Source organism: Corynebacterium glyciniphilum AJ 3170 (assembly GCF_007673095.1).
GTDB lineage: Bacteria > Actinomycetota > Actinomycetes > Mycobacteriales > Mycobacteriaceae > Corynebacterium.
Window position 1 is genome coordinate 1 of sequence record NZ_VDYZ01000002.1, and the last position, 230,686, is coordinate 230,686.

Genomic DNA, 230,686 nt, shown 5'->3' on the forward strand with positions numbered 1-230,686 from the left:
GGCACGGTGGGCACGGTGGGCACGGTGGGCTGTGCTTTGGTGGTGGATGTTGGCATGATGGACAGGGCCTCGTCTCACGTGCAGGGACAGGGGTGGCACCGGTCCGGGTGTGGTCAGACAAGACGTAGACGGGACGCTGGGGTAACAGGGTCACGCTCCTATGAGGTCATGACCGCTCCCGGGCCTGTGTTGTGCGTGGTGTACCGGTGGACAGATCAGAGGCAGGACACCCGATCGGCTCGGGGTCAGCCACTTAGGGGGTCACACCGGCTCCCACACCAACCATCATCTACGCCACTCAACCGTCCTCTCTGCCGCCTCCACCCAGTGCCCCGTGTGTCACCGCGCATGACCCGCGCCTGCCCCCGCACATACGCGAAGCCCCCGGCCCCACTGACGATCAGTGGAGCCGGGGGCTCTGCGAGCCGCACACCCAGAGACACTCACAGACTCAGCGTGCGGCGGAGGGTCCGACTAGGAGGCCTCGGCGGCGGTGGCGACACTGCCACCCGCTGCCTCGATCTTCTCCTTGGCGGAGCGGGAGAACTTGTCCGCGGTCACGTTGAGTGCCACGGAGATCTCGCCGTCGCCCAGAACCTTCACGGGCTGGTTCACGCGGACCAGGCCGGCAGACACGATGTCAGCCACGGTCACGTCGCCACCCTTGGGGAAGGCCTTGGCCAGGTCAGAGACGTTGACGACCTGGAAGACGACCTTCGCCGGGTTCTTGAAGCCCTTGAGCTTCGGCAGACGCATGTGCAGCGGCATCTGGCCACCCTCGAAGGCGGCTGAAACCTGCTTGCGGGCCTTGGTGCCCTTGGTACCACGACCGGCGGTCTTGCCCTTGGATGCCTCACCACGACCGACGCGGGTCTTGGCGGTGTTGGCACCCTTGGACGGCCGGAGGTCGTGCAGCTTGATGGGTTCGCTCATTGTTACTCCCCTGCTACTTCCTCGACCTGGACCAGGTGGCGCACGGTGTTGATCTGACCGCGGACGATGGGACCGTCCTCACGGATGACCGACTGGCCGATACGCTTCAGGCCAAGCGAGCGCAGCGAGTTCCGCTGCTTAGGAATGGTTCCGACAGTGCCCTTGAGCTGGGTGATCTTCAGTGCCATCTCAATCACGCTCCCTGTCCTGCAGCGCGGGCGCGCAGCATCGGCGCCGGGGTGACCTCTTCGAGGGACTTGCCACGACGGGCAGCGACCTCTTCGGGGCGGACCAGCTGCTTGAGTGCGTCCACGGTGGCGTGGACGACGTTGATGGCGTTGTCGGAGCCCAGGGACTTCGACAGGACGTCCTGCACGCCGGCGCACTCGAGCACGGGGCGGGCGGCACCGCCGGCGATGACACCGGTACCCGGTGCAGCGGGCTTCATCCACACGACGCCAGCGGCGGCTTCGCCCTGGACCTCGTGGGTGATGGTGCCGGCGATCATCGGGACGCGGAAGAAGTTCTTGCGGGCTTCCTCGGCACCCTTCTGGATCGCGGCAGGAACTTCCTTGGCCTTGCCGTAGCCGACACCGACCATGCCCTGGCCGTCACCGACGATCACGAGGGCGGTGAAGCTGAAGCGACGACCACCCTTCACGACCTTGGAGACGCGGTTGATGGTCACGACGCGCTCGAGGTACTGCGAGCGCTCGTCCTGCTGGTCACGACGGCCACCGCGGCGGTCGTCACGACCACCGTTGTTGCCACGGCCCCGGTTGTCCCGGTTGTCCTTGTTGTTGCTGTCGGCGGTGCGTCCGCCGTTACGATCACGTTCCGACATCACGCAGTCCTTCCGTCGGTGAAAATGTTGTCGTTGCGCATTAGAACTTCAGACCACCTTCACGGGCGGCGTCTGCCAGGGCGGCGACCCGGCCGTGGTACTGGTAGCCACCACGGTCGAAGACGACGGTCTCGACGCCGGCAGCCTTGGCGCGCTCGGCGATCAGCTGACCGACGCGAGCGCCACGGTCCTTCTTGTCACCGTCCAGTGCACGGACGTCGGGCTCGATCGTCGACGCAGCGGCCAGGGTGTGGCCCTTGGTGTCGTCGATGACCTGGACGTGCATGTGACGTGAGGTGCGGTGCACCACGAGACGCGGGGTCTCGGGGGTACCGGAGATGTTCTTGCGCAGACGGTAGTGACGACGTGCGCGTGCGACGCGGCGGCGGGTGGAGATGTCCTTGCCCACCGGGAGACGCTTGCTGGTTGCAGTACTCTGTGCCATCTCTACTTACCCGTCTTTCCGACCTTGCGACGGATCTGCTCGCCCGCGTAGCGGATACCCTTGCCCTTGTAGGGGTCGTCCTTACGGAGACGACGGATATTGGCGGCGATCTGTCCGACCTGCTGCTTATCGATACCGGTGATGGAGAACTTGGTGTTTCCGTCGACCGCGAAGGTGATTCCCTCCGGAGCCTCGATGAGGACCGGGTGGGAATAGCCGAGGGCGAACTCGAGGTTGCTGCCCTTGGCCTGGACGCGGTAGCCGACACCGAAGATTTCCATCTTGGTGGTGTAGCCCTCGGTCACGCCGACAACCATGTTGTTGACGAGAGAGCGGGACAGGCCGTGCAGGGAGCGGTTCTTGCGGTGGTCGTCCGGGCGGCTGACCACGAGCTCGTTGTCCTCCTGGACAACCGAGATCGGTGCCGGGATGACCTGCGAGAGAGTACCCTTGGGGCCCTTGACCTCGACGTTCTGACCGTCGATGGTGACGGTGACGCCGGAGGGAAGGACCACGGGGTTCTTACCGATTCGTGACATTGCTTCGTCCTCCTTCTACCAGACGTAGGCGAGGACTTCCCCACCCACGCCCTTCTCGGTCGCCTGACGGTCGGTCAGCAGGCCGTGGGAGGTGGAGATGATCGCCACGCCCAGGCCGCCGAGGACCTTCGGGAGGTTGGTGGACTTGGCGTACACGCGCAGGCCCGGCTTGGACACGCGACGCAGCCCTGCGATCGAACGCTCGCGGGACGTGCTGTACTTCAGTTCCAGGGTGAGCTTCTTGCCGGTCGAGGCGTCCTCGACGGCGTAGTCGGCGATGTAGCCCTCGGACTTGAGGATCTCGGCGATGTTGGCCTTGATCTTCGAGGACGGCATCGAGACGCTGTCGTGGTACGCGTTGGACGCGTTCCTCACGCGGGACAGCATGTCCGCGATGGGGTCAGTCATGGTCATGGAAGTGACCTCTAGCCTTTCTCGTCACGGTTCCCCGTCCACCCGGGCGTCACCGCGCATTTGTGTCCGGCAACTCGACGCTCCCCGGACTCAGTAGTCCGGTTTGCTCGCTGCCTTGTGTTCCGCGCGGCCGCAATAGGCGGTGGGCCTGCGACAAAGTGGTTCATGTTCAGGAGTCTCGACATGCTGCGGCGGCGCGGCGTAGTCCGTACCGGACACGGGTAACCCCACAGCGAGACCCGTTCACGTTACCAACCTGGGGAAATAAAGGCAAAACCGTGGCGATTCGGGGCGCTACAGCGTCCCGTGACCCGCCCGGTCCCCGCTGCCCGATCATTGTTGTGGTCAACTATGGGCGTAGGCTCTACACCTGCATCCATCTTCCGGGACACAGTGAGGACACCTCAGCGCAATGTGCGGCATCGTCGGCATGGTGGGAAACCAGCCGGTCAACCAGGACATTTACGACGCTCTACTGCTCCTGCAGCATCGCGGGCAGGATTCGACGGGCATGGCGACCGCCGAGGAGGGGGGACACATGCACCTCTTCCGTGCCCGCGGCATGGTGCGCGAGTCTTTCCGTACCCGTGACATGCGGTCACTGCTCGGCACCGCCGGTCTGGGTCACGTGCGCTACGTGACCCGCGGTGCCGCCTCAAACGAGCAGGAGTCACAGCCCTTCTACGTCAACTCCCCCTACGGCATCACCCTGGTGCACAACGGGAACCTGACCAACACCCGTGAGCTGACCACCGAGATGCGGCACCGCGACCGCCGGCACCTCAACACCTCCAGCGACACGGAACTGCTGTTGAACGTCCTCGCCAATGAGCTGCAGTCCACCACCGGGCCGGACGACCTCAACGCCGACGGCATCTTCGACGCGGTCACCGCGACGATGGGCCGGATCGAAGGCGCCTACGGCGTGATCTCCCTGATCGCCCACCACGGCCTGCTGGCCTTCCGTGACCCCAACGGGATCCGTCCGCTGGTCCTGGGACGCCGCCGTCCGACCACGACAGGCGGCTCGCATGCGGTGGGTGGGCACGACGAATGGGTCGTGGCCAGCGAGTCACTGGTACTGGAGAACGCCGACTACGAACTTGAGCGCGAGATCGCCCCGGGTGAGGCAGTGTTCATCACCACGGACGGCACCCTGCATTCACGCCGGTGCGTCACCGACGCCCGCCTGGAACCCTGCTCCTTCGAGTACGTCTACCTGGCACGTCCCGACTCGGTGATGAACGGCATCAGTGTCTACGATTCCCGCCTGCGGATGGGTGCACGGCTGGCGAAGACCATCGCCGAGCACGTTCCCACCGACGACGTGGATGTCGTCATGCCGATCCCCGATTCGGCACGTCCGGCGGCGATGGAGGTCGCCCGTGTCCTCGACCTCCCCTACCGCGAGGGGTTCTTCAAGAACCGGTACGTGGGACGGACGTTCATCATGCCGGGACAGGCGGTGCGCAAGAAGAGCGTCCGGCAGAAACTCAACGCCATGTCCTCTGAGTTCGCCGGTAAGCATGTGCTGCTCATCGACGACTCCATTGTGCGTGGCACGACCAGCTACGAGATCATCGCCATGGCCCGTGCGGCCGGTGCCCGGAAGGTCAGCTTCGCCTCGGCCGCTCCCCCGATCCGGCACCCGCACGTCTACGGGATCAACATCCCCGACCGCGACGAACTCGTCGCCGCCGGCCGGTCCGTCCCCGAGGTCTGCAAGGTCCTCGGTGCCGACCATCTCGTCTACCAGAAGGTCGAGGATCTCGAGGGCGCGATCCTCGACGGGCAGACGGACGCACAGCTGGACGGTCTCGACATGAGCTGTTTCGACGGCCGGTACGTCACCGGCACCGTCACCGACGAATACCTGGAGTGGGTCCGCGACAACCAGGTCTCCTGAGCGGTAGATTGGACCCCATGCTCGAACTCTTCCAGGGCCAGTTCCAGAGCCAGTTCCGGGGCCGGGTGGTTCCCGGACAGCCGCTCATCGTCGTCGCCGTGGCGGCCGAAGCCGCCGACATGGATGAGGACGCCCCGGTCCTCTTGACCGGCATAGGCCGCCTCAACGCCACGCTCGCGTTGACCGACTGCCTGCACCGCTATCTGCGTGCCGGTGGCCTGCCCAGCGCTATCATCAATGTCGGTACGGCTGGCGCGCTGCGTCCGGGGCTCACCGGGGTCCACCGCATCGACCGCGTCATCCTCCACGATTTCTCCCACGCCGGTGTCGCCGCGCTGACGGGAAGGGACGAGTACCCGCCGATCGACCTCGAAACGGACCGCCCTGATCCTTCCTCAGGTCTGATCCTCGCCACCGGTGACGTGTTCGTCGAGGACGGCACGGTCCGTGACCGGTTGGCCCCGGACGCCGACCTGGTCGACATGGAGGGCTATGCGGTCGCTGCGGTGGCCCAGTGGTTCGGCGTCCCGGTGCAGCTGGCCAAGATCGTCAGCGACGCCGCCGACGATGATGCGGGGACGTCGTGGCACCGTGAAATGTCCGCACTGGCCCGCGAACTCGCCGCCCATTCGCGACATGCCCTCGGTGGTCCCCCTCCCCCGCCCCACTGACCGTCGGGTAAGCGTGTGCTAATTTCGTCCCATGCCCACACGTCGACCGTCTTCCCTGCGCCGTACCCTCGCCGCGGTCAGCGCCACCGTCACTGCGGTTGTGCTGGTGACAGGCTCGCTCACCGCCTGCGGCATCGGTGCCGACAACGGCTCGGGGCAGACCGCACAGGCGGAGGAAACCTCCTTCGACACCGCCCTCGACACGTTCAACCGACTGGTGGACGACGGCCTGCCGGACGCCCGTGAGGCTCACGGGGTCTCCCACGCTGAGACGGTCGGCGACGTCACCCCGGTCAACGGTCGGACCGCCGAGGACGCCGACCTTCCCGTCGAGCTGACGGATGCCGACGGCCGGGATGTCACCGTCGACGACATCTCGCGCATCATCCCCCTGGACGTCTACGGGACGATCTCACGGACGCTCGCCGGACTGGGGCTCCGCGACAGTATCGTAGGCCGTACCGTGTCGTCGACCGAGCCGAGCCTGCAGGATCTTCCGGTGGTCACCCAGGGCGGACACTCCATCAACGCCGAGGCCGTACTGAACCTCAACCCGTCACTGGTCATCGTCGACGACAGCATCGGCCCGGGCGACGCCCTCAACCAGTTGAGGGACGCCGGGGTCCCGGTGGTCAAGATCAATCCGGAGCACACGATCGACACGGTCAGCAGCGACATCGACACCATCGCCGGCATCGTCGGCCTCGCGGAGAACGGGGAACGGCTGGGCGAGCGTGCCGACGCGGAGATCTCCCGCGCCGTCGAAGCCATCCGTGGTGCCGCCGGGGACGCCGTCCCCGGCAATCCACTGCGCATGGCCTTCCTGTACGCCCGCGGTGACGGTGGCGTGTTCTACATCCTCGGGCCGGACGACGGCACCGACGACCTCATCGAAGCGCTCGGCGGTGTCGACGCCGCCAAGGAGGAGGGCATCGGCCAGGCGTCGCCCGCCAATGCCGAATCGCTGGCGGACCTGAACCCCGATGTACTGGTCATGATGTCCGCCGGACTGGACTCCACCGGTGGGTTGGACGGACTGCTGGCCAAGCCCGGTATCGCCCAGACCACGGCAGGCAAGAACGAACGGGTCCTGGCTATTCCGGACAGTCAGTCATTGAGCTTCGGGCCACAGTCCGGCGAGATGCTGCTCACTGCCGCGGCCGCCCTGTACGGCGGTGACGACGGTGACGACGTATAGACGCCGGGTAGCGTCGGGGACATGAACACTCCTGCAGAAGGCTCCCCGAAAAAAGGCTCCCCCGAAGAAATGCAGAGCGCCCACGCCTGGCTCGACCAGGTGGCCTCCGAACTCGGGCTGCCCGACGAGGTGGTGCGGACGAACATCAAGGGCATTCTCGACCTGACCTCCGCCGTCGCACACAACCGCTCCCGGCCCGCGGCACCGGTGACGGCCTTCCTCGTCGGCCTCGCCGCCGGACGTGCAGCGTCCGACAGTGCTGGAGGAAACCCCTCCGCAGACAACTATTCCGCCGCCGCCGGAGAGCGGATCACGGGAGTCACCGATCTCGCCCTCGAGAAGAACTGACCGGTATCTCCGGACGGTCTTACGGCGGGACCGTATGACCGCCGTCACAACCTGCGGATTCGCACGTCCCCTCGGGGAGTGGGCCGGTGCGGTGAGGTGACCGGTGGACCCGGGCGGCATACGCTGGACACCATGACCAGCCTGCACGAGTCCCCCAGCCAGGTGAACCCGGTCGCCAACCGGTTCGACCACCCCAAGGTCAGCGACCGTGAACACGCCGCTGCCGGCGTGCCCGCGATCCTGCACTCGATGCAGCACGCCGCGCCGAACAACGCCGTGCCCTCACTGCTGACCATGAACAAGCACAAGGGCTTCGACTGCCCCGGCTGCGCCTGGCCCGAGCCAGACCAGGCCGACCTCAACGTCGTGGAGTTCTGTGAGAACGGTGCCAAGGCCGTCGCCGAGGAAACCACCCCGAAGAAGGCCGACCCGGACTTCTGGGCGCAGTACACCGTCGAGCAGCTGCGGGAGAAGACCGACCACTGGCTTGGCAAGGTCGGCCGCATCACCGAGCCGATGCTCTACGACCGGAGCTCCGGCGACGGCCACTACCGTCCCGTCACCTGGGAGGACGCCTTCGGCATCATCGCCGACCAGCTGCACCGCACGAGTCCGGAGGAGGCGGTGTTCTACACCTCCGGCAAGGCGTCCAACGAGGCCGCCTATGTCTTCCAGCTGCTGGCCCGGCGTATGGGAACCAACAACCTCCCCGACTGCTCGAACATGTGCCACGAGTCCACCGGTTCCGCACTGACCGCCATGGTGGGCCTGGGCAAGGGCTCGGTGACGATGAACGACATCCACTCCACCGACCTGCTGATCTCCGTCGGCCAGAACCCGGGGACCAACCATCCCCGTGCCCTGACCGCCTTCACCCGGCTCAAGGAGAACGGTGGACGCATCCTCGCGGTCAACCCCATCCCCGAGACCGGACTGATGGCCTTCCGCGAGCCGCAGGACCCGATGACCTACCTCGGCCGGACCGAGAAGCTCGCCGACGACTACCTGCAGGTCCGTCTCGACGGTGACCGGGCGCTCTTCCTGGCGATCAACAAGGAGCTCGTCCGACGCGACGCCGTCGACCACGCCTTCATCGAGCAGTTCACCACCGGCTACGACGACCTCACCGCACACCTGCGCGACCTGGACGACGATGAACTCGCCGCCGCCCACGGCATCCCGCGGGCGCAGATCCTCTCGACCGTTGACGAGATCATCCGTGCCGACACCATGATCATCAGCTGGACCCTCGGGGTGACCCAGCACAAGAACGCCGTCGCCACCATCCAGGAGATGACGAACACACTCCTGCTCACCGGCAACATCGGCAAGCCCGGTGCCGGCACCGCCCCACTGCGCGGACACTCCAACGTGCAGGGCAACCGGACGATGGGTATCTGGGAGAAGTCCCCCGACAGCTTCCTGGCCTCCATCGAGAACCACTTCGGCTTCCCCGTCCCCCGCGAACACGGCCACGACACCGTCGACGCGCTGCGCTCCATGCGCGACGGGCACAACCGCTTCTTCATGTCCCTGGGCGGCAACCTCGTGCGCGTCACGTCCGACACCGCCGTCGCTGAACAGGGCATGGCGTCCAACGAGCTGACCGTCCACCTGTCGACGAAGCCGAATGGCTCCCATGCATGGCCGGGCGAGAAGTCGCTCATCCTGCCGGTGCGCTCCCGCACTGATCTGGACCTGCAGAAGTCCGGACGCCAGTCGGTGACCGTCGAGGACTCCGTCGGGAAGGTCCACGCCTCCACCGGTAAGCGTCGGGCGAACCGGAAGGAGAACCTGAAGAGCGAGATCGACATCATCTGCTCCGTCGGCCGCGAAACATTCGGTGACGACTTCTGGCAGCCGATGATCGACAACTACGCCGTGTTGCGCGACCACATCGCCGCGACGATCCCCGGCTTCGAGAACTACAATGAACGCCTCGAGCACCCCGGCGGCTTCTACCTGCCCAACGGCCCGCGCGAACGGCGCTTCACCACCCCCGACGGCAAGGCGCACCTGACCGTCAACCAGCCGGACACCGTGCAACTGCGCGACCGTGAGCTGATGATGAACACCGTGCGCACCCACGACCAGTACAACTCCACCGTCTACGGCATGGACGACCGTTACCGCGGCATCCGCGGAGGACGCCGGGTCGTCCTCGTCGGCGCCGAGGACCTGCGTGACCTCGGGCTGCGCGACGGCGACATGGTCGACATCGTCTCCGACTGGTCCGACGGGCAGCGTCGTGCCCCCGACTTCCGTGTGGTGGAGTACTCCCACTCGCGTGGTGGCTGCACAACGTATTTCCCGGAGGCGAACGTGGTGATTCCCCTGGACCACGCCGCCGAGAAGTCCAACACCCCGGTGTCGAAGTCCACGCCGGTGCGCCTGGAACCGACCGGGCGCCGGGCCGAGGACATGCCGCCGTTGCCCGACTGGGAGAAGTAGAGGGGTACGCTGCGGTCCCATGGGACGGTTGATCGACAATGCGCGGGTGACGAAAGTGCGGGTCACGGAAGATGCGGTGGCCACCGACACCCGGGCCGACCGGCTCGCCGTGGAGGAGCCGCTGCAGCTGCGGGTGGACGGCACGGATCTGACCACCACGATGCGCACACCGGGCCACGACATCGAGCTCGTCCACGGTCTGCTGCACGCGGAGGGTGTGATCACCTCAGCGCAGGACGTGGTCACCGCCCGCTACTGTGCCGGCGCGGTGGGCCCGGACAACGCCAACACCTACAACACACTCGACGTGTCGCTGGTCCCCCGGCCGGACCCCTACATCCCGATCAGGAACGTGACCACGAACTCCGCGTGCGGGGTATGCGGCACCACCAGCATCGATGACCTGATGAAGACCAGCCGCTACACGCTGCGGCCCGTGCACCCCACGGCCCGGCAGGTCGTCGCGATGCCGCGGCGCCTGTCGGAGGGCCAGCAGGCGTTCCGCAAGACCGGCGGCATCCACGCCGCCGGCGCGTTCACCGCCGACGGGCGTCCGCTGGTGATCCGGGAGGACGTCGGACGCCACAATGCCGCCGACAAAGTCATCGGCACGCTGCTGCTCGCCGACCGGCTCCCCGGCGAGACCGGGGGCGAGGACGCGCCGGTCTACCTGGTGATGAGCAGCCGGGCGTCCTTCGAGCTGGTGCAGAAAGCGGTGCTGGCCGGCTTCTCCGGGCTCATCGCGGTGTCCGCGGCGACGTCGTTGGCGGTGAACACCGCGCGGGAAGCCGGCCTGCTGCTCACCGGTTTCACCCGGGATGACCGGTTCAACCTGTACAGCGGGGAGCTGGACACCTGAACTGAGCGGTGGGGTGTGACTCAGGTGCCGAGATCTGTCGCTGCGAAGCCTCCGCTCGAACCGTTTTCGGCACCTGAATCACACTTCCGGGTACCAGTCCTGCACTGGTCGGTCAGTGTCAAGCGCTTCGTCCTCACGACGGCGACGGTCATGGTCAAGCACGAACCGCACAGTGTCCGCCACTTCACGTCCCACATAGCCCGGCATGTTCTTCACCGCATGGTCAGGGTAGCGTAACAACATCCAGCTCCACCTGGTGACCTGGTTCCCTTTATGCCGGTCCCTGATGAAGGCGGATCTTCGTGCCCTCCCTTCCCCGTGGAAGGCGTAACTGTCGACCTCGATGAGGAGGCGGGCCTCCCTGATCATCACGTCGAACCAGTAGCCTCTGAAGAACTTGTTCGTCTCGACGGTGACCACGCCTTCCTCCACTTCCTTCGCCAGTGCCCGCCTGATGATGGTCACTGCGGTTCTTTCCAGTTCGCTTGCCGTCCCGAGAACAGCTCTGGGCAGCACGGGGTTGAGTCGCTTGCGCTCGCCGCGGGTCAGGTCTGCGAGGTCTTCCTCTAGACGCCGCGTCCCCTTGAATCCGGTATATCCCCTCTCAAGGACGCGGAGCGCGGCGGCTTCGTCCGTCGCAATGAGGTCGACCGCCACCTTCGCGGGGAGGGCGACCTGCAGCCGGTCCACCTGCCGGGTGGGGCGTGTCGCCCGTCGACGAAGCTCCAGATGGGGACTAGCCGTGCGGGACGTGGGGTGCTCCGCTGTCGCCGGCCACGCCATCGGCACCACCCCGTAGATGAATGCGGCGGTGCGGCCGGTGAAGATGATCCCCGGGTAGGCTTTCGTGAACGCCATCAGCACGACTCCCGCGTCATTCTTCGAGACGTAGTGTCCGCGGGTCACCTTGAACAACTTGCGCTCGGACACAGCCCGGCCGAGGTCCCTGTGCGTGTGGCCGGCCGCCCGGAGTTCGGCGGTGGTCCAGATGGCCTGGTCGTTGTACTCCCCCATGATATCCCCCTGTTATCGTCCCCCGCCCTACTCTAGCGGCACCAGTGCGACTCAGGTGCCAAAAATAGTCACGCCGGCGGGGTTGTGACGACAATATTCGGCACCTGAGCCACACCCCGCCTGCTCAGCGACCCGTCAGCTCCGCAATCTCGGCCCGGGCCGCCGCGAGTTCGGCTTTCAGCGAGGCTATGTCCGCCCGGTACAGGTCGAGCCGTTCCTCGACCTCCTCACGGGTCCACCGTAGGGTGATCTGCTTGGAGCAGTTCGCGTCGGAGGCGGTGACCTCGACGATCACGGCACGCTCGATCACCGAGGTGATGCGCCGGTCCCCCAGGTCACGCAGCTGCTCGATCAGGTCGGGGGCGTCGGACGCGTCGACGGTGCGCGCGTGCCCGAAGACCTTCACCCGCGATCTGGTCGCGAAGTCGACGAAGAAGAGACAGACGCGACCGTCCCGGTCGAGGTTACCGGCGGTGACGAACTGCCTGTTCCCCGCGAAGTCCGGGAACATCAGGCGCGAACCGTCGGACGTCGCGGCAACCTTCACGAAACCGGCCGGTCCGCCCTTGTGCTGGACATAGGGCCATCCGGTTCCGGTGACGGTGGACATCATGAACATGCGGGCCTGGCGGATCAGTTTGATGTCGCGCGGGTCCAGCTCGGCGCCGGACGCCCCGGTCGTGTCGACCCTGTTGCCGACGCCGCGGGCCTCCTGGCGTGCGGTGACGAAGTCGTCGAAGGCGATGTCGGCGTAACTGTCCGCGTGATTCACTGACGCTCCAACCATGCGTGGATGCCGCCGGGGTAGTTCACGCCGGTGATGCCGGCGTCGGCGAGGATCTCGACGGCCTGCGCCGAGCGTGTCCCGGCGGCGCAGTAGACCACGAGAGGACGCCCGGAGGTCGTCGCTGCCTCGGCGAGTTCTGCGACCTCAGCTTCCTCAGCTTCCTCATCGCGCAGCCGCGACAGCGGCACGTTCACCGCCCCGGGAATGTGCACGGTGGCGTATTCGTCGGGTTCGCGGACGTCGAGGAGGAGGGCGCCCTCGAGCGAAGGCACCGCCGACACACTCTCGTCCGACGGTTCGACGGCCAGTTCCCCGGCCACCGGCGTCGGCGTCTGCCGTACACGTGAGGCCACGGCCGGGTCAGCGGCGACGGGGATGTACTCCCAGCGTCCGGACAGCCCGTCGAAGTAGCCGATCTCGCCACTCAGCGGGCTGCCGACGCCGGTGACGACCTTCACCGCCTCAAGTGCCATGGCGGTGCCGACGGTGCCGACGACCGGCCCCAGCACCCCCGCCGCCGAGCAGGACGGCACCGCCCCGACCGGTGGCGGTGTCGGGAAGACGTCCTCGTAGACGGGCCCGTCGGCCATTCCGAAGACGGAGAGCTGCCCGTCGAACCCGAGGATCGACGCCCACACCTGCGGGATGCCGAGCACCGCACATGCGTGGGAGCAGGCGTAGCGGGCGGCGAAGTTGTCGGTGCCGTCGAGGACGACGTCTGCCCCGCGCAGCAGGGCGACGGCGTTGTCCGTGGTGAGACGGGATGACACGACGTGCACCGTCATGTCCGGGTTGCGGGCCAGCATCGCCCGGCGCGCCGACTCCGCCTTCGGCAAACCCACGGCGGCGTCGGTGTGGATGACCTGGCGGTGGAGGTTCGACGTCGACACCAGGTCGTCGTCGATGACGGTGATCTCCCCTACTCCGGCGGCGGCAAGGTACAGCAGCGCGGGTGAGCCGAGGCCGCCGGCGCCGAGGACGGCGACATGAGCGTCGGCGAGTTTCTCCTGGCCGTCAAGGCCGAAGCCGGCGAGGGTGATCTGCCGCTGGTAGCGGGAGAGGTCGGTCACAGTCCCACCCACTCCGTGCTCCCGTCGGTGAGTTCCTGTTCCTTCCAGATCGGCACCTGGGACTTCACTGCGTCGGCGAAGGCGGCGACGGCCTCGAAGGCGGGCCCTCGGTGCGCGGCTGCGACGACGACGAGGAAGGCGAGGTCCCCGATCGCGAGGTCGCCGGTACGGTGCTCGGCCCACAGCCGGACGTCGGGATACTCGGCGACGGTGTCGGCGGCGATGCGGGCCAGCACGTCCGGTGCGGTCGGGTGGTGGGAATAGGTCAGTGCGGTCACGCCGGCCCCGCCGTCGTGGTTGCGGACGGTGCCTTCGAAGGTGACGACGGCGCCCATGGCGTCGGTGGCGGTGGCGTCCTTGGCGTCGACGAGGTGTGCCTCCAGCGGTTCGGCGGAGACGGCGGTGTGCACGACGACGCCGGTCTGCTCGGAGACGTAGCCGGGGTCGGTGGTGTTCTCAGTCATGGTCGGTACGTCCTTCCAGCTGGTTGAGCAGGTGGTCGAGGACGGGGTCGAGCACGACGATGCCGTCCTTCACTCCGCCACGGGACCCGGGCAGGGTCATCACGAAGGTGCGGTCGGCCGTCCCTGTCACCCCGGCGACTCCCCCGGACAGCAGCGCGGTCGGTACGCCGGCGTCCACGCCACGCCGTCGGACGGCCTCGACCAGGCCGGGCAGTTCGTGGGTGAGGTGTGGGCGGACGGCGGCCACGGTCTGGTCGGTGGGGCTGATGCCGGTGCCCCCGGTGGTCAGCACGACGCGGGGCCGCGCCGTCGTGTCTCCGCCGAGTACGTCGTCGAGGTACCCCGTGACATCGGCGTCGGCGACGACCACGGCGTCCGGCACCTCGAGGCCACGCGAGCGCAGCCAGTCGACCAGCAGCGGCCCGGTGGTGTCCTCGTACGCACCGGACGCCGCCCGAGTGGACGCGACCACAACGACAGCACGCGGCGCGCCGCTCACCGGATGTCCCAGTCGCCGGATTTGCCGCCGGACTTGGCGAGCACACGGACGTCGTCGATGACGGCGTGCTTGTCGACGGCCTTGACCATGTCGTAGACGGTCAGCGCAGCACTGGTCACGGCGGTGAGTGCCTCCATTTCAACACCGGTGACGCCGCGGGTCTTCACCGACGCCTCGATACGCACTGCCCCGGCACTGTTCCCTTTGTCCCCGTCCTCCCTGCTGAAGTCGACGGTGATCTTCCCGAGCGGCAGCGGGTGGCACAGCGGGATGATCTCGGGGGTCTTCTTCGCCCCCATGATGCCGGCTACGCGGGCGACGGGCAGCGCGTCCCCCTTGGGGAGGTCCCCGCTGAAGATCATGTCGAGGACGTCCTCCCTGGTGCGGACCCGCCCGGTGGCGACGGCGGTACGGCTCGTCTCGTTTTTCGCGGTGACGTCGACCATGTGGGCCGACCCGTCCTCACGGACGTGGGTGAGATGGTCTCCTGGGTCTTCCATGACCGTCCAGGTTACCCGCCGTCACCGCTACACTGGGACGCATGGTTGAGATCCGGTATTTCGCCGCCGCCCGTGCCGCGCGCGGTGCTGCGCATGAGGTGGTCCCCGCCGACAGCACCATCGCCGGCACCCTCGCTGACCTGCTCGATGACCTCGGGAGACGCCACACGGAAACCACGGCCGGGGGCATGACGTTGGCCGGGATCTTCGACCGGTGCAGTTTCCTCGTCGACGGGCGGACGGTCACCCGGCCGGATGCGGCGGCGACGTCGTTGGCCGGGGTCGGACGTGTCGACGTCCTGCCGCCGTTCGCGGGAGGGTAGATGGCGGACAGTAGTGTCCATGCGATCATCGTCGCCGGTGGTGCCGGCTCGCGTCTGGCGGCGTCGGCTCCGGCGGATGCGCTCCGGGACGTGCCCCGCAAACCTTTGCTCGCCGGCCCGGACGGCCGACGGTTGATCGACCGGGTGCTCGACGCCACGGCGTCCTGTGCCTGCCGTGTCGTCGTCGCACCTCCCCCGGATCTGCCGGGGCTGCCCGTCGACGTTCTGCGGACGCAGGAGGACCCGGCCTTGGCGGGGCCTGCGGCGGCCCTCGCTGCGGGGGTTGCGGCGTTGCACGGCACCGGGACGGTCTGTGACGCTGACCCCGTCCTCCTCCTCGCCGCCGATCTGGTGGCCCCTGCAGGGTCGGTCGACGTTCTACTGAAGTCTGTGCAGGATGCGCCTGCCGGTTGTATCGGCACCGTCGACGGCCGGATGCAGCCGTTGTTGAGCGTGGTACGCTTCGGCGCCCTGCACACGGCGGTGGACGGCAACGATTTCACCGATGCCCCGGCCATGGTGCTGCTGCGTCGGCTGGACCTGCAGGAGACGCCACTGCCGTCCGCCGCGGACATCGACACCTGGGACGACGCCGTGACCCACGGCTACGGAAGGACATCATGACCCACACACCGGTGACCTGGGACGAAGCCCGTGCCCGCGTTCTCGACACCTGCCGCGCGCCCGGCGCGCAGGCCCGCACCGTGCTCCGCTCCCCCGTCCCCGGGGACGTGACCGCCACGCCAGTGACCGCGCCGGTGGATGTACCGCACTACACGTCCTCGGCGATGGACGGCTTCGCGGTGAACGGTCCCGGACCGTGGGAGTTGCTCGCTCCGCCGGCGACCGGGGCGCACGGACGCAATGTGCACAACACCGGTGGTGCGCTCGACATCGGCCAGGCGCTGCCGGTGCTCACCGGGTCGCTGCTGCCGGACGGCACGACGGCGGTGGTGCGTTCGGAGAACAGCTGCGTCAGTAAGGCCGGCGACACCGATACCCACGGCTCGTCCCTCACCGCCGACTACCCGGGCGACGGCAGGGACATCCGCCCGGCCGGTCAGGAGTGGGCGCGCGGGGAGACCCTTGTCGATGCCGGGGTGGTGCTCGGCCCCGGTCACTGCGCGATGCTCGCGGTCTGCGGAGTCGACGAGATCGAACTCGTCGCCCCGCCCCGAGTGGCGTGCGCGTTCACCGGCAATGAGGTCATCGACCACGGTGTGCCCGCTCCCGGTGAGGTCCGTGACGCCTTCGGTGTCTCCTTCCCCGCGCTGCCCTCCCGCTGGGGTGCGGACGTCGTCTGCACCGACCGGGTGCCGGATGATCCGGTGGCGGTGGAGGACTGGCTGCGGCGCCCTGACGTGCAGGACGCCGACCTGGTCGTCATGACCGGCGGGTCCGGCCGTTCCGGGCAGGACTTCGCCCGACGCTTCATCACCCGCGTCGCCGACGACATCCTCGCCGACGAGGTCGCCTGCCAGCCGGCGCACCCGACATTGATCATCCGACGCTCAGACCAGCTGGTCTTCGGCGTCCCCGGTAACCCTCTCGCCGCACACGCCGCACTGCATTCTTTCGTCGCCCCGGCGGTCGCGGTGCTGTCCGGACGCGGCGGTGCCGAAGTCCTCCACGGGACGACCACCGGGACAGTCGGTCCGCTGCATCGTGACCGGGTGCGACTGTTGCCCGCCCGCGTGAATGACGGCGAACTCGCCCCGGTCCCCGGCGCGCATTCCCACATGCTCAGCGGTTATGCGGTGGCCGACGCGCTGATGGTCGTCCCCGCCGACGGCCTCTCCCCCGGCGACGCCGTGCGCTACATCAGGTTCTGACCCGGGTCAGATTCCGGCCGGACGTATCTCCTAAAAGCGCGAACCAGACGCGTAGATGGCTCATGACGTGGCGGCCAAGTTTTATTCTCTCGGGGTCGACAGCGGTCCGCCGTGGTTAGATACGGGTGCTGGGACCAAGGTCCACAGCCCGGCGCAGATAGTTTCCGGTTACGGTCCCCGAGAAGGCAAGCTCCGTCGGCGCGCCTGTGAACACCACCCGGCCTCCAGCGTGCCCCGCACCCGGCCCTACATCAATGACGTGATCAGCGCGGGCCGCGACCTGGAGGTTGTGTTCGATGATGACGAGTGTCGCTCCCTGGTCAACAAGTTCATCAAAGAGAGCAAGCAATCGGGCGACATCGGTGTCATGAAGCCCCGCAGTTGGTTCATCCAGGACGATACGCAGCGCTGAACGGTCACCGGGCTCGCCCCCCGTACGAGAAGAAGCGTCAGCGCTGGACAGGTGTTTCGCCAACAGCAGTCTCTGACGTTCACCACCAGAGAGCGTATCGGCTCGCCGACCCATCGCGATGTGGCCCAATCCAACTCTGTCCATCCACACCATGCGGTTTCGTCCGCGAGGCCCCAACAGTGACGCCAATTGCTTTGGCCGCAAGCTGGCCACGTCAGCAATGGTCTGTCCATCGACCAGGACCGCACGGGCCCGGTCATTGAAACCAGTTCCACAGCAGGCCTCGCAGCGAGTGAAAGTGTCGTCGAGAAAAGCCAGGTCAATGATGATCTCTCCGCGCCCCTTACACTCTGGGCACGAGCCTTTGGAGTTCCGGGAAAACCACGACGCATTCAGTCCGTCCGCGCGACCCGCGCTCGCGAAGACGGAGCGTACCTCGTCAGCGACCCCCATCACCGTCATCGGTGTGGATCGTTTTCCACCGTGAAGGGGCTGTTGACTGACGACCGCAAACCCCGGGTTTTGAGCCACGAAGTCCCCGACCAACGACGATTTTCCGCTGCCGGCGACTCCGGTGACCACCGTGAGTACTGCTTCCGGAAATCCGACAGTGACATGGTCAAGATTGTTACTGCACGCATCAGTGACAAGGAACTGACCACGAGATGCACGGCAATCTTCCTTGAGGGTAAACTGGTGTTGCGAAGGTTCTGGCGAGGGCGGACCGGCGTAAACAACGTGACCACCGTTGTTCCCCGCGCCAGGCCCGAGGTGAAGCACATGATCCGCTGCTTGAATCACAGCATGGCTGTGCTCCACGACCAGAACGGTATTGTCCCGGTCTCGTAGTCCGCAGAGGAGGCTCGTTAACCTGTGGACGTCAGCGGGGTGCAGGCCAATGCTCGGTTCGTCCAGGATGTAGGTCGCGTCGGTCAAAGAGCTGCCCAGCTGCCGAACGATCTTCACCCGCTGGGCCTCGCCGCCGGAGAGTCCGGGTGAGGACCGTCCCAGAGTAAGGTAGCCGAGGCCAACGTCTTCTAGACCGGACAACGTAGCCGAAATGTCGTTGACCAGGGGTGCTGCCGCCTCACCGAGGAGGCCGCCCACTTCCGAGGCAATACCACGAAGTTGAGCGACAGGGGTCTCCATCCAGTCCACGATGGAACGACCGTCGATCACGCTCGCCCGGGCCTTGGCGTTCACCCGCGATCCATTACACTCCGGACATGTCTTTGACCGGACGACCTGTTGCAATGCGCTCTTCTCCTTCGAGGTCATGTGGGGCGGAGTCTGTGTCAGATAACGGTCCCTGATCTGTGTGACGGCACCATCGAACAAGCCGTGTTTCGCATAGTCCCTGCCCGGGTTTGTCAGCTGGAGCTTTTCAGCATGCAGCAACGCTTCTCGGACCGGCTTTGGAAGTTGACCCCACGGGATGTCCGGGTCCGCCAACCCGGAGGCGATGAGCCGGCGAGAGCGATAGCCTCCGGGCTGGAACGTCGGAAAACGGATAGGCCCCTCTCTTAGTGTGCGCTCGGCATCAACGAGAGCGGCTTCATCAACGACCCGTTGCACTCCCAGTCCCTGGCAGGACAGGCACATCCCTGCGGGGTCGTTCGGAGAGTATGCAGGCGAAAAGCCTGCCGACGGTGCGCCGAACCGGGAGAACAGCATCCGCAATGTCCCTGCTATGTCGGTCGCCGTAGCCACCGTGGATCGCGCATTTCCCGTGAATCGCCGTTGGTCGACAATCACCGTGAATGTGAGCCCGTCGATCTTGTCATAGTCCGCCCCCGGGTATTTCGCTAATCGTGCACGTACGAAGCTGGGGTAGCTTGCTGCCGTGGCCCGTTGGGCTTCTGCCGCGATTGTCTCGAATACCAGAGATGTCTTGCCGGATCCGGACACTCCGGAGACGACGGTGAACGCATGTTTGGGGAGAGAGACGTCAATGCCTGTGAGGTTGTGTGTACGTGCGCCGGTGACGGTGATCTCGTGAGTGTGCATGACACCACGCTAAGGTGATATGCGGCAACAAAGTGTCCACAAATAGGAGCGAACATGGCCAAGTCTCCGGACCGGCTTCTGCGGCTTCTGTCCCTGCTGGAAGATGGAACGCCTTGGACCGCCAACGAGTTGACAGCTGCGATGGAGATACCAGGACGGACACTGCGCCGTGACATCGCTACCCTGAAGGACTCCGGCTACGACGTCAGGAGCACCCGTGGACGTGGAGGTCATTATCGGCTAAACAGGTCCAGCTCTATTCCGGCACTCCCGATTCAAGGAGATGAAGCAGTCGCTGCGGCAGTGAGCCTCCATGCTGCAGCGAGGGGAGTCGTCGGGATCAACTTTCCACACCGCGCTGTTACTCGCGCTGAACGCCGACTCCGGGAATCATTGTCCCCAATCGACCGCCGCCAGGCCGATACGGTGATCGCTGCACTCGACTTCAGCACAGAGCACAGCTCACGTGTCAGCGACGAGTCGTTGTCTCTGTTGACCCGTGCGATTCGCGAGAACCGAGAAGTCACCTTCGGTCATGTGGGCCGTACCGGACGGCTGCAACGCAGCGTTGAACCCGCCAGGCTGGTGAATCTCGACCACCGGTGGTACCTGCACGGTTGGGACCGTGACAGGCGGGACTGGAGAACCTTCCGGCTGGATCGAATCAGCGAGCTCACCACCACTTCCAACCGTTTTGTTCCTGTGCACCTGCCCGAAGGCGACATTGCCGAAGTCATCCGAGGACAGTTCCATCGGGAGACATCCCGCACCGTGACTCTGGAGCTGTATGCGACTCCTGCTGAGGCTACGTCTCGGCTATACCGAGTCGACGGGGCGCTTGAACCACTCGATGTGCAGGAAGGCAGGAACCGGACCCGCTATACAGCGATGGTCGATTCACTCGAATGGCTGCTCACGGTCCTCGTACTCAGCGATGTGGAGTTCACAGTTATCGACCCGCCGGAGTTCCGCACCCTGGTGCACGCAGCATCTGCACGATTTCACCGTGCCGTAGGAGGGGACACTCCAGATAAGCCTTCCGATTCCGATTAAGGAGGTGAACCGGCGCGTTCGCGCGCGGTTCGGCCCAAGAAGCACTGGTGGTCCATGCGTGCGATAACCTCGTCGACTATGTCTGCCCGCTATTAGATGTCCATCACACCAATATCGTTGTTCATCGCCCCGTAGGGATAGCAACCCCACGGTCTAAAACGCAGAAAACGCGCAGGTTGTTTACGCAACAAGCACCACCGCAGTATCAGTCCCGGTACAGTTCCCCGCCCGGGGTGGTCCCCCGGTTCAGCCAGGCGTAGACCCCGCCGATGAGCAGCCCGCCGCCGATCGCGTTGCCGACCAGCGCCAGCCCCCAGTTCGTCAGCACATTGGACCAGGTCAGAGAGTCAAGCACCCCGGCGCCGGCGGCGAACCCGTCACCCAGCCCGAAGAACGCGAGGGTGAACAGGGAGAAGTTGGCGATGAGGTGCTCCAGACCCAGGACCACGAAGACCGCGATCACGAGGTGGGTGAACAGGAACTTGCCGGCGTAGTCCTTGATCAGCAGCCCACCGACGATGGCGATGTTCACCACGAAGTTCGCCACGACAGCCTCAAGGAAGATGCCGGAGGGCTCCTTGGTGAGCTTACCGTCGGCCAGGCTCGCGATCAGGTGGTCCGCCCCGAGGCCTCCGAGCTTGGCGGACTGGCCGAGAACGACGGCGACGACGACCGCGCCGACGAGGTTGAAGACTGTCGTGACGATGACCATCCACACCGCACGTCCCCAGCTGAGGTAGCCGCGGGCGGCGCCGAAGGCGGCGAACATCATCGTGCCGGTGGCGAGTTCCGCGCCGAGCTGGAGGATCATCGCCAGGCCGATGAAGAACAGCAGGCCGAAGACCACGGGACCCAGCCCCGGGGCCAGGTGTTCGACGGCGTTGCCGCACACGGCGGCGAAGGCGGTGCCGAGGGTCAGGTAGGCCCCGGCGAGAACGGCGCGTACGGCGTAGCGGGGGTGGTCGTCGTCGAACAGTGCGGCCTTCTTGCGCACCGCGGCGTCCGCGGCCGTGTTGAAGGCGCCGGCGAACGGGGCCGTGTGGGGTGCTGCTTCAGTCGCTGTGTCGTGAGTCACGTCGGGTCAGGTTACTCCGGGAACACCGGTGGCGACGAAGAGACTTTCGCCGTGACCGAACGGTGCACCCCCACGCGGAATGCCATCTGAACTGCGGTGACGTTACTCCGTCGGACGTCACCGCCGAACACGCGTCCGGTGAAAACTGTCACCGTCCCCAGATCCGGTCGCCGACCACCGTGCGGTAGAGGATCCCCAGGACCGCGACGACCAGTGCACCGACGAGCACGGGTTCAAGCAGGTAGTGCCAGGACTCGCCACTCGCGGTCACCAGCATCGGCATCGTCGCTGCCGGCGGGTGGAGAATCCGCAGTCCGGTCATCAGCATTGCCGCGGCGCCGGTCGCCAGTGCCAGGGACCACCACTCCGACGGCAGGAAGGAGAACAGGACCACGGCGACAGTCGTCGACACGAGGTAACCGCCGACGATGTTCAGCGGTTGCGACAGCGGCGCCGCCGGCAGGATGAACAGCAGGACGCAGGTGGCTCCGAGGCTGGCCATGAAGAACGGGTGTCCGGACAGTTCGCTGAGCCCGCTGAGCAACGCCACCGCCACGATCACGGCAGCGGTGGACAGGACGAGCCCACCCAGGGGCATACGCGGCTGCACCGGGGTGAGCAGCCTGCGTAGTGCCTTCACCCGCGTGCCGCTTCGTCGAGGGCCCCGATCAGCATCGGACGTGGACGCGTGTCCAGCCTCACCAGCGCCACGTCCAGGTCGACCTTCGGCGCGGTCAACGGCAGTGAGACGAGGTCGCCGGACTCCGCGCCCGACGACGGGACCACCGCCACCCAGTTCCCCGTCGCCGCCAGAGCGCGCAGCGAGCCGACGGAGGTGGTCTCCACGGCGGGGGTCACCGATGCCCCGACATCCTCCATGGCCCGGTCGAAGCCTTCCCTGGCCAGCATGTTTCGCCCCAGCAGTGCGACAGGCAGGTGCTCGAGGTCCGCGCCGGTGACGTGGCCGTCGAAGCGGTCCATCGTCTCACGGCGTCCGACGACACTGAAGTGCACGGACCCCAGTGCGGTGAGACGGACAGTGCCCTGCTGTCCGGCGCGGGTGTGCCCGCGGGCGGCCCCCGGGTGGATGACCCCGGCGTCGAGTTCGTGGTTGAGTACCCGGGAGACAATGTCTTCGCTGGTGAGATCGGCGACAAGGTCGACACGGACCGACGGGTTGGCGTCGACGAGCCGACCGAGGAGTTCCGCGGCACGGTCAGCGGCCGACGGGATCGCCCCGAAACGGACGGTGACGTCCAGATGACCGCGCCGGTAGGCGAGATCCTGGGTCAACGAGCGTTGGTCGGCGTTGATGCGCCGGGCGTAGTCGAGGACGAGCCGCCCCTCCCCGGTCAGCCCACGGTAGGTCGACTTGCCCCGGTTGACCAGCGGGAAACCTACCTCGGTCTCGAGCTTGCGGATGGCCTCGGAGAGGGTCGACGTGGACACGTAGCAGGATTCTGCGGCGCGGCCGAAGTGTTCCTCCCGGGCGAGGGCCTCGAAGTAGGCGAGTTGGGACAGCAGCATGGCTGTGACCCTACCTGACCGGGAGCGTCAGGTCACACCATCCGAATACTCACAAACTGTCCGGCGACACCGGACGAGCTCCTCTTACAGCGGATACACGGTCACGACGGCACCCCGGTCAAGGTCCTCCCCCGCCGGGATGCGGGCCAGACAGTCCGCCTCCGCCGACTGCGCCAACAGGTGCGATCCGGTCCCGCCGACGGGAGTGACGGCGACAACGGCACCGTCGGCTCCGTCGACTCCGTCGGCTGCCCCGACCTCCGTCCTCGCCCGCAGGAAGCAGTCGCGGCCGGGCAGGCCCGGCACCGGCGCGGTAAGTCGTCCGGCGACCGTCTCCGCCACCTCTCCGAGCACCGGAGCGACGAAGAGCCGGAAGCTCACCGCCGTGGAGACCGGGTTCCCCGGCAGGCACACCACGGGCACACCGTGGAATCGGGCCAGCCCCTGTGGCCCGCCGGGTTGTTGGGCGACGTGACCGAACCAGGCGGTCTCCACCCCGGTACCGCTCTGCAGCACCTGGCGCACCACCTCGAAGCGTCCGTGACTGATCCCACCGCTGGTCACCACCGCGTCGGGACGTGCCCGGTCGACCGCGTCGGCCAGCGAGGCACGGAAGGCGTCCGGGTTGTCACTGGTGCGCACCGTTCCGGCGACGGCGATGCCGTGGGTGGCACACAGCGCCTCCAGCATCGGTCCGTTGGCGTCGCGGATGGACGCTGCACCGGGGATGTCTCCGGCGCTGCCGATCTCGTCGCCGCCGGTGCACACCACGATGCGTGCACGACGTCGCACCGGAAGTCCGGTGATGCCCTGTGCCGCGGCGACACCGACGGTGCGCGGGTTCACACGGTGCCCGGCGGGCAGCAGGACAGCCCCCGCACGGATGTCGGAGCCCCGGGTCCGCACGAACTGCCCTGCCGGTGCGGCGGGGACGGTGACGGTGGCCGGTGCACTGTTGTCGCTACTGTCGCTATCGTCGCTGCCGAGGAATTCCGATGGCTCACATGCCTCGACCGGCACAACGGCGGCGGTGCCGGCAGGCAGGCGCGCGCCCGTCATCACCGGGATGACACGGTCGCCCGTCCCGGCAGCGAGCCCGGCCAGACCGGTGAGGATGTCACGGGGGTCGGCTCCGGCGGGGATCGTCGGGCCGACGGGGAAGGTGCCGCCGGCCAGGTGCGCGTCACCGAGTGCATAACCGTCCATCTGGGAGTTGTCGAAGCGCGGAGAGTCCTCGACGGCCGTGACGTCAGCCGCCAGGCGACGTCCCACGGCGTCGGCGGGCGCGGCGTGCTCGACCGGCAGTTCCCCGAGCAACCCGCGGACAGCGGCGAGATGGTCTTCAGGTGTACGCGCCACGGTGGGCTCCCTTCCTCGTGTTACCTCTGCTGCTTCTGCGTCCTCTGCACCCGGCGCACCACGGCGATCCCTCCGACGACGAACACGTAGACGCCGATGAGCATGATGCATGCACCGAGGGCACGGTCCATGTCGTTGGCGCTGAGACCGAGTTCGACGAGCAGCGGGATGGTGCGGGTCTCCCCGGCGACGTTACCGGCGAACGTGAGCGTCGCCCCGTACTCCGACAGTGCCCGGGCGAAACTTAACACGGTTCCGGCGGCGATGCCGGGCCAGGCGACGGGCACGAGCACGCGACGGACCGTCTGCCAACGGGACGCGCCGTCCAACGCTGCGGCCTCCGACAGTGCCACCGGGATACCGCGCAGCGCGGTGACCGTGGTGGAGACGAAGAACGGCAGCGAGACGAACACCTGCACCACGATCACGGCGAGGGAGGTGTAGGCGACGTGGACGCCGGCGTTCTCGAGGCAACTGCCGAGCAGGCCGTGTCGTCCCCAGAAGAACACCAGCGCCAGACCCGAGACCACCGGGGAGAGCACCAACGGCGCGTAGACGACCAGCTGGACGGCCTGTCCCCTCCCGGGATGCCGGCGGGTCAGTTCCACCAGCCACATCGACAACGGCAGACCGAGGACGATGCACAGGACGGTGGCGGCCACCGCGGTACTCAGCGACAGCGTCAGCGACTGCACGGCCGCCGGCTCGGTAACCAGTTCCACCGCACGGCCCCAGGGGATGTTCAACAGCAGGGCGAGAAGCGGCCCGACCAGCAGAAGGACCGCGACCAGCGCGATGCACGCGACGGCCGCGGGGACGGAGGTGACGGGTTTACGCTGCACCGAAGCCGTAGGACTCCAGGATGCCGCGGGCGCGGTCGGACGTCAGCCACCGGAGGAACGCGGCCGCGGCGTCATTGTCCGCACCTGCGGCGGTCAGGGCTGCGGGGTACGTGTTGGGTTCGACACCGTCGAGGTCGAAGACCTCGACCTCACCGTCGACCTCACCGTCTGTCGAGTTCTCCTGCAGCGCCTTCGCGTCCGTGGAGTAGATGAATCCGACGTCCACCTCACCGGTGGCCAGTTTCGTGGAGACGTCGGAGACATTCGCCTCCTCGGAGACTGTCGACGGTCCGAGGCCGTGACCGTCGTCCTCACGCTCGTCGAGGTAGTCGTTGGCGAGGGTGCCGCAGGGCACACCGTCGGCGCAGACGGCGAGACGGAAGTCGGCGGTGGTGGACAGGTCGTTGACGGAGTCGAAGCCCGCCGGGTTACCCGGCGAGGTCGCCAGCACCAGGCGGTTGGTGGCGATGGTCTCCGGTTCAGCACCGTCGAACTCGGGCAGGTCGAGGGCGGCGTCCATGTTCTCCTCGTCGGCGCTGATGAACACATCGGCGTCCGCACCCTGCCCGATCTGCTGGACCAGCTTGGAGGAACCGGCGAAGTTGAACTCCAGCTCCGCGCCGTCATTGTCCTCGGCGAAGGCCTCGGCCAGCTCGTCCCCGGCGTTGTTCAGCGACGCTGCGGCGAAGACCTCGACGGTTCCGGTGCTTCCAGAGCCACCGTCGGTGGTGTCGGTGGACTCGTCGGAGTCACCTGCGGTGGAACACGCGGAGGCGAACATCAGGCCGGCGCCGGCGACGGCAACGGTGAAGGCACGGAGGACACCGAGGGGACGGCGACGTCCGGTATGGAGACCGGTGGTGACGGACATCGTGATCAGCTCTCAGAAGTTATGCAGGCAAACGATGGTTACGCTGGAATCGTACTACTCCGCCCAGTGCCGCCACCCCGGATATCTCCGCCGTGGCAACCAGTAGTGCCGGACCGGCGTTCGGAACTGCCGGACGCCACCGGTTCGCGGCATCCCCCTGTGTCAGGGTAGACCGGTAGACAACGACGTCAATCCACGGAGGTGAAACCGGTGACCGCTTCAACTGCTCAGACTGCGCCATCCGTGCCGTCCGTGTCATCCGTACTGCGCCTCACCGACCGGTGGGGACGCACCGCCGACGATCTGCGCATCTCGCTGATCGACAAGTGCAACCTGCGCTGCACCTACTGCATGCCGGCCGAGGGCCTGCCGTGGTTGAAGAAGGACGAGCTGCTCACCGCGGACGAGGCCGTCCGCCTCGCCGACATCGGTGTGCGCGTGCTCGGGGTGAAGGACATCCGCTTCACCGGTGGCGAGCCGTTGGTGCGTAAGGACCTGGCCGACATCATCCGCGGTGTACGCACGCTGCACCCCGAGGTGTCGATCTCGATCACGACAAACGGCATCGGCCTGGACAAGCGCATCGGCGAGCTGGTGGAGGCCGGGTTGACGCGGGTGAACGTCTCCCTGGACACCGTCGACCGGGAAGCGTTCGCCGCCCTGACACGGCGCGACCGTCTCCCCCAGGTAATGGCGGGGCTGAAGGCCGCGAAAGACGCGGGCCTGGAGCCGGTGAAGGTCAATGCGGTGATGATGCGCGGGGTCAACGACCACGGCGCGGTGGATCTGGCGCAGTGGTGCCTGGACCATGGCTACCAGCTGCGTTTCATCGAGCAGATGCCGTTGGACGCCGACCGGTCGTGGGCTCGGGAGAACCTGGTCTCCGGGGCGGAGATCCGGTCGGCGCTGTCCGAGCGGTTCGCCCTGCGCGAGGACCCGGCACCGCGAGGCTCCGCACCGGCCCAGCTGTGGGAGGTCTTCGGGCACGACGGTGACGGCACGGCTACCGGTGAGAAGCTCGGCACCGTGGGAATCATCGCCTCGGTGACGGAGTCTTTCTGTGCCGCATGTTCACGCACCCGCGTCACCGCGGACGGCAAGATCCGCAGCTGCCTGTTCTCGAACGAGGAGACCGACCTGATGGGCCTGCTGCGCGGGGACGCCTCCGACGAGGACGTGGCCCTGGAATGGTCGCGCGCGATGTGGGGCAAACCCCGCGCCTACGGGTCGGACGAGATCACGCTGAATGACGAAGGATACGTCCAGCCGGAACGCACCATGAGCGCCATCGGCGGGTGATGGTGGGTCCACAGGGTTGCGACGCGCCACCGACGGCACAACACTGGACCCCATGTCCTCCGAATCCATTTCCCCGGAACTGCGCGGCATCGTCAGTACCTACATCGACAACACGACCACTGCGGCACCGACGACGCAGGACGCTGCCCTCCTCCTTGATGATGACGCGCACCTGATCGCCGCACACGTCAGCGGCGAATGGGACGACGACGACCGGGAGCACCGGACGAAAGCCCACCAGACCATCGTGACGATGCTGGACACCGCCTCCTCCGAGGATCTTGCGGCGGTACGCGACGAACTCTCCGCCGCAGCGGAACACCTGGTCAAACACTCCCGACTTCAATGAGCAGCACGCCGCCCATGATCAGGATGATGCCGCAACACATCAACAGTGTCAGCGGCTCCTTGAAGAAGACGCGACTGAGAACCGCGGTCAGCGCGACGCCCGTCGCCGCCCAGATCCCGTAGGCCACACCCAGTTCCATCCCCTGGACAAGCGCAGACGACAGCGCTGTGAACGCCAGGACGTAGCCCACTCCGACGGGGATGTACCAGCCCCTCGAGCCGGTGACCGACATGCGTAGACAGATGGTGGCCGACACCTCGAAGACGACAGCGGCGACGAGAAAAACCCACGCCATCAGGACTCCCCTCGCAGTGCCTGCTCGTCGAGACGACGCTGGTTCGCCCGTTGCGAGCCGATCTCGACGAGCAGCACACCACCCATGACCAGGACGATACCGAGGGTCTTCAGCGCGGTCATCGGCTCGCCGAACACCGCCGAGGCGAGAATCGCCGTCAACGCCACGCCGGACGCCGCCCAGACTCCGTAGGCCACGCCGAGCGCGAGTCCCGCCTTCAATGACTGGAAGAGCATGACGAAGGCAAAGGTGTACCCGAGAACGACGGTGATGTACCAGGCAGGGTTGTCCACCGCAGCCTTCAGGGAGAGCGACGCGCCGACCTCGGAGAAGATCGCCGCCAGCAGGGAGAGCCAGCCTATCATCCGTCCACCTCCAGGGACTTCAGGATGTCACGTGCGACGTCGAGGACCTCGGCGCGTTGTTCCTCACCGGGGTCCAGCACGCCGGTGGCCGACGCCAACCATGCGCCGTCCGCCATCAGCCGCACACCGTTGAGTCGGGCGCGTGCCGAAGAGTCGAGGCCGGTACGAGGATCTTCCTCGATCACGATCCAGGGCTCGATGCGCTGGTGCCACCGGGCGGTCATCTGTTCACGCAGCCGGGGGTCAGCGAGCATCACGATGTCCGAGGTACCGAAGGTGGAGGACAGGGTGAACTCGGCATAGGCGGTGATGCGCTCGACAGGCCCGGCCTCCTGGACGGGAGCCCCGAGCGCGTCGTTGAGCTGGCTCTCCCACCGGTCGACGACATGGTCGACGAGGGCGAGCATCAGCGCCTCTTTGGACGGGAAGTGGTACATCAGTCCCGGCTTGGTGATTCCTACCTGTTTGGCGACCCGGTCGAGAGACAGTCCCCCTCCCGCGGCGGAGTCATCCAGCAGCCGGAGTGCACCGTCGAGAATGCTGGTTCGTTGGCTGTTCACGCCCGCTGACTTTACCATCCGGAAGGTAAAGCGACTGTCCTGCCCCGTCCGCGTCTCAGCGGCACCCCACCTACACACAGCACAGAAAACGCCGCCCCACTCCGCTGAGTCAGCGGGATGGGACGGCGTCGGTGTCGCCGAGAGGATCTCGGCGCAGCCGGAAGACTACTTCTCGGCGTTCTGGCCGGCCTTGAACGGGAAGCCCAGCTCGCGCAGCAGCGCACGGCCTTCGTCGTTGTTGGTCGCAGAGGTCACCACGGTGATGTTCATACCGCGGGGACGGTCGATCGAGTCGACGTCGATCTCGTAGAACATGGACTGCTCGTTGAGACCGAAGGTGTAGTTGCCGTTACCGTCGAACTGCTGGTCCGAGAGACCGCGGAAGTCGCGGATTCGGGGCAGGGCCACGGTCAGCAGGCGGTCGAGGAACTCCCACATGCGGTCGCCACGCAGGGTGACGCGGGCGCCGATGGGCATGCCCTCACGCAGCTTGAAGTTCGAGATCGCCTTCTTGGCCTGGCGGATCTGCGGCTTCTGGCCGGTGATCAGGGTGAGGTCCTTGATGGCACCGTTGATCAGCTTGGAGTCGCGGGCTGCCTCGCCGACACCCATGTTCACGACGACCTTGGTCACGCCGGGGATCTGCATGACGTTGTCGAACTGGAACTCGTTGTTCAGGGTCTCCCGGATCTCGCCGCGGTAGCGGGTCTTGAGACGGGGGGTGTAGTTGTCGCTCATCAGATGTCCTTCCCGGTGCGGCGGGAGATGCGGATCTTCTTGCCGTCCTCATCGAAGCGGTAGCCGACGCGGGTGGGCTCGCCGTCAGCGTCGAGGACCATCACGTTGGACACGTGGATGGGGGCCTCCTGGGTGACGATGCCCTCAGACTCGGCGCCACGCTCGGGTGCGGAGTTGACGACGTGCTTCTTGATGCGGTTGACGCCCTCGACAAGAACCTTGTCGCGCTGCGGGTAGGCCTCGATGACCCGGCCCTTGGCACCCTTGTCCGGGCCCGAGATGACCAGGACGGTATCGCCCTTACGGATCTTCATGGGTTACAGCACCTCCGGAGCGAGAGAAACGATGCGCATGAAGCGCTTGTCACGCAGCTCGCGGGCGACCGGCCCGAAGATACGGGTGCCGCGCGGGTCGTTGTTGTCGACGCCCTTGATCAGGACGGCTGCGTTCTCGTCGAACTTGATGTAGGAGCCGTCCGGACGACGGGTCTCCTTCTTGGTGCGCACGATGACGGCCTTGACGATGTCACCGGACTTGATGGCGCCACCGGGGGCTGCTTCCTTGACGGTGGCGACGACGACGTCGCCGATGCCGCCGGAGCGTCGGGTGGAGCCGCCGAGCACGCGGATGACCAGGATTTCCCGGGCTCCGGTGTTATCGGCGACCTTCAGACGCGATTCCTGCTGAATCACTTCTAGTCTCCTTGTAGACCTAGTAGTTCTGTGCGCGTGGGATTACCGACCCTCACGCGCGCGGTCCGTGCCTCTCCGTGGCCCTCTAAGAATCGCTCCGCACGTGTGCGAGACACGGCGGATGAACCTGTGGACCACAGGCAACCGCTCAAGTATGCCACTGGCGGAGACACGGACCAAACCCGACGATCACTCGACCCCGTCGACACCACGGGCAGCCGTCACCGCCTGAGTCTCTCGAGCCTCTCGAGGCCCCCAGTCGCCGGGATGTCGACCGAGACTAAAGGCGACATCACCCCCGATCGGCGGTATGTGTCACATGTCACAGTAACAGGCATTCTCCGATAGCATCACAACCGTCGCCTCTCTTGCACCTCACCGGAAAGGACCGAGCCGGAGCACCACAGCCACAACACATCACCGCACGTACCCGCCGGGGCATATGTCACCCTAGCTGGAGTGATGCCGCCACTCGCCATCAAGAATGACAACACCGGACACCCTATGCAATCGGTCATGTAGGTGTCTTCCATATGAACCCGCCATCTCCACGAGATTGCCTCGATCTACTCAGGTAAGGCTCTCGCAAGTCATTATTTTGCCCACTGATGCATTTTCTTCGGAATTACCCCACGACAGATCGCGACAGCGCTGGTAACTTCTTCGACGAACGGCGGGACCCCCGCCTCCGGCCGGAGAACCGCACCTCCGGACGGCCGCACAAGTTCAGTGAGGATATACACATGACCTTCAAGAAGGGCCTGCTCGCCGCAGCCACCGCCACCACCGTCGCCATCGCCGGCACCGGCATCGCCTCCGCACAGGACGAGACCCCGGAGACCCCGCCGGCCGAGGAGACCACCTCCTCCGCCGAGCTCCTCGGCAGCATTGAGGGCTCCACCGAGACCCTGACCATCTTCAACGACTTCGGCAAGGCTGTGGCCGGCTCGATCAGCATCCTGCCGAACATCAACGACGCCGTGAACGACTTCCAGGACATGGTGGACGACATCACCGGGAAGATCCCGAACTTCCCCTTCTGATGTGACGCATCATCAATGATGCTCGGCCCCTGAGGGGTCACTCAAGGAACGGCCTCGACCACATGGTCGGGGCCGTTTCCCGTGTCCGCACACCCCCGTTCGTGGGACACGACCTAAATTGAAGTTTGCTGGCGCGCGCACGGGCCACCCGCGCCTGGCTAGTGTTCTCTGACGTCCCCCAGCGCACACGCAGCGGCCTGTCACCGCAGTTCCCGGTACCCCTCCAGGTACCGGACACGGACCGCGCGGCACTGCACACACTACCGACCAGCAGATACCCTCCCCCGTATTTACCGTCTGATCAGCAAGAACATATCGGTATCCGACTCACATCCGGCATGCTAAGTTCTGATTCGTACCCCTCACCAACGATCCTCAAGAGGAGCGAATCACCATGAAAGCCCGCAAGACTTTCCTGACCGCAGCAACCGCCGTCACCCTCGCCATCGCTGGAACCAGCGTCGCCTCCGCACAGGAGGAACTCCCTGACGACGCCAGCACCGGAAGCTCCGCCTCCAACGAAGAATCCGGAAGCGCGCCGACCGCAGGCTCCGCGGAACTCTCCGCAGAGCGCGACGTCTTCGGATCCGTCACCGGCGCCGATGCCCTCGGTTCCTGGACCGGTGACCAGTTCGACTACGGCAAGGCCACCGAGGCCCTGGTCAGCCTCGCCGTCGGCGGCGCAGCCGTGGCAACCCTGGCCGGCGCCTACACGGCCGCCATCGACGCCTCCGATGCCTTCCAGGGCGTCCTGCAGGACAGCCGGAACTTCATCGAGAGCCAGCTCGGCTAGTTAAGCCATCCCCTCTCAACACCCCGTCACCATGACGGGGTGTTGTTCTGTCTGCAGTACCAATTTCTTCCGCAGTATCCACTGAGGATCGAGTGGTCCCCTGCCAAACCCCCCATAATGAGTGGCTCGTCTGCAACCGACCACAGTCTCCCGATGACAACATCACCGCAGGTAAAATACACCATAGCGGTGTTACGGCAGAGCACTGACACACTCAGGGTGAGAATTAACTGGCACACGGTGTGGAGATTTTCTCTCTGATACCAGATTATGGATCAGGTAAAACAAGTTCTTCCGCGCCGGCACTGTCGTGTCGTCGCTCCCTGACTCAAGAGGACTCACAACATGAAGCTCAAGAAGACCCTCCTGGCCGGCGCCACCGCCGCCACTGTCGCCTTCGCCGGTGTCGGCGTCGCCTCCGCGCAGGAAGGATCCACCGACCTGCCGACCAGTTCGATCTCCCAGTCCTCCGAGGAAGGCTCCGGCGAGGGCTCCTCCACCTCGGAGATCAGCGGTTCCCTCGACGACCTCTTCGAGGAAGACGGGATCCTCGGTTCCTTCGGCGGTGAAGACTGGATCGAGGGGATCGGCAACATCGGTAACGTCGCGGGCGCTGTCGCCGGAATCATCGGCCTGATCGGCGCCATCCTGGCGTTCATCTAGACCCACCGCCTGCCTGTACCAGGCCAGGGCACCGCCCCTGCTTTCATTGCGCGAGGCTCACCTACGATCTAAGGTGAACCTATCCTCGAGCGTGGAGGCAGGGGTTCTTCCGTGCCACCACGCTCTTTCCCACGAGCGAAAGGGGCCCGATGACGACGGGAACCACAGACGTCCCCGAACCACCGGGCCCGACGCGTCCCCGGCCCACGGTATCGGCAGCGGCGAACCTCCGGCGGCGCAGGCTCCTCGGCCTCCTGGGACTCACCGCCCTCCTCGTTGTCGGTTTCCTGCTCAGTCTCGCCTACGGTTCCCGTGTCATCCCCAGCGACGTCCTCCTGGACGCGCTACGCCAACTGCCCTCCGCTCTGGGTGCCGACCGTATCGACAATCCCGATCTCCAGGTCATCGCCGAACTCCGATTCCCCCGCACCCTCATCGGCATCGTCGTCGGCGCAGCACTGGGAGTCGCGGGAGCACTCATCCAGGGTCACACCCGCAACCCGCTGGCAGACCCCGGCATTCTCGGTATCTCCGCCGGAGCGTCACTGGCCGTCGTCACCAGCTTCGCCCTCTTCAACGTCACCGGTACGGGCGCCACCGCGGCATGGGCCTTCGGTGGCGCCATCGTCGCGACCTTCATCGTCTTCGGCCTCGCCTCCGTCGGTGGCGGCAACGTCCACCCGCTGACGCTGATCCTCGGTGGCGCCGCGATGAACGCCGTCCTCCAGGCGATCATCAGCGCCCTCGTCCTCACCGACGAGAACAACCTCGACCGTATGCGCTTCTGGACCGTGGGCTCCGTGGCGGGACGGGACATGGGGGTGTTCTGGGGTGTACTCCCGGTCATCGTCATCGGCCTACTCCTCGCCTTCGCCACCGGCCCCCAGCTCAACCTCCTCAACCTCGGTGACGACGTCGCCACCGCCCTGGGCGTGAACACCCGTGTCGCCCGACTCGTCGGCATGGTCGTCATCGCCCTGCTGGCGGCGTCCGCCACCGCCGCCGCAGGCCCCATCGCCTTCCTCGGCCTCGTGGTCCCGCACCTCGTACGCTCGATCACCGGACCGGACTACCGCTGGATCCTGCCGTACTCGGCGCTCGGCGGAGCGACCCTCCTGATCTACGCCGACGTCCTCGGTCGCCTCGTGGCCCGCCCCGGTGAACTCCAGGTCGGCATCGTCCTCGCGTTCGTGGGCGCGCCGTTGTTCATCTACATGCTCGTCCGCAGAAAGGTCGTGCAACTGTGACCCCCACCGGTACGACCACCGACATCGAGACCCCGCAGAAGTCCCAGCGGAAGCCCCGGCGCACCTGGGTCCACAATTCCCGGGTGCCAGGGCGTCCCGCGTTCCGGCTCGGCGCACTGTCCACGGTGTGGCGCCCCCGCCACTTCTTCGTGACCGTCCTGCTGGCCGTCACGGCCGTCATCCTGTTCCTGCTGTCCATCTGCCTCGGCGACTATCCGCTGACCCCGATCCGGGTCGTAGAGATCATCGGTGCCCGGCTGTTCGACTCCCTGCACCTGGCCGGGCTCCGCGACCTCATCGTCGAGCCGTCCCGCATCGAGGAACTCGTCGTCTTCGACTGGCGCATGCCCAGGTCCGTCACCGGCATCGTCGTCGGCGCCGCGCTTGGCCTGTCAGGTGCCCTCACCCAGTCGGTGACCCGCAACGCCCTGGCCAGCCCCGACATCCTCGGCATCACCACCGGCGCCTCCGCGATGGCGGTGACGATCATCGTGCTCGGCGGCGGCGCCTCCGGCGGCCTCGTCGGGTGGCTCTCCGGCGTCGGCATCCCCGTCGCCGCCCTCGCCGGCGGGCTGCTCACCGGGCTGGCCATCTGGATCCTCGCCTACCGCCGTGGCATGGACCCGTTCCGCCTCGTGCTCTCCGGCATCATCATCTCCGCACTACTGATGGCCTTCATCAACTTCCTGATGACCCGCGCCGACCTGCGCGACGCCATCACGGCACAGATGTGGCTCTCCGGGTCACTGAACGCCACCAACTGGACCCGGGCGCTGCCGGTCATCCTCCTGGTGCTGATCGGGGCACCGATCTTCGCCTGGATCTCCTTCCAGCTGCTCGCCGGGGTGCTCGGCCCCGACGTGGCCCGGTCACTCGGCCAGAACGTCACCGGGGTCCAGGTCGCGCTTCTCGTGTTCTCCGTCGCGCTGGCCGCCGTCGCCGTCTCCGCGGCAGGCCCCATCGGCTTCGTCGCCTTCGTCTCCCCGCAGATCGCTCAACGTCTCTGCGGACGGTCGACCCCGCCGCTGCTGGCATCCGCACTGTTCGGATCCTGCCTTCTGCTCCTCGCCGACATGGCGACCCAGTCACTTCTTCCCATCGAACTCCCCGTGGGGCTGCTGACCTCCGCAGTCGGCGGACTGTTCCTGATCTACCTGCTCGTCCAGAACAACCGGAGGGCCTCCACCGAATGAGCACCCAGACGACCACCCAGACCAACACCATCACCGCCTCCGGCCTCACCGTCGGCTACGGCAAGGGTGCCCCCATCATCGACGACCTGTCACTGGAGATTCCCGGCGGCAAAGTGACGACCATCATCGGCCCCAACGGGTGCGGAAAATCCACACTGCTCCGGTCACTGGCCCGGCTCCTGCCCTCCCGGGCAGGCGACGTCCGCCTCGACTCCACCGACATCAGCGGCATGAAACGCAAGGACCTCGCCAAGATCATCGGTGTACTCCCGCAGTCACCAGTCGCCCCACCCGGCCTGGTCGTCTCCGACCTGGTCTCACGTGGCCGTCACCCCCACCAGAGCTGGATCAGGCAGTGGTCGTCCACGGATGAAGAGGAGGTCATGGCGGCACTCGAGATGACCTCGGTCGCCAACCTCGCCGACCGTCCCGTGGATTCACTGTCCGGCGGCCAGCGCCAGCGGGTGTGGATCTCCATGGTCCTGGCACAGCACACCGAGGTCCTCTTCCTCGACGAGCCGACGACCTACCTCGACCTTTCCCACTCCATCGAGGTCCTCGACCTCGTCCGGGAGCTCAAGAGACGTCTCGACCGTACCGTGGTGATGGTGCTGCACGACCTCAACCTCGCCGTACGCTACTCCGACCACCTGGTTGTCATGCGTGACGGTGCGGTCGAGGCAGCCGGCAGTCCCGGTGAGATCATCACCTCCCGCCTGCTCAAAGACGTCTTCAACCTCGATGCCGTCGTCATTGACGACCCGGTGGTCGGCGGCCCGTTGATCGTCCCGTCCGCCCCGCCGGAGACCGGCGACCACCTCGACGACCCCGCATCTTAAACAGCCACCATAGACAGGAGCACCACCATGGCCACCACACCCGCCACCGCCGTCCGCGACACCGAACTCCGGGAGCACCCGCGACGTGACCCGTCCGAGGGCACCGAGCCCGCCGACGAGTTCGGCGGACGGCTCGTCCCGGTCACTGTGACCGCAAACGAGTTGATCGCACCGAATCTCCGGCGCCTCACACTGTCCTCCCCCGAATTCAGGGAACTGGAACTCACCGGGCCCGACGAGTTCTTCGGCCTGCTCATGCCCCAGCAGGGCCACGACTTCGAACCATTCGACACCGCGGGACGGAACATCCGCGCCGCCGTCGCAGAGATCGACGAGGCCGTACGTCCGGGGCTGCGGTGGTACACCGTGCGCCACCTGCGGCAGGAGGAAGGAGAGATCGACGTCGACGTGGTGATGCACGACGACCACCCCGGTCCCGGTGCCAGCTGGGTCTCACAGGTCCGCCCCGGCGCCACCGCCGGGGTCTGGCTGTGCAACGCCATCTGGATCCGCCATGCCGAACGCCCCCTCTTCGTCGCCGACCCGTCAGCCGTCCCCGCCCTGCTGGCCGTCCTCGAGTTCACCGACGACCACCACCCCGACGACCTCGCGAGGTACCACCTCGTCGTCGTCGCCCACTCCCCCGACGACCTGGAAAGCGGGCTGGCGGAGGACTGGTCCAACCGGGTGGCGTCCCTGCAGATCATCTACACCACACCCGGGATGGAGTCCGAGGCCGTCGCCACTCATCTCCGTGAGGCGGCGGATTCCGGGCACCCGTCAGCAGCCGTGGAGTACGTGTGGGCCAGCGGAGAAGTGGGGATGACGAAGACCGTGCGCGGTATCGCCGTGGACGAGTGGAACGTCGACACCGCCTTCGTGGACTGGGTCGCCTACTGGATCGAGGGCCGGCCCCGGCCGTGACAACCGTGGCGTAGTGTCACCACGCCGCACTGACGATCTGCTCAATCTCGTCGAAGAGCCCGCCGCCGTCAGGGCCGTGCAACGCCAGCTGGGTGAACACGACGACGGCCTCGTCGGTCCGTGGGTTGACCCGCGCCCAGGTTCCGGCGGCACCGGCCCAGCCGTACGTCCCGTCGGGACGTACGCTGCCGCCGTAGCCCCAGCCTTCACCGTCGGTCAGGAAGAAGCCCGACATCTCCCGCTGCGCAGGCGACAGCTGGTCGGTCATCATCGCGGCGACCAGGGGCTCCGGTAGAACCCGGACACCGTCCGACGCTCCACCGCCCAGCAACATCCTGGCGAAGGTCACCCAGTCACCCACGGGTCCGATCAGGGCACCGGCTCCATCCGGGAAGGACGGTGGCTCGGCGTGGATGCCGTCCACCCCGTCGACCAGGACCGGGGTGTCCTGGCCGTCCTGTTCCGCGTAGCGGGCCGTGAACCGCGCCCGACGATCCGTGTCGGCGGTATCGACCCACCAGGTCATGTCGACCATGCCCAGCGGACCAAGTAACCGCTCCTGCATCAACTCCTCGAGCGGCCGGTCGGCGACACGTTCCAGCAGCAGGCCGAGCAGGGTGCTGCCGGTGTTGTACGTCCACCCGTCACCAGGGTGGTGTGCCAGGGGAAGACCGGCGGCGGCCGTCAGGTACTCCTGGCGGGTGAGGGCCCGGTGCCGTCCCTCCTGCAGGTCATCGACCAACCGCACGCTGTACGGCGCCTCGAAGTCCGGAATGAAGCCCAGCCCGCCCCGCAGGGTGAGCAGATCCTCGACCGTGACCGGGCGGTCGGCGGGGACGGTGTCCTCGACCGGGCCCGTGGGGTCACGCAGCACCCGGGGATCGGCCAACTCTGGTAGCCATCGGGCCACCGGCGAATCCAGGTCGACGGTGCCCTCGGCGATGAAGGTCAGTCCCAGGGCCGCCACCACGGGCTTTCCCAGAGAGTCCCAGAAGAACAGGGACTCCTCGCTCATCGGTGTGCCCGACTCCAGGTCCTGCACACCGACTGCGACGGTGTCCGTGTCCCCGTCGGCCCGGAGGTGTGCCACGACAGCGCCGGGCAGGCATCCGGCCGTGACCCGTTCCCGCAGAAGTGCGGCGAGGGCGTTGATGATCTCCGTGTTATCCACTTCTTCTCACCACATCCCCTACCGACCTGAGGACCGGAGCTTCTCAATGACCCGAGCCAAAAACTCCTCGACCATCGCGTCGGCGAAGAATCCGACCCTCTGTCGCAGACTCTCGCTCACCGTGGGGTGCAGCTCCCGGAGATACACACCGAGCTGACGGCCCGTACCGGTCACGGCGACGAGGTCGAACTCCGCGGTGTCGTCGTCCCGACGGCAGATCAGGGCGGACCAAATAACGAAGAGCTTGTGGGGGGACTTCGTATTTACGGTCAGGCTCGTGGCCAAATCGTCGCCGATGGCCCGGTACCACTCGGGGATCCCCGGGGGCGTACCGAACACTTGCCCCTGGACCAGGAATGGAAGCCCGAGCTTGTCGGCGTGCACGTCAATGCGAGTCCGTAGTGCCTCGCCAAGGAGTTCCTTGAGACGCTCCGCGGCATCAGCCACCTCTGCCGGGAGTGCTCCTTCCGCAAGCAGTGACGAGAGCTGGTCGGAGGCAGACGCCCCCAGCGGCACCGAGAGTTCGTCGATGATGACGTTGACGGTGTCAGTCACCCGCTCAGCGATAAACCGCATGAGTGAATGGTGATGTCCTTTGTCTGCGGTCTCGAGGGCCTCGATGTACCTCGCCCGCTGATCCTGGTAGATTACCAGCGGAACTCCAGGTGAGCGATAAAGGTACACGCTTGCCAAGGCACGGGCCACGCGCCCGTTCCCGTCGGCGAAGGGGTGGATGCAGACGAAACCGTAATGGGCGTAGGCGGCCTGGGTGACGGGATGAGCGTTCACGAAACTCTCAGACCGAAGCTCGTCTATTAGCCGGTCCATTTCCGGGGCCGTGTCGTCCGGCGAGGCGTAGGCGTGGACGGTGTTGTCAGAGCGCGTCGGGCTGTTGGCGTGCGACTTGTACTCACCTTTCGGAAGAGCCTGTTCCTGCTCGATCAGTGTGCCCTCGACAGGAACGTAGACCGTGTGCGTCGGCTGACTGCGAAGCATGGTCTGGTGGAGTTCACGGATGAACTGGCCGGTCACCGGTCGCTTCCCCGTCATCCGGTCCAGGATCAGCTCGAACCCCGCGAGAGTGTCATCGAAAGCAGGCCTAACATGCGGGCCCCTGTTCGCCATCGCCTGTTCCCAGGCCCCCGCCTTCTCCGCCACCGTCCTGGTGAAACCGCGGTCGGTGGCGAAGACTCCCTCAATGGCGTTGGTGTCGACAGCAGCTGCTCTCCGAGCGGTCTCAAGTGCCTTGTCAAGCACGTCCTGCGAAACATCGGTCTTCAGCTGATCGAAACGTGTCGTCGCCCGGTCAACGTCCCTGTACGAGACCTCTGCTGCACTCCACGTCGCGAAAGAAGGGAATGGCGTGTACTCGGCGCGCGCGGTCTCTGACATATCGACCAGAGTAGCCGGAACGCACGCACGCCCAACACACCCATCTCTAGGGCGATCACCACCAGGGCGATGATCAGCGGCCCGACGCTCCGTCTCCGCCGCGTCTCTCATGTCACGAGTGCGCCACAGCCTCCACCCCGAGCTCCGCCAGCAGTCTCCCCCGCAGGTCGACAGGGGTACCGTCCGTGCCGTCCGTCGACAGCTCAAGGCTCAGGCTCCCCTCGCTGAGCACCACCACCCGGTCGGCGAGGGCGAGCGCCTCGTCGACGTCGTGGGTGATCATCAGCACCGACGGCCGGTGACGGGCAACGAGGTCCCGCAGCAGTCCGTGCATCCGGATCTTGGTCAGGGCATCCAGAGCACCGAACGGCTCATCGGCCAACAACAGCTCCGGTTCCCTGACCAGCGCCCGGGCCAGTGCGGCGCGCTGCTGCTCACCACCAGACAGTTCGACCGGCCAGGCACGTCCACGACCTGACAATCCGACCTCTGCGAGTGCATCGCGGACATTCCTCGTGGTCACCCCGCCCGACGGCAGGCCGAAGGCGACGTTCTGGGCGATGCGGAGCCACGGCACGAGCCGGGAATCCTGGAATACCACCGACACCCGCTCGGGCACCTCGACCACGCCGTGGCCCGTGACATCGCCGTCCAGCCCGGCGAGTGCACGCAGCAAGGTCGATTTCCCGGACCCGCTGCGTCCCAGTAGTGCAACGAACTCGCCGGCGGCGATGTCCAGGTCGATCCCCGCCAGGATGTCGGCGGTTCCGTCGAAGGAACGGTGGAGATTCCGCACACTGACCGTGCCCGGTGCCGGGATCGTCCCCCCGCCCGCATTCAGCTGATCGTCCGTCGCCATGACAACGCCCTCCGTCCTACTGCGCGAAGTGCTGCGTCGGCAGCGACACCGAGCACTGCATAGGTGACCAGGCCGACGACGATGATCTCCGTCTGCCCGTAGTTCGACGCCAGGGTGATCATGTAGCCCAGTCCCGACGTCGTGTTCACCTGCTCCACGACGACCAGAGCCAGCAGACCGGCGGTCACTCCGTACCGCAGCCCCAGGATCACACCGGGCATCGAGCCGGGGAGGATCACCCGTCGCAGGAACTCCACGCGACCGACCTCCAGGGTGCTGGCGAGTTCGACGAACCTCCGGTCGATCGACCGGAGTCCGTCGAAGGTGTTCATGTACACCGGGATCACCGTGGCCAGGGCAATGGTGGTGACCTTCATTTCCTCACCTATCCCGAACCACAGGATCAATAGCGGCATCAGGGCCAGCGTCGGGATCGACCGTTTGACCTGGACCGGACCGTCAATCAGTGATTCTCCCCAGCGGGACAGCCCGGCCGCGGTGGCCAGGATGACGCCGGCGACGATCCCCAGGGCGATGCCGGCGGCCGCACGGGTCAACGACGCCACCAGTGATTCCTGGAGCCTCCCTGACTCCACGAGGTCCGCGCCGGCCACCACGACCTGCCAGGGAGCCGCCATGATCCGCGGGTCGATCAGCCCTGTCGCCGACCCGCCGGCCCACGCCAGAAGGAGAATCAGGACTCCGAGTCCACGGCCGAGTGTCAGGCGGCCTCCGGGCCCGTAGTTCCGGCGCCGGGGCCGGACGTCCTCCGGTCCGTCACCCGCAGACCCCGGGGGCGGGGCAGGTGGTCGCTGCGACGGATCATTCGTTCCTACGGTGTGCTCCAGTATGGTGGTCATGCCGACAACTCCTCGGGTTCGAAACGTCGGTCGTAGAGGTCGTCGACCTCGATCTCCGGATGGTCCTGTTCCCGCGACAGCAGGTCCGCGGTCGCCTGGTGTTCGCTGATCAGCCCGTCCCAGTTCTGCGGAACCGTGAAGTCCCCCTGCCGGTCGACGACATACCGGGCGTCCTCTTCCGAGAGCCCCTGGTGGTCGACGAGGTAGAGGTCCGCGTACTCCTCGCGGTGGTCGTTGATCCACAGGTTGAGTTTGTTCCAGACCTGCACATACTGCTTGAGTGCCGCGGTCTTCTTCCCGTCCTGCAGCGTGGTGGTCGGCACGTACAGGTGCCAGGGGTCGTCGGGCACCCCGGGGGCGATGGTGCTCGCCCCGTCCTGTTCGTATTTCGCCAGGTAGGACCGAGCCTGTTCGATGCCGAGCGGGGCGACGTCCACCTCCCCCTTGGCGATGACGTTGACGAAGGTGTCGTCGGTACTCTGCAGTTCCACAAGGTCGACGTCGTCCTGGGACAGGCCCGCCTCCTCGAGGACCCGCAGCACCAGCGCCCCCTGCGCCTGTCCCGGACTGTAGGCGATACGCTTGCCCTTCAGGTCAGCCGGCTCGCGGACATCGGCACCCGGCGCGACCCCCAGCTCGTAGGTCGGGTGCTCCAGCGGGTCGACGGTGCGGCGCGCGGAGACGATCCGCACCGGTGTGTTCGTCCACGTGGCGAACAGGGGCGGGATGTCGGCGACGGCGCCCACGTCCAGTGCATCGGCGCGGAAGGCCTCGAGGGTTTTCGGTCCGCCGTCGATGTTCGCCCATTCCGGGGTGAAGTCCAGCTCGTCGCTCAGACCGGACGCCTCGAGCGCGACCTGGGTGCGGGGGTCGCCGATGCGCAGGACGGTGTCCTTGTCCACCGCGTCGGAGATCACGGCCGTCTCGTCGTAGTCGTCGCCTCCGTCGCCGGAGCTCACCGCGTTGCAGCCACTGACCGCCAGTGCGGTGAGTGAGGTCAGCGCGACGAGCGTGACCGTCCCGGACGGAGTGTTCTTCCGGACGATTCTCATGCGCTCTTCACCTCCTCCCGGGTCTCAGCGACCGAACCGGAGGCCGAGTCGGAGGTGGACTCGGAGACAAGCGGCCCACCGTGGTGGGTGACCGGGTAACCGCGGCGACGGAGCGCGGGAATGACCCCTTCCCCGACGTGGTAGGTCTCCTCCAGGTGTGGGTATCCGGACAGGACGAACTCGGTGACGCCCTCATGCTGGTACTCGGCGATCAGGTCGGCGACCTCGTCGTAGGATCCGACCAGCGCCGTTCCTGCCCCACCACGGACCAGACCGACGCCGGTCCACAGACCCGGGTGGATCTGCAGGGCGCGGACGTCATCTCCCCTTCGGAAGGCCGAGCCACGGCCGTGGAGTTCGGCGATACGACGTTGGCTCTCGGACTCCGAGGACGCGATCGCCTCCTGGGCCGCCCGGACATCGGACTCGGAGACATGGGTCAGCAGCTGTGCTGCGGCCTCCCACGCCTGATCCGACGTTTCCCGGGCGGTGACGTGTACCCGGAGCCCTCCCCGTGCACCGGGTAGTTCACGGAGCTTCTTCCCGACGTCCCCGGGGCGTTCACCCCAGGTGAGGTAGGTGTCGGCATGGTCGGCGGCGACCCGCACCGCCTCCGGGGAGGATCCGGAGAAGTACACCGGCGGCACAGTCGCCGGACGGACCGGAAGTCTGGCACCCCGGATGTCGACGTGACGTCCGGCGTAGTCGACCGGCTCGGGACTGGTCCAGAGCTGCTTCCACACTTCAAGGTACTCGGCGGTGCGCTCATAACGCTCGGCTTTGGGCACGCGGTCGCCGGTGGCGCGTTGCTGGGCCGGTTCCCCACCCGTGACCAAGTTGATGAGCAACCTGTCTCCGGACAGACGTTGGAATGTGGCGGCGGACTGCGCTTCTTTCAGGGCGGTGGCCAGGCCGGGACGGACCGCCACCAGGAACTTCAACCGGTCCGTGGCGCCGAGCAGGCTGGTGGCTATCAACCAGGGGTCCTCGCACCACAGCCCGACCGGGATCAACACACTGTCGAAACCATTCTGTTCTGCGGCGAGGGCGAGCTGGGTGAGGTACCTGGCATCAACGGCGCGGTCGGGCAGCCCGTCGCGGCCGTGGGCGGCGACCCTGCCCCCGGGGCCACCGCCGACGACGTAGCGTGAGTCGACGAAAGGCGGCAGGTACCAGTGGAAGGTCAGTTCGGGACGGTCAGGGATCTGTGGGGGTTCATCGTGTCGTGGCATAGCACGAGTGAACCACTCTGTCTACTTCTGGCCCTACAGTTCCGTTCCCGCTGAACGAAACAGCCCCCTGACTGCCCCGGGGGCGAACTCAGTGCCCTGCGTACTCGCGCCAGTGCGGTGTGAGCAGTTCATCGTCGATCAGGGTGTTCTTCCCCGCGCGTACCCCGAGCACCCCCATGATCACCGCAATGACCACCAGTGCCACGAGAATCCCGGACCAGTCACCGGTACTCCCGTGGACCAGACCGATGATGAACGGGCCGATACCGGCGATGAAGTACCCCATCGGCTGCACGAAGCCGGACAGACGGGCGGTCACCAGCGATGAACGGCTCCGCGCGGTGATCAGGGCGATCGCCGTCGGGAAACAGAACCCACCGAGGCCGAGCAGTGCCGCCCACAGCAGGGGCGCCGCCGTGGGGGCGAGCAGGACGCCCAGATAACCTCCGGCGGTGAGCAGCGCGAACACCAACGGGAACGGTGCGAGGCTCCGCGCCCGGTCAATGACCGTGGGCATCACGATACCGCCGAGGATGTTGAAGGCGCCGATCATCGCCAGAGCGACACTTCCCACGTCGCGGGAGACGCCGGAGTCCACGTAGATCTGCGGCAGCCATCCCATCTGCAGGTACGCGTTCATCGCCTGGACCCCGAAGAACAGGGTGAGGAACACCGCTGTCGGCGATCGCCACAGGGAGGTCCGGGACAGCTTCTCGACCTCCTCCGGTGTCGGTTGAGGCAGAGGCGACGGTATCGCGTCGCTGCCGGACTTCCTACCCTGGGTACCCGGGAAATCCGATCCGGTACGGAATGCCACGACCACCCAGACCAGCACCTGGGCCAGGCAGAGGAACGCCCACACGAACAGCGCCCACTTCCAGGAGTCGTCGCCGTCGAACCACAGGTCGGACAACGGCCCCGCTGCACCCGACAGCCCCAACAGGGCGCTGTAGACCGTCATCAGTGCCACGGTCCGTCGTCCCCCGTAGTTCTTCGCCCACGCCGGAATCAGCACATTGCCCAGGGCAATGCCGGCGACCACCAGTCCGGTCAGCACGATGAACACCGCCATGGCGCCGACCCACGGACGCACTGCCAGGCCCACCAGGGACACGATCATGCCGACGAGGATGGTGCGGCTCAACCCCAGCCGGCGGGCCAAAGGCACCGCGCACAGCCCCATCACACCGAAGAGCACGCCCGGGAGAGCCGTGATCAGGCCGGCGTAGGAGCTCGACGTGCCGAAGGCCTCGAGGACGTCGGACAGCACCGGGCCGAGTGAGGCGATACCGGCGCGCAGGTTCACGGCGGCGACCGCCACCGCGATGAATGCGAGGACGACCGGGATCACCGGGCCGCCCGGCAGTCCACGACGTGCATCCTTCTGCACCGTCTGCTGGCTGTCTGCCTGGCTACCCGCCTGGCTGCTGTCGGCCACCGTTACCGTCCTCCTGGATCATCTCGTCGTCAGAACCCCTGCAAACCTACTCCCCGGCGGTCAGGGCGGAAACTCCGGGCAGTGGCGGGAGCCTCCTCACGCGCGCCGCGTATTACCCTCCGGCAACCGACGCGGTCAAGAGTTCTCCACAGCACGTGACGAACGGTGTCGCACCGCGACCGGTGTTCCTACGATCCCGGGTCATGACAGATACTCAAGAACCCACGTCCCCCGTCCCCTCCATCGCCGTCGTCGGCGCCGGCCTCACCGGAGTCAACGCCGCACTGGCGTTCCAGAACCAGGGGTGGCAGGTCGACCTCTACAGTAACCGTTCCCGTTCCTCGCTCCGCGATGATCTCCCCGCCACCGGCACCGCCATCCTCTTCGGAAACTCCCGCGTGCCGGACCGCACGATCACCGACGACCGCTACGCCGGGTCACCCACGGCCCAGTTCACCGCAAGCTCAGTGGGCATCGCCGGGGCTCCGCCGGACGCCTCGTTCACCGCCCGGTTCACCTACGAGGCCCAGTCGGTCGACCCACGCCTCCGCACCGACGACCGCCTCGGGGAGTTCCTCGACAACGGGGCCGCCAGCCGGTTCATCGTCGACGAGGTCACGCCCGAGTCCCTGGACGCCATCGCCGCCGAACACGACGTCACTTTCGTCGCGACCGGAAAAGCGGGACTCGCCGACATCTTCGAGACGGATCTCGAACGCACACCCTACGACTCCGCGCAGCGTTACCTGCTCACCGTCACCGCCCACGGGCTCCCCGTCGACCATGTCTTCCGCGGACGCGGCAGCACGGTTCCCGGCGGTCTGCTGTCCCTGCACGAGGACGGCGAGATCTTCGTCGGACGCCACCTGCACAAGGACAGTACCAGCTCTCACGACGACTCTGACCACGTCTCTGACGACACCTGGGTGATCCTGGCGTGGGCCAGGCCCGGCACCGCCACGGAGGAAGCATTCCGTTCAGCGACCGACGCCGGGGAAGCCCTCGACGTGCTGCAGGCCCTGCATCACCGCGAGTTCCCGGATGTCGCCGACGACATCGACCGACTGCGCCCCATCGACGCCGACGCGCACTCCTGGCTCAAGGGCGCGGTGACTCCGCGTGTCCACCGGCCCACCGCCCGCACGGCAGGTGGACACCTCGTCGCGACACTAGGCGACACCGCCGTCGCCGTCGACCCGATCGCCGGGCAGGGTGCCCAGCTCGGGACCTACCAGGTGGCCGGGTTGCGCGACGGCCTACGTACCGCGCTCGACGAGGGGCGGGGGTGGGACGAGGATCTGCTCACCGAACTCTTCGAACACCACTGGCGGGAGCATGCCGAAGCCGGCGTCGAGGTGACGTCGCTCTTCCTCGGGGATCCGTTGTTCACTGATGTGGCACAGGAGTTCTTCGCCTCCGCCGCCACCGACCCTGCCGCCGCCACGGCCCTGTTCAGTCTGTTCTCCGACCCTTCACCTGCACTGATCCTGCGTACCGCCGCCGACGTGCAGAGCTTCGTGGCCTCCTTCCGGGAGGCTGCGGCATGAGCGCACTGAACCCGTACAACCCGGACAGCCCATACAGCCCGGCGGCGACACCACGACGTCGCATCCGGTTCAACGCCTTCGAGATGAGCTGTGTGGTCCACCAGTCCCCCGGGCTCTGGCGGCATCCGGAGGACCAGTCACGCCGCTACAACGACCTGGGGTACTGGACCTCGTTGGCGAGGACGCTGGAGGACGGACTGTTCGACGGCATCTTCCTGGCCGACGTCCTCGGCGTGTATGACCTGTACGGTGCCTCGTCGGAGGCCGCGTTGCACTCTGGTGCGCAGATCCCGGTCACCGACCCGCTCCCCCTGATCAGCGCCATGGCCGCGGTCACCGACCACCTCGGGTTCGGGTTGACCACGGGGACCGCCTTCGAGCACCCCTTCCCGTTCGCCCGTCGCATCAGCACCCTCGACCATCTCACCGGTGGTCGGCTGGGGTGGAATGTGGTGACCGGATACCTCCCCTCCGCCGCGGAGAACACGCAGTCACATGGGCAGCTCGACACCTTCGACCACGACGCCCGCTACGACCACGCCGACGAGTACCTCGACGTCCTCTACAAGCTGTGGGAAGGTTCCTGGGAAGACGATGCAGTCCGTGCCGACCCCGTGAGCGGTGTCTACACCGATCCGGGGAAAGTCCATCCCGTCCGTCACCGTGGTGCCCATTACACGGTGCCGGGCATCCATGTGTCCGCGCCGTCACCCCAGCGCACACCGGTGATCTTCCAGGCTGGTGCATCCGACCGCGGGAGCACATTCGCCGCCACCCACGCGGAGTCCGTGTTTGTCGCAGCTCCGACACCGCAGAAACTCGCCGGTGTCGTGGAGACGCTGACGCAGAAACTGCACGACACCGGGCGTACCCGCGAGGACGTGGTGATATACGCCCTGCTCACAGTCATCACCGACAGCACCGATGACAAGGCACGGGCGAAGGCCGAAGACTACCGCTCCTACGTCGACCCGGAGGGGTCGTTGACTCTGATGTCCGGATGGATGGGGGTGGACTTCTCCACGTTCGACCTGGACGCCCCGGTCGCCGGCATCAGGTCCAATGCGATCCAGTCCGCGGTCGCGGCGTTCCAGTCCGCCGCCGGCGAGGACGGTGCCGAGTGGACCGTACGCGAGCTGGCGGAATTCGGCGGTATCGGAGGGCTCGGTCCAGTGCTCGTCGGTTCCGGCGAGAGCATCGCCGACCAACTGGAGTACTGGGTCGACACCACGGGGATCGACGGATTCAACCTCGCCTACGCCGTCACTCCGGGAACCTTCCAGGACGTCATCGACCATGTCGTCCCCGTCCTGCAGGACCGTGGCGAGTACCCCACCAGCCACACAGCCGGCACCCTCCGTCAGCGGTTGTTCAACCGCGGCGACCGGGTCCCCGGCAACCATCCGGCGCACTTCGCCAGAGCACGACTCAACGACACCGAAGGAGTACGGACATGACCATCTCCCGCACGACCCCCGTCAGTGACGCACAGCTCACGGAGGTGTTCGGCCCAGTCTTCGCCCGCATCGCCGAAGACGCCGCCGACCGTGACAACCGTCGCGAGCTGCCTACCGAAGCCATCGCGCTCCTACGCAACGCGGGTTTCGGGACTCTGCGGATCCCCACCGACCGTGGCGGGTTCGGGGCGACACTGCGCCAGACATTCTCACTGCTCATCGACCTGGCCGCGGCAGACCCGAATCTCACGCAGGCCCTGCGGGTCCACTTCTCCACCGTGGAAGGATTCCTCGCGGCAGTGAACTCCACCGACCCGACCAGCGCCAGTGCTGCAGAAGCCGCAGAAGCCGGTCTCCATGCCGTCGTCAACGGGACACTCTTCGGAAACGCCATCTCCGAGCGTGGGGTCGGAGCTGCTGAGCGCTACCAGACGAGACTCACCCGGCGCAGCACGGACGGCACCGACGGAACAGACGGATACGTCCTCAACGGGACGAAGTACTACAGCACAGGCAGCCTCTTCGCCGACCTCATCGTCGTCGCCGCTGACCTCGACGGTGAACGCGTGACCGTCACCGTGCCGGTCACCGCAGAGGGTGTACACCAGATCGATGACTGGGACGGCTTCGGTCAACGAGTGACGGGATCTGGCACGACGATCTTCGACAATGTGCCGGTGGACACTGGCGCAGTCACCGCCGGCGGCTACGGCACCGGCGGACGGACCCCGGACACTGCGTTCCTGCAGCTGTTCCACCTGGCGGCCCTGTCGGGCATCGTCCGGCGCGCTGCCGATGACGCCCGGGACCACGTCGCCCGGCGCGAGCGTACCTACTCCCACGCTCCCGCCGACCTTCCCCGCGAAGACCCGTTGGTGCAGGCCGTCCTGGGCCGGATCAACGCCGCGGCCTTCGCTGCGCGCGCAACCACGCTGGCGGTGGCGGACCTCATTGCTCGGGCCGTAGACGGAACGGGCGAAGAGGTCGACGCAGCCGAACTAGCGGCTGCCGAGGCCCAGGTCGTCCTGATACCGCTGGTCCTCGACGCGGTCAACGAACTCTTCGAGACCGGCGGTGCATCCCTGGCCTCGGGTGCACTGAATCTCGACCGGCACTGGCGGAACGCCCGGACCCTCGCCCAGCACAACCCCGCCGTATACAAGCAGCAGGCGATCGGGAAATACGCTCTCACCGGGGACAGCTCAGCACTTCCCTACGCCTGGAGTGCCGGAGTCCGTGGGGCGTCGGACGTTCCATTCACCCCTTAGAAGAATGCTGGCACCCCGGATAGACCGCATGGTCTACTCGGAGGTGCCGGTGACGTAGCGCGCCGGCATCCCGCACCCTACCCCGGCCAAACCACACAGGAGCACACCCCATGACCTTGCCGACCCAGCCGACCCAGCCGACACACACAGCCGCCGCAACCAGCCCGCTGACACCGACGTCGCTGCGCAGCGCATGGGCGTCCATCCCGACCCCGATCACCACCGTCGCCGCAGTCATCGACGGGCATCCGGTCGGCCTGATCGTCGGGTCCTACGTGGGACTATCCCTGGAACCCGCACTGGTCGCGGTCAGTGTCCAGAAGAGCTCGCGAACCTGGCCTCTGCTCCGCACAGCGGAGCACCTGGGGATCTCCGTGCTCACCCGCGCCCACCAGGGGCACGTCCGTCAGCTCGCCGGCCCGGTCGAGACCCGTTTCGACAGCGTCGGCTGGCAGACGGACCGTGGTGCCGTCCTGGTCGACGATGCCGCCGTCCACCTCACCGGACACGTCATCGACGACATCGACACCGGCGACCACATCACCGCCGTCCTGCAAATCGACCGCGTGCATGAGGAAGCCCCCTCGGAGACCCCGCTGGTCTTCCACGGGTCCCAGGTCACCGTCGTCGGAGAGCTCTGAGGAACCCCCGGCCATGTCCACAGCAACCACACGCGCCGCCCAGGACCTCCAGTTCGCCTACTGGACGCCGAACGTCTCCGGCGGGCTGGTCGTCTCTGAGGTCGAACAACGCACCGACTGGGGTATCGACTACAACCGCACCCTCGCACGCACCGCCGAACAGGTCGGATTCGACTATGCCCTGACCCAGGTCCGGTACCTCGGGTCCTACGGCGCTGAGTCCCAGCACGAGTCGGTGAGTTTCTCCCTGTCGCTGCTCGACGCCACCGAACGTCTCAAGGTCATCGCCGCCGTCCACCCCGGTTTCTGGCAGCCCGCGGTCCTGGCGAACCTGGCCACCACTGCCAGTGAGATTCACGACGGCCGTTTCGCGCTCAACGTCGTCTCCGGGTGGCTGAAGGACGAATTCCGGAGGTTCGGTGAGCCCTGGCTCGAACATGATGAACGCTACCGTCGCTCGGCCGAATTCCTGCAGGTCCTGCGAGCCGTGTTCACCGAGTCCCCGGCGAACTTCCAGGGCGACTTCTACCGGCTGCACGACTACACCATCAGCCCCCGTCCGACTGTGGCCCCCGAGCTGTTCCAGGGCGGGAACTCCACGGCCGCACAGGCCAACGGCGGCGCCTACGCCGACTGGTACTTCATCAACGGTGCCCCCGTCGACGAGCTCGCGGTGCAGATCGACAAGGTCCGACACCACGCCGATGCGGCCGGACGGGAGACCCGTATCGGGGTCAACGCCTTCGTCATCCTCGAGGACACCGAAAAACAGGCACACGACAAACTGCGCCACATCGTGGACAACGCCTCCCATGCCGCTGTCGACGGATTCCGCGAGTCAGTGAAACAGGCCGGACAGTCCACGTCCGACGGGCAGGGAATGTGGGCCAACTCCACCGTCGAGGACCTCGTCCAGTACAACGACGGGTTCCGCACCGGTCTGATCGGCACGAGGGAACAGGTGGAGGAACGCATTGACCAGCTGCGGCGTATCGGTGTGGACCTCATCCTCACCGGCTACCTGCACTTCCAGGAGGAGGTCGAGCGCTTCGGACGGGAGGTCATCCAGCCGTTACGTGCCGGCACCGCAGCGCAGCCGGTCCCCGCCACGTCATGAACGCCACCGGCAGGAACGACACCGGGCGCGCGGGTGCCGTCCGAGACGCCGTGGTACGACTCAGACGGTCCGGCCTGCTCGCTGCGACCGTCCCCACCCGGCTCGGCGGTCCGGAACTCCCCGCCTCGGTCATCGCCGAGGTATGCCGCATCCTGGCGTCCGGGGACGGGTCCCTGGGCCAGATCCCGCAGAGCCACATGACCTTCAGCCGGTGGCTGTTCACCGGGAGCCATCCCCATGATGAAGAGCGGTGGGCCCGCCGCCTCCTCGACGGCACACTCATCGCCAACGCCCAGGCCGAGGAGACACCGGTCGTTCTCGAGAACAACCGCCTGAACGGCCGGAAGGTGTTCTGCACCGGCTCCGCCTACGCCGACGTTCTCGCCGTCACTGCCCGGCACCCCGGTCAGGACGACCAGAGCCTCGTCGTCTTCCTCCCCGTGGACGCCCCCGGGGTGACCGTCCTCGACGACTGGACGGCCCTGGGGCAGGAGTACACCACGTCCGGCACCGTCATTCTGCAGGACGTCGAGGTAGGCGCAGACGACATCCGGCACACGTCCGTGTCGGCGTCCGTGTCGAGGTCCGTGTCGAGGTCCTCACCCCTCACGCCTCCTGCGTACGGAGCCTTCGCCCAACTGCTGCACACTGCCATTGACGTGGGCATCTCCGGCTCCGCCCTGGATGCCGCCCTGGAGATCGCACACTCCCGTGACCCGGATCCGCTCACGGCCCACGTGGCGGGGGAACTTGTCGCACAGCAGTTTGCGGCCGAGGCCGTCCTCGAGAAAGCAGGACGCTCGGTCGACGAGGTCTGGTCAGGTACCGCACCGGGCGCCTCCGCGTCCCTCGATGTCGCCGCGGCCAAGGCCGTGACCGGTGCCCTGACCGTCGACCTGGCGTCCCGGATCTTCGAGCTCACCGGCACAGGAGGAGCGACGGGTGACCGCGGCCAGGCGCTCGCACGACACTGGCGTGACCTGCGCACCCACACGCTCCACGACCGACGCCGTGAGAAACTCACGGTGATCGGCCGGGCTGCACTGAGTGGCGACGATCCCGTGCCCGGACGCCGTCTGTGACCTCGATGCCGTCGGGGCCCGGACAGCCGGTAACCTGCAGGGCATGACTTTCAGGGTTCCCGCGGTACCGACCTCCGCCGTCTACTGGACGACGCTCGACACCACCGCGCCCGTCGAGGATGCCGACCTCCGGTTCCTCGTCGCCGGACTGATGGACGCGCACGGCGCGTTGCGCGCCGTGCTGACCGGAGACGGCGCCGATTGTGTGGTGACGGTCCCCGACGGGGTCCGGTTCTCCCCGGCCAACATCATCGCAGCGGACCGCACCGGCCCAGGCGACCTGGCGGCGTCTCTGGACCCGGCGAACGGCCAGGTGTGGCGGGTCAGTCTGCTGTCGGAGACACGGGTGCTGCTGTGTGTGCACCGGGGGGTCATCGACGCCGAATCCTGGTCGACACTGGTCACTGATGCCCGGATGCTCCTGGACGGGAGAGCCGTCGCTCCCGGTGGTGCCTGGGGTCCACAGGCGGAGATGAATCCGCCCGCTGCCTTCGCCGGCGGCGGTCCGTCAACGTACAAGACCTTCGACGTCAGCGACGCCGATGCCCTGCTCGACTTGCTGCCGGCGCAGACAGGCGTCAGCCATGACGAGATCCTCCTGACCGCCGTCATGCTCGCCCGTGCCACCGCCGGAATGCCTGCCGCACCGGTGGCACTGCGGGCTCGGGGACGGACCTCTCCCCTGAGCCCAGGTGTCGGTCGGACGCTGGGGCGCCTCGACCGTCAGTACTCCGTCCCGCACCCCGCGCTCCCGGATGGTGCCGGCGGTGGCCTGTTGACCGGCGGACCCGCCGTCCGACGCACCCTGGAGATGGTCCGTGACGGGTTGCGTCACGGGGAGGAGGGGGCAGCACGACAGGCCACGGACCAGTCGCCCTGCGCGACCGTGGAGGTCAGCTCGGCGAAACTCTCTGTCTCCGGCCCTGTCCGTCCCGTCGACGGCGTCCCGCACGTGATCCTGGGGACACAACGGCTCGCCCGGGTGACGGTGGTCGATGAACGCGGTGGGGCCGGCGGCGTGTTGTTGTGGCCGCACCTCGAGCAGTCGCTGATCAGCCTTGCGGTCCTGGCACGGTTGATCGAGTCGGGGCTGCCGGAGGAGTCCACCGGGCCCACGACCGTTCTCCGGACGACGAATGCGATCAACCTGTTCGGCCCCCGTGCTGTCGACGCCGACTACACCGTGGACCTCACGCAGCTTCCCGAGGTCAACGGATTCCAGGTGGCCAAACGGCTGCAGCGTGAGCGCCCCGGCGGCACGACCATGGTGCGCATGCCCGGTGTCACCGACCCGAAAAGCACCGGAGGCCGGTCCGGGCGGGTGGGCAGCGGGGTCACCGGCCGGTTCATCACCGGCTGAGCCCCACAATCAGGGTCAGAAGCTCAGACCAGGTCGCCATCCTCGGGGGTGCCGTTCAAGCGGGACAGCGGATCGACGCCCACGCCCGGCCAGAAGAACAGCCGGACGCGCCGGTCGGCACGCTGCTGCCACTGTCCGGCGTCCACCCCTCCGCCGCGGCTCATGACCCGGTGGACCCGGTGGTTGCTCACATCAGGTTCGGCCATGACCAGCCGGCACTCCGGGTCGGACTGCAGCAGTCGCGCCGCGAAATCACCGACGAAGGGGCCGAAGATCCCCTTGCCCGTCAACGTGGCCTCGCCGATAGCGACGTGGAATCCGAGGTCGTGGGGTTCAGAGCGGTACGCTTGACCGATTTCGTCTCGTCGCGGGCGGTATATCTCCATGTAGCCCACGTCTTCACATCCGTGTTCACCGTCGTAGGAGAGGATCAGCGGCACGGCGTAGGTGGTCGACAGCTTCGCTCTCCAGTCTGCGGCCCATGTCTCCGCACTCCACGCCTGGTCCCAGGTCTCGACCAGGTGGGGCCGGTTCATCCACGTCGAGACCGTCTCAGCGTCCGTCTCCGGGTCTGCCACACGGAGGGTGATCCCATCCGTACCCTGCAGGTACTCCTCGGGGATCCGGGGCGGGGCGTCGAGGAATTCGCTGTCCGGGAGGTCGGTGCGCAGTCGGTGCAGGACGCTGAGATCCGCTACCCCTGTCTGCGCCATTCCCTCGGTCATGATGTTGTTCTCGGTCACAGTCACTTCCCTCTCCTGCTGGTCATGCAGCACATTTGATACTTAGGGATCCCTACCCTTTGATAAGGGCTGCCGTGACAGAGTACCCTACCCGGTAAACAGTCTGACATCCAACCGTCACACAACCACAGGAGCACCCCTCACAGTGTCGAACCTGCCACACCGACGTCCCGCTGAACAGCCCCCCGCTCCCTCACTCGTGATCCTCGGCGCCGGGCCCAAGGCCGTCGCCGTCCAGGCCAAGGCCCATGCCCTGCGCACACTCGGCCTCCCCGCACCGACGGTCACCGTCGTCGACTACCAGGGGGTCGGCGGTAACTGGCGTTCCGGCGGTGGCTGGACCGACGGTCGACACCAGCTGGGCACGTCCCCGACCAAAGACATCGGTTTCCCGTACCGTACCCGCATTGCCGGAGACGCCGACGGGGCAAACCGGGCCGTTGACCGGACGCTGCTGGACCTCGGATGGACGAGTTTCCTCGTCGACACCGACCGGTACGCCTGGTGGGTGGATCACGGTCACCCCAACCCGCGGCACTACCTGTGGGCGGACTACCTGCGCTGGGCCGCGGAAAAGTCCCGGATGACACTGGTCAACGGTCAGGTGACACGCATCGGACTCCGCGCCGATTCGTCCCACGCCGATTTGCCCCGCGACGGTTCATCCCGGGGCTGGTCCCTGTCCGTCGACCGAATCGACGGGACATCGTCACGCCTGGAAGCCGACGCCCTGATGCTCACCGGGCCAGGACGGTCCGACCGGCGTATCGCTCCGCTCCCGACGGTGTACTCGGTGGCGGGGTTCTGGCAGGCGGTGTCCTCTGCGCAGCTTCCCCCGGCATCCCGGGTGGCGGTCATCGGCGGCGGCGAGACCGCCGCCAGCATCGTCGAGGAACTCATCGGCCACGATGTCGTCGACATCGCAGTGGTCTCTCCGTCCCCCACGATCTTCACACGCGCGGAGGGATCCTTCGAGAACGAGCTCTACACTGATCCGAGACTCTGGACCGGTCTGGACGATGCAGCCCGTCGCGACGTGATCAACCGCTGCGACCGCGGCGTATTCTCCGCCCAGGTGCAGGAGAAACTCATGGCCGAGGACAGGGTCAGCCACCTCCGCGGCCGGGTCTCCGCGGTCCACGCCCGGGACGGAATGGCCGAACTGCGTATCGGGGACCGCACGGAGCTCGTGGACCTTGTCGTCGACGCCCGCGGCAACTCTCCGCTCTGGTTCACCCGCATGATGAACGACCAGGTCGTCGCCCACCTCATCGAGGCCTGTGGCGGGGCGGTGACCCCGTCCACCGTCGAGGACAGGATCGGAGCCGATCTGGCCCTGACCGGTATGAACCCGCCACTGTTCCTCCCCACACTGTCCGGCATGTCCCAGGGACCCGGCATGGCGAACCTCAGTTGCCTCGGCGAGCTCTCCGACCGCATCCTCGCCGGTCTCGGAGCGGGCGCTGCCCCACTCCCGGAGTCCCTGCGCCGTGCCCCCTCCCGTCCCGAAAGGACCCTTCTGTGACCGCACCCGACACCACCACCCGCTTCTACACCGGCCTGGAGGGGGACCTCCGCTTCGGCCCCGCCGCTCCGGTGGAACCGGCGACGCTGGACGCCCTCCTGCACCACACTTTGGCCGGCGGGGGTGACCGTCCCGCCGTGGTGGGCGACGGAGGAACCCTCACCTACGCCGAACTGGACCGTCGATCGTCAGCGGTCGCCCGCTACCTGCGGACCAACGGTATCGGTACCGGCGACCGGGTCGTGGTCGTGGCGCACCGCTGCGGCTGGTTGCCGGTCCTCGCCGTAGGCATCATCCGCGCCGGTGCAGTTTACGTCCCGGTGGACGCCTCCTACCCGGCTGAACGCGTCAGTTTCATCCTCGAGGACTGCGCCCCCTCCGCCGCATTCGCACTCGGCGGTGCCTCCCTGCCGCCGGAGACGGAACCCGAAGGCGCGACCGCCGGTGACGTCGGTGGCACCGTCACCGACGATTCACCGCTGGGCCGGGCGTTCCTGTCCGACCACGGACCCCGTTTCGAGCCTGCCGGACAGTCCCGCCCTGTCCGCCCGACCGACGACTGCTACCTGATCTACACCTCGGGCACGACCGGCACGCCCAAGGGGGCGCTGAACACCCACCTCGGCGTTGCCGCCCACTTCCTGTGGATGGACCGGGTGCTCGGGAACGCCGGAGGTATCCGGATGCTGCAGAAAGCCCCGGTCAGTTTCGACGTCGGTGTCGCCGAGTTGCTCGGCCCGCTGTCGACCGGCGGCACTGTGGTGGTACCTGGCCCGGACTGGTGGCCCGGGGACGTCGACACCATGGTGGATCTCATTTCCGACCATAACGTGACGGTCCTGTCGATGGTGCCGTCCCTGATGCGCGTGCTCCTCGACGTCCTCGACGATTTCGGTACGCCCTTGTCCTCCCTGTCGAACATCCGGCACCTGCTTCTCGGTGGCGAGGCCGTCCCTGCCGACGTCGTCCGGCGGGCGCGGGCGGGGATCGGCTGTCGTGTCCACGGCCTGTACGGACCGACTGAGGCGGCGATGGACGTCACCTGGGTGGAGTACACCGACGAACTCATCAGTGCCGATGACTTCGACGACCGTGCCAGCCTGCTCGGCCTGCCCGAAGACAATGTGGGCGTGTACGTCGTGGACGAGGACGGCGTCGAGGTCGCCCCCTCCGCACCGGACTGGAACCGTCCCGGCGAACTGTGCATCTCAGGGCCCCAGGTGGGCAACGGCTACTTCGGTCGGGCGGAACTGACGACGGAGGTCTTCGTGGAGTCTCTCCGTCCGGACGTCGACGGAGGCCGGATGTACCGCACCGGCGACGTGGTCTCCTGGACGGAGGTCGACGGTACGCGCATGCTGCAGTTCCTGGGACGGATCGGCGACCAGGTGAAGATCCGGGGCAACCGCGTCGAACTCGGGGAAGTCGAGTCCCGGCTCCGCGAACTGGACGGAGTGCGCCAGGCGGCAGCCGTGGCAGTGAGCCACGGTGGGGCCGACACCCTGCTCGCCTTCATCGTCGCCGACGAACCAGGGGCCGCCCCGGATGTCACGGAGCTCACCTCACGACTGGCCGAGAGCGTGCCCGAGTACATGGTCCCCACCCGGATCACGGTGCTTGACGCACTTCCGGTCAGTCCCAACGGAAAACTCGACCGCGCCGCGCTGAAAGCACACCGCGGCGAGCACTGAACGGGCCGGGTGGGCCGGATGTGCGGGGTTGGCAGAGTTGGCAGAGTTGGCTACGCCTGTTCGGCGAGCAGTTCACGCCAGGCGTCCACCGAACTGTCCTCGGCGAGGTCGGCGAAGTCGGCGTCGAACCCCTCCTTCCGCAGGAAAGTCACAATCTCGACGAGCCGGACCGAATCGAGCCCCTGGTCCATGAGCTCCTCCCCGGTGTCGATCTGGGAGACCTCGACGTTCAGGAGTTCAGCCACCCTGCCGAGCAGCCGCTGCATCGTCGCCTCCACCCGGCCCTCAACCTGATCGCCCGTCGCCGTGTCAGTCGTCGTGTCAGTAGTAGCGTCCGTCATCTTCCACCTTCGTCTGTCGTGTTCCCTGGAGTCATCGCATCGGTGACGCGCAGACTGTACCACCACACCAACAGATTAAGTAAGCCTCTCCAATCATCAACCACGAAAGGACCACCGGTGCCCCACCAGTCGTCCCCGTCCCTCCTCCCCCTAACCGCCGCACAACGCGGGATCTGGAATGCCCAGCAGCTGGACCCGACGTCCCCGTACTACGTGGTGGGAGAGGTCCTCGAGCTGCGCGGTGCCCCGGAGACCGGCCCCGGAACCGACCCCGACCTGCTCGCCGAGGCACTCCGCCTGACCGTCGACGAAGCGGAGACACTCCGTCTGCGCTTCACCGAGACTGCGGACGGGCCACGCCAGTACGTCGACGAGACCCCGGCAGAAACGCCCGAGATCATGGATCTCTCCGGCTCCCCCGACCCCCGCCTCACAGCGACGGCGGTCATAGACGCCGAAAAGGCCGCCTGCGGTGAACGGTGGCGCACCATGACCGACGGGCCGCTGTTCCGGTACCTGGTCCTCGACCTCGGCGAACGGCACGGAAGAGAACACGGCGAGGTGTGGTGCATACAGCTGTACCATCACATCATCGTCGACGGCTACAGCGCTGCACCGCTGACCAGGCGTACCGCCGCCCACTACACCGCCCTCGCCGGTGGGCGCCCGGCGCGGAAGAACCGCTTCGCCCCCGTCAGCGAGGTTGTGGACGCTGACGTCGCCTACCTCTCGGGGCCGGACCACGCCGCCGACCGGGACTACTGGCGGGACCACCTGTCCCCCACCCCTGACACATCCGGACGCGAAGATCTGGTCCACGGCGCCGGAACGGACAGCATCACCACCTCCCTACGACTCGGTCCCACCGAGGTCGACGAACTCAAGATCCGGGCAGAGGCCCACGGCCTGGTGTGGTCCGACCTGGTCATCTCGGCCTACGCCGCCTGGTTACGTAAACTCGGCTTCGCCGGAAGCACCGACGACGGACAGTGCGAGGCACTGATCGCGCTGCCGATGATGGCCCGGACGTCCGGCCCGCTCCGCCGCACCCCGGCCATGCTGGTCAACATGCTTCCCCTGCGGTTTCCGGTGGACCCTGACGCCACCGTGACCGACCTGGCTGCGGTGGCCCGCGAATCACTCGACGCGGCCCGGGCGCACCAGCGTTTCCCCGGCAGTGAGCTGGCCCGGGAGCTGGGAATCCCGGCCGTCCTGCACGGCATCGGAGTGAACCTCAAGACATTCGACTTCACCCTCGACTTCCACGGGGTCCCCGGTGTACTCCGCAATGTCGCCGGCGGGCCGCCGGAGGATCTCGTCCTGGTGGTGACCCCGGCCGCCGACGGTGGTGTCGACCTGGCCTTCGAAACCGACCCGCACAGCGTGAGCGCCGCCACCGCCCTCCGCCGCCTCGAGGACATCCGGGCGCTGCTCACCGCCGACGGTCCACTGAGGAGCATCCGGCTACGGACAACGGAGGACACCGAATCCGCCGCCCGGGAACGCTGCGGGGCCACGTTGCCCGACCAGTGCCCGAGCCTCGACGAGCTCATCGACGGGCTGGCCACAGGTACCGGACGACTCGTCCACGGTAGTGCCGCAACTGACCGCACCGAGCTCGACGGCCCCGCCCTGTCCGCCCGCATCGGCGAGCTGTCCGACCTGGTGACGCAGTACACCCACCAGGACGAGGTCATCGCCCTGGACCTCCCCAAAGGGGTTGACCTTGCCGCGGCACTCCTGGCGACCTGGCGGACCCACCGTGTCGTCGTCGTGCTTGACCGCGAACACCCGCAGGCACGACGCGACCAGATCCTCGCGGACTCCGGTGCCGTCGCCGTCCTCGATGACACCGGAGTCCACCCCACCGACACGACACGTCCCGGCGGCACGTCTCCGGCGGTCACCGGCCTGGCGTACCTGCTCTACACCTCGGGTACGACCGGCACGCCCAAGGGTGTCCAGGTCCCCCGCAGCGCCGTCGAGGCACTTCTCGCCGGGCACCGCTCCACGCTGTATCCGGACGCCTGGTCCCGTGCGCGTGGCGGCGCCAGCCTGCACGTCGCCCACACCGCGTCCTTCTCCTTCGACGCCGCGATCGACCAGCTCTCCTGGATCTTCACCGGCGCAACCGTGCACCTCTACTCCACAGACACAGTCGGCGACCCTGCGCTGATGCGGGCAGCACTCATCTCCGACGCGATCGACGTCCTGGACGCCACGCCGTCCCTGGCGGGAGCCCTGATCGACTCCGGGATGCTCGATGATGCAACCGTATCAACGGTCATCCTCGGTGGTGAAGCCGTCCCGCAGTCACTGTGGGACCGGCTCTCCGACCTGTCGGCCGGATCGTCATTCGCGGCCTGGAACGTCTACGGCCCCACCGAAGCCACGGTCGACGCCCTCGCCACCCGCGTCACCGACGGCCCGGTGACCATCGGTGTCCCCGTTCCCGGCATGACCGCAGAGATCCTCGACGCTGACGGCGAAGTCGTCCCCGACAACGAGGTCGGCGAGCTCTACCTGTCGGGCCCCCAGGTCGCACTGGGGTACCACGGCCGTCCAGAACAGACCGCCGCAGCCTTCGACGCCACGGGCTCTCACCGACGCTACCGCACAGGCGACCTGGTCACCTGGGTACCGGCCGCCGACGGGTCACGCCGCGGCTCCCACCACTTCCTCGGGCGCGCCGACCAGCAACTGGAGATCCGGGGCCACCGGGTCGAGCCCGCCGAAGTCGAAGCCGCGTTGCTGTCCCTCCCCCCGGTCACCGGTGCGGCCGTGGGGACGTTCGGCGATCCCGGCGCACTGAAGCTCATCGCCCACGTCACGACGGACGGCTCCACAGTAACCGCGGCGACCGCGACGAGCGCGGCATCGCTGCGCACTGATCTGGCCGCCGTTGTACCCGGACACCTCGTCCCCACCCGGATCCTGGTGCATGACCGCCTGCCGTTGACCGTCGGGGGAAAGATTGACCGTACCGCTCTGGCATCTCTGGCGTCTCTGGAATCTCCGGCATCCCCCACGACCGGTCCCGACGCCGGGCACTCCGCCCGCCGCCCCCTGACCGACGCCGAACAGGCAGTGGCGGACGTCGTCACCGACCTGCTCGGTACCGGCGACGTCGACCTGGACCACGACTTCATCTCCCTCGGTGGCGACAGTATCGGCGCACTCACCGTCGCCGGGCGTCTCCGGCGCCGAGGGTGGGCCATCCAGGCGAAAGACCTGCTCACCGGCATGGATCTCTCCGATGTCGCCGCAGCGGCGACCAGGGTCACAGCGACCGGCAGCCAGGCCGCAGAAGACAGCACCGGTGGAACCGCTGCCACCGGGACCGTCCGGGAACTGCGCTACGACACGGGCGCCGTCCCCACCAGTACCGTGTCGGGCCCTCGTCCGGTCTACCTCGGGAGCATGTCCCTTCCCGACGGATCCGCACCGGTCACCGCGACCACCGCGGCAGCCGCCGCCACGGCCATGATGACCACTCACGCAGCTCTACGGGCGATCCTCGACGACTCCGCTGCCGATGCTCCTAGATTCATCGTCCCCCGCACCCCTCTTGTGCCTGCGGATTCAGTCATCGCCCCTGCGACAGCCACCGACGACGAACTCGCCGGGTCCCTCGACCCGGCGTCGGGCACCGTATGGCGGTTCGCCGTCTCGCCGGACCCGGAGGCGGGACACACCGTCCGAGTCGCCGTCGATGCCGGCGTCATGGACCCCGCGTCCTCCGCACTGCTGCTGGATGATCTCGCCGACGCCCTGCAGGGACACCACCGCAGTCACCAGGACCGCACCGCCCACTCATGGCGCGCCGACGCACCCGCACCCCGGGACGTCATCTCCTCCCCGGTCGTCACCCGCAGATCCCCCCTGCCCGGTACGAGTGAACTCTTCGCCCGCCTCTCGGCGCTGTACTCGGTGACCACCGAGGACGTGGCCGTCGCCGCCGCACTGCTGGCGACCGGGGGCCCGGTCGACCTCCTCACGAGGCCCCGGACCAGACAGTCGTCTGCGACCGAGGACGCTGTGCTTGGTGCGCTGAGCACCGTCCGCCACATCCCCGCACTCCCCGATGCGGCACCCGGCTCCCCCCGCTCGGCACTCCTGCACGCCAAGGAGCATCTACGCAGCGTCGGCGACCACACCGGAACACCACACTCCCCCGCACTCACCGTCGCGTGCGGTGACACACGGATGGTCCCCCACGGGTACACCGCCCACTCCCCTCTTCTCACCGTCGGCGACGGCGGCAGTGACGGTGACGGTGACCTCGTCCTGGCCACCGGTTCCGACCGTGTGCAGGGCACACTGGAGAAGATCACCGACGCCTTCACCGACCTGGCGGTGCTGTCGCTGACCACCGACGGAGGCGCGACCCCCTCAGACCTGCACCTGGACGGTGTCAGCCAGGACACGATCGACACCTGGGAGCGACACCACGGCCCACTGGCGGACGTGCTCCCCGTGTCACCACTGCAGGAGGCTCTGCTCTACCACTCCGTCAGCGGTGGCGACGGCTACGTCCTCGCAGCAGGTGTGGACCTGTGCGGCACTGTCGACGAGAACCGGCTCCACCAGGCCTTCCACGACGTGCTCACCCGGCATGACCTGCTACGCGCCCGTTTCGACACGACAGCAGGTGATGACCCCGTGCAGCTGATCCCCCGCGATGTCGACCTGCCGTGGCGCACTGTCGACCTGCGTTCGATCCCCCGCCCCGCCGCCCTCGGCGCAGCTGACGACCTGCTGCACGAGACAGCACTGCGTTCCGTCGACCCGGAGACCGGCCCTCTCGTCACTGCCGCTCTGGTCCTTCTGCCCGACGGCGGAGAAGACGATGGAGTGGACACGGCCTCGGCACGGCTAGTGCTGGGCAACCACCATCTGCTCACCGACGGCTGGTCCACCCCGGTGATGCTCCGCGACCTGCTGGCCTTCTACCACGGGGAACCTCTGGCCCCGGCCGCGCCGTACTCCGACTACCTGGACTGGCTGGCCGGGCAGGACCCCCACGCTGCCGACGACGCCTGGCGCTCACGCCTCAGTGGGCTGGAACGCGGCACCCTCGTCGGCTCTCTCGCACCGGCGCGCGACGGTGGCAATGACAGTGAAAGTGACACTGACACCGTCGGCGAGTCGGTGCAGGAGATCACCCCGGACGCCACCACAACCCTGCTGCGACGTGCCCGACAGGAAGGGGTTACCCCGAACACTGTGCTGCAGGCCGCGTGGACGCTCACACTGGCCGCCCTGACCGGACGCGATGACGTGGTCTTCGGCACGACCGTATCCGGACGGCCCACCGAGTTGGACGGCATCGAGCACACCGTGGGATTGTTCATCAACACCCTGCCGTCCCGCGTGCACCTGGGCCGCGGAGACTCCCTCACCGACCTCATCACAGGGATCGGCCGCGCTCAGGCGGACATGACCGTCCACGCCTCGACACCGCTGGTCCACATCGAACAGCTTTCCGGGCTCGGCACCCTCTTCGACACGCTGGTGGTCTACGACAACTTCCCCGCCCTCGCGACCGACGATGCTGACGAGTCCGGCGCGCCCGACGAGGATGCGGGCAGGATAACGATCACCGAGGTCCACGCCGACGGGATGACGAACTTCCCGCTCTCCGTGGTGGTCCCCCCGGGAGACACTCCACGCATCGTCCTGGCACACCGCCCGGACCTGATCGACCCAACGTTCGTCGAACGCGCGGCGCAGGTCCTGACCACCGTGCTCGAGGTCTTCGCCGACACCGATGCACCGGGCGGACGGTCCGTCGGCGATGTGCTCGGCACGATTGCCGCCACCACACCGCCCTGGACCCCGGATGTCGCTCCGACCTCGGCCACAGTCGGCACCGCCGGCACTGCCGGCACCGCTGGTGCCACCAGTGCCGGCGGTGCCGGCGGTGCCGCCAACGTGATCGCCGGTGTCATGGCGGAGCTCCTCGGTGTCGACCACGTACGCACCGACGACAACTTCTTCGACATCGGCGGCCACTCCCTCCTCGCCATGCGTCTGCTCGGGAAACTCCGCCGTACCGGTACCCACGGGCTGGACGTGGTCACGATCCAGGACATCGTGGAGACCGGGGCCCCGGGCGCGCTGGCAGCACGACTCGCCCCGGACGCCGGGGACGAGACGCCCGGACAGAACATCCTGCCCCTGGCCGACGGCAACGGAGAACCACTGGTCTGCGTCCACCCCGCCGGAGGGCTCGCCCTCCCGTTCCGGGGGCTGGCAGCACGCCTGGGCCATCTCGACATTCCCGTGACAGGTCTTCAGCTTCCCGACCCCCACCCGGACGTCGCAGACGTGGAATCCCTGGCTGCCCGGTACGTCGACACGGTGCAACAGGTTCACCCGACGGGTCCTTACCGTCTGCTGGGCTACTCCTTCGGTGGTGTCGTGGCGCAGGCCATGACGGCTGAACTACTCCGCAGAGGTGACGAGGTCAGCTACCTCGGCATCCTGGACGCCTATCCCGCCGGCACAGCCCCCTCGGAGGCTCTCGCCGGGACCACCACTCTGCCTGAAGTGGACCAACTCACCGGCGAACAACTCGAGGCGCTCACCGGGACGGACGGGGAAGCAGGAGGGTCCGGGCTCTCGGCACTCCCCGCTCTCCGGGAGAACCTGGCGTTCTGCGACACGTTGCTGCGGTCGGCGACACCGGTTGACCTGTCCGGGTTCACCGGAACAGCCCAGGTCATCGTCGCCACCCGCGCGGATCACCGGCTCGCCGGCCGACCCGACGACACCGGTGCGGCACACGGGTGGGATCCGGTCCCCGCCTGGCGCACCGCCCTTCCCCGGGACCCTGACACGCTGTCCCTCGACACGACCCACACGGGACTGACCAGCGACGACGGATGGGACCGTATTGCCCCCGCCGTCACGAAAGCCCTGACGACCGCAAAGGAATCACTGTCATGACCGACGTCCTCGCCAACGGCTTCTCCCGTCAGAGCGCCGAGCATTACCGACAGCTCGGAGCATGGAACGGCGACACCCACTGGAAGCTCTTCCGACGGACCGTCACAGCCCGTCCGCACGCCACGGCCGCCGTCGACAGGGCGCGCTCGGTGACATGGTCGGAACTCGACGCCGGTGTGGCCCGCGCTGCGACCGTCCTGGCCCACGCCGGGGTGAGACGCGGGGTCAAGGTCATCGTGCAACTGCCGAACAGTGTGGCCTACCTGGAGACCATCTTCGCCCTCTGGCGTCTCGGTGCGGTCCCGGTCTTCGCGCTGCCCGCTCACGGGGCATCCGATGTGCGCCACTTCGCGATGCACGCCCCCGCCTCCCACTACATCGGGACGTCGAACCCGAACAGACACCTCACGCGCGTGCAGGCCGACCTCGCCCGACCACTCCCGGACGGCAGAACACCCACGTGCATCCTGGTGGATGAACGCGCCGACGAGCCCTGGACCCGTGGCGGCAGCAGCTCCCCCGGGCAGGGCGCCCTCCCTGCCACTCCCACCCCGGGGGCCGCAGACGACCTTGCGTTCCTGCAACTGTCCGGTGGCACGACCGGGGTCCCCAAGCAGATCCCCCGGACACACGACGACTACCTGTACTCCGTCAGGGCCTCCATCGAGGTCTGTGACCTGTGTGCGGACGATGTGCTCCTGGTGGCACTGCCGGCGTCACACAACTTCACGATGAGCTCACCGGGCATTCTCGGTGCAGTCCAGGTCGGTGCGACGATCGTCTTCGCTGACAGCCCGATGCCGACTGAGGTACTGCCTCTCATCGAAGAACACCGGGTCACGCATCTCGCACTGGTCCCGCCGGCACTGATCAGCGTGCTCAACTACCCGGACAGGGCGGACCACGATCTGCACAGCGTACGGACCGTGTGGGTCGGCGGCGCCAAACTCTCCGAGGCCGCGGCCCGGCGGGTCCGTCCGGAGCTCGGGTGGAACCTCCAGCAGGTCTTCGGCATGGCCGAAGGGCTGGTCAACTACACACCGTTGGAGGCCGGTATCGAGGAGATCGTGTCGACACAGGGGCGGCCGATGAGCCCGTACGACGAGATCCGTGTCGTCGATGATGACGACAACGAGGTGCAGGAAGGCACGCCCGGGAACCTCCTCACCCGCGGTCCGTACACCATCCGCCAGTACCACCGGGCCCCGGAGGTCAACGCGCGCTCGTTCACCGGTGACGGGTTCTACCGCACCGGCGACATCGTGATCTTCAAGGACGGTACACTCACCGTGGTCGGACGCGCGAAGGACCAGATCAACCGCGGCGGAGAGAAGATCGCACCCGAAGCCGTCGAGAACGTCCTCCTCACCCACCCGGGAGTGCATGACGTCTCGGTCGTCGGCGTCCCCGATGAGATCCTCGGCGAGAAGACACGTGCACTGGTCATCCCCCGGGAGAATGCCGCCGCGCCACTGAAGCCGACAGCCTTGAAGAAGTACGTGAGGGAGCAGGGGTTGGCCAGCTTCGCTGTGCCCGACATCATCGACATCGTCGATGAGTTCCCGTTCACCGGTGTGGGCAAGGTCAGTAAGAAGGACCAGGCGGTCTGAGGCGGCAACACGGCAACCCCGGAGGTCGGCCGCGCCTACCTCCGGGGTTGCCATGTCACGACAGGCGGTGAGGTTCACTGTCTCCGGAGGCACAAAACCCCCGCCACCCGGGATACCCGGGGCGGCGGGGTTTCGCGTCGGAAGGCGCGAAGTCCCGGAAAGGGACTACTTGGCCTTCTCGATGATCTCGACGAGACGGAAGTGCTTGTCCTTGGACAGCGGCCGGGTCTCCTCGATACGGACGAGGTCGCCGATGCCGGCGGTCTCGTTCTCGTCATGCGCCTTCACCTTGGAGTTGGCGCGCATGATCTTGCCGTAGAGGGCGTGCTTCTTACGGTCCTCGAGCTCGACGACGATGGTCTTGCTCATCTTGTCGGACACGACGTATCCGGAGCGGACCTTACGTGCGCCCTTGGTGTTCTCGTTGCTCACAGTAGCCTCGCTCATTATGCGTCGTCACCACCGGGGACGGTGGACAGTCCGAGCTCGCGCTCGCGCAGGACGGTGTAGATCCGGGCGATGTCGCGCTTCACGGTGCCCAGTCGACGGTTGTTGGACAGCTGACCGGTGGCGGACTGGAAGCGCAGGTTGAACAGCTCTTCCTTCGCCTCCGTGAGACGGGTGGTCAGTTCTTCGTTGTTGAGCTCGCGGAATTCGTGAGCCGGGGTTCCGGTAGCCATCAGAACTGATCCTCCTTCTTCACGATGCGCACCTTGCAGGGCAGCTTGTTGCCGGCACGACGGAGCGCCTCGAGGGCGACCTCCTCGTTGGGGTAGTCCATCTCGAAGAGAATGCGGCCGGGCTTGACGTTTGCCACCCACTTCTCCACGGGGCCCTTACCGGAACCCATACGCACGCCGAGCGGCTTCTGGGTCAGGGGGCGGTCCGGGAAGATGTTGATCCACACCTTGCCACCACGCTTGACGTGGCGGTTGATGGCGATACGGGCAGCTTCGATCTGACGGTTGGTGATGTAGGTCGGCTCCAGGGCCTGCAGGCCGTATTCGCCGAACGTCACCCGGTTACCGCCCTTGGACACACCGGAACGGTGCGGACGGTGCTGGCGACGGTACTTCGTGCGCTTGGGGATAAGCACGGGTTAACCCTCCTGCTTCTGCTCTGCACGCTGGCGGCGGGCGCCACCGCGGCGCGGACGCTCACGGTTGTTACGGCGCGGACGCTCGTCGCGTGCGTTCTGCAGGGACTCACGGCGGCCACCGACGACGTCGCCCTTGTAGATCCACACCTTGACGCCGATGCGTCCGAAGGTGGTGTGGGCCTCGTAGGTGCCGTAGTCGATCTCGGCGCGCAGGGTGTGCAGCGGAACGCGACCTTCGTGGTAGCGCTCGGTGCGACCCATCTCGGCACCGCCGAGACGGCCGGAGCACACGACCTTGATTCCCTTGACCTCGGGCTGACGCATCGCGGACTGGATGGCCTTGCGCATCGCGCGGCGGAATGCCACGCGGTTGCTCAGCTGCTCGGCGATGGACTGTGCCACCAGCTGAGCGTTCGCGTCGATGTTCTTGACCTCGAGGATGTTCAGCTGCACCTGCTTGCCGGTGAGCTTCTCCAGCTGACCGCGGATGCGGTCGGCCTCGGAGCCACGGCGGCCGATGACGATACCCGGACGAGCGGTGTGGATGTCCACACGGACCCGGTCGCGGGTGCGCTCGATGACGACGTCGGCGATGCCGGCGCGGTCAAGGCCCTTCGACAGGAACTCGCGGATCTTGATGTCCTCGGCGAGGTAGTCAGCGTACTGCTTGTCGGCGTACCAGCGGGAGCGCCACTCGGAAGTGATACCCAGCCGGAGGCCGTGGGGTTGAATCTTCTGGCCCACTACTGAGCACTTCCCTTCTGGCTCTCGACAACCACGGTGATGTGGCTGGTGCGCTTACGGATCTGGAAAGCCCGACCCTGGGCGCGCGGCTGGAACCGCTTGAGCGTCGGACCCTCGTCGGCGAAAGCCTCGGAGACGACGAGCGTGCGGGGGTCCAGGCCGAAGTTGTTCTCCGCGTTGGCTGCAGCGGAGGCGACGACCTTGGCGATCGGCTCGGAAGCCGACTGCGGCGCGAAGCGCAGCAGTGCCAGGGCGTCCTCCACGGACTTGCCGCGGATGGTGTCGATGACGCGGCGTGCCTTCATCGGGGTGACCCGGACGAACTTGGCGGTTGCGCGTGCGTTGTTGACAGCGGTGTCAGACATGTCTATCGCCGACCCTTCTTGTCATCCTTGACGTGACCCTTGAAGGTCTTGGTCGGGGCGAACTCGCCCAGCTTGTGACCGACCATCGAATCGTCGATGAACACCGGGACGTGCTTCCGGCCGTCATGGACGGCGAAAGTGTGGCCGATGAAATCGGGAAGGATGGTGGACCGGCGTGACCAGGTCTTGATGACCTTCTTGGTGCCGGCGTCGTTCTGAACGTCCACCTTCGCGAGGAGGTGTTCGTCGACGAACGGGCCCTTCTTGAGGCTGCGTGGCATTCTCAACTACCTCCTTTAGCGCTTCTTGTTCTTGTTGCTGCGGCGACGGCGGACGATCAGCTTGTCGCTCGGACGGTTCGGCTTGCGGGTGCGGCCCTCAGGCTGACCCCACGGGGAGACCGGGTGGCGACCACCGGAGGTCTTGCCCTCACCACCACCGTGCGGGTGGTCGACCGGGTTCATGACGACACCGCGGACGGTCGGGCGGACGCCCTTCCAGCGCATACGGCCGGCCTTGCCCCACCGGATGTTGATCTGGTCGACGTTGCCGACCTGACCGATGGTGGCGCGGCAACGGATGTCGACGCGGCGGATCTCGGAGGACGGCATACGCAGGATGGCGTACTTGCCCTCCTTACCCAGCAGCTGGACCGAGGCACCGGCGGAGCGGGCCATCTTGGCACCGCCGCCCGGCTTGAGCTCCACGGCGTGGATGGTCGTACCGGTCGGGATGTTGCGCAGCGGCAGGTTGTTGCCCGGCTTGATGTCGGCGCCCGCACCGGACTCGACGATCGTGCCCTGCGTCAGACCGCGGGGAGCGATGATGTACCGCTTCTCACCGTCGACGTAGTGCAGCAGCGCGATGTTCGCGGTGCGGTTGGGGTCGTACTCGATGTGCGCGACCTTGGCGGTGATACCGTCCTTGTCATTGCGACGGAAGTCGATGACACGGTAACGACGCTTGTGGCCGCCACCCTTGTGACGGGTGGTGATGTGGCCGTGGACGTTGCGGCCGCCGTTCTTCGACAGCGGGCGCAGCAGAGACTTCTCCGGCGTCGAGCGAGTGATCTCGTCGAATTCGGAAACGGAGCTCTGGCGGCGACCCGGCGTAGTCGGCTTGTACTTGCGAATAGCCATACTTCTGCTCTCTCTTTACCTGTCGGTATGCACGGCCGCTACGCGGTCGCACCACCGAAGATGTCGATGGGATCGCTGCCGGCGACCAGGGTCACCATGGCGCGCTTGGTGGCCTTGCGCTGACCGTAACCGGTGCGGGAACGCTTGCGCTTGCCCACGCGGTTGAGGGTGTTGACGCTGGCGACCTTCACACCGAAGATCTGCTCGACGGCAATCTTGATCTGGGTCTTGTTGGAGTCCGGGTTCACCAGGAACGTGTACACGTTCTGCTCCATGAGTCCGTAGGACTTCTCGGAGACGACGGGTGCGACGATGATGTCCCGGGGGTCGGCGATGGTGCTCACTTTGCCTCCTCCTTGGCTGCGGCCTTCTCAGGGGCCTTGGCGGCGTCAGCCACGGCGATGAAGCCGTTGAGCGCCTCGACGGAGAACACGATGTCGTCTGCGTTCAGGACGTCGTAGGTGTTGAGCTGATCGAAGGCCAGGGTGTGGACGTTCGGCAGGTTGTTGGCCGACTTCCACGCCGTGACGTCCTCGCGACCGAGGACGACCAGGACGGACTTCCGGTCGGTGAGACGCTCGATGAACGTCCGCGCGGCCTTGGTCGACGGAGTCTGGCCTGCGACGAGCTCCTCCACGAGGTGGATGCGCTCGTTGCGGACGCGGTCGGTGAGGGCACCGCGGAGTGCAGCTGCCTTCATCTTCTTCGGGGTCCGCTGGTCGTAGTCGCGCGGCTGCGGGCCGTGGACCGTGCCACCACCGGTGTAGTGGGGGGCGCGGATCGAACCCTGACGGGCGCGGCCGGTTCCCTTCTGGCGGAACGGCTTGCGGCCACCACCGCGGACGTCGCCGCGGGTCTTGGTGGCGTGGGTGCCCTGTCGCTTCGCGGCCAGCTGGGCCACGACGACCTGGTGCATCAGCGGGACGGACGGCTCCACGTCGAAGATGGACGCGGGCAGCTCGACCGAGCCGTTGGTGGCACCGTCAGCGGTCTGGACGTTGAGAGTCAGGTTGCTCATGCGTGTGCACCGCCCTTCACTGCGGTCTTGACGGTGACGATACCGCCGTTAACTCCGGGGATGGCACCCTTGATGAGGAGCAGGTTGGACTCGAGGTCCAGCTTTGCGACCTTCAGGTTCTGCAGGGTGACGCGCTCGTTGCCCATACGGCCTGCCATCCGGGTGCCCTTGAAGACACGGCCCGGGGTGGCGCAGGCGCCGATGCCGCCGACGCGGCGGTGGGCGGCCTGGTTACCGTGGGAGGCGCCCTGACCGGCGAAGCCGTGACGCTTCATGGCACCGGCGTAGCCCTTACCCTTGGAGGTGCCGGTGACGTCAACGAAGTTGACCTCACTGAACAGTTCTGCGGTGATGTCCTGGCCGACCTCGTAGGCGGAGGCGTCATCGACGCGGAGCTCCGTCACGTGGCGGCGCGGGGTCACACCGGCCTTCTTGAAGTGACCGGCCTGCGGCTTGTTGACCTTGCGCGGGTCAATGTCGCCGTAGGCGATCTGGACGGCGTCGTAGCCGTCGATGTCCTTGGTGCGCACCTGGGTGACGACGCACGGCCCAGCTTCGACGACGGTGACCGGAACGACCCGGTTGTCTTCGTCGAAGATCTGGGTCATGCCGAGCTTCTTGCCCAGGATGCCCTTGATCTCGTTTTCACTCATAATTCAGTCTCCGCTGCCTCAGTTCAGACTCAAGTCCACAATCTCTGACGAGATCACTGGATGTTGACGTCGACGCTTGCCGGCAGATCGATGCGCATCAGGGCGTCAACGGTCTTCGGCGTCGGGTCGAGAATGTCGATCAGGCGCTTGTGGGTGCGCATCTCGAAGTGCTCGCGCGAGTCCTTGTACTTGTGCGGCGAGCGGATGACGCAGTACACGTTCTTCTCAGTGGGCAGAGGCACAGGGCCGACCACACGAGCACCGGTACGGGTGACCGTTTCGACGATCTTCTTCGCAGAAGCGTCGATTGCCTCGTGATCGTAGGCCTTGAGCCTGATGCGGATCTTCTGTCCCGCCACGCTAGTCCTCTTCCTCGTGTCCCCCTCGCCCGGTGACCCGGGTCCGAGGGAACTTCTTTTCAATGTCAACGCTGTCCGGCCGGGGGCCTGGCACAGTCGCCAGTTATGACTTCGGTTGGTCTCACGGTCCCCCGGGATGCCGTCGTAGAAACGATGGCAAAACACGGTGTCCGTCCGACCGGCGCCGAGGTAGTCCCCGGTCGCCGCCGAATCATGGTGAGGAAGAGCCCCTCCAACGTGGTGGTCGGGATCTTCACTTACTGCCGCTGTTTATTTGCCATGCCCCACTCCGGCCCCCGCGGTCGGGCGTGTCTGCCGTCTCCGCAGGGGTTACCGCACGACAGTTCCACCCCGGACGGATAGAATTCCGGTCCGAGGCATCCTGCCGATGATGGTTCATGCTCACTTCACCATCTGCGCCGTCTTGCACCGTCGCTCTCCCAACCACCGGTTCCGATACGGCCTGATGACGGGGCAAAAAGCAAAGGCGCTCGGACACAATGTCAAAGCAACGTCCTGTATTTAACCATGCAGTGCCTGTTCCTTCAAATCCGTCTTCCCTCCCCCGAACCGGTGCGCCTCCGTACTGTCACCAGCACGCCCGCGGAAAGTGAGTATCCTGGCACCCATACCTTCCGTCAGCACCATCGAGAACAGTGAGGCCACCCTATGAGTGACAACGACTCCACAAACAACTCCGGCAAGGCAAACGCCCCCGCTGTGCAGGACGACAGCTCCGTCGACTCTGAACTGTTCACCGACCACGGCCGGACTTCTGTCGCCGATGTCGTCGTGTCGAAGATCGCCGGGATGGCGGCACGCGAGGTGTCCGGCGTCCACGGGCTGGGCGGCGGCGCCTCCCGCACCATCGGTGCTCTGCGCGAGCGTATCCCTGGCGGACGTGTCAACGTCCAGCAGGGCATTTCGGTGGAGGTCGGCGACCGCCAGGCTGCCGTCGACATCTCCATCGTCGCAGAGTATGGCGTCGCGATCCACGAACTGGCCGAGGCGATCCGTCGCAACATCATCCTCTCCGTCGAGGAGATGACCGGCCTCCAGGTGACCGAGGTCAACGTCGTCGTCCACGATGTCCACCTTCCCGAGGACCACGACGACGAGGAGGACGAGACGGAGCAGGCCCCCCGCGTCCAGTAACCGGCGTCGTCCTTCCGTCCCCGTTCCCCGTCACCACGTCATCTTGGAGCCGTCATGAGTACCCCCGGAGCACAGGGCCCGCCCCCGGACTTCCGCAAGGATCCGGAGTACGTCCGTGAGCGCCGTCAGGTCATCCGCGACAACCATCCGGACACCGGCGGCTCGGATGCCCGGCTCATCGCGGCACTCAGCGAACTCGACTCCCGCTGGCAACGCCGGGCTTCAGTTCGACGTGGCATGGAAAGCGTCCGGCTTCCCGGCTTCATTCCCGACGACGTTGCCCGTCAGGCCACCGAATTCGCAGGCCGGACATCCGATGAAGTACTCCGGCGCACGGAGGACCTCCGCGCGAAGGGTGCCGTCATCGCACATTCCCCGAAGACCCGCCGGGTGATGCGTGCCGCCGGCAAGTTTGTCCGGGACGCCGACCGCACTGTCCGGTCGCGGCTCCCCACCAGTTTCCCCGGTGCCCGTCGCTTCTCGGACACCGGTACCGACGAGAAATCCAACTGATAGTGAGGTCATGATGAAGTACGCGACAATAATTGGCGTGCTGCTGGGATTCCTCCTGGCAGTCGGGGCCCTCTGGGACGGCGTGGTCGGTTTCCTCGTTGTGCTCGTGCTCTGCGGGGTCGGCGGTGCCGTCGGCGCCCATGTGGAAGGCGTCATCGACCTGCGCCGCGCCTTCAACAGCAGCGGTCGGGGACGGGGCTGATTCCCCGTGTCCCCCTCACCTTCCGACAATGCAGCAACCACTGAAGAGCTTCCCCGCAGCGAGGCCTACCGGCGACAGCGAGCGCACACCTCCATCGACCTGAAGGTCCTGGAGAAGATCGCCACGCGTGCGGCACTTTCGGTGCCTGGGGTCATCCGGCATTCCTCGGGTATCGGCCAGTTCACGGGGCGCCGTCTACCCCGGGTGAGCGTACAGATGGATCCTGGCGGCCATGCCGCCGTCGCCGACATTCAGATCGCCACCGCATGGCCGGCCCCCACCGTGGCGGTGGCCCAGGTCACCAGGGAGACAGTCGGCGAGTGGATCGAGCACTCGACCGGCGTGCCGGTGCTGGCAGTCAACGTCGATGTGGCAGCCGTCGTCCCTGAAGCAGAGGAGACGGTCGCCGTCACCGACCTGGAGGCTGCCCCCCGGACCCCGGAGTACACCCGCATCTCCGCCACACCGCTGAAGGCGTCCTCCCCCACCGTCGCCCGCCAGGTCACGGAAGTCACCGTACCTGCGACACCCGAACCGTATAAGCCGGTCCATCCCCGGGCGGTGGAGTCAGTCCAGCTCACACCCGTCACCGTCGGACGGCCGACACCCGCGCGGCACGTCTCCGCACCGACGCCGCGCCCGGTACTGCATCCGTCGACGCCGGCGCCGGTCCACGCCACGCCCGTCCAGCCGCCCCGGCCGACCGAGGTAACGCACCCGGTGACTCCGTCGGCGGCACCGGTGATGCACCCACGGTCACCACACAGCACAGCTCGGCCGCGTCTTCTGGAGCCTGTCATCGTCGACCACGTGACGGTTACGGCTCCGCCGCCGTCGCGCGGGCTCCGTATCCTTTACGATGTGCCCACCCCCAGCGGCCCGTTGCTGCACGACATCCCGACCCCGCGCGGCCTACCGACCCGCACCGTACCCACTCCCCAGGGGCTCGGGGTGACGATTTTCCCGTCCGTTCGGAACCACCGCCGTATTCCGGTGACAGTCGACAGGTCCCGTCGCTGGCGTTCCACCGGCACGGGCGACAACCTGGCACCCGGCGACGACCACGACAGGAGTCCGCGATGACAACAGCACAGCATCCGGAGAAGTACCGGCCGGAACCGTCGGGAAGATTCGCGGCCGACCTGCCACTGTCCGAGGACACGTCGACCGCGGACCTCGGGGACCTTCCACGGGCTCCGCAGCCGAAAGCCTCTCCTCTGGCACGCGGGTGGACGATCGTCCTGGGACTGGTACTGGTCGGCGTCACAGTAGTCATCGTCCGCGACCTGCTCATCCTCAACGGCTCTATGTCCGGAAGCCAGCTGCTCCCCCCGGTCTTCGACTGGTTCGCCACCGTGCAGAGCGAATCATGGATGCTGTGGGCGGGCATAGGGTCTGCCCTGGTCGCCCTGTTTTTCCTCCTTGTCTCCCTGCGGCCACGGCGTCGCACCCACATGGCCTTCGGGGACGGATCGGAACTCTACGCCCGACCCGTCGATGTCGCCCGGCTATCCACGGCCACCGCCCGCCGGGTCCCCGGTGTGCTCTCAGCCCACACGGTGACAACGCGTAAGAAGATCTCCGTGAAGGTCGTCACGGCGGTCACACCGGAGTCCGCCGAGACGATCCGCACACGGGTGTCCACGCACGTCTCAGAACTCTCCGCACTCCTGGACCCCGCCCCGAGCGTCCAGGTGACGGTTACCCCGGGAGGTGAAGGACGATGAACCGCGGAAAAGCCTCATTCGACCGCATCGTGACGTTCCTGCTCTTCCTTGTCTTCGGCGGCGTCGCTTTCTGGATGATCGGTCTCCGTCTCGACCTTGCACCTGCTGAACGGATCGGTGACTACGTCAACAGGGACTTCTGGGCGGACCTGAGCGCGCGCGACAACTACGAGACGATTCTCGTCATCGCCGCCGTGGTGAGCGGTCTTCTCGGCCTCCTGTTCATCGGTATAAACATCGAGCGCAAACGCCTCGGACGGAGCGCGTCCCCGACCTCCGCACCGACCGGCACTATCCGTACGTCGCCAGCCGACGTGGCCTCCGCGGTCGCGCAGACCTTCGAGAAACGTGACGACGTCCGATCTGCCACCTACCGGGCAAGTGAAGACAGGGGCACCGACATCATCGAGATCCGGTTGCGGATCCCCGCGGAGACCGACGTCACTGAACTCAACGAGAGCTGCCGCCGCGCCGCTGCGGACATCACCGCTGCACTACCCGGCCAGGAAGTTCTCCCCCGTTTCCTTCTCCAGGTGGAGCAACCGGCACGCCCACAGTAACCCGGCTGAAGCCTCCTCCCTGCGCGGTGCGCGGGCGCAGCAGAGAGCCTTGACGGTGAGGCTAGCCTACTGATAGTCTTCCCCAGGTAAGCGAACCCTCACAAGGGTCCGCTCCGCGTCGACCATCAGAAGGAAGAGCGTGGTCTCCGGCTGGGTTCGGGACCCCCCACGTGCCCATGACACACACCCTGAACACACGGCAGGATGCCGTCGCCGGAACCCCGGACCCGGAGGGCCGTTCCCCGGGGCTGACCGGTACAGCCGGTTTATACACCAAACGTGCCGTCGGTCTCGCGGCCCTGCTCGCCGTACTTCTCTTCGCGTTCATCGCCAGTCTCGCACACGGAGCCAACCCGATCCCCTATGCGGACGTGTGGGACGCCATCTGGAACCGTGGCGAGAACGAAGCCTCCTACATCGTCTGGGACCAGCGGTTTCCACGGACGGTCATCGCCGTGGTCACAGGTGCTGCTTTCGCCCTGTCCGGAGCACTAATCCAGGCACTCACCCGGAACCCCCTGGCCGACTCCGGCATCCTGGGTGTCAACGCCGGCGCGGGACTCGCCGTGACCGTCGGGGTCGGGGTATTCGGCATCGCGGGAATCACCCAGTACATCTGGTTCGCATTCATCGGTGCGGCAGCGACGACAATCCTGGTGTACATCATCGGGCTCGCCGGCGGCGCACGGGGCGCCAACCCGGCCACCCTCGTCCTGGCGGGTGTCGCACTCGCCGCGGTGTTCGGGGGAGTCACCAGCTTCCTCCAGCTCATCGACCCCGACACCTTCGAGGCCATCCGCAACTGGAACCTGGGGTCGGTAGCCAGGACCTCCCTTGACGACGCCCAGGCGGTGCTGCCGTTCCTGCTCCTCGGCTTCGTCCTGGCGGTCATCGTCTCCACCGACCTGAACTCGATCGCGCTGGGCGATGACCTCGCCGCCTCACTCGGCACCAAAGTCGTACGTGCCAGGATCCTCACCATCCTCGCCGTCACCGTGCTCGCCGGTGGTGCCACGGCGCTCACCGGCGGTATCGGCTTCGTGGGGCTGATGGTCCCCCACGTCGTGCGCTGGATCGTGGGGCCAGACCAGCGGTGGATCTTCTTCTACTGTCTGATCGGTGGCCCAGTCATGGTCCTCCTGGCGGACACACTCGGTCGTGTCATCGCCCGCCCGGGCGAGATCGAGGTCGGCATCCTCACCGCCGTCATCGGCGCTCCAGTGCTTATCGCGCTGGTCCGAAGGAAGAACGCGAGCGGCCTGTGAAAACACCAACTAAAGCTCCGGCGACGATCTCCACGACCCCGATCGACTTCGGTTACGCCTCGCGCACCGTCCGTACTTCGTTCACCGACCATCGGATCCACATCCGGTCAGGTGTGGTCGCTTTTCTCTTCATCGGCTCCGCCGCCCTGTTGGCACTCATCGCCATCGGCATCGGTCAGTATCCACTCAATCCCCTGGAGGTGTTCAACGCGATCATCGGTAATGGTGAACGGTTCCACCGGATTGTCGTCGTCGAGTGGCGGATGCCGGTGGCCATCGCCGCAGTTTTCTTCGGTGCACTGCTGGGTATCGGCGGCGCCGTATTCCAGTCGATGACGAGGAACCCGCTCGGTTCCCCGGACATCATCGGCTTCGACGCCGGCTCTTTTACCGCCGTCACCGTGACGATGCTGGTCACCGGCTCGACTGCCTACTGGAACATCGCCTTTGCTGCCATCATCGGCGGTATCATCACCGCCTTCATCGTGTTCATGCTCGCCCGGAAAAACAAGTCGGTCCAGAGCTTCCGTCTGATCATCGTCGGTATCGGTGTCTCCGCGACTCTGGGGTCACTTAATGCCTACCTGATCACCCGTGCTGACGTCGAGGACGCCATGATGGTCGGATTCTGGTCTGCCGGTTCAATCAACCGGGTCACCTGGCAGTCACTGGTGCCGGTACTGGCGCTCGGCATCCTGGTGATCGTCTTGATCGCCCTGCTTGCTCCGGCATTGAAGCAGATGGAGCTGGGCGACGACGCGGCCACCACCCAGGGCATCAACGTCGAACGTACGCGGCTCGCCCTGATGATCACCGGCGTGGCGACAACCGCCCTGGTAACCGCCGCAGCCGGCCCTATCGGCTTCATCGCCCTGGTGGCGCCGCAACTGGCCCGGCGGATAGCCGGCACACCAGGAGTGACCGTCCTCGGCGCAGCCGCCGTCGGTGCAGCTCTGCTGACTTTTGCGCACTTCCTTTCCTTGGTGATCGCCCAGTTCTACCGTTCCATCCCTGTGGGGCTGCTCACCGTGAGCGTCGGCGGAATCTACATGATCTGGCTCCTGGTCCGTGAAGCGCGGAAACAATACGGCACCCCGAAATAGACCAACTAACGGAATACACCTAATGACTGACTCAACGTACGGCCCCTCGGCCCGTTTGCAGGCCATCGACGCCACCATCGGTTATGACCAACGGATCATCTCCACCGATCTTTCGGTGGACATCCCCCACCAGTCCTTTACCGCCATCATCGGCCCCAACGGGTGCGGAAAGTCCACGCTGCTCCGAGCACTTGCCCGGGTTCTCTCCCCTGTGAAGGGGAAAGTCCTCCTCGACGACAAACCGATCTCATCATACGGAGCCAAAGAGGTCGCAAGGGTACTTGGCCTCCTCCCGCAGACGTCCCTGGCACCCGACGGGATCCGCGTCGCCGATCTCGTCGCCCGCGGCCGCGCGCCGTATCAGTCACTCTTCCACCAGTGGTCCCGGGAGGACGAGGCCGCGGTCCAACAAGCGCTGGAGTCCACGCGCACGGACACCCTGTCCGGGCGACTCGTCGCGGAGCTCTCAGGAGGACAGCGCCAACGTGTGTGGGTCGCGATGCTCCTGGCCCAACAGACACCAATCATGTTGCTCGATGAACCGACGACATTCCTGGACATCGCTCATCAGTACGAACTGATGGAACTGCTTCGCACGTTCCACGACCACGGCAAAACCGTCGTCACCGTCCTGCACGACCTGAACCAGGCGTGCCGGTACGCGGGACATCTCATTGTCATGCGCGACGGAGAGATCGTCACCACCGGTGCCCCCGCAGATGTGATGACTCCTGCTCTCGTCGAAGAGGTATTCGGACTGCGCTCTATGGTGGTGCCCGACCCCGTCACGGGAACACCCACCATCGTGCCGCTTGACCCGCGACAGGACGGCAACGTCCTCTCACCGGTGAATCCCAGTCATGAAGAGCAGCGGGACCATGCCGAGCCGCGGGAACCGCGACCCGTCGAGTCTACTGTCGAGTGACGCTGACGACCTCCCACTCCTCAACGTCGCCCGGTACACCGCGGAACAGGGGATGGCACCGAATATCATGCAACTGCTCCGCTGGAAGTTTCACCAGCCACTCCGGTGCGCGCCCGGCGACTTTCCTGCGCAGGTGCTGCAGTTCATAACGAAGTTGCCCCTGGGTCACCGTGATCGCGGACAGCTCGTCGGGAGTGGACGTATCACGAATACGTGCCGCATCGAACCGGTAGCCACGCGCCGTCGCCTCCTGATGGAGAGCGAAGAGATAGGCGGCGATCGCCGAGGTGGGGGCATCGTGTTCACGGAATCGCCTGAGCTGGGGGTGCGCCTTGTAGCCGCGGGTCCCGCCCTCAAGCACTTTCTGCGCGAGCAGGGCTTCGCGCCAGCAGGCGACGAGGGCGGCGCGGTCCAGAATCGAGGGGTGCAGGCTCCACAGTCGCATACCGGGCAATCGTACGCTGCGAACCCGTCTCCGTCGTTTCCGTCGCTTCCGCCGGCCGTCAGACAGTGACGGGACGGCGTTGCTGGTTCTGCAACACCCGCGCGAAGGTCGCGAACTTGGTCGCGGTCTCCCGGTGTTCTTCCTCCGGTACCGACTCTGAGACGATACCCGCGCCTGCGAACAACTGAGCCCGGCTACCGGACACCACGCCTCCGCGCAGCGACAGTGCCCATTCGGCATTCCCTTCCGCGTCGACCCAGCCGACCAGACCCGAGTACATCCCCCGGTCGAAATCCTCGAGTTCCGTGATGACCTCACGGGCCGTCGCCGTCGGCCAACCACAGACGGCAGGTGTCGGATGCAGATCATAGAGCATCCTCATGAAGGCACCCGGAGAACCTGCCTGAGGCAACCTGCCGGTGATCCTGCTCCCGAGGTGGAGGATGACCGGGGTCGACACCACGCTGGGCGCCTCCGGGACGACGACGCTCTCTGCATACCGGTGGAAGACCTCACCCACCTGTCGCACGACGTGCGCGTGCTCAGCCCGGTCTTTCGGGGAGTTCAACAGCCCCCGGGTGAGATCGCGGTCCCTGGCGGGGTTCTCCCTGTCCCGGGGAACTGAACCAGCCAGCGGGCAGCTCGTCACCGCGCCACGTCGGCTACGTAGGACGAGCTCCGGGCTGGCGCCGACCAGCGTCCCTTCACCGCAGGCGTTGTCGCCTGTCGCGCCGATGTCGGTCCGGTACACGTACGCGTGGGGGTTCGCCACGCCGAGATCGCAGACCAGACGGTCGATGTCGAAGTCCTCGTCTGCGTCAAGGACGGCGGTGCGGGCCAGGACGACCTTCTCGAGATCGCCCGCGTCGATCCGTTCGACCGCCCGTGCCACCGCCTGCCGGTACCCGGGTGAGTCCGGGAGCCCGACCGGTGACGAAGACGCCGCTCCCTGCACAACGGTCGGTCCTGGGCCTTCTCCTGGGCCTTCCCCTGCGTCGTCACCCGCTGACGCCTGACGCCATGTGACGTCCTCCGGAATGTACAACGCGGCAGGACGCCCGGTGTCGAACGGGATGCACCCGACCACCGGCCCGTCATGCCCGGCGTGTGTGAGGAGTGATTCAACCGCATCGGCGACACCCGGTCCGTCCCAGGCTTCCGGTGCGACGACATGCGCGACACCCCGCGCGGTGAGCCGGTACTCCGGCGTCGAAAAATCGAACACCGCGTGCGGACCACCTAAGTCAGCGCTGGCTGGCACCACCATCGACGACCACCTCCTGGAGAGTCATGTGACGGGCACCGTCACCGGACAGAAATACGACGACTGACGCGATGTCCTCGGGACACGCGATGCGTCCCAGCGGGATACCGGACTTGTACAGGTCCGGTTGCCCAGCGACCAGGGACTCCTCTGAACCGAGCCCCTCGATCATTGACGTACGTGTCGTCCCCGGGCAGACGACGTTGCACCGTACATTCTCGCGGCCCAGCTCGAGCCCGAAGGACCTCGTCACACTACTGGCAGCCGCCTTCGACGCCGCATAGACCGCCATGGACGACCGCGGCACCGTTCCCGCGTTCGAGCCCACCGTGACAATCGACCCTCCACCGTTGGCCGCCATTCGGGGGCCGAGGGCGCGGCACATCGCGAAGACGCCGAACGCATTGACGGAGAACTGTCGGTCCCAGTCGCCGTCCGTGGCCTCCATTCCCGGGCCGGAGGCGATGACACCCGCGCCGTTGACCAGGGAGTCCACTGCACCCACCGTTTCCCAGATCTCCCGGACCACCGACTCGACCTGTCCCGAATCCCCCACGTCGAGACCTACCCGATGCAGGGCACCTGGCAGCGGGGACTCTACGCGGGTAATTCCCCGCGGATAACTGATGTCAGCGGCGGTCACCGTCTGGCCCGCAGACAGAAGCTGCGTGACGACAGCGTTCCCTATTCCACCCGCAGCGCCAGTCACCACATGATGACGTGCAGGACTGTACGACTCTGCAACCATGCTAAGCGTCCGACCCCACAGCCTGCGTCACTCGGGACGAGGACGCCAGGTCGGCCACCACGTGGTCGGTGTCGGTAACCTGGCCGCACCGTGCCGCCGCGAACGTCAGCGCTGCACGGTGGTCACCGGGCGTGAAGTCGGCCATGGCATCGGCGACGAGGAAAGGTTTGATGTCCCGCATGAACGCCGATGTGGCGGTCGCGAGACAGCCGATGTGGGCGTAGACGCCGGCGATGATGAGCTGGTCCCGGCCGTCCGCGGCGAGTATCTCCTCCAGGTCTGAACGGGAGAACGCGTCATAGCGCCATTTGGTCAGGACCGTGTCCGCCGCACGGGGCGACAGGGCGTCGACGATCTCCGCCTCCGTCTCCTCCTGCAGGCCGGGGCCCCAGAAGTCCCACAACAGGCCACGCTCGGCCGGATCCTGGTTGGGGGGCTGGGCGGTATAGAACACGGGGATGTCTGCGTCCACCGCGGCCCGACGCAGCGACCGGATGTTGTCGATGACTGTCGCGATCATCGGCGAGTCTGCGCCGAACGCGTCGATAAAGTAGTTCTGCATGTCATGGATCAGCAGAGCGGCGTGAGGGGCGTCCACCTGCCAATCGGCCCGACTGTTCGGCAGGTCAGCTGCCACCGGCAGCTGATATGACTGGATAGAGGGAAGCACTGCGTCCTCCTTGAGGGAGAGAGATGTGAGGGACTGGTACCACCCGCCGGGCGGCACGCAGCGTACCCTACCCTGTATTCGGGTATGGCAGACCTACTTATGGCATTTCTCACAACGATGACCGGGGCCGCCGGGATTGGGGTCCCTGTTCCTGTACACCGACCGCAGACACAGATCAGCCCCCACCCGTCGTACGGATGGGGGCTGAAAGTCGTTCAGCGCCTCCGGGAGGAGACGAAGACGAAGCCTGTCAGATCAGACTACTTGTTGATCTTGGTGACACGGCCGGCGCCGACGGTGCGGCCACCCTCACGGATGGCGAACCGCAGACCCTCGTCCATGGCGACCGGCTGGATCAGGGTGACGCTCATGTCGACGTTGTCGCCGGGCATGACCATCTCGGTGCCCTCCGGCAGCTTCACGACGCCGGTGACGTCGGTGGTGCGGAAGTAGAACTGCGGGCGGTAGTTGTCGAAGAACGGGGTGTGGCGGCCGCCCTCATCCTTGGACAGGATGTAGACGGAGCCCTCGAACTCGGTGTGCGGGGTGTATGCGCCGGGCTTGGCGATAACCTGGCCGCGCTCGACGTCCTCGCGCTTCAGGCCACGGAGCAGCAGTGCGGCGTTGTCGCCGGCCTCTGCGGAGTCCAGCAGCTTGTTGAACATCTCGATGGAGGTCACCGTGGTCTTGGTGGACTTCTCGCGGATGCCGATGATCTCGATCTCGTCGTTCAGGTTCAGCTGACCGCGCTCGACACGGCCGGTGACGACGGTGCCGCGACCGGTGATCGTGAAGATGTCCTCGACGGGCATGAGGAACGGCTTGTCGGTCTCGCGCTCCGGATCCGGGATGGACTCGTCGCAGGCCTTCATGAGGTCGACGATGGCCTGGGTCCACTTCGGGTCACCCTCGAGTGCCTTCAGAGCGGAGATCTGAACGATCGGGGCCTCTTCGTCGTAGTCCTGCTCAGCCAGAAGCTCGCGGACCTCCATCTCGACGAGCTCGATGAGGTCCTCATCGTCAACCATGTCGCACTTGTTCAGGGCGACGAGGATGTAGGGCACACCGACCTGGCGGGCCAGGAGGACGTGCTCACGGGTCTGCGGCATCGGGCCGTCGGTGGCGGCGACAACGAGGATCGCGCCGTCCATCTGAGCAGCACCGGTGATCATGTTCTTGATGTAGTCGGCGTGACCCGGGGCGTCCACGTGTGCGTAGTGGCGCTTCTCCGTCTGGTACTCGACGTGGGAGATGTTGATCGTGATACCACGCTCGCGCTCCTCCGGCGCCTTGTCGATCGCGTCGAAAGCGAAGGCGTGGTTGAGCTCCGGGTAGGTGTCAGCCAGAACCTTCGTGATCGCGGCAGTCGTCGTGGTCTTGCCGTGGTCGACGTGACCGATGGTGCCGATGTTAACGTGCGGCTTAGTACGCTCGAACTTAGCCTTCGCCACTGTGATGTCCTCCTGGACTCTTCGGTGACTACGACTTTCGCAGCCACGTGGGGTTGTATTTTTCCGGTACCGGGTCCACCGCTGATCGCAGCGGCCGGAACACCGGAATCTTTCATTGTGCCGATTACAGCATCGTACAGCGCGTTGGCGGCCGTGACATCCCCGCACCGGAAACGGCGGGACTGAAAGGGCTTCCTGCCTTCACGCAGGTGCTGGGTAACGGCCAGCACTCTGCATCCTACTGCAACCAGCGCCGCAGGAAAAACTGCGTGGTGACGGCTGGTTGTGAGGATACCGGGTGCTGGCCCCTACCCTCCCGTAAGCAAGCGTCCGGTCCCCGGGGGTTTCCGGGGACGGCCGGGTGGAACGGGGAGGCGAGGACATGACCGTCGGGGGTTCCCGACAGCTACCGGAACTTAGGCGTTGCCGGTGCGCTCAGCGATGATCTCCGTCGCGACAGAGGAGGGGACCTCGCCGTAGGAGTCGAAGATCATGGTGTAGTTCGCACGGCCCTGCGTCTTGGAACGCAGGTCGCCGACGTAACCGAACATCTCGGACAGCGGGACCTTGCCCTTGACGACCTTCGCACCGGAGCGGTCCTCCATCGCGGAGACCTGACCGCGGCGCGAGTTGATGTCGCCGATGACCTCACCCATGAACTCCTCAGGGGTGGTGACCTCGACGGCCATCAGCGGCTCGAGCAGGACCGGCTTCGCCTTGGCGACGCCTTCCTTCAGCGCCTGGGAGCCGGCGATCTTGAACGCCATCTCGGAGGAGTCGACGTCGTGGTACTGACCGTCGATGAGCGTGGCCTTGATATCGACCAGGGGGAAGCCGGCCAGGTAGCCGTACTGCATGGCGTCCTGGATACCGGCGTCGACGGAGGGGATGTACTCCTTCGGGATACGACCACCGGTGACGGCGTTGACGAACTTGTAGCTCGGGTCCTCGCCTTCCTCCAGTTCGTCGGCCTCGGGGTTGTACGGCTCGAGAGCGATGATCACCTTCGCGAACTGGCCGGAACCACCGGTCTGCTTCTTGTGGGTGAACTCGATCTTCTCGACCGGCTTGCGGATCGTCTCGCGGTAGGCGACCTGCGGAGCGCCCACGTTGGCCTCGACCTTGAATTCACGCTTCATGCGGTCGACGAAGACGTCGAGGTGCAGCTCGCCCATACCACCGATGATGGTCTGGCCGGTCTCGTCGTCGAGGTTGACGGTGAAGGTGGGGTCCTCTTCCGTCAGACGCTGGATGGCGACACCCAGCTTCTCCTGGTCGGACTTGGTCTTCGGCTCGATGGAGACCTTGATGACGGGCTCCGGGAAGTCCATGGACTCCAGCAGGATCGGGTCATTGGTGTCACACAGGGTGTCACCGGTGGTGGTCTCCTTGAGACCGATCATCGCGTAGATGTTACCGGCGTGGGCCTTGTCGACCGGGTTCTCCTTGTTGGCGTGCATCTGGAAGAGCTTGCCCACGCGCTCCTTCTTGCCGGTGACGGCATTCAGGACCTGCTGGCCGGGCTCGACGTTTCCGGAGTAGACACGAACGAAAGTGAGCTTACCGAAGAACGGGTGCGCGGCGATCTTGAAGGCCAGGGCGGAGAACGGCTCATCGTCGCTGGGCTTGCGGGACATCTCGACGTCCTCGTGGCCCGGCTTGTGGCCCTGGATGTTCTCGACGTCCAGCGGGGACGGCAGGAAGTCGATGACAGCGTCGAGAACCGGCTGGATGCCCTTGTTGTGGTAGGCGGTACCACAGAAGACCGGGTAGATCTCGGAGTTGATCGTCATCTTGCGGATCGCGGCCTTGATCTCCTCGAGGGAGAGCTCCTCACCCGCGAAGTACTTCTCCATCAGAGCCTCATCGGACTCGGCGACGGACTCGAGCAGCTTCTCGCGGTACTCAGCGGCCTTGTCGGCCAACTCAGCCGGGATCTCCTCGTAGGTCGGCTCGGCACCGACCTCGACGCGACCCCGCCAGGTGATCGCCTGCATCGTCAGCAGGTCGACAACGCCGTCGAAGTCGTCCTCGGCACCGATCGGCAACTGCATGACCAACGGCTTGGCGCCGAGACGGTCGATGATGGTCTGCACGGTGAAGTAGAAGTCAGCGCCCAGCTTGTCCATCTTGTTGACGAAGCAGATGCGCGGGACGTCGTACTTGTCGGCCTGACGCCAGACCTGCTCGGACTGGGGCTCGACGCCCTCTTTACCGTCGAAGACGGCGACAGCACCGTCGAGGACGCGCAGGGAGCGCTCGACCTCGACCGTGAAGTCGACGTGACCAGGCGTGTCGATGATGTTGACCTGGTTGTCGTCCCAGAAACACGTGACGGCGGCGGAGGTGATCGTGATGCCACGCTCCTTCTCCTGCTCCATCCAGTCCGTGGTGGAGGCACCGTCGTGCGTCTCGCCGACCTTGCGGTTGATGCCGGTGTAGTAGAGGATGCGCTCGGTGGTCGTGGTCTTACCGGCATCGATGTGCGCCATGATGCCGATATTGCGGACCTTCTTCAGGTCCTTCTGCACTTCTTGTGCCACAGTCTATTCCCTCAATGTAGTCGGAATGTCGTAGATGATTGTGCCATCGACCGGGCGACCACGCAGGTTCTACACCGGCCGGGGAGGACCCTGCCGACGGCAGGGTCCTCTCAGGTCACCAGCGGTAGTGGGCGAAGGCGCGGTTGGCCTCGGCCATCTTGTGGGTGTCCTCACGACGCTTGACGGAGGCACCGAGACCGTTGGATGCGTCAAGGATCTCGTTGGCGAGACGCTCGGTCATGGTGTTCTCACGACGCTGACGGGTGAAGGTGACCAGCCAGCGCAGTGCCAGGGTGGTGGAACGACCGGGACGGACCTCGACCGGCACCTGGTAGGTGGCGCCACCGACACGACGGGAGCGGACCTCGAGGGCCGGCTTCACGTTGTCGAGCGCCTTCTTCAGGGTGAGGACCGGGTCGGTGCCGGTCTTCTCACGGCAGACCTCGAGAGCACCGTAGACGATGCGCTCGGCGGTCGACTTCTTACCGTCCAGCAGAACCTTGTTCACGAGCTGGGAGACGATGACGTCGTCGTAGACCGGGTCCTTGACGAGGGGGCGTACGGGTGCGGGACCTTTACGAGGCATGTGCTACTTCTCCTTCTTCGCGCCGTAGCGGGAACGGGCCTGCTTGCGGTCCTTGACACCCTGGGTGTCGAGGGATCCACGGACGATCTTGTAACGGACACCCGGAAGGTCCTTCACACGTCCGCCACGAACGAGCACCATGGAGTGCTCCTGGAGGTTGTGACCCTCGCCCGGGATGTAGGCGGAAACCTCGATGCCGGAGGTGAGTCGCACACGGGCGACCTTACGGAGAGCCGAGTTCGGCTTCTTGGGGGTGGTGGTGTACACACGGGTGCACACGCCACGACGCTGCGGCGAGCCCTTCAGGGCAGCCGTGGCAACCTTGCCAGACTTGTCGTGGCGGCCCTTGCGGACCAGCTGCTGGATAGTAGGCATTAACCGACTTTCTGCTTGTTCGTGTCCTGCCGTGACCCCGGGCTCTTCCGGCACTCAACCGGTGGGCCCTCGTGGTCGGACGAGACCTTCTTCGAGATCATTTCCCTGCTGTTCACGAGCGTCTTGTTTTGAACGTGCCGAAACCCCTCAGCCGCTCTCGCTGGCCTACGGGGTAGAAGTTCATATCGGCCGGAAGACCGGCAGACGCGTCCTGATAAGTGGGACTGTGGCCTGACACTACCCGACACGCCGGTTACCACCAAATTCAGGGTATCCGGTGGACTACGGAACGGTTCACCAGAAGGCGATACGCCTGTACCATCCTGTCCTCGCAGACCGCACGCGGGTTCGGACACCCGGCAGCCCGCATGCGGGAGTCGCCGTTTTCCTGATACAGATGTAACACTTCGCTGCCACTCCCCCGAACGTGTCTTGAGCCGTCTCCTCGGACGGATGCCCCTGGCAGCCGATCAGTACCCGGAAAAGCCGAAACCCGGCCCCTGCGAAAAGCAGGAGCCGGGTGAGGTGACCGCGTGGACGGGAGCTGTCAGTTCAGGTCGATGTCGTCGAGCGGGACGGCGGCACCGGTGAACTCCCCGTAGGAGTCGTCTCCGTAGAAACCGTCGCCGAAGGTCGACGGCAGCTGGTACGCAGCTGCACGTGCTTCCTCGGTCGGCTCCACGGCGATGTTGCGGTACTTGGAGATACCCGTACCTGCCGGGATCAGCTTACCGATGATGACGTTCTCCTTGAGCCCGATGAGCTTGTCGGAGCGCTTGTTGATCGCGGCGTCGGTGAGAACACGGGTCGTCTCCTGGAAGGACGCGGCCGACAACCATGAATCGGTGGCCAGCGAGGCCTTGGTGATACCCATGATCTCGGCACGGACCTCCACCGGACGGCCGCCCGTCTGGACGGCAGCCTTGGAGGCGGCGACCGCGTCAGCGTGATCCACCAGGGAGCCCGGCAGGTACTCGGTCGAGCCGGAGTCGATGACGGTCACACGACGCAGCATCTGGCGCACGATGATCTCGATGTGCTTGTCGTGGATGGCCACACCCTGATCGCGGTAGACCTTCTGGACCTCGTTGATCAGGTGCTGCTGGACGCCGCGGCGCCCCATCACGCGGAGCACCTCGTGAGGATCCGCGGAGCCCTTCAGGAGCTGCTGACCGCGGACGACGCTGTCGCCGTCCTTGATCTGGCGCTCGAAGTCACCGACCTTGATGACCGCGAGGCCCTGGCGCTTCGACAGCTTCTCGTACACGACCTCGTCGGAACCGTCCGCGGGGATGATCGTCAGAGTGTAGAAGTTGTCGTCGTCCTCGATGCGGACCTTGCCGTCGACCGAGGCGATCGGGGCCTTGGCCTTCGGGACACGCGCCTCGAACAGCTCCTGGACACGGGGCAGACCGCCGGTGATGTCTCCACCGACACCACCCTGGTGGAAGGTGCGCATCGTCAGCTGCGTACCGGGCTCACCGATGGACTGCGCGGCGACGATACCGACAGCCTCACCGATGTCGACCTTCTTACCGGTCGCCATGGACCGGCCGTAGCAGGTCGCGCACACCCCGGTGGCAGTGTCACAGGTCATCACGGAGCGAACCTTGATGGACGCGACTCCGGCGTCGACGAGCCGCTGGATCTCCGGGTCTCCGAGATCCTGGCCAGCGGGGATGACGACATTGCCCGACGGATCCACCGCATCGGCGGCGAGGAAGCGGCCGGTGGCGGCAGTCTCGACGAACTCCGCACGACGGAAGCTACCGGTCTCGTTGCCTTCTGCGTCCAGAACCGGTTCAGCCAACGGGATCGTGACACCCTTGGACGTCTCGCAGTCGTCCTCGCGCACGATGACGTCCTGCGCCACGTCCACCAGACGACGGGTCAGGTAACCGGAGTCCGCGGTACGCAGAGCCGTGTCAGCCAGGCCCTTACGGGAACCGTGGGAGTTGTTGAAGTACTCCAACACCGACAGGCCTTCACGGAAGGACGTCTTGATCGGACGCGTGATGTAGTCACCACGCGAGTTCGTCACCATGCCCTTCATGCCGGCCAGGGTCCAGATCTGACGCATGTTGCCCGCGGCGCCGGACTTCACGATCATCGGGATCGGGTTGTCGTCCGGGTACAGCTTCTCGACGGACTCACCGACGAAGTCAGTGGCTTCCTTCCACAGGTCGACCAGGGAGTTGTACCGCTCCGTCGCGTTGATCTTGCCGCGTGCCATCTTCTTCTCGATGACGCGGGCGCGATCCTCGTAACGGTCGAGAATCTCCTTCTTGTTCGGCAGGACCAGCACGTCGTGCATGGTGATGGTCACACCCGAACGGGTCGCCCAGTAGAAGCCGGCGTCCTTCAGCTTGTCCACGGTCTGGGCGACCGTGATCATCGGGTACTTGGCGGCAAGGTCGTTGATGACCGCGGCCTGCGGCTTCTTCGCCATGACGTCGTCGACGAACGGGTAGTTCCAGGGCAGGAGCTCGTTGAAGAGCACACGCCCCAGCGTGGTCTCCGCAAGCCAGACCTGACCCTTCTGCCAGCCGTCGGGGAACTGCTCCGCCTCGACATCCTCCGGCGGACGGAGGTGGTCGATGCGCACCTTGATCGGGGCCTGAAGCCCCAGGACCCCACGGTCGCGGGCCATGATGGCCTCAGCCAGCGTGGAGTAGACACCCCACTCGGGCCCGTTCTCGTCGGCCGGGCGGTACGCGCCCTGGCCGCCGATCTCCTCTTCCGTCTTCTGCAGCGTCAGGAAGTAGAGACCGGTCACCATGTCCAGACGGGGCATGGCCAGCGGCTTGCCGGACGCCGGAGACAGGATGTTGTTCGAGGCGAGCATGAGGATGCGGGCCTCGGCCTGCGCCTCGTCGGACAACGGCAGGTGGACGGCCATCTGGTCACCGTCGAAGTCGGCGTTGAAGGCCTCACAGGCCAACGGGTGCAGCTGGATAGCCTTGCCCTCGACGAGCACAGGCTCGAACGCCTGGATACCCAGACGGTGCAGCGTCGGTGCGCGGTTCAGCATCACCGGGTGCTCGGCGATGGCGTCCTCGAGCACGTCCCACACCTCGGGGCGCTGGCGCTCCACCATCCGCTTGGCGGACTTGATGTTCTGCGCGTAGGACTTCTCGACCAGTCGCTTCATCACGAACGGCTTGAACAGCTCCAGGGCCATCTGCTTCGGCAGACCACACTGGTGCAGCTTCAGCTGCGGACCGACGATGATCACGGAACGGCCGGAGTAGTCGACACGCTTACCGAGCAGGTTCTGACGGAAGCGCCCCTGCTTGCCCTTCAGCAGGTCAGACAGCGACTTCAGCGGACGGTTGCCCGGGCCGGTGACCGGACGTCCACGGCGGCCGTTGTCGAACAGCGCGTCGACCGACTCCTGCAGCATGCGCTTCTCGTTGTTCACGATGATCTCGGGTGCACCGAGGTCCAGCATGCGCTTGAGACGGTTGTTGCGGTTGATCACACGACGGTAGAGATCGTTGAGGTCGGAGGTCGCGAAACGGCCACCGTCGAGCTGCACCATCGGGCGCAGCTCCGGCGGGATCACCGGGACGGCGTCGAGGACCATGCCGGCCGGGTCGTTACCGGACCGCAGGAACGCCGCGACGACCTTGAGTCGCTTGAGCGCACGCAGCTTCTTCTGGCCTTTACCGTCGCGGATGACCTCACGCAGCTTCTCCGCCTCGGCCTCGAGGTCGAAGGAGCGGATCAGCGTCTGGATGGACTCCGCACCCATGCCGCCGGTGAAGTAGTCCTCGTAGCGGTCGACGAGCTCGGTGTAGATGCCCTCGTCCACGATCATCTGCTTCGGTGCGAGCTTGACGAAGGTGTTCCAGATCTCGTCGAGACGTTCGATCTCACGCTCGGCGCGCTCACGGATGTGGCGCATCTCGCGCTCCGCAGCGGTCTGGATCTTGCGCTTCGCGTCCGCCTTGGCACCGGCGGCCTCGAGCTCGGCCAGGTCGGCCTCGAGCTTCTCGGACCGGTCAGCCAGATCGGAGTCGCGTTCGTTCTCGACTTCCTTCTTCTCGACCAGCATCTCCGCCTCGAGCGTGGTCTGGTCGTTGTGGCGACCTTCCTCGTCGACGGAGGTGATGATGTTCGCCGCGAAGTAGATGATCTTCTCGAGATCCTTCGGGGCGAGGTCGAGCAGGTATCCGAGGCGCGACGGAACGCCCTTGAAGTACCAGATGTGGGTGACCGGCGCGGCCAGTTCAACATGGCCCATGCGCTCACGCCGGACCTTGGACTTGGTCACCTCGACGCCGCAACGCTCACAGATGATGCCCTTGTAACGGACACGCTTGTACTTGCCGCAGGCACACTCCCAGTCGCGGGTAGGCCCGAAGATCCGCTCGCAGAACAGACCGTCCTTCTCGGGCTTCAGGGTGCGGTAGTTGATGGTCTCCGGCTTCTTGACCTCGCCATGTGACCAACGACGGATGTCGTCGGCGGTCGCGAGACCGATACGCAGTTCGTCAAAGAAGTTGACGTCCAGCACGTGGACTCCCTTTCCCCTCCGTCTTCATACGGAGGGCGGTAGTGCGGGTGGTGCAGTGAAAAAAGGTCAGTGCTTGTCTGGTGGTGGGAGCTATCCCACGTCGCTGTCAGCGTCCGGACGCTCGTCCCGGGACAGGTTGATGCCCAGGGCGGCATTGGCGTGGTCCAGCTCGTCGTCGTCCGTGGAGCTCAGCTCCATCGGGGAACCGTCCGCCGCGAGCACCTCGACGTTGAGGCACAGCGACTGCAGCTCCTTGAGGAGAACCTTGAAGGACTCCGGGATGCCCGGATCCGGGATGTTCTCGCCCTTGACGATGGCTTCGTACACCTTGACACGTCCCACGACATCGTCGGACTTGATGGTCAGCAGTTCCTGCAGGGTGTAGGCCGCGCCGTACGCCTGCATGGCCCACACCTCCATCTCACCGAAGCGCTGTCCACCGAACTGCGCCTTACCACCGAGCGGCTGCTGGGTGATCATCGAGTACGGGCCGGTGGACCGGGCGTGGATCTTCTCGTCGACGAGGTGGTGCAGCTTCAGCATGTACATGTAGCCCACGGAGACCGGGTACGGGAAAGGCTCACCGGAGCGGCCGTCGATGAGCTCGGCCTTGCCGTCGCCGTCCGTCAGGCGGATACCGTCACGGTTCGGACGGACCGACTTCATCAGGCCGGAAAGCTCCTCGTTGGACGCACCGTCGAACACCGGGGTCGCGGTGAGCGAGTCTGCGGGCACGTCGTAAAGATCCTCGGGAAGAGTCTCGAGCATGGCCTTGACCGTCGGGTCGTCGGAATCCGCGTCGACGGTCCAACCGTTCTTCGCCAGCCAGCCCAGGTGTGTCTCGAGGACCTGACCGATGTTCATACGACGCGGCACACCGTGCGTGTTCAGCAGGATGTCGACCGGGGTACCGTCCGGCAGGAACGGCATGTCCTCGGCGGGCAGGATCTTGCCGACGACACCCTTGTTGCCGTGGCGGCCGGCGAGCTTGTCGCCGTCCTGGATCTTGCGCTTCTGTGCGACGTACACGCGGACCATCTCGTTGACACCCGGCGACAGGTCGTCGTCGTCCTCGCGGGAGAACACCCGGACGCCGATGACCTTGCCGGTCTCGCCGTGCGGCACCTTCATGGAGGTGTCGCGGACCTCGCGGGCCTTCTCACCGAAGATCGCGCGCAGGAGACGCTCCTCCGGGGTCAGCTCGGTCTCACCCTTCGGCGTGACCTTACCGACCAGGATGTCACCGTCACGGACGTCGGCGCCGATGCGCACGATGCCCCGTTCGTCGAGGTCCGCCAGGACGTCCTCGCCCACGTTCGGGATGTCACGGGTGATCTCCTCGGGTCCGAGCTTGGTGTCCCGCGCGTCGATCTCGTGCTCCTCGATGTGGATCGAGGTCAGGATGTCCTGCTCAACCATGCGCTGGTTGAGGATGATGGCGTCCTCGTAGTTGTGGCCCTCCCACGGCATGATGGCGACCAGCAGGTTGCGGCCGAGAGCCATCTCACCGTTGTCGGTGCCGGGGCCGTCGGCGATGGCCTGGCCGGCCTCCACGCGGTCACCCTGGCTGACCAGTGGCTTCTGGTTGTAGCAGGTGCCCTGGTTGGTGCGCTCGAACTTGCGCAGCATGTAGGTGTCGCGCACGCCGTCATCATCCATGATGGTGATGTAGTCGGCCGAGACGAACTCCACCGCACCTGCCTTCGGGGACACGATCACGTCGCCGGCGTCGTAGGCGGCACGCTGCTCCATACCGGTACCCACGAACGGAGCTTCCGCACGCAGCAGCGGCACTGCCTGACGCTGCATGTTCGCACCCATGAGGGCACGGTTGGCGTCGTCGTGCTCGAGGAACGGGATCATCGCGGTCGCGACGGAGACCATCTGGCGCGGTGAGACGTCCATGTAGTCGACCCGGTCAGCCGGGACGACCTCGACGTCGCCGCCACGCAGGCGGACCTCGATCTGCTCCTCGGTGAACTGCTTGTCCGCGTTGTACGGGGTGTTCGCCTGGGCGATGATGTGGCGGTCTTCCTCGTCTGCGGTGAGGTAGTCCACCGTGTCGGTGATCTGACCGTTCTCCACACGACGGTACGGCGTCTCAATGAAACCGAACGGGTTCACCCGGGCGTAGGACGCCAGGGAACCGATCAGACCGATGTTCGGGCCCTCAGGGGTCTCGATCGGGCACATACGTCCGTAGTGGGACGGGTGCACGTCGCGGACCTCGAGGCCGGCGCGCTCACGGGACAGACCGCCCGGGCCGAGCGCGGACAGGCGACGCTTGTTGGTCAGGCCCGACAACGAGTTGTTCTGGTCCATGAACTGCGACATCTGCGAGGTTCCGAAGAACTCGCGGATCGCGGCGGAGACCGGACGCACGTTGATCAGGGAGGTCGGAGTGATGGACTCCGCGTCCTGCGTGGTCATGCGCTCGCGCACGACCCGCTCCATGCGGGACAGACCGACACGGATCTGGTTCTGGATCAGCTCGCCGACGGTACGGACGCGACGGTTACCGAAGTGGTCGATGTCGTCCGTGCCGAGCGGGATCTCCACGGAATCCGGGGAGGTCATGTCCTTTTCACCGGCGTGCAGACGCACCAGGTACTCGATGGTGGTCAGGATGTCCTGTTCGGTGAGGGTCATCGGGCCCTCACCGCCGGTGCCCAGCCCCAGCTTGCGGTTGACCTTGTAACGGCCGACCTTGGCAAGATCGTAACGGCGTGAGTTGAAGAAACTGTTCTCCAGCAGAGCCTGCGCGGAGTCACGTGTCGGAGACTCACCGGGACGCTGCTTACGGTAGATCTCCAGCAGTGCTTCGTCAGTGTTGGCGACGCCGTCCTTCTCGAGCGTCGACATCATGATCTCGGAGAAGCCGAAACGCTCGGTGATCTCCTCGGCGCTGAGCCCCAGTGCCTTCAGCAGGACGGTGACCGGCTGACGGCGCTTGCGGTCGATCCGCACACCGATGGTGTCGCGCTTGTCGACGTCGAACTCCAGCCACGCACCGCGTGACGGGATGACCTTGACGGAGTGCAGTGGACGCTCGGTGCCCGGGTCGATGGACTCGTCGAAGTACACGCCCGGGGAACGGACCAGCTGCGACACGACGACACGCTCGGTGCCGTTGATGATGAAGGTGCCCTTGTCGGTCATCATCGGGAAATCACCGATGAAGACGGTCTGGCTCTTGATCTCGCCGGAGGTGGCGTTGGTGAACTCCGCGGTGACGTACAGCGGAGCCGAGTAGTTGATGTCCTTGTCCTTGCACTCGTCGACGGTGTTCTTGACATCGTCGAAGCGCGGCTCGGACAGGACCAGGGACATGTTCTCCGAGTAGTCCTCGACAGGGGACAGCTCTTCGAGGATGTCCTCGAGACCGGAGGTGATACGAACGCCCTCCCCGGCCTCGGCCTGCTTGCGGGCACGCCACTGCGGCGTGCCGACGAGCCAGGCGAAAGAGTCCCTCTGAATGTCGAGAAGACCGGGAACCTCGATCGGGGCATCGATCTTCGCGAACGAGTGACGTTGCGAAGCTCCGGGAATTCCCGGGGTGGAACTGGTCAGGCGGGAGACTGCCAAGATGGGGTCCTTCCAGCACCTCACGTGCCTGCCGGAACCCGGTACCGGTGAATCGGTCCGGGCGGTGGCTGACACGGTTGCTATGAGCGTACGGTCTGCGGTGGTCTGTGGAAATCTGTGGGGTTCTGTGGGGGTTGACGGAATCCGGGTCAGTTGCGAACCAGTGTCCGGAAACAGTTGATGGACCTTGTCAAGTAACCGGTCCGGGCCGGATCGGCGTGGCCGGGCACTCTGGCGTTCCGCCGTGCCGTGACCATGTCGATCCCCTCCGTACCATCGCTCATCAAGGTCGTGTCCTGCTGTTATCGCAACGTCGCCAGACGTCAATCCAGCGCAACGATCGATCGTATATCACCCGCGTGCGGATGTCCACCCCTACGACACACGGGGTCCACCCTCCCCGTGAACCGGCCCGTGTCGTGCCGTCTACTTCTTCGGCGACTGCGTTGATCCAGACCGCTGGACACGCTGTGGCCGTAAGGCCACGACCGCCGAACCGAGTGCCACGATAGCACCCGTGACAGTCAGCACAATACCCCATCCGCGTGTCGGCCGGTCGTGTCCCAGCTCGGCGGCCTGAACCAGCAGGTCGTCGCGCTCAGCGTCCGGAGTCGCACCGCTGAAGGAACTGAGAAGTTCCGGCGACGCGGCGTCTGCGTCGTCACCGTCGGGGACATAGACATCCTGGATGTCCTCGGTCACCGACACGATCATCCCGCTCTCCGGCTCCACCCGGAACTCCTTGGACCCGTTCCGGTACAACGAGGACGGGTCCCCCTCCCCCGTGGTCGATGTCGACCGGTAGTACCCCGGGTTGGCCTGCCGTACCGGCTCTGCGTCGAATTCCTGCCGGAAGACGTACACCTCGGTGCCGTTGACATCCTCGGTCTGCACGAACTGCGCCGGGACCTCGCGTCGGAGCAGGTTGTCGAAGACCGGATACTCCTCCTGTGCGGTGTCCCTCGGGAACGCCAGCCACTGACCGGCTACCTCGGTAGGCGCAGCGGGGGTCGCCGGTGTGTCCGCCACCTTCGCGTCCCCCAGGGAGAGCCCTGTCATCCGGTCGATCCGGTAGCTCCACACCTCGGCGTCAAGGAGGCCGTCATCACCCTCGATGTCGTTCCTCAGGGAGGTGACCCCGACGGTTGCCGCCGCAGATTCATCGTCCGCCGGCTCGCCCAGAGACACCGCGTAGGTCTTGGTCACCGGGGCGGTGACCGGCTGAGGGGGCTCCCCCTCGTCCTGTCCCTCCCCTGCCAGGTAGGACGGGCCGATACGGGCCTCGTCATCCTGCAGCGTCAACTGCGACTCACTGAGTTCCAGCGGTACGGGACGTTCTGGAGGCACCAGTACCGGCAGAGCGATACCGACGGCGAGCAGGATGCACCCCAGCCCGAGTGTGAGGACAGCGGCGACGCGGGATCTCGGAAGCATGCGGACCATCGTAATGCCCCCGCCGGACAGACGGGAACAGACGACAACACCCCCGCCACAGACGTCCTGCGAACGTCCCTGACGGGGGTGGTGAAGAATGCGGCGTAAGCCGGAGACCTCTTACTTGAGGGAAACCTTGGCGCCGGCCTCTTCGAGCTTGGCCTTGGCAGCCTCGGCGTCGTCCTTGGAAGCAGCCTCGATGAGAGCCTTCGGTGCGCCTTCGACGAGCTCCTTGGCCTCCTTCAGGCCCAGGCCGGAGACGAGCTCGCGGACAACCTTGATCACGCCGATCTTCTTGGCGCCGGCGTCCTCGAGAACGACGTCGAACTCGTCCTTCTCCTCCTCAGCGGGGGCAGCAGCAGCGCCGGGGGCGGCAGCAGCGGCGACCGGGGCAGCGGCGGTGACGTCGAAGGTGTCCTCGAAGAGCTTGACGAACTCAGAGAGCTCGATCAGGGTCATCTCCTTGAAGGCCTCGAGCAGTTCGTCGTTGGTGAACTTAGCCATGTCGGCTTCCTTTCTTTGTCCCGCTCAGCACTGAGCGGGGAACGGGGTGTAGAGCGTATGGGGGTTAGGCCGCCTGACGGGTCAGGCAGCTTCCTTCTTCTCCTGGAGCGCGGCGGAAAGCCGTGCGACCTGGGATGCCGGAGCGTTGAACAGACCAGCAGCCTTGCTGAGGGAGCCCTGCAGGGCGCCGGCCAGCTTGGCCAGGGTGGTCTCACGGTTGTCCAGCTCAGCGATTGCCTCAACCTGGGCCGCGGACAGCGGGTTGCCGTCCATGCTGCCGCCCTTGATCACGAGCGCCTTGTGATCTGCACCGAACTTCTTGAACGCCTTGGCAGCGTCAACTGCCTCACCCTGGATGAAGGCGACGGCGGTCGGTCCGGTGAGCAGTTCATCAGCGATCTCGACGCCGGCCTGCTTCGCAGCCAGCTTGATCATGGTGTTCTTGGCGACGGAGTAGGTGACCTCGGAACCCAGGGCCTTGCGCAGCTCAGTCGTCTGAGCGACGGTCAGGCCACGGTACTCGGTGAGCACCATGGCGCTGGCGTTCTCGAAACGTGCGGTGAGCTCCGCGACCGATGCGGTGTTCTTTGCGTTTGCCATACTCTCGCCTCCTTCCTGATGTCTGTCGGTGGTGCGACCAGACGGTATCTGAACGGCCATCCTGCACACACAGCGACGCCCCGTGCACAGGGCACGGGGCGCGGAGGGCGACAGTCCCGGACCGCTGGGGCCCGGCGTCGCTCGGCGTGTTCCGTGTTTCCCTGCGTAGGCGCCATCACCGTGTCATGGTGATGATCCTTCGTCCGTCTTCCCCGGTGCTGCCCGGTGAAGACGTCAACCGACGGTCTCCGGTGAAACTTGAACGTTCGCGGGTCACCCCGCGATCAAACTTCTCGCATGACTATAGACGCCGAGCCCTCTGAAGCCCAAATCGCCGGGCCTGCCACCGCCCCGCCCCTGTCCAGACCGGAATCCCGGCAAGTCGTTCCGTGGAACAGCACCGCTTCCCCGGTCCCGGGTAGTAGGTTCGGTGGAATGAGTTCAACGTCAAATACTTATGCCTCCTCCAGCACACCCGAGCACCGGTTCTTCCTGACTGCGTTCCTGAAGTCGTGGGGGCACGCCGACCCGATGCCTGCGGGCGTCAACGACTGGGACACCCCGCTGTCCGAGGAGCACCCGGTCCCCGTCGTCCTCCTCCACGGCACGTGGATGAACGCCTACGGGACGTGGTCGATGATCGCCCCGAAACTCGCCGCCCGCGGCTTCAGGGTGTTCGCCCTGAACTACGGCAGCAACGACGAGAGCCTGCTGGGACGACGTACCTGCTGTTTCGGAAACGGCGGTCTCCTGGACGCCACCGCCGAGATCGCCGAATTCATCGACGCCGTGCTCGAGCGTACGGGAGCGTCCCAGGTGGACGTCATCGGCCATTCGCAGGGGTCCGCCCAGGCACGCATGATCGTCACCGAGAACGAGGGGCGGTTCGCCGGCGGAGAACCCAAGATCAGAAACATCATCGGACTCGCGGGATCGGGTCACGGCACCACCATGATGGGCCTCGGCACCCTCGCCGCCTGGCTCCGGGACAAGCTGCACGGAAAGATCGACGTCGCCGGGGTCCTCCGATCTGTGCTGGGCCAGTGCGCCGAAGACCAGATCGTGGACTCCGATGTCGTCAGGTACATCAACCGTGACGGCGACACGGTACCCGGCGTGCACTACACCATGATCGGTACCCGCTATGACGAAGTGGTCACTCCCTGGCGCACGCAGTTCCTCACTCCCGGTGAGGGCGCGACCGTGCGCAACTTCTGTGTCCAGTCCGACGGCAATGCACGGGATTGGAGCGACCACCTGTCCCTGTGCTATTCGCCCAGGACCTTCGACCTGATCCTCGAACGACTGTCGGACAGCGACAACGGCAGTCCAGGCGACTACCGCAAGACTCACCCCCATGTCATTGCCCGGGTCATCCCCGTGCTGGGGCAACTTCGGCAACGCGGATACTGAGCACGGCAGAACAACGCCCCTGCCACCCCGTTAATCCGGGGCGCCAGGGGCGTTGTTCGCGGGGACGGAGGAAACTAGTCCTCGTCGCCGGTGAAGTTCTTCATCACGGACGGATCAACCTGGATGCCCGGGCTGTTCGTCGTCGCGACGGTGATCTTCTTGATGTAGCGGCCCTTGGCGGCGGACGGCTTCACGCGGAGCAGTTCCTCCACCAGCGCGCCGTAGTTCTCGGCGAGAGCCTTCTCGTCGAAGGACGCCTTGCCGATCATGGCGTGCAGGTTGGCTGCCTTGTCGACGCGGAAGGAGATCTTACCGCCCTTGATCTCGGAGACGGCCTTGGCGACGTCCGTGGTGACGGTGCCGGTCTTCGGGTTCGGCATGAGACCACGCGGGCCCAGGACGCGGGCGACACGGCCGACCTTGGCCATCTGGTCAGGGGTGGCGATCGCAGCGTCGAAGTCGGTCCAGCCGCCCTGGATACGCTCGATGAGCTCGGCGGTGCCCACGGCCTCGGCACCGGCCTCTTCGGCGGCGGTGGCGTTGGGGCCCTCGGCGAAGACGATGACGCGGACGTTCTTGCCCGTGCCGTTCGGCAGGGAGACGGTACCGCGGACCAGCTGGTCAGCCTTACGGGGGTCGACACCCAGGCGGATCGCGACGTCGACGGTGGCGTCGTGGGTCTTGGAGGAGGTCTCCTTGGCCAGCTTGACGGCCTCGATCGGGGTGTAGAGACGATCGGCGTCGATCTTCTCTGCGGCGGCGCGGTACGCCTTGGAGTTCTTGCTCATGGTACTGGTCCAATCAGTGGTTGTTGGAGTGTGGTTGACGGGCCGCAAGTGGCCCTGCCACGGGTGATGCCTGTATTAACGCGTCAGGCAGGCTGGTCGACGACGTCGATGCCCATGGAGCGTGCGGTGCCGGCGATGATGCGGGCGCCGTTCTCCAGGTCGTTGGCGTTGATGTCCTCGAACTTGGTCTGCGCGATCTCGCGGCACTGTGCCCAGCTGACCTGACCGACCTTCTCTGCGTGAGGAACGCCGGAGCCCTTCTGGATGCCTGCAGCCTTCATCAGCAGCTTGGCTGCCGGCGGGGTCTTCAGCTTGAAGTCGAAGGAACGGTCCTCGTAGACCGTGATCTCGACCGGGATGACGTTCCCGCGCTGGGACTCGGTGGCCGCGTTGTAGGCCTTGCAGAACTCCATGATGTTGACGCCGTGCGCACCGAGCGCCGGGCCGACCGGCGGCGCCGGGTTAGCGGCACCTGCCTGGATCTGCAGCTTGATCAGGCCGGAGACCTTCTTCTTCTTCGCCATGGTTCACCTCTTCACGTGGTACCAGGTGTGTCGCCTGCACAGACGACCTTGCCCGTCCTATGGCGGGGACAGGGCACACCTGTCCGGATGCCGGTCTGGTTACCGGCCACCGGGTGGAATGTTCATGTGCTCGCGATGAGCAACGGTCAAACTCTAGTTGAGCTTCTCTACCTGGTCAAATGCCAGGTCGACGGGGGTCTCGCGCCCGAAGATCGACACCAGGGCCTTCAGCTTGCTGTTCGCTGCATCGATCTCGGAGATCGTGGCCGACACCGACGCGAACGGACCGGACAGCACCGTCACGGACTCGCCGACCTCGAAGTCCACCTCGACCTGGTCGCCGAGCGGTGTCGGCGCCATGGCGACACCGGTGTCGCTGACATCGACGGGGGCGCCCGCCTCGGCGTCTTCCTGGGACGCCGGCGCGGTGGCCGTCTCCGGGGGGAGAAGGAACTTCGCGACCTCGCGGATCTTCACCGGAGTCGGCTTCCCCTCGTTACCCACGAAGGAGGTGACACCCGGGGTGTCGCGGATGACGGACCACGAGGCGTCGTCCAGCTCGATACGGACGAGCACATATCCGGGCAGGAGCTTGCGCTTGACGCGCTTACGCTTGCCGTCCTTGAGCTCGGTGATCTCCTCGATGGGGACGACGACCTCGTGGATCTGCTCGTCCACACCCAGGGTCTGGGCGCGCATCTCGAGGTTCGTCTTCACCTTGTTCTCGTAGCCCGAGTAGCACTGGATGATGTACCAGTCACCGTCGAGCTTCTTCAGCGCACGCATGAACTCGCGCAGTCGCGTACGGTACGCGGCCATGGCCGCGTCCTCGGGACTCTGCTCGGCCGCGGGGGTGTCAACGGCGGCTTCTGCCCCGTCGACACTGTCCTGTTCCGCCTGCGCCGCGGTATCTGTGTCTCCGAGTTCGCTGACGGCCTGCTGCACGTCATCATGCGCTGCGGCAGCGAGACCTTCCGCCGTGCTGCTGTCGTGGATGTTCTCGTCACTCATGGGTTGATCATCTCCCTGATGGTACGGACGCTGTATGTGGGTTCGTTTGTTGTCCTGCTTTTCCAGGTGCGGGTGGAGCAACCGTGCCCCGCATGAAAAATCCGCCTCGCCGTAAGGCGGAGGCGGTGGATACTGAGGTCGATCATAGCACGGTCAGAGACCGAACATGAACTCCAGACCTTCACCGGTGAGCAGGTCGACGACCGTGCACATCGCGGTGATCGCGATGAGGAACACCAGCGTGACAATGGAGTAGGTGACCATCTCGCGGCCGGTGGGCCAGATGACCTTCTTCACCTCTGATCCCACGGAACGCGGGAACGCGAGGATACGACTGCCATCGGACTTGGCTCCGTCAACATCCGCGACCTTGGCGGACGTACGGTTGTCCTGGTCGGCGGAGCTTCCCTCCCCGCTGACCTGACGCTTACCGGACGGACGCAACGGACCGCCGGTGGACCCGACTTCGTTGTTCTTCTCGTCGCTCACGTGATCTACAGCTCCTCGGAATATGGAAAACCCCGGGAATGTCGGGCCGGTGATCACCGGCCCCGCATCCCGGGGCATGTGCAGGGGCGACAGGACTTGAACCTGCAACCTGCGGTTTTGGAGACCGCTGCTCTGCCAATTGAGCCACGCCCCTTCGCGATGGATCTCAGCCTACCACGACGGGCAGACCGCGACGTCTCACGGACGGTACCGCGTTAACGGCACCGCAGCAGTCTATCAGTCGCCCGTCCCGCGTAACAACTGGGCCACGCTACCCCAGGCGTGGGCGACGCATGCCGAGGCCAGGGGCCCGTATCCCCGCACAGCAGAACACCCCGCTCCCTGACGTGCAGGCTGCGGGGTGTTCCTCGTCTTACTCTGGTAGCGATGCCGGGGATCGAACCCGGGACCTCACGATTATGAGTCGTGCGCTCTAACCATCTGAGCTACACCGCCAGGGCCATTCAACCGGCTGTGACCGGCATGCCGGATATCGCCTCAAAATGACTTGAGCCCCCTGACAGAATCGAACTGTCGACCTTTTCCTTACCATGGAAACGCTCTGCCGACTGAGCTAAGGGGGCGTACCTCATGCAACGGAACCGGTATACAACCTCGGTTGTTCCCGCTCCAGCTCCTGAAGCCTGAAGTAGAATAACCAGAGTAGCCTCCCTTGCACAAATCCACAGGTCACCGGCGATAAATCGCACTCCGTGAACCTGCGGCTCCGCAACCTCGGCCGCGCATGGCCTCCAGTCTCCCCGCTCCTCACCGTCGACGGCCCCACCCCAGCACCGCCCGGACGACCGCCACAGCGTCCCCGGCACGGAGCAACCCTGGAGGTTGGTGCGACCAACCTCCAGGGTTGCTCCCCCAGTCTCGCGCGGGCGGGAGGGCCTCGCGCGGACGGGACGGAGAAGCGGAGAAGCCGATACGGGAGCACCAGGCACGAGAAAACCGCCCGGGGAGTGTCTCCACTCCCCGGGCGGTTCATTCTGTGCCAGGTAAAGGATTCGAACCTTTGAAGGCAATGCCGGCGGATTTACAGTCCGCTCCCTTTGGCCGCTCGGGCAACCTGGCGTGCACCTCACGGTGCGAGGGATACCCTACTACGAGGCGACGAGGTATCCGCAAATCGCCTGGTCAGAGCGACAGTCAGCCCAGGCGCTCCAAGGAGTACTCCATGAGGTTACGGAGCGCACCGGTCGCGGGAATCTCCGGGAGAAGCGACAGTTCCGCCTCCCCGAGACCGCGGTAACGCTCGACGTCGGCCAGTGCGCGCTCCCGCCCGTCCGAGGCGCGGATGAGCGTCAGCGCCTCGTCCACGAGCTCATCGTCAGTCACCGGGCCGGTGAGCAGTTCCCGGAGACGGGCCCCACCTACGGTCTCCTCGCGCATGGCGTAGAGCACGGGAAGAGTGAAGACACCTTCGCGCAGGTCGGTGCCGGGGGTCTTACCGGACGTCTCCGGATCGGACCAGATGTCGATGATGTCGTCGACGATCTGGAAGACCTGCCCCAGGTGACGGCCGAAACGGAACAACGCGGCACGGTGCTCCTCTGCTGCCCCCGAGTGGAGAGCCCCCAGATAGCCTGCGGAGGCGATGAGCACGCCGGTCTTCTCCTGGATGACCTGCATGTAGTGTTCGATGTCGTCGTCCCCGTCGGGAGGGCCGATGGTCTCACGCATCTGCCCGGTGACCAGTTCGCCGAATGTGTCGGCGAAATGACGGACCGTCTCGGTCCCGAGATCCGCCATCAACCCGGAGGCGACGGCGAAGATGTAGTCGCCGGCGAGAATGGCCACGGAGTTGGACCACCGCGCATTGGCGCTGGGGGCGCCCCGGCGACGCTCCGCCTCGTCCATCACGTCATCGTGGTACAGCGTAGCCAGGTGGGTGAGCTCGACGACGACGGCCGCGTCGGTCACTTCAGCGCGCCCACTCCCCGGCTCGTCCTGCCCGTACTGCGCCGCCAGCAGGGCGAACATCGGACGGAAGCGTTTCCCCCCGGACACCGCGAGATGGCTGATCTTGTCGGTGAGAAAGGTCTCCCCGGACGACAGGACCTCGCGGAGCCTGGCCTCCACACGTGCCAGGCCGTCCGGGACGGCGGTGTTCAGGTACTCGTCACCGAGATCGAGCCCCACCCGCACATCCGAGTTAGTGCTTGCCATGAATTACGTAGCCTCTGTCCGTCAAACGTCTTCTCTGGATAATCTTGCTCCCCGCTACTGTAGACCAGCACCTCGGCACGGACCCAGACGAGCAGGAACAAAGATCTGTGGGGACGGGGTCCCGTCGCGCTGATCCCCCTCCCGGTACGGTGCCGTGCCACAATGGTCGCGATGAATGACACAGAGTGCGAAGTTCTCGTCGTCGGAGCCGGGCCGGCCGGGTCGGCCGCGGCACACCGCGCCGCCGGCGCAGGCCGCGATGTTCTCCTCGTGGATATGCAGGACTTCCCCCGGGACAAGACCTGCGGTGACGGACTGACTCCGCGGGCCGTCCACGCACTGGAACGTCTCGGCGCGTCCGACCTCGTCTCGACCTCCGCCGGACGTCCGGAGATCCGCGGACTGAAGCTGCACGGATTCGGAGGTTCAGTCACCGCCCCGTGGCCAGGACACACCGAGTTCCCTGCCCGGGGCACAGCGGTCGCCCGGACCGACATCGACAACGCACTCGTGAATATGGCTGTCGCCTCCGGCGCGCGGCTGCGTACAGGGACGAAAGCCGTCGACGTGGAGACCGACCTGGCCGGTGGGGCGCGACGGGTACGTGCCGTGCACTTCGCCGACGGATCCACGGTGCGCTGCCGTTACCTGGTCCTGGCGGAGGGGGTGCGCAGTGGAATCGCCCGGACCCTGGGGACCCGCTGGTTGCGCGGTCTCGTCCACGGCGTGGCTGCCCGCTCCTACTGCCCCACTCCGTTCGGTGATGAGTCGTGGATCCACTCACACCTGGAGCTGCGGGACAGCGAGGGCACTGCGCAGCCGGGTTACGGCTGGATTTTCCCGCTCGGCACCGACGGCGAGCACGGTTCCGCGGTCAATCTGGGCTGTGGCGCGCTGTCCACGTCCCGGCGCCCGGCGAAGGTCAATGTCCGCAGGTTACTGGCGACCTATGCCGAGCAGTGTCGTGAGGAGTGGAGCCTCGGCGAGCCGACCCAGGTCGCCAGCGCCCTCCTGCCGATGGGCGGGGCGGTCACCCGGGTCGCCGGGGTGAACTGGGCCGCGGTCGGGGACACCGCCGCACTGGTCAACCCGTTAAACGGTGAGGGCATCGACTACGCACTCGAGTCCGCCGCCGACGTGGTCGACCTCCTGCCCGACGCGGACCGTTCTCCCGACGGTCTCCGCTACATGTGGCCCGCTCACCTGAGCGATCGTTACGGGGACGCGTTCTCCCTGGCACGACGTGCCGCCACGCTGCTGACGATGCCGGGGCTTCTCGCTGCCCTCGGTCCGCTGGGAATGCGTGGTCCTCTCTCAGATCAGCTGATGGGTTCTGCCGCACGGTTGATGGGGAACCTCGTGACCCCGGAGGACCGGGACCTGACCGCCCGGGCCTGGTTGACCGCGGGACGGCTCAGTAGCGCCCACGACCGGTTCTGGCACGCGGAGTCGCGCCCGCTGTTCGGACGCTGACCGGGCCGGACCTACCTGGCGCGGTTACTCCGCCGTGGCCGGTTTCGTGGCGCTGTGCAGCGCCGTGATTCCGAAGGTGAGGTTCTGCCACCCGCACCCTTCCCACCCGGAACGGTTGACCAGCGACGCCAGGGCCTCCTGGTCCGGCCAGTCGCGGATCGACTCGGCCAGGTACACGTAGGCTTCCGCATTCGAGGAAACCGCTTTCGCGATTGCGGGAAGCACACGCATGATTGCTTCCATGTAGACAGTGCGGAGTACCGGAACCACTGGAGTGGAGAACTCACAGACGGTGAGCCGTCCCCCCGGCCTGGTGACACGGGCCATCTCACGCAGTCCGGCAGCAGGATCCACGAAGTTCCGCAGCCCGAAGCTGATGGTCACCGCATCGAAGGTGTCGTCCGGGAAGGGTAGGCTCATACCGTCCCCACACACCTTCGGGACGTCCCTGTCCTTCCCCGCCGCCAGCATCCCCGGGGAGAAGTCACAGGCCACACACCATGCACTAGACTCCGAAAGCTCCACCGTGGAGACCGCGGTCCCCGCAGCCAGGTCGAGGACCTTGTCGCCCGGGGCGAGGTCGAGCCGCCGGCGGGTACGCTTCCTCCAGATACGGTCAATCCCCGCCGTCATCGCTGTATTGGTCAGGTCGTAGTTCTCTCCGACGGCGTCGAACATGCGGGCGACGTCGTTCGGGTTCTTCTCCAGGCTGGCTCGTGACACGGTGACCAAGCCTAGTCGATCCTCGGGTCCTCCCCTGCTTTCCCCCGACGCCACCAGAGCTGCACCGCCCCGAACAACAGTCCTGTCACCGCCGCCGAAACCAACCACACCGACAACGCCGGTATCACCGACAACGTCCAGCCCCGTCCCTGCACCTTCACGTTCTCCGTGTCGGAGCGCTGGTAGTCGACGTAGACCCGGTCGCCCTGGGACAGACCCGTCGGATACTTCAGCCCACGGTCAGGCTGGTGGTATGCCCCGGCGTCGTCACGGAAACGCACCAGCGTGGTGGAACCGTCGCTGAGCACATCAGCCACGGCGACGCCCCGGTCCCCGGAAATCTTCGCGTCGTTGACGGCCGCATTGACGACGATCATCCCGCATACGGCGGTGGAGAGAAGAAACAACGCCAGCACCGCCTGGACCAGGCGGCGGTGGACCAGTGCCCGCGTCGGGCGGAACGAGCCGAGGAACGACGGAACGGTCAGCACGGCCTACCCCTTCCCCGTCGGTGAAACCGTGGTCTTCGCCGTGAGGGCCCGGTGCATACGCTCCCGTGGACTGCGGGAGACCGCGGCCTCGACGACCAACAGCCCGCCGGGCCCCTCGGCATGGTTCTCGAGAGCCAGACTCAGTTCCTGGAGCGTCCCCACCTGCTGGTGTGCGACTCCGTACCCGTCACACAGTGCCCCGAGCTCCACTCCCGTCGGAGTGCCGACGACGCGGTCGAACGCGGACACTCCGTCGTCGAATGTCCTCAGCCCCGGCGCGCCGACCTCGAGTGTCTCGAAGATCGCGCCGCCGTCGTCATTGGAGACCACGATCACCAGGTTCTCCGGGCGTGGCTCGCCGGGGCCTATCGACAGTCCGTTGATGTCGTGGAGGAATGTCAGGTCGCCCATCAGGGCGACTGTCCTCGGCGCCCGCATCAGGTCCGGCTCGGCGGACGCATGCGCCAGAGCCACCCCCACCGCCGTGGAGACTGTCCCGTCGATGCCGGCGGCACCACGGCTGGCGACCACGTGCACACCGGGGAACGGTAAGCCGGTCAGGGACGCGTCACGTACTGCGGAGGAGGCGCCGAGTACCACGGCGTCTCCGTCGGAGAGACTGTCGGTGACGGCGGCGGCGACATGGAGTCCCGTGAACTCCTCACCGGCGATCTCCTCCTTGACGGCCTCCGCCGCAACCTCACCGGCCGCGGCACAGGTCCGCAACCATCCCCGGGGATGCTCACCTGTCACGGTGACACCGCGCAACGGGGCCGCCGTCTCCAGGTCCGTACGTCCCACCGCGGGGGCCGTCGGACGGTCGGACACCGGGAACACCCGGATCTCCGGATCCGCGAGCAACCGTGCGATACCGCGGTGCAGTGTGGGGCGTCCGATGAGCACGATCTGCTCCGGGCGCATCTGCGCCCGGTACTCCCCGTCACCGACGCCGGCCCCGATCTCAGCGGCGAACAGCCCCGCGGCGGCGGGATGCACCGGCACATCGGGGGCAGGGCACCCCGGCTCAGCGATAGTCGGCACTCCGGCGAGTTCGTCGAGGACGTGTTGTGCCCACACCCGGTCACGGACGTCACCGGCCACGACCAACGTACGGCTCGACAGGTCCACCACCGTGGAGGGAAGCATCGGTGTCCGGAGCACGTCCGAGATCCGCTGGTGCTCCCCCGTACCGCCGTCGACTTCGCGGGCGGCCAGGCTCACGTCCGTCGTCGAGGAAGGTACCAACGGCTCGGCGAAAGGAATGTCGACCTGGACGCCGCCGGCGTCGACCGGAGACGTGGCCCGCATCACGGCATGCGCCACCTGCTGGCGTACGTCCTGCCCGGTGGCCGGGCGTCCACTCGCCACCGCTGCATCAATTCCGACGGTCTCCACCGCGTGCGTGCCGAAGATCCCGAACTGGTCGATCGTCTGATTCGCGCCCGAGCCCAGCAGTTCCCACGGCCGGTTCGCCGACACCACGATCAGCGGTACTCCGGCGGCCGTGGCCTCAACCATGGCCGGCAGGCAGTTCGCCACCGCCGTACCCGAGGTCATCACCACCGGGACGGCCCGTCCCGAGCGCTTGGCCAGCCCCAGTGCCAGGAAGGAGCCGGAGCGCTCATCGGTGCGTACGTGCAGCCGCAGTCGGCGCAGACGGTCCGCCTCGGCGAACGCCAGAGCCAGGGGTGCCGACCTCGACCCCGGGCAGACGACGGCCTCCCGCACCCCGTTGGCGATGAAAGCGTCCACGACAATCGCCGCCACCTGTGTGGCGGGCGAGAGGTGCGACAGTGTGGGACACAGGTCAGCGTGCGTGGAGTCAGGGATGTCGGTCGGGTCAGTCACACTCCCTGACGCTACCCGGCAGTCGTGGAGGTGCTGAAAACGGCTCCGGGAAAGGCCGGTGCAGGCTGGCTCACCCCACGGCGTGAGCCAGATGCTGTCCCGTCAACGTTCCGGACTCCACAAGTGACCCCGGTGTCCCCGAGAAGACCACCTGACCGCCCTCGTGTCCGGCTCCGGGGCCGACGTCGATGATGTGGTCGGCTGCCGCCATGACCGCCATATTGTGTTCGATGACCACGAGACTGTAGCCGTCGTCCACCAGCGACTGCATCATCGTCACCAGTGTTCCGGTGTCGGCGAGGTGCAGACCCGACGTCGGCTCGTCGAGCACGATCACGGAGGCACCACCCGACGCCTCCAGGCCGTCGCCGATCTTCGCCGCGAGCTTCAGACGTTGGCGTTCCCCGCCGGACAGGGTGTTCAGCGGCTGTCCGAGGCGCAGGTAGTCGAGGCCGACCTGCATGAGCCGGTCCAGGGGCCCGGACACCGTCCGCGACGATGCGCTGGACGGGACATCGTCGGTGAAGAAGTCCCGGGCCTGCCTCACCGTCATGTCCAGGACATCGCTGATGGTGCGTCCTGCCAGCGTGAACTCCAGGACCTCCGGCCGGAAACGGCGCCCGCCGCACTCCTCACAGGGGGTCGACACACCCGCCATGATCGCCAGATCGGTGTACACGACGCCGAGCCCGTTGCACACCGGACACGCACCCTCGGAATTCGGGCTGAACTGCGCCGGCGTGGCCCCGGCAGCCTTGTTCGCCCGGGCGAAGAGTTTGCGGACGTCGTCGAGGACACCGGTGTACGTGGCCGGGGTGGAACGTCGGGACCCGCGGATGCCGGACTGGTCGACCACCGTCACCGCCTCCCGTCCGGTCAGGCCGCCGTGGATCAGCGACGACTTCCCGGACCCGGCGACACCGGTGACCACGGTGAGTACCCCGAGGGGGACGTCCACCGAGACGTCCTGCAGGTTGTTCACGCTGACGTGTTCCAACGACATCACCCCGGTAGGGGTCCGCACCGTGTCACGGAGCGCCACTCCGCGGTCGAGTGAACGGGCGGTGACCGTGTCCGCACCACGCAGCCCCTCGTAGGAGCCTGAGAACACGACCTCGCCGCCGGCCTCGCCGGAACCCGGTCCGATATCGACGACATAGTCCGCGGCCTCGATGACCTCGGGTTTGTGCTCGACGACCAAGACCGTGTTGCCCTTGTCACGGATCCGCTGCAGCAGGTCGATCATCCGGTCGATGTCATGCGGGTGCAGGCCGATCGTCGGCTCGTCGAAGACATAGGTCACGTCCGACAACGGGGAGCCGAGGTGGCGGATCATCTTCACCCGTTGTGCCTCTCCCCCGGACAATGTCCCGGCCGGACGGTCGAGGCTGAGGTAGCCCAGGCCGACGTCGACGAGATTGTCGAGCATGCCGAGCAGGTTGGACCGTACGGGCGCCACGGACGGCTCCGCCTCGAGCCCCTGGACCAGCTCACGTAGTTCGGTGATCTGCGTCGAGTTCCACTCACCGATGGTGCGCCCGGCGACAGTGGCCGTCCGCGACGCCTCCTTCAACCGGATACCGTGACAGTCCGGGCACGGGCCGGTCGTGCTGATCCGGTCCACGAAGTTCACGATCTGCTTCTGCTTCGGCGGAGTGTCACGGTCGATCCACAGTCGACGGATGCGCGTGACGAGCCCGTCATAGCTGAGGTTCGAGAATCCGCTGTTGTCCTCCTTGGGGACCTTGATCTTCTGTGACGGTGCGTAGAGGAAGAACTCCCTCTGCTCCGGGGTGTAGTCCCGGACCGGGACGTCCGGGTCGAGTCGTCCGCAGTTGGCGTAGGACGACCAGTACCAGTCCCCCACGCCGAACCCCGGTGCATCGATCGCGCCCTCGTTCAGCGACTTCGACTCATCGAGGAACACCGACAGGTCGATGGTGGCTCCCACTCCGGTGCCCTCGCATGTGGGGCACCATCCCTCGGGGAGGTTGAAGGAGAAATGACCGGACGCACCGACGTACGGCTCGGACAGCCTGCTGAACAGGATGCGTACCAGGGACGAGGCGTCGGTCGCGGTACCGACCGTGGAGCGGGAGTTCGCCCCCATGCGCTCCTGGTCGATGATGATCGCCGGAGACAGGTTCTCCAGCACGTCGACGTCCGGACGCGGCAGGCTGGGCATGAACCCCTGGATGAAGGCACTGTAGGTCTCGTCGATCAGTCTGCGGGACTCGGCGGCGACCGTGCCGAAGACGAGGGAGGACTTCCCCGATCCGGAGACCCCGGTGACGACGGTGAGTCTCCTCTTGGGGATGTCGACGTCGATGTTCTTCAGGTTGTTGGCCCGGGCTCCCCGGACGTGGATCGTGTCGTGACTGGTGTCATGTCTAGTGTCGCGGGAGTCGCTCATTGCACCTTTTATAGCCGAAGAACAGGGTCTACCGGCAGTCTCGCATCACTCGTGGCGCGTCCTCCCCCGCACTGCGGCAGAGGCAACGGCGAGCCGGGCAGGGGTACGGGTCACAAATGTGAGGAAAACCGACAGGCGGGTCTGCCACCCTGCACAGAGGTCTGCCAGCCGCCCACGTGGTGGAGGACGTGGCAGAGCCGGGCACTCACCCGTCTGGGCTACAGGTACTCGTAGGCGGCGGCGAGCCGCTGGTACCACCAGTCCCGGCGCGCAGCGGACGCCTCGAGGGAATCCAGCCGGTCCGCATCAGGGCTGAGCTGCTCCACGGCGAGGCGTCCGTCGACGATCTCGCGGGGGGCGCAGACGTCCTCGGCATACAGCGACCCGGTGGCCAGACCCGCCGCCTGTGGTGCCACAACCATGTCTTCGTCGTCCGTGTAGCCCGGCAGCGTCGCCGCGGCGAGGATTCCGGCGTACATGCCCACCGCGGACTCCAGGGCAGAGGACACCGTGACCGCCACTCCGAAGTGTCCGATCTCCCGGGCGATCGTGCGGACGTGGGACACCCCACCCAACGGCGCTGCCTTGAGCACCGCCACGTCGCAGGCGCCGGCCTGGACCACGGCCAGGGGATCAGTGGATTTACGGATCAGTTCGTCTGCGGCGACGCGGACCATCATTCCCCGCGAGCCGAGTCGCCGTCGTAGTTCGGCGAGCTCCGCGACCGTGGCGCACGGCTGTTCCATGTAGTCCAGGGGTCCACCGCCCTGCGACGGGTCGGTGAGAGCCCGGGCAGCGGCGAAGGCGTCGTCGACGCTCCAACCGGCATTCGCGTCCACGCGGACACTGACTCCCGGTCGGGCGTCCCGTACCGCCCGGACGCGTGCCAGATCGTCGTCGAGCGTCTGCCCTTTCTCCGCGACCTTGACCTTCACCGTGGTGCAGCCCGGGTAGCGGTCCAGCAGGCGGGGCACGGCCTCCGGGTCGGCGACCACGTCCACCGCCGGAATGGTCGCATTGACCTCGACCGACGACAGCGACGGCTCCGGGGGACGCCCCCACCCGAGTTCCACCGCACTGCGCAACCACCGTGACGACTCCTCTGCCCGGTACTCCAGGAACGGCGACCACTCCACCCAACCGGACGGTGCCTCGATGAGCATCAGTTCACGCTCGGTCACACCCCGGAACGGCACACGCAGCGGGCAGGTGACAACCCGGGCGCGGTCGGTGAGCTCCGACAGGGCCGGTGTGCCGGATTCGACGGGACGGTCAGAAGACTGCATGCCCACACCCTACGATGGTGACATGACAGACAACCCCTTTGACCCTTCCCAGTGGCGCGAGGTCCCCGGTTTCGACTTCGACGACATCACCTACCACCGTCACGCAGGGGAAGGACGTGAGAACGGTATCGTCCGCATCGCGTTCGACCGCCCCGAGGTACGTAACGCCTTCCGTCCACACACCGTCGACGAGCTCTACCGCGCCCTCGACCACGCCCGGCGCTCCCCGGACGTCGGCACCATCCTGCTGACGGGGAACGGGCCCAGTCCGAAGGACGGTGGATGGGCATTCTGCTCGGGCGGCGACCAACGCATCCGGGGCAGGTCCGGCTACCAGTACGCCACCGACCACGACAACGACGTCAGCGCCGCCACCGCCGACAAAGTCGATGAAGCGCGGGCCAAGGCGGAGGGCGGCCGGCTGCACATCCTCGAGGTGCAGCGGCTGATCCGGACGATGCCGAAGGTCGTCATCGCCGTGGTGAACGGATGGGCGGCCGGCGGCGGGCACAGCCTGCACGTGGTGTGCGACCTGACCATCGCCTCGCGCGAACACGGCATGTTCAAGCAGACGGATGCCGACGTCGGATCCTTCGACGCCGGTTACGGCTCCGCGTACCTGGCCAAGCAGGTGGGCCAGAAGTACGCCCGGGAGATCTTCTTCCTGGGCCGGTCCTATTCCGCCGAACGCATGATGCAGATGGGCGCGGTCAACGAGGTCGCCGACCATGCCGAACTCGAAGAAGCGGCCGTCGAGTGGGCACGGGCGATCAACGGCAAGTCCCCCACCGCCCAGCGGATGCTGAAGTTCGCCTTCAACCTGTCGGACGACGGGCTGATGGGGCAGCAGGTCTTCGCCGGGGAGGCCACCCGCCTGGCCTACATGACCGATGAGGCGGTGGAGGGGCGCGATTCCTTCCTGGAGAAGCGTGCCCCCCGCTGGGACGAGTTCCCCTACTACTACTGAGTTAATGCTGAGAATTCAGAGAATCCGCAATGATTTTTCGGCATATTCACTGCTGACCATGGGATCCGTCAATGATCAGTTCGCCCCCGGACATGCCGCGCAGGTCATTCCCGTAGCACACCTGCGGAATTTCCCTTGAATTCACCCACTGTTTACCCTCTCCGTCGTCAGTCGCAACAACTCCAGTGTCGATGACCTGCAGTTTCACCGAAAAGATCACCACTTAAGTGAACGCTATATACCCCCGATTTTCACCCCCGCTATTTTCCAGGGAGTAGACGTTTCCGCCGATAGGCGGGATATTTCTAGGTGTGACTGAGCTTCTCATCCTTCTGCTCGTGATCGGGACTGCCCTGGCTTTCGACTTCACCAACGGCTTCCACGACACCGCCAACGCGATGGCCACCTCCATCGCCACCAAAGCCCTGAAGCCGAAGACAGCGGTCGCCCTGGCCGGCCTGCTGAACCTCGTCGGAGCGTTCCTCTCCGTGGAGGTCGCCAAGACGGTGGCCAACGGAATCGTGAACCTCGAGGACTTCGACCTCAGTGTTGTCGCCGAGGCAGACAAGCTCCTCCTCGTCGTCTTCGCCGGACTTATCGGCGGCATCCTGTGGAATCTCTTCACCTGGCTCTTCGGACTGCCGTCCAGTTCCTCCCACGCGCTGTTCGGTGGACTGATCGGCGCCGCCATCGCCGCCCTCGGCGTATCGGGTGTCGTGTGGGACGGTGTCCTGCAGAAGATCATCGTCCCGGCACTGGCGGCGCCCGTGATCGCCGGCCTGGTCGCCGCCGTCGGCACCGCCGGGGTCTTCAAGCTCACCCGACGGACCCGCGAAGGTGAACGCGACAACCTGTTCCGTCTCGGACAGATCGGCTCCGCGTCCCTGGTGGCCCTCGCCCACGGCACCTCGGACGCCCAGAAGACGATGGGTGTGATCTTCCTGGCCCTCGTCGCCAGCGGAAACCTCGACGCGGCCGCGGACATGCCCTTCTGGGTCACCGCGAGCTGTGCGATCGCCATCGCGGCCGGAACCTACGCCGGTGGCTGGCGCGTCATCCGGACCCTGGGCAAGGGTCTGGTGGAGATCACCTCCCCCCAGGGCATGGCAGCCGAGACGTCGTCCGCCGCGATCATCCTGACCTCTGCACACATGGGAATGGCACTGTCCACCACCCACGTCGCCACCGGCTCAATCCTCGGCTCGGGTGTCGGCAAGCCCGGCGCCAAGGTCCGGTGGGGTGTCGCCGGACGGATGGGAATCGCCTGGATCACGACACTGCCTCTGGCAGCGGCCGTTTCCTGGCTGGTGTGGACGCTCTCCAACCTCGTCGCAGAAGCCACGACAATGGCCGTAGGCTCCCTGTTCTCTTTCCTGATCCTGGCGGCCGGTGTCGGACTCATCGTGTACAAGGCACGGAAGCAGCCGGTACACGCCGACAACGTCAACGAGGACTGGGACGAGCACGGACTGGCCCCTGACGCCGGCACCGACACCACGATCGGAGCCGACACGGATTCCGACAAGGATTCCGACAAGGTCCCTGCGAAGCAGGACTCCGACACCTTCGTCCACGCACTCGCCGGCGCGGGCGTCGGGACGCCCTCCGACAACACCGGCACCGACGACCCGACCATCGGACGCGGTGACCCCGCCTCCGTCCTCGACACCTCCGCCGGACATCCGACCAGCACCTCCAGGGAGAACTGACCATGACCATCCTTGAATCACTGCTCCAGGTCACCATCGCCGGACTCGTACTGGGTGCCGGACTGCCGATCCTGTTCGGCGTAGGCATCCGCCTCTGGGTCCCGAGCTCGGCCGGGTCTGCAACTGGTACCGGCGCGGCGCCGGACATCGCCCCCTGGCGCCGTACCGCTGCCGTCGTCATCTTCGGCGTCATCGCCCTGGCGATCGTCGTCGGGCTGCTGTGGATCACCCAGGGTCGCATCTACTCGACATTCGGCTGGGACGTCTTCGGCACGGCCGGGCAGGCCGGCGGGCACTGATCCGGCGACTGGGCATTCGCACCAGAAATACCCTTCACGCAGCAAGAACATAAACAATACTTGACGACTCCCATTGTTTGTATCTACCATCTCTGGGAGATCGTCAACGTAGTGTCCGTACCCCCGCCGCTCCCGGCGAGTACCTGCCTGAAGGAAGTGAAGTCCCATGCCGTACCCGACATCCATCACCCGGCCGCTGGTCCGTCTCTTCGACTGGTACCGCAGGCCCGGCGCCGGAGTCCACACCACCACCGACAGCACGGTCCTCGGCGTGCTGCCAGGTTCGCGCCCCGACCGCCGCGAGACCGGTGCGACGCAGGCGCGGGGCACCACGACCCTTCACCGGACCGTGCAGCCCGAGCACACCGGGCCGAACACCCGGGTGTTCTCGCCGACCGCGCTCGGTGTCGGCTCCGACACCACTGATGTACTGGCCCTCCTCATCGACGAAGGGCGCACTCCCGCCACGCCCCGTGAGGTCCGCGCCGCATTCCGCGCGCTGCACGGGTACCGCCCCTCGACTGCAGAGGCCACCGCGGCCTGCACCGCTGTGGCGTCTTTCGGACTCCTGGCCTGAGCCACCTCCCTGCACCCCGTCTACGGCGTAGCGTGGTCCGGGTGACGCTTGAAGCACTCCCCCTCGATCTCAATCCCCGAAGCATCGCCGACGCACTCCCGGTACTGGAAGAGCTGCTCGACGGTCGCCGTGCGGTGCTGCCCACGACACCGGGACAGTCTCAGGAGCTGATGTCCCGGATGACGGTCGCAGGCGATGAAGCCCCCGGCACCCTCATCGCCTGCACGTCGGGATCCACCGGCCAGCCGAAGGGCGCCCGCCTGCGCACCGCGAATCTGACTGCCTCGGCCGAGGCCACCGCAGCTTTACTCGCCGAGCGTTTCGGCACCGGGACGGGCCCCTGGCTGTTGGCCCTGCCACCACACCATATCGCCGGGCTGCAGGTCATTCTCCGCAGCCTCCACGCCGGGTACTCACCCGACGTCCTCCCTGGCGGCACCTTCACCCCGGAGGCTTTCATCCGGGCCACCTCGTCCCTGCGGTCCTCACATCCGTCGCAGGACCTCCACACCTCCCTGGTCCCGACCCAGTTGCACCGGCTGATCGACGATGAGCAGGGGCGCTCGGCACTACGCGAGTACGCCGCAGTCCTGGTCGGCGGAGCTGCGACCAGCACCGGCCTCGCCGAGACCGCACGACGCCACGACATCCCGATCGTGCTGACCTACGGTTCCTCGGAGACCGCGGGCGGCATGGTCTACGACGGCCGCGCCCTCCCCGGGACCGATGTGACGATCGACGCCGAAACCGGTCGGATCCTCCTGTCCGGCCCGACCGTCGCCGACGGATACTGCAATGTCTCGGGCCCGGTCGAGGACGATGCCTTTCCCTCGCCCGGTACCTTCCGCACCAGTGATCTCGGATGCGTCAGCGACGGCGTCCTCACCGTACGGGGCCGTGCCGACGGCGCGATCAACAGCGGCGGTATGAAAATTCTCCCGGAGGACGTGGAATCCGCCCTTGGCGAACTCGGGTACACAGCCTGCGTCGTCGGACGTCCCGACACCGACTGGGGTGAGATCGTCACCGCTCTGGTCGAGTTTCCCGATGACGTCCCGGCGGAGCGTACCGCCCAGCTGCGTACCGTCATGAAGGATGCCGGTCTCCCGGCACACCTGATACCGCGTCGTCTCCTCAGTACCCGACGCCTTCCCACGACCGGCCCCGGGAAGATCGACCGTCGGGCGGTCCGCGAGGAACTCCGGACTAGGCTGGACCCCTGAATAGTTGAAGGCACGCCGTCAGGAGACCCCTTTGTCCGAAAACACAGCCACCGCCGGCGACTGGTTGACCGGCGCACGCCCACACACCTGGGCAAATGCCGTCGCCCCGGTCCTCGCCGGTACAGCCGCCGCCGTGTACGACGGACAGGCATCCTGGACCAGGGCCCTTCTGGCGGCGGTGGTTGCCATGGCCCTGATCATCGGTGTGAACTACGCCAACGACTACTCCGACGGAATCCGTGGCACCGATGACGACCGCACCGGCCCCCTGCGGCTGACGGGCTCCGGGCTTGTCCCGCCGGAGCGGGTGAAGTACGCGGCGTTCCTGAGCTTCGCCGTCGCCGGAGTGGCAGGAATCATCCTGTCGCTGCTCTCCTCGTGGTGGCTGATCCTCATCGGTGCACTGTGCATCCTCGGCGCCTGGTTCTACACCGGTGGGAAGAACCCCTACGGATACCGCGGCCTGGGGGAGGTCGCCGTCTTCGTGTTCTTCGGACTCGTGGCCGTGACCGGTACCGAGTTCACCCAGTCCGGCACGGTCAGCTGGGTCGGACTGCTGCTGGCGGTGGGTGTCGGAAGTTTGTCGGCGTCGGTGAACCTGGTCAACAACCTCCGCGACATTCCCACCGACAAAGAGGCGGGGAAGACGACTCTCGCCGTGGTCCTCGGCGACCGTCCGACCCGCGTCCTGTACGTGGTCCTGGTGCTGGTGTCGGTAGTTGTCACCGTGGCGGTGTCTGCCGCGGGCATTGCTGCACTGATCTCCCTGGCTGCGGTACCCCTGCTGTTCGTGGCCGCGCTGCCGGTGGTCAGGGGGGCGAACGGCAAGGAGCTCATTCCCGTCCTGGGGCTGACCGGACGGGGAATGCTCGTCTGGGCAGTCGCGATGTTCATCGCGATGCTGCTGGGGTGATCAGCCGTCACCCGGCGGTGTAACCCGCCCGGTACCGACGGAGCAACCCTACAGGCCGCTCACACCAACCTACGAGGTTGCTCGCGGCCCGAGGGTTGTTGACCGGTTTCATTCGCGGGAAGGTCCCAGCCACCGGTTCGGCAGTCAGTCGAGCCGCTCCTCGAGCTGGGCGCGCATCTGCTCCTTGTGCGCCCGGCGTCCGGCGTCGCGGATCGCGATCTGCTCATTGACACGCAGCCGCAACTTCTTGAAAAGCAGCATCGACAGCGGCAGTGCCACGATCAACGCAAGAAGAGCACTCATCAGCAGGGGGAAAGACTGCCCCATCCCCAGCAGGACGGCCACCGACTGGATGATGACCGTCAGCACGACGAACACCAGCAACCGCGCGAGACCGTAGAGGGCGATGTCACGCCATGCGCCCGCCGGAAGGCGCCCCGGCTTCAGATCCGGGCTGCCTGGGTTTTCTGAACTGGTGCTGTTCTCGTCCACGACGACCACCTTACGACCCGTCGTGACACAGCCCCAAACCTCTCGCACCCCGCGTTCGCTCTCGGCGATGAACCCTATTCACGCCCCGTGATCGACTCCACGCCGTGAGGTGGTTAGCATGGAGGAAGACACGTCGGTCCGACACCGACCACCCCTACGCCGACAGGAGGTCGACAACAATGGGACGTCTAGTGATCGTTGTGCTCGTCATCGTCACAGTCATCGTACTGTGGAAGGCGTTCGGGCCGAAGACGTGGAACAACACGTCACGTACGCCGCAGAACACTCAGTTCCCGTCGCTGGGCCGCCAGAAGAACCAGGCCACCAAGACGAAGGGCCCGGACGACGACCCCGATTTCCTGTGGAACATCAAGAAAGAACGCTTCAAGGCCCAGCGCGAGGCCGAACGGCGTGAGCAGGAGGCGGTGGAACGCGCCCGGCGCGGTGAGCACTGGAGGCACGAAGAACACGGGGAGCAGAGCGGGTCCGGAAAGAAGGACAACAGCACTCCACCCGCCGCATCACCCGAGTCCACGGACACGAACCCCGGAAAGGGGCAGTCTGACGGCAAGGGAGCCCGGGGCAGCCAGGGGGACCCTGGACACCAGGAAAAGAAGGACGGCGAGAACGGCGCCCAGGGGTAGCGCTCCTCAGACCTCTTTTCCTCGCCGCAGCAGCGTCCGGAGGTAAGAGGCGTACGCCGAGGACCCGTGAGTGTCAGCCCGCTGAGCGAGCTCGTCGTCCGTCAGGTACCCCATCCGCCAGGCAACTTCCTCGGGGCAGCCGATCTTGAGGCCCTGGCGTTCCTCGATCGTGCGCACGAAGTCACCCGCGGCCATGAGGTTGTCGACGGTGCCGGTGTCCAACCAGGCTGTCCCGCGCGGGAGGATGTCGACCTGAAGTTCCCCCCGCTCCAGGTAGACCCGGTTGACGTCGGTGATCTCGAGTTCGCCACGCGCTGAGGGTTCGAGCCCCCTGGCGACGTCGACCACGTCCGGCGCATAGAAGTACAGGCCGGGCACCGCGAAGTGGGACAGCGGGTCCTCCGGCTTCTCCTCCAGCGACGTCGCCGTCCCGTCCTCGTCGAAATCGACCACGCCGTACGCCGAGGGATCCGCGACCCAGTACGCGAAGATCGCTCCCCCCTTGACGTCATGGAAACGACGCAGCTGGGAGCCGAGACCGGCACCGTAGAAGATGTTGTCGCCGAGCACCAGGGCGACCGGTTCGTCACCGATGAAATCCGCACCCAGGACGAACGCCTCGGCCAGGCCGTCGGGGGCGTCCTGCACGGTGTAGTCGATACTGACACCGAACTGCGAACCGTCACCGAGCAGCCGCCGGAACTGGTCATTGTCCTCGGGGGTGGTGATGACGAGAATCTCACGGATTCCCGCCAGCATCAGGGTACTCAGCGGGTAGTAGATCATCGGCTTGTCGTAGACGGGGACGAGCTGCTTGGACACCCCGAGAGTGATGGGCCGCAACCTGGACCCGGTACCACCGGCCAGGATGATGCCGCGCATCACTCACCTTCCCAGTTCTCGGCGTCACTCTGCGCCTGCTCCCACGCCAGCCGCAACTCCTTCTCCCAGCCGCGGCACTCGTTCCAGGACGGAAGCGCCAGGCCACCACCCTCGAATTCCGCGACGGTGGGCGCTGCGCGGTCCTTGTCCGACAACACCACGTCCCCGGTGACCCCGGCGACTCCGTGTGCCCCCCAGTCGATGCCGAGCGCGGAGTCGAGAGGGTTGACGGCATGCTCGGCGCCGGGGTCGTAACCTTCAGAGACGAGGTAGCTCACCGTCGCCTCCCCCGTCCCGGCGGGCACCCCGAAGGCGTGGCCGACGCCGATCGGGATGTAGACGCCCGCGCGGTTGTCCGCGGAGAGCTCGACGACCACGTGCTTCATGAAGGTGGGCGAACCGCGCCGGAGGTCCACGAGAACATCGACGATGCGTCCCGCCACACAGGTGACGTACTTCGCCTGCCCCGGGGGGACGTCAGCGAAGTGGACACCACGGATCACGCCGTCACGGGACGTCGACAGATTCGCCTGCGGCACGTCGAGAGGATACCCGAGCTTCTCGGCGACGACGTCTGCGCGGAACCATTCGTGGAAGGTGCCACGATCGTCGCCGAAGACGCGGGGTTCGGCGACCCAGGCGCCCGGAATCTCGAGATCGGTGATGTCATGCATGCCCACCACCATAACGTCATGACGTCACGGGGGATACGGCAGACACGGCAGAGCTCTCAGGTGTGGTACCGCCAGGGTATTCCCAGCTACTTTATCTTGAAACACATATCTTTCTGTCTGTAATGTCGTTGTGATGAACAAAGTGCGACTCGGGAAGGTCGTGGCCCGCGCCACGAAACCGCTCACGCCTGCCCTGAGAAAACTGACCACTCCCCTGACCCCCACGGACTACGCCGGTCTCTTCGATCCGCTCCGCGGCCGGGAGGTACGGGGTCGCATCATGGCGGTCTCCCGCGACGGCGGTTACACCACGCTCACCATCTCACCCGGTCCCGGCATGACGGGCGCCTTCCACGCCGGCCAGTTCATCGGCCTCGGCCTGGACATCGACGGCCGGTGGCGCTGGCGCTGCTACTCCCTGACGAATGCTCCGGTGCGTACCGGCCACGGGCGGTCGCGCACGCTGACCGTCACCGTCAAGCCTGTACCGGGAGGAGAGGTCTCGGGTCACCTGGCCGAATACGCCACCGTCGGGCAGATCATCCGGTTGACCGCCCCCGGCGGCGACTTCCATCTGCCGTCGCCTGTGCCGGAGCGGTTGCTCTTCATCACCGCCGGCGCGGGCATCACCCCGGTCATGTCGATGGTGCGGTGGATCCGTGAAGAGCACACCCCGGACACCTGGCCTGACGTCGTCCACATCCACAGCGAGCGCGGTCCCCGGCCTCCCGAGCCCTTCGCCGACGAGCTCGACGACCTTCACGCACAGACCCCGTCCTACCGGCTGATCAGGTGGAACTCCTCCCTCGACGGACGGCTGGGGGTGGAGAACGTGACGGCCGCAGTCCCGGACTGGGAGTCCCGCGAGGCGTTCGCCTGCGGCCCCGGCCCCCTGCTCGAGGCACTCACCGAGGCCATACCCGACATCCACACCGAGACTTTCCACGCACAGGGCGCGGCCTCCGGCAACGCCGGCGCCTCGCCCGACCCTGCGGACCTCGGTGGCGACATCGAGTTCGGTGACACCGGTGTCGTCACCACCTCCACGGGGTCGACGACCATCCTCGACGCGGCCGAGAACTGCGGCATCAGTCTGGTGCACGGCTGCCGCATGGGGATCTGCCGGACGTGCGTCACCCCCATCACCGACGGCACCGCCGTGGACCTGAGAGACGGTGCCACGTACGGTCCCGGCGAACAGATCCGCACCTGCTGCAGCGTCCCGTCGGGTTACCTCCACATCGCCGGCAGCTGACCGGCACACCAGCGGCGCCAACGAGCCCCCTCTACCACCAAAGGAGCCACGACACATGGCCGTCCAGGACATCACCGCCTACGCCCACCTGTCGGACGACGACGTCCGCGACATCGGTCGCCGTCTGTCCGCGATCGAGAAAGCCCACCGGGAGTCCCTCGGTGGCAAGGACGCCGACTACATCAAGTCCCTCATCCGTACCCAGCGGGCGCTGGACCTGATTGCGCGCATCGCCACCGCCACCTCCTCCACGGTGGCGGTGCCCGCGGGCATGATGCTCGGTCTGGCGAAGATCCTCGAGAACCTCGAGATCGGCCACAACGTGATGCACGGGCAGTGGGACTGGATGAACGATCCCGAGATCCACTCCTCCACCTGGGAGTGGGACAACACCGGTCCCTCGTCGGGCTGGAAGCACTCCCACAACGTGGTCCACCACACCTACACCAACATCATCGGCATGGACAATGACGTGGGATACGGCATCCTGCGGGTCACCCGGGACCGCAGGTGGACACCCCAGGCACTGATGCAGCCGCTGATCAACGTGGTTCTGGCCAGCCTGTTCGAACTCGCCGTCGGCTTCTACGACGTGGAACTGGGCCGGTATTTCACCGGTAGCCAGAGTTGGGAGGAGACCAAACCCCGCCTGCTCGACGCTCTCGCGAAAACCGGACGACAGTTCGGCAAGGACTACATCGGCTTTCCGGCGATCGCCGCTGCCACGGGCTACCTCTTCCCGGGGACGAAGAACGGCCGGAAACTCTCCCGCGCCGCAGGTGCGAAGCGTCGGGCCGGCGCCGCGCTGAAGACCGCCCTGATGGCGAACCTCACCCGCAATGTGTGGGCCTACGCCGTGATCTTCTGTGGCCACTTCCCCGATGACGTGGAAACCTTCACCCGACGTACCCTCAGTGAAGAAACCCAGGACGAGTGGTACCTGCGGCAGATGCTCGGCTCGGCGAACTTCCGTGGAGGCCCCGTCCTGTCGGTCCTTTCGGGCAACCTGAACTACCAGATCGAACACCACCTCTTCCCCGACATGCCGTCGAACCACCTCGCTGAGATCAGCAAGGAGGTCGAGAGCATCGCCGACGAGTACGGCCTGCCCTACAACACAGACAGCTTCCCCAAACAGTTGATGCAGGTGCAGCGCACTCTACTGAAGCTCTCGCTCCCCAACTCCATGCTGCGGGCCGACGCCTCCAATGCGCCCGAAGTGCGGTCGGACGCCGCATTCACCGCCAACCCGGATATCGCTGAGCAGACCGGGCCCCGGCAGTTGAAGAAGGGCCTGGCCCTGCTGAAGAAGACCCGGCCGTCCTTCCTGGCCTGACTCCCGCGGCGGTCAGTTCCAGTGGATCGGTTCGATTTCCGTCGGCTCCGACCCATCGGGTGACTCTGGCGTATCAGGCAGGTCATAGGTGAAGGCCAGGCCGGTGGGGCTGATGCCGCGGGTCTTTTCCTTGTCGACGTAACTGAGAACCGCGGACCCGTAGGTCGCGTCCTCGTCGATGTCGGCGAGGCTGGGCGGCAGAAGGTCCTGTTCATCCACGCCGCACGTCGCCGGGTCAGCGCGCTCGATGACATTGGCACCGGCGCCCTCGTCATCGGCAGGCACGAGGTCCGGCGCAGCGACGGTCGCAGAGTCCTGGTCGTCGGTTGCCGGGCCTTCCCCGAGGAATGCGAGTGTGTAGGTGAGACAGACGAACTCCTCCACATCGTCACTGCCCTCCGTCAGAGGTACCTCGTCGGCATCGAGAGTGTCCACCCCTGTGGCAGTGACCTTCCAGAACTGGAGGGGCCCCGGGGTTGCAGAGTCGTCGTCCACAGGACGCTGGCTGACGACATAGGCGGCGTCACCGAAATCCAGTTCGGTGCCCGGTTCGGTGGGCCGGAACCCCTCCGGTGCCCCGTCCAGGTCGAGTTCCGAGATCAGCTCGTTCTCCCCGTCACCGGCGTCACCAGCATCACTGTCCGCGGCATCCTCGCTGCTTTCAGCAACACCGGTCGCGCCGTCCCCCACCGAGCAGCCGACGAGGACGACGGCCGGGACGGTCACTCCGGCGAGCAGCGCACGTCGCCACTTCTGTGAAACAGTCATGCCCACGAGGATAGTGCAGCCGGAAACTGTGCTCAGCGCCAGACCACGCGGCCGGTGTGCAACGGGTCGAGGTCAGATCCTTCAGCCTGAAAGAGGAAGCGGACCCCGGCAGGCTTACGCGCTGCACCGGATCCGTCATTGCGGACGCACCCCAGTACGGCTCCGCGGTATGTCCTGCCTTCGACGAGCTTGTGGAGATCACCGGGGACCATGTCCGCCGGGTCGATCCCACCGTGCAGTTCTGCGGAGTACAGCAACGGATCCACGGCGTTACCGGCGGCATCCGTGGCGATCAGCACCGGAACTGCCACGGCGGACTGGAGAACGGGGTTACCGTCGCCGCCGTCGCCGAGGAACGTAATGTCGTACGGGGTCAGGATGTAGTGGTCGACCTCGTCCGGCGCAGGGTTGACACCTACGCCGAAGACACTCCCCAGATCCGTGTCTTCGGGAGCGACCGTGCGGGGACAACCGGTGGAGATCTCCCAGTACAGTGTCGGGCCCTGCGGGAGTCGGGTGAGCACCTCCGCGGACTGGCCGTGCGCCAGGGTCGTGCCAGGCACGGTGAGGGCGAAGTCCGCCGGCGGGTCCGGCAGGACGACGGCCTCGTCGCCGATCTGGTAACCGTCAGCAGGCTGGGCACCGGCCAGACGTGGTACCGCTGCGCCGCTCAGCAGAAGGGTGCGCCACGTGCGACGGGCGGACGGGACAGTGACTACTCGGGACATGGTCATGCTGGTGATCCTTTCCCCGGTGTGGCGCCGGGTGAGGCTAGTGGAGACTTACATCGGTCAACCTACCCTTATTTATGTTCGCGAAAGCGACGATCTGGAACAATCACTCCGGGAAACAGGCCGCGACGGCATGTGTCGCAGCTCACAACCATTTTCCACTACCCCCGAGTATCACCCCCGATGCCGGTCAGTCGATGACCTGCTCCGTGTCCCGGTACGTTTCCTCCGCATCTTTCCGGCTGACTTCCCACCAGGAGCGGTTGTCCAGGTACCACTGCACCGTGTCCGCCAGCCCGGCGGCGAAATCGGTGTACCGCGGCTCCCATCCGAGCGCCTCGACCGACGACGGATCTATCGCATATCGCCGATCATGCCCCGGCCGGTCAGTCACGTGGATGACGTCCCCCGGGTCCCGGTCGAACAACTGCAGGAGCGTCTCCACGCACTGCCTGTTCGACCGCTCACCGTCGGCTCCGATGAGATACGTCTCCCCCGATATGCCGCGTTCCAGAATCGTCCAGACCGCATCGTTGTGGTCATCGACGTGGATCCAGTCCCGGACGTTGTCTCCCGCGCCGTACAGCCGCGGACTCTCCCCGTTGATGAGGCCGGTGATCTGACGAGGCAGGAACTTCTCCGGGTGTTGACGTGGCCCGTAGTTGTTCGAGCAGTTCGAGATCGTCGCGCTGAGACCGTGACTACGCACGAACGCCCGGACCAGATGGTCAGCGGCCGCCTTCGACGCGGAATACACCGATGACGGCGCGTACGGGGTGTCCACGGTGAAGCGGGCGGCACTCTCGAGCGGCAGATCGCCGAAGACCTCGTCCGTGGATATGTGGTGCAGACGGACACCGTGACGGACGCATGCATCGGCGACGACCCCGGTGCCCTCTGTGTTGGTGCGTACGAAACGCAACGGATCCCGCAGGGCGTTGTCGTTGTGACTCTCCGCCGCGAAGTGCACCACGGCGGCAACACCGCCCTCGGCCGTCGCCGCCCTGTGCACGTCCGAAAGAAGGTCATCCACCAGCCCCGTGTCACAGACATCACCCACCACGACGCTGACGCCGCTCTCCGTGGCTCCCGCGAGATTGGCGGGGTTCGCCGCATAGGTCATGGCATCCAGCACAGTGATCCGGACGCTCGGCCGGGTCGCGAGAGTGCGGTGGACGAAATTGGCCCCGATAAAACCGGCACCGCCGGTCACCAGCAGGTGGGTGATCCGACGGTCAGGATGGTGCGGCATGTCAGTTCAGTCCGGCGTAGGAGTGCAGGCCGGAGATGACGATGTTGATGAAGAAGAGGTTGAAGACCATCGTGGCGAATGCCAGGACGTTGATCCACGCGGCAGGCTTGCCACGCATGCCGGGTGTCGCGCGGGCGTGCAGGTACGCGGCGTAGAGGATCCAGGTGATCAGGGAGACGGTCTCCTTAGGGTCCCAGCCCCAGAAACGGCCCCAGGCGAAGTGCGCCCATGTCGCACCGAAGACGACACCGAGTCCGAAGATCGGGAGTGTCCAGATGGCCGCCCGGTAGGCCAGCGCATCCAGTTTGGAGGCGTCCGGCAACGGAACGGCGATCGCGCCGAAGAACCCCTTCTCCTGACCCTTCGGCTGGGCGCGCCGGAGCAGGTAGAGCAGTGACGCCATACCCGAGACCAGGCCGATGCCACCGCCGATCGACACCACCGAGACATGGATCCAGTACCAGTAGGAGTTCAGGGACGGCACGAGCGGGGCGACGTCAGCGTAGAGCTCCGTGCCGGCGTAGAACATCAGGACCAGGATGGGGGTGAGGATCCACGGCCACAGCACACGCATGGCCTTCCGCCGGAGCACGTAGCAGGCGATGACCATCGACACGCCCGAGACCACAGAGACGTACTCGAACAGGTTTCCCCAGGGGAAACGCTGCGCGGCCAGTCCACGTGTCACGAGGAAAAGCAGGTGCATCGCCACACCCAGCCAGATCACGGCCTGGGCCATGCCGCCCCACTGGTCCGTCCGACGGAACTTCTTCCGCAAGGCGTCGACCTGGAAGTTCTTCGGCAGATCCTTTTCCGACAGCGAACCCGTGGCAATACCCGAGACGTCGTGGCTGCCACCGTCGACGGCATCCTTGTCGACGCCGGTCGCGGGGCCGGAGCCTTCTGCCGGAGCCGAACCTGCCGCAGCGACCGTCACCTTCTCCTTGGCACGCTCGGCCTTGTTCTCACCGAGAATACGGGCACGCTCACGGCGAGCTTCCGTCGCCGAACGCAGCATGCCGTAGAAGATGAGAGAGATGGCGAGGCCAATCAAGTACAGACCCGCAGTCGTGGCGAACGCCAGGTCGGAAAAATTCGCCAGGCCCTCATTGGCGTCGTGGATGTCCATCCGTCAGTTCCTCCGTCGATTATGACTGGACCGTAACTCGGCCCACGTTACTGCGCACCCGTAGCGAAAACCAAAAGTGAGCTGGGGTTTAGCGTTCCTCAGGTCGATCCTGCGTCCCCTGTGACCCACTGTCCTCCGTATCGCGGCTGTCGGCGAGCTCGCCCGATGAGACCTCGCGGTCCAGTTCACGCTGAAGCTCATCCTCCCAGTCCTCCCATTCACTGTCGGTCTGGTCGAACTCCTCGTCGAGCTCTTCCTCATCCAGTTGGAGCAGTTCCTCGGACACGCGGTTGAACTCACGGCCCCATCCGGCCGAATCAGTCCGGGCCAGTCCTGCGATCTGCAGCTGGGAGGTGCCGTCACCATTGTCAGTGACCCGCACCCAGAAGCGGCGGCGCTTGATGGTGAGGGAACCGACCAGGCTGACCAGCATCAGCACGGCGAACCCGAGCACGTACGGTGTTGTCGGGTCACGACTGACCTGGAGGTTCACGAATCGCTGGGCTCCATCAAAGCTGATCTCCGTCCCGTCGTCGAGGGTGACCGACTCGCCTTCCATGAGATTGACCCGATCCAGTTTCTGCAGCGCGCCACTGTGCAACTGGTTGGAGTCCAGCGAGAAAATGTCCTGTCCCGTCCCCGCATCGAGTCCGGTATCGCCCCGGTAGATGTCGATGGCGACAGCAGGATCCAGCAGGTCGGGATGCGAGGAGGTCAGCAAGGAGTCGTTCTCACCCGAAAACTCCGCCGTCGGGGCGAAGAGCCCCTGGATCGCCAGCTGATTCTGACGTCGGTCGTAGAGGTCCTCGTACATTCCCGCCGGCGGGTCCATCTTGATCGCACCGGACGACAGGAAGAAAGTCAGATCGTCCGGACGGAACTGGATGGTCTCGGTCCGGGTCTCCCCGTCCGGCCAGGTGACCGTGAAGGTCGGCGCGTAGCCACGCCCCTGGAGGTAGACGAGATCTCCGTCGACGTTGAGAGGATGGTTCACCTGCAGCTGGGTATGGTCCCACTCGTCGGTGGGCAGCATCGCATCCTCGCCCTCGGCGTAGTCGACGTCCGAGGAGAAGTGGGTCGCCTGCCCCTCAGCGGTGTACTCCGCTTCGAAGTTCTTCACGTTCACGCAGAACGGGGTCAGGGTGGTGCCGTCGAAGAGAGGGCCGTGCCGCATCGAGTCGAAGTTCGCGACGGCAGAGTTGCAGAACTGTGAGCTTGCGGAATCCGTACCCGCGATGACGATGACCTGGCCCTCGTAGTAGACCAGTCGTCCCGCCATGACGGCGACCAGGATACCCACCAGCGACAGGTGGAAGACCAGGTTGGACGCCTCGCGGAGGTAACCCCGCTCCGCAGCGAACGACCACTTCCCGGCGCGGTCGTCCGCGGCCTCGGTGGCTCCGCCGCGCCACTTGCGGAAGCGTCGGGTCACCTGTTTCTGGACATCCTCCGCGGGTGTCTCGACCGTCCCCTCCACAAAGTTCGGCATACGGGTCAACCGTTTCGGAGCCGACGGCGGCCGCGTCCGCAGTGCCTTGTAGTGGTCCCAGCTGCGCGGGAGGATGCAGCCGATCAGAGAGAGGAAGAGAAGGACGTAGATCGCCGCGAACCACGGCGAGCTGAAGACGTCGAAAAGCCCGAGCTTGTCGTAGATCTCACCGATCCGACCGTTGTTCTCGATGTACTCCGTGACGTTGCCCGCGTTCAGGGAACGCTGCGGCAGCAGCGCACCGGGAACGGCACCGAGAGCGAGGAGGAACAGCAGGACCAGTGCCGTCCGCATACGGGTCAGCCACTGCCAGGCCCGTTTCGGTAGACGCAGGAACCAGCGGATCATGGAAACCTTTCGGGAGAGGAACTCGGTTGAAGCCTAGATCGGCAGCGTGGTGTCGGAGACCAGACCTTGACGGATCCAGTCGACGAACAGTGCCCACTGGCCGGAGACCAGCAGAATGCCGACGATGATCAGCAGGGCACCGCCGATGAGCTGGATGGTGCGGGAGTGTCTCCGCAGCCAGCCGACCCCACGCAGAGCCTTGGCGGAGCCCAGGGCGACAAGTATGAACGGTAGTCCCAGGCCCAGGCAGTAGGAAATGATCAGGATGACCCCCCGTGCGGCGGTCATGCCCTCAGTACCGGCGGACACGGAGATGATCGCGGCGAGGGTCGGCCCCAGGCAGGGGGTCCAGCCCAGGGCGAAGACCCCGCCGAGCAGCGGTGCACCGGCGAGGGTGGACCACCGCTTCGGTGCCATGCGGGTGTCGTTCTGCAACGGGCGGATGAACCCCATGAACACGATGCCCATGATGATCGTCACAACTCCGCCGACGCGCATGAGTGTTTCCTGGTTGATCATCAAGGCACTGATTGCGCCGAAGACGGTCGCGGTGGCGAGGACGAAGACCACGGTGAAGCCGGTCACGAACAGCAGTGCCGCACCACCTGCCCGGCCCCGGCGCCCGGTCACCACCGTGCCTTCCCTGGTGTACTCCGTGTCCGCACCGACGACTCCGGCGAGATAGGAGACGTATCCCGGAACCAACGGGATCACGCAGGGCGAGGCGAAAGAGACCAGGCCGGCGACCGCCGCGGCCGCCAGTGCCAGGAGGATCGGCCCGGTGGTCACCGCCTCGGAGAACGCGGTTCCGAGATCACTCATCGTTCAGCAACGGCTCCACGGCCGCCCACAGCTCGTCGTCGTTGATCTCGCGGAGGAAGACCTTCGCGGGACGGTGCTGCTTGTCCAACACGATCGTCGTCGGGATGACAGACGCCGGCAGGCCGCCCAGGGCGAGCGCGGACTTGAACGGCGGGTCGTAGATGGAGGGATAGGTGATCCCGTTGTCCGTGACGAAGTCGCGGGCTTTGTCGGCCACGGAGTCACGGACATTGATACCGAGGATGGTTCCGCGACCGTCGTCCTCGAACTTCTCCTGGACGCGCTGCAGGTCGTCGGCCTCGCTACGGCACGGGCCGCACCACTGCCCCCAGGAGTTCAGGACGACCACCTGGTCCTTGTAATCCTCCAGGGTGATCGTCTGCTCCGGCTCCATCAACGACTCGCCCTGGAGGTCCCCCACCGGTTCACGGTCGCCTTCGTCGTAGGTGATCTCGGTCTGTCCGCCCGGGGAGACGAATTCGAAGGTGCCTCCGTCGACGACGGCATCCGTGCCGGCGGTGTTGTCCTCGCCACATGCTGAGACGGCCAACGCCAGCGACGCGGCGATCACAGCGGCCGTCACCCGTCGTCCCTGTTGCTTCACGTTCATCACCGGATCAGATCTCCTGCGCAGGCTCCGAATAGACCATGTCGACGAGGTCGTCTCCCTCGAAGACCAGCGACGTCACCGACGCGAGTTCGCACCGGCGCGCCGCCGGGTTGTGCCTCAGCGGCAGGCCCTGGACGTCGCGCTGGACACAGACGATGGGAAGCTGGTGGGTCACACACACCGCTTCGCCTCCCTCTGCCCCCCGACGGGCGCGGTCGACGGCACGCCACATCCGGTCGAGGATCTCAGTGTACGGCTCTCCCCAGCTCGGGACGGTGGGGTTCTTCAGCATCGGCCACCGCTTCGGATTCCACAGGGCTGAACGGACACCCTTGATGTGGAGGCCCTCCAGGTCATTCCCGGCCTCGAGGAGGTCATCGTCCACCTGCGGCGCAATCCCGACGGTCTCCGCCAGCGGGGCTGCGGTTTCGCAGGCACGCTCCAGCGGGGAGGACACGACATAACTGACGTCATGATCGGACAGGTCAGCGGCGAGCGCGGCGGCCATCTGACGGCCGCGGACACTGAGGTGCCAGTCGGGCAGACGACCGTAGAGGATGCGGTCGGGGTTGTGAACCTCCCCGTGACGGACGAGGTGGACGATCGTTGTCATGGTGTCTGACACTACCTGGCATGGTGCTCAGCTCATAAGTGAACAGCTCGCCGACGGCAGCATGGTGAACGCCGGTCACCAGCTGTGGACATGCTAGCCTACCCTCATGACTTTCCTCCTCCGCCGCACAGGGCGCCGCACACTGGCCGCCGTTGCGGTGTCCTGCCTCACCACCGCGCTCCTCGTCGCCTGTTCCTCCGGTTCAGACGTCGCGTCCCAGGACAATCGGGACGACGATGCCTTCACACCGACGACGATCACCCACGCTCTCGGCGAGGCCGAGATCACCACGAAACCCGAACGTGTCGTCACCTTGGGCCAGGGGTCCGCCGAGACTGCCATCGCGCTCGGAGTCACGCCGGTCGGCACCGAGAGTTACGAGTGGGGCGCCGATGACTCAGGACAACTTCCGTGGATCCGGGAGGCGGTCGAAGAGGAAGGCGGGGAACTCCCCGAACTCATCACCGGGGGCGAGGAGGTCAGCGCCGAAGAAATCGCGGCACTGGAGCCCGACCTGGTCCTGGCGCCGTGGTCCGGCCTGACCCAGGACCAGTACGACCAGATCAGCGCCGTCGCCCCCACCGTCGCCTACCCCGAACATCCCTGGACCATCGACTGGGAGGACCAGATCACCACCATCGCCACCGCACTCGGCGAACCCGACCGTGCCGAGGACCTCATCAACGGCATCGAGGATGACTTCGCCGCCGTCCGTGACGACCACCCTGAATTCGCCGACCACGACTTCGCGTTCATCTACAACCAGGGACCCGCCCAGAACATGGGGGTCTTCCTGCCGTCCGAGCAACGTGCCGCGATGGTCGCCAACCTGGGTCTGAAGACAGCGCCCGTCGTCGAGGAGATGAAGGACGACGAGGTCGTCGGCACCGACTCCGCCCAGTTCAGCCTTGAGGACGCCGACCGACTCAATGACGTCGACCTGATCTTCACCTTCTACTCCGACGACGCCAACCGCCGGGAGATGCACGACAACCCGGTCTACGGCGATGTCACGGCAATACGCGACGGCGCCGAGGTCGCCCCCACCGACCAGTCCTTCGTGACCGCGTCGTCGATGATCAACCCCCTCACCGTCCCCTGGACCCTGGAGCGCTATGTCCCGATGATCCAGGAAGCGCTCTCCTAGGAATCCAGCTACGGAGACAGACTGCGCTGGCTACGCGCAGACTGCTCTGGCTACGCTACTGTCGCCGCAGCAGCAGCCTTGGCAGCCGGAACCAGGGCGGACTCGATGCGCTGGAAGTCGTCATCGGTCAACGCGGTGGACACGAACCAGGTCTCGAAGACGCTCGGCGGCGCGAACACCCCGTTGTCGAGCAGGGCGTGGAAGAACGGCGCATAACGGAACGTGTCCGCCGCCTGCATCTCCGCGAAGTTGTGCCCCTGGCCCTCGGCGAACCTGACCGAGAGCATCGTGGTGGCCCGCTGCATGTGGTGTGCCACGCCCTCACGCGACAACGCCCCGCTGATCAGCGACGACAACCGGTCGGCATTACTCTGCAACGTCGTGTAGGTCGACTCGTCCGCCAGACGCAGCGACGCCAGACCCGACGCCGTGGCGACCGGGTTCCCCGACAACGTCCCCGCCTGGTACACCGGTCCCTCCGGGGCGAGCATGTCCATGATCTCGGCCCGCCCGCCGAACGCTGCGGCCGGCATCCCGCCGGACACCACCTTGCCGAACGTCGTCAGGTCACCGGCGACCCCGTCCACCCCGAACCATCCGGAGCGTGAGGTGCGGAAACCGGTCATGACCTCGTCGAGGATCAACAGCGCGCCATCAGCATGGGCGATCTCCTTCAGCGCGGCGTTGAACCCGTCCTGCGGATGCACCGTGCCCATGTTGCCCGCACTGGCCTCCGCGATGACCGCGGCGATCTGACCGGGATTGTCGGCGAAGGCAGCCCGGACGGCATCAAGGTCGTTGTAGTCCACGACGATCGTCTCGGCAGCGGCGGACGCCGTGATCCCCGGCGAGTCAGGCAGCCCCAGGGTCGCGACACCGGATCCGGCAGCCACCAGCAGGGAATCCACGTGCCCGTGGTAGCACCCGTTGAACTTCAGGATCTTGTCCCGGCCGGTGAACCCGCGGGCGAGCCGGACCGCCGACATCGTCGCCTCCGTTCCGGAGTTCACCAGCCGGACCCGCTCCACACTGGTGCGGTCGATGATCTCCTGGGCCAGCTCCGTCTCGGCGAGGGTCGGCGCACCGAAGGACAGCCCCTTCCCAGCCGCTTCACGAACCGCCTCCACCACGTCCGGGTGGGCGTTACCGTGGAGCATCGGCCCCCAGGAACAGATCAGGTCGACATAGTCGTTCCCGTCGATGTCGGTGAGCCTCGACCCTGCCGCGGAGGCGATGAACGGTGCGGTCCCGCCGACCGAGCCGAATGCGCGTACCGGCGAGTTCACGCCGCCGGGGGTGACCCCCCTCGCCCGGTCCATCGCCGCCGAGCTGTTCGTCCGTCCACTCATCTGCCACTCCTTCAGGTCGCTTATCCCAACTGCCCCCAGCATAATGACCGGACTGCGGGAGCGGGTCCCCGGGTGAACGGCCGCTCACACAGACGCCTGAGGTTGTTCTGCGGGGTCGACGCCAACCCTGAGCGTCCGTCCCGGCGCCTTTCCGGTGACACCGGGCTCACGGCCTCACCGGGACTGCCAGGGACTCAGGTTCTCACCTGCCCAGGCCCGCAGCCTCCCGAGCCGGGTGTCGGACCGGCTGCCGGGGACGTCGGCCCCCTCCCGTCCCAGGGGGTCACCGATGCTGTAGTCACGGTGACTGATCCGCGCGGACCGCCACTCGATCAGCAGCGACGAGCCGAGCATCAGAGCGGTCGCCAGAAGCGGGTTGAGGAATCCGGACACGGCGAGCACCAGGGCGATGATGTTGTACCCCCAGGCGAGCCAGAGGTTCCAGTCGACCGTGGCGCGGACATGACGGGCGAGGTTCACCGATTCCGCCACGACAGCGACATCTTCCCTGATGATCACGACATCACTGGCGGCGGAATCGAGTCCCCTCGCCTGGCCGTGTTCACCGCCCAGATTGTCCAGCCGGTCCGCAGAACCCATCAGAATTCCGACGTCGGCGACATCGAGGCAGTCCAGGACATCCTGGTCGCCGACCATCGCGACGGTGGCACCCTGGGCATGCACACTTCGCACCGTCGCAGCCTTGCGTGCGGGAATGATGCCTGCGAGCACCTTGGAGATCCCGATCGAGTCAGCCATCCGACGGGCGACGGGATAGGTGTCCCGCGAGAGCATGTAGGTTTCCACACCGGCGTCCTCCAGCCAGTGCACGGAGGACTCTGCATCGGGTTTGATGCTGTCGGCGACGTTGATGACGCCCCGCGCCCTCCCCCGCCAACTGACGACGAGCGGTGCCCCTCCGCTGAGGACCGCGTTGGCCAGGGTCGGGTCCTCGAGTTCCGAGAGGTCACGGGGGCGCCACAGTTCCGCCTGGACAGGCCGGACAGTCTGCTCCCCGGTACCCGGATCAGCGACCGGGAGATCCACGGTGGCCGTGAAGACGCCCCGGGGGTCGACTTCCACGGGGCCGGCCTCCAGCCAGTGCGGCACCTTGTCTCCGCCGGCACCACTGTCACGGGACTCACGGTCGGCCCGGACAATCGCCCGTGAGACACCATGCGGACTCTCGAGACTCAGCGCACCCGCCACCCGGAGCACCAGTTCGGCGACCTCCCCTTTGGCAGCGGTCACCCCGACGACGTTCATCGGCCCGGTCGTCAGCGTCCCGGCGCGGTTGAAGATGATGGTGTCGACGGCCGCGAGACGGTGGACGGTACCGGTGTCACGCAACAGCATCCCGCCCGAGGCAGCGCGGGCCAGGCCGAGTCGGAGCGCGAGCGTGGTGGACAGCGCGAGCGCGACGGGGGCGACGGAGACCAGGACGGTGAGCGCCGTGGCGACTGCCGCGGTGACGCTCTCCGCGATGGTCAACCATCCAACCGCCGCAATGACCGCGATAGCCACCGCCCACGGCACCAGCAGCGACGCGGTGCGGGTGGCCAGTTGCTCCAGCCTGTTCTCCTCACGCTCGGCGGCCGCGATCCACCGTCGCACTGCAGCGATCCGGGTCCGTGATCCCGTCCTGTTCACCCTGACCTTCAGCTCACCACCGGTGTTGCGGGATCCCGCGTAGACGCTGGCGCCCACTTCGACAGCCGTCTCCCCCCGTCCGCCGGTGAAGGGACCTGCCTCGACGGTCGACCGGCCACCGACGACCTCACCGTCGCAGGGGATCACGGCCCCGACGCCGACGATCACGTCGTCGCCGACCCGGACCTCCGTCGACGGGATCATCCGCTTCACGGGCTTTCCCTGGCGCGATTTGCGCACCACGGTGACGTCGCCGGCCCGTTCGACGGACAGCATGTTCAGTGCCAGGAGGGACCGCAGACGGGTCCGTCGGGAAGCCAGTCGCCCGAACAACAGGAGGATGGTGCAGCCGCAGGCGACGTCGAAGAACACCGCATTGGTCTGGTATCCCCAGGATATGAGGATATTGCCGGAGCGCCAGCCGAGGTCACCGGTCGAACCGGTGAGCAGCTCTGCCAGGGAATAGAGGTAGGCCAGCAGAATCGCCGCGGAAGAGGCGGCGTCGAGGGCGGGCATCCCCCGTCGCAGCCCGCCGAGCATCGCCCGGTGGAACGGCCAGGCACACCACAGCACGACCGGGGTGGACATGGCCAGGCAGATCCACTGCCAGTAGTCGAACTGCCATTCGGGGAAGAGTTGCAGGACGACAACCGGAAGGCCGAAAAGCACCGCAACGAGCAGGCGCGCTCCGGTAATCAGGTTCCGCGCGGTGTACAGCACCTCTGTACCAGCGGCCTGACGTCGGCGTCGCTGACCGAGTTGGTGGAAGGATGCGCCGGAACGAGGCGCCCGGTCGCGGTTCTCACGGTGCAGGTGCGCATTGACGCTCGTCGGACGGGCACGGGCAAGTCGTTCGGCACGCCGCCGCAAGGAGGCGACAGTCAACCAGGAATCCACCCCGGCATCCGTCATGACATCGCGGAGGACGTCGGGTTGCAGGGACTCCGGGGCGGTCACCCAGGCCATGGACGTGGAGTAGACCACGCGGGCCTGCACCCCGGGGAGGAGGTTGAGGGCGGCCTCGACTTTCCCTGCCTGTGTCGCCGATCCCAGGTCCCCCAGGTGGAAGGTGAAGGACGTCAGGCGGGCTCCTCCCCTACCCCGCTGCTCGCGACCCTCCTCGCTGTCGTCGTCGGCTGTGAGCCCCGCAGCACGGGCGGCCCGTCGGGCATCGGCGATAGCCCTGGTCACCGCGTCCGAGGGTTCCTCTCCGGCGACACCAGGCGTGGAATCCCCAGGTGTGACGGTCACCTTCTGCTCTCCCGGGCCCGGTACCGTGTGTCCCGACGTTTCCACAGGTCAGCCCTCCAGCTCTGAGGGGGTCTCCCCGAAGAACGTCCGCACGGCGGGGCGGTACATCGCCAACGCTCCGAGTGCCATGGCCAGCGCCAGCAACGGCTGCTCCAGCCCTCCGACGTTGAAGACCCAGCCGACGAGCGTGAAACCCATGGCCACAGACGCGGCGACCATCACCCAGCGGCGCCGACGCGCGTCGCCGCGCACCAGACCAGGAATCAGCAGGGCGATCAACAGAGCTGCGACGATCTGAATCGAGCCGATCCACCTCATGTTCGAGGACAGGGTCTCGATATAGGCCATCTGGTCCACGTCATCGACGACCGGACGGTCGGCGGTCCACATCATCGCCCCGCTCACCAACAGGCCGACGGCTGCGATGAGAAACAGCACCACCGCCGTCTTCACCGATCCGGGGGTCCCGTCCCCGGGCTTCCAGTACCTGATCGCACGGTTACGGTCTCCGGGGTCGGAGTTGTGGGAGACCGGGAACATGGTGGGCACGGCTCAACGTCCCCTGTTCTTCTTCTCCTCGGCCTCACGGGCCTTACGCTTCTTCTTCTCGGCGCGTTCCTTGTCGAGTTCTTCGCTCCGCTTGGCCATCTTCTCGGCGTAGGCCTCGATCTCGGCCTTGTCCGGGAGGCCGAACCAGTCGGCGTTGTCCGGCCGGGTGATCAGCCAGATGCCGACCACGGCGATGACTCCCGAGATGATCGTGCCTGCACCGACGAGCAGAACCAGCGGGGTGGACCCGGTGTCCGGCGGGCTGGAGAACACCTGCAGCAGCGCCATGAGGGCCAGGTACACCGACCCCACGCACAGCACCATCCTGCTCCGCACACCACCCCGGGACACCCGTCTCGTCAGGTACATGCACACGGCCACCGCCACGAGATTGAACAGGAGGTTCAGGATCGCGGTACCGGTCACCAGGGTGTCCTCGGTCACCCCGTCGGGCAGCGAGACGGAGTCCATCTGCTCGCGCACCTGACTCGTCAACGCGCGCGGGTCCTGCAGGTTCATCACCAGCTGCAGGGCGGCCGTCAGCGCCTGTACGGCTCCGACGATGTACCAGGCGCGGACGCCGTCCCGGACGTTCTCGGGTGCGTCCTTGGACGAGGGAGCCAGTCCGTCCGGCCGTCCGACCTTCGGCGGTGTCGGTGAAGTCTGCTGTGTCATATCGTCGACCAGCTTAGTCAACCAATGGTCAGCCGCGCAGCAGGTGGGCGGCTTCGGTCGCCCAGTAGGTGAGGATGATGTCTGCGCCGGCGCGTCGGATGCCGGTCAACGAGTCCATGATCGCCGCTTCGCGGTCGATCCACCCGTTCTGTGCCGCGGCGGTGATCATGGAGTACTCACCCGACACCTGGTACGCCGCGACCGGCACGGTGGACATGTCGGCGACCTGGCGCAGGATGTCGAGGTGGGGCATCGCCGGTTTGACCATCACCATGTCAGCTCCCTCGGCGATGTCGAGGTCCACCTCCATGAGGGATTCCCGGGCATTGCGCGGATCCTGCTGGTAGGTCTTGCGGTCCCCCTGCAGTGACGAACCGACCGCCTCACGGAAGGGACCGTAGAAGGCACCGGCGTACTTGGCGGAGTACGCCAGAACGGACACGTCCTGGAAGCCTGCCTCGTCCAGGGCACGCCGGATCACCGCGATCTGGCCGTCCATCATGCCCGACGGGCTGACGACGTGGGCCCCGGCCTCCGCCTGGGCGACCGCCATCCGTGCGTAGAGCGGCAGCGTCGCATCATTGTCGATCACGGTGGTACCGAAACGATCTTCCGTGAGGACGCCGCAGTGCCCGTGGTCGGTGAACTCGTCGAGGCAGGTGTCCGCCATGACGATCAGGTCATCGCCGAACTCGCGGCGCAGTGCCGACAATCCCCGGTTGAGGATGCCGTCTGCCGCCCATGCCTGGGAACCGGTGGCGTCCTTCGCCTCAGGGGTCGGGACGCCGAAGAGGTCGACCGAGCCGACTCCGGCGGTGAGAGCCTCCTCGGCGGTACGCAGCAGGGAGTCCTCGGTGTGCTGCTGGACGCCCGGCATCGCGGAGATGTCGCGGGCGGTGTCGATGCCGTCGGCGATGAACATCGGCAGGACCAGCTGGTTGGGCTCCAGGTGGGTCTCGGCCACGAAGTTACGCATCGCCGGCGTGGTGCGGAGGCGGCGGGGGCGGCGGACGGGGTGCACATCATCAGTCATGGTGCTGATGGTACGCCGGACGTGGAGGTCCGGATCGGCCCGGCTCTCCCCTGGTGCGTCCTACTGCCCTGGCGTAGGACGGCGCCGACGGCGACGCTTCCGCGGCGGCGGCAGCTGACCGGCCGCGCGGAGCTCAGCCACGTGGTGGGCCAGGGCGTCCACGAGCTCGGGGACACCGGCGACCTCGGGCATGACGTCCACCCGCAGGCCGTGCTCACGCGCCGTCTGGGCGGCCATGGGACCGATGCAGGCGATGATGGTGCGGGTGTGCGGCTTTCCGGCGATGCCGACCAGGTTCTTCACCGTCGATGACGAGGTGAAGCACACCGCGTCGAAACCACCGGACTTGATCATGTCCCGGACCTCCTGGCTGGGAGGCGCGGCACGCACCGTGCGGTAGGCGACGACGTCCTCCACCGACCAACCCAGGTCGACGAGCCCGTCCACCAGGGTGTCCGTGGCGATGTCGGCACGCGGAAGCAGGACCCGGTCGACCGGGTCAAGGTCCTCGTCGTACGCCGGGAACACGTCCACCAGTCCCGAGGCGTTGCGGGCGTTGGACTTCGGCAGCAGTTCCGGGGTGATCCCGAGGTCGCGGACAGCCTGGGCGGTCTTCGCGCCTACGGCGGCGACCCGGACACCCGCCAGTGCACGGGCGTCCAACCCGAACTCGGCGAGTTTCTCCCACACGGCCTTCACCGCGTTGACGGAGGTGAAGACGATCCAGTGGTACCGGCCGTCGACGAGCCCCTTGATCGCCCGTTCCATCTGCGCCGGGCTCCTCGGCGGTTCCACCGAGATCGTCGGGACCTCGATCGGAATCGCCCCGTGCGACGCCAACCGGGCACTCATCGGACCAGCCTGGTCCTTCGCCCGCGGCACGAGCACCGTCCACCCGTACAGGGACCGGTTCTCCCACCACGAGTACTTGCTGCGACGGCTGGCCTGGGTACCGACCGTGACGACCAGTTCCTGGGGCATCTCCCCTTCCTTGGCCAACGGGCCCGAGGCCGCGACGACGGACTTCAGGGTGTCGAGCGTGACGTCGTAGGAACGCTGCCGACGCGTCGTGGCGTGCGAGGTGACGGTGACCGGGGTGCTGCCGACGACGTCGCGTCGCTTCAGCTCCGCGGTGATCACCGGCAGATCCGACGGGCCGGCGGTCAGGATCAGCGGCTTCGGCGCGGCGGCGATGCCGTCCCAGTCGACCTCCGAGGTCGCGTCCGACCTCAGGTCGACCGCGGTGTAGCCGTCACCGGTGGCGATGCCGGTGTAGGCCGGGAGAGCCGAGGCACCCGTCATTCCCGGCACCACCTCGAACTCCACACCGAGCGCTGCGACCTCCTGCAGCTCCATGAGGACGGCCGGATTGCTCACCGGATTCCCGGCGACGAGCCGGACAACGCTGTGTCCGTGGCGGACGTGGTCGACCATCGCGTGTGCGACCTCGGAGGCCTCGACCGGACGGATCTCATCCGGGTCCGGTGTGTCCGGGTAGCTGGCGTAGCCACCGGCCTCAGCCTCGCGCGCGGCGTCCTCCGCGGCAGCGTGGGCTGCCACGGCTTCAGTCGTGTGAGGCGCCGCATACACGATCTCGGCGGCGGTGACCTCGGCGGGCCGACGGGGCCGACGCCGGGCACCGGCCGCCTTCGCTGCTTCGAGCTCGGCCTCCCACTCCTTCTCTGCGGCGACGCGCTTGTCCTCCGGGACCGGCAGGGCATCGGCGATGATGCCGCGGACGGCCTCGGTGACAGCGGGGTCGACCCAGACGTGGGCGGTGTTTTCGAGGATCTCGCGGGCACGGACCGTCAGCAGCTCCGGGTTTCCGGGGCCGGCGCCGACGAACAGGACGCGTCCGCGGCCAGTCAGTGGACTGTTCGTGGGACCCGTCTGGGCAATTCCGGCAGTGGTCATCGAGGTGACTTTCTCAGGTAGGTCAGGCAGTGCTGGTGGGCTGGGGACATGGCTGGGCCGCAGGGAAACGGTGCGACGGACCGGTCAATACCAGGTCAACGGGCACCGACGATGTCGGTGATGATCCCGGCGGCACCGCCGTCGATGAGATCACGACCGACCGCATGGCCGAGCTCGGCGGCGGTGCCCAGCCACGGCCCCTCGGGGATCTCCAGGGCAACGGAGTGTTCACGGACCAGCTGTCTTGACCCGTCGAGGGCGAAGACGCCGCCACGTAACGTCAACGTGCCGTTCTCGTAGGTCGACCACGCACCGACAGGTGCCGTGCATCCCGCCTGTAATTCAGCGAGGACGGCACGCTCGGCGACGGCGGTCGCATGGGACACCGGATCATCCAGCCCGAGGACCGCAGCAACTGCCTCTTCGTCGTCGGCCCGGACCTCCACGCAGAGCGCACCCTGGGCAGGTGCAGGAAGGATGTCATCGACAGACACGGTCTCAGAGGCCCGGTCGATCTCCCCGACCCGCTCGAGTCCGGCCCGTGCCAGCACGACCGCGTCGAGGTCATCGGCGGCGACCCGTCCCATCCGGGTGTCGATGTTGCCCCGCAACGGGCAGACCTCCAGGTCCGGACGCAAAGCGCGGATCTGCGAGACCCGCCGGGGTGCGCCGGTGCCGATCTTCGCCCCCTCCGGGAGATCCCGCAGGGGCGCACCGTCGATACTCACGAGCACCTCGCGGGGATCGACACGGGCCGGGACGACCATGATGAACCTGTCGTCCGGTGCGGTGGGCAGGTCCTTGAAGGAATGCACCGCGACATCGCACTCCCCTGCCGCGAGAGCGTTGCGCAGGGTCTCGGTGAAGACACCGACACCGATGCGGTCGACCGGTGTCTGCGCCTTCTGGGAGGCGTCTCCCGGAGTGTGTACGAAGTGCAGTTCCGCCTCGCCAGCGGCATCAGCGAACATACCCCGTAGGACGTCCGTGAGCGCGTCACGGACCGTCCCTGCCTGGGTCCGGGCGAGGTTGCTCGCCCGGGTGCCGACGAGAAGATTCCGCGGCGCAGCAGTCTCACCGGTCACGATGCCTCCTCTGTCCTGTCAGCTACCCCGGACGCCGGGTCCGGGAATTCCGTGTACACCTGCGGGGCCGTCGTGCTCTGTTGCAGTACATTCCCGATCCGGGCCTTGCCGGCGTCACCGGGCTCGATGGCCTGGGAGACCACCGAGGTCCCGCCGGACGGAAGATTGAACAGGGTTGCCAGTGCCTCGGCGTAGTTCACTGTCCCGTCCTGGGAACTCAGTTTCTTAACCTGGACCGTCGGTGCGTGGAGAAGCTTGTCCACCACCCTGCGTACGGTACGGGCGACCTCGGCACGGTCCTCGTCGCTCATGCCGGGTGTCCGTCGGACCAGCTGGCCGAGTTCATCGTCCACGACGTCGGCGGCGCGACGACGCAGCGCCTTCACCGTCGGCACCACCGACTGCACACGCACCTGCTCCAGGTACTCCGACAGTTCGGTGGCCACGATGTCACGCGCGGCGGACTCGTCCCGGGCGCCGTCGCCCGCGAGCGCGGTGAGCTCCTCGATGTTCAACAGCCGGACATCAGCGCTGTCTGCCGCACCGTCCCCCGCTGCGACCTCAACCACCGCATCGTCGATGTCACGGGGCATCGACAGATCGACCAGGACCATCCGGCGGGGGTGGTCCCGCTGCGTCGCCGCGAGGTCATCGGGGCCCAGCACCGTACCGACGGCACCTGTCGCGGAAACGACGACGTCCGCTCCGCCGAGGGCGTCCGCCAGATCGTCCAGCCCCACCGCGTGTGCGTCGACGCCGGCCTCCCTGGCGTGTGCGGCAAGGTTCTCCGCTCGGCCGACAGTCCGGTTGACCACCGTGACATGGCGGACGCCGGAACGACCGAGGTAGGTCGACGCCAACGAGGCCATGGCACCGGCGCCGATGACCACCGCATCACGGCCGGACATGTCCTGCACGCCCAGCTCAGCCAGGGCATGGTCCAACGCGAAACTGACCATGGAGGAACCCGCCTCGTCCACGCTGGTCTCCGTGTGGACCCGCTTGCCGGTGCGGAGTGCACGCTGCGTGAGGTCATGCAGCGTGGTACCCACCACACCGTTGTCGGAGGCTGAGGTGTACGCGTTGCGCAGCTGCCCGATGACCTGCTGCTCGCCCACCACCATCGAATCCAGCCCGGCGGCGACGGTCAGCATGTGCTCCGCAGCAGCGTCCGCGTAGCGGACGTACAGATAAGGCTCGAGCTCGACCGCGTCCATCCGCGCATGCGCGGCAACGGTCTCGACCACGTGGTCCAGCGCAGGGTGGAACGCCGACGTGGCGACGTAGAACTCCATACGGTTGCACGTGGAGAGGATCAGCGCCTCGGTGACGCACTCTCCGCCGACAAGGTCACGCTCCAGACGATTCAACTCTGCCGGAGAGACAGAAGCCTTCTCGAGAACTGGCACAGGTGCCGACCGGAAGGACAAGCCGACCAGGAGGACGGCTGCCGGTCCGGTGATCCCGAGTCCTGCCATGGCTGCACAGCCTCCCGCGAAATCGTCAGTGGTCATTTTTTCCGCTGCAGCGCCTTCCGCCCACCGGTCCCCGGTGGTCGACGCCGTCATGCGGTACCAGGTACCTACGGTATCCCCTCATGCCCCCCAATAACAAAAGCACCGGAGAGCACTGTTACCGACCCCCGGTTAACGGCCCGGAACCACGAGTTCTCTCACAGGACTCTCGGTCACCCCACGGTGCGGGCTGATCTCAGTGCGTCGACGAGTTCGTCGTCGTCGATCTCCCAACAGGCGATCTCCTCGTCGTCCACGAGAACCACAGGCACCCGGTCACCGAACTCGACGGCCAGGGCGCGCTCCGAATCAACGTCCACGACCTGCAGTGGTGCCCCCTGCCCACGGCAGACCGGAGCGATCTGTTCCCTGACCCGCCTGCAGGAGCCACAGGTGGCCCGGACCATCAGGGTCACGGTCGGACCATGGTCCGGAAGCTGCGGTGTACTGTCCATGCCCACCGAGACTAGTCTGCCGTCCCCTCCCCGCGCCCGACACCCTCAACCACCCTGGACACCCCGAGACAACCCTGAGACAACCCCCTGACACAGACCGAGACGCGGCCCCGACCCCGGGAAGGGGTGGCAGGACCGCGCCTCGTGGTGCACCGGCTTATTTGCCGAGTTTCCGCCGCTGGACTCGGGTACGGCGAAGCATCTTGCGGTGCTTCTTCTTCGACATGCGCTTACGACGCTTCTTGATGACAGAACCCATGGGTCCTCCCTCGTGGTTGGTCTTCGGTTAAGGATCATGCTGCTGGTCGGTTCCCGCACGGTACCCGTGGCACCGCGGGCGGACGGCAAACGGCAGGGGAACCTCACCGATCGGGACCGATCCGACACGAATGGGGATCAGTTTAACCGGCGGACCGTTGCCACGGCAAAAGACCCCAGCAAAAAGCCCCTCCACTCCACCGGCTCATCACCGGTGGGCTGGAGGGGCGCCGGGGTCAGGGTGACCCCGGAACCGTCCCCGCGAGGGGGGCTGCAGCGCTAGCCTGTCTGGCCGGCCTCGTAGATCGAGGCACCCAGGTACTCCTCCACCGCCTGCTCATGCACGCGGAAAGAGCGGCCGACACGCACCGCCGGCAGCTCACCGGAGTGAACCAGGCGGTAGACGGTCATCTTGGACACCCGCATAAGCTCGGCGACCTCCGCGACCGTCAGGAACGTACCACTGTCATTGTTTGCCATAATTTCCAATCCTTACGACGCACGCACGCGCTGCAGGCTTCCCCTCCTGCAGAACTTCGACACGTCGGGCGCTGGCACCATCCTATCGTTATTCCTGAGAATATTGCGACGCGAATGACAAAAGATGACGGCTGGCTATCCGGGAGACGGGAGACACTGGTGACACGGTTGTGACTTGAGGGACACAGGTGGTGTCGACCATTCACCGCCACCCCCGGACGGGGGAAGCCGGGGCCGAGGGGTCAGTTCTCTCCGGCCGGACGTCCGAGCTCCACCGAACGGTCGACACAGGCCTGCATGGCGCGGAAGAACGCCGTGCGGAGACCGTTCTCCTCCAGACCGCGGGTGGCAGCGGCCGTGGTGCCGCCGGGACTGGTGACGTTGGCACGGAGATCCACCGGATTATCGTCCCCCTGGGCCATCATGGTGGCCGCGCCCTCGACGGTGGCGACAGCGAGCTGCTGAGCAACCGGACGCGTCAGGCCGAGCTGCACTCCGGCGTCGGTCATCGCCTCGGCGACCATGAAGATGTACGCCGGGCCCGAGCCTGAGACGGCGGTGACCGCGTCGATGTCCTTCTCCGCGACGGCGACGGCCTGGCCGACGGTGGCGAAGAGGTCCTTCACGGACTCGACCTGCTCCTCGGAGGTGAAGCGGCCACCGGCGACAGCACTCATCCCTTTGCCCACGAGCATGGGCGTGTTGGGCATGACCCGGACCGCCGGGACACCGGCCGCCAGGCCGGCCTCCATGGTCGCCAGGCTGACGCCCGCGGCAACCGAGACTACGACGGTCTCGGTGTCATTGTTGTCGAGGGTCGAGGAGATGTCCTCCAGGACGGAGGGGACGATGTGGGGCTTCACGGCGATGACGACGAAATCCGCCTCCGAGGCGGCCGTGGCGGCGTCGTCCGCTCCGGTGATGCCGTATTTCTCGCGGAGGAAGTCCAGACGCTTGGCGCTCGGATCGAACACGACGACGTCCGGCTTGTCCGCCGAACCGTCCCCGCTCACGAGGCCCGAGATAAGGGCCTCCCCGATATTTCCTCCACCGATGAATGCAATACGTGTCATGCGCACCAGCGTGCCACGCGACGGTGAAGCTCGCCACTCACGGGTGGCGGCGGACGGGCAGGAGTCAGATCGACATGATCAGGCGCGGCCCCAGCGTGATCACGAGGCCGACGATGAACGCGAGGATGAGTACCAGGGTGTGGCGGTGGCGAAGGAGAGCATGGACGACACCGACACATACCAGGGTGACGATGCCGGACATGACCAGGACGAGGGCAGTGCCCAGCTTGTCCCACAGCAGGGTGAAGCCGAAGAAGATGACGACACCGATGACCACCGCGAGAGCAGTCTGCCCCAGCAGTGCGGGCCAGGAGATCGCGTCGTCCTCGTACTCGATGATCTTGTCCGGATCCGCCTCGACCTGACCGTCAACCTGCTCTTCGGCGGGAACCGTCTGCTCGGCGGACTCGCCGGACTCGGCGGGCTCAACGGACTCGGCGGGCTCAACGGACTCAGTCTCTCCGGTCCGTCCGGCAGCGTATTCGGCTGGTTCGGCGTCGCCGGGGGTCTCGGACTCCGACCCGGTGTCCGCGTCTACAGGCGACTCCGTCCGGGTGTCGACGCGCGGAAGAACGGTGGTCTCCGCCGCCACGTCGTCTGCTTCACCCGGTGTCTCACCGGTGTCGGTGCCGACGACGTCCGGCTCGGCCCCGTCGTACTCGTCGATGACCTCCCCGTCAACGACGTCGTGTCCGTCGAGTTCGTGTCCACCCTGATGTGGATGGCGGTCGGCGGTGACGCCGACGGAAGTATCTGCATCGGCGGCGGACAGATTCTCGGCGGTGCCTGCTGCACCGTCCTGACCGAGGTCCTCGTCATTGACGACGGGAATGGAACCGGTCAGTTCGGAGACCGAGACCCCGCCGTCCTCGAGATTACGTCGACGCCGAGGACGGTCAGCTCTGCGAGCACCGTCCTTGGCGTTGCGGGCCATAAGCTCCGCAACAGTCAGCTTCTCACTCATCCGTCGTTCCCATCATCGGTCATCTCCCGCCGGACCGGGCGGCGGGTACAAGACACCACGGTGGCCGCCGCATCGTCCGGCGTCCTGTACGCATGCCTCAATTATCAGGTGACAGTTTACAGTTATCACGTGTACAGCCCACATCGGTGGAGCAACGCTCCCGTACAACCGTCGATAAATGGTAATTCACCAGGACTTTTCCCCAGGATCTTTTCCGAACTTTTTATCCGGACACCGTCGGTCACCTCCGTCACGTGTCGCCGGAGCTCACCTCGTCCTGTCGAAATCGACGTTCGGATCGAAATCGGCGGCGTCCGCGGCATCGGCACGGCGGAGGATCACACCTTCGCGCAACGCCCACGGGCACAACTGCAGCTGTTCGATCCCCAGGTGGCGCATCGTAGACTCCGCCACCAGGGCTCCCGCGACCACCTGCGCCGAACGGTCCACGGACACTCCCTCCAGCTCCGCACGGTCCGCAGCGGTCATCCTCGAGATGAACGAGGTCAGCTGACGCACGCCCGGGCGGGTCAGCACACGACGCACCCTGGGACCCGCCGACGACGGTGCCGCGCCGGTGAGCCGTGCGAGCATACGGAACGTCTTCGAGGTCCCCACCGCCAGATCGACCGGCCCCGCCTCCTTGAGCCGGGCGACCGGTTCCTCCAACGTCTCGTCGATATGCGCGGCCAACGCCTTGATCTCCTTGCGGCTCGGCGGGTCCGTCCTGAACCAGTCATGTGTCAGACGTCCGGCACCCAGGTTCACCGACAGAGCGACGTCCGGCAGCTCATTGACGCCCACCGACATCTCCAGTGATCCACCGCCGATGTCGAGGTCACAGATCCGCCCGGCGGACCAGCCGAACCAGCGACGTACGGCGAGGAACGTCAGCTCAGCCTCTGCGGTACCCGACAGAATCCGCAGCCGAACACCGGTCTCCTCCTCGACCTGGGCCAACACGGCCTCTGAATTGGTCGCCGAGCGCAGTGCCGACGTCGCGAACGGGAGCATCTCGTCGCAGTGGAACTGCTCGGACATCTCCGCCGCGAGCCCGACCCCCTTGATCAGTTTCCGGACGCCCTTCGTGTTGATGGCACCCTCGTCATCGAGGTACTCCACCAGGCGCATCGGCGTCTTCCAGTTGCTCATCGGGGTCGGCGGACCGCCCGGAGCCATGTCCACCACCACGAGGTGGACGGTGTTGCTTCCCACATCCAAGACACCTAGTCGCACGGTTTCCACCCTATCCGGTCTACGGTGTTCACCGTGACACATTCTGTTCTTTCCGACATCACCAGCGGCTACCCGGCAGGCACCCCGGCCGATCTCGCGGTGCGTTCAGGGCAGGAGACTCCCGCCGACCATCCGCGCGAGTACCTGGAGTTCACCGATCCGGCGGATTCCGAACACATCGTCTCCGTCGATCTTACGTGGCTCCTTTCCACCTACCGGTGCAGGTTCGGGACCGACGCCTGCCACGGCATCGACGCCGAGCATCCCGACGTGGGCTGTTGCGTTCACGGTGCCTTCCTCACCGACGATGACGACCGCGGCGCACTGGCAGAAATCGTCCCCCATCTCACCGACGACGACTGGCAGCTCAGACCCCTCGTCATGGGTGACGGGCGCGACGATGACGACGATGACGACGATGACACGGAGCCGTGGCTGGTCTGGGACGAGCTCGACGGCGACGACACCGACTCCGGTGAGCCCGAGCCTGCCCTGAAGACACGGGTGCACAACGGGGCGTGTGTCTTCGCCAACCGGGCGGACCACCCCGGCGGCGCCGGCTGCGCGCTGCACGGCTGGGCGTTGAAGAACGACGTGGCCCTCACCGTCGCCAAGCCCGAGGTGTGCTGGCAGCTGCCGCTACGTCGGCTCGAAGACTGGGTGACCCGCCCGGACGGCGTCGAGGTCCTGCGCACCACCGTCACCGAGTACACCCGGCGTGGCTGGGGCGGTGGCGGTGAGGACTTCGACTGGTACTGCACGTCCGATCCCGGATGTCACACCGGCGGCGAACCGCTCTGGTCCACCCATGCCGAGGAACTCCGCGAACTGATCGGACCGGAGTCGTACGAGGTGGTCGCGGCCCACTGCCGTCAACGTGAGGAGATGGCCCGTTACTCACCGTCCGGATTCCCGTTGCTGTCGATCCATCCGGCGACCGCAGCCGCGGCAACAGGACATTCGTCCTCGCAGCAGTGAGCGTTTCTGCCGGGGGCATGGGCACAGGTCGGGCTTACTCGCGGGGGTTCCAGGACGTCAGGTGGCAGACCCGCTGTTCGAATGGCAGAGGCGATGGTCGATTTCGGGGTGGTATCCGACCACTATCTCTGCCACAGGGCCGTTACCTCTGCCGGCGCCCCGGCGTTCAGCGTGAAGGCAGACATCAGACGCCGGCCGGCGGCCGTTCTCACCCCTCGAACTTGTAGCCCAGCCCACGCACGGTCACCAGGATCGATGGGGACGACGGCGTCTCCTCAATCTTGGAACGCAGTCTCTTCACGTGGACATCGAGAGTCTTCGTGTCACCGACGTAGTCGATGCCCCAGACCCGGTCGATCAGCTGCCCGCGGGTCAACACCCGGCCCTCATTGCGCATGAGATACTCCAGAAGATCGAATTCCTTCAGGGGCAGGGACACCGATGTACCGTCCACCGACACGGTGTGCCGTTCCACGTCCAGCACGACCCGCGGGCTCCGGAGCACCATCCCGTCGTCGCCCTCCCCCTCGTCTGCCCCGTTGTCACCACCACGGCGCAGCACAGCGCGGATACGCGCTATGAGTTCACGGGCGGAGTAGGGCTTGGTCACGTAGTCGTCCGCCCCGATCTCCAGGCCGACGACCTTGTCGATCTCACTGTCACGGGCGGTCACCATGATCACCGGGACAGACGAGACTGCGCGTAACTGGGTGCACACCTCGGTGCCGGACATCCCCGGAAGCATCACGTCGAGCAGCACCAGGTCGATGCCGTGGACGTCGAACAGTTTCAGGGCAGTGGGCCCGTCAGCTGCGGTGTAGACACCGAAACCCTCCTTCTGCAGGAGGAATGACAACGGTTCAGCGAGTGATTCCTCGTCCTCGACGAGCAGGACGGTGGGACGGTCACTGGACATAGGAGAATCTGGTCCTCACGTATGAATGACGGCCGTGTACCGGCCGGCGTGGATGACGAACATGACGAACATTGCGGGGAAACTGCTTCCGGACGACGTCATTGTAAACTCCGGGCACCGATCCTGCCGGGTGAAAGGGATCAGTCCCGGTCCGGCAGCAGCTCGGCGGCGGTGAACCTCCCCTGGTCAGGGACGTCCTCATCAGGTAACGCGTCCCTCTCCAGCACGGGAAACTCCAGGGAGAACGTCGATCCGGTGCCCGGCTGCGACCAGAGCGACACATTCCCTCCGTGATTGATCACCGTGTGCTTAACCACAGCGAGGCCCAGGCCCGTGCCTCCGGTGGCCCGGGAGCGGGCCTTGTCGACGCGGAAGAAGCGTTCGAAGACACGTTTCTGGTCCTCGGGGGCGATACCGATACCCCGGTCGGTCACCCGGATCACCACGGACTGCCCACGGACTGCCCTGCTGATGCTGACCGGGGTATCGTCGGGCGAGTAGTTGACGGCGTTGGCGATCAGGTTCGTCACCGCGGTGACCAGTAGTTCCTCGTCGCCGGTGAGCCAGGCGCCGGCGGGCGCGTCGGTAACCAGGTCGATGTTCTCCACCTCGGCGGCGATACGGGACCGCTCGACGGCCTTGTCGATGATCCGGTCGACGCTCACCGGACGGGGGTCCGGCAGGGACTCCGCCCCCTGAAGCTTCGACAGGCCGATCAGCTCGGAGATCATGGTGGACATACGCCGGGTCTCGGTGTGGAGTTTGTTGCCGAAGTATCCCACGGTGTCGGGGTCGTCCCGGGCTTCCAGCATCGTCTCGACCAGCAGGGAGATGGCGCCGACCGGGGTTTTGAGCTCATGGGACACATTCGCCACGAAGTCCCGGCGGGCCGCCTCCATCCGGACATTCTCGGAGTTGTCCGTGGCGTAGACGACCACGAACCGGTCGTCGACAGCGGCCAGCCGTCGGACCGTGACAGCAACGGAGAACACCGGCCCCACGGCTGTACTCCCGGGGTGCAGGACGCCCTCGCGGGGCTCGCCGTCGTCGAAGACCCGCTGTGCCAGGCGGTAGACCTCGGGCACCAGGTGGCGTCCGTCCACCACGCCGAGTTCATGGACACTGCGGTTGGTGAACACAAGGTCCTCACGCAGGTCCACCACCGCCACCCCCAACGGAGACGCCTCAAGGGCGAAGTGCATGACCTGGGCGATGGTCGAGACCCTGTTGTGCCGGGTCTCTCTACGGATGCGCTCCTCCTCACGGCGTCCCGCCCGACGCCTGAGTGCCGTCACCACAACGGTGACGGCGATCCCGACGACCAGCCCGGCGGTGATACCCCCGAACAACAGGGCGAAGGATGACGGTGTCACGTCCCGATGTCCTGTAGACCGTCCCCCGGGGCCTACTTACCGCCCTGGGCCGCGACAGCGGCGGCACCAGCCTCGGCAGCCTCCGGGTCAAGGTACTCGCCGCCGGGGTTCAGCACGGTACCCTTCTCGTCGATGCGGTAGACCAGCGGAATCCCCGTGGGGATGTTGAGACCGGCGATGTCCTCGTCGGAGATCTTGTCGAGGTGCTTGACCAGCGCGCGCAGGGAGTTTCCGTGGGCTGCGACGATGACGGTCTCACCGGCCTCCAGACGGGGCAGGATCGAGGTCTCGTAGTAGGGGACGAAGCGCTTGACGACGTCGAGCAGGCACTCGGTCCTCGGGACCTCGGCGAGGTCGGCGTAGCGGGGATCGTCCGACTGGGAGTACTCGGTACCGTCCTCGAGCTCCGGCGGCGGGGTGTCGTAGCTACGGCGCCAGGCCATGAACTGGTCCTCGCCGTACTTCTCCTTCGTCTCCGCCTTGTTCAGGCCCTGCAGCGCACCGTAGTGGCGTTCGTTGAGGCGCCAGTCGCGCACGACGGGAATCCAGTGACGGTCGGCGGCGTCGAGTGCGAGGTTCGCGGTGGTGATGGCCCGCCGCAACAGGGACGTGTACAGCACGGTCGGCTTCAGGCCCGCGTCCGCGACCATCCTCCCGCCGCGGACGGCTTCCTCGCGCCCCTGGTCGGTGAGGTCGACGTCGACCCACCCGGTGAACTGGTTGGATGCGTTCCATTCGCTCTGCCCGTGGCGGAGGAGGATCAGTGTGCCGTGGTTGTTGTCACTCATGGTTCCTTATTCTGCCACGGCGGGGCGTCCCGCACAGGACAGCCGGGGCTGCTGCCCCCGCGGCGGTCAGCTGCCCGGCGGGGTCGGCGGGACGGAGGGCGCCCCGGCCGAAACCCCGTCGGCGCGTTCAGCCCGGTCGGCGGCGCGATCCTCCTCGTATCCCGGCCGCAGTCGCTGGAAGGCCTCGAGGTTGCGGGTCGACTCCCCGCGGTCTATCCGCCATTCCCACTCACGTCGGATCGATGTCTCGAAGCCGAGTTCCAGGATGTGGTTGAAGTCGCCGTCAGCGAGTTCAAGCACCTGGCCGAGGATACGTTGGACGTCCTCGCCGGTGGTGGTGTCGGGGAACTGGCCTGCGAGGTAGATGTCGTTGTTGTTGTCGAGGGTGTAGTGCACCCCGTAGGCCTTACGGTTGTGCTGCAGCAGCAGCCGGTACACCTCCGCATGGGCCTCCTCCACCGCCCGGCACACGAATGCCTCGACACGGAACATGCCGTCCTGCGGGATGAACAGGGTATTGGTCTTCAGGCGGCGCTCACCGGGCAGGACGACCACGGCGACCTCGTTGGAGACCTCGTAGTCGACCTCGGCGCCGTCGAGGAGGTCGGTCAGCTGCTGTAGTTCCATGCGACCGAATCTACCCGCCCCCGGACATCGTCGTGGTCGTCCCTGTGATCATCCCTGTGGTCACTCCCGTGACCCGCTGGGGTCACGGGACTCCAGCGACGTCAGGGCGACGTCAGGTTCCGAGCAGCCCCGGGCACGCCACCGGTCGACCAGCTGGCGGTACTCGGTTATCATCCTCTCGACCGTGACGTCCCAGGAGTACTCGGCGGCGTGGGAGGGCGCGAGGTCCGACATCGAGTTACGCAGTTCGTCGTCCATCACCAGCGACTCCAGGGCACGGGCCCAGTCCGTCGGGTCATGTCCGTCGACGAGCAGTCCGCTCTCACCCTCGGTCACCGTCAACGGAAGCCCTCCGACCCGCGCAGCGACGACGGGGGTACCTGCAGCCTGTGCCTCCAGCGCCACCAGGCCGAAGGACTCGTTGTAGCTGGGGACCGCGATGATGTCGGCTGCCTGGTACACGCTCACCAGTTCCTCCGGGGGCCGCGGCGAAAGGAACCGGACGTAACCGGACACCCCCAGCTCCGCGGCCAGGTCGTGGAGTTCATCGGGACGTTCCATGCCGGTACCTGACGGACCACCGCAGATCACCACACGGATGTTCTGCTCCGGATGGCGTCGGATCAGGTCGGCGGCCGCGCGGAGCAGGACATGCGGCCCCTTGAGCATCTGCAGACGACCGATGAAGGCGATGACCTTCGCCCGGAGGGGAATACCGAGTTCCCGCCGCGAGCGTTCAGTGGCGCGGTCGGATCCCGGGGTGAACCGGTCCACGTCGACTCCCGGGGACACGACGGCGAGGTCGGAGTTTTCGGCGTCATAGGCGGTCACGAGAGCATCCGCCTCGTCCTGCGTGTTGACGATGAGGCGGTCGGCGTTGTCGACGATCTGCTGCTCACAGATCCGTCGCGACTCCGGCTCGGGGGTGTCCCCTTCCGCGAGGCCGAGGTTCTTCACCGCCGCCCAGGTGTGCGCGGTGTGCACCAGCGGAACCCCCCACAGGTCACGCAACAACCATCCGACCTGCCCCGAGAGCCAGTAGTGGCTGTGGATCAGGTCGTACTGCCCGGCACCGGCACGGTCGGCCGGCGACGACGGATTCCCGGTGTTACCCGCTTCGCGCCGCACGAAAGACAACACCGACCCGGTGAACGCGGCAAGCTGGGTCGGCAGAGACTCCTTCGGGAGCCCCTCGAACGGTCCTGCGACACAGTTGATCACGCGCAGCCCCGGCGCAACCTCGACGACCTCCCCCTGTGATGCGCGGGTGGCACGGGTGAACACGTCCACCTCGACACCGTGTGACGCGAGGTGCTCGGCGACGTTGCGGACGTAGACGTTCATTCCTCCGGCATCCCCGATCCCGGGTTGTTCCAGCGGGGATGTGTGCATGGAGATCATGGCGACGCGCATAGCGTCCCAGAATACGCGTCACCCGTCCCCGTCCGTACGCCTGGCGGGGTCATTCGTCGTCGAGCGTGGCCCCGATCCACACGGGCTCGGGGACGAGGGTGACCCCGAAGGCCTCCCGTACCCCGTCACGGACGGCCCGGGCCAGTTCGACGATGTCCGCAGAAGTGGCTGAGCCGCGGTTGGTCAACGCCAATGTGTGTTTGCCCGACAGGCTGGCACGGTCGTTACCGGGGACGTGCCAGCCACGCGAGAAACCGGCACGTTCGATCAGCCATGCCGCCGAGAGCTTCTCCGGGAAGTCCGCCGACTCCACGGAGTCTGCCGGACCCGCCGGGAACCGCGGCATCGCTGCCGCGTCCTGTTCTCCCCGTGTGGACGCGACACGGCGCTGCACCTCGTCGGCCACAGCACTGTCGACCACCGGATTCGTGAAGAAGGAGCCCGCTGACCAGGTGTCGTGGTCGTGCGGGTCCAGTACCATGCCCTTCCCCCGTCGCAGCTCCAGGACCATGTCGCGGACCTGCGCCACGGGACGCCTGACGTCGCCGTCCTGGCCGGCTTCACCGGTGGTGACGCCGAGGCGCCGGGCAAGTTCGCCGAAGCGCAGCGGAGCGCTCTGCCCGTCCGTGGTCAGCTGGAACTCCACCGCCGTGACCACCGCGCGCGAGGTGAACTTCAGGTTGGAGTACCGGTAGGCCAGGTCCAGTGACTCCGGCACCACCCATGACGTCTCGCCGGAAGCCCGGTCGAACAGTTGCACCCGGTGCAGGGTCTGGGCGACCTCCGCGCCGTAGGCACCGACGTTCTGCACTGGTGTCGCCCCGACGGAACCGGGGATTCCCGAGAGACATTCCAGGCCGCCGAGACCAGCACCGACCGTGGCTGCGACGACATCGTCCCAGACCAGACCTGCGAATGCCCGGACCAGGCCAGAATCCCCGTCGATCTCCGGCCGTCCACCGTCCTCGAGGACCACGGCCACCAGATCGGAGACATCGTCGCCGACCACGAGATTGGAGCCGCCGCCGACGATCAGCAGGGGGACACCTTCGGCGTCGAGGGTGCGGACCACCTCCGCCACCGACTCCGCCGACCGGCACGACAGCACCAGGGCGGGCGTGCCTCCCACCCGCAAGGTCGTCAGTTCAGCGAAACTGCGTGACGACGCCTCGACGTCACCGCGTTCCACCAGCCGGGCCATGACTGGGGAGATGGACGCAATTGTTCGCGAATGGAATCTAAAATCAGGACGCTGCACACTTATGATGTTAGCCTTTCTGCATGACAACACACATCGAGTCTTCAACGACCGTCAACCACTCTCTCGACAAGGTCCTCTCCGCGCTGAGCTCCAAGGAGTACTGGGAGTACGAGGCCCAGAACCTCTCGGAGGTCCCCGGTGAGGTCAACTCCTTCTCCGCTGACCCGATCGAGGTCGTCCTCTTCGAGGTTCTCCCCACCGACGCGCTGCCCGAGGCCGTGCGTTCCATGGTGTCCCAGAACCTGAAGCTCAAGCGCACCGTCTCCTTCGGCGCCGAGCAGGACGGCGTCGTCAACGGCGAGATGCAGGCCGAGGTCAAGGGTGCCCCGGTGAAGTTCGGCGCCGAGCTCACCCTGACCGGCGAAGGTGACTCGACCACCCTCTCCGCCGAGGCGGACATCGACGTCACCATCCCGATGGTCGGCCCGGTCATCGAGCCGAAGGTCGCTGACGCGGTCCGTGACATCATCAACAACGAGAACACCCTGATCGACACCTGGATCAAAGAGAACCTCTGATTCCTGACTGGTTCCTGACCGCGGGAACCTGCGGATCTCCGCACAGTACGCCGGGTAAACGGCGGAACTCTGGCGCCGACGGGCAGTAATGGTTCACACTGGTCCGGTGAGCACTTCAAACAACACCGGACAACCCGCCGCCCCGCAGAGCTGGGGGGCTCAATCCCGGCCGGACGGCAGCAGAGCCGGCAAGAAGCGGTCAGGCCTGTGGTGGAAGATCCTCATCGCCCTGGTCGTGGTCCTCGTGCTGCTGGCAGCTGTCGCTGAATTCGGCGTGCGCGCCTACGCCAAGAACACCGTGGTCGATGAGATCCGGTCGTCGGCGCAGAAGAACGGCACCGAGCTTTCCGGGGACCCCTCGGTGAGCTTCGGGGCCTCCCCCCTGCTTCTCGGACTCGCCCAGGGGAAGATCCCGTCCTTCGACGCGACGATCCCGTCGAGCCTGGACGTCTCCTACGAGGATTCCGACCAGTCCCGCCCCGTCGTCTCCGGCCAGCCGGAGATGGCGATCAACGCCAGGGACATGTCCACCGACACCGGTGACCCCACGGCCGGCGAGATCACCGTGGACACGACGCTGCCACCGGAATTCCTCCTCGCCGAGATCCAGAAGTCCCAGGCCCAGGCGGGCGACGGGAACGGTGGCAATGGTGGCGATGGCGGCGATGGTGGCGATGGTGGCGGGCTGCTTGAAGGCCTGATCGAGGTCACCGGAGTGCAGATGAACACAGAAGACAACACCATGGACCTGGAGATCACCGGGGGCCTGGCGACCTTGAGCATGACTCCCGTCGTGGAGGAGGGCGCGCTGAACTTCCGTGTGGAGAACCTCCAGATCCTCGGCATGGACCTCCCGGAATCGATGGTCAAGTCCCTCACCGATTCCCTGCAGGAGACGGTCAATGACGTCGAGGGGCTGCAGATCCAGAGCGCCGACATCACGGAGGACGGCCTGAGTGTCCAGCTCCACGGCACTGACGTGAGCCTCGACGAGGTCTCGTCGAGCACCTCCACGTTCTCGGACGGTGGCCAGCAGGACAGTTAGCCGCCACCGACAACCGCCCCGGAAGGCCCCCTGAAGGGCCCCGGACCCGATACGGGTCCGGGGCCCTTTCCCGTACCCGACCCCCCTGGACGGGGGTGATCCTCCGATCCTGTATACCGATTAAATCAATCAGTCACGACTGCTTGTTTTCCGATGCTACAACTGTGTTCACGGTCAGAAACATCCCACCACACAAACAACCATCGGAGGTTTCCGTGAGCGACACCCCACCCGTGAGAATCGCCAACTTCTCCGGCTTCTACGGTGACCGCGACAGCGCAATGCGAGAGATGCTCGACGGCGGCGAGATCGACTATCTCACCGGCGACTACCTCGCCGAACTCACCATGCTCATCCTCGCCAAAGGCATGATGAAGGACCCGACGCTCGGGTACGCGAAGCGGTTCATCGACCATCTCGACACCTGCCTGGACTCCATCGCGGAGCGCGGCGTGAAGGTCGTCACCAATGCCGGCGGACTCAACCCCTCCGGCCTCGCAGACGCTCTCCGGGAAAAGATCGCCGAGCGTGACCTGAACCTCACCGTGGCCTATGTCGACGGTGACGACGTCCGAGAACCATTACGACCGACTTTTCCAGACGCCCTCTGCGCCAATGCCTACCTCGGTGCCTTCGGCATCGTCGAGTGCCTCGACGCCGGTGCGGACATCGTGGTTACCGGACGTGTCACCGACGCCTCTGTCGTGGTCGGTCCCGCCGCCCACCACTTCGGCTGGGGCCCCGACGACCTGGACCAGATCGCCGGCGCCATGGCAGCCGGGCATGTCATCGAGTGCGGTACCCAGGCCACGGGAGGAAACTACTCCGGCTTCAACCGAGGAATCCTCACCGGGGCCAACCCGATGCCCGGCTTCCCTCTCGCCGAGATCCACGCCGACGGCACATCCGTCATCACCAAACACGACGGCACCGGCGGCGCCGTCACTGTCGGTACGGTCACCGCCCAACTGCTCTACGAGGTGACCGGTGCCCGCTACGCCGGCCCGGACGCCGTCCTGCGGCTCGACCACGTGCACCTCGAGGACCTCGGCCGCGACCGGGTCCGGATCAGCGGTGCCACCGGCGAGGCTCCCCCTCCCACGACCAAGGTCGGGGTGAGCCGACTCGGCGGTTTCCGGAACGAGGTCCAGGTCCTTTTCTCCGGGCTGGACGTGGAGGACAAGGCGGAGTTGTTCACCCGTCAGCTCGACACCCTGGAGCCCCGCCCCCGCACCGTCGAATACCGCCTGGAACGCACCGACCATCCGGATGCGGACGACCAGGCCGCCGCCTCGGCCCGGCTCGTCTGTGTGGTCTGGGACCCCGACCAGCACCGCATCGCCGAATGGGGCCGCGGGGTCGTGGGCACAGCCCTGGCATCGCCCCCGGGGACCTTCTTCGACGGCGCTCCGCCGAAACCGAGCATGTACGGCACCTTCTCCCCCGCCTATGTCGACAACGACGTCCCCGCACACGCCGCCCACCTGGCCGACGGCACGACCGTCGCCGTCCGCCCGCCGGAGACCACCGCGGAGCTCGGCCCCTCGCAGACCGATGAGCCGGTACCGGGTCGCAGTGCAGACGGCGAGACCCGACGTGCCCCGCTCGGCCTGCTCGCCGACGCCCGCAGCGGTGACAAAGGTGGCAGCGCGAACATCGGGCTCTGGACCCGGACCGGCGAGGCCTACCCCTGGCTGCTCGAGACGGTCACCGTCGACGCGGTCAAGGAACTCCTGCCGGAGACCGCCGGGCTGGAGGTCGAGGTGTATCCACTGCCCCGGCTCAACGCGGTGAACATCGTGGTCCAGGACATCCTCGGCCAGGGTGTCGCCCACGGAGCGCGCTTCGACCCGCAGGGCAAGGGGCTCGGCGAATGGTTGCGCTCCCGGCACGTCGACATCCCCACCGCCTTGCTCGACGAGAGCACCGACCACAGTGACGACAGTGACGACAGTGAGGACGCATCATGACCGCAACGACCGCGGTAGCCCCCGGTTCAGAGGACTACCAGGCCAACCGTCAGTCCATGGAGGACAAGCTCTCCGAGATCCGGGAGGCCTATGAATCGGCCTTCGACGGCGGTGGCGAGAAGTCCCGGGAGAAACTGCGCAGCCGCGACAAGATGACCCCCCGGGAACGCATCGATTCACTGCTGGACCGAGGGTCACCGTTCCTCGAACTCTGCACCATGGCCGGCTTCGGCACGGACTTCACCGTCGGCGGATCCGTCGTCGGCGGTATCGGCACGGTCGAAGGGGTCGACTGCCTGATCGTCGCCAATGATCCGACGGTCAAGGGCGGCGCCTCCAATGAATGGACGCTGCGCAAGTGCAACCGTCTGCAGGAGGTCGCCAAGAAGAACCGTCTGCCGGTCATCACCCTGGTGGAGTCCGGCGGCGCCGACCTGCGCAGTCAGAAGGAAGTCTTCGTTCCCGGCGGAGCGATGTTCCGTGACATCACCCAGCTGTCCCAGGCCGGCATCCCCACCATCGCGATCGTCTACGGAAACTGCACCGCTGGCGGGGCCTACATTCCCGGTATGTCGGACCACGTGGTGATGATCCAGGAACGCTCCAAGGTCTTCCTCGCCGGACCACCACTGGTGAAGGCCGCCACCGGCGAAGTCACCGATGACGAGAGCCTCGGTGGGGCGCAGATGCACACCGACGTCTCGGGCCTCGGCGACTACCTGGCCGTCGATGAACTGGATGCCGCCCGCATCGGGCGGTCCATCGTCCGACGGCTGAACTGGCGTCGACAGGGGCAGACACCCTCCACCGAGGTCGCTCCCCCGGTGCTGGACGACGAGGAACTCCTCGGCATCGTCCCCGACGGGCTCAAGGTCCCCTACGACCCCTGCGAAATCATCGGGCGCTTCGTCGACGCCAGTGAATTCGACGAGTTCAAACCACGCTACGGCTCAGGCCTGGTCACCGGCTGGGCACAGGTGCACGGCTACCCCGTGGGCATCCTCGCCAACTCCCGCGGCGTGTTGTTCAGCGAAGAGGCCCAGAAGGCCACACAGTTCATCCAGCTGGCCAACCAGACCGACACTCCGCTGATCTTCATGCACAACACCACCGGCTACATGGTCGGTAAGGAGTACGAGCAGAACGGCATCATCAAGCACGGCGCGATGATGATCAACGCCGTGTCGAACTCGAAGGTCCCGCACATCTCGTTGATCACGGCGGCGAGTTACGGCGCCGGTCACTACGGCATGTGCGGACGCGCCTTCGACCCCCGCTTCGTCTTCGCCTGGCCGTCCGCCCGCTCTGCGGTGATGGGCTCCGAACAGCTCGCCTCGGTGATCAGCAGCATCAGTGCCCAGTCGGCCCGCGGTCGCGGCCTGGACTACTCCGAGGACGCCGAGAAGCAGCTCTACGACATGCTCAAGACCCAGGCCGACGCCGAATCCGCGCCGCTGAAGATGTCCGGGATGCTCTACGACGACGGCATCATCGATCCCCGCGACACCCGCGCGGTGGTGGGCATGACCCTGTCCGCTATCCATTCCGGACCGGTGGAGGGCGCCGAGGGCTTCGGCGTCTTCCGGATGTGACGGGCGAGAACAAGATGAAGGAAAACATGACGCACACAGAACAGGGCGCCGCGCAGACCCCCACAATCACGACGGTCCTCGTCGCCAACCGCGGCGAAATCGCGCGACGCGTATTCACCACCGCCCGACACCGCGGGCTCTCCACCGTCGCCGTGTACTCCGACGCGGACCAGAACGAACCGTTCGCACGGGAGGCCGACGCCGCCGTCCGGCTCCCCGGCAACGCCCCCGGGGAGACCTACCTCAACGCCGATGCCGTCCTCGACGCCGCCCGGCGTGCCGGTGCCGATGCGATCCACCCCGGCTACGGATTCCTCTCCGAGAACGCGGGTTTCGCCCGCGCGGTCATCGACGCCGGGCTGGTCTGGATCGGACCGTCCCCGGAGGCGATCGACGCCATGGGCTCCAAGACGGAGGCCAAGAAGCTCATGGAGGCCGCCGGGGTCCCGGTACTGACCAACCTGGACACCGCCGAGATCACCGAGGAGATGCTTCCTGTCCTGGTCAAGGCCTCCGCCGGCGGCGGCGGACGCGGCATGCGGGTGGTCCGCACGCTGGACGAGCTGGAGTCGGAGACCTCCGCCGCCGTCCGTGAGGCCGAGAGCGCCTTCGGTGACGGCACCGTGTTCATCGAGCGCTACATCGAGTCCGGCCGCCATATCGAGGTCCAGCTCATGGCGGACAACCACGGCGGAGTGTGGGCGGTGGGCGAGCGTGAGTGCTCGATCCAGCGCCGCCACCAGAAGGTGATCGAGGAAGCGCCGTCGCCGCTGGTCGAGCGTGTCGACGGGATGCGTGACCGTCTCTTCGAGGCCGCCCGGGCGGCAGCCCACGCCATCGGCTACAGCGGTGCCGGCACCGTGGAGTTCCTGGCGAATGACAAGGGCGAGTTCTTCTTCCTGGAGGTCAACACCCGGTTGCAGGTCGAGCACCCGGTCACCGAGGCGACCACCGGCCTCGACCTCGTCGGTCTGCAGTTCGACGTGGCCGCCGGGTTCCACCTGCCCTCGGAGAACCCTCCCGCCCTCGACGGGTGGGCCGTCGAAGCCCGTGTCTACGCCGAGGACCCCCGCCATGATTACCGGCCGATGTCCGGCGAGGTGCTCCGCTTCGACTTCGATGACGTCGTGTCGTCCTTCACCGGCCCGCACGTGCCCGGGATCCGGCTCGACGCCGGGCCGGAGACAGCCCCGGGGCGTCCCGCCGTGGTGGGCGTGAACTACGACGCGATGCTCGCCAAGGTCATCTCCTGGGCCCCGACCCGCGCGGAGGCCGTCGGACGGCTCAGCGGGGCGCTGCGTCGGGCCCGTGTCCACGGACTCGGCACCAACCGTGACCAGCTGGTCCGCATTCTGGATGACGCGGACTTCCGCGCCGGTGACATCAACACGGCCTTCCTGGAGAGCACCCACACCGAGGTCTCGACGGTCCCGCTGGCCGACGATGACACGGTGTCGGTGTCCGCCTTCGCCGCGGCCGTCGTCGCCGAGGCCGACGCGACCTCGACCCGGCCGACCCGGCATGTCCGTGCCGGCTTCCGGCTCTTCGGCGACGCCCGCACCACCCACCGGTACACCGTCGGGCAGGGTTCCGGGGACGCGGAGAACGGTGTCGACGTGGACGTCGTCCGCTCCTCGCGATCCTCCGGCGGCGAGTCCGTCACCCTCGGCAGCGACCGGAACGTCCGGCTGGTGGCCGTCACACCACCTGACGGTGTCAACCGCGACACCGGTACACCGGCCACCGTGATCCTCGAGGTGGACGGCATCCGACGTACCCTGACCGTCCACCGCTACCCCGGTGGCGGTGTCGGGGTCGACTCCGCTCTCGGCCCGGTCATGCTCACCGAACGCCCCCGGTACGACGACCCCTCCGACATCGTCGCCGAGGGAGCCCTGGTCGCCCCCATGCCCGGGACGGTAACCAGTGTCTCCGTCACCGTCGGCGACGAGGTCACCACCGGTCAGAAGCTCATGACCATTGAGGCGATGAAGATGGAGCACACCATCTCGGCCACCACTGACGGCACGGTCAGTTCACTCGCCGCCGCCACCGGGGACCACATCGAGACCGGCACCCTGCTGGCGGTCATCGATTCCCCCGACGCATCAGACACCGACAACCAGACCGACAACTAACCCGCTCAACCACCAAGGAGAAAAACCATGTCACAGCCCCAGGTCAGCATGCCGCTCAACGACACCCCGGAGCAGGAGGAACTACGCAAGACCGTCCGTGCACTCGCCGAAAAGTACGGCTACAAGTACATGGTCGAGAAGGCCGACGCCGACGAGTACCCCACCGAACTGTGGAAGGAAGCCGGCGAACTCGGCTTCGTCGGGGTGAACCTTCCCGAGGAGTACGGCGGCGGCGGTGCGGGGCTCCTCGAGCTCTCCATCGTCCAGGAGGAACTGTCCTCCCAGGGATGCGGCCTTCTGATGCTCGTCGTGTCCCCGGCGATCTGCGGTTCCATCATCGCCGCCTTCGGCACCCCCGACCAGAAACAGCGCTGGCTGCCCGGTATCGCCTCCGGTGAATTCATCAGCGCTTTCGGCATCACCGAGGCCGACGCCGGCACCAACAGCCACAACATCACCACCACGGCGAAGAAGGACGGTGACGAGTGGGTCCTCAACGGCCAGAAGACCTTCATCTCCGGCGTCGACCAGGCCGACGCCGTCCTCATCGTCGCCCGCGCCCACGACGAGCGCACCGGCAAGCTGAAGCCGGCGCTGTTCATGGTGCCCACCGACTCCGAAGGATTCTCGAAGTCCCTCATCCCCACCGAGGTCATGCTGCCGGAATCCCAGTACACGCTGTTCCTGGACGATGTCCGCCTCAAGGACGAGGACCTCGTCGGTGACATGGACGCCGGTATCTTCCAGCTCTTCGTCGGCCTCAACCCCGAGCGCATCATCGCCACCGCGATGGCGACCGGCATGGCCCGCTACGCTCTCGACACCGCCGTGAAGTACGCCAACGAGCGGGTCGTCTGGAAGACCCCCATCGGCGCCCACCAGGGACTGTCCCACCCCCTGGCGCAGTGCCGGATCGAACTCGAGCAGGCCCGCCTGATGTGCCGCAATGCCGCAGCACGCTTCGACCAGGGGGACCTCGACGGTGCCGCGACCGCGGCGAACATGGCCAAGTACGCCGCCGGCGAAGTCTCCGCCCGGTCGATCGACCAGGCCGTCCAGACTCTCGGCGGCAACGGGCTCACCGCCGAATACGGACTGGCACGCATGTACGCCGCATCACGACTGCCCCGCATCGCCCCGGTCAGCCGCGAGATGCTGCTGAACTACGTCGCCCAGACCGTCATGGGCCTGCCCAAGAGCTACTGACCGGCCCACCCCACCAGGAGTAGAACATGGCCATCACCACCGCCACCGAGAACAGCACGGCGCGGATCACCATCGACGCCCCGGACCGCCGGAACGCCCTGTCACCGACACTGATCCGGGACCTCACCGACGCCCTGGAGGCTGCCGCGCAGGATGAGGCCGTCCGCAGCGTGATCCTGGACCACACCGGATCGACCTTCTGTTCCGGAGCCGACCTCGCGGCCGTGGGCGACACCCCACCCGAGCAGGTCACCGCCAGTTTCATCACTGTGCTACGTACCATCGTCGAGTTGCCGAAACCAGTCACCGCCGTCGTCGACGGCAATGTGCGGGCCGGAGGAATGGGCCTGGCCGCCGCCTGTGACATGGTGTTCGCGTCCCCGGACTCGTCCTTTGCGACGACGGAGACCAGGATCGGTGTGGCTCCGGCGATGATCGCCCTCACCGTCCTGCCCCGGCTCACCTCCCGTGCCGCATCCCGTTTCCTTCTCACCGGTGAACGTTTCGACGCCGAGACCGCAGAGCGCCACGGACTGGTCACCGCTGTCGTCGAGGATCCCCACCGACAGGCACGCGACACCGCAGACAACCTGCTGCGCTGTTCACCCCAGGGACTGCGCGAAACCAAGATGATCCTCAACCAGGCCGTCATCGCCGGTTTCGACACCGGGGCCGACGCCCTGGCCGCGAAGTCCGCTGAACTGTTCGCCACTCCGGAGGCGCTGGAGGGCATCACCGCCTTCCTCCAGAAGCGTCCGCCGAACTGGGCTGCGTGACACCGACCGCGCCATCACACCAGGACACCAGGTGTTACAGTGACTGACGATCGACCGAGGAGCCCGGAGGACACATGTCGAGCAGAGTAGCCCAGCAGGAGCGCAGCAAGGTGACCAGACGTCGCCTGCTGGAGGCTGCTCTGGCGACGCTGTCCGACCAGGGCTTCCCGGCAACAACCGTCAGCGCCGTCGCCGCCCGCGCCGGAGTCTCCCGGGGAGCTGCCCAGCACCACTTCCCCACCCGGGATTCGCTGGTCGAGGCAGCCCTCGAGGAGTTCTTCTCGGAACGCACCCAGAAACTCCGGACGAGTGTGGCCAACCTGTCCACCGGCACCAACGGCGCCCCGGTGGATGAGGTCCTCGAACTCGTCTTCGGCTTCTTCAGCAACCGCCCGTTCCACGCGGCCCTCCACATCTGGGCCGCCGCAAGCACGGACGCCAGCCTCCGCGAGATGATCGTTCCCGCCGAGGCCAGGTACGGGCGTGAGGTCTACCAGCTCACGGCCCTGGCGCTGAACGCCGACCTGTCCGACCAGCACACCCGTCGGCTCCTGGGCCTGACCCTGGACGTCGCCCGCGGGCTCGGGCTCGGCTCGGTCCTCGTGGACACCCGCGAACACCAGCGCCACGCGCTGGAAACATGGTCGGCCATTCTGGCCGACATCAAGCGCAACGACTGACCACCTCCCCGACCTCCCTGTCACCACATACCACGGGACACGTCTCTCTCCACATGCTTAGCTTCCGAGACAATAGCGTCAACTGAGAGGTTCCCCGGAGGACCATCCATGACCAGCTTCACCCCCGATACCAGCGATACCAGCGACGCCACCGACATCACCGTCCGGACTGTCGGCCACATGCTGCGCCGACGGGTCGAATCGACTCCGCACCGGCGGGCATTCACCTATCCCGACACCACCTCGAGCGGCAGGGACTGGGCGGTCGCCACCTGGTCACAGGTCGGTTCCGACACCGACGAGGTCGCAGCCGGGCTCATCTCCCTGGGAGTCGCCCCGGGCCAGCGTGTCGCTATCGCGAGTTCCACCCGTTACGAATGGGTCACCGCAACCTACGCCACGATGAGTGCCGGCGCGGCGACCGTCGCCGTCTACCCCACCACCGTCACAGCGGACGTCCGCCACATCATCGGGGACTCCGGCGCCCGGGTCGTCTTCGCCGAGGACGCCGAACAACTGGCTAAACTGGCCGTCCTGCGTGACCAGCTCCCGGACGTGCACACCGTCGTCGTCTTCGACAATGACCTGCCCGATCGTCCCGACGGCTGGGTCGTCACCCTCGACGAGCTGAGGCAGAGCGGGCGCGACTACCTCGACAGGCACCCCGGTGCCGTCGCCGCACGCACCGACGGTACCGGGCCCGACGATCTCGCCACCCTGATCTACACCTCCGGGACCACCGGGCGCCCCAAAGGAGTACTGCTCCCACACCGGGTGTGGGTCTCCCAGGTCCACGCCATCGCCGAGACCGTCCGTTCCGAGCCTGCGCCCGGCGATACCGGCGATACCGGCGAGGCCGTGCTGCTGGACATCGACGACAAGCAGTTCCTCTGGCTGCCGCTGGCACATGTCATGGGGAAGCTGATGGTCCTGCTGCCCCTCCACATCGGATTCGAGACCACCATCGACGGCCGGATCGACAGGATCGTCGACAACATCGGGAGATCACGTCCGACCTTCATGGCGTCGGTGCCACGCATCTTCGAGAAGGCCTACACCGGCATCGCCACGATGATGGCCGAGGAGCCCGGCCCCTGGCGTATCAGGGAGAGGCTGTTCCACTGGGCCAGCCGGGTCGGGGTCCGGGTCTTCGACGCCGAACACGGTCACGGTACCGCCACCCGGTGGGACCGTATCCAGGCGCGCCTCGCCGACCGGCTGGTGTTCTCGACCGTGCGTCAGCGTTTCGGGGGACGGATCCGCTACTTCATCTCCGGATCCGCCGCCCTCAACACCGACGTCGCCCGCTGGTTCGGCGCCGCCGGGCTCCCCGTCCTGGAGGGGTACGGCATGACCGAAAGCAACGTCGCGACACTGGGTCTACCGTCGACCTACCGGGCCGGTACCGTCGGCGAACCGCTCCACGGCTTCAAGGTCCGCATCGCCGACGACGGTGAGGTCCTCGTCCACGGCCCCGGGGTCATGGCCGGATACCACGACAACCCGGAGGAGACCGCGCAGGCACTCACCGAGGACGGCTGGCTGCACACCGGGGACATCGGCGAACTCGACGAGCAGGGACGCCTGCGCATCACCGACCGCAAGAAGGAACTGTTCAAGACCTCCAACGGCAAGTACGTGGCACCGGCGCTGATGGAGGCCCGGTTCAAAGGCCTCTGTCCGGTGGCGTCACAGATCGTGGTCATCGGTGAGTGTCGCCCGTACGTCGGTGCGCTGATCGCACTGGACGAAGCTGCCGTGACCGCCTGGGCGCGTCGGGAGAACCTACCCGGTGACTACGGGGAAATCACCGCCGACCCCCGGACACACACCATGGTCCAGAGCTTCGTCGACGAGCTCAACAGCACCCTCAACCCGTGGGAGCAGGTCAAGACCTTCCGCATCCTCGACCGGGAACTTTCCGTCGACGAGCAGGAGCTCACCCCGTCGCTGAAACTCCGGCGGCGCCCCGTGGCCGACCACTTCGCCTCCGACATCGCCTCGCTGTACCCCACCGCCCAAGGAGAACACCATGACCACCGCTGACGTCACCACCTTCGATCCCCCGGTCCGCTCCACCGGACACATGCTGCGCAAACGCATCGCCGAGACCCCGGACCGCCGCGCCTACAGTTACCCCGTCACAGACGGCACAGACGAAACCTGGACCACGTTGACATGGGGCGAGGTCGGCACCCAGGCCGCCGAGGTCGGTGCCGGCCTGATCTCCCTGGGTGTCCGGGCCGAGCAGCGCGTCGCCATCGCCAGCACCACCCGCTACGAGTGGGCTCTGGCTGACTACGGCATCGTCTTCGCCGCCGCCGCCACTGTGACCGTCTTCCCCACCACGCTCGCCGAAGACGTCCGCTTCATCCTCGATGACTCAGACAGCACCGTCGTCTTCGTCGAGGACGCCGACCAACTGGCCAAGATCACCGGTCTCCGCCCGGAACTGCCGAAAATCCACACAGTGGTCGTCCTCGACGATGCAGTCCCCGACGACGCTGACCCCGGGTGGGTGATCAGCATGGATGACCTGCGACGTCGTGGCAGGGAACGACTCGGCTCACATCCCGGCGAGATCGACGCGCGCATCGACAACACCGACCTCGACGACCTCGCCACCCTGATCTACACCTCCGGAACCACCGGACGCCCCAAAGGAGTACTTCTCCCCCACCGTGTCCTGGTTTTCGAGGTCCTGGCCATGGAGGGCACGATGCGCCGGACGTCCCCAGAGGACACGCTGACCATCGACGACAAGCAGTTTCTGTGGCTCCCCCTGTCGCACGTGATGGGGAAACTGCTGCTGATGATGCCGGTCCACCTCGGCTTCGAGACCGCCATTGACGGCCGCGTCGACCGCATCGTGTCCAACCTCCCTGTCGTCCGGCCCACCTTCATGGGGTCCGCGCCGCGGATATTCGAGAAAGCCTACAACGGCATCGTCACCATGATGGCCGATGACCCCGGTCCCCTGCGCATCCGGGAGAGAATGTTCCGATGGGCCAGCCGCGTGGGAGTGAAGGTCTTCGACGCCGACCACGGTGACGGCAGCACCACGGCGACCCGGTGGGACCGCATCCAGGCCCGTCTCGCCGACCGGCTGGTCTTCTCCACGGTCCGGGAACGTTTCGGAGGGCGGATCCGCTACTTCATCTCCGGGTCTGCCGCCCTCAACACCGACATCTCACGGTGGTTCGGGGCCGCCGGAATGATCATCCTGGAGGCCTACGGGATGACCGAGTCCGGCGGCGGATCCTGCCTGGGCATGCCGAACGCCTACCGTACCGGCAGGATCGGACGTCCCCTGGACGGCGTGGAACTACGTATCGCCGAGGACGGCGAGATCCTCTTCCGCTGCGCCGGGGTGATGGACGGGTACCACAACAATCCGGAGGCAACCGCCGAGGCACTGTCCGAGGACGGCTGGATGCACACCGGGGACATCGGGGACATGGACGAGGACGGATTCGTGCGGATCACCGACCGCAAGAAGGAACTGTTCAAGACCTCCAACGGCAAGTACGTGGCACCGGCGCTCATAGAGGCGGAATTCAAGGGGTTGTGTCCGGTCGCCTCGAACCTGGTTGTCATCGGCGAAGGACGTCCCTACGTGAGCGCGCTGGTGGCACTGGACGAGGATGCGTTGCTGGCGTGGGCCGGGCGTACCGGCGTTGACGGCGACTACGCCCGCGTCGCCGCAGATCCCCGGACGAGGACACTGGTACAGGGCTACATCGATGAGCTGAATTCTTCGCTGAACCGGTGGGAACAGGTCAAACGGTTCCAGATCCTCCCCCGTGACCTCACTGTCGAGAACGCGGAGCTGACTCCGTCGCTCAAACTACGCCGCAAACCCGTGGCCGCGAACTTCGCGGACCAGGTGGAGGCGAACTACCCCTGAAGCAGTTCCGCGGGCATGCTGACTCCCACGGCCCCCGCCTCATGAACTGCGTGCAGGTTGACTGCGGACGGTGCGGTGCCATGGAGGGTGCACACCACCGACAGAGCCGAACCCGTCACCGCTGCGACCGCAACGGGGACCTGTTCTACGCCGTCCACCACGACGACGTCCGCGCCCGCCGTCACCGCGGCACAGCAGAATGTCTCCAGGTGTCCGTCGTCCACCGGCGTCTCGCCGACGGCGACCCGCAACTGCGCCGGATAGGGAACAGCTTCGCGCAGGGTGACGATCTCACTGATCATGGCGTTGCGGTCGGCGGCGACGACGTTGGCGGGGTCGAGGACGGCGTGGGCCTCGTAGGCCCCGTTGACGACAGCCATATGTGCTTCGCTGGCCTTGATCAGTGGATGATGCTTGCCCGTCGGATAGCCGGCGACAGACACCAGACGCAGCCCTTCCGGCGCATGACGCAGGGGGAACATCGTGGGCGGGAGACACACCGACGTGCAGCCGAGAGCCGTCGCCCGTTCAAGCAGGGCAGATGCATCGGCGCGGGTGCAGGTGGGGGCGAGCAGGGTCGCTTCGAGCCACGGCCCGCGGACAGGACTCACCGAGGTCACTGGGCGTTGCCGAGCACGTCACGGATGGACGGACGGATATCCTGCCAGTAGATACCCACGATCACGGCACCGACGATCCAGACCATGGAGATCAGCGGTCCGAGCACCACGACGCCGAGAGCGGAGCCGCCGAGCAGCAGCAGCCAGTTCTGCTTCGACCGGTCGATGACCGTGAAGGCGTCGTCCCTGGTCATCGCTACCTGGATCGCGCCCCACACCGCCGCGATGACCACGAGGGCCAAGAAGCCGAGCTGCAGGTAGTTCAGGCCTCTGAAAGCCAGGTTCACAAAGTCGATCATGGCTCCCAAGTCTATCGGACCTCACAGGACTGTGAACATCAGCTCCGACACGGTGTAGATCGCCAGGCCAGCCAGCGACCCCACCACGGTGCCGTTGACCCGGATGAACTGGAGGTCCTTGCCGACCATCAACTCGATCCGGTCGCTGGCCTCGTCGGCGTCCCAACGCTCCACGGTCTCACCGATGATCCCGGTGACCTCGCCCGCGTAGTTCTCAGCCAGGTAGGACGCAGCCCCCACGATGCGCTTCTCCAACGAGGCCCGGAGCTCTTCCTCCGTACGGACACGGGTGGCGAAATCCGAGACCCAGGTGACGATCTTCGTCCGTAGCACGGAGTTCTCGTCCCGTGCCATCGTCGTCAGCGTGGACCGTACCGACTCCCACAACGTGCCCGGCAGCGCCTGCACCGTCGGAGAATTCATGATGTCGCCCTTGAGGTTCTCCACCCGGGTGATCATCGCCGGGTCGTGCTGCAGGTCCTGGGCGAGTTGGCTGATGAACCGGCGGATGGCGTGCCTGGCCTCGTGCTCCGGGTTGCCGCGCACGTCACCGGTGAACTGCACGACCTCCCGGTAGACCCTGTCACCGACCAGGTCACGGACGAACCGGGGTGCCCAGGTGGGTGTGCGTTCGTCCAGGAGCCGGACGATGAGCTCCTCACTGTCCCGGGCTTTGTCGTCCAACCAGACGACCACGGCGTCGACCACGGGTTCGGTGCGTCCCTCACTGATCAGCTGCTCCAGACCTCGCCCCAGGGGAGGCCCCCAGGTCGGCTCGGAGACTTTGTCGATCACCAGTGTCCGCAGCAGTTGTTCTGCCTCCCTCGGATCCACCCCGTTGACCACGAGGTCGATCAACCGGGATGCCTCAACGCCGGTACGTTCCGCTCCTCCCTGGTCCAGCACCCAGTCGGCGGCACGCTCCGGAATTCTGGCCTGACGGAGCTTGTCGGTGATCAACGCGGCATTGAGGAAGTTCTCGCCGACGAAGGAGCTGAGAGCGTGGCCGACCTGGTCCTTCTTGCGTTTGATGATCGCGGTGTGGGGGATCGGGATACGCAGCGGGTGTCGGAACAGTGCGGTGACGGCGAACCAGTCCGCCAGTGCTCCGACCATACCGGCTTCGCTGGCGGCCCGGACATACCCCGTCCAACCGCCGTCTCTGCCGGTGGCCTCCAACCACCGGCAGACCAGGTAGATCGCCGTGGCGATCACCAGCAGGCTGGTGGCGAACGCCTTGTGGCGGCGCAGGTCACGGCGACGTTCCGCCTCGGATTCCGGGGATGGTCCGGGGACCGCGAGTCGGTTGTCGGTAGGGCTGTCGTCGATGTTGTCGATGTTGTGGATGTTGTGGAGGGGAGACGTCACCCGGCCCATTATTCCACCTGTGAGGGAGATGCCACGCGGACATGCTTCAGCCCCCTGTCCGCCCGGGGATGTGGACGGGAACCAGGGGGCTGGGGAGCGCTGGAGGCGCGGGGTCGGTCAGTAGACCCGACCGGTCTGCTTACGGTACTCACGGGTGCCGCGGCGACCGATATGAATACCGAGGAAGGAGGCGAGAAGGAGGACAATGCCGGCGGCCCAGCCGACGATGCCGATGGTGACACCGTGCTCCTGGGCGTCGACGCTGTAGGCGGCGAATCCGAAGATTCCGATGCCCATGATGAACACGGCGACGACCAGCAGCCCCATGGACAGCCAGGTCACGCCGCGCTGCAGTGACGAATGCGGCGCGTCCCAGCTGGACGGGACATAGCCCTCGAGGTACTCCGGCGACGCGGAGTGCTCACCTTTGGTATCTGAATGCGGAAACATCATCGGTTCTTCTCTCATCCTTCGGTACTCCCCGGGGACGTCGGACCCGGGCGACACCATGATTCTAGCGCACGGGTGTAGGCGGGGGCCTACTCGTGCACCGGTGAATCAGGGTGGCTGGCTAATCCGCCTTCCCGCGGATCGCGGCGCGGGCACGCTCCTTGGTGATCGCGGCGACAGCGGTCAGCGGAATACCCGCCGGGCACACGTCGGCGCACTCACCGTAGAGCGAGCAGGGCCCGAAGGTCCCCTCAGCCTCGTCGACCATGTTCTTCGCCCGACGTCCACGCTCCTGACGGCCCAGCGGAGACAGGGTCATGTGCACCAGCTTCGCGCCGGTGAACAGGTGGGATGCACCGTTCGGGCAGGCGGCCACGCAGGCACCGCAACCGATGCAGGCGGCGTGGTCGAGGGCCAGCTCGGCGTCCTCGTGGTTGACCAGCAGGCTGTCGGCGTCCGGGGCGGTACCGGCGGCCATGGACACGAAGCCGCCCTTCTCCATGACGCGGTCCAGTGCGGACCGGTCGACGACCATGTCCTTGATCACCGGGTACGCCGCAGAGCGCAGCGGCTCGAGCTTGATGCTGTCACCGTCGTTGAAGCTGTACAGACGCTGCTGGCAGGCCGGCTTGTTCTTGTCCGGACCGTGCGGGCGGCCGTTGACCGTCAGGCCACAGGTGCCGCAGATGCCTTCGCGGCAGTCCGAGGCGAAGGCGAAGGGCTCCTTGCCGTCTTCGACGTACGTCGAGTTGACGTGGTCGAGGAGTTCCAGAATGGACATTTCCTGTTCGGCATCGGGGACGTCCACCGACTCGAAGTGGCCCTCCGAGGTGTGGTCCGCCTGACGCCAGATCTCAAGATGCAGTTTCATTACTTGTAGTTCCTTGTCATCAGCGGGATGCGGTCAAAGTACAGCGGCTCCGAGTGACGGACGAAGGTCTCCGGCTTCTCGCCCGGCTCCCAGGCGGAGACGAAGCACCACTCGTCGTCGTTACGCTCGGCTTCGCCGTCCTCGTCGAGGTGATCCTCGCGGTAGTGCGCGCCACAGGACTCGTCGCGGTCGAGCGCGTCGACGCACATGAGCTCACCGAGATCCAGGTAGTCGGCAACGCGGATGGCGTTCTCGAGCTGCTGGTTCATCTCGTCCTTGCCGCCGGGCACGAAGACGTTCTCCCAGAAGTCCGCACGGACCTTCCGGATCTCGTCGATGCCGGACTGCATCCCCTCGACGGTGCGGGCCACGCCGCAGCAGCGGTAGAGGATCTCACCGAGCTGACGGTGGTAGTACTCCGCGCCGTGCGGGTTGGGCCCACGGATACTGAGGATCTTGTCGATACGCTCCTCGGTCCGCTTCAGTGCGGCCTGCGCGGCCTCCGAGTCGGTGTCCGGGGCGTCCTGTCCCAGCAGCGGTGCCAGGTAGTTCGGGACGGTGAAAGGCAGGGTGAACCAGCCTTCCACGGACGACGAGAGCAGCGAGTTCGCGCCCAGACGGTTCGCACCGTGGTACATCCAGGACGACTCACCCGAGCAGAAGAGCCCGGGGATCGACGTCATCTCGTGGAAGTCCGTCCACAGCCCGCCCATGGTGTAGTGGCAGGTCGGGGCGATGCGCATCGGCTCCTTGTACGCGTCGTCACCGATGGCCTCCTCGTACATCTGGATGAGGTTGGAGTAACGCTCACGGATGGTGTCCTCCCCCAGCTTCGCGATGGCGTGGGTGAGGTCCAGGTACACCGAGTTCTTCTTCGGACCGACGCCGTAGCCGGCGTTGATCTGCTGCGCATTCGCACGGGAGGCGATGTCACGCGGAACCAGGTTGCCGAACGCGGGGTAACGACGCTCGAGGAAGTAGTCGCGCTCGTCCTCGGGGATGTCGTTGGGGTGGCGCTCGTCGCCCTTGGTGGTGGGCGTCCAGATGCGGCCGTCGTTACGCAGCGACTCGGACATCAGGATGGTCTTGGACTGCCAGTCCGAGTTGACCGGCAGACCGGTCGGGTGGAACTGCACGAAGGACGGGGACGCCATGTAGGCACCCTGCTCGTAGGCACGCATGATCGCGCTGGCGTTGGAGTTCTTGGCCAGCGTGGACATGTGGTACACGTTGCCGTACCCGCCGGTGGCCAGCACCGTCGCGTGACCCGTGTGGGTCGACAGCTCACCGGTGATGATGTTGCGGGTGACGATGCCCTTGCACACACCGTCCTCGACGATGATGTCCTGCACGTCGGAGTGGGTGAAGATCTCCACGTTGCCGGCACCGATCTGACGGTACAGGGCCGAGGTCGTGGCCAGCTGCAGCTGCTGACCGGTCTGTCCGCGGGTGTAGTAGGTGCGGGAGACCTGCACGCCGCCGAAGGAGCGGGTGGCCAGGGTTCCGCCGTACTCGCGGGAGAACGGGGCACCGATGGCGTTCATGTGGTCGATGACCTTGCCGGACTCCATGGCCAGACGCCAGCAGTCGTTCTCGCGGCACCGGTAGTCGCCGCCCTTGACGGTGTCCTTGGTGTGGTTGTAGGTGGAGTCGTTGTCCAGCTTCTTCGACCGCGACGAGTTCACACCGCCCTGCGCGGCGATGGAGTGCGCGCGACGGGGGCTGTCATGGTACGTGAAGACCTTGACGTCGTAGCCGAGCTCGCCGAGTGCCGCAGCTGCCGCGCCACCGGCCAGGCCGGTACCGACGATCAGGATGCGGAACTTCGCGCGGTTCAGCGGCGACACGAGCTTGAAGTGCTCCTTGTCGAACTGCCACTGCTGCTGCTGGCCGACCTCGTGTGGGGCGTTGTCGCCGATGACGTTACCGACAGACACGCCGTCCACCTTGGACTTCGGGGCGGCGAAGGCCTGCAGTGCCTCGTCGTAGTCGAAGTCCGGGGTCTGGTTGTGCGGGTGGGGCTTACTGATTCCCATAGTCTCTTCTCTCTTCCTAGGTCCCTTTTGTTCGCTGACGTCCGGGACTAATCCACCACGCCGAACATCACCATCAGCGGGATGGAGATGTTGCCGATCATGACGACCGCGGGCAGCAGGTAGGCGATCCACAGCATGACCTGACGGGTCCGGTGGCCGGTGATACCCAGGTCAGAGGATGCGGTCCAGATTCCGTGGCTCAGGTGCAGGAAGAGGACGACCATGCACAGGATGTAGAAGATCGCCACACCCGGGCGCTCGAAGGAGGCCACCAGGTTGGCGTACACCTCGCCGTGCTCGAACGCGGTCGCTGCCGCCGGTTCTGCGCCGATGGTCAGGTCCAGGATGTGGAAGATGATGAACAGCAGCAGGATGATGCCGGTCTCCAGCATGGAGCCGGCGGTGAAGGTGTTCCACCCCTTCACCTTGGCTGTGCGGCGGAACCGGCCGCGGGACTCCCGGGACCGCTTCTTCAGCGCGAAAGCGCACCACACGTGCAGGATCAGCGAGGCCAGCAGGACCACCCGGGCGATCCACAGGAAGCCTTCGTGCGGGATGAGCGGCTCGCCGATTTCGCGCAGGAAACCTGCATACTCGTTGAAGTGGTCGGCACCTGTGTAAACCTTCAGGTTTCCGACCATGTGGACGAGGACGTAGAGGGCGAAGATGATGCCCGTCACGGCCATCGTCAGCTTCATCGCCCAGGAGGGGAAGCCCGGCTTCTCCCTCAACGGTTTGATGGAAATTTTCCCGTGCTCGATTGCAGCGGGATCGTCGTATTTAACAGTCATGGCACCTCCAGTGTCATAGACACTGTACGACCCTCATAGTGGCAAGCACCAACCGACCCCGACTGTCGTGAATAAGATCACAGCTGACCACCGGGTCACCCCTCGATCAGCCTGCGCGACCGGGCTTCCGCCACCGCAGCCGTGCGATTCTCCACCCCCAACTTCTGATAAATATGTATCAGATGAGTCTTCACGGTAGCCAGTGAGATCACGAAGCGCCGTGCCAGTTCACGGTTACTGGCTCCGGTGGCGAGCGCCTCAAGGATCTCGGTTTCCCGGGAGGACAGCGCTTCCCTGCCGGTCCTGCCGGCTCGACCGATCTGCTCGGCGAGGCGCGCGGCGATGTCCGACGACAACGTCCGCCGACCCGCGGCGGTGTCCAGCACCGCCCGGTGCAACGTGTCCTCCGGAGCGTCCTTCAGGAGGTAACCGGTCGCTCCCGCTTCGAGAGCATCCATGATGTGGTTGCCGGTGTCGTAGGTGGTCAGCATGAGAACCGGCGGCCCGCCGGTGGAAGTGTTGGTCCGCGTGGCTGCGATCCCGTCCGTGCCCGGCATCTGGATGTCCATCACCAGGACGTCCGCCCCGACCTCCTGCGCGCGCGTGGCGTCCGCCCCGTCCGCACCCTCCGCGACCACGCACACATCGTCGAAGCCGTCGAGGATCGCGCGCAGCCCGGCGCGGACGACCGGGTGGTCGTCGATGAGCATCACCTTCACCGTCATCGCCGTGCTCCCCGGGTCAGGCAGAAACGCGCGGTGACGCATGTCCCGGAACCTGTCAGGACGTCGAAGTCGCCGCCGGCCTCCTCCACCCGCAGTCGCATCCCGGTCAACCCGTAGCCGTCGCCGCTCGGCTGCGTGACCTCGCCGAGGTCGATGCCCCGTCCGTCGTCGTGCACGTCCACCGTCAAGACATCGTCCTCCACGGTCAGCAGGACGTACACCTCCTGTGCCTCGGCGTGCTTGACCACGTTGGTCAGCGACTCCTTCACCACGTGCACGACCGAGTCCTGCACCGCTGCGGGCAGGGCGGTCTGACGTAGCTCGTCCGTCACGGCCAGCTCCACCACCAGACCGTCGCCGAGGGCGCGCTGGGTGGCGGTGACGTCGCCGACAATGCGACGCAGCGCGTCCTCCACCGGCTCGACCGGACCGTCCGGAAGCCCCGCTGACAGGTCACGGATCAGTTCGCGGGTCTCATTGAGATTGTCTCCGGCAGTCCGCTCGATGAGTGAGAGCTGGGTCAACGCGTCGTCCGTCCGCTCCTGCCGCAGCGCCGTCGATGCCGCCCGTGACAGCAGCACCACCGCATTGAACCCCTGGGCGAGCGTGTCGTGGATGTCGCGGGAGATTCGCTCACGCTCCTCAAGCCGCCCGGCGTTCTTCTCGGTGACCAGGAGACGGTCGCGTGTACGGCGCAATTCATCGGCGGTCGCGCGCTGACGCTCCGCCTCAGCGGTGAGCGCCCGGTAGGTCCAGTACGCCCCAGCGGCGAACACAACACCGATTCCGGGGCCGACAACAGCAGCCACTCCCCCACCCTGGCCCGTCAACGGCGGAACGAACGCCCCCACCGCCCAGGCCAGGACCAGCACACCGGCATGCACCGCGCCGAACGTCAGGCCCCGGAAAAGATCGAGCACCGCCAGGACAAGGAACGTCAGTGGGAACAGCAGCCACACCGCGTGGTGGCTCAACGCCGTCGCCGCCGCCCAGAGCATCAGCAGCACCAGCAGCCACCACGGCGCCCAGGAGCGCAGACGTGCGGAGTCACGCGCGACCTGACCGTCTACTACACGCTTCTCCGTGACGGTTCCCACCAGATACACCCCGGCGAGCAGCAGGATCACCACCGCCGCAGCGGCACCCCGTCCCGTCCCCTCAAGGAGGGCGCGCAGCAGACCGAACGCCGACAACGCGGCGAACACCACGTGCAGCGCGATTCGCAGCGTGCCGAGGACCCGGGGCAGGGAGGTATGCGGATTCACATCCCCGAGCCTAGGTGCGCAGTCCCGGCACCGGCATCGACCGATCGGTTGATCCGGAGATCAGGTCTCCGGTCGATGCCCGGGCCCACTGGGGCGGGCGAGGATGACGTCACGTCATCAACCCGACCTTCACAGGAGGACGCCCATGTACCTGGGCCTCAGAGACATCGCCGCAGCCAAAGGGCGCTTCACACTGATCACCTCAGTCGTCGCCCTGATCACGCTGCTGCTGGTCATGCTCACCGGACTGACCGGTGGGCTGGCCGACCAGAACACCTCGGCCCTGAAAGCACTGGGGCCGGACCGCTACGTCTTCTCCGCCGACGGGGACCCGTCCTTCACCTCCTCGTCCGTCACCGCTGGCGACGAGCAGGCCTGGAAGGACGCCGTCGGACCGGGTGCCGACGTCATTCCACTGGGCATCGCGACTACACGGATCGACGCCGACGGGGCGACTGAATCCGTCACCCTGATGGGGCTGCCCGCCGGCACCCCGGTACCCGGCGGCGACGTCCCCGACCACGGACTGCTGTTACCCGAAGACCTCGGCGGAACCGCCGACACCGAATACATGAACCACCAGCCCGTCGCCTGGGCCGACCAGGACACGTGGGAGGTGATGACCGGTGCGAGCTCACCGACGGTACTCATGGTCACCGCCGACCTCAACGAGGACCAGTGGGACGCCGCCGCAGACAGCACGGGAACCGTCGCCACCACCGTCAACGACTCCTTCGCCGCACTTCCCGCCTACCAGTCCGAACGCGGCTCCCTCCTGTCGATCCAGGGCCTGCTGTACGGGATCTCCGCACTGGTCGTCGTGGCGTTCCTCAGCGTGTGGACGATCCAGCGCACCCGGGACATCGCCGTCCTGCGCGCCCTCGGTGCCTCGACCCGCTATGTCGTCACCGACGCCGCAGCCCAGGCCGGCGTGATCCTCGCTGTCGGCGTTGCCGCCGGCGGAGCTGTCGGGGGGCTGCTCAGCACACTGGCCGCCGGAGCCGTCCCCTTCGCCGCATCCGCAGGGACGTTCCTGCTGCCGCCGGTCGGCGTCTTCCTGCTCGGGATGTGCGGTGCCCTGATCGCCATGCGCCGCGTAGCCACCGTTGACCCCCACCTCGCACTAGGAGCATCAGCATGACCGCCACGACAACCCGCACCGTCCTCAGACTCGACGACGTCTGCGTGACCTATCCGGACGGTGAACACACCGTCGCTGCCCTCGACCACGTGGCGTTCTCCGCCTGTGCCGGCGGACTGACGGCCGTCGTCGGAGAATCCGGCTCCGGAAAATCGACACTGCTGTCCGTGGCCGCCGGACTGTCCACCCCCGACACAGGTTCCGTGGACGTAAACGGCTCCACCGGCATGGTCTTCCAGTCGGCGAACCTGCTCGGGCCGCTGACTGTCCGCGAACAACTGCTGGTCACCGACCACATCCGCGGCACCCGGATCACCCGCTCGCGACGCCGTCACGCCGACGACCTGCTCAGTCGCGTCGGATTGGACGGGTACGGAGACCGGCGAATCCACCAGCTGTCCGGCGGTCAACGCCAGCGGGTGAACATCGCCCGGGCACTGACCGGGGATCCGGCGCTGCTACTGGCCGACGAACCGACATCGGCTCTGGACCATGCCCTCTCCCGCCGCATCGTGGAGCTGCTGCGTGAACTCACCACCGAGCGAGGTCTGGCCACCGTCCTGGTCACCCATGACCGCAGTCTCCTCGACCAGGCTGACCGCGTGGTGGACATGCGCGACGGGCGACTGACGTCCTGACTGGGGTCCCGGAGTAGGACGCGGGCCCGGCCCGCTACTCCGCCCGGAGCAGCGTCTCCCCGGACACGGTGACAGGCTCGGGCCCGACCATCGTCTCTTCCCCACACACCGTGACCGGCCCGACAACCTCCGGGTCATCGTCGGCGGTACGCAGCGTCACCTCGCCGTCGGTGACGGACACCCGGACGATCCGGCCGTGCAGCGTGACCGAGTACTCCAGGCCGCCCCATTCCTCCGGGACACGCGGGTCGATGGTGAACTGACCGAAGTGGTCCCGGAATCCACCGAAGCCGTACACCAGACAACTCCACACACCACCGCAGGACGCGATGTGCACACCGTCGGCGGTGTTGCCGTGCAGGTTGTTGAGATCGATGAACAGGCCGCGGTGGAAGAAGTCCATCGCCTTGTCGTGCATCCCCAACTCCGCGGCCATGATCGACTGCACCACGGCGGACAACGAGGAGTCGCCGGTGGTGAGCCGGTCATAGTAGTTGTAGTCACGCCTCTTGGTCTCCGCGTCGAACTGCGATCCCTGCAGGAACAGCGCGAGGACCACGTCCGCCTGCTTGAGGATCTGGTACCGGTAGATCGTCAGCGGATGGTAGTGCAGCAGCAACGGACGCTTCGGGCCGACCTCGGGGTCGTCCAGGCTCCACAACTGGCGCTGCATGAACTGGTCGTCCTGCGGGTTGACCTTCGTCGACCCGTTGAAGGGGATGTACATGGCGTCGGCGGCCTGGTCCCACAGATCCAGCTCGTCCTCACTGAGACTGGTTCGGCGCATCATGTCGCGGTAGGCCCCGGGACGGTCAGACCTCATCTGGCGGACGACCTCCGCGGCAACCCGGAGGTTGTACTGCGCCATGACGTTTGTGTACAGGTTGTTGTTCACCACGGTGGTGTACTCGTCGGGGCCGGTGACCGAGTGGATCTCGAAGCGGGTGCCCGAGGAGTTGAAGAACCCGAGGGACATGAAGAACCGCGCGGTCCCGACGAGGATGTGGATGCCCTCGTCCAGCAGGAAGTCCGTGTCGCCGCTGGCGTAGATGTACTTCATCAGCGCATAGCTCACATCGGCGTCGATATGGTACTGCGCCGTACCGGCGGCGTAGTAGGCACTGGATTCGTGACCGTTGATGGTCCGCCACGGGAACAGCACCCCGTCGTGCGAGAGTTCCAGCGCGCGCTCGCGGGCGGCGGGCAGCATCTTGTAGCGGAAGCGCATCGCGTTCCGTGCGAACTGGGGGTTGGTGTAGGTCAGGAACGGCATCACGTAGATCTCCGTGTCCCAGAAGTAGTGGCCGCCGTAGCCTGACCCGGTGAGCCCCTTCGCGGGGACACCCTGGGTTTCGGCACGGGCCGACGCCTGGATGAGCTGGAAGATGTTCCACCGCACGGCCTGCTGGAGTTCAGGGTGGTCCGGGATGCGCACGTCCGAGCGGTCCCAGAACTCGGCCAGCCAGTTCTCCTGGTGCCGTTGGAGCGTGCGGAAGCCGACGGCCTTGGCGCGGTTGATCGTCCGTGCACAGCGGAACGCCAGTTCATCGGCCGCGACGTGCCGGGACGAGTGGTAGGAGATGAACTTCTCGAGCCGCAGCTTCATGCCCGTGCGACCGGCCATGTGGTAGACGACCCGAGCAACGTCCTCCCGCAGTTCGGTGTGGACCTCCACCCCGTCGACAGCGTGGTCACCGTCCTCGTCGGTCCCGGTGAATTCCATCTCGTGGTCCATGCTGACCGCGACCGTCATGCCCGAGTGGTTGACCCGGTAGCCGAGAGTGACCCTCTCATCCTCCGGTTGCGCCTGGTAGGTGGGAATGAACACCCGGTCCTTGAACTGTTCGGCCTTGCGGGGGTCGGCACCGCTGCCCACCCCGACCGGGCCGTCCGCGGTGGTGCCGGTGTGGTCGATGACGGTGGAGTACTCGTCCTCACCGTCCTGCCGGTTGAGGATCTGTGAGGAGACGACCACGGCCGCGGGGGCGTCGAGTAGTTCGATCTCCGTGCTGGTGACCATGAGGTGGCGTTCGTTGAAGCTCACCATGCGTTCATTGGTGATCCGCACACGTTTGCCGGACGGGGTACGCCAGACGAAGCTGCGACGCAGGACGCCGTCCCGGAAGTCGATACCGCGTGAGTAGTCCTCTATCTCGTTCTGTGACAGGCGCAGCGGCTCATCGTCGACGTAGATGCGGACGGTCTTGGCGTCGGGGACCTGGACGATCGCCTGACCTTCCCGGGCCAGGCCGTAGGCGTCTTCCGCGTGGGAGATCGGCCACGTCTCGTGGACACCGTTGATGAAGGTGCCGTGTTCGTCGGAGTCACGTCCCTCCGGAGGCGTCCCCCGCACCCCGAGATAGCCGTTGCTCAGCGCGAAGTGGCTCTCGGTGAGTCCCAGCGAGGTGCGCTCGGGCCGCTTCTCGTACCAGCCCCATTCGTCCACCGGGTTGTTCTCGCGGTCCAGTCCCTCGGTGGGGTCAACATCGTGGTGGTGCTGGTCCGCCCGGTAACCCGTGGGGAACAGTCCCTCACCGTCGGCACCGCCCACGGTGTCGGCGACACCGGCCACCTCGGTGGAGTTGGCCATGTCGGCGGTGTCGATCGGCCGGTTGACCACGGAGGCCACCCGTCGGCGCTGGTCGAGGAAGTTCTCCAACGCAGTGTGGCGACTTCCGTTCGTGCCACTGCCGTCGGTCGCGTCGTTTCCGCTCGTCATGCGTTGCCTCCGGTTTCGTTGATGGTCAGTTCGGCCAGGTCGGACACCACGATGTCGGCCCCGGCGTCGAGCAGTGTCTCACGTCCCGCACCGCGGTCGACACCCACGACGAGACCGAAATCACCGGCACGTCCTGAGGCGACGCCGGACGTCGCGTCCTCGACGACGACGGCACGCGCCGGCTCGACACCGAGCGACCGTGCGGCGAAGACGTAGGTGTCGGGCGCGGGTTTTCCGGGGAGACCCTCGGACGCGGCGACCGTGCCGTCGACGATGAGCTCGAAGCGGTCGATCAGCCCGGCGGCGGTGAGGACCTGGCGTGCATTCTTCGACGAGCTGACGATCGCCACGCGTGGCACATGACCCCTGTCGGCTCCGTCGGCGAGATCATCCAACAGGGCCACCGACCCCGGGTAAGCGTCAATCCCCTGCTCGAGGACCCGCAGGAAGTCGTCGTTCTTCCGGAGCCCGAGGCCGAGGACAGTGTCGTCGGCGGAGGTGGCGGAGCCCGTGTCGCCGTGGGGCAGCGTGATTCCGCGGGACGCCAGGAGGCTCTGGACCCCCTCCTCGCGGGAGCGCCCGTCGAGGTGCTCGTAGTAGTCCTGTTCCGTGTACGGGGTTGAGCCCTGTGTGTCCAGGAACTCGGTGAACATCGCCGCCCATGCGGCGCGGTGCAGGTCCGCGGTGGGTGTGATGACCCCGTCCAGGTCAAAGAGGACGGCGTCGAACGAGCTGAGCTCTGGGCGGGCGGTGGGCTGGTCGGGCTGATCAGGCTGGTCGGTCATCCGGCGCAGGCTCCTCGGTGTGGGGATCGTGTCAGGGGGCCAATGATAGTGCGCCGGGCGGACGTCTGCTGTGCGCGACCGGCACCGCACGCAGCAACCCCGGAGGTCGGTGGGACCGACCTCCGGGGTTGCCGGGTGATGCGGGTACCGCTTACGCGATGCCGTTCTTCTCCTTGAACTCGCGGCGGCGCGCGTGCAGGATCGGCTCGGTGTAGCCGGCCGGAGACTCGGTGCCCTTGAACACCAGGTCCTTGGCAGCCTGGAAGGCGACGGACGTCTCGAAGTCATCGGACATGTTGCGGTATTCCGGGTCACCGGCGTTCTGCTCGTCGACGATCTTCGCCATACGCTGCAGGGCGTCGTTGACCTGGTCTTCGCTGACCACGCCGTGCTTGAGCCAGTTCGCCAGGATCTGGGAGTTGATGCGCAGCGTGGCGCGGTCCTCCATCAGGTCGATGTCGTGGATGTCGGGCACCTTGGAGCAACCCACACCCTGCTCGACCCAGCGGACCACGTAACCCAGCAGCGACTGGCAGTCGTTGTCGATCTCTTCCTTGATCTGCTCCTCGCTCCATCCCGCCTCGGGCTGCACCGGCAGGGTCAGGATGTCCCCGAGGGTGTCACGACGGCCGTCGGTGAGCAGCTTCTCCTGGACGGAGAAGACGTCGACGAGGTGGTAGTGGGTGGCATGCAGGCTGGCGCCGGTCGGGGACGGGACCCACGCGGTTGTCGCGCCTTCCTTCGGCTGGCCGATCTTCTCCTTGATCATGTCGGCCATCAGCTCGGTCTTGGCCCACATGCCCTTGCCGATCTGCGCCTTGCCGGGCAGGCCGTGGGCCAGGCCGGCGTCGACGTTGTTGTCCTCGTAGGCGATCTTCCACGCAGCGGTCTGCAGTTCGGGCTTGCGCACCACGGGGCCCGCGAGCATGGACGTGTGGATCTCGTCACCGGTGCGGTCCAGGAAGCCGGTGTTGATGAACGCCAGGCGCTCGGAGGACGCGGCGATGCAGGCGTCGAGGTTGGCGGTGGTGCGGCGCTCCTCGTCCATGACACCGACCTTGAGGGTGTTGCGCGGCAGGCCGAAGAGATCCTCGACGTCGGAGAAGAGTTCGCCGGTGAAGGCGACCTCGTCCGGGCCGTGCTGCTTGGGCTTCACGATGTAGATCGAACTGGTGCGGGAGTTGCGGCGCGGGTTGTCCAGGTCGGTGCCGGGGATGGCGCAGGCGGTGGTGATGACCGCGTCCATGATGCCCTCGAAGATCTCTTCACCGTCGGCGTCGAGGATGGCGGGGTTCTGCATCAGGTGCCCGACGTTGCGGACGAACAGCAGGGACCGGCCGTGCAGGCGCCGTTCCTGGCCGTCGCGTCCGGTGTAGGTACGGTCGTCGTTGAGCTCGCGGGTGAAGGTCTTGTCACCCTTGGAGACCTCGACGCTGAGCTCGCCGGTGTTCAGACCGAACCAGTTGGAGTAGCCGAGGGTCTTGTCCGTCGCGTCGACGGCGGCGACGGAGTCCTCGAAGTCCATGATGGTGGAGACGGCGGACTCCATGAGGATGTCCTTGACACCGGCCTTGTCGTCGGCACCGACGGGGTGGGACGGGTCGATCTGGATCTCGAGGTAGAGGCCGTTGTGGCGCAGCAGGATGCCGGTCGGGGCGTCCTTGTCGCCGGCGAATCCGGCGTAGACCTCGGGCTCCTGCAGATGGACGTCGTTGCCGTCGATGACGGCGACGAAGCGGTCGGAGGAGACGTCGTACTTCTCGACATCGGCGTGCGAGCCGGACTCCAGCGGCACAGCCTGGTCGAGGAAGTCGCGTCCCCAGGCGATGACCTTGTCGCCGCGGACCTTGTTGTAGCCCTTGCCCTTCTCCGCACCATTGTCTTCGGAGATGACGTCCGTGCCGTAGAGGGCGTCGTAGAGGGAACCCCAGCGGGCGTTCGCGGCGTTGAGGGCGAAGCGGGCGTTCAGGATCGGGACGACCAGCTGGGGGCCGGCTGTCTCGGAGATCTCCGTGTCGACGTTCTGGGTGGTGATCTCGAAGTCACCGGGCTCGTCGACGAGGTAGCCGATCTCCTTGAGGAACGCCGTGTACTCCTCTGCGTCCTGGGTGCCCGGGTGCTCGGTGTACCACTGGTCGAGCTTGGCCTGCAGGTCGTCGCGGACGGCGAGCAGCTCGCGGTTCCGCGGCGTGTGCTTGGCGACGATCTCACCGAAACCAGCCCAGAACGTGTCCGCGTCGACACCGACCCGGGGCAGAACCGTGTCGGTCACGAAGTTGTAGAGGGTCGCGGCGACCTTGAGGCCTCCGGCGGTGACCCGTTCCGTCTGCTGGGACTGTGACGTCATTGACTGCTCCTTCGTAAATGGGACTCGCATGACGGACGCCGGTGGGACGACCGTCGCTGTAGTGACCAGACTAGGTGAGCCACGTCACCGGCGGCGAGCAACCGAGGGTACCGAGATCGCCGTCACCCCCACCAGTGGGAAGTTTCGGAGACCACCTGGTGACTCCGTGATCGCTATGAAGGTATACCTTACGTGACGAGGATCGCACGTATGCCCTGCAAGTGGACCATTTTGCCCACATCGTGAGAAGTTTTGTCCCGCATATAGAGAACAGGGGTGAAGCGGTTTCGGCGCTACCCCCGGTGTTACCTGGAACACCCGAAGCCTTTGACGTGCCTTTTTCCATCGGTATCCTCAAAGGCAGCAGACTCGGAGGATGGCCGTTTCCGGCCAGTCATTCCGGGTACAGCGCCGTTACCGTCAATCTCTCACCACTTAAAGGGAGTGAGTACTCACATGTCGAACGTCGGACAGCCCCGTACCGCAGCCGAAATCCAGAAGGACTGGGACGAGAACCCCCGCTGGAAGGGCATTACCCGCGAATACACCGCTGAGCAGGTCGCCGAGCTCCAGGGCACCGTCCTGGAGGAGCAGACCCTCGCACGCCGTGGCGCCGAGATCCTCTGGGACGCCGTGAACGAGGAGGGCGACGGCTACATCAACGCCCTTGGTGCCCTCACCGGTAACCAGGCCGTCCAACAGGTCCGCGCCGGCCTCAAGGCCGTCTACCTCTCCGGCTGGCAGGTCGCCGGTGACGCGAACCTCTCCGGTCACACCTACCCCGACCAGTCGCTGTACCCGGCCAACTCCGTGCCCTCTGTCGTCCAGCGCATCAACAACGCACTGCTGCGTGCCGACGAGATCTCCCGCGTCGAGGGCGATGACTCCGTCGACAACTGGCTCGTCCCGATCGTCGCCGACGGTGAGGCCGGCTTCGGTGGCGCCCTGAACGTCTACGAGCTGCAGAAGGCCATGATCAAGGCCGGCGTTGCCGGCTCCCACTGGGAGGACCAGCTCGCTTCGGAGAAGAAGTGCGGCCACCTCGGTGGCAAGGTGCTGATCCCCACCCAGCAGCACATCCGCACCCTGAACTCCGCACGTCTGGCCGCGGACGTCGCCAACACCCCGACCGTGGTCATCGCCCGTACCGATGCCGAGGCCGCTACCCTGCTGACCTCCGACGTCGACGAGCGCGACGGCAAGTTCCTCACCGGCGAGCGTTCCGCCGAGGGTTACTACTACGTGAAGAACGGCATCGAGCCCTGCATCGACCGTGCGAAGTCCTACGCTCCGTACGCCGACATGATCTGGATGGAGACCGGCACCCCGGATCTCGAGCTCGCCAAGAAGTTCGCCGAGGGCGTCCGTTCCGAGTTCCCGGACCAGCTGCTGTCCTACAACTGCTCCCCGTCCTTCAAGTGGTCCGCCCACCTGGACGACGACGAGATCGCCAAGTTCCAGAACGAGCTGGGCGCCATGGGCTTCAAGTTCCAGTTCATCACCCTGGCCGGCTTCCACACCCTGAACTACTCCATGTTCGATCTGGCCCACGGCTACGCCCGCAACCAGATGAGCGCCTTCGTCGACCTGCAGAACCGCGAGTTCAAGGCCGCCGAGGAGCGTGGCTTCACCGCCGTCAAGCACCAGCGCGAGGTCGGCGCCGGTTACTTCGACCGCGTCGCCACCACCGTGGACCCCAACTCCTCCACCACCGCCCTGAAGGGCTCCACCGAGGAGACCCAGTTCTAGGAACCGCCCCCGGGGTTCGCCCCGCCGGTTCCTGACTGAGGACCAGACCGGCCGGTCAGCAGAGATGCTGACCGGCCGGTTTTTGCATGGCGGTGGCGGCATTTCGCACCTCATAAGCGGCCTATGCTCACAAAACGCCAGGTCAGGTAAAGCGAAACCCTCTTATGGGGTGCGATGACGGACCGGGCTGAATCCCCCGCGCACAGCGCTGACCCCTACCGCCGCTTCCGGTCTCGGAAGCGGGTCGGAGGCTTGTCCTCGTACAGGCCGGTGATCTGGCGGCGAATATGCTCGCGGCGGTTGTACGTCGCCTCGCGGATTGCCTCGTCATTGTCGAAACTCGAGCCGATCGCGCCGGCCATCGTCCCCAACGACGCAGTCAGCCAGGCCAGCTTCGCATAGCCCCAGGGGAACGGCTCGTCGTTGACCTGGGCCCGGAAGTAGTTCGTGTCGACGATGACGATGGACAACGCCAGCAGTATCGCGAAAACGGTCGTGTAGATCATCGCGGCGGCTATCAGCACGGTAGCCAGCGTTGCACGGTTGTCCATCCGGGCACGCCACTTCGCTACGCTGTCGGACTCGCGGTTCGGCCAGCGGTTCCAGAGACCGTTGTGGTAGATCAACCAGAATGTCAGGGCACCGACAGCGACAAGACTGATCACGAACATCCGTAAGAAGGAGATCGTGTGCGACATCTGCCACATCGAGCCGTAGAAGATGCCGTAGGCACCGGTGGCGATCCCGATCGCCAAGCAGCCGGTGAGCACCCGGTAGAGCTCGGTCGGACGGTTCCCGGCCACCATGCCGAGCAGCAGGCGGAGGGACCGGCCCCATCCGTCAATGACCCGGGTGGTGTCCGCTTCCGAGTCGCCGCCCTCGATGTCGCTCGAGTCCGACACGTCCTCGAGGACACCGGCACCCGCCGGTTTCCTGCGCAACAGGCGGCTGAGCTCCTGGCGCAGTCCCTCCTGTGCCCGGAGGAATCCGAACGCGGGCAGGCAGAGCATGGTGACCCGCCCGCGATTCACCGTCTGGCTGATGACCGGACGTCTGGTGGTCAACGGCAGGTCGGTCACGTAGATCATGCGGTCCCAACCGTGATTCTCCATGATGCCGGCCGCGCTGTCGGACAGCCGCACACTTCCGTCGAGACCCATCGGAAGGGTACTGGTACGGACCTCGACTCTCGGCAAGCCGAGGGCGCCCAGGTCATCGTCGCTGAGATCGGTCTCGTCGGGATGCACCCCGAGCTTCTCGAGGACCTTACGTACCCGCTTCTCCGGAAGCCCCCGGTCGACCATGACGCCGACGGTGAAAATAGGTTCCTTGGTCACGGCGAGAATCGTACCTGGACACAGACTCCGGTGGAAAGTGATGCACGGCACGTATCGTGGGGGCATGTCTCAGGTTGATTTTGTGCAGATGGACCACACCTGGCGTAGCCGCTACGAGGCACTCACCGCCTGGACGTGGCCGTCGTCCTACGCCGTGGAGGACCTCACCGGGTTGCCCCTGCCGTTCGAGTGGGAGCACAGCGTGGCACTGGCCGACAGGCAGGACGGTGAACGTCTCGCCGCGGAAGCGGCGTTCTACCCGTTCCCGGAGCTCGCCGTCCCCGGCGGCCGCCTCGCAGCCAACGGGCTGACGTCGGTGGCGGTACAGCCGACGTACCGTCGTCAAGGGCTGTTGCGACGCATGATCGGCCGTTACCTCGACATGAGTGTCGCCCGTGGCGACGCCCTGAGCCTCCTGCTGGCGCAGGAGTACGGGATCTACGGACGCTTCGGCTACGGCCATGCCAGTGACATCGTCACGCTGCGCATCCCGCATGGTACGCACCTGACCGCGCCGCGGGGCGTCACGGACAGCGCCGATTTCAGTGTCGACGTGGACTATGTCTCTGCAGACCGGGACGCTCCGTTCATCCACCGGGTGCAGCGTGCCCAGACCCGTCCGGGCACTCCGGTCCGGGAAGCGGCCGGCTTCCAGCACCGGGCACTGACGTCGCCGCCTGCCCCGGCGCAGCCACTGCGCATCGTCCGGGTGACACGCGGTGACGAGCCGGTGGCGTATGCGCTGTTCAGTAGGCCGCAGGATGCGGGGCCGTCCGTCGCACCGGTCGTCGACTGGAATGCCCTGGGCGCGGCGGCGGAGTACACGGTGTGGCAGACGTTGCTCAACCAGGACCTCATCGACACTGTGGAAGCCCGGCGTGTCCCGGTGGATTCGGTCCTGACATCCCTCCTCCCCGACCCCCGCGCCGCCGGCCCCACATTGCACGACGATCTCTGGGCCCGCATTCTCGATCTCCCCACCTGCCTGACGGCACGACGCTACAGCTCTGACGTTGACGTTGCCCTGGAAATCAAGGATCCGTTGATCGAAGCCAATGACGGTGTCTGGACGCTGCGCGTCACCGACGGGCACGCCGAGGTCTCTCCTGCCACTGCAGGGGTCACGCCGGACGTGTCCCTGTCGATCGCGCAGTTGTCCGCAGCGTATCTCGGACGCCCGGTGTTGGCACAGGCCGGGCGGCTCGGCCCGTCCGAGGACCTGGTGGAACACACTCCAGGATCGGTGGACCGCCTCCACACTGCCCTGTCGTGGCCGGAACTGCCGGGAATGACGTGGGGGTTCTGAGCAGTGTGACCACTACTGACGGGGCGAGACTCCCTATTCCTCTGCAACGCTCAGTTGCCAGGTGACGCCGAACCGGTCACCGACCCACCCGAACTGTCCGAACCCGTAGTCGTCGAGCGGCATGTACACGTCGCCGTCCGCACTGAGTTCCGTGAACAACCGCTGCAGTTCGTCGGTCGACTCACATTCCACCATGAGTGACACGGCCGGGGTGATGTCCCATTCATGCCGGACGAAACTGTCACTGCACCGCAGCCGCTGTCCGGCGACCTCGAACTCGGCCATGATGACCGTGCCTTCTTCACCCGGGCCGTCCGGTCCATACCGGTTGTCAGAGATGACCCGGCCGTCACGGAAGATGTCGAGGTACGTGGTCATTGCCTCGGACGCCTGCTGGCCACGCCCGGGTTGGAATGTAATGAAGGGAACGATCCGGCTCATGACGTCAGTCTATCGTCCTGCGCACTACGTGAGCGTTCTGGCGACCCCGGAAACACCTGTGCCCGCGCACACGTCACGAGGTGACAATGTGCGCGGGCAGAGCAGGCGGAACCCGGGAAGATCTACAGGTTGATCATGTGACCCATGGTGCCCTCGGCGGCCTCCTTGATGGCCTCCGACAACGTCGGGTGGGTGTGGACGTTGCGTCCGATCTCCTCGGCGGTGAGGTCGAAGCGCTGCGCCAGCGTGAGCTCAGGCAGCAGCTCGGAGACGTCCGGGCCGACCATGTGGCCACCGATGAGCTCGCCGTACTCGGCGTCGACGACGATCTTCACGAAGCCGACGCCCTCGTTGAGGCCCATGGCCTTACCGTTGGCACTATAGGGGAAGGACGCGACCTTGATCTCGCGGCCGTTCTCCTCCGCCATCTTGCGGGCGGCTTCCTCGGTGTATCCGAAGGAGGCGACCTGCGGGTTGCAGAACGTGGCGCGAGGCATGTTGTTGTAGTCGCCCAGTTCCTGGGTTTCCGCGCCGGCGATCGTCTCTGCGGCGACCACACCCTGTGCCTCCGCCACATGGGCGAGCTGCAGCTTGGCGGTGACGTCGCCGATGGCGTAGATGCCCTTGACGTTGGTGCGCATGCGCTCGTCGATGTCGATGGCACCGCGCTCGGTGAGCTTCACGCCGGTGTTCTCCAGACCGAAGCCTTCGACGCGGGGAGCGAAACCGATGGAGACCATGACGCGGTCGGCCTTGATGGTCTCGGATTTGGAGCCGTCAGCGGCCTCGATGTCGACCTCGACTCCGGCGTCGCCGCCGAGGTCGCGCACGGCGGTGGTCTTGTGACCGGTCTTGAGGTTCACGCCGAGCTTCTTGTACTGCTTGGCGATCTCCTTGGAGACGTCCTTGTCCTCGTTCGGCAGGACACGGTCCATGAACTCGACGACGGTGATGTCGACGCCGAAGTTGGCGAGCACGTAGGCGAACTCCATGCCGATGGCCCCGGCGCCGATGACGACCATGGACTTCGGGGCGTTCTCATCGAGGATCTGCTCCTCGTAGGAGACGATGTTGCCGCCGATCTCGACTCCCGGCAGGGACTTCACCACGGAGCCGGAGGCGATGATGGCGTTGTCGAAGGTGATGGTCTTACCTTCGTCGTCCCCCTCCGTGATCTCGACGGTGTGGTCGTCGGTGAAGGAACCGAGTCCGTTGATTTCGGTGATCTTGTTCTTCTTCATCAGGAAGTGGACACCCTTGACGATGCCCGCGGACACCTTGCGTGAGCGCTTGTGAGCCACGCTGTAGTCCATGCTGATGTTCTCACCCGTGATGCCGAAGGTCTTGGCGTCGTGGGTGAGGATGTGCGAGATGTCCGCGTTACGGATCAGCGCCTTCGAGGGGATGCAGCCGACGTTCAGACAGACGCCGCCCCAGTACTGCTTCTCGATCACTGCGGTCTTCAGGCCCAGCTGTGCCGCACGGATGGCGGAGACATATCCGCCCGGGCCCGCACCGATTACTACTACGTCATAATGTTCAGCCACGTGGTCAAGGATACGACTTTTCGGTCGGAACGTGCAGAGCCGGGGCACCGTCCACAGTGTTCCCCCACGAAAGTAGAGGTCAGGACGGCAGCCGGGTGGCTACATGAAGCGCACGATGAGGTCCGTGACCGTCGAGAGGAAGTTGTTGATGTTGCCGCCGAGCACCTCGTTGGAGCTGACGATGAACTGGTCGATGGGGGCGAGATTCACTACTGGTTCCTCTTTCACGTGTGCGGAGATACGCGCCTTGGTGGCGCGCTCCACCTTAAACGGTCCGGCGACCGGTGGTGCTACAGCCGGGCATATGTCATGACACAAAAGGGGGTGGAGGACAGTCCTCGTACGTCCGGTGCCCAACACGTCCGGGACCACCGGGGGAGTAACGGGGTCGGGGGAGTAACCGTTTCCTCACATGAAATAGGGATCGGGCTTACAGACTGCGGGACCACCCGCTATGCTGACGGAGTCTGCCTTGCACCGCTTTACTGACTTTTCTTCTTGAGGACCGAATGAACAAGCGCGCCATCGCCCGCGTCACGGCCGCCGCCGTCGCCACAGCCCTGCCCCTGTCCGTCATGAGTGTGCTCGGCACCGGTGCCGCGTTCGCCGGCGAGGCCCAGCCTGCCACCGCCCCCGCCGATTCCGGCGACGGCCGTCCCGCTTCGCCGGAGTTCCGCAATGCCGCGACCGTCAACAACCCCTTCCCCACCCGCGTCGCTGCGGAAGGCGCCAACTACATCGACGAGTCCAAGGCCGCCTGGCGTGACTACATCTACCAGGCAGAAGACGGCTCCAACGAGGAAGAGAACAGCTCCTGGAAGGCCGGCGACCGTTACCAGCGCATGGAAGAGCGCATGGTCCACTCCAAGGCCATGAACCGTGACATCCCGATCGTGACGATCCGCGCCAAGGAAGACCCTCGGAACGCACCCACCATCTACCTGCTCAACGGGGCTGACGGTGGCGAAGGTGCTGCCAACTGGCTGCGCCAGACCAACGCCATCGACTTCTACGGCAACCAGATCGGCAACGTCAACGTGGTCATCCCCATGGAGGGCGCGTTCTCGTACTACACCGACTGGCAGGAGGAGAACGAGAGTCTCGACAAGGGTGGCAACAAGCAGGCCTGGGAAACCTTCCTGGTCCAGGAGCTCCCCGGGCCGATGGAAGAGGCCCTCGGCACCTACAACCCGAACCGTTCGATCATCGGTATGTCCATGACCGGATCGACCACCCTGGTCTACGGCGAGAAGTACTCCGGGTTCTACGACTCCGTCGGCGCCTACTCCGGCTGTGCCGCCACCTCCGGCGAGGCAGCACGCACCGTCGACATCGTCCTGGACCGCGGCGACGCCACCTACGAGCAGATGTGGGGTGACCGCAACGGCGCGACAGCTCTGGAGAACGACGCGCTGGTCAATGCCGCGGATCTCAAGGACCAGAAGAACATCTACGTCTCCTCCTCCAGCGGACTGATGGGCGAGCACGACGTCCCCTCCGGCGACCGGCTCAACGGCTTCCTCCCCGGCTCGATCACGCCCGCCGTCGAGGGTGGCGCCATCGAGGCCGTGACCAACGCCTGCACCCACATGCTGAAGTCCACCACCGATGCCGCGGGCATCACCCAGGCCTCCAACAACCTAGTGTACAACTTCCGCAACACCGGCACCCACCAGTGGGGCTACTGGCAGGACGACATGTTCGACTCCTGGCCCACCATCTCCGAGGGCCTGTTCCCCGGCAACGGGGCGAAGGCCGTCGAGCAACGCGACGCGGGCAAGGCCGACTACCTGGAAAAGAACCCGGGCATGGGTGCCGAGGGATCCACGCCGGTCTCCTCCCTGCTCCCGATCACCGACGCTGTCGGGGAAGCACTCGCCGAGCAGAACGCCGACGGCGACGAGTAACACGGCCTGACCTCCGATTCCCACCGCCGCCCGAAAAACAACCGGCCCCGTACGGGCCCTGTCCGCCGCCACTGTCGTGGTGGCGGTTTCCGGTTATGCGGTGATCGTCGTTGCGGGCCGCGCGCTGGACACCGTCAGCTATGAAGCTTTCTCGGTGTTCTGGGGGCTGTTCTTCGCCCTCGCCGGCCTGATCGACGGACTCCTGCAGGAGACGACGCGTTCCGTGGCGGCCCGTCACACCACGTCGGGACGGGCGTTGCGCCCCGACGTCCCCGGCGCACGTCCGATGGCCGTCGCCGTCGGTTTCGCCGTCATCGCCGGACTCCTTGCCGTGGGCCTTGGACCACTGTGGTCGGGAAGAATCCTTCCGGACGGGCAGAACCTCGAGGCCGCCGGGGTCATCCTGTTGGCTGGCGGGCTGGCGTCCTACACCTTCCAGGCTGCGGTCTGCGGCCTGCTGTCTGCGGCCACCCGCTGGACCACGTTCGCGTGGTTGATCAGCGTGGACAGCGCGGTCCGTATTCTGCTGGCCCTGGTCGCCTGGGCGCTGGGCTGGCATCTGCTCGCATTCCTCCTGGTCACCGTCATCGGTGCGGCGACGTGGCTGGGTCTGCTTCTCCTTGTCCCCTCCCAGCGAGACGTGCTGCGGGAGGTGGGAGACGTCGCGACCGGCGAGTTCATCCGTCGGACGGTCAAGGCGATGCTCGCGTCAGGTGCGAATGCGGTACTGATCACCGGATTCCCGGTGTTAATCACCTTCACCTCCGGCGCAGACGTCGCTCCCGGGGCGCTGGCCGCCGTCATCACGGCGGTGACGCTGACCCGCGCCCCACTGCTGGTCCCCCTGCAACGTTTTCAACCGGCGTTGATCGTGCACTTCACGCAGCACCGTGACCGGTTACTGCGGGCCTGCGCGTTGCCGTCCGCGATCATCGTGGGGACCGCAGCGGTCGGCGGCATTGCCGCGTACTGGTTGGCACGCCCGCTGATGCTGGTGTTCTTCGACGCCGAGCTCGTCAGCTCACCACTGGTGCTCGCATTACTGACTGTGGCATCGGCGTCGACGGCGCTGTTGATGGTGACCGGTTCAGCCGCACATGCGGCCGAACGACATTCCCTGTACCTGACAGGTTGGGCCGTGGCGACAGTCGCCGCGGTCGCTCTGCTGCTCATCGACGTCTCCCCCGAAGCCCGCGCAGTACTTGCCCTCGGGCTGGCGCCACTGGCGGGAGTGACTGTGCATCTCACCGTACTGGCGCGGCGCTCAACACTCATTCCCCCGTCATCGGCAGATTCTTCCGGGAGAACACGGTGACGACGACGAGGCACACGGCGGCGACGACGATCCCCGCGCCGAGCATCTCTGGATAGGTGAACGTGGAGGACAGCCGCGTGAGGATCATCGGAAAGAAGAAGCCGATGTAGGTCAACGTGTAGTACGCGGCGGTCAGGCCCGCCAGGTCATCCGGCCCGGCGATACGCTGGACCTCGGTCAGGCCGCTGATCAGGCACAGTCCGTAGGCGGCACCGAGAATGATGGCGACGACGACCGCACTCCACACCGCGATGTCGACTGCCGCGGCGCTGGCGATCGCCATCCCGACGATCACGAGAATCAAGGCCACGATCGGCCCACGGGCATTGTGCTCGGTGTTGATCCGGGGGCCGAACTGCTGAATCGTGAAGCCCGACGCCAGGGCGATGACTGTGAGCAGGCCGGAGAAGGCCACAGGTACGCCCACCTGGTCCTGGACCAGTCGAGGTGTGATGGCGTAGGCGACGCCGGCGGCGCCGAACACCCAGGGCGCGATCGGCGCCACCACGGTGAGGAACCGCGGATGCTTGATCGTGGGCACGAGGATGTCGGACCAGAAGGAACCCTTCACCTTGAGGTGTGCGGACTGGCGGGTCTCAGGAACCGTCATCAGACCGGCGAGCGCGACCACGGAGATGATGCAGTGCACGATATAGGGCAGCTGCCCGGGAATGGGACCCCATTCCGCGAGGACACCGGCCAGGCCCGCACCGAGCCCGAACCCGGCCGTCAGCGACATCGTCGCGCGCTTAGCTCCGGACGACGGCGCCGCAGTGGGATCGAACGACGGCGTGGAGAGTTCTTTGATCCACGAGCCGCCGACCGACATCGCGATACCTACGGCGAGCCCGGCGAGGATCCGTCCGATGAACATGACTGTCTCGGTGGTTTCACCGAGAGCGATGAATATACTGCCCAGCAGTGCGACCGCCGGTGCCGGAAGCATCACAGCCTTTCGACCGAAGCGGTCCGACAGAGGACCGCAGATCAACAGGCCGACGATGATGCCGACGGCGTAGGACACCAGCAGAGAGTCGACGAAAACGTCGCTGAACACGGCTTCCTGGCGGTAGAACACGAGCATGGGAGTGGCTTCGTTCCCGCCCCACGCCACGCTGAATACGGCGAAGGCGACGAACAGCCAGGCCTTGGAGTAACGGGACATGCGTCCGGCCGGTCGGTGGTGCGGGTTCAGTGAAGGAACCTGCTCATTGTGCGCGTTCTCGGTCATGCCCCATATGGTAGGACCTCATGATGTCCAACCGCTCACCGAGGGACCTGATTCCCACGTAATATCTAGTGGTATGGCACACACCGACAAGACCCCCGACACCACTGAGATTGCGGCGAGTCTGACCCGCCGCGGCAACGACCGTCCGGCGAAGTTGCGTGATCAGGCGGACCGCGCAGTACGCAAGGCCGTGGCCGCCGAACTCCAGGAGATTCTGGACGGCCGCTGGGCGGACGTGAAGAACGAGACCCGCGCATTGATCGCGGAGAAGAACCTCTACCCGGACGACACACTGAGCATGGACGAGGCACGGGAACGCACCTTGTCCCAGATGTCCGACATGCTCGAGACCGGTGCGCCCCGGGGGACGTTCCACAAGGACCACGGCGGAACCGGTGATCTCGGCGCCACCCTGACCGCGATTGAAGCGGTGGGTGGCGCCGATCTGTCACTGATGGTCAAGGCCGGGGTGCAGTGGGGGCTGTGGGGTGGCGCCGTGGAGAATCTCGGCACCGAGCGACACATCCCGCTGATCAAGGACATCATGGAACTGCGCACCCTCGGCTCTTTCGCCATGACGGAACGCGGGCACGGATCGGACGTCCAGTCGGTGGAAACCACCGCGGTCTACGACCGGGACACCCGGGAGTTCGTGATCGACACCCCCGTCGCTTCGGCGGAGAAGTGGTACATCGGCAATGCCGCGAAGCACGCCCGCATGGCCGCGGTGTTCTGCCAGCTGTTCACACCGGACGAGAACGGGGACCTCGGAGATTCCCACGGGGTGCACTGCATCGTCGTGGAGGTCCGCGACGAGGACGGGAAGGCCAAGCCCGGTGTCGGCATCGGCGACCACCTGCACAAGGGCGGCCTGAAGGGTGTGGACAACGGGACGTTCACCTTCGACCATGTGCGTGTCCCACGGGAGAACCTGCTGAACCGCTTCGCGGATGTCTCGGAGAACGGCGAATACTCCTCCCCCATCGAGTCCGACGGAGCCCGCTTCTTCACCATGCTGGGTGCGCTGATCCGCGGACGCATCACCGTGGGGGCCGCCTCCGGTGCCGCGGCCCGCTCAGCCCTGACGATCGCGACAAGCTACGCGAATCTGCGCCGTCAGTTCGCAGCGGACGACGATCTTCCGGAGAACAAGCTCATCGAACACCGGAAGCACCGTCTGCGCTTGATTCCGCTGATCGCACGCAGCTACGGCCTACAGCTGGCGTCGAACCAGTTGATCGCCCGGATCCACGACCTGGAGAGCCAGGAAATCGACCGGACCGACATGACGAAGGAGCAGCGGTGGGACCAGCGCGAGCTGGAGGCCCACGCCGCTGCGCTGAAGGCTGCGAACACCGCTCATGCGACCCGTACGATCCAGGAGTGCCGTGAGGCCTGTGGCGGTGCAGGTTACATGACGGAGAACCTGCTGACCACTTTCAAGGCCGATTCGGACGTGTTCACCACGTTCGAGGGCGACAACGTGGTGATGATGCAGTTGGCGGCGAAGGAACTGCTGACCGGCTTCTCCCGCGAGGTCGGGGACCTGAAGCCGTTGGAGCTGGTGCGCTTCGGCCTGGACAACTTCGGCACGTTGCTGAAGCGTCGGACGGCAGCGGACACGCTGATCCAGAATCTGGTGGATTCATTCACCGACCGGGAGGAGACGTCCCTGTTCGATCCGGCGAATCAGGTGGAGCTGCTCACCGAGCGCGAGGACCGACTGCTGATGTCGCTGATCCGTCGCATCAGGCCGGCCCAGAAGATGGACATCAAGGATGCCGCCGACCTGGTGGATAAGGCTCAGGACCACCTCCTGGAGTGCTCGTGGGCCCACGTGGACCGCATCATCCTGGAGGCGATGCTGCAGGCCGAGGCTGAGCTGGCAGACGGTCAGGCGAAGGAGATCATGGAGCAGGTGCGTGACGTGTTCGTCCTGAGCATCATCCACGAACACAGCGGCTGGTACCAGGAGCAGAACCTACTGACGGGAACCAGGACGAAGGCGGCGCGAGCAGCACTGAATGACCTGGTGGACTCCCTGGGACCGTGGTCGCAGACGCTGGTGGACGCTTTCGCGGTACCAGAGAACATTGCCGATGTCCCGTTGATGACGGACTACGACGACATGGTTCCACGGGCACAGACGCACCCTGCAGCGGGTATGTAGCGACAGCTACGTAGCCGTTTCTGCCAGTTGACGTCGCTTACATCGCCCAACATAACCACCCCCGTCATGAACGACGTAAATGCATGTCGCCATAATTCAACCACCCCCACCAAAGCTGCGTGTTCACCGTTATCTCTTCGTGACCTAACACCGGCTGATGGGTCTGCGTTAGTGTTAATGGCGCGACACAGAGCCCACCGGTTCGGAGTGTCGCGAGACCGTATACGTTCAACCGAAAGGTAGATCATCATGATCGAGACCATCCAGGGCATCATCACCACCGTTTCCGACGCCATCGTCTCCGTCTTCCAGGACGTCGTTGGCTCCATCAACAACTAGTTGATGTCGTGCCCTCCGGGGCATGCCTGAACACCCCGCCTCCCCCTTGAGGGCCAGGCGGGGTTTTCGCATCTCCACCCTCCCCCGAGCGAACATCGGCACAGTCAACAGAAATTTCCTTGGCATGATGTAACACTTCACTTCCGGCACCGATATTGACCATAGAGCAGCAAGGAGCCACCCCCGGACCCTCGTTGCGACAACTACAACTTCCGACCGAAAGGCTGATCATCATGATCGAGACCATCCAGAGCATCATCGACACCGTCGCCACCGCCCTCGTCGACGTCTTCAACGCTATCGTCTCCTCCATCAACGAGTAGTCGATGCCGTGCCCTCCGGGGCATGTCTGAACACCCCGCCTCCCCCTTGAGGGCCAGGCGGGGTTTTCGCATCTCCACCCTCCCCCGAGCGAACATCGGCACAGTCAACAGAAATTTCCTTGGCATGATGTAACACTTCACTTCCGGCACCGATATTGACCATAGAGCAGCAAGGAGCCACCCCCGGACCCTCGTTGCGACAACTACAACTTCCGACCGAAAGGCTGATCATCATGATCGAGACCATCCAGAGCATCATCGACACCGTCGCCACCGCCCTCGTCGACGTCTTCAACGCTATCGTCTCCTCCATCAACGAGTAGTCGATGCCGTGCCCTCCGGGGCATGTCTGAACACCCCGCCGCCCCTCGAGGGCCAGGCGGGGTTTTTCATGCCATGGAGCGCCTCTATCCGACGATAGATGTACCCACTTCCACCTCTGGGACTAACCGCACTTCCCGGAGAGGTTGTGAATACCCCACCACATATCAGCCAATCGGGTGGAACTTTTAACAGGCTATGTTTAAGATCGAATGTATCGTTGCAACGAGCTGACCCGGTTCAGACTCTCGCATCCCCGCAGCGATCCACCTGTACATCAGTCGAAAGGTCCTTCACATGGGTATCGTCAGCAGTCTTCTCACCCCCATCACCGCTCTCGTCGGTGGACTCCTTGCCGGTCTTGGCGGGGTCGTCGCCATAGTCGGCTCCATCCTCTAAGGAAGATCACGGGACCACGCTCCCCTTCCGGGGCTCCGACTCAGGAAACTGAGCCGGGGCTTCGCTCATGGCGGGCTCCGCTCACCAGGAGTTGGCAGTCCCCCGTCGTAACCCGAAGACACCCCGAGACCTGCTGACTTCAGCGGGGAGGGTCATTAAGCAATGGGTGCCGTCCCTATCCGCCGGTCCCGCCGCTCCGGAGCTGACTGTCCGGCGGAATAACCCAGCGGCGCCGCGCCCGGCACGGGTCCTTTTTCATGGGTCCACCACCACCGCTACCGAAAACGGTGGAGCTCCACCGACGAGTATTCCTCGCCCCCAGCACCTCAAGCGCTGGCGCATACCCGCGCCCGCCGTGTCTCCCGAACCATACCGCGGCAGCGCCACCGACCCCTTCCCAGAAGCCGGGGTCACTGCCCGCTCCGGCCGGACCACTCCCAGGCCCCGACGCATAGTCCGACAAGACATCCTCGAGGTAACTGTTCCACCGCGTATCATCCGGCAGCCCTGCCAGGTCCGCCAGATACAGTCGCCCCGACACCCCGTTGCACACGCCGGGCCGCAAGAACCCTCCCTCGTCCGGATCGACATAGCTCCGGGCGTAGTGCACACCGGGATAGAGCTTCTGCATCAGCCAGGGACTGTCTGCGACCGCCGACTCCACTCCGGGCAATCCGGTGGCCCAGCTGTGTTCCGCTGTCCGTGACGCCACCGACTGTTCCCCCGCCTGCGGCGCCGCCTGATAGACGGACACGGCAGCCCCACCGTGCTGTTCGATATCGGTACTGATGTCGTCAACCAGGACGCCGGCCGCATCGAGATACCTGTCACCCCCGAAGACGACGGACGCCTCCCGCAGAATCGACACCACCCCAGCGATCCCCATGCCGAAACCGAGGGGCCGCCCACCGAAACTCAACTGCGGCGTACTCTCCAGAAGTTCTCCGGACAGCATCCTCGCAGGTGTCCAGAACCCGTACGGGAACGGCCTCGTCGCGAGATCCGCGAAGAGATTCGCAATACGTTGTGCGAGACGTAGACACCGACCGGCCAACAGGCATCTGTGTGCTACCCTTGCCAGTCCCGTGGCATAACCGTAGTCACGCCAGTCAAGACCGGCATGACCACGGACCCTGATGATAAGCATGTCGGCCAACGACTCGACCCGTCGTTCGAGCACCTCAGTGAACTCCTTCCGCGGCTCCACCACTGGTCCCGCCGTGTCGAGCAGCAACAGGGCACCCGTCAGGCCGTTCGACAGTCCGACCCGGTCAACGCGCTGGTGGAACACAGCGTCTTCAACACGGTCGATATGCTCCTCCACCAGATGCAACCACCGCTCCTCACCAGTGGAGAACAGGAGTGCCGACGCGGTGAATGCATCACCGAGAGCTCCCCCGTCTCTGCGGAACGGGTACACACCCGCGCTCTGCAGCCGGTCCTTGCTCACCAGGTCGCTGTACAGTCGGTCCGTCAGTCCGGGCACCCGCTGGCCAGTTGCAGCGCTGTCTGCGGCTGGGTCCATGCCAGGTCACCCCGCCCGCTGCATATCCAGGTGGTTGTAGGCGTCCTCCAGTTCAGAGCAGGTAAGCCCACCCGGAGTCGAGGCGATCGCACGCCGGAGCTCCTCCGCGATTCTCTCGGAGTACGCTCCCGCGCCCTTGCCGTTCGGCCAACCGTCCAGCATCCACAGTGCGGCCGACAGGTCTCCCTGTTCCAGGTAACCCAGCGCCACATCGGTGTCGAACAGCACCTCGTCGACCAGCACCACCGAGTGCTGCTCCGAGTCATAACGGATATCCACGCCCGCATCCTGGCAGACCTTCAACGGGTACCAGAGGGATGATCGCGAACAGTATCCGCCGTACAAGGCTTCTTCCACGTCCCTCTTGCGGAGGGAGGGGCCTTCATGGGCCATGAGGTGAAGAAGTTCGACGGCACGGGCGCTCGACTGCGCCCGCCCGTCGATCCTGAGTGGTCCCGTGATGCTCACACGATGCTTCTGCTTGTGCACTGTCACTCCTCCATCGGGATCTCCGTCCCCTGAACGACACACAGGGAAAGTTGATGTGTCAGCTATTTTCCCGACGTCCGGGCACCTGTGTAAATCGGCCGCAGAGATGAAATCCTCCTGCGGTCGTTCATCCTCTGGGAGGATTCAGATCTGCTACCTCCCGCGCCTCGGAGCATCTCCGAGGTACCCCGACTCATGCGCCCACACGGCCAGGCCGACCCTGTCCCGCGCCTTCAACTTTGAGATCAGCCGGGAGATGTAGGTCTTCACCGTCGACTCTGCGACCACCAGCTCGTCGGCGATCTCCGCATTCGTCCGCGCCCGTGCCACCGCACCGAGAACATCACGCTCCCTGGCAGTCAACGGCGCATCCAGGTCTTCAGGAGGCACGGCACCCGGGATCGAGACACTCGACGTTCCACGTCGGTAACCGTCCAGCACATATCCGGTCACGTCCGGCGACAGCACGGCGCCGCCCGCGGCGATCCGACGGACAGCGTCCACGAGGTCCTCGGCGCTGCACCCTTTCACCAGGAACCCCTGGGCTCCGATGTCCATCGCCTCGCGCACGACATCTTCCTCCCCGTAGCTCGTCAACAGGAGAATCCGGGTGCGCGGTGAAGTCTCCCGGATCTCCGCGGCGGCTTCCAGACCATTTCCTCCTGCCATCACCACGTCCAGAACCGCGACGTCCGCATCATGGCTCTCAACCGCGGCCACAGCTGCAGGACCACTACTCACCTGATCCACGACATCGAGGTCGGGCTGCGCCTCGAGAATCCCCGACAAGGCGGTGAGAATCAACGGCTGATCGTCAGCCACCACAACTTTCACGGGTCTACCGTCCACACCACTTCTCCTTCACCAGTTTCGGCCACCGTCGACGGACAGCCTTCTCGGACTCGACAATCACCGGCATGGTCGCTTCAACCACGAAGTGTCGCGGATCCCCTGAATCCGACCACCACCGCAGAACACCACCGATGTCCTCCACCCGGTCACGCAGACCTGCCAGCCCCATCCCCGCACCGTCCGGGGAGTCCAGGGCGGGCGCCTGAGACCCGGCCCAACTCTCGACACGGACATCGAGGACATTCGCCGGTATGTCGGCCGTGGTCACAAGGAGAACCCGACTCTGGGGTCCCTGATGGCGCAGCACGTTGGTCAACGTCTCTCCGAGGATGCGGTAGTGGATGAACTGGACCAGGGCGGATTCAATCTCCACCAACCGGTCACGGTCGTCCCCGGAGGGGAACCGTGCCTCAATCTGCAGACCCACCGCCTCGAAACCGCCCAGCATCTCGCGCATTGCGGTAACCAGGTCATCCTTGCTGCGCGTGCCGGCAGTCACGACGTCGCTCGTGGCCCTGAGCGACGCCAGCAGGCTCCTGACCTCGGCCAGCGCCCCGGCACTGGTGTCCCGGACACGCTCGAGCGCCCCGGCGTCATCCAACGCGACGCCGGCGGTGGCCTGGACATTGATCACCGTCAAGCTGCGTGACAACACATCGTGGATCTCACGTGCCATGGCCAGACGGTCCTCGCGGCCCCGAGCCCTCAGCGTCGCCTCGTGCCGGGCCTCGTCCTGCCTCTGGCCGTGCCCCATCACGAAGACACCACAGGAGAACACCCACTGCATCAGGACGACGGCAGTCACCAGTGAGTCCGGGACCGGTTCGTCGGGGGCGAACGCGCCGAGGAAGATCCCGGGTGTGATCACGCCCCAGGCCAACGACAACGCCAGGGACAATGCGGAGAACCCCACCGAACGGCTGTACCTGGCGGGTCCGTAGACGACCAGCGGGACGCAGAGCACGAACGGCACGAGATCCAAAAAGTCGACGGGGCCCGATGTCAGCCAGAAGGTCCAGCCGAAGAGAACCGTCCAGACCACCATGGCAGAAACCACGGGATACCGGCGCCAACACAGCACCGCCGGAGCCAGCACCACGAACAGGGCGAGGAAGACCGCCTCGTGGGCACCACGATGGTAATGGAGGAAGAAATGCGGGAGCGACGACAGGAGAATGAGAAGAAAGAAACACTTCTCGTCCCACGAGAAACGCTTCATATTCGACCGTCCTTTCAGTACCCATCATACCCCTGTGCGTAATTGATTATCTAATAATAACGTCCGTTCACCGTTGCTCCGCAATCGCTTTTCCGCAGGTAGACGTTACCTCTCTGCGAGGACGCCTCCCATAACCTCATGTTCAAATGAGGCCGACGACACATTTGAACACATCGTGTTGCTCCACATTTCGACGCCGTGTTTGCATAACTGTCCGCATGAAGAATGCTGAGAACGTACAAATGAATGCAGAAAGCGAACACGACCGTGATGACATCCGTGACGAACTCCGGGGCAGACCACCCCACCCTCGCCGTGTTCGGTGTCGACGAGGTACCGGTCCCACGCACACTCGTCGATATCCTCGACACCACGGTTTCCCTGTTCCCTGACAGCACGGCACTCGTCGGGGCCGACACGTCACTCACCTACCGTGAACTGGCGGCCCGTGTGACCGAGCAGACAGACTGTCTCGCCGAGCACGGCATCGGCCACGGTGACCGCGTGGGGGTCCGCGTGCCGTCCGGCACCACTGACCTGTACATCGCGATCCTCGCCGTCCTCAGCGCCGGCGCCGCCTACGTCCCTGTCGACTGGGACGACACCGATTCACGGGCGGAGACGGTCTGGAACGAGGCCCAGGTCGCTGCCGTCTACGGCGCTGAACTGTCCCTCACACTCCACCGCAGCCGGCATGCCGCAGATTCGTCCCCGGCGCGTCCTTCGCCGGGCGATGATGCGTGGATCATCTTCACCTCCGGTTCCACCGGCACGCCGAAAGGTGTCGCCGTGACCCACCGCTCCGCGGCGGCACTGGTGGACGCGGAAGCACGGATGTACCTGGCATCGACGGAGGTGGCCCCTCTCGGGCCCGACGACCGGGTCATGGCCGGACTCTCCGTCGCCTTCGACGCCTCCTGCGAGGAAATGTGGCTCGCATGGCGGTATGGTGCGGCTCTCGTCGCCGCCCCACGTGATGTCGTCCGCTCAGGTGACGCACTCGGTCCTTGGATCGCAACCAACCGGATCACCGCGATATCCACGGTTCCCACCCTCGCCGCATTCTGGTCGGAGGACATCCTCGCCTCGATCCGGCTCCTCATATTCGGTGGCGAGCCACTCCCGCTCGCGCTGTCCGACCGTCTTACCCGCCACGGACGCGAGGTGTGGAACACCTACGGGCCTACCGAAGCCACCATCATCGCCACCGGTCAACTGATGGGTCTGCCCGGAACCACCGAGACCGTACGTATCGGACGTCCGACCCCAGGGTGGAGGCTCGCCGTCGTGGACCCTGCAACCGGGCAACCGGTCCGCTGGGGTGAGACTGGGGAACTCATCATCGGCGGGGTCGGTCTCGGCTGGTATCTCGATCCTCACAAGGATGCGGAGGCTTATGCTCCAGTGGCAGGTCTGGACTGGGAGCGCGCCTACCGCACCGGTGACCTCGTGGTCGCGGACCGCGACGGACTGGTCTTCGTCGGTCGCGCTGATGACCAGATCAAGTTCGCCGGACGACGGATGGAGCTCGGTGAGATCGACCGCGCACTGTCCACCATCCCCGGCGTCCGGGCCGGTGCCGCAGCGAAACGGATGACGTCCGCGGGGTCTGAGGTCATCGTCGGCTACCTGGTGGCGGACCCCGACCTCGATCTCACCGCAGCCCGCGACCATCTCCGTACCGTCCTGCCCGGCGGTCTCGCTCCGAGCCTGTGCGTCGTCGACGAACTACCGGTGAAGACCTCGGGCAAGGTCGACCGGAACGCGCTGCCCTGGCCGCTGCCCGCCGCGGACGCCGACCCTGATTCAACCCTTCCCGCGGAGCTGCGTTGGCTCGCGGAGCAGTGGGCCCGTCAGCTCGGTCCGTTACCGCTGCAGCCCGAGTCGAACTTCTTTGACCTCGGCGGCTCCTCGGTGGCGGTCGCGAAGCTCGCCGTCGACCTCCGCGCCGAGTGCCCCGCCACCGATATCGGTGCCCTCTACGATCACCCAACCCTGGAGTCGATGTCGTCCTACCTCGGCACCCTGGACCAGAAGTCCGGGCAACGGCCTGCCCCGGCCCGGATACCGCGCTGGTCAGGAATCATCCAGTTCCTCGTCGTCTGTGCCATCTATGTCGTCAACGCCGCCCGGTACGTGCTCGGGTCTCTTCTGGTCGTCTGGGCACTGGGATTCTTCTTCAACGCCGGGTGGGTGCCGGGGCTGCCGCTGGCGCCCCTCGCGGTCGGCTGGCTGCTCCTGTTTTCTACACCAGGTCGCGTGCTGCAGGGGGTCGTGGTCGCGAGGCTCCTCACCGCAGGTGTCCGGCCCGGGGCGTACCCCCGCGGAGGATGGACCCACCTGCGTATCTGGGCGGCCGAACGCTTCATCACCTACCTCAAGTTCGAACCGCTGCTCGGCACACCGATGACCGCCACGTTGTACCGTCTGTTCGGGTGCCGTGTAGGACGCCACGTGGACCTCCACACCCTGCCCCCGGTCACCGGACTGGCCGTGATCGGGCGGGGAACAGCCATTGAAAACGAGGTGGACGTCAACGGACACTGGATCGACGGTGACACCCTCCATGTCGGCAGCATCGTCATCGGGGAGGACGTCCGCGTCGGCATGCGGACCTTCGTGTCCCCCGGCGCCCGCATCAATGACGGCGCGGAAGTCCTCCCCGGATCCTGTGTCTCCGCGGAAGTCACCGGCGGCCTGCTCCTCGGTGGGACCCCGCTCACCGAGCGCGGCACCGCCGGACTGTCCTGGCCTGAGGTCACACCCCACGACGCCGTCGCCGACGGTGCCGTGTCCGCGGTCGCGCCCGCTCCCCGACGCCTGTTGTACGCCGCAGGAATCGCCTGGGCTTCGGCGCTCCCGGTGATCGCGCTTCTCCCCGGCCTGTTCCTGATTCTTCCCGGTGTGGTGGAACGCCAGATGTACGAGGAGGTCTTCCCCGTCCTCGCCGCCTGGACCCCGGTATTCACTCTGCTGACCATCGCCACATGGCTGGGGCTGGTGATCATCACCGTCCGACTCTGCTCCACACTGATCAGACCGGGATACTATCCCGCCGGATCAACAACCGCCTGGGCCCTCTGGCTCACCCACGTGCTGCTCCAGAAGACGCTGACATCCACCTACTTCATGTACGCCGGTTGGCTGACACCGGCGTTCATGCGGCTGCTCGGTGCCCGCGTCGGCGACGACACCGAGATCTCCACCGTCGAGACGATTCCCCACCTGACTTCCATCGGAAGCCGGTGTTTCCTCGCGGACCATTCCCTGTGTACGTTGCCTCGTCACCGCGCGGGGTGGGTTCACGTCGGTACGACCGTGCTCGGCGACGGGTCCTTCGTCGGCAACTCCGCCATCGTCGGTCCCGACAACGACCTCCCTGAACAGTCGCTCGTCGCCGTCCTGTCCTCTACCCCGCATCATCCCGGACGCGGTTCGTCCTGGCTGGGCCGCAATGCCCGTGAGATTCCCCGGGTGCACCTCGACGCCGACACCTCCCGCACCTTCACCCCGTCCCCCACGCTGAAAAGTGCCCGCGCTCTCGTCGAGGCCGGACGATTCATCCCTCCTGTCATCGCCGCGTATATCGACCTGTCCATCGTGTGGGCGGGAACCCTGATCTACATGAACGCAGGGACCGGCGGGGACGGAATCCGTGCCGTCGTCATCTGGTCCTTCCCCGTCGTCCTCGCCGCCGGCACCGTGGCCAGCATCGTCCCTGTCGTCGCCAAATGGATGCTCGTCGGACGGTTCAGGGTGGGACAGCACACACTGTTCTCCACGTTCGTGTGGCGGGGCGAGCTCGCCGATAATTTCGCCGAGCTGCTCGCCGTCCCCTCGCTGATCCGTATGTCCCTCGGTTCCCCGCTCTACAACTGGTGGGCGCGCCTGATGGGGACACGCATCGGCAGAGATGTCTGGTGCGAAACCTGGTGGCTTCCCGAATTCGACCTGATCACCCTCGATGACGGCGCCACGGTGAACCGGGGGACCGTCCTGCAGACACACCTCTTCCACGACCGGGTGATGTCCCTGGAACCGGTCACCCTGCGCAGTGGGTCGACATTGGGGCCGAACAGCTTCATGCTGCCCGGTTCCACTCTGGGTGAGCGCACCACAGTGCGTCCGGGTTCTCTGGTGCTGCGGCAGGATGACGTACCGCCCGACTCCGTGTGGGAAGGCAATCCCGTTGTTCACGTCACCGACGAGGACCACACCGCAGAACCCGCCGAGCTGGAGCAGACCCGATGACCACCGACCTTCCTTCCTCGTCCCGCCCCGCCCCGGGGCCGTCCCACGTGCGCTCCATCTGGGACGGCGAGAGCAGTATCGACCCAGGTAGTCTCCGCCCGCGTCCGGAACCCGAACCTGATCCACAACCCTCCCGCTGGACGAAGAACGCGGCCTTCGGACCGTCCGGCGACCCCCGCCGTATCACCGGGCTGGATGCAGCACGCGGATTCGCACTGCTGGGCATGGTCGCGGTGCACACCCTCCCCGCCTACAACGACGTGACTGACGAACCGACGCTGGTCTGGAGCCTCTTCGCAGGCCATGCCGCCGTACTCTTCGGCGTTCTCGCCGGCATCACCGTCGCCATCCTCACCGGTGGCGCTACCCCACACCACGGTCGTGAACTACGGCGCAGCCGGACCTCCCTGGTCACCCGCGCTGTCCTGATCCTCGTGCTCGGACTCGCCCTGAATCAGCTGGACCCCGCTGTGTACAACATCCTTCCGTTCTACGGGCTGTTGTTCCTCCTGGCGGTTCCCCTGACCAGGCTGCGTATCCGCGGACTCCTGACGGCTGCCGTGTTCTTCGCTCTCGCCGGACCGGCCCTGATCTTCCTGGGCAGCCAGTGGAACGGATACACCACGCTGGACAACCCCAGCGTGACAAACCTCGTCGCCATGCCGACCGACACGCTGCTGACACTGCTGGTCGGCGGAGCCTACCCGGTAGTGACCTGGATGACCTACATCTGTCTCGGCATGGCTGTCGGGCGGATGCGGCTGCGGTGGCTCGTCACCCAGATCCGTCTACTGGTCTACGGCGGCCTCACAGCCGCCGTGGGTTACGGCATCTCCGCCTACCTCATCGACTACGCCGGCGGATTCTCCCGGTTGTACGAGCTCACTCCCGGCCTCGACGCAGACGACATCCAGGACATACTCGACTACGGACCCGAAGGGCAGCTGCCTACCGACACCTGGTGGTGGCTCACCACGGCCGGCCCCCACTCCAACACCAGCTTCGCCGTCATCGCCTCCGCCGGTCTCGCCCTCCTCACCGTCGGCGCATTCCTGGTGATCACCCGGACGCTCAATGACCTGTGTACACCGCTGATCGCCATCGGTTCGATGACGCTCACCCTGTACACCGCACATCTCCTGTTCCTGACTTACATCGGTGACAGCGTCGAGGACCACTCCTCCCTGTATTTCCTGGTGCAGGTGGTCACGATCCTTCTTTTCGCCACTGCCTGGAGCCTCGCCCGCGGTCGCGGTCCTCTGGAGGACATCGTCACACGGACATGCCGCACTGTCGGGCGCGTTGTCGTTCCCGACAGATCCCCGGGCCAACCGGGCCAACCGGGTCGGCCAGACGTTTCCCACGATCTGCAGGAGGAGGGCCGGTGAGCCACACCTTCACGTTCCGACGGTGCGCCGCCGTACTCGGAGTTCTGGCGATCATCGGCGGCGCATCGGGCATCACCGCCTGTTCCGAGGGCTTCGGTGAGCGGTTCCTTCCACACCCTCCCGAGGAAAACACCGCCACGGATGCCACCGACGGACCGGAATCCTCCGACCGCCATGGCTATTCCGACGAGGGGGAGCATCGGCCTCCACGGGCCCTCCGTCCTGACCGTCGCGGAGGGGACCGCAGCGAACCGCCCGGAGAAACCGAGAGGACGGAACACCCCCCGCATGACGCTCCACACGCTGCCGGGGACGACCCGCCGACAGTCGACGAATCCGTCACCCTGCACCCCGACGGAAAGGAGCTCTCCCTCACCCGGGGCGGTTCCACCCTGTCTTTCGGGGAAACTGCCACCGTCGCCACGTCCGCCGACGACGGTCGGCTCTTCGTGTGGGATATCACCGTCTACGACAAGGTCGTACGGTCCCCGGACCAGGTACGGTTGTCCGATCCCTCAGAAAGCCACGGGGTCGACCACTACGTGTGCTACGCGTACGACGTGGTCTTCGTGGGTGTGGACGACCGGAATGCCGAGGACCCCTCCGTACTCCGGGGAGCGCCCGACACCGCCCGCACCGCCGTTCCTGCCCCCGGGACGGTCCCGGTTGCCGCTGACCGGTCAGGCACCACACGGCTCCGCGGCGGAGAGGACGACAACTGCGGCATCCCGGTGTCCAATCGTGTTCCGCTCTCGGAGAAGGATCTGGTCCGGGGACACGCCTACGCCCGGGGGACGGTTGCCGCTGTCACGGAACCCGCAGAGTCTGCGCCCACAGCCCCGCCAGCGGGTGTCCGCTTCGACGGCGATCCCCTGACCAGCTCCGGTGACCACGGCCGTCCCGCCCCGCCGCTCCCGGTGTTCTGGCTCTGAGTTCGTCGGAACCGGTCAGGAACTCAACCCGAAGTTCGGGTCGCGACCGACGTAGGCCATCAGCCGGATCGTCGACGAAGCATCGGCGGGGGTTTCCCGGGGCGGTCCGAAGCCGCCGCGTGCCTGCAACTGCTCGCCCAACGACTGCAGCCCACCGAGGTTCCGCTCGGCGAACTCCTCGTCCAGCTCGACATCACGGCCCTGGGAACGGGCCAGGTCCCAGGTGTGCATGAACACGTCCGGGATGAAGAACCCCTTCGCATTCGTCTCGAGGGACTGCCCCGGAATCGGGCCACGGGTCACCAGTGCCTCCGCCTTGACCTCGTCCTCCAACGTGGCCTGGACGATCGCGGCGAACTGCTCCCAGGCGCCGGCAGGATCCGAGTTCTTGTCCTCCGTGACGTCCACCGCGACTCCGACATCCTCCAGGGCGGGGCCGAACCAGCTGATCAGATGGCCCACGATGTCACGTGCTGTCCATTCCTCGCACGGGGTCCGCGCATCCCAGTCGTTGTTCCTGGTCTGCTCCGTGAAACCGTCCGCAATCACACGGAAACGCTCAGCGGTGTCCTTCGGCACGGACATGATCAACCTCCTGTTTCATGACCGGACATCGTCAGCGCCCGGCGACTGACCACGAGAGTACCCGCGGCTGCGTCACCGCACGATCAGCCCGTGGTTCCAGCCGACCATGCACACCCCGACGAGCAGAGCGGTGAACACCCCCATAGCCAGGGTGTCCCCGAACCCTGCGGCACGGATCCGCAGCGGCCCCGGAAGGAGGTGCACCGCTCCCCACCGGTCGCCACCCACCACCACGAAAGGCGCGAAGAACGGCACCCCGGACCGCGTGACCGCATCCCCCGCGCAGTGCACGACACACCCCACCGCGACAGCGGTGGCCATCACGGACGGCGACAACATCCCGGGCATGTCCCTCATCACCAGCAGGGTCAGGATGACCGCGATCACCACCGCTCCCACAGACCCCCATTTCCTGATCACCGGACGGACCAACGAGTGCAGCGCCAGAAGCACCAGAGCCGCGAAGATCCCGATCGTCACCCGTTGGTCGCCGAGATCGACGGCACACCAGGTCACGACGGCCGTCACTGCGGCGAACAACAGGGTGTGCGTCGCTGTCCGGTGCCCGCCGACCCGTCTCCCCTGCGCTCCAGTGGCTTCGGCGAACATCGACGACGCCCGGTTGATGAACACGGCCAACAGATGGCTCACCGGTCCGAGGGTCCGCGCTGCCGTCCCCGAGGGATGATCCAGATCCGGCAGGACGGCAGCCCCGGCCGTGACACCCGCGAGGACGACCGTCGAGGTGGCATCGACCGGAATACCTGTGCTGTACGCCGCTGCGACAGCTACCGCTGCCCCTGACGCAGCGCCAGACATCGCATGAGAGGGCCCCATGACCATTGGCGTTCCACCTTCCTCGCAGCGACTGCGCCTGTCATTCATTTCCGTGACAGTTCTACAGGCCACCCCGGACATGAAATGGACCAAGGGCAGAAATCCACCCCCCATATCACGGACTGGAGGAAGAAAAAGATCGTTTGCTAAACAAACCGCTGTACGTTAGTTTGCTCACAGCCTGTCTCTTCTCACATAAGAGACAGCACGACTATTCAGGAGACTAAAATGCGCAACCGTACCAAACTCGGCGCTGTCGTCGCTGCAGCTGCCCTGTCCGCTTCGCTCACCGCCTGCGGCTCGGACGACGCTGGCGACAGCACCGAGACCTCCTCTGCCACGAGCACGACGTCGGCGTCCTCGACGACGTCGGCCACGTCCTCGAGTTCCGCATCGTCGGACGCCGACCGTGGCGGTGAGAACGGCGGCCAGGGTGACGGTCAGGACAACAACGGTGAGCCCGCTCCCGCCGGAGACAACGGCAACGGTGGAGGAAACGGCAATGCCGGCGGGGGCGCTGGTGGGGGAGCCGGAGCCGGCGGGGGCGCGAACTCCGGTGGCGGAGCTGGCAACGGAGGCGGGGGCACCGGTGACGACAACAGCTCCAGCTCCGACGAAGGGGAGGATGATCAGGGCGACGGTGACAAAGAAACCGAGACGGGTATGCCGGAAAACCCGACGAAGACCTCGGAGCCGGATACAGAGGCAACAGCTAAGCCGACGGAAGAGCCCAACGAGGAGTGACCGAATTGGCCTAGCTGCTCCCTTTAGCTGACCAGAATAGCCTTGTGCCCGTGTCGTTCTCTGAGAATCAGAACGACACGGGCACAAGCATCTTTCAACGGTCAGGCGTCACCGTGGACCGTCACGGCATAGCCGTCCGGGTCCACGAAGGTGAAGTTCAGACCGAAAGGGCCGTTCTCCGGAGCCTTGAGGATCTGCGTGCCCGCAGACTCCAGGGCATCGTGCAGATCCTGCGGTCGCTCGGCAGCCAGCCAGAGAGCCACTCCGAGCCCTGGGCGCGTCACCTCGTCCAGGTCGACACCTGGAAGCGGTTCCCGGACGGCGAACGGGATCGGGCTGGTAGCGAATACCACGGCTCCCGGAGGGGACGCCGGAGCACGGCGGAGGCCGAGACGCTCCTCATAGAATGCCGCGGACGCCTCCAGGTCACGAACCTGGAGGGCAATAAAATCTGGACCAGTGACAGCCATCAGGCTCTCCTTCATATATCGACAATGTCAGCATCCTGACATAAGCCACTCTATGACAGAATACTGACATGACGCAAGAACCCGTCGCCCTCGGCACCCTCATCGGCTACCAACTCAAAGAGGCCCAATCCGTACTCCGCGCACGGATGGACGAGACCCTCCGTCCCCTCGGCCTGACGACCCCCCAGTACGTCTGCCTGGAGCTTCTCCGACGCAGTCCCGGCGCTTCCAACTCCGAGCTCGCCAGAGGTGCCTTCGTCACGAGGCAGACCATGAGCACCCTGCTACGCAGTCTCCGGGAACGAGGATTGATCGAGCGCCCGGCCACCGCCCCCTCCGGTCGGTCACTCCCCACCACCCTGACGGTCGACGGTGACCGCCTGCTTGACGATGCGACAAGTGACATTCAGGCCATCGAAGCCCGTATGGTATCCAGACTTTCCGACGAGCAGCGCGCTCAGCTCCACGACGCGCTGGCGAGCTGCATCGACGCACTGCACTCATGATTCAATGAGGTGAACAACCTGACACGAGGAGAAGACCACCATGTTTGAATTTCTGGGAAATCTGTTTCAACAGCTCATCGAGATCGCACAACTCGTCATCAACTACATCACGCAGGGGCTCCCCGGCGGTACGCCAGAGTGCCCCGAGATGCCGGAAGGCGCGTTCGCCGGTGACGATGCCACATGTGGAACTGAGGAATGGTGACCCGACACCGGGCCTACCTCACTGGTCGGGCCTCCCGGTCTGACCTGCCTCAGTGACCACCGTCCCCGCTTCCAGGCGGGTGTCCGTCGGACCGGTGACCGTCCCCTCGTCGTAGTCGATCTCCAACGCCTGGACGGAGCCGAACAGCCCTTCGGCGGCCGTCTCGGTCTGCCAGCCGAGCTCGGTGAGCTGAGAGGCGACCGGGCTGTCCAGCAACGCCGACTCGACCAGCAGCGAACCGGACGCTGCATCGTAGCGGAACCGTGGAGCGGCGACCGCCTCGTCCAGGGACTGCCCCTGCAGTGCCCAGCGTGAGAGCGTGTTGGCGAGAATACTGAGGATGTTCGCTCCCCCGGGAGTCCCCAGCCCCATCACCGGCCGACCATCGTTGTCGAGCACCATCGTCGGATTCGACCAAGTCACGGACCGACGACCCGGCTCCGGCTGATTCTGTGGCGAATCCACGCTACTGAACCTACTGAGCTGGTCATTGAGGAAGAAGCCGCCGACCTCCACCCCTGATCCCCAGAACTCCGTGAGGGTGTTGGTCATCGATACCACGGTCCCCTCGTCGTCGACGACGGTGAGGTGGGTCGTGTTCCCCGGAGAGCGCATATTCTCGCTGTCCTCGACCGGAGCGTCTCCGGACTGGTCGCCCACACCGACCTGGTCGGCATCACCGGACCGTGCCAGGATGCCGTCAACGTCCACGTCGGTGAAGTCCGTGTCCCCCAGTTCGGTCTGCGCAGTCTGCTCCCCACGTTCCCAGGCTTCCGAGACCCTACGGATATGCTCCACCGAGTCCGGGTCCACCTCGCTGATGCCACCGTCCTCCAGTTCCTGGAGCATCTGGATCAGGGCGGCACCGGGCAGAGCCGGCGCAGAGGACGCAACCTGGTAGTCCCCGACCTGGGCCTGGGGCGGTTCATTGTGCTGCACCGAGTAGGCGTCCAGTGACTCCTGGTCAATTCCGTCGACGGCGGTAAGCGACTCAGCCAACGCCCCGGCGTAGAAACTGTCGGGACCGTCCTCCTGCAGGGTGCGCAATGAGTCCGCGAGGTCCGCCTGCACCAGCTCGTCCCCCACCTGCAACGCGGTGCCTCCGGGGGCGAACTGGTCCAGACCGTCAATCGCCGCAGCTCCGCCGGCACCGATCCGCTGCACCAGTGTCTCCGTGACCGGGACGCCCTCCTGCGCCATGTCCACCGCCGGACGTAGCAATTCGCTCCACTCGAGTGTTCCCCGTTGCTCGTGCAGGTCCGCCATACCTGCGACGAAACCGGGAATGCCGATATTTGACGCCGGTATCCGTCCGTCCTGTGCCACCACTTCCCGGTAGTCGACGGCCTGCGGACCAGTGTCAGGCGACGCAATCAACGCCGAGCCTCCGCCGCCGATGCCAGACGCGTACGGCTCCACCGCTGACACCGCGAACGCTGCGGCGATCGCCGCATCCACCGCATTTCCGCCCTGGTTGAGCATCTCCGCGCCTGCCTCGGCGGCCAGCGGATGGCCGGCACTGACGCCCTGCTGCTCAAGTGCCGCGGGCTGTTCATCGGAGCTCTCCGAAGTCGTCGTACTTCCCGGTGACTCCGACGCCGCAGACCCCGTCGGCTCCCCCTGATCCCCTGCGTCTCCGGTACATGAGCTGAGGGCCAGTGAGCCGACGACGGCCACTGTCAGGACGCTGCGCGGGGAGCGTCGCCGCCGTCGCGGGTAGTCGTGCACGGGCTGGTCAATGCGGTCCATGGAGCACCACCTGTCGCGGACAATATCAGAGGCATTCGACCGCCCCTGTTCGGAAAAAGGGTACGTGGCCCCCACTGTGCCATGAAAAACAACTAAGGGTACAGGACGGTGAACCTGACCCTTTCTGGCTATCAGCGGGCATAAGGGTTTACCCTCGACGGAATGTCCGTCTGAGCACTACACGGAAAGGACGGGTCCCCTTCCTTCTCATGAGGAAACAAGACAACCAGGCCTTCTCCGACACGGTAGACAGCCACTTCCTGAACCTGGAACCGCCGGTCCGCCTCCCGGGGGTCGACCTTGCGCGCGGCCTGGCGGTGTTCGGGATGTTTGCGGCTCACCTGCTGGTCACCGCGGATCTGCACTGGGACGACCCAGACACCTGGGACGGGATCGTTGACGGGCGCTCATCAGTACTCTTCGCCACGCTCGCCGGATTCTCACTCGGCCTCACCTCCGGGAGCTCCGTTCCCACAGCATCCTCACGGACGGTGCAGCAGCGGCGTCTTCTTGTCCGGGCCGTGCTGCTCTGGGGACTCGGTGTCCTGATCACCCTCACCTGGGTGCCGGTCAATGTCATCCTTCCTGCGTACGGGGCCCTCTTTGTTATCGGCGCAGCCCTGATCACACTCCGTCCACGGAACCTCTTCATTGTCGCGGCGGTACTCGCCGTCGTCATGCCGTTCGTCGTAGGGGCAATCAACCATGTCTGGGCCGGCAGCGGTCCAGAAGAGCCGGACAGACTCTCACTGTTGCTCGGGTGGCACTTCCCTTTCCCGCTGTGGACGGCGTTCCTCGCGGCCGGTCTCGGCACCGGAAAAGTGATCGGCGACAACACCCGCAGCAGCCGTCCTGTATGGCAGCTGCTGGCCGGAGGAACAGTTCTCGCAGTCGTCGGATATGCCTTGATCGGACCCGTCGGTAACCGGGCGGCAGCGGAGTTGGAGCGAGCTGAACATGTCGGCGAGGCCGGCCTCCCGGCACGGATGCTCTCATACCTCCAGGACACACCCCACTCCTCCGGTATGGGTGAGGCGGTGGGGTCCGGTGGGTTCGCCCTTGCCGTGATCGCCGCATGCATCCTGTTCGGATCCACAAAGTTACGCCACATCGTATGGCCGGTACGCGTCGTCGGTTCGATGCCGTTGACTGCCTACACCGCACACCTCGCCCTCTGGGCGCTCTGGATGTTCCGCGAAGACCGGACTGTGACAGGCACCGACGCCATGGACGGTTTCCGGGCGCTCGACCCGTTCTGGCCGATGGTCTTCATTGTGACGGCGGGCTGCGTCATCTGGACGGTGCTCCTCGGAAAGGGACCGTTGGAGCGTCTGCTCACGCGGGTGTCCGCGACCGTTGTTCCCCGCCCCGCGCACCACGGCGACCGCGTCGACTGACGAGGAAAGACCCCGTCGTTCGACGGGGCCTTTCTGTCTGAGCCGCCTGCGAGAATCGAACTCGCGACCTTTTCATTACGAGTGAAACGCTCTACCGACTGAGCTAAGGCGGCGCACGCACTCCATCAACGATGGTGCTGCATACGACGGGTAATCCTAGCGGACAGCTCAACCCTCCACAAAAAGGGACCCCTGCAGCATGTCCGTTGCAGGTCAGACCTGCCCACAACACTCCCTCAGCCGCCCGACCATGGCGGACAAGGCCACTTCCGGCTTCACGTTGTACGTGAGAGTCTCACGGCACGCTGACACGGCGTCAATACACTGGACCAGATTCTCCGGGGCATTGCGTCGGGCCAGTTCCCTCGAGACCTTCGACTTGTCCGGATGCAGGAAACCGCCGACCGGTTCATCGCCCTCGACGGCCCCCGCCGCAATCATCATCGCGTCCCGGTACAGGCCGGCGATGTCGATCAGGGCCAGGTCCAACGAGTCCCGCAGCATGCGGGTCCGACGGTTCTTCTGCTCCTTCTCCAGCTCCTTGATCTGCCCGGCAGCCCCTGACTGTGCCTTCGCCACACCACGTCCTTTCGCTCCCATCCCCAGGGAACTCTGGAGGTCGGCGAGCTCCTTCTCCTCACGCTCCGCCACGGTCGCGGTCGCTTCCTCCGTCGCCGACGACACCAGGTCAGTGACGAAACGGTACGACTCCCCCGGCTCATACACCAGTCCGGGAAGCTTCAAGGCGTTCGCCCGCTTCGCCCGCGCCTTCTCCTCCGAAGCCAGATGCCGTGCCCGCCCGATGTGCCCACCGGCGACATCCGCAGCCCAGGACGCCTGCTCCTGGGACAGTCCGAGCCGGGCATCGCCCAACAGCACGGCCTCCACCTCTGCCCTCGAGGGTGTCGGGACATAGAGGTGCCGACACCGCGACCGCAGCGTCACCGCGATGTCCTCCGGATCCGTACTCGGCGCGCAGAGAATGAACACGGTGCGTTCGGGCGGCTCCTCGATACTCTTCAGCAGTGCATTGGCACTGCTGTCGTTGAAGCGGTCCGCGTCCTCGAACACCACGATCCGCCACGGTGCCACCGTCGGCATCGCCGCCGCGGTCTTGATGACTTCACGCGCCTCGGACACCTGGATCACCACACCGTCGGTGTGCACCCATGTGATGTCGGGATGCGACCCTGCAGCAGCCGACCGACAACTGTCGCACCGACCGCAGCCAGGCACGTCCGGATCCTCACACACCAGCGCGGTGGCGAACGCTTTCGCGGCCACCGACCGTCCTGAACCAGGCGGGCCGGTGAACAACCACGAATGCGTCATCGCCGCATCCTGCCCGCCTCCCCGGGCCGCCTCCACGGCAGCGATCAACGGCACGGTCACATGGGGACTCAGCACGGCTGCGGAAAACACGGACTCGGGGAGGGTAGTCGCTCCGGACGCTGACGAGGAACTCACAGGGAGCAAGTCTAGTCCCCTCCCCTCCCCCTCGTCCGGACGCAACAGGGACAACCACGTGGCGCTCCGATAGTCTGGAGCGCATGCAGAGACTGGGGCAGTACATCGCGTGGGCGTGGGGCACCACCTGGCCGCTGTACGCCCTGTCCGTGTTCATGGTCAATGTCGTCGGCGCGCTTGCCGTGGCGTCTTTCCTCCGTTTCCTCGTACCCCTCGGCGGTGCGACGGAGCTGACGACCGTCACCACCATGACCGCGACGCTCTACACCGTGTACTTCATCGTCGCCCTGGTGACGGGCATCAGCGCCACCCTCTTCTTCTTCGCACCGGTACTGCGGTGGCAGCGCAACCCGGACCCCGTCGATCCCGTGATGATCAGACGGCTCGTACTGCGTATCCCCGCTCTCCAGGCCGTCCTCGGTGCGGTGCTGTGGGGCATCGGAGTGGTCATCTTCACCGTCGTCGCCTCCCAGGTCTCCGCCAGGTGGGCCCTCTCCGTGGCAGTCACGGCAGTCCTCGGCGGGGCGATGGTCGTCCTGATGACCTTCATGGTCGCCGAGCGTCTCGTGCGCCCTGTCGCAGCCAAGGCACTCAACCGTACCGGCGCACCACAGGAACGGATCTCGCCGCTGTCGCTGCAGATCACCAGTGTCTGGATCCTGACGTCCGCCGTCCCCGTCATCGGCGTGGTGCTGATGGTCGCTGCCCAGGCGACGAACTTCTTCACCGGTGACGCCCGCGAGATCCTGCCCGGTGTTCTCGCACTCAGTCTCACCGCCCTCTTCACCGGCTTCTCCGGGACACGCCTGATCACCATGACCGTGGTCGACCCCATCCGTGAACTGCAGTACGCCATGAACCGGGTACGTCGCGGCGATTCACGCGCCCAGGTCCGTATCTACGACGCCACCGAGATCGGCGTCCTGCAGGCGGGTTTCAACGAGATGATGCAGGGGCTCCGCGAACGCGAGCAGGTACGCACGTTGTTCGGACGCTACGTCGGGACGGAGGTCGCCCGGCGTGCCATTGAGGAAAAGCCGGAGCTCGGCGGGGCGAACCGGTTTGTCGGTGTGCTGTTCGTGGATGTCATCGGCTCCACCGGCTTCGCCGTGTCTTCGTCCCCGCAACACGTGGTCAAGGCCTTGAACAGCTTCTTCGACAAGGTCGTCGAGGTCGTGCACCGCAACAAGGGCATCATCAACAAGTTCGAGGGTGACGCCGCCCTGGCCGTCTTCGGTGCCCCGATTCCGCTGGACGACATGGCCGGCCACACGCTGGCTGCGGCCCGCGAGCTCAATCAGGAGCTGGCCGACCACGAGCTCCCCGCCGGCATCGGCGCCGCAGTCGGCGAAGTCGTGGCCGGCCACATCGGCGCCAGCGACCGCTTCGAGTACACCGTCATCGGTGATGCGGTGAACGCCGCCGCCCGACTGACCGAACTGGCGAAAGACACACCGGGCCGCGTCCTCACCAACGCAGCGACGCTGCGCAAGGCCAATGAAGCTGAGCAGGCGCGCTGGACGTTGATGAAGTCCGTGGAACTGCGCGGCCGTAAGGAGATGACCCAGCTGGCACGCCCCGTGCGGCCCACGCTGGCGGAACGCGGCTAGGCCTGCCCGGTCAGCGTCAGCCAGATCAACACCACATTCAACGCGATGATCACCGCGCAGATGACCGCCGCCAGCACGGTCAGCGTCCGTGGGTTCACCCAACGCCCCATCACCGACCTCCGCGAGGTCACCGCGACCAAGGGGACCAGGGCGAAAGGAATGCCGACGCTGAGGACGACCTGGCTCATCACCAGTGCCCACGTCGGTTCAACGCCCGCCCCGAGGATCACCAGGGCCGGAAGCATCGTCAGGAAACGACGCAACAGCAACGGGATACGGATCTTGAGCAGATCCCGCATCACCATGTCACCGGCGTAGCAGCCGACGGAGGTCGACGCCAGACCCGACGCCAGCAACCCCACCGCGAACATCATGCCGATCACCGGCCCCAGGGCACCCTCCACAGCAGCGTGGGCACCTTCAATGGTGTCGGTGCCGTCCACACCCCGCAGAGCCTGAGCTGCAAGGCACAGCATCGCGATGTTGACCGTCCCGGCCACCACAAGCGCGGTTCCCACGTCCCACCTGGTGGCCGCGAGGTGCCGTTTCATCCCCGCGTCCCCCTGCGGCGTGAAGCGGCGGTCACGCACCAGACCGGAGTGCAGGTACACCGCATGCGGCATCACCGTGGCACCGAGCATGCTCGCTGCGAGAACCACGGAGTGCGTGCCCTGGAACCGGGGGACGATCCCCTCGACCATCTCGCCTACCGACAGTCCGGTGACGAACAGGCCGGACAGGAACCCGACGGTGATGACCAGCAGGAATGCCATGATCACGAACTCGAACCGTCGCTGTGTCCGACCGCCCTGCAGCACGAGCATGCCCAACGACACCACCCCGACGATCACGCCACCGAGTACCAGTGGTGTACCGAACAGGAGATTCAGGGCGATAGCGCCACCGACGACCTCGGCGACATCCGTGGCTGCCGCGATAACTTCCGCCTGGCCCCAGTAGGCCAGACGTCCGATTTTCCCCCGACGTCGCTGCGCCACGGTGCCGTGCTTCTCGCGCGCATCAAACCAGTCCGCGAGCGTGGCGGAAAGCGACCTGGACGTGACCAACCCCAGCTTCGCCGACAGGTACTGCACCACCGCCGCCATGAGGTTGGCGACGATGAGCACCCAGAGCAACAAGTAGCCGTACTCGGCTCCTGCCGACAGGTTCGCGGCCACATTCCCCGGGTCGACGTAGGCGATGGCAGCCACGAACGCAGGCCCGAGGAGGCTGGTCAGCCGGGGTTGCTTCTGTGGCGAATCTGCTCGTGCACCCTGCTGCCCGAGATCGACATCCGCCGCATCTACCGTCATTGTTCGCCATCCTCAGACCTAAAGTTCAAAATAGTGAACTCGATCGTAGGCTTACGCAAAAACCTGGTCAAACAAGCGCTCGTACCGACGGACGAGACCGTCCTACCTTGACGGAGCCGCCTACCTCGATCACAGCATGAGCAACACAACACCAGCCCATGCAAAAACCCCCGTGCCTCAGCACGGGGGTTGCAGTCGCTAATGCGACTTAGGCCTCGCCGCCACCCTGCACGGAGCTGACGATGGAGTTGAAGACCTCAACGAGAGCCTCGGAAACGGTGGTGATGATGCCCTGGATGGTCTCGATCATGATGATCGTCCTTTCGATGGAAGACAATAGTGAACGGCCCAGCTGTTCCAGACCGCACCGGCCAGTGTACCTACTTGTGGAAAAACACTGTTGCTGCTGAGGTAACAACGCCGCCCCGCGAGCACCGCCCCACCCCCGAACACTCGTAGCCCTCCCCGGTACATCACACCCCCGCAGCGAAAGAAGCTCCCGGGCCATGACCCGGGAGCTTCTTCTTCACTAGGGCGACTTACCAGCCCTGGAGGGAACCCACGAGGGCCTGGAAGACGCCGACGATGGCACCGGCAACGGTGCCGATGATGGTCTGAATAGCCTCGATCATGATGATCTCTCTTTCTGAGGAGGAAGGGTGCAGCAGGTGTTTCCACTACAACTCGGAGAATACATCCCCACCCCCTCCAAAACTATTGCCACGGTAAACATTGTTACCCCCGGGGGTATTCAGGACCAAGACAGAGTAAACGCGCACTTCAGCAGCATGCTGTTCGCCAAAGTGCGCGTTCACACCGAAAGGTTGACCCATCCAGATAGGCCGTGTGCGGAGGTCATCACTCCCCGTACAAAATGAACACTATCCCACCGGAAAGTAAAAAGGGGAGGACAATACCCCCGGGGGTACCTAACCGCAGGTCAGTCCACTTCCGGATCTTGTATTCAGAGAAGAAATAGCCCGGAGAACGCCACGTGCCACCCACGCGCAAAACCGCTGGTCAAAGCTCACCTCTCCTTCGAGGTCACCTTCTTCACTGCCGCCGACGTGCCCTTCTTCACGGTCCGCTTCGTGGTCGACTTCACGGTTTTCCTGGTCGACTTCTTCGCGGACTTGCGCGTGGACTTCGCCGACTTCTTCGCCGGAGCACCACCGTCCGCAGCTTCCTTGGCGCGCCGCTCACTGAGCAGCTCATTGCCACGGGCGTCCGTCATCGTCTCGGGCGAGTCACCGCGGCGCAGCGACGCATTCGTCGTACCGTCGGTGACGTACGGCCCGAAGCGCCCGTCCTTCACCGTCATCGGCTTGCCGGACACGTCATTGTCACCCAGCTGCTTCAACGGCGGCTTGGCCGCGGCCCGTCCCCGACGCTTCGGCTCGGCGTAGATCCGCCGTGCCTCATCCAGGGTGACCGTGAAGATCTGCTCCTCGTTCTGCAGGGACCGTGAATCCGAGCCCTTCTTCAGGTACGCGCCGTACCGACCGTTCTGCGCCGTGATCATCTCCCCGTCCGAGGGATCGACACCCACCTCACGCGGCAGGCTCATCAGCTTCAGCGCCTCGTCCAGAGTCACGGTGGCCGGGTCCATCGACTCAAACAGGGACGCCGTCTTCGGCTTCAGCGTCTCCTGGAGGATCTCCTTGATCCGCTTCTCCTTCTTGTTCGCCGCGGTCTTCGTCTCCCGGCTCAGCGGCTTCTTGCCTTCCGCTGCACGGTCGGCGTCCTCCTGATCACGTTCGGCCTCCACGGTCTTCTCCGCTTCGGCGGTGACCCTGGCCTCCTCGTCGTCCTTGACCTGCTCGGTGACATAAGGACCGTAACGCCCCTCACGGGCCACGATCATCCGGCCGTTCTCCGGGTTGATGCCGACCTCCCGCCCACTCTGCGGCGTGGCGAACAGCTTCTCGGCGACCTCACGTGTCAACTCGTCCGGGGTGATCGTCTCCGGCAGGTTCGCGCGCTGCACCTCGGGCTCCGTACCCTCCGGCGCACCGTCCGGGACAGGCTTCGTACGCTCCAGGTAGGGACCGTACCTGCCCACACGCACGATCACCGGGATGCCCTCGGAGTCGTCGAACAGGTGCAGGGAGTTCACCTTGCGGGCATCGATGTGTTCCAGGTTGTCCCCGACCATCGTCTTGAGACCGCCCAGGCGGGCAATGGTCTCCGCCGTGGCATCCGAGGCCTTGTCGTCGCCGAAGTAGAAGCCGCGCAGCCAGTGCGACCGGTTCTCCTCACCGCGGGCGATGCGGTCGAGCTCGTCCTCCATCGACGAGGTGAACTCGTAGTCCACCAGCGAGCCGAAGTTCTGCTCCATCAGCCCGACCACGGCGAACGCCACCCAGCTGGGCACCAACGCCGAGCCACGGGAGACCACGTATCCACGGGCCTTGATCGTGTTGATGATCGACGCGTACGTGGACGGACGCCCGATACCGAGCTCCTCCATCGTCTTGACCAGCGACGCCTCGGTGAAACGTGCCGGAGGGTTGGTTGAGTGACCGTCGGCGGTGACCTTCTCCGTCGACAGGCCGTCGCCCTCGGCGAGGACCGGCAGCGCCTTCTCCGCGTTGTCGGCGACGTTGCGTCCGTCCGACAGCTGGCTGGTCTCCACATACGCCTTCAGGAAGCCCGGGAAGGTGATGGTGCGTCCATTCGCCTGGAAGTCCGTCTTCTCACCGCTGGTGGCGGTGCCCGAGACCGTCACCTTCATCGACGTTCCGCGGGCGTCCGCCATCTGGCTGGCGACGGTGCGCTGCCAGATCAGTTCGTAGAGCTTGAACTCCTCGGTGTCGAGCTGACCCGACAGCTTCCCGGGGGTGGCGAAGGTCTCGCCGGCGGGACGGATGGCCTCGTGGGCCTCCTGCGAGTTCTTGACCTTGCGGTTGTACTGACGCGGCGCGTCGGCGACGAAGCTCGGACCGTAGAGCTCGCGCGCCTGCTGACGCGCGGCGTCGATACCGGACTTCGACAGGGTCGTCGAGTCGGTACGCATGTAGGTGATGTGGCCGTTCTCGTAGAGACGCTGCGCGATCCGCATCGTACGCTCCGAGGTGTAGTGCAGCTTACGTCCGGCCTCCTGCTGCAGCGTGGAGGTCATGAACGGCGGGTAGGGACGCCGGGTGTACGGCTTCTCCTCGACCTTCGAGACCGACATGGACACACCGGTGAGGTTCTCCGCCAGGGTCTCCGCGGCCTGCTGGTTGATCACGGTGACATTGGCCTGGGCCTTGCCGGACTTGAGCTTGCCGTCGTCGCCGAAGTCGCGCCCCTGGGCGACACGCTTACCGTCGACGGCCACCAGCGACGCGTCGAAGGACGTCGGGTTGGCCGAACCGGAGGACTGGTCCTTCACGTCCGCAGCGTCCAGCGTGGCGGTGAGATCCCAGTACTCCGCAGCCACGAATGCCATGCGCTCGCGTTCGCGCTCCACGATCACCCTGGTGGCGACGGACTGCACCCGGCCGGCCGACAACCGGGGCATGACCTTGCGCCAGAGCACCGGGGAGACCTCGTAGCCGTAGAGACGGTCGAGGACGCGACGGGTCTCCTGCGCATCCACCAGGTCGAGGTCCAGGTCGCGGGTGTTCTCCGCAGCCTCCTTGATCGCCGCCTCGGTGATCTCGTGGAACACCATCCGGCGCACCGGCACCTTGGGCTTGAGCACCTGCAGCAGGTGCCAGGCGATGGCCTCGCCCTCACGGTCGGGGTCTGTCGCGAGATAGACTTCGTCGACCTGCTTGAGCTTGCTCTTGAGGTCGGAGACCTTCTTCTTCTTGTCGGGGCTGACGACGTACAGGGCCTCGAAGTCGTCGTCGACGTTCACGCCCAGACGGGCCCACGGTTCCTTCTTGTACTTGGCGGGCACATCGGCCGCACCGCGGGGAAGGTCACGGATGTGACCGACAGACGCGTCGACAATGTACTTGTCGCCGAGGTAGCGCTGGATCTTCTTCGCCTTTGTGGCGGACTCGACGATGACGAGTTTCTTCCCGCCGCCGTTCTGGGTCTCCTGCGCTGCCATCGGTGTTGCTCCCACCTTCTCCTGTCGTTCCCGTGGCCCCGTGTGTTCAACCTTTCCTATGTGCCCAGTTGAATCACAAGGGGGGTTCGAGGTGAGACCCTACACGCCGCGAGCGCAACTCCGCGGAAACGCCGTCCCCACGGGGGGTTTCAGGCCGGTTCAGGCGTCAGCCACGGTGAACCGGGCGCGACGGTGCACCGGGTTCTCGAGTTCGTCCAGGGCGGCGCGGGCGAAGGTGCCGGTCGTGACGCTGCCACCGGCCGGGTGATCCTCGCCGAGGACATACGATTCGGCGGGCGCGCCCGGGGTGATCTCCGGGGCCGGAGCCAGCATCGTCCAGTCCAGGGAACCGGGGGCAGCACGGTAGAGATCGAGCACCTCGGCGAAAGACCGGGCTTCGACGGCGTACGCCTCGGGGAAATCCGGGGTGTCGACGAGCATGGTGCCGTCCTCAGTCAGGGTCGCCCCTGCCCCACCCACGACGAAGACACGGACGTCCCGGTCCGCCAGAGCGGGGATCGGTGCGGCATGAGCGTCGATGACGGGCTGGACGGAGCTGCCGTCCCGCGGTCCTGGCACAGAGATGACGACGATGTCGGCCTCCTGCGCCTTGGAAACCACGTCGGCGGTGTCCTGGAGAGTGCCTGTCACATAGGTGACACCCTCAATCTGATTGTCCGGGTTCTCACGGCGTGAGACACCGGTGACCCGGTGACCACGGGAGACTGCTTCGCGGGTGATGTCGCTGCCGACCATGCCGGTCGTTCCGTAAACGGTGATGTTAGCCATGTCCGGAAGAATAAGCTGGATACTTCCATTTGTAAAGTGGATTCCTCGAATAGCGTAGTGGTAGAGTCCCCCACATGACGGACACCCCCTGGAACCCTGCCGCGCGCGACTGCCCCAGCCGCGACCTGTTCACCACCCTCGGCGACCGGTGGAACATGTTGATCCTGCTCTCCCTGGAACAGGGCCCCCTGCGTAACGGTGAGATCCAGTCGGCGGTGGACGGCATCTCCGTACGGGTCCTGTCCCAACGCCTGACTGTTCTGGCGGCGGACGGACTGATCACCCGCACCGCCTTCCCCGAAATCCCCCCGCGGGTGGTCTACGAACTCACGGATCTCGGCCGGTCCGCCCTACCCCCTGTCCACGCATTGTTCGAGTGGACGGTCGCGCACATGTCGGACGTGGTGGAGCACCGCAGGGCAGACGAGGTCGACATTCGCACCCCATAAGGCCGGGATACACCCGAAACCCCAGGTCATATTTCAAGAAGTAGCTTAACGGGTGCGAAAACCCGCCACGCGCCCCAGCACGGGCGGCAACAGCCCCCTCACATACGACAACGCCGCCCGGTGCCCGCGGAGTACTCCGCGAACGCCGGGCGGCGTCGGTCTTTCACTGCATGGTCCTGGGGGTATCACCCCCGGACCAGCGGGTTCAGCCGCAGCTCTTAGAGAGCGGTGACAGCCTGAGCCTGGGGGCCCTTGGCGCCGTCGCCGATCTCGAACTCGACCTGCTGGTTCTCCTCGAGGGTACGGAAGCCGTTGCCCTGGATCTCGGAGTAGTGGACGAAGACGTCAGCGCCACCATCGTTCGGTGCGATGAAGCCGTAGCCCTTTTCAGCGTTGAACCACTTGACGGTTCCCTGTGCCATGTTCTTTCCCTTACTTACTTCTCGGTGATCGGTGCCCCGCCAACTTTTCGCGAGGCCACCGGGCCGATGCTAGAACCACCGATAAAGGTTGGTCCGTCCGCATGCAAACAACTCCCGCGAACGTTTTACCTACTGACTGCGGGTCTAACCGGTGATACAGCGAGCAAAGCGACGCACAGAAACTGTGACCGCCCACCAGTGTTCCACGTTTCGCGCCGCAGCACCATACCAGCGGCGGTATTTTCTCCCCCGAAATGCCGGATTCGCAGGCCGGCCACAGGTTCCGGTTATACCCGTCAGCGAACAAACCTCCGGTGACCTGCACATATATGTCGTGGAAGGTCTCCGGCGGGGTCAAGCTTAGACTGTTCACCATGAGCGAATCTTTCGGAGGTGAACTCCTCGAGACGCTGCGTCATGCGTCAGGCCCCGGTCGCGGTGCTGATTCGGACACCTTGACCCACGTGCGGACCGAGGGCGCCCGTCCCTCCTCACCGGTTGACTGGCCGGATTGGGTGCTGCCCGCGCTCCGCGACCACCTCATGGACAACGGCATCACCGCCCCCTGGTCGCACCAGGTCGCCACCGCCGGATACGCCTGGGAGGGCCACGACGTGGTTGTCGCCACCGGCACCGCGTCGGGAAAGTCCCTGGGCTACCAGCTGCCCGTCCTGTCACGTCTGGCGTCCGAGCCGACAGCGTCCTGCCTGTACCTCTCCCCCACCAAGGCGCTGGCGCAGGACCAGCGCGCCGCGCTGGCCCGGTTGTGTTCGCAGATCCCGCAGCTCCGCGATGTGATGGTCGCATCCTATGACGGGGACACCCCGACCGAGGCCCGCCGGACGATCCGCGACGACGCCCGCATCCTCGTCAGCAATCCTGACATGGTGCACGCCTCACTGCTGGGACAGTCCCGACGGTGGTCCCGGTTGCTTCGGTCGCTGCGTTTCATCGTCGTCGACGAATGCCACGTGTACCGGGGAGTGTTCGGCGCACACGTTTCGCTGGTGCTGCGACGTCTGCTGAGACTGGCGGCGCGGGCAGGCGCGGAGCCGACGATCATCCTGGCCAGTGCGACGACGGCGGAACCGGAACGTCACGCCGAGCGCCTGACCGGACGCCCCACCGTCGCCGTCACCGACGACGGCTCGCCGCAGGGCGAGCGCACCATCGCCCTGTGGGAACCGGGTTTCCGCGAGGATGTCGTCGGCGAACACGGCGCCCCCGTCCGCCGCGCCGCCACGACGGAGTCCGCCGGCATCATGGCCCGGCTCATCGGCGAAGGCGCGCGCACTCTGACGTTCGTGCGCTCCCGGCGTGGCGCCGAGATCACCGCCCTGGCCTGCGCCGAGGATCTCTCCGCCGCTGGACGACCCGGGGACGCCTCCCGCATCGCCTCCTACCGGGCCGGATACACCCCGGAAGCCCGACGCGAGCTGGAACGACGCCTCGACAACGGTGAGTTGCTCGGCCTCGCAGCCACCAGCGCCCTGGAACTCGGTATCGATGTCGGTGGTCTGGACGCGGTGGTCTCCTGCGGGTTCCCCGGGACGGTCGCCAGCTTCCGGCAGCAGGCCGGTCGTGCCGGGCGGCGGGGACAGGGGTGCCTGGTGGTCATGGTCGCCGGCGACAATCCGCTGGACACCTACCTCGTCCACCATCCCGAGGCGCTGCTGGACACGCCCGTGGAGGCCAGCGTCTTCGATCCCTCGAACCCCTACATCCTCGCCGGCCATCTGCTGTGTGCCGCCGCCGAAGCTCCCCTCACCGACGGTGAGATCGAGCGCTTCGGCCCGACGGCCCGGCGCGTCGTCGACGCACTCGTGGCCGACGGCTCGCTGCGCCGACGCCCCCGGGGTGTGTTCTGTGACCTGGAGATCTCCGGTGAGGTCCACGGGAGGGTCAGTATCCGGGGCGGCGCCGGCGACGAGGTGGTCATTGTCGACCAGTACACCGGTCAGGTGCTCGGCACCGTCGATGCCGCACGGGCGGTCAGCGAGGTCCACGACGGCGCCGTCTACGTCCACCAGGGGGAGAGCTACCTGGTCGACGCGCTGTCCCTGCAGGACTCCGTGTCCCTGGTGCACCCGGAGACCCCGGAGTGGACGACCCGGCCGGAAGAGACCGTCTCCATCCGCGTCGACGGTGTGCGCCGCACCCGCGAGATCGGCGGCACGGCATCCGCACCGTCGGGCGTGTGGACCGCGGACGTGGACGTCGAGGTCTCCCACCAGGTCACCGGTTACCAACGGCGCACGCTGGACGGCGAGGTACTCACCACCGTGCCGCTGGACTACCCGCCACAACGGCTGCACACCCGCGCGGTGGCCTACACCGTGGATCCGGCCGTCCTGTTCGATCTCGGCATCGAGGAACCGCTGTGGCCCGGCACGTTGCATGCCGCCGAACATGCGGCGATCGGGTTACTTCCCCTGCTGGCCACCTGTGACAGGTGGGACATCGGCGGGGTCTCGACGGTGCTGCACGCCGACACCGGGTTCCCCACCGTCTTCGTCTACGACGGTTACGAGGGCGGTGCCGGGTTCGCCGAGGCCGGGTTCGAACGGTTCGCCCAGTGGATGTCGATGACCGCGGACACCGTGGAGTCCTGCGCGTGCGAGTCCGGGTGCCCTTCCTGCGTGCAGTCACCGAAGTGCGGCAACGGCAATGACCCGCTGTTCAAGCACGGCGCCGCGGTACTGCTGCGTGCCTTGGCTGATGCCTCTGCCCGGGTCTGAACACCGGAGAACCGGTTCCACCCCGGGTGTTCCTCCGTCCGTACCCGTGCGCCGGAGGCTACTGTAGGAGAAAATATAGTTTTGCCGGTGATGTTTGTTGAGGAACACGAGGAGTCCGATGTCCCGATCCGTCCTGCCCCCACTCCGGAGTCTCCTGGTTCCCGCGGCGGTCCTTGCACTGGCGGGTGGCGGTCTCGTCCCGGCCGCTGGTGCGGTGCCTGCGGCGGGCAGTTCCGCCGTCGGCTCACTCCCGACGGATCTCGTCGATGCCGGTGATGCTGCACGGCAGCCGGCGGCCAATGAGGAGACACCGGACTGGTCCGGCCTGGATGTCACCTCCGGTGTCGAACTTCCTGATCGGGTCGGTGTGTCCGTCGACGAGGTACCGCTCACTCCGGGGCTCGGCCTGAGTTCTGCAGGTACCCAACAGCGGTTCGTGTACTCGACCGTGGACCAGCACGGAAAGATTGCGGCATCTACGGCTGCGGTCTTCCTGCCGACGGGTCCCGCTCCTGAGGGCGGGTGGCCTGTGCTGGCCTGGGCACACGGCACCGTGGGTCTCGGCGACGACTGCACTCCGTCTGCCCTGCCCCGTGGGGACCGGGACGCCGCTTACCTCAACCACTGGCTGGACCAGGGCTATGCCATCGTCGCCTCGGATTATGTGGGGATGGGGACGCCCGGACTGATGTCATACCTCAACGGATCGGTCAGCGCAGCCAATGTCATCGACTCGGTGGCCGCGGCACAGTCCCTCGGCTCGGTCGGTGCCTCACTGTCCTCGTCCTGGGCGGTGATCGGCCAGTCCCAGGGTGGTGGAGCGGCGTTGCACGTGGCCCATGCTGCGACGGAACGCAGCAACGAACTCGGGCTGGACTACCGGGGCGGTGTCGCCACCGGTGCTCCTGCCTACGTCGAGGAACTGGTGCTCGCCGGGTCGCCGTC

General features: G+C 66.1%; 209 protein-coding genes and 5 tRNA genes (1 of these 214 cut by a window edge). 80 read left to right on the top strand and 134 right to left on the bottom strand.

Annotation, left to right across the window (positions count from 1 at the left end):
* Positions 1 to 474: 474 nt before the first annotated feature.
* Genes rplO through rpsH form a run of 6 tightly spaced genes read right to left on the bottom strand, consistent with a single transcriptional unit; the run spans position 475 to position 3,175 of the window.
* Positions 475 to 933 (bottom strand): 50S ribosomal protein L15, encoded by a 459-nt coding sequence (rplO, locus tag FS507_RS01970; RefSeq protein WP_145941181.1) that lies wholly within the window; start codon positions 931 to 933, stop codon positions 475 to 477.
* 2 nt (positions 934 to 935) lie between these two features.
* The gene (gene rpmD, locus FS507_RS01975) at positions 936 to 1,121 is read right to left on the bottom strand and encodes a 50S ribosomal protein L30 (RefSeq protein WP_038551242.1); all 186 of its coding nucleotides are present in this window, start codon (positions 1,119 to 1,121) and stop codon (positions 936 to 938) included.
* Between the two features lie 5 nt (positions 1,122 to 1,126).
* A complete protein-coding gene (gene rpsE / locus FS507_RS01980) occupies positions 1,127 to 1,777 on the bottom strand; it encodes a 30S ribosomal protein S5 (RefSeq protein ID WP_038546428.1) in 651 nt (216 codons plus the stop codon).
* Between the two features lie 40 nt (positions 1,778 to 1,817).
* On the bottom strand, positions 1,818 to 2,222 hold the full coding sequence (rplR, locus tag FS507_RS01985) for a 50S ribosomal protein L18 (protein WP_038546425.1): 405 nt from the start codon (positions 2,220 to 2,222) through the stop codon (positions 1,818 to 1,820).
* 2 nt (positions 2,223 to 2,224) lie between these two features.
* Positions 2,225 to 2,761, bottom strand: coding sequence for a 50S ribosomal protein L6 (gene rplF, locus FS507_RS01990; protein ID WP_145941182.1), 537 nt, complete (start codon positions 2,759 to 2,761; stop codon positions 2,225 to 2,227).
* Between the two features lie 15 nt (positions 2,762 to 2,776).
* Positions 2,777 to 3,175: a 30S ribosomal protein S8 gene (gene rpsH / locus FS507_RS01995; protein ID WP_075811310.1), complete on the bottom strand. Its 399-nt coding sequence runs from the start codon at positions 3,173 to 3,175 to the stop codon at positions 2,777 to 2,779.
* A 412-nt stretch (positions 3,176 to 3,587) separates the two neighbouring features.
* Between rpsH and purF the strand changes: the two genes are divergently transcribed.
* From purF to fdhD, 6 genes are all read left to right on the top strand, one after another.
* Positions 3,588 to 5,081: an amidophosphoribosyltransferase gene (purF, locus tag FS507_RS02000; RefSeq protein WP_145941183.1), complete on the top strand. Its 1,494-nt coding sequence runs from the start codon at positions 3,588 to 3,590 to the stop codon at positions 5,079 to 5,081.
* 17 nt (positions 5,082 to 5,098) lie between these two features.
* The gene (locus tag FS507_RS02005) at positions 5,099 to 5,752 is read left to right on the top strand and encodes a nucleosidase (protein ID WP_145941184.1); all 654 of its coding nucleotides are present in this window, start codon (positions 5,099 to 5,101) and stop codon (positions 5,750 to 5,752) included.
* A 31-nt stretch (positions 5,753 to 5,783) separates the two neighbouring features.
* Complete coding sequence (locus FS507_RS02010) at positions 5,784 to 6,950, top strand: heme/hemin ABC transporter substrate-binding protein (RefSeq protein ID WP_145941185.1); 1,167 nt, start codon at positions 5,784 to 5,786, stop codon at positions 6,948 to 6,950.
* Positions 6,951 to 6,971: 21 nt separating this feature from the next.
* Positions 6,972 to 7,298, top strand: coding sequence for a DUF6457 domain-containing protein (locus tag FS507_RS18045; RefSeq protein WP_222121376.1), 327 nt, complete (start codon positions 6,972 to 6,974; stop codon positions 7,296 to 7,298).
* Positions 7,299 to 7,430: 132 nt separating this feature from the next.
* Complete coding sequence (locus FS507_RS02020) at positions 7,431 to 9,749, top strand: FdhF/YdeP family oxidoreductase (RefSeq protein ID WP_145941186.1); 2,319 nt, start codon at positions 7,431 to 7,433, stop codon at positions 9,747 to 9,749.
* Between the two features lie 19 nt (positions 9,750 to 9,768).
* Positions 9,769 to 10,608, top strand: a complete 840-nt coding sequence (gene fdhD / locus FS507_RS02025) for a formate dehydrogenase accessory sulfurtransferase FdhD (protein ID WP_145941187.1) — start codon at positions 9,769 to 9,771, stop codon at positions 10,606 to 10,608.
* A 78-nt stretch (positions 10,609 to 10,686) separates the two neighbouring features.
* On the opposite strand, the gene FS507_RS02030 is transcribed toward fdhD, so the two are convergent.
* From FS507_RS02030 to moaC, 6 genes are all read right to left on the bottom strand, one after another.
* Positions 10,687 to 11,622 carry a hypothetical protein gene (locus tag FS507_RS02030; protein ID WP_145941188.1) on the bottom strand — a complete coding sequence of 312 codons (936 nt, stop codon included), beginning with the start codon at positions 11,620 to 11,622 and terminating at the stop codon, positions 10,687 to 10,689.
* A 124-nt stretch (positions 11,623 to 11,746) separates the two neighbouring features.
* On the bottom strand, positions 11,747 to 12,394 hold the full coding sequence (locus tag FS507_RS02035) for a pyridoxamine 5'-phosphate oxidase family protein (RefSeq protein ID WP_260853113.1): 648 nt from the start codon (positions 12,392 to 12,394) through the stop codon (positions 11,747 to 11,749).
* Entirely contained in the window at positions 12,391 to 13,479 is a 1,089-nt protein-coding gene (locus FS507_RS02040; protein ID WP_260853114.1) for a ThiF family adenylyltransferase, read from the bottom strand. The genes FS507_RS02035 and FS507_RS02040 overlap by 4 nt, the downstream gene beginning before the upstream one ends.
* A complete protein-coding gene (locus FS507_RS02045; RefSeq protein WP_145941191.1) occupies positions 13,476 to 13,943 on the bottom strand; it encodes a molybdenum cofactor biosynthesis protein MoaE in 468 nt (155 codons plus the stop codon). The genes FS507_RS02040 and FS507_RS02045 overlap by 4 nt, the downstream gene beginning before the upstream one ends.
* Entirely contained in the window at positions 13,936 to 14,442 is a 507-nt protein-coding gene (locus FS507_RS02050; RefSeq protein WP_145941192.1) for a MogA/MoaB family molybdenum cofactor biosynthesis protein, read from the bottom strand. Before FS507_RS02050 ends, FS507_RS02045 begins: the two co-directional genes overlap by 8 nt.
* Positions 14,439 to 14,942 (bottom strand): cyclic pyranopterin monophosphate synthase MoaC, encoded by a 504-nt coding sequence (moaC, locus tag FS507_RS02055; RefSeq protein ID WP_145941193.1) that lies wholly within the window; start codon positions 14,940 to 14,942, stop codon positions 14,439 to 14,441. Before moaC ends, FS507_RS02050 begins: the two co-directional genes overlap by 4 nt.
* 41 nt (positions 14,943 to 14,983) lie before the next feature.
* Between moaC and FS507_RS02060 the strand changes: the two genes are divergently transcribed.
* The 3 genes from FS507_RS02060 to FS507_RS02070 are packed head-to-tail and all read left to right on the top strand — an operon-like array spanning position 14,984 to position 17,097.
* Positions 14,984 to 15,265 carry a MoaD/ThiS family protein gene (locus FS507_RS02060; RefSeq protein WP_145941194.1) on the top strand — a complete coding sequence of 94 codons (282 nt, stop codon included), beginning with the start codon at positions 14,984 to 14,986 and terminating at the stop codon, positions 15,263 to 15,265.
* The gene (locus FS507_RS02065; RefSeq protein WP_145941195.1) at positions 15,266 to 15,889 is read left to right on the top strand and encodes an NTP transferase domain-containing protein; all 624 of its coding nucleotides are present in this window, start codon (positions 15,266 to 15,268) and stop codon (positions 15,887 to 15,889) included. It abuts the gene before it with no gap.
* A complete protein-coding gene (locus tag FS507_RS02070; RefSeq protein ID WP_145941196.1) occupies positions 15,886 to 17,097 on the top strand; it encodes a molybdopterin molybdotransferase MoeA in 1,212 nt (403 codons plus the stop codon). Before FS507_RS02065 ends, FS507_RS02070 begins: the two co-directional genes overlap by 4 nt.
* Positions 17,098 to 17,212: 115 nt before the next feature.
* Here the strand turns inward: FS507_RS02070 and FS507_RS02075 are convergent, their stop codons facing one another.
* Positions 17,213 to 19,516 carry an excinuclease ABC subunit UvrA gene (locus FS507_RS02075; RefSeq protein ID WP_145941197.1) on the bottom strand — a complete coding sequence of 768 codons (2,304 nt, stop codon included), beginning with the start codon at positions 19,514 to 19,516 and terminating at the stop codon, positions 17,213 to 17,215.
* A gap of 54 nt (positions 19,517 to 19,570) precedes the next feature.
* On the opposite strand from FS507_RS02075, the gene FS507_RS02080 reads away from it, so the two are divergent.
* Positions 19,571 to 20,569: a helix-turn-helix transcriptional regulator gene (locus tag FS507_RS02080; protein ID WP_145941198.1), complete on the top strand. Its 999-nt coding sequence runs from the start codon at positions 19,571 to 19,573 to the stop codon at positions 20,567 to 20,569.
* A gap of 205 nt (positions 20,570 to 20,774) precedes the next feature.
* Here FS507_RS02080 and FS507_RS02085 read toward each other — a convergent pair whose 3' ends face one another.
* The 6 genes from FS507_RS02085 to modA form a co-directional block, all read right to left on the bottom strand.
* Positions 20,775 to 21,644, bottom strand: coding sequence for a formate/nitrite transporter family protein (locus tag FS507_RS02085; protein WP_075811344.1), 870 nt, complete (start codon positions 21,642 to 21,644; stop codon positions 20,775 to 20,777).
* Between the two features lie 148 nt (positions 21,645 to 21,792).
* Positions 21,793 to 22,284 (bottom strand): HPP family protein, encoded by a 492-nt coding sequence (locus FS507_RS02090; protein ID WP_260853115.1) that lies wholly within the window; start codon positions 22,282 to 22,284, stop codon positions 21,793 to 21,795.
* On the bottom strand, positions 22,281 to 23,171 hold the full coding sequence (locus FS507_RS02095; RefSeq protein WP_145941199.1) for a LysR family transcriptional regulator: 891 nt from the start codon (positions 23,169 to 23,171) through the stop codon (positions 22,281 to 22,283). Before FS507_RS02095 ends, FS507_RS02090 begins: the two co-directional genes overlap by 4 nt.
* An 84-nt stretch (positions 23,172 to 23,255) precedes the next feature.
* Positions 23,256 to 24,530 carry a molybdopterin molybdotransferase MoeA gene (locus FS507_RS02100; protein ID WP_145941200.1) on the bottom strand — a complete coding sequence of 425 codons (1,275 nt, stop codon included), beginning with the start codon at positions 24,528 to 24,530 and terminating at the stop codon, positions 23,256 to 23,258.
* Positions 24,531 to 24,550: 20 nt separating this feature from the next.
* Entirely contained in the window at positions 24,551 to 25,372 is an 822-nt protein-coding gene (locus tag FS507_RS02105) for a molybdate ABC transporter permease subunit (RefSeq protein ID WP_145941201.1), read from the bottom strand.
* Complete coding sequence (gene modA / locus FS507_RS02110; RefSeq protein ID WP_145941202.1) at positions 25,362 to 26,243, bottom strand: molybdate ABC transporter substrate-binding protein; 882 nt, start codon at positions 26,241 to 26,243, stop codon at positions 25,362 to 25,364. Before modA ends, FS507_RS02105 begins: the two co-directional genes overlap by 11 nt.
* A gap of 210 nt (positions 26,244 to 26,453) precedes the next feature.
* Here modA and moaA point away from each other — a divergent pair, with 210 nt between their 5' ends.
* Together moaA and FS507_RS02120 are read left to right on the top strand one after the other, a co-directional pair.
* Positions 26,454 to 27,542 carry a GTP 3',8-cyclase MoaA gene (moaA, locus tag FS507_RS02115; RefSeq protein WP_186314518.1) on the top strand — a complete coding sequence of 363 codons (1,089 nt, stop codon included), beginning with the start codon at positions 26,454 to 26,456 and terminating at the stop codon, positions 27,540 to 27,542.
* Between the two features lie 52 nt (positions 27,543 to 27,594).
* Positions 27,595 to 27,891, top strand: coding sequence for a hypothetical protein (locus FS507_RS02120; RefSeq protein WP_145941204.1), 297 nt, complete (start codon positions 27,595 to 27,597; stop codon positions 27,889 to 27,891).
* Here FS507_RS02120 and FS507_RS02125 read toward each other — a convergent pair.
* The 6 genes from FS507_RS02125 to rplN form a co-directional block, all read right to left on the bottom strand.
* Positions 27,869 to 28,186, bottom strand: a complete 318-nt coding sequence (locus tag FS507_RS02125) for a DMT family transporter (protein WP_145941205.1) — start codon at positions 28,184 to 28,186, stop codon at positions 27,869 to 27,871. The two genes, FS507_RS02120 and FS507_RS02125, sit on opposite strands and share 23 nt — an antisense overlap.
* Positions 28,186 to 28,551, bottom strand: a complete 366-nt coding sequence (locus FS507_RS02130; RefSeq protein WP_145941206.1) for a DMT family transporter — start codon at positions 28,549 to 28,551, stop codon at positions 28,186 to 28,188. Before FS507_RS02130 ends, FS507_RS02125 begins: the two co-directional genes overlap by 1 nt.
* Complete coding sequence (locus FS507_RS02135) at positions 28,548 to 29,111, bottom strand: TetR/AcrR family transcriptional regulator (RefSeq protein WP_186314519.1); 564 nt, start codon at positions 29,109 to 29,111, stop codon at positions 28,548 to 28,550. The genes FS507_RS02130 and FS507_RS02135 overlap by 4 nt, the downstream gene beginning before the upstream one ends.
* Positions 29,112 to 29,276: 165 nt before the next feature.
* The gene (gene rplE / locus FS507_RS02140; RefSeq protein ID WP_038546352.1) at positions 29,277 to 29,849 is read right to left on the bottom strand and encodes a 50S ribosomal protein L5; all 573 of its coding nucleotides are present in this window, start codon (positions 29,847 to 29,849) and stop codon (positions 29,277 to 29,279) included.
* Positions 29,849 to 30,163: a 50S ribosomal protein L24 gene (rplX, locus tag FS507_RS02145; RefSeq protein ID WP_038546349.1), complete on the bottom strand. Its 315-nt coding sequence runs from the start codon at positions 30,161 to 30,163 to the stop codon at positions 29,849 to 29,851. Before rplX ends, rplE begins: the two co-directional genes overlap by 1 nt.
* 3 nt (positions 30,164 to 30,166) lie before the next feature.
* A complete protein-coding gene (gene rplN / locus FS507_RS02150) occupies positions 30,167 to 30,541 on the bottom strand; it encodes a 50S ribosomal protein L14 (RefSeq protein WP_038546346.1) in 375 nt (124 codons plus the stop codon).
* A 743-nt stretch (positions 30,542 to 31,284) separates the two neighbouring features.
* On the opposite strand from rplN, the gene FS507_RS17505 reads away from it, so the two are divergent.
* The 7 genes from FS507_RS17505 to FS507_RS02185 all read left to right on the top strand — a co-directional run bounded on the left by FS507_RS17505 (position 31,285) and on the right by FS507_RS02185 (position 37,243).
* Positions 31,285 to 31,584, top strand: a complete 300-nt coding sequence (locus FS507_RS17505) for a hypothetical protein (RefSeq protein ID WP_186314520.1) — start codon at positions 31,285 to 31,287, stop codon at positions 31,582 to 31,584.
* 394 nt (positions 31,585 to 31,978) lie between these two features.
* Complete coding sequence (locus FS507_RS02160) at positions 31,979 to 32,377, top strand: hypothetical protein (protein WP_145941208.1); 399 nt, start codon at positions 31,979 to 31,981, stop codon at positions 32,375 to 32,377.
* A gap of 345 nt (positions 32,378 to 32,722) precedes the next feature.
* Positions 32,723 to 33,040, top strand: coding sequence for a hypothetical protein (locus tag FS507_RS02165; RefSeq protein WP_145941209.1), 318 nt, complete (start codon positions 32,723 to 32,725; stop codon positions 33,038 to 33,040).
* 149 nt (positions 33,041 to 33,189) lie between these two features.
* On the top strand, positions 33,190 to 34,287 hold the full coding sequence (locus tag FS507_RS02170) for a FecCD family ABC transporter permease (protein WP_145941210.1): 1,098 nt from the start codon (positions 33,190 to 33,192) through the stop codon (positions 34,285 to 34,287).
* A gap of 23 nt (positions 34,288 to 34,310) precedes the next feature.
* On the top strand, positions 34,311 to 35,480 hold the full coding sequence (locus tag FS507_RS02175; RefSeq protein ID WP_260853144.1) for a FecCD family ABC transporter permease: 1,170 nt from the start codon (positions 34,311 to 34,313) through the stop codon (positions 35,478 to 35,480).
* Positions 35,477 to 36,319 (top strand): ABC transporter ATP-binding protein, encoded by an 843-nt coding sequence (locus tag FS507_RS02180; protein ID WP_145941211.1) that lies wholly within the window; start codon positions 35,477 to 35,479, stop codon positions 36,317 to 36,319. Before FS507_RS02175 ends, FS507_RS02180 begins: the two co-directional genes overlap by 4 nt.
* A gap of 27 nt (positions 36,320 to 36,346) precedes the next feature.
* Positions 36,347 to 37,243, top strand: coding sequence for a siderophore-interacting protein (locus FS507_RS02185; RefSeq protein ID WP_145941212.1), 897 nt, complete (start codon positions 36,347 to 36,349; stop codon positions 37,241 to 37,243).
* Between the two features lie 16 nt (positions 37,244 to 37,259).
* On the opposite strand, the gene FS507_RS02190 is transcribed toward FS507_RS02185, so the two are convergent.
* From FS507_RS02190 to FS507_RS02220, 7 genes are all read right to left on the bottom strand, one after another.
* Positions 37,260 to 38,414, bottom strand: coding sequence for a serine hydrolase domain-containing protein (locus FS507_RS02190; protein WP_145941213.1), 1,155 nt, complete (start codon positions 38,412 to 38,414; stop codon positions 37,260 to 37,262).
* A gap of 18 nt (positions 38,415 to 38,432) precedes the next feature.
* The gene (locus FS507_RS02195; protein ID WP_186314521.1) at positions 38,433 to 39,806 is read right to left on the bottom strand and encodes a Fic family protein; all 1,374 of its coding nucleotides are present in this window, start codon (positions 39,804 to 39,806) and stop codon (positions 38,433 to 38,435) included.
* 112 nt (positions 39,807 to 39,918) lie between these two features.
* Positions 39,919 to 40,665 (bottom strand): ABC transporter ATP-binding protein, encoded by a 747-nt coding sequence (locus FS507_RS02200; RefSeq protein WP_145941215.1) that lies wholly within the window; start codon positions 40,663 to 40,665, stop codon positions 39,919 to 39,921.
* Positions 40,644 to 41,525: an ABC transporter permease gene (locus tag FS507_RS02205; RefSeq protein ID WP_145941216.1), complete on the bottom strand. Its 882-nt coding sequence runs from the start codon at positions 41,523 to 41,525 to the stop codon at positions 40,644 to 40,646. Before FS507_RS02205 ends, FS507_RS02200 begins: the two co-directional genes overlap by 22 nt.
* Entirely contained in the window at positions 41,522 to 42,577 is a 1,056-nt protein-coding gene (locus FS507_RS02210) for an ABC transporter substrate-binding protein (protein ID WP_222121377.1), read from the bottom strand. The genes FS507_RS02205 and FS507_RS02210 overlap by 4 nt, the downstream gene beginning before the upstream one ends.
* Positions 42,574 to 43,809: an LLM class flavin-dependent oxidoreductase gene (locus FS507_RS02215; RefSeq protein ID WP_145941217.1), complete on the bottom strand. Its 1,236-nt coding sequence runs from the start codon at positions 43,807 to 43,809 to the stop codon at positions 42,574 to 42,576. The genes FS507_RS02210 and FS507_RS02215 overlap by 4 nt, the downstream gene beginning before the upstream one ends.
* 88 nt (positions 43,810 to 43,897) lie before the next feature.
* On the bottom strand, positions 43,898 to 45,157 hold the full coding sequence (locus FS507_RS02220) for an MFS transporter (RefSeq protein ID WP_145941429.1): 1,260 nt from the start codon (positions 45,155 to 45,157) through the stop codon (positions 43,898 to 43,900).
* A gap of 293 nt (positions 45,158 to 45,450) precedes the next feature.
* Here FS507_RS02220 and FS507_RS02225 point away from each other — a divergent pair, with 293 nt between their 5' ends.
* The 7 genes from FS507_RS02225 to FS507_RS17510 all read left to right on the top strand — a co-directional run bounded on the left by FS507_RS02225 (position 45,451) and on the right by FS507_RS17510 (position 53,719).
* Complete coding sequence (locus FS507_RS02225; RefSeq protein ID WP_145941218.1) at positions 45,451 to 46,794, top strand: monooxygenase; 1,344 nt, start codon at positions 45,451 to 45,453, stop codon at positions 46,792 to 46,794.
* Positions 46,791 to 48,251 carry an LLM class flavin-dependent oxidoreductase gene (locus FS507_RS02230; RefSeq protein ID WP_145941219.1) on the top strand — a complete coding sequence of 487 codons (1,461 nt, stop codon included), beginning with the start codon at positions 46,791 to 46,793 and terminating at the stop codon, positions 48,249 to 48,251. The genes FS507_RS02225 and FS507_RS02230 overlap by 4 nt, the downstream gene beginning before the upstream one ends.
* On the top strand, positions 48,248 to 49,519 hold the full coding sequence (locus FS507_RS02235; protein ID WP_145941220.1) for an acyl-CoA dehydrogenase family protein: 1,272 nt from the start codon (positions 48,248 to 48,250) through the stop codon (positions 49,517 to 49,519). Before FS507_RS02230 ends, FS507_RS02235 begins: the two co-directional genes overlap by 4 nt.
* Before the next feature lie 110 nt (positions 49,520 to 49,629).
* Positions 49,630 to 50,160 carry a flavin reductase family protein gene (locus FS507_RS02240; RefSeq protein WP_145941221.1) on the top strand — a complete coding sequence of 177 codons (531 nt, stop codon included), beginning with the start codon at positions 49,630 to 49,632 and terminating at the stop codon, positions 50,158 to 50,160.
* A gap of 13 nt (positions 50,161 to 50,173) precedes the next feature.
* Complete coding sequence (gene sfnG / locus FS507_RS02245; RefSeq protein WP_145941222.1) at positions 50,174 to 51,277, top strand: dimethylsulfone monooxygenase SfnG; 1,104 nt, start codon at positions 50,174 to 50,176, stop codon at positions 51,275 to 51,277.
* The gene (locus tag FS507_RS02250; protein ID WP_145941223.1) at positions 51,274 to 52,359 is read left to right on the top strand and encodes an acyl-CoA dehydrogenase family protein; all 1,086 of its coding nucleotides are present in this window, start codon (positions 51,274 to 51,276) and stop codon (positions 52,357 to 52,359) included. Before sfnG ends, FS507_RS02250 begins: the two co-directional genes overlap by 4 nt.
* 43 nt (positions 52,360 to 52,402) lie before the next feature.
* Positions 52,403 to 53,719 carry a hypothetical protein gene (locus FS507_RS17510; RefSeq protein WP_222121378.1) on the top strand — a complete coding sequence of 439 codons (1,317 nt, stop codon included), beginning with the start codon at positions 52,403 to 52,405 and terminating at the stop codon, positions 53,717 to 53,719.
* Positions 53,720 to 53,742: 23 nt separating this feature from the next.
* Here FS507_RS17510 and FS507_RS02265 read toward each other — a convergent pair whose 3' ends face one another.
* A complete protein-coding gene (locus tag FS507_RS02265; RefSeq protein ID WP_145941226.1) occupies positions 53,743 to 54,468 on the bottom strand; it encodes a GNAT family N-acetyltransferase in 726 nt (241 codons plus the stop codon).
* Positions 54,469 to 54,607: 139 nt separating this feature from the next.
* On the opposite strand from FS507_RS02265, the gene FS507_RS02270 reads away from it, so the two are divergent.
* Positions 54,608 to 55,987: a lysine N(6)-hydroxylase/L-ornithine N(5)-oxygenase family protein gene (locus FS507_RS02270; RefSeq protein WP_260853116.1), complete on the top strand. Its 1,380-nt coding sequence runs from the start codon at positions 54,608 to 54,610 to the stop codon at positions 55,985 to 55,987.
* A complete protein-coding gene (locus FS507_RS02275) occupies positions 55,984 to 57,678 on the top strand; it encodes an amino acid adenylation domain-containing protein (protein WP_260853117.1) in 1,695 nt (564 codons plus the stop codon). Before FS507_RS02270 ends, FS507_RS02275 begins: the two co-directional genes overlap by 4 nt.
* 50 nt (positions 57,679 to 57,728) lie before the next feature.
* On the opposite strand, the gene FS507_RS17515 is transcribed toward FS507_RS02275, so the two are convergent.
* Positions 57,729 to 58,019, bottom strand: coding sequence for a phosphopantetheine-binding protein (locus FS507_RS17515; RefSeq protein ID WP_186314523.1), 291 nt, complete (start codon positions 58,017 to 58,019; stop codon positions 57,729 to 57,731).
* A 117-nt stretch (positions 58,020 to 58,136) separates the two neighbouring features.
* Between FS507_RS17515 and FS507_RS02280 the strand changes: the two genes are divergently transcribed.
* Together FS507_RS02280 and FS507_RS02285 are read left to right on the top strand one after the other, a co-directional pair.
* The gene (locus tag FS507_RS02280) at positions 58,137 to 64,970 is read left to right on the top strand and encodes a condensation domain-containing protein (RefSeq protein WP_186314524.1); all 6,834 of its coding nucleotides are present in this window, start codon (positions 58,137 to 58,139) and stop codon (positions 64,968 to 64,970) included.
* Positions 64,967 to 66,580 carry a (2,3-dihydroxybenzoyl)adenylate synthase gene (locus FS507_RS02285; protein ID WP_145941228.1) on the top strand — a complete coding sequence of 538 codons (1,614 nt, stop codon included), beginning with the start codon at positions 64,967 to 64,969 and terminating at the stop codon, positions 66,578 to 66,580. Before FS507_RS02280 ends, FS507_RS02285 begins: the two co-directional genes overlap by 4 nt.
* 165 nt (positions 66,581 to 66,745) lie before the next feature.
* Here FS507_RS02285 and rpsQ read toward each other — a convergent pair whose 3' ends face one another.
* From rpsQ to rpsJ, 11 genes are read right to left on the bottom strand one after another with little or no spacing between them, the layout of a single operon-like run.
* Positions 66,746 to 67,027, bottom strand: a complete 282-nt coding sequence (gene rpsQ / locus FS507_RS02290) for a 30S ribosomal protein S17 (protein ID WP_075814251.1) — start codon at positions 67,025 to 67,027, stop codon at positions 66,746 to 66,748.
* Positions 67,027 to 67,260, bottom strand: a complete 234-nt coding sequence (gene rpmC / locus FS507_RS02295) for a 50S ribosomal protein L29 (RefSeq protein ID WP_038546298.1) — start codon at positions 67,258 to 67,260, stop codon at positions 67,027 to 67,029. The genes rpsQ and rpmC overlap by 1 nt, the downstream gene beginning before the upstream one ends.
* On the bottom strand, positions 67,260 to 67,676 hold the full coding sequence (gene rplP / locus FS507_RS02300) for a 50S ribosomal protein L16 (protein WP_145941229.1): 417 nt from the start codon (positions 67,674 to 67,676) through the stop codon (positions 67,260 to 67,262). The genes rpmC and rplP overlap by 1 nt, the downstream gene beginning before the upstream one ends.
* A gap of 3 nt (positions 67,677 to 67,679) precedes the next feature.
* Positions 67,680 to 68,423: a 30S ribosomal protein S3 gene (gene rpsC / locus FS507_RS02305; protein ID WP_038546290.1), complete on the bottom strand. Its 744-nt coding sequence runs from the start codon at positions 68,421 to 68,423 to the stop codon at positions 67,680 to 67,682.
* On the bottom strand, positions 68,423 to 68,788 hold the full coding sequence (rplV, locus tag FS507_RS02310; protein WP_038546287.1) for a 50S ribosomal protein L22: 366 nt from the start codon (positions 68,786 to 68,788) through the stop codon (positions 68,423 to 68,425). Before rplV ends, rpsC begins: the two co-directional genes overlap by 1 nt.
* A gap of 2 nt (positions 68,789 to 68,790) precedes the next feature.
* Positions 68,791 to 69,069 (bottom strand): 30S ribosomal protein S19, encoded by a 279-nt coding sequence (gene rpsS / locus FS507_RS02315; protein ID WP_145941230.1) that lies wholly within the window; start codon positions 69,067 to 69,069, stop codon positions 68,791 to 68,793.
* Positions 69,070 to 69,084: 15 nt separating this feature from the next.
* Positions 69,085 to 69,927, bottom strand: coding sequence for a 50S ribosomal protein L2 (gene rplB / locus FS507_RS02320; protein WP_075814249.1), 843 nt, complete (start codon positions 69,925 to 69,927; stop codon positions 69,085 to 69,087).
* Positions 69,928 to 69,965: 38 nt separating this feature from the next.
* On the bottom strand, positions 69,966 to 70,271 hold the full coding sequence (gene rplW, locus FS507_RS02325; protein WP_038546277.1) for a 50S ribosomal protein L23: 306 nt from the start codon (positions 70,269 to 70,271) through the stop codon (positions 69,966 to 69,968).
* Positions 70,268 to 70,945, bottom strand: coding sequence for a 50S ribosomal protein L4 (rplD, locus tag FS507_RS02330; RefSeq protein WP_145941231.1), 678 nt, complete (start codon positions 70,943 to 70,945; stop codon positions 70,268 to 70,270). The genes rplW and rplD overlap by 4 nt, the downstream gene beginning before the upstream one ends.
* On the bottom strand, positions 70,942 to 71,598 hold the full coding sequence (rplC, locus tag FS507_RS02335; protein ID WP_038546270.1) for a 50S ribosomal protein L3: 657 nt from the start codon (positions 71,596 to 71,598) through the stop codon (positions 70,942 to 70,944). Before rplC ends, rplD begins: the two co-directional genes overlap by 4 nt.
* 53 nt (positions 71,599 to 71,651) lie before the next feature.
* Positions 71,652 to 71,957, bottom strand: a complete 306-nt coding sequence (gene rpsJ, locus FS507_RS02340) for a 30S ribosomal protein S10 (RefSeq protein WP_010120790.1) — start codon at positions 71,955 to 71,957, stop codon at positions 71,652 to 71,654.
* 669 nt (positions 71,958 to 72,626) lie between these two features.
* On the opposite strand from rpsJ, the gene FS507_RS02345 reads away from it, so the two are divergent.
* From FS507_RS02345 to FS507_RS02385, 9 genes are all read left to right on the top strand, one after another.
* The gene (locus tag FS507_RS02345) at positions 72,627 to 73,112 is read left to right on the top strand and encodes an Asp23/Gls24 family envelope stress response protein (RefSeq protein WP_145941232.1); all 486 of its coding nucleotides are present in this window, start codon (positions 72,627 to 72,629) and stop codon (positions 73,110 to 73,112) included.
* Positions 73,113 to 73,166: 54 nt separating this feature from the next.
* Positions 73,167 to 73,625, top strand: coding sequence for a hypothetical protein (locus FS507_RS02350; protein WP_145941233.1), 459 nt, complete (start codon positions 73,167 to 73,169; stop codon positions 73,623 to 73,625).
* A 10-nt stretch (positions 73,626 to 73,635) separates the two neighbouring features.
* Positions 73,636 to 73,827 carry a hypothetical protein gene (locus tag FS507_RS02355; protein ID WP_038546250.1) on the top strand — a complete coding sequence of 64 codons (192 nt, stop codon included), beginning with the start codon at positions 73,636 to 73,638 and terminating at the stop codon, positions 73,825 to 73,827.
* A 6-nt stretch (positions 73,828 to 73,833) separates the two neighbouring features.
* Positions 73,834 to 74,910, top strand: coding sequence for an Asp23/Gls24 family envelope stress response protein (locus FS507_RS02360; RefSeq protein WP_145941234.1), 1,077 nt, complete (start codon positions 73,834 to 73,836; stop codon positions 74,908 to 74,910).
* Positions 74,907 to 75,554, top strand: coding sequence for a DUF6286 domain-containing protein (locus tag FS507_RS02365; RefSeq protein ID WP_222121379.1), 648 nt, complete (start codon positions 74,907 to 74,909; stop codon positions 75,552 to 75,554). The genes FS507_RS02360 and FS507_RS02365 overlap by 4 nt, the downstream gene beginning before the upstream one ends.
* Positions 75,551 to 76,114, top strand: a complete 564-nt coding sequence (locus tag FS507_RS02370; RefSeq protein ID WP_145941235.1) for a hypothetical protein — start codon at positions 75,551 to 75,553, stop codon at positions 76,112 to 76,114. Before FS507_RS02365 ends, FS507_RS02370 begins: the two co-directional genes overlap by 4 nt.
* Before the next feature lie 176 nt (positions 76,115 to 76,290).
* Positions 76,291 to 77,379, top strand: coding sequence for a FecCD family ABC transporter permease (locus FS507_RS02375; protein WP_145941236.1), 1,089 nt, complete (start codon positions 76,291 to 76,293; stop codon positions 77,377 to 77,379).
* Entirely contained in the window at positions 77,376 to 78,482 is a 1,107-nt protein-coding gene (locus FS507_RS02380) for a FecCD family ABC transporter permease (RefSeq protein ID WP_260853118.1), read from the top strand. Before FS507_RS02375 ends, FS507_RS02380 begins: the two co-directional genes overlap by 4 nt.
* Before the next feature lie 22 nt (positions 78,483 to 78,504).
* Positions 78,505 to 79,407 carry an ABC transporter ATP-binding protein gene (locus tag FS507_RS02385; protein WP_145941237.1) on the top strand — a complete coding sequence of 301 codons (903 nt, stop codon included), beginning with the start codon at positions 78,505 to 78,507 and terminating at the stop codon, positions 79,405 to 79,407.
* Here the strand turns inward: FS507_RS02385 and FS507_RS02390 are convergent.
* From FS507_RS02390 to rplJ, 13 genes are all read right to left on the bottom strand, one after another.
* A complete protein-coding gene (locus tag FS507_RS02390; RefSeq protein ID WP_145941238.1) occupies positions 79,394 to 79,852 on the bottom strand; it encodes a pyrimidine dimer DNA glycosylase/endonuclease V in 459 nt (152 codons plus the stop codon). The two genes, FS507_RS02385 and FS507_RS02390, sit on opposite strands and share 14 nt — an antisense overlap.
* 58 nt (positions 79,853 to 79,910) lie before the next feature.
* The gene (locus FS507_RS02395; protein WP_186314525.1) at positions 79,911 to 81,077 is read right to left on the bottom strand and encodes an isochorismate synthase; all 1,167 of its coding nucleotides are present in this window, start codon (positions 81,075 to 81,077) and stop codon (positions 79,911 to 79,913) included.
* A gap of 19 nt (positions 81,078 to 81,096) precedes the next feature.
* On the bottom strand, positions 81,097 to 81,864 hold the full coding sequence (locus tag FS507_RS02400; RefSeq protein WP_145941240.1) for an SDR family oxidoreductase: 768 nt from the start codon (positions 81,862 to 81,864) through the stop codon (positions 81,097 to 81,099).
* Between the two features lies 1 nt (position 81,865).
* Positions 81,866 to 82,534, bottom strand: coding sequence for an isochorismatase family protein (locus FS507_RS02405; RefSeq protein ID WP_145941241.1), 669 nt, complete (start codon positions 82,532 to 82,534; stop codon positions 81,866 to 81,868).
* A gap of 260 nt (positions 82,535 to 82,794) precedes the next feature.
* Positions 82,795 to 83,985 (bottom strand): elongation factor Tu, encoded by a 1,191-nt coding sequence (gene tuf, locus FS507_RS02410; RefSeq protein ID WP_145941242.1) that lies wholly within the window; start codon positions 83,983 to 83,985, stop codon positions 82,795 to 82,797.
* 416 nt (positions 83,986 to 84,401) lie between these two features.
* A complete protein-coding gene (fusA, locus tag FS507_RS02415) occupies positions 84,402 to 86,528 on the bottom strand; it encodes an elongation factor G (RefSeq protein ID WP_145941243.1) in 2,127 nt (708 codons plus the stop codon).
* A gap of 115 nt (positions 86,529 to 86,643) precedes the next feature.
* A complete protein-coding gene (gene rpsG, locus FS507_RS02420) occupies positions 86,644 to 87,114 on the bottom strand; it encodes a 30S ribosomal protein S7 (protein WP_145941244.1) in 471 nt (156 codons plus the stop codon).
* 3 nt (positions 87,115 to 87,117) lie between these two features.
* Entirely contained in the window at positions 87,118 to 87,489 is a 372-nt protein-coding gene (rpsL, locus tag FS507_RS02425) for a 30S ribosomal protein S12 (RefSeq protein ID WP_038546228.1), read from the bottom strand.
* A gap of 547 nt (positions 87,490 to 88,036) precedes the next feature.
* Complete coding sequence (locus tag FS507_RS02430; RefSeq protein ID WP_145941245.1) at positions 88,037 to 92,008, bottom strand: DNA-directed RNA polymerase subunit beta'; 3,972 nt, start codon at positions 92,006 to 92,008, stop codon at positions 88,037 to 88,039.
* Positions 92,009 to 92,098: 90 nt separating this feature from the next.
* Positions 92,099 to 95,593, bottom strand: a complete 3,495-nt coding sequence (gene rpoB, locus FS507_RS02435; protein WP_186314526.1) for a DNA-directed RNA polymerase subunit beta — start codon at positions 95,591 to 95,593, stop codon at positions 92,099 to 92,101.
* Between the two features lie 426 nt (positions 95,594 to 96,019).
* Complete coding sequence (locus tag FS507_RS02440) at positions 96,020 to 97,027, bottom strand: DUF3068 domain-containing protein (protein WP_260853119.1); 1,008 nt, start codon at positions 97,025 to 97,027, stop codon at positions 96,020 to 96,022.
* Between the two features lie 120 nt (positions 97,028 to 97,147).
* Positions 97,148 to 97,531 carry a 50S ribosomal protein L7/L12 gene (gene rplL, locus FS507_RS02445; protein ID WP_145941247.1) on the bottom strand — a complete coding sequence of 128 codons (384 nt, stop codon included), beginning with the start codon at positions 97,529 to 97,531 and terminating at the stop codon, positions 97,148 to 97,150.
* Between the two features lie 81 nt (positions 97,532 to 97,612).
* Positions 97,613 to 98,131: a 50S ribosomal protein L10 gene (gene rplJ, locus FS507_RS02450; protein ID WP_145941248.1), complete on the bottom strand. Its 519-nt coding sequence runs from the start codon at positions 98,129 to 98,131 to the stop codon at positions 97,613 to 97,615.
* 435 nt (positions 98,132 to 98,566) lie between these two features.
* On the opposite strand from rplJ, the gene FS507_RS02455 reads away from it, so the two are divergent.
* Positions 98,567 to 99,544, top strand: coding sequence for an esterase/lipase family protein (locus FS507_RS02455; RefSeq protein ID WP_145941249.1), 978 nt, complete (start codon positions 98,567 to 98,569; stop codon positions 99,542 to 99,544).
* 74 nt (positions 99,545 to 99,618) lie between these two features.
* Here the strand turns inward: FS507_RS02455 and rplA are convergent, their stop codons facing one another.
* From rplA to FS507_RS02500, 9 genes are all read right to left on the bottom strand, one after another.
* Entirely contained in the window at positions 99,619 to 100,332 is a 714-nt protein-coding gene (rplA, locus tag FS507_RS02460; protein ID WP_145941250.1) for a 50S ribosomal protein L1, read from the bottom strand.
* A gap of 83 nt (positions 100,333 to 100,415) precedes the next feature.
* Positions 100,416 to 100,856 (bottom strand): 50S ribosomal protein L11, encoded by a 441-nt coding sequence (rplK, locus tag FS507_RS02465; protein WP_145941251.1) that lies wholly within the window; start codon positions 100,854 to 100,856, stop codon positions 100,416 to 100,418.
* Positions 100,857 to 101,009: 153 nt separating this feature from the next.
* Positions 101,010 to 101,867 (bottom strand): transcription termination/antitermination protein NusG, encoded by an 858-nt coding sequence (gene nusG, locus FS507_RS02470; protein ID WP_145941252.1) that lies wholly within the window; start codon positions 101,865 to 101,867, stop codon positions 101,010 to 101,012.
* A 153-nt stretch (positions 101,868 to 102,020) separates the two neighbouring features.
* Complete coding sequence (gene secE, locus FS507_RS02475; protein ID WP_260853120.1) at positions 102,021 to 102,356, bottom strand: preprotein translocase subunit SecE; 336 nt, start codon at positions 102,354 to 102,356, stop codon at positions 102,021 to 102,023.
* A gap of 81 nt (positions 102,357 to 102,437) precedes the next feature.
* Positions 102,438 to 102,510, bottom strand: a tRNA-Trp gene (locus tag FS507_RS02480).
* A 225-nt stretch (positions 102,511 to 102,735) separates the two neighbouring features.
* Positions 102,736 to 102,812: transfer RNA gene (locus FS507_RS02485), tRNA-Met, on the bottom strand.
* A 55-nt stretch (positions 102,813 to 102,867) separates the two neighbouring features.
* Positions 102,868 to 102,940 (bottom strand) — tRNA-Thr (locus FS507_RS02490).
* Positions 102,941 to 103,354: 414 nt separating this feature from the next.
* Positions 103,355 to 103,436 (bottom strand) — tRNA-Tyr (locus FS507_RS02495).
* 75 nt (positions 103,437 to 103,511) lie between these two features.
* Positions 103,512 to 104,531 (bottom strand): polyprenyl synthetase family protein, encoded by a 1,020-nt coding sequence (locus FS507_RS02500; protein WP_145941253.1) that lies wholly within the window; start codon positions 104,529 to 104,531, stop codon positions 103,512 to 103,514.
* A 162-nt stretch (positions 104,532 to 104,693) separates the two neighbouring features.
* Here FS507_RS02500 and FS507_RS02505 point away from each other — a divergent pair, with 162 nt between their 5' ends.
* Complete coding sequence (locus FS507_RS02505; protein WP_145941254.1) at positions 104,694 to 106,004, top strand: geranylgeranyl reductase family protein; 1,311 nt, start codon at positions 104,694 to 104,696, stop codon at positions 106,002 to 106,004.
* A gap of 24 nt (positions 106,005 to 106,028) precedes the next feature.
* Here FS507_RS02505 and FS507_RS02510 read toward each other — a convergent pair whose 3' ends face one another.
* The 5 genes from FS507_RS02510 to FS507_RS02530 all read right to left on the bottom strand — a co-directional run bounded on the left by FS507_RS02510 (position 106,029) and on the right by FS507_RS02530 (position 112,765).
* Positions 106,029 to 106,727: a demethylmenaquinone methyltransferase gene (locus FS507_RS02510; RefSeq protein WP_145941255.1), complete on the bottom strand. Its 699-nt coding sequence runs from the start codon at positions 106,725 to 106,727 to the stop codon at positions 106,029 to 106,031.
* An 11-nt stretch (positions 106,728 to 106,738) separates the two neighbouring features.
* The gene (locus tag FS507_RS02515; RefSeq protein WP_260853121.1) at positions 106,739 to 107,218 is read right to left on the bottom strand and encodes a DUF3592 domain-containing protein; all 480 of its coding nucleotides are present in this window, start codon (positions 107,216 to 107,218) and stop codon (positions 106,739 to 106,741) included.
* A 3-nt stretch (positions 107,219 to 107,221) separates the two neighbouring features.
* Entirely contained in the window at positions 107,222 to 109,066 is a 1,845-nt protein-coding gene (gene menD, locus FS507_RS02520) for a 2-succinyl-5-enolpyruvyl-6-hydroxy-3-cyclohexene-1-carboxylic-acid synthase (protein WP_145941256.1), read from the bottom strand.
* 70 nt (positions 109,067 to 109,136) lie between these two features.
* A complete protein-coding gene (locus FS507_RS02525) occupies positions 109,137 to 111,479 on the bottom strand; it encodes an excinuclease ABC subunit UvrA (protein WP_145941257.1) in 2,343 nt (780 codons plus the stop codon).
* A gap of 218 nt (positions 111,480 to 111,697) precedes the next feature.
* Positions 111,698 to 112,765, bottom strand: coding sequence for an o-succinylbenzoate synthase (locus tag FS507_RS02530; protein ID WP_145941258.1), 1,068 nt, complete (start codon positions 112,763 to 112,765; stop codon positions 111,698 to 111,700).
* Between the two features lie 22 nt (positions 112,766 to 112,787).
* Between FS507_RS02530 and FS507_RS02535 the strand changes: the two genes are divergently transcribed.
* Complete coding sequence (locus FS507_RS02535; RefSeq protein ID WP_145941259.1) at positions 112,788 to 113,732, top strand: 1,4-dihydroxy-2-naphthoyl-CoA synthase; 945 nt, start codon at positions 112,788 to 112,790, stop codon at positions 113,730 to 113,732.
* Between the two features lie 46 nt (positions 113,733 to 113,778).
* Here the strand turns inward: FS507_RS02535 and FS507_RS17520 are convergent, their stop codons facing one another.
* Positions 113,779 to 113,955, bottom strand: a complete 177-nt coding sequence (locus FS507_RS17520) for a hypothetical protein (protein ID WP_186314527.1) — start codon at positions 113,953 to 113,955, stop codon at positions 113,779 to 113,781.
* 88 nt (positions 113,956 to 114,043) lie between these two features.
* Between FS507_RS17520 and FS507_RS02540 the strand changes: the two genes are divergently transcribed.
* From FS507_RS02540 to FS507_RS02560, 5 genes are all read left to right on the top strand, one after another.
* A complete protein-coding gene (locus tag FS507_RS02540; protein ID WP_145941260.1) occupies positions 114,044 to 115,441 on the top strand; it encodes an inorganic phosphate transporter in 1,398 nt (465 codons plus the stop codon).
* Positions 115,442 to 115,443: 2 nt separating this feature from the next.
* Positions 115,444 to 115,740 carry a hypothetical protein gene (locus FS507_RS02545; RefSeq protein ID WP_145941261.1) on the top strand — a complete coding sequence of 99 codons (297 nt, stop codon included), beginning with the start codon at positions 115,444 to 115,446 and terminating at the stop codon, positions 115,738 to 115,740.
* A 166-nt stretch (positions 115,741 to 115,906) separates the two neighbouring features.
* Complete coding sequence (locus FS507_RS02550) at positions 115,907 to 116,317, top strand: hypothetical protein (protein ID WP_145941262.1); 411 nt, start codon at positions 115,907 to 115,909, stop codon at positions 116,315 to 116,317.
* Between the two features lie 41 nt (positions 116,318 to 116,358).
* Entirely contained in the window at positions 116,359 to 117,540 is a 1,182-nt protein-coding gene (locus tag FS507_RS02555; protein ID WP_260853122.1) for an AMP-binding protein, read from the top strand.
* 31 nt (positions 117,541 to 117,571) lie between these two features.
* Positions 117,572 to 118,453 (top strand): 1,4-dihydroxy-2-naphthoate polyprenyltransferase, encoded by an 882-nt coding sequence (locus FS507_RS02560; protein ID WP_145941264.1) that lies wholly within the window; start codon positions 117,572 to 117,574, stop codon positions 118,451 to 118,453.
* A 144-nt stretch (positions 118,454 to 118,597) separates the two neighbouring features.
* Here FS507_RS02560 and FS507_RS02565 read toward each other — a convergent pair whose 3' ends face one another.
* Positions 118,598 to 118,945, bottom strand: a complete 348-nt coding sequence (locus FS507_RS02565) for a DUF4229 domain-containing protein (RefSeq protein ID WP_440130329.1) — start codon at positions 118,943 to 118,945, stop codon at positions 118,598 to 118,600.
* A gap of 179 nt (positions 118,946 to 119,124) precedes the next feature.
* Between FS507_RS02565 and FS507_RS02570 the strand changes: the two genes are divergently transcribed.
* Entirely contained in the window at positions 119,125 to 119,589 is a 465-nt protein-coding gene (locus FS507_RS02570) for a hypothetical protein (RefSeq protein ID WP_145941265.1), read from the top strand.
* Positions 119,590 to 119,595: 6 nt separating this feature from the next.
* Here FS507_RS02570 and rfbA read toward each other — a convergent pair whose 3' ends face one another.
* Together rfbA and FS507_RS02580 are read right to left on the bottom strand one after the other, a co-directional pair.
* A complete protein-coding gene (gene rfbA, locus FS507_RS02575) occupies positions 119,596 to 120,471 on the bottom strand; it encodes a glucose-1-phosphate thymidylyltransferase RfbA (RefSeq protein ID WP_145941266.1) in 876 nt (291 codons plus the stop codon).
* Positions 120,471 to 121,145, bottom strand: coding sequence for a dTDP-4-dehydrorhamnose 3,5-epimerase family protein (locus FS507_RS02580; RefSeq protein WP_260853123.1), 675 nt, complete (start codon positions 121,143 to 121,145; stop codon positions 120,471 to 120,473). Before FS507_RS02580 ends, rfbA begins: the two co-directional genes overlap by 1 nt.
* Positions 121,146 to 121,278: 133 nt before the next feature.
* On the opposite strand from FS507_RS02580, the gene FS507_RS02585 reads away from it, so the two are divergent.
* Both FS507_RS02585 and FS507_RS02590 read left to right on the top strand, forming a co-directional pair.
* Positions 121,279 to 122,400 (top strand): flavin reductase family protein, encoded by a 1,122-nt coding sequence (locus FS507_RS02585; RefSeq protein WP_145941268.1) that lies wholly within the window; start codon positions 121,279 to 121,281, stop codon positions 122,398 to 122,400.
* Between the two features lie 55 nt (positions 122,401 to 122,455).
* Positions 122,456 to 123,736 (top strand): fatty acid desaturase family protein, encoded by a 1,281-nt coding sequence (locus FS507_RS02590; protein WP_145941269.1) that lies wholly within the window; start codon positions 122,456 to 122,458, stop codon positions 123,734 to 123,736.
* A 12-nt stretch (positions 123,737 to 123,748) separates the two neighbouring features.
* On the opposite strand, the gene FS507_RS02595 is transcribed toward FS507_RS02590, so the two are convergent.
* The 8 genes from FS507_RS02595 to FS507_RS02630 all read right to left on the bottom strand — a co-directional run bounded on the left by FS507_RS02595 (position 123,749) and on the right by FS507_RS02630 (position 131,498).
* Positions 123,749 to 124,504: a hypothetical protein gene (locus FS507_RS02595; RefSeq protein WP_145941270.1), complete on the bottom strand. Its 756-nt coding sequence runs from the start codon at positions 124,502 to 124,504 to the stop codon at positions 123,749 to 123,751.
* Between the two features lie 32 nt (positions 124,505 to 124,536).
* On the bottom strand, positions 124,537 to 125,238 hold the full coding sequence (locus tag FS507_RS02600) for a hypothetical protein (protein WP_145941271.1): 702 nt from the start codon (positions 125,236 to 125,238) through the stop codon (positions 124,537 to 124,539).
* Positions 125,239 to 125,425: 187 nt separating this feature from the next.
* Positions 125,426 to 126,487: a dTDP-glucose 4,6-dehydratase gene (gene rfbB / locus FS507_RS02605; protein WP_145941272.1), complete on the bottom strand. Its 1,062-nt coding sequence runs from the start codon at positions 126,485 to 126,487 to the stop codon at positions 125,426 to 125,428.
* Between the two features lies 1 nt (position 126,488).
* Positions 126,489 to 127,616 (bottom strand): c-type cytochrome biogenesis protein CcsB, encoded by a 1,128-nt coding sequence (ccsB, locus tag FS507_RS02610; protein ID WP_145941273.1) that lies wholly within the window; start codon positions 127,614 to 127,616, stop codon positions 126,489 to 126,491.
* A gap of 88 nt (positions 127,617 to 127,704) precedes the next feature.
* Positions 127,705 to 129,453 (bottom strand): cytochrome c biogenesis protein ResB, encoded by a 1,749-nt coding sequence (locus tag FS507_RS02615; protein ID WP_145941274.1) that lies wholly within the window; start codon positions 129,451 to 129,453, stop codon positions 127,705 to 127,707.
* Positions 129,454 to 129,486: 33 nt separating this feature from the next.
* On the bottom strand, positions 129,487 to 130,275 hold the full coding sequence (locus FS507_RS02620) for a cytochrome c biogenesis CcdA family protein (RefSeq protein WP_145941275.1): 789 nt from the start codon (positions 130,273 to 130,275) through the stop codon (positions 129,487 to 129,489).
* Positions 130,268 to 130,885, bottom strand: coding sequence for a TlpA family protein disulfide reductase (locus tag FS507_RS02625; protein WP_145941276.1), 618 nt, complete (start codon positions 130,883 to 130,885; stop codon positions 130,268 to 130,270). Before FS507_RS02625 ends, FS507_RS02620 begins: the two co-directional genes overlap by 8 nt.
* A gap of 7 nt (positions 130,886 to 130,892) precedes the next feature.
* A complete protein-coding gene (locus tag FS507_RS02630; RefSeq protein ID WP_145941277.1) occupies positions 130,893 to 131,498 on the bottom strand; it encodes a histidine phosphatase family protein in 606 nt (201 codons plus the stop codon).
* A 106-nt stretch (positions 131,499 to 131,604) separates the two neighbouring features.
* On the opposite strand from FS507_RS02630, the gene FS507_RS02635 reads away from it, so the two are divergent.
* Positions 131,605 to 132,645, top strand: coding sequence for an iron-siderophore ABC transporter substrate-binding protein (locus FS507_RS02635; RefSeq protein WP_145941278.1), 1,041 nt, complete (start codon positions 131,605 to 131,607; stop codon positions 132,643 to 132,645).
* Positions 132,646 to 132,695: 50 nt separating this feature from the next.
* Here FS507_RS02635 and hemL read toward each other — a convergent pair whose 3' ends face one another.
* The 14 genes from hemL to FS507_RS02705 all read right to left on the bottom strand — a co-directional run bounded on the left by hemL (position 132,696) and on the right by FS507_RS02705 (position 148,131).
* Positions 132,696 to 133,994, bottom strand: coding sequence for a glutamate-1-semialdehyde 2,1-aminomutase (hemL, locus tag FS507_RS02640; RefSeq protein ID WP_145941279.1), 1,299 nt, complete (start codon positions 133,992 to 133,994; stop codon positions 132,696 to 132,698).
* A 174-nt stretch (positions 133,995 to 134,168) separates the two neighbouring features.
* Positions 134,169 to 136,895, bottom strand: a complete 2,727-nt coding sequence (locus tag FS507_RS02645; protein WP_145941280.1) for a heavy metal translocating P-type ATPase — start codon at positions 136,893 to 136,895, stop codon at positions 134,169 to 134,171.
* Positions 136,896 to 136,943: 48 nt separating this feature from the next.
* Complete coding sequence (locus FS507_RS02650; RefSeq protein ID WP_145941281.1) at positions 136,944 to 137,444, bottom strand: hypothetical protein; 501 nt, start codon at positions 137,442 to 137,444, stop codon at positions 136,944 to 136,946.
* Between the two features lie 3 nt (positions 137,445 to 137,447).
* A complete protein-coding gene (locus tag FS507_RS02655) occupies positions 137,448 to 138,119 on the bottom strand; it encodes a hypothetical protein (RefSeq protein ID WP_145941282.1) in 672 nt (223 codons plus the stop codon).
* A 28-nt stretch (positions 138,120 to 138,147) separates the two neighbouring features.
* Complete coding sequence (gene hemB, locus FS507_RS02660) at positions 138,148 to 139,152, bottom strand: porphobilinogen synthase (RefSeq protein WP_145941283.1); 1,005 nt, start codon at positions 139,150 to 139,152, stop codon at positions 138,148 to 138,150.
* Between the two features lie 60 nt (positions 139,153 to 139,212).
* The gene (locus FS507_RS02665; protein ID WP_145941284.1) at positions 139,213 to 141,066 is read right to left on the bottom strand and encodes a uroporphyrinogen-III synthase; all 1,854 of its coding nucleotides are present in this window, start codon (positions 141,064 to 141,066) and stop codon (positions 139,213 to 139,215) included.
* 95 nt (positions 141,067 to 141,161) lie between these two features.
* On the bottom strand, positions 141,162 to 142,151 hold the full coding sequence (hemC, locus tag FS507_RS02670; RefSeq protein ID WP_145941285.1) for a hydroxymethylbilane synthase: 990 nt from the start codon (positions 142,149 to 142,151) through the stop codon (positions 141,162 to 141,164).
* On the bottom strand, positions 142,148 to 143,629 hold the full coding sequence (locus FS507_RS02675) for a glutamyl-tRNA reductase (protein WP_145941437.1): 1,482 nt from the start codon (positions 143,627 to 143,629) through the stop codon (positions 142,148 to 142,150). The genes hemC and FS507_RS02675 overlap by 4 nt, the downstream gene beginning before the upstream one ends.
* Positions 143,630 to 143,838: 209 nt before the next feature.
* Positions 143,839 to 144,120 carry a glutaredoxin family protein gene (locus tag FS507_RS02680; RefSeq protein WP_145941286.1) on the bottom strand — a complete coding sequence of 94 codons (282 nt, stop codon included), beginning with the start codon at positions 144,118 to 144,120 and terminating at the stop codon, positions 143,839 to 143,841.
* A gap of 157 nt (positions 144,121 to 144,277) precedes the next feature.
* Complete coding sequence (locus FS507_RS02685) at positions 144,278 to 144,379, bottom strand: 30S ribosomal protein bS22 (RefSeq protein WP_003855542.1); 102 nt, start codon at positions 144,377 to 144,379, stop codon at positions 144,278 to 144,280.
* Positions 144,380 to 144,657: 278 nt separating this feature from the next.
* Positions 144,658 to 144,858 carry a helix-turn-helix domain-containing protein gene (locus FS507_RS02690; protein WP_038546114.1) on the bottom strand — a complete coding sequence of 67 codons (201 nt, stop codon included), beginning with the start codon at positions 144,856 to 144,858 and terminating at the stop codon, positions 144,658 to 144,660.
* A gap of 242 nt (positions 144,859 to 145,100) precedes the next feature.
* Positions 145,101 to 145,931, bottom strand: coding sequence for a pyrroline-5-carboxylate reductase (proC, locus tag FS507_RS02695; RefSeq protein WP_145941287.1), 831 nt, complete (start codon positions 145,929 to 145,931; stop codon positions 145,101 to 145,103).
* Between the two features lie 64 nt (positions 145,932 to 145,995).
* Positions 145,996 to 146,895, bottom strand: coding sequence for a hypothetical protein (locus FS507_RS02700; protein ID WP_145941288.1), 900 nt, complete (start codon positions 146,893 to 146,895; stop codon positions 145,996 to 145,998).
* Positions 146,896 to 147,162: 267 nt separating this feature from the next.
* Complete coding sequence (locus tag FS507_RS02705; protein ID WP_145941289.1) at positions 147,163 to 148,131, bottom strand: Ppx/GppA phosphatase family protein; 969 nt, start codon at positions 148,129 to 148,131, stop codon at positions 147,163 to 147,165.
* Between the two features lie 33 nt (positions 148,132 to 148,164).
* Between FS507_RS02705 and FS507_RS02710 the strand changes: the two genes are divergently transcribed.
* A complete protein-coding gene (locus FS507_RS02710; RefSeq protein ID WP_186314528.1) occupies positions 148,165 to 149,109 on the top strand; it encodes a hypothetical protein in 945 nt (314 codons plus the stop codon).
* 208 nt (positions 149,110 to 149,317) lie between these two features.
* Here FS507_RS02710 and FS507_RS02715 read toward each other — a convergent pair whose 3' ends face one another.
* The 6 genes from FS507_RS02715 to FS507_RS02740 all read right to left on the bottom strand — a co-directional run bounded on the left by FS507_RS02715 (position 149,318) and on the right by FS507_RS02740 (position 155,427).
* On the bottom strand, positions 149,318 to 150,025 hold the full coding sequence (locus FS507_RS02715; RefSeq protein WP_145941291.1) for a response regulator transcription factor: 708 nt from the start codon (positions 150,023 to 150,025) through the stop codon (positions 149,318 to 149,320).
* Positions 150,026 to 150,165: 140 nt separating this feature from the next.
* The gene (locus FS507_RS02720; RefSeq protein WP_145941292.1) at positions 150,166 to 151,398 is read right to left on the bottom strand and encodes a sensor histidine kinase; all 1,233 of its coding nucleotides are present in this window, start codon (positions 151,396 to 151,398) and stop codon (positions 150,166 to 150,168) included.
* Positions 151,399 to 151,430: 32 nt separating this feature from the next.
* The gene (locus FS507_RS02725; protein ID WP_145941293.1) at positions 151,431 to 152,186 is read right to left on the bottom strand and encodes a phosphoglyceromutase; all 756 of its coding nucleotides are present in this window, start codon (positions 152,184 to 152,186) and stop codon (positions 151,431 to 151,433) included.
* 66 nt (positions 152,187 to 152,252) lie between these two features.
* Positions 152,253 to 152,813: a YbjN domain-containing protein gene (locus tag FS507_RS02730; protein ID WP_145941294.1), complete on the bottom strand. Its 561-nt coding sequence runs from the start codon at positions 152,811 to 152,813 to the stop codon at positions 152,253 to 152,255.
* Between the two features lie 60 nt (positions 152,814 to 152,873).
* Positions 152,874 to 154,226 (bottom strand): D-inositol-3-phosphate glycosyltransferase, encoded by a 1,353-nt coding sequence (mshA, locus tag FS507_RS02735; protein ID WP_145941295.1) that lies wholly within the window; start codon positions 154,224 to 154,226, stop codon positions 152,874 to 152,876.
* A gap of 49 nt (positions 154,227 to 154,275) precedes the next feature.
* A complete protein-coding gene (locus tag FS507_RS02740; protein WP_145941438.1) occupies positions 154,276 to 155,427 on the bottom strand; it encodes a UDP-N-acetylmuramate dehydrogenase in 1,152 nt (383 codons plus the stop codon).
* 80 nt (positions 155,428 to 155,507) lie between these two features.
* Here FS507_RS02740 and FS507_RS02745 point away from each other — a divergent pair, with 80 nt between their 5' ends.
* The 10 genes from FS507_RS02745 (at position 155,508) to FS507_RS02790 (ending at position 169,319) form a co-directional block, all read left to right on the top strand.
* Positions 155,508 to 156,005 (top strand): DUF2505 domain-containing protein, encoded by a 498-nt coding sequence (locus FS507_RS02745; RefSeq protein WP_145941296.1) that lies wholly within the window; start codon positions 155,508 to 155,510, stop codon positions 156,003 to 156,005.
* A 106-nt stretch (positions 156,006 to 156,111) separates the two neighbouring features.
* Positions 156,112 to 157,050, top strand: a complete 939-nt coding sequence (locus FS507_RS02750; protein WP_186314529.1) for an LmeA family phospholipid-binding protein — start codon at positions 156,112 to 156,114, stop codon at positions 157,048 to 157,050.
* 215 nt (positions 157,051 to 157,265) lie between these two features.
* Complete coding sequence (locus tag FS507_RS02755) at positions 157,266 to 159,020, top strand: acyclic terpene utilization AtuA family protein (protein WP_260853124.1); 1,755 nt, start codon at positions 157,266 to 157,268, stop codon at positions 159,018 to 159,020.
* Positions 159,014 to 160,612 carry an acyl-CoA carboxylase subunit beta gene (locus tag FS507_RS02760; RefSeq protein ID WP_440130331.1) on the top strand — a complete coding sequence of 533 codons (1,599 nt, stop codon included), beginning with the start codon at positions 159,014 to 159,016 and terminating at the stop codon, positions 160,610 to 160,612. The genes FS507_RS02755 and FS507_RS02760 overlap by 7 nt, the downstream gene beginning before the upstream one ends.
* A 26-nt stretch (positions 160,613 to 160,638) precedes the next feature.
* Positions 160,639 to 162,750: an acetyl/propionyl/methylcrotonyl-CoA carboxylase subunit alpha gene (locus FS507_RS02765; RefSeq protein WP_145941298.1), complete on the top strand. Its 2,112-nt coding sequence runs from the start codon at positions 160,639 to 160,641 to the stop codon at positions 162,748 to 162,750.
* 48 nt (positions 162,751 to 162,798) lie between these two features.
* On the top strand, positions 162,799 to 163,956 hold the full coding sequence (locus FS507_RS02770) for an acyl-CoA dehydrogenase family protein (RefSeq protein ID WP_145941441.1): 1,158 nt from the start codon (positions 162,799 to 162,801) through the stop codon (positions 163,954 to 163,956).
* Between the two features lie 26 nt (positions 163,957 to 163,982).
* A complete protein-coding gene (locus FS507_RS02775) occupies positions 163,983 to 164,732 on the top strand; it encodes an enoyl-CoA hydratase family protein (RefSeq protein ID WP_145941299.1) in 750 nt (249 codons plus the stop codon).
* Between the two features lie 74 nt (positions 164,733 to 164,806).
* A complete protein-coding gene (locus FS507_RS02780) occupies positions 164,807 to 165,412 on the top strand; it encodes a TetR/AcrR family transcriptional regulator (RefSeq protein ID WP_075814133.1) in 606 nt (201 codons plus the stop codon).
* Positions 165,413 to 165,520: 108 nt separating this feature from the next.
* A complete protein-coding gene (locus tag FS507_RS02785) occupies positions 165,521 to 167,458 on the top strand; it encodes an AMP-dependent synthetase/ligase (RefSeq protein ID WP_145941300.1) in 1,938 nt (645 codons plus the stop codon).
* On the top strand, positions 167,445 to 169,319 hold the full coding sequence (locus tag FS507_RS02790; RefSeq protein ID WP_145941301.1) for an AMP-dependent synthetase/ligase: 1,875 nt from the start codon (positions 167,445 to 167,447) through the stop codon (positions 169,317 to 169,319). Before FS507_RS02785 ends, FS507_RS02790 begins: the two co-directional genes overlap by 14 nt.
* On the opposite strand, the gene FS507_RS02795 is transcribed toward FS507_RS02790, so the two are convergent.
* The 9 genes from FS507_RS02795 to FS507_RS02835 all read right to left on the bottom strand — a co-directional run bounded on the left by FS507_RS02795 (position 169,310) and on the right by FS507_RS02835 (position 177,744).
* Positions 169,310 to 169,930: a 2-deoxyribose-5-phosphate aldolase gene (locus FS507_RS02795; RefSeq protein ID WP_145941302.1), complete on the bottom strand. Its 621-nt coding sequence runs from the start codon at positions 169,928 to 169,930 to the stop codon at positions 169,310 to 169,312. The genes FS507_RS02790 and FS507_RS02795 overlap by 10 nt on opposite strands.
* A gap of 5 nt (positions 169,931 to 169,935) precedes the next feature.
* Complete coding sequence (locus FS507_RS02800; RefSeq protein ID WP_145941303.1) at positions 169,936 to 170,238, bottom strand: DUF2516 family protein; 303 nt, start codon at positions 170,236 to 170,238, stop codon at positions 169,936 to 169,938.
* Between the two features lie 21 nt (positions 170,239 to 170,259).
* A complete protein-coding gene (locus FS507_RS02805; RefSeq protein ID WP_145941304.1) occupies positions 170,260 to 171,615 on the bottom strand; it encodes a DUF445 family protein in 1,356 nt (451 codons plus the stop codon).
* A 108-nt stretch (positions 171,616 to 171,723) separates the two neighbouring features.
* Positions 171,724 to 172,074: a tetraspanin family protein gene (locus FS507_RS02810; protein ID WP_145941305.1), complete on the bottom strand. Its 351-nt coding sequence runs from the start codon at positions 172,072 to 172,074 to the stop codon at positions 171,724 to 171,726.
* 103 nt (positions 172,075 to 172,177) lie between these two features.
* Positions 172,178 to 172,927, bottom strand: coding sequence for a succinate dehydrogenase/fumarate reductase iron-sulfur subunit (locus FS507_RS02815; RefSeq protein WP_145941306.1), 750 nt, complete (start codon positions 172,925 to 172,927; stop codon positions 172,178 to 172,180).
* Positions 172,927 to 174,963: a fumarate reductase/succinate dehydrogenase flavoprotein subunit gene (locus tag FS507_RS02820; protein ID WP_145941307.1), complete on the bottom strand. Its 2,037-nt coding sequence runs from the start codon at positions 174,961 to 174,963 to the stop codon at positions 172,927 to 172,929. The genes FS507_RS02815 and FS507_RS02820 overlap by 1 nt, the downstream gene beginning before the upstream one ends.
* 47 nt (positions 174,964 to 175,010) lie before the next feature.
* Positions 175,011 to 175,754, bottom strand: a complete 744-nt coding sequence (locus FS507_RS02825; protein WP_145941308.1) for a succinate dehydrogenase cytochrome b subunit — start codon at positions 175,752 to 175,754, stop codon at positions 175,011 to 175,013.
* A 95-nt stretch (positions 175,755 to 175,849) separates the two neighbouring features.
* Entirely contained in the window at positions 175,850 to 176,479 is a 630-nt protein-coding gene (locus FS507_RS02830) for a response regulator transcription factor (protein ID WP_145941309.1), read from the bottom strand.
* Complete coding sequence (locus FS507_RS02835) at positions 176,476 to 177,744, bottom strand: sensor histidine kinase (RefSeq protein ID WP_145941310.1); 1,269 nt, start codon at positions 177,742 to 177,744, stop codon at positions 176,476 to 176,478. The genes FS507_RS02830 and FS507_RS02835 overlap by 4 nt, the downstream gene beginning before the upstream one ends.
* A gap of 145 nt (positions 177,745 to 177,889) precedes the next feature.
* Between FS507_RS02835 and FS507_RS02840 the strand changes: the two genes are divergently transcribed.
* Together FS507_RS02840 and FS507_RS02845 are read left to right on the top strand one after the other, a co-directional pair.
* Positions 177,890 to 178,885 carry an ABC transporter permease gene (locus FS507_RS02840; protein ID WP_145941311.1) on the top strand — a complete coding sequence of 332 codons (996 nt, stop codon included), beginning with the start codon at positions 177,890 to 177,892 and terminating at the stop codon, positions 178,883 to 178,885.
* The gene (locus FS507_RS02845) at positions 178,882 to 179,523 is read left to right on the top strand and encodes an ABC transporter ATP-binding protein (protein WP_145941312.1); all 642 of its coding nucleotides are present in this window, start codon (positions 178,882 to 178,884) and stop codon (positions 179,521 to 179,523) included. Before FS507_RS02840 ends, FS507_RS02845 begins: the two co-directional genes overlap by 4 nt.
* A 34-nt stretch (positions 179,524 to 179,557) precedes the next feature.
* Here FS507_RS02845 and FS507_RS02850 read toward each other — a convergent pair whose 3' ends face one another.
* The 3 genes from FS507_RS02850 to FS507_RS02860 all read right to left on the bottom strand — a co-directional run bounded on the left by FS507_RS02850 (position 179,558) and on the right by FS507_RS02860 (position 185,374).
* Entirely contained in the window at positions 179,558 to 182,242 is a 2,685-nt protein-coding gene (locus tag FS507_RS02850; protein ID WP_145941313.1) for a glycoside hydrolase family 65 protein, read from the bottom strand.
* Complete coding sequence (locus tag FS507_RS02855) at positions 182,239 to 183,027, bottom strand: HAD family hydrolase (RefSeq protein ID WP_145941314.1); 789 nt, start codon at positions 183,025 to 183,027, stop codon at positions 182,239 to 182,241. The genes FS507_RS02850 and FS507_RS02855 overlap by 4 nt, the downstream gene beginning before the upstream one ends.
* A 151-nt stretch (positions 183,028 to 183,178) precedes the next feature.
* A complete protein-coding gene (locus FS507_RS02860) occupies positions 183,179 to 185,374 on the bottom strand; it encodes a malate synthase G (RefSeq protein ID WP_145941315.1) in 2,196 nt (731 codons plus the stop codon).
* A 456-nt stretch (positions 185,375 to 185,830) separates the two neighbouring features.
* Here FS507_RS02860 and aceA point away from each other — a divergent pair, with 456 nt between their 5' ends.
* Positions 185,831 to 187,123 carry an isocitrate lyase gene (gene aceA, locus FS507_RS02865; RefSeq protein ID WP_145941316.1) on the top strand — a complete coding sequence of 431 codons (1,293 nt, stop codon included), beginning with the start codon at positions 185,831 to 185,833 and terminating at the stop codon, positions 187,121 to 187,123.
* A gap of 215 nt (positions 187,124 to 187,338) precedes the next feature.
* Here aceA and FS507_RS02870 read toward each other — a convergent pair whose 3' ends face one another.
* Complete coding sequence (locus FS507_RS02870; RefSeq protein WP_260853125.1) at positions 187,339 to 188,460, bottom strand: hypothetical protein; 1,122 nt, start codon at positions 188,458 to 188,460, stop codon at positions 187,339 to 187,341.
* A gap of 64 nt (positions 188,461 to 188,524) precedes the next feature.
* Here FS507_RS02870 and FS507_RS02875 point away from each other — a divergent pair, with 64 nt between their 5' ends.
* A complete protein-coding gene (locus tag FS507_RS02875; protein ID WP_186314531.1) occupies positions 188,525 to 189,766 on the top strand; it encodes a GNAT family N-acetyltransferase in 1,242 nt (413 codons plus the stop codon).
* Between the two features lie 33 nt (positions 189,767 to 189,799).
* On the opposite strand, the gene FS507_RS02880 is transcribed toward FS507_RS02875, so the two are convergent.
* Positions 189,800 to 190,207 (bottom strand): VOC family protein, encoded by a 408-nt coding sequence (locus FS507_RS02880; protein ID WP_145941319.1) that lies wholly within the window; start codon positions 190,205 to 190,207, stop codon positions 189,800 to 189,802.
* A 122-nt stretch (positions 190,208 to 190,329) separates the two neighbouring features.
* Positions 190,330 to 191,754, bottom strand: coding sequence for a dihydrolipoyl dehydrogenase (lpdA, locus tag FS507_RS02885; protein WP_145941320.1), 1,425 nt, complete (start codon positions 191,752 to 191,754; stop codon positions 190,330 to 190,332).
* Positions 191,755 to 192,263: 509 nt separating this feature from the next.
* On the opposite strand from lpdA, the gene FS507_RS02890 reads away from it, so the two are divergent.
* Both FS507_RS02890 and FS507_RS02895 read left to right on the top strand, forming a co-directional pair.
* Positions 192,264 to 193,661, top strand: a complete 1,398-nt coding sequence (locus FS507_RS02890) for an alpha/beta hydrolase (protein ID WP_145941321.1) — start codon at positions 192,264 to 192,266, stop codon at positions 193,659 to 193,661.
* Between the two features lie 79 nt (positions 193,662 to 193,740).
* Positions 193,741 to 194,976 carry a hypothetical protein gene (locus tag FS507_RS02895; protein WP_260853126.1) on the top strand — a complete coding sequence of 412 codons (1,236 nt, stop codon included), beginning with the start codon at positions 193,741 to 193,743 and terminating at the stop codon, positions 194,974 to 194,976.
* On the opposite strand, the gene FS507_RS02900 is transcribed toward FS507_RS02895, so the two are convergent.
* Positions 194,933 to 196,141, bottom strand: coding sequence for an MFS transporter (locus FS507_RS02900; protein ID WP_440130332.1), 1,209 nt, complete (start codon positions 196,139 to 196,141; stop codon positions 194,933 to 194,935). The two genes, FS507_RS02895 and FS507_RS02900, sit on opposite strands and share 44 nt — an antisense overlap.
* A 139-nt stretch (positions 196,142 to 196,280) precedes the next feature.
* Here FS507_RS02900 and FS507_RS02905 point away from each other — a divergent pair, with 139 nt between their 5' ends.
* Positions 196,281 to 198,377 (top strand): acyl-CoA dehydrogenase family protein, encoded by a 2,097-nt coding sequence (locus FS507_RS02905; RefSeq protein WP_145941324.1) that lies wholly within the window; start codon positions 196,281 to 196,283, stop codon positions 198,375 to 198,377.
* A 1,557-nt stretch (positions 198,378 to 199,934) separates the two neighbouring features.
* On the opposite strand, the gene FS507_RS02910 is transcribed toward FS507_RS02905, so the two are convergent.
* The 4 genes from FS507_RS02910 to FS507_RS02925 form a co-directional block, all read right to left on the bottom strand.
* The gene (locus FS507_RS02910; protein ID WP_145941325.1) at positions 199,935 to 201,284 is read right to left on the bottom strand and encodes a hypothetical protein; all 1,350 of its coding nucleotides are present in this window, start codon (positions 201,282 to 201,284) and stop codon (positions 199,935 to 199,937) included.
* Positions 201,285 to 201,290: 6 nt separating this feature from the next.
* Positions 201,291 to 201,773, bottom strand: a complete 483-nt coding sequence (locus tag FS507_RS02915; protein WP_145941326.1) for a hypothetical protein — start codon at positions 201,771 to 201,773, stop codon at positions 201,291 to 201,293.
* Positions 201,774 to 201,926: 153 nt separating this feature from the next.
* Positions 201,927 to 202,622, bottom strand: a complete 696-nt coding sequence (locus FS507_RS02920) for a response regulator (protein ID WP_145941327.1) — start codon at positions 202,620 to 202,622, stop codon at positions 201,927 to 201,929.
* Positions 202,612 to 203,844 (bottom strand): sensor histidine kinase, encoded by a 1,233-nt coding sequence (locus tag FS507_RS02925; protein WP_145941328.1) that lies wholly within the window; start codon positions 203,842 to 203,844, stop codon positions 202,612 to 202,614. The genes FS507_RS02920 and FS507_RS02925 overlap by 11 nt, the downstream gene beginning before the upstream one ends.
* 246 nt (positions 203,845 to 204,090) lie before the next feature.
* On the opposite strand from FS507_RS02925, the gene FS507_RS02930 reads away from it, so the two are divergent.
* From FS507_RS02930 to FS507_RS02940, 3 genes are read left to right on the top strand one after another with little or no spacing between them, the layout of a single operon-like run.
* Positions 204,091 to 208,095 (top strand): Pls/PosA family non-ribosomal peptide synthetase, encoded by a 4,005-nt coding sequence (locus FS507_RS02930; RefSeq protein WP_260853127.1) that lies wholly within the window; start codon positions 204,091 to 204,093, stop codon positions 208,093 to 208,095.
* On the top strand, positions 208,092 to 209,483 hold the full coding sequence (locus tag FS507_RS02935) for a heparan-alpha-glucosaminide N-acetyltransferase domain-containing protein (RefSeq protein WP_145941329.1): 1,392 nt from the start codon (positions 208,092 to 208,094) through the stop codon (positions 209,481 to 209,483). The genes FS507_RS02930 and FS507_RS02935 overlap by 4 nt, the downstream gene beginning before the upstream one ends.
* Positions 209,480 to 210,415, top strand: a complete 936-nt coding sequence (locus FS507_RS02940; RefSeq protein WP_145941330.1) for a hypothetical protein — start codon at positions 209,480 to 209,482, stop codon at positions 210,413 to 210,415. The genes FS507_RS02935 and FS507_RS02940 overlap by 4 nt, the downstream gene beginning before the upstream one ends.
* A gap of 15 nt (positions 210,416 to 210,430) precedes the next feature.
* Here the strand turns inward: FS507_RS02940 and FS507_RS02945 are convergent, their stop codons facing one another.
* Together FS507_RS02945 and FS507_RS02950 are read right to left on the bottom strand one after the other, a co-directional pair.
* A complete protein-coding gene (locus FS507_RS02945; protein ID WP_145941331.1) occupies positions 210,431 to 211,000 on the bottom strand; it encodes a TIGR03086 family metal-binding protein in 570 nt (189 codons plus the stop codon).
* Positions 211,001 to 211,072: 72 nt separating this feature from the next.
* Complete coding sequence (locus FS507_RS02950; RefSeq protein WP_186314532.1) at positions 211,073 to 211,837, bottom strand: metal-dependent hydrolase; 765 nt, start codon at positions 211,835 to 211,837, stop codon at positions 211,073 to 211,075.
* A gap of 228 nt (positions 211,838 to 212,065) precedes the next feature.
* On the opposite strand from FS507_RS02950, the gene FS507_RS02955 reads away from it, so the two are divergent.
* A complete protein-coding gene (locus FS507_RS02955) occupies positions 212,066 to 212,581 on the top strand; it encodes a hypothetical protein (protein WP_145941333.1) in 516 nt (171 codons plus the stop codon).
* Between the two features lie 101 nt (positions 212,582 to 212,682).
* On the opposite strand, the gene FS507_RS02960 is transcribed toward FS507_RS02955, so the two are convergent.
* Complete coding sequence (locus tag FS507_RS02960; protein WP_145941334.1) at positions 212,683 to 213,051, bottom strand: VOC family protein; 369 nt, start codon at positions 213,049 to 213,051, stop codon at positions 212,683 to 212,685.
* A 68-nt stretch (positions 213,052 to 213,119) separates the two neighbouring features.
* Between FS507_RS02960 and FS507_RS02965 the strand changes: the two genes are divergently transcribed.
* Positions 213,120 to 213,557 (top strand): MarR family winged helix-turn-helix transcriptional regulator, encoded by a 438-nt coding sequence (locus FS507_RS02965; RefSeq protein WP_145941335.1) that lies wholly within the window; start codon positions 213,120 to 213,122, stop codon positions 213,555 to 213,557.
* Positions 213,558 to 213,597: 40 nt separating this feature from the next.
* Positions 213,598 to 213,762 (top strand): hypothetical protein, encoded by a 165-nt coding sequence (locus FS507_RS17525; RefSeq protein ID WP_186314533.1) that lies wholly within the window; start codon positions 213,598 to 213,600, stop codon positions 213,760 to 213,762.
* An 18-nt stretch (positions 213,763 to 213,780) separates the two neighbouring features.
* Here the strand turns inward: FS507_RS17525 and FS507_RS02970 are convergent, their stop codons facing one another.
* On the bottom strand, positions 213,781 to 215,511 hold the full coding sequence (locus tag FS507_RS02970) for a gamma-glutamyltransferase (RefSeq protein WP_145941336.1): 1,731 nt from the start codon (positions 215,509 to 215,511) through the stop codon (positions 213,781 to 213,783).
* A 209-nt stretch (positions 215,512 to 215,720) separates the two neighbouring features.
* Here FS507_RS02970 and FS507_RS02975 point away from each other — a divergent pair, with 209 nt between their 5' ends.
* On the top strand, positions 215,721 to 216,908 hold the full coding sequence (locus FS507_RS02975) for a heparan-alpha-glucosaminide N-acetyltransferase domain-containing protein (RefSeq protein WP_145941337.1): 1,188 nt from the start codon (positions 215,721 to 215,723) through the stop codon (positions 216,906 to 216,908).
* Between the two features lie 40 nt (positions 216,909 to 216,948).
* Here the strand turns inward: FS507_RS02975 and FS507_RS02980 are convergent.
* Together FS507_RS02980 and FS507_RS02985 are read right to left on the bottom strand one after the other, a co-directional pair.
* Positions 216,949 to 217,021: transfer RNA gene (locus tag FS507_RS02980), tRNA-Thr, on the bottom strand.
* A gap of 100 nt (positions 217,022 to 217,121) precedes the next feature.
* Entirely contained in the window at positions 217,122 to 218,375 is a 1,254-nt protein-coding gene (locus tag FS507_RS02985; protein ID WP_145941338.1) for a DNA polymerase III subunit delta', read from the bottom strand.
* A gap of 83 nt (positions 218,376 to 218,458) precedes the next feature.
* Here FS507_RS02985 and FS507_RS02990 point away from each other — a divergent pair, with 83 nt between their 5' ends.
* Positions 218,459 to 219,985: an adenylate/guanylate cyclase domain-containing protein gene (locus FS507_RS02990; protein ID WP_145941339.1), complete on the top strand. Its 1,527-nt coding sequence runs from the start codon at positions 218,459 to 218,461 to the stop codon at positions 219,983 to 219,985.
* On the opposite strand, the gene FS507_RS02995 is transcribed toward FS507_RS02990, so the two are convergent.
* The 3 genes from FS507_RS02995 to FS507_RS03005 all read right to left on the bottom strand — a co-directional run bounded on the left by FS507_RS02995 (position 219,982) and on the right by FS507_RS03005 (position 226,132).
* Positions 219,982 to 221,298, bottom strand: coding sequence for an Nramp family divalent metal transporter (locus FS507_RS02995; protein ID WP_145941340.1), 1,317 nt, complete (start codon positions 221,296 to 221,298; stop codon positions 219,982 to 219,984). The two genes, FS507_RS02990 and FS507_RS02995, sit on opposite strands and share 4 nt — an antisense overlap.
* Before the next feature lie 1,027 nt (positions 221,299 to 222,325).
* The gene (gene topA / locus FS507_RS03000) at positions 222,326 to 225,343 is read right to left on the bottom strand and encodes a type I DNA topoisomerase (RefSeq protein WP_145941443.1); all 3,018 of its coding nucleotides are present in this window, start codon (positions 225,341 to 225,343) and stop codon (positions 222,326 to 222,328) included.
* 159 nt (positions 225,344 to 225,502) lie between these two features.
* Positions 225,503 to 226,132 (bottom strand): NAD(P)-dependent oxidoreductase, encoded by a 630-nt coding sequence (locus FS507_RS03005; protein WP_145941341.1) that lies wholly within the window; start codon positions 226,130 to 226,132, stop codon positions 225,503 to 225,505.
* Positions 226,133 to 226,206: 74 nt separating this feature from the next.
* Between FS507_RS03005 and FS507_RS03010 the strand changes: the two genes are divergently transcribed.
* Positions 226,207 to 226,581 (top strand): winged helix-turn-helix transcriptional regulator, encoded by a 375-nt coding sequence (locus FS507_RS03010; RefSeq protein ID WP_145941342.1) that lies wholly within the window; start codon positions 226,207 to 226,209, stop codon positions 226,579 to 226,581.
* A gap of 218 nt (positions 226,582 to 226,799) precedes the next feature.
* Here FS507_RS03010 and FS507_RS03015 read toward each other — a convergent pair whose 3' ends face one another.
* Positions 226,800 to 227,003, bottom strand: coding sequence for a cold-shock protein (locus FS507_RS03015; protein ID WP_038546005.1), 204 nt, complete (start codon positions 227,001 to 227,003; stop codon positions 226,800 to 226,802).
* Between the two features lie 374 nt (positions 227,004 to 227,377).
* On the opposite strand from FS507_RS03015, the gene FS507_RS03020 reads away from it, so the two are divergent.
* Complete coding sequence (locus FS507_RS03020) at positions 227,378 to 229,741, top strand: DEAD/DEAH box helicase (RefSeq protein WP_145941343.1); 2,364 nt, start codon at positions 227,378 to 227,380, stop codon at positions 229,739 to 229,741.
* A 118-nt stretch (positions 229,742 to 229,859) separates the two neighbouring features.
* Positions 229,860 to 230,686 carry the 5' portion of a lipase family protein gene (locus tag FS507_RS03025; protein WP_145941344.1) on the top strand. 481 nt of this gene lie beyond the right edge of the window, so only the first 827 of its 1,308 coding nucleotides appear in the window; it begins with the start codon at positions 229,860 to 229,862; the stop codon falls past the right edge of the window.

Excerpts from the sequence above, each read along its gene's own strand:
- FS507_RS02965 (WP_145941335.1), top strand. The coding sequence starts at position 213,120 with ATGACGCAAGAACCCGTCGCCCTCGGCACCCTCATCGGCTACCAACTC.
- FS507_RS17515 (WP_186314523.1), bottom strand. The coding sequence starts at position 58,019 with ATGACGGACGCTACTACTGACACGACGACTGACACGGCGACGGGCGAT.
- FS507_RS02700 (WP_145941288.1), bottom strand. The coding sequence starts at position 146,895 with ATGAGTGAGAAGCTGACTGTTGCGGAGCTTATGGCCCGCAACGCCAAG.
- FS507_RS02590 (WP_145941269.1), top strand. The coding sequence starts at position 122,456 with ATGGCCGTCCAGGACATCACCGCCTACGCCCACCTGTCGGACGACGAC.
- FS507_RS02355 (WP_038546250.1), top strand. The coding sequence starts at position 73,636 with ATGATGAAGTACGCGACAATAATTGGCGTGCTGCTGGGATTCCTCCTG.
- FS507_RS02205 (WP_145941216.1), bottom strand. The coding sequence starts at position 41,525 with ATGACCACCATACTGGAGCACACCGTAGGAACGAATGATCCGTCGCAG.
- rplA (WP_145941250.1), bottom strand. The coding sequence starts at position 100,332 with ATGAGCAAGAACTCCAAGGCGTACCGCGCCGCCGCAGAGAAGATCGAC.
- rpsG (WP_145941244.1), bottom strand. The coding sequence starts at position 87,114 with ATGCCTCGTAAAGGTCCCGCACCCGTACGCCCCCTCGTCAAGGACCCG.
- hemB (WP_145941283.1), bottom strand. The coding sequence starts at position 139,152 with ATGACTGATGATGTGCACCCCGTCCGCCGCCCCCGCCGCCTCCGCACC.
- FS507_RS02715 (WP_145941291.1), bottom strand. The coding sequence starts at position 150,025 with ATGTCCAGTGACCGTCCCACCGTCCTGCTCGTCGAGGACGAGGAATCA.
- FS507_RS02740 (WP_145941438.1), bottom strand. The coding sequence starts at position 155,427 with ATGGCCCGGCTGGTGGAACGCGGTGACGTCGAGGCGTCGTCACGCAGT.
- rplX (WP_038546349.1), bottom strand. The coding sequence starts at position 30,163 with ATGAAGATCCGTAAGGGCGATACCGTCCTGGTCATCTCGGGCCCGGAC.
- rplL (WP_145941247.1), bottom strand. The coding sequence starts at position 97,531 with ATGGCTAAGTTCACCAACGACGAACTGCTCGAGGCCTTCAAGGAGATG.
- FS507_RS02350 (WP_145941233.1), top strand. The coding sequence starts at position 73,167 with ATGAGTACCCCCGGAGCACAGGGCCCGCCCCCGGACTTCCGCAAGGAT.
- FS507_RS02400 (WP_145941240.1), bottom strand. The coding sequence starts at position 81,864 with ATGGTTGCAGAGTCGTACAGTCCTGCACGTCATCATGTGGTGACTGGC.
- FS507_RS02930 (WP_260853127.1), top strand. The coding sequence starts at position 204,091 with ATGCAGAAAGCGAACACGACCGTGATGACATCCGTGACGAACTCCGGG.
- FS507_RS02805 (WP_145941304.1), bottom strand. The coding sequence starts at position 171,615 with ATGGGCCGGGTGACGTCTCCCCTCCACAACATCCACAACATCGACAAC.
- FS507_RS02545 (WP_145941261.1), top strand. The coding sequence starts at position 115,444 with ATGACCATCCTTGAATCACTGCTCCAGGTCACCATCGCCGGACTCGTA.
- FS507_RS02600 (WP_145941271.1), bottom strand. The coding sequence starts at position 125,238 with ATGACCATGTCCCGAGTAGTCACTGTCCCGTCCGCCCGTCGCACGTGG.
- FS507_RS02820 (WP_145941307.1), bottom strand. The coding sequence starts at position 174,963 with ATGGGAATCAGTAAGCCCCACCCGCACAACCAGACCCCGGACTTCGAC.
- purF (WP_145941183.1), top strand. The coding sequence starts at position 3,588 with ATGTGCGGCATCGTCGGCATGGTGGGAAACCAGCCGGTCAACCAGGAC.
- rpmD (WP_038551242.1), bottom strand. The coding sequence starts at position 1,121 with ATGGCACTGAAGATCACCCAGCTCAAGGGCACTGTCGGAACCATTCCT.
- FS507_RS02065 (WP_145941195.1), top strand. The coding sequence starts at position 15,266 with ATGGCGGACAGTAGTGTCCATGCGATCATCGTCGCCGGTGGTGCCGGC.
- aceA (WP_145941316.1), top strand. The coding sequence starts at position 185,831 with ATGTCGAACGTCGGACAGCCCCGTACCGCAGCCGAAATCCAGAAGGAC.
- moaC (WP_145941193.1), bottom strand. The coding sequence starts at position 14,942 with ATGGAAGACCCAGGAGACCATCTCACCCACGTCCGTGAGGACGGGTCG.
- FS507_RS02080 (WP_145941198.1), top strand. The coding sequence starts at position 19,571 with ATGGCCAAGTCTCCGGACCGGCTTCTGCGGCTTCTGTCCCTGCTGGAA.
- rplV (WP_038546287.1), bottom strand. The coding sequence starts at position 68,788 with ATGTCTGACACCGCTGTCAACAACGCACGCGCAACCGCCAAGTTCGTC.
- FS507_RS02210 (WP_222121377.1), bottom strand. The coding sequence starts at position 42,577 with ATGAGAATCGTCCGGAAGAACACTCCGTCCGGGACGGTCACGCTCGTC.
- FS507_RS02130 (WP_145941206.1), bottom strand. The coding sequence starts at position 28,551 with ATGATAGGCTGGCTCTCCCTGCTGGCGGCGATCTTCTCCGAGGTCGGC.
- nusG (WP_145941252.1), bottom strand. The coding sequence starts at position 101,867 with ATGAGTGACGAGAACATCCACGACAGCAGCACGGCGGAAGGTCTCGCT.
- rfbB (WP_145941272.1), bottom strand. The coding sequence starts at position 126,487 with ATGCCGCACCATCCTGACCGTCGGATCACCCACCTGCTGGTGACCGGC.
- FS507_RS02845 (WP_145941312.1), top strand. The coding sequence starts at position 178,882 with ATGACCGCCACGACAACCCGCACCGTCCTCAGACTCGACGACGTCTGC.
- FS507_RS02785 (WP_145941300.1), top strand. The coding sequence starts at position 165,521 with ATGACCAGCTTCACCCCCGATACCAGCGATACCAGCGACGCCACCGAC.
- FS507_RS02125 (WP_145941205.1), bottom strand. The coding sequence starts at position 28,186 with ATGGCGTGGGTTTTTCTCGTCGCCGCTGTCGTCTTCGAGGTGTCGGCC.
- rplR (WP_038546425.1), bottom strand. The coding sequence starts at position 2,222 with ATGGCACAGAGTACTGCAACCAGCAAGCGTCTCCCGGTGGGCAAGGAC.
- FS507_RS02790 (WP_145941301.1), top strand. The coding sequence starts at position 167,445 with ATGACCACCGCTGACGTCACCACCTTCGATCCCCCGGTCCGCTCCACC.
- FS507_RS02810 (WP_145941305.1), bottom strand. The coding sequence starts at position 172,074 with ATGAGAGAAGAACCGATGATGTTTCCGCATTCAGATACCAAAGGTGAG.
- FS507_RS03005 (WP_145941341.1), bottom strand. The coding sequence starts at position 226,132 with ATGGCTAACATCACCGTTTACGGAACGACCGGCATGGTCGGCAGCGAC.
- rfbA (WP_145941266.1), bottom strand. The coding sequence starts at position 120,471 with ATGCGCGGCATCATCCTGGCCGGTGGTACCGGGTCCAGGTTGCGGCCC.
- rplJ (WP_145941248.1), bottom strand. The coding sequence starts at position 98,131 with ATGGCAAACGCAAAGAACACCGCATCGGTCGCGGAGCTCACCGCACGT.
- FS507_RS02800 (WP_145941303.1), bottom strand. The coding sequence starts at position 170,238 with ATGATCGACTTTGTGAACCTGGCTTTCAGAGGCCTGAACTACCTGCAG.
- rpsS (WP_145941230.1), bottom strand. The coding sequence starts at position 69,069 with ATGCCACGCAGCCTCAAGAAGGGCCCGTTCGTCGACGAACACCTCCTC.
- FS507_RS02765 (WP_145941298.1), top strand. The coding sequence starts at position 160,639 with ATGACGCACACAGAACAGGGCGCCGCGCAGACCCCCACAATCACGACG.
- FS507_RS02385 (WP_145941237.1), top strand. The coding sequence starts at position 78,505 with ATGACTGACTCAACGTACGGCCCCTCGGCCCGTTTGCAGGCCATCGAC.
- FS507_RS02215 (WP_145941217.1), bottom strand. The coding sequence starts at position 43,809 with ATGCCACGACACGATGAACCCCCACAGATCCCTGACCGTCCCGAACTG.
- FS507_RS02570 (WP_145941265.1), top strand. The coding sequence starts at position 119,125 with ATGGGACGTCTAGTGATCGTTGTGCTCGTCATCGTCACAGTCATCGTA.
- rpsE (WP_038546428.1), bottom strand. The coding sequence starts at position 1,777 with ATGTCGGAACGTGATCGTAACGGCGGACGCACCGCCGACAGCAACAAC.
- FS507_RS02880 (WP_145941319.1), bottom strand. The coding sequence starts at position 190,207 with ATGAGCCGGATCGTTCCCTTCATTACATTCCAACCCGGGCGTGGCCAG.
- FS507_RS02875 (WP_186314531.1), top strand. The coding sequence starts at position 188,525 with ATGTCTCAGGTTGATTTTGTGCAGATGGACCACACCTGGCGTAGCCGC.
- FS507_RS02200 (WP_145941215.1), bottom strand. The coding sequence starts at position 40,665 with ATGGCGACGGACGATCAGCTGAATGCGGGCGGGGGGACGATCCCGGCA.
- FS507_RS02240 (WP_145941221.1), top strand. The coding sequence starts at position 49,630 with ATGACCTTGCCGACCCAGCCGACCCAGCCGACACACACAGCCGCCGCA.
- FS507_RS02935 (WP_145941329.1), top strand. The coding sequence starts at position 208,092 with ATGACCACCGACCTTCCTTCCTCGTCCCGCCCCGCCCCGGGGCCGTCC.
- FS507_RS02580 (WP_260853123.1), bottom strand. The coding sequence starts at position 121,145 with ATGCATGACATCACCGATCTCGAGATTCCGGGCGCCTGGGTCGCCGAA.
- FS507_RS02860 (WP_145941315.1), bottom strand. The coding sequence starts at position 185,374 with ATGACGTCACAGTCCCAGCAGACGGAACGGGTCACCGCCGGAGGCCTC.
- FS507_RS02625 (WP_145941276.1), bottom strand. The coding sequence starts at position 130,885 with ATGAACGTGAAGCAACAGGGACGACGGGTGACGGCCGCTGTGATCGCC.
- FS507_RS02165 (WP_145941209.1), top strand. The coding sequence starts at position 32,723 with ATGAAGCTCAAGAAGACCCTCCTGGCCGGCGCCACCGCCGCCACTGTC.
- FS507_RS02995 (WP_145941340.1), bottom strand. The coding sequence starts at position 221,298 with ATGACGGTAGATGCGGCGGATGTCGATCTCGGGCAGCAGGGTGCACGA.
- FS507_RS02850 (WP_145941313.1), bottom strand. The coding sequence starts at position 182,242 with ATGACGAGCGGAAACGACGCGACCGACGGCAGTGGCACGAACGGAAGT.
- FS507_RS02840 (WP_145941311.1), top strand. The coding sequence starts at position 177,890 with ATGTACCTGGGCCTCAGAGACATCGCCGCAGCCAAAGGGCGCTTCACA.
- rplE (WP_038546352.1), bottom strand. The coding sequence starts at position 29,849 with ATGAGCGACAACTACACCCCCCGTCTCAAGACCCGCTACCGCGGCGAG.
- FS507_RS02530 (WP_145941258.1), bottom strand. The coding sequence starts at position 112,765 with ATGCAGTCTTCTGACCGTCCCGTCGAATCCGGCACACCGGCCCTGTCG.
- FS507_RS02745 (WP_145941296.1), top strand. The coding sequence starts at position 155,508 with ATGACAACACACATCGAGTCTTCAACGACCGTCAACCACTCTCTCGAC.
- FS507_RS02550 (WP_145941262.1), top strand. The coding sequence starts at position 115,907 with ATGCCGTACCCGACATCCATCACCCGGCCGCTGGTCCGTCTCTTCGAC.
- FS507_RS02825 (WP_145941308.1), bottom strand. The coding sequence starts at position 175,754 with ATGACTGTTAAATACGACGATCCCGCTGCAATCGAGCACGGGAAAATT.
- FS507_RS02235 (WP_145941220.1), top strand. The coding sequence starts at position 48,248 with ATGACCATCTCCCGCACGACCCCCGTCAGTGACGCACAGCTCACGGAG.
- FS507_RS02535 (WP_145941259.1), top strand. The coding sequence starts at position 112,788 with ATGACAGACAACCCCTTTGACCCTTCCCAGTGGCGCGAGGTCCCCGGT.
- rplD (WP_145941231.1), bottom strand. The coding sequence starts at position 70,945 with ATGAGCAACCTGACTCTCAACGTCCAGACCGCTGACGGTGCCACCAAC.
- FS507_RS02950 (WP_186314532.1), bottom strand. The coding sequence starts at position 211,837 with ATGGGGCCCTCTCATGCGATGTCTGGCGCTGCGTCAGGGGCAGCGGTA.
- FS507_RS02225 (WP_145941218.1), top strand. The coding sequence starts at position 45,451 with ATGACAGATACTCAAGAACCCACGTCCCCCGTCCCCTCCATCGCCGTC.
- rpmC (WP_038546298.1), bottom strand. The coding sequence starts at position 67,260 with ATGGCTACCGGAACCCCGGCTCACGAATTCCGCGAGCTCAACAACGAA.
- FS507_RS02095 (WP_145941199.1), bottom strand. The coding sequence starts at position 23,171 with ATGCTGCTGTCCCAACTCGCCTACTTCGAGGCCCTCGCCCGGGAGGAA.
- FS507_RS02070 (WP_145941196.1), top strand. The coding sequence starts at position 15,886 with ATGACCCACACACCGGTGACCTGGGACGAAGCCCGTGCCCGCGTTCTC.
- FS507_RS02230 (WP_145941219.1), top strand. The coding sequence starts at position 46,791 with ATGAGCGCACTGAACCCGTACAACCCGGACAGCCCATACAGCCCGGCG.
- FS507_RS02525 (WP_145941257.1), bottom strand. The coding sequence starts at position 111,479 with ATGAGCGACTCCCGCGACACTAGACATGACACCAGTCACGACACGATC.
- FS507_RS02370 (WP_145941235.1), top strand. The coding sequence starts at position 75,551 with ATGAACCGCGGAAAAGCCTCATTCGACCGCATCGTGACGTTCCTGCTC.
- FS507_RS02910 (WP_145941325.1), bottom strand. The coding sequence starts at position 201,284 with ATGGACCCAGCCGCAGACAGCGCTGCAACTGGCCAGCGGGTGCCCGGA.
- FS507_RS17525 (WP_186314533.1), top strand. The coding sequence starts at position 213,598 with ATGTTTGAATTTCTGGGAAATCTGTTTCAACAGCTCATCGAGATCGCA.
- FS507_RS02925 (WP_145941328.1), bottom strand. The coding sequence starts at position 203,844 with ATGAAGCGTTTCTCGTGGGACGAGAAGTGTTTCTTTCTTCTCATTCTC.
- FS507_RS02620 (WP_145941275.1), bottom strand. The coding sequence starts at position 130,275 with ATGAGTGATCTCGGAACCGCGTTCTCCGAGGCGGTGACCACCGGGCCG.
- rplF (WP_145941182.1), bottom strand. The coding sequence starts at position 2,761 with ATGTCACGAATCGGTAAGAACCCCGTGGTCCTTCCCTCCGGCGTCACC.
- modA (WP_145941202.1), bottom strand. The coding sequence starts at position 26,243 with ATGTCCGTCACCACCGGTCTCCATACCGGACGTCGCCGTCCCCTCGGT.
- FS507_RS02775 (WP_145941299.1), top strand. The coding sequence starts at position 163,983 with ATGGCCATCACCACCGCCACCGAGAACAGCACGGCGCGGATCACCATC.
- FS507_RS02250 (WP_145941223.1), top strand. The coding sequence starts at position 51,274 with ATGAACGCCACCGGCAGGAACGACACCGGGCGCGCGGGTGCCGTCCGA.
- FS507_RS02770 (WP_145941441.1), top strand. The coding sequence starts at position 162,799 with ATGCCGCTCAACGACACCCCGGAGCAGGAGGAACTACGCAAGACCGTC.
- FS507_RS02960 (WP_145941334.1), bottom strand. The coding sequence starts at position 213,051 with ATGGCTGTCACTGGTCCAGATTTTATTGCCCTCCAGGTTCGTGACCTG.
- FS507_RS02390 (WP_145941238.1), bottom strand. The coding sequence starts at position 79,852 with ATGCGACTGTGGAGCCTGCACCCCTCGATTCTGGACCGCGCCGCCCTC.
- FS507_RS02170 (WP_145941210.1), top strand. The coding sequence starts at position 33,190 with ATGACGACGGGAACCACAGACGTCCCCGAACCACCGGGCCCGACGCGT.
- rpsH (WP_075811310.1), bottom strand. The coding sequence starts at position 3,175 with ATGACCATGACTGACCCCATCGCGGACATGCTGTCCCGCGTGAGGAAC.
- FS507_RS02120 (WP_145941204.1), top strand. The coding sequence starts at position 27,595 with ATGTCCTCCGAATCCATTTCCCCGGAACTGCGCGGCATCGTCAGTACC.
- FS507_RS02285 (WP_145941228.1), top strand. The coding sequence starts at position 64,967 with ATGACCGACGTCCTCGCCAACGGCTTCTCCCGTCAGAGCGCCGAGCAT.
- FS507_RS02060 (WP_145941194.1), top strand. The coding sequence starts at position 14,984 with ATGGTTGAGATCCGGTATTTCGCCGCCGCCCGTGCCGCGCGCGGTGCT.
- FS507_RS02945 (WP_145941331.1), bottom strand. The coding sequence starts at position 211,000 with ATGTCCGTGCCGAAGGACACCGCTGAGCGTTTCCGTGTGATTGCGGAC.
- proC (WP_145941287.1), bottom strand. The coding sequence starts at position 145,931 with ATGACACGTATTGCATTCATCGGTGGAGGAAATATCGGGGAGGCCCTT.
- mshA (WP_145941295.1), bottom strand. The coding sequence starts at position 154,226 with ATGCGCGTCGCCATGATCTCCATGCACACATCCCCGCTGGAACAACCC.
- FS507_RS02020 (WP_145941186.1), top strand. The coding sequence starts at position 7,431 with ATGACCAGCCTGCACGAGTCCCCCAGCCAGGTGAACCCGGTCGCCAAC.
- sfnG (WP_145941222.1), top strand. The coding sequence starts at position 50,174 with ATGTCCACAGCAACCACACGCGCCGCCCAGGACCTCCAGTTCGCCTAC.
- rplB (WP_075814249.1), bottom strand. The coding sequence starts at position 69,927 with ATGGCTATTCGCAAGTACAAGCCGACTACGCCGGGTCGCCGCCAGAGC.
- FS507_RS03015 (WP_038546005.1), bottom strand. The coding sequence starts at position 227,003 with ATGGCACAGGGAACCGTCAAGTGGTTCAACGCTGAAAAGGGCTACGGC.
- rplK (WP_145941251.1), bottom strand. The coding sequence starts at position 100,856 with ATGGCGAAGAAGAAGAAGGTCTCCGGCCTGATCAAGCTGCAGATCCAG.
- FS507_RS02615 (WP_145941274.1), bottom strand. The coding sequence starts at position 129,453 with ATGATCCGCTGGTTCCTGCGTCTACCGAAACGGGCCTGGCAGTGGCTG.
- FS507_RS02815 (WP_145941306.1), bottom strand. The coding sequence starts at position 172,927 with ATGAAACTGCATCTTGAGATCTGGCGTCAGGCGGACCACACCTCGGAG.
- ccsB (WP_145941273.1), bottom strand. The coding sequence starts at position 127,616 with ATGGACATCCACGACGCCAATGAGGGCCTGGCGAATTTTTCCGACCTG.
- rpsL (WP_038546228.1), bottom strand. The coding sequence starts at position 87,489 with ATGCCTACTATCCAGCAGCTGGTCCGCAAGGGCCGCCACGACAAGTCT.
- FS507_RS03020 (WP_145941343.1), top strand. The coding sequence starts at position 227,378 with ATGAGCGAATCTTTCGGAGGTGAACTCCTCGAGACGCTGCGTCATGCG.
- fdhD (WP_145941187.1), top strand. The coding sequence starts at position 9,769 with ATGGGACGGTTGATCGACAATGCGCGGGTGACGAAAGTGCGGGTCACG.
- FS507_RS02635 (WP_145941278.1), top strand. The coding sequence starts at position 131,605 with ATGACTTTCCTCCTCCGCCGCACAGGGCGCCGCACACTGGCCGCCGTT.
- FS507_RS02455 (WP_145941249.1), top strand. The coding sequence starts at position 98,567 with ATGAGTTCAACGTCAAATACTTATGCCTCCTCCAGCACACCCGAGCAC.
- FS507_RS02585 (WP_145941268.1), top strand. The coding sequence starts at position 121,279 with ATGAACAAAGTGCGACTCGGGAAGGTCGTGGCCCGCGCCACGAAACCG.
- FS507_RS02675 (WP_145941437.1), bottom strand. The coding sequence starts at position 143,629 with ATGGCAGGACTCGGGATCACCGGACCGGCAGCCGTCCTCCTGGTCGGC.
- FS507_RS02955 (WP_145941333.1), top strand. The coding sequence starts at position 212,066 with ATGCGCAACCGTACCAAACTCGGCGCTGTCGTCGCTGCAGCTGCCCTG.
- FS507_RS02365 (WP_222121379.1), top strand. The coding sequence starts at position 74,907 with ATGACAACAGCACAGCATCCGGAGAAGTACCGGCCGGAACCGTCGGGA.
- FS507_RS02970 (WP_145941336.1), bottom strand. The coding sequence starts at position 215,511 with ATGGACCGCATTGACCAGCCCGTGCACGACTACCCGCGACGGCGGCGA.
- FS507_RS02045 (WP_145941191.1), bottom strand. The coding sequence starts at position 13,943 with ATGACTGAGAACACCACCGACCCCGGCTACGTCTCCGAGCAGACCGGC.
- FS507_RS02630 (WP_145941277.1), bottom strand. The coding sequence starts at position 131,498 with ATGACAACGATCGTCCACCTCGTCCGTCACGGGGAGGTTCACAACCCC.
- FS507_RS02990 (WP_145941339.1), top strand. The coding sequence starts at position 218,459 with ATGCAGAGACTGGGGCAGTACATCGCGTGGGCGTGGGGCACCACCTGG.
- FS507_RS02185 (WP_145941212.1), top strand. The coding sequence starts at position 36,347 with ATGGCCACCACACCCGCCACCGCCGTCCGCGACACCGAACTCCGGGAG.
- FS507_RS02505 (WP_145941254.1), top strand. The coding sequence starts at position 104,694 with ATGGTCGCGATGAATGACACAGAGTGCGAAGTTCTCGTCGTCGGAGCC.
- FS507_RS02975 (WP_145941337.1), top strand. The coding sequence starts at position 215,721 with ATGAGGAAACAAGACAACCAGGCCTTCTCCGACACGGTAGACAGCCAC.
- FS507_RS02685 (WP_003855542.1), bottom strand. The coding sequence starts at position 144,379 with ATGGGTTCTGTCATCAAGAAGCGTCGTAAGCGCATGTCGAAGAAGAAG.
- topA (WP_145941443.1), bottom strand. The coding sequence starts at position 225,343 with ATGGCAGCGCAGGAGACCCAGAACGGCGGCGGGAAGAAACTCGTCATC.
- FS507_RS02160 (WP_145941208.1), top strand. The coding sequence starts at position 31,979 with ATGAAAGCCCGCAAGACTTTCCTGACCGCAGCAACCGCCGTCACCCTC.
- hemL (WP_145941279.1), bottom strand. The coding sequence starts at position 133,994 with ATGAGTGGACGGACGAACAGCTCGGCGGCGATGGACCGGGCGAGGGGG.
- FS507_RS02905 (WP_145941324.1), top strand. The coding sequence starts at position 196,281 with ATGGCACACACCGACAAGACCCCCGACACCACTGAGATTGCGGCGAGT.
- FS507_RS02375 (WP_145941236.1), top strand. The coding sequence starts at position 76,291 with ATGACACACACCCTGAACACACGGCAGGATGCCGTCGCCGGAACCCCG.
- rpsQ (WP_075814251.1), bottom strand. The coding sequence starts at position 67,027 with ATGAGCGAGGCTACTGTGAGCAACGAGAACACCAAGGGCGCACGTAAG.
- FS507_RS17505 (WP_186314520.1), top strand. The coding sequence starts at position 31,285 with ATGACCTTCAAGAAGGGCCTGCTCGCCGCAGCCACCGCCACCACCGTC.
- FS507_RS02730 (WP_145941294.1), bottom strand. The coding sequence starts at position 152,813 with ATGGAACTACAGCAGCTGACCGACCTCCTCGACGGCGCCGAGGTCGAC.
- FS507_RS02440 (WP_260853119.1), bottom strand. The coding sequence starts at position 97,027 with ATGCTTCCGAGATCCCGCGTCGCCGCTGTCCTCACACTCGGGCTGGGG.
- FS507_RS02900 (WP_440130332.1), bottom strand. The coding sequence starts at position 196,141 with ATGTCCCGTTACTCCAAGGCCTGGCTGTTCGTCGCCTTCGCCGTATTC.
- FS507_RS02030 (WP_145941188.1), bottom strand. The coding sequence starts at position 11,622 with ATGGGGGAGTACAACGACCAGGCCATCTGGACCACCGCCGAACTCCGG.
- FS507_RS17510 (WP_222121378.1), top strand. The coding sequence starts at position 52,403 with ATGACTTTCAGGGTTCCCGCGGTACCGACCTCCGCCGTCTACTGGACG.
- FS507_RS02595 (WP_145941270.1), bottom strand. The coding sequence starts at position 124,504 with ATGACTGTTTCACAGAAGTGGCGACGTGCGCTGCTCGCCGGAGTGACC.
- FS507_RS02665 (WP_145941284.1), bottom strand. The coding sequence starts at position 141,066 with ATGACCACTGCCGGAATTGCCCAGACGGGTCCCACGAACAGTCCACTG.
- FS507_RS02830 (WP_145941309.1), bottom strand. The coding sequence starts at position 176,479 with ATGACGGTGAAGGTGATGCTCATCGACGACCACCCGGTCGTCCGCGCC.
- rplO (WP_145941181.1), bottom strand. The coding sequence starts at position 933 with ATGAGCGAACCCATCAAGCTGCACGACCTCCGGCCGTCCAAGGGTGCC.
- FS507_RS18045 (WP_222121376.1), top strand. The coding sequence starts at position 6,972 with ATGAACACTCCTGCAGAAGGCTCCCCGAAAAAAGGCTCCCCCGAAGAA.
- FS507_RS02345 (WP_145941232.1), top strand. The coding sequence starts at position 72,627 with ATGAGTGACAACGACTCCACAAACAACTCCGGCAAGGCAAACGCCCCC.
- FS507_RS02195 (WP_186314521.1), bottom strand. The coding sequence starts at position 39,806 with ATGTCAGAGACCGCGCGCGCCGAGTACACGCCATTCCCTTCTTTCGCG.
- FS507_RS02725 (WP_145941293.1), bottom strand. The coding sequence starts at position 152,186 with ATGAGTGACAACAACCACGGCACACTGATCCTCCTCCGCCACGGGCAG.
- FS507_RS02655 (WP_145941282.1), bottom strand. The coding sequence starts at position 138,119 with ATGACACAGCAGACTTCACCGACACCGCCGAAGGTCGGACGGCCGGAC.
- FS507_RS02180 (WP_145941211.1), top strand. The coding sequence starts at position 35,477 with ATGAGCACCCAGACGACCACCCAGACCAACACCATCACCGCCTCCGGC.
- FS507_RS02680 (WP_145941286.1), bottom strand. The coding sequence starts at position 144,120 with ATGGACAGTACACCGCAGCTTCCGGACCATGGTCCGACCGTGACCCTG.
- FS507_RS02780 (WP_075814133.1), top strand. The coding sequence starts at position 164,807 with ATGTCGAGCAGAGTAGCCCAGCAGGAGCGCAGCAAGGTGACCAGACGT.
- FS507_RS02500 (WP_145941253.1), bottom strand. The coding sequence starts at position 104,531 with ATGGCAAGCACTAACTCGGATGTGCGGGTGGGGCTCGATCTCGGTGAC.
- FS507_RS03010 (WP_145941342.1), top strand. The coding sequence starts at position 226,207 with ATGACGGACACCCCCTGGAACCCTGCCGCGCGCGACTGCCCCAGCCGC.
- FS507_RS02855 (WP_145941314.1), bottom strand. The coding sequence starts at position 183,027 with ATGACCGACCAGCCTGATCAGCCCGACCAGCCCACCGCCCGCCCAGAG.
- FS507_RS02075 (WP_145941197.1), bottom strand. The coding sequence starts at position 19,516 with ATGCACACTCACGAGATCACCGTCACCGGCGCACGTACACACAACCTC.
- FS507_RS02690 (WP_038546114.1), bottom strand. The coding sequence starts at position 144,858 with ATGGCAAACAATGACAGTGGTACGTTCCTGACGGTCGCGGAGGTCGCC.
- FS507_RS02010 (WP_145941185.1), top strand. The coding sequence starts at position 5,784 with ATGCCCACACGTCGACCGTCTTCCCTGCGCCGTACCCTCGCCGCGGTC.
- FS507_RS02005 (WP_145941184.1), top strand. The coding sequence starts at position 5,099 with ATGCTCGAACTCTTCCAGGGCCAGTTCCAGAGCCAGTTCCGGGGCCGG.
- rplC (WP_038546270.1), bottom strand. The coding sequence starts at position 71,598 with ATGAGTGAAAACGAGATCAAGGGCATCCTGGGCAAGAAGCTCGGCATG.
- FS507_RS02890 (WP_145941321.1), top strand. The coding sequence starts at position 192,264 with ATGAACAAGCGCGCCATCGCCCGCGTCACGGCCGCCGCCGTCGCCACA.